This window comes from Clostridium sp. UBA3061, from assembly GCF_002367465.1.
GTDB lineage: Bacteria > Bacillota > Clostridia > Clostridiales > Clostridiaceae > Clostridium_J > Clostridium_J sulfidigenes.
Map to the genome: position 1 here is coordinate 1 of NZ_DFCF01000002.1, position 230686 is coordinate 230686.

The window sequence follows — 230686 nt, forward strand, 5'->3', positions numbered from 1 at the left end:
AAAAGTAGTTGACAATCTACAATAACCAAGTCAGTTCTGCCGAGTTCATAAGCATGGGTTATTAAATAACCAACACCTGATAAGCTACCTGGAAGCATTTCTGCAGATACTAGGCAGGACCAAGCAATTCCGAGGCCTGTCCTAAGTCCTGTTATAATAGTTGGGGCAGAGGCTGGTAGGAGAATTTTAAAGAATATATCCCTTTCTGAAGCTCCAAGAACCTTTGCAGATTCTACTAGAGTTTTGGGAACAGTTCTAACAGCAAATATAGTATTTGTAAGTACAGGGAAGAAGGTACCTAAGCCGATAATAAACATCATTGAGAACTTAAAGTTATTTAAAAAGGCTTGGAGTTCTCCGCCCTCTATTTTAAAAACTGTTGAAAAACTTGCTACACCAAACCACGCCAAAACTAAGGGTACCCATGCCAGTGGTGGTATAGGTCTAAATATATTAATAAAATTATTAAATAAATTATATACCCTTGCCTTATATCCCATTAACAGACCTAATGGAATGGCAATAAATACACCTACAATATATCCAAGAAGTACTCGAGTTAAACTAACTAAGACATTTACAGGTATTGATCCAAGGCCGATAAAATCGTTTGTGGCATGAGCAAAGTTATCTAAAACTGATACTATTCTTGGCAAAATTACAGCATTATTAATCCTAAAGGAGAGTATATGCCATAATAGTATAAATAGAATAGGCACTAATAACTTCCACAATATTTTTTTTAGATGTTTCAAACCTTTAACCTCCCTCTATAAAAAAGCTTCCTAGCATAAATTAGGAAGCTTTTCCATAATGATAATTCTATTCTAAAAATCTAAAATCAAAAACTAGTTTCTTGACTTTTTCAAAATCTAATCCCTTTAGTTGTCCATTAAATTTATCCATCTCATTAAGTTTTTCCACATATATTTCTATACCCTTATACCAATTTTCTGATGGAGCTGTGAAGTATTTTATCTCACATTTATTAATGGTTTCTTCTGATACACCAATAACTTCTGCCATAATCTTTGACACTTCTCCATGGTGTTCAGTACAATATTTTGCGTTTGCAGCTACAAGCTTTGTAAAAGCTTTAGTTACCTCAGGATAATCATTGATAGCTTTATCTGTAGCAGCAAATACACAACATGGGAAGTCATTCCATTGACCGTTTTCTGGGAAGTCCTTCAGATTTAATGCTATTTCACCTAAACCTTTTTCTTCTGCAGCTTCAGGATGGTGTGATGGCCCTACCCAAGCATCAACTTGTTTGCTAGTTAAAGATGGCAATAGATTGTTTGAACCTTTAAGATCAACTAAAAGAACATTTGCTGAAGTATCACTTGGATTTTCAGTTACCTTTAACCCTTGGGCTTTTAAAACTGATTCAATTACTATTCTAGGTCCACTTACTGGTGAATGATAGCCAAGTTTAAGTGGTTGTTTTAAATCTAATATGTGTTTTTTTATATCATCCCAATTCTTTAAATTAGTGTTTGGTGGAAATACTAAGGCAATTCCATCACTTTGGAAAGGTGCTGCAATTTTTAATTTAGCTCCATTGTCTACAGCAGTAAGGAAAGCTGTATTTGATCCAAATCCATAATCCACATGCCCTTGACTCATAAGATTAGCAGTTTCAGATCCACCTTTACTAGGAACAAAATTTAAGATAGCTATTTTCTTACCATTTTCTAATAATTCAAATTTATCCTTAGAAAGTGGATTGAAATATACTCCAGTTTCTTTAAATAGCTCAGGTTTTTTTGTAGCAACATTCATTATACCTGTATGTAATTCGTTTCCCCAGCTCATAGTAAGCTCTGGTACCTTTTCATCGGATTTAGAAGCTTCTTCAGTAGAGGCTGGTGAGCTTGTGTTCTTTGATGCTTTCTTTGAATCACATCCAAAAGCAAAAACAAGGATTGATAATGCTAATAATAAAATTAGTAATTTTTTCATAATATCCTCCTAAAAATAAATATTTACAAACAAGTAGAATTATATAAATATATAGCATTTAAGTCCAATTAAGTTTTTAGATAATAAAATCTTTATGTATTTGTTTTTATAATAGGTGAATCTGTAGTATGTATATTTAAACACTATTATTTAATTAACATTACTAATTACTTATATGAATTCAGCAACAAATATAAAATTAATCAATAGTAAGAACAATAAAAAATAAGCCAATGACATCATTAACGTCATTGGCTTACATTTTATTTATTACTTATTATTGGTTATAATATATTTTTTTATATCTTCAACATCTTTTTTTACTTCTTCTATTATCATTAACTTATCGGTTATTTTCGATATTATCTCTTGGTAGTTCTTTTCTCTTTCTTCTTGCTTTTCATCTCTTTTTTCTTGAGCTTTTAATATATAAAACAATAGAAATATGCTGAGAACTGCCCATATACCTTGCGATAGAGCCATTTTTAATATTTCAGCTTCCATTTGCTTTAGTATCCCCCCTTAACTTTAATCAAGATATTATTAAACTTTTACTCATGCTTAAAATATCCCTTATTACTATATATGCAGATGTGTTTATTAATGCAATCAGCTAAAGAAAGGCTCACCATAATCTTTTATGATGAGCCTTAAATATTATATTAAATTTCTACGTTGAATATCCAACCTTCTGGTGCTTCTATATCGCCAGCTTGAATTCCTAGTAAAGTTTCATAAAGTTTTCTAGTTACTGGGCCAACTTCTGTTTCGCTATGGAAAACGTGTTTGTTTTCTTTATGTTGGATTGCTCCGATTGGAGTGATTACAGCTGCAGTACCGCAAGCTCCAGCTTCTGCAAATTCACCTAAGTTATCTATTAATACGTCTCTTTCTTCTACCTTCATACCTAAGTTATGCTCAGCTAAGTATAATAGAGATCTCTTAGTTATACTTGGTAATATAGATGGAGATTTAGGTGTAACAAAGGTACCATCTTTAGTTATTCCAAAGAAGTTTGCAGCACCTACTTCTTCTATTTTTGTATGAGTTGCTGGATCTAAATAGATACAATCAGCAAAGCCTGCTTTAACAGCTTCTGCATGAGGTAATAAGCTTCCAGCATAGTTACCACCAACTTTAGCAGCACCAGTTCCCATAGGAGCAGCTCTGTCAAAGTCAGAAGTTATGAAGTTAACTGGAGCCATTCCACCTTTGAAGTATGGTCCAACTGGTGTAACAAAGATTCCAAATATATATTCCCTAGCTGGACGAACACCTACATTGTCACCTACGCCTATTACGTAAGGTCTAAGATATAGTGTTGCTCCACTTCCATATGGTGGGATAAGTCTTTTATTTGCTTTAACAATTCTTCTGCAAGCATCTAAGAAGAATTCTACTGGTACTTCTGGCATTAAAACTCTTCTACAGCTTTCATTTAATCTTTTAGCATTTTGATCAGGTCTGAATAAGCATACTTTTCCATCTTTATGAGTATATGCTTTTAAACCTTCAAAACATTGTTGTCCATAATGCAAGCATGTTGAACCTTGGCTAATTGTTATTTTATCATCTTCAACTAAGTTTCCTTCATCCCATTGTCCATCTTTATAATGAGAAATAAAATTAAAATCTGCCTTTAGGTAATCAAACCCTAATTCTTTCCAATTGAATTCTTTTTCCATTACCAAATCTCCCCCTAATAAAATTAACTTTTTTATTTGATTTTTTAATGTGTAGTTAACATAATCCTTAATTTTCAATGAAATCGTATACTTGCAAATTGAACTATGTAAATGAAATCGTATACTTTTATATGTTTAAAAAATTTAGAATTATGTGCCTATAATACTATACTAACACTTTTAAATATTTTATCAATAATTTTTCATGATTATATTAATACTATATGTATATTAATGAAAGGAGAAATTAGAAATGAAAAAAAGATTAACCGTTGAAGGTATGACTTGTGGAAAGTGTGTTACCAATGTTAAAACAGCATTACAAGGAGTTCATGGGATTGATAATGTGGATGTACACCTAAAATCTCAAATAGTAGTGGTTGATGGAACAGATTCTGTTAATGATAAAGAAATGAAGTGTGCCATTGAAGATGCAGGTTATATAGTAGAAAAAATAGAGCAGGCTTAGCTTAAAAAAGTAATGGAATACCTTTTACCTTTAAAAATGCTTTTGCTTAAAGTTTAGCAAAAGCATTTTTTATTTAGCATATTCTTAATAAGTTAATATAAGGTATCTTAATTTAAAAGAAAGTTTTAACAGGCTTTACGTATTACTGCAACTTAACCTATAGACACATCAATTACTTTAGCTACATAATCATCCATACCTGACTTTGCTAGTATAGTGATAGACTGTGGCGAATTGCTTGAAATTTTAGCACTATAAGCTTCAGCACCATTTACATCTAATTGTTCGGCTCTATTTATAGTTATTTTATTTTTATCCGCAACCTTATAATCCTCAAGAATATCTGCAACTCGATTTTCTAAGTCTCCAGTAGGGCATTCAAGTATTTTTATTCTGTCAATTGCTCTTTCAAGGTTTTCCATAGGTTTTTTCCTCCATTATTTTATTAAAAAGTCTATTGTATTGTAAATCGTAATTAGTATTTCCTATAATGACTTGCTTTATCAATGAATTTAATCAAGGGAACATTCTTTAGAGTGGGTAAAATCTCTGGAATAAAATGTTATGGGGTCAGACCCCAAGGAAATTATTATAAGTACTTTATGGTCTTGATTATTTTTTTAGGCCTTTGAAGAAAGATTTACTTAGAGGTTTTCCTATAGGCTTAGGAGCTGCTTTGGGTTGGTTTTTGATAGAAACTAGATTTTTTGTAGGGAAAATGGAATAGAATATTATAAGAGGTTGAGTTTTCACTCAACCTCTTATTTGTTATATATTTTTGAGTAAAGAAAATTAATTAAATTTATATTATGTTGCTTATTGATTTTAATATTATTTAGGTTATAATTAATATTATTAAACATAATATGAAAGGAAGGTTAAAATGGATATTGATAAAATACCACAATGGATACTTGCTTTAGAGCAAGAAGATGCAGGTTTTTTGAAAAATTTTGTGCTGAAATCTGGATCTTTAAAAGATATTGCAAAAATGTATGAAGTATCTTATCCTACTGTGAGATTGAGATTGGATAAACTGATTCAAAAAATTGAACTAAATGATAAGAAAGAAGAAGAGCCATTCCAAATATTTATTAAAGGATTGGCAGTGGATTCTAAGCTTGATTTGGAAACTGCAAAGTTAATTATTGACAAGTATAAGAAATGTTTGAAAGGAGAATAACCATGTCAGATATAAGTACTATTATTATTGCATTTGTAGTTGCAGGTGCACTCTTAGGAGTTGAATATTTTCTTGGTAAACAAAAGAACTGTTTATTAGGAGGGATTATACCTTTAATATCAGTGATTTTTGCAATATGTGTGTTTAGATTTACAAAACTAACACTTAGCTTTAGAAATTTATTTCCATTTCTCATATTAACTAATATGTTTTTGGCAGAATGGGAATATGGACGTAAGAGATACAAAAAAGAAAAAGAAGCTGAACTGGATAAAATGAAAGCTCAAGATATAAATTAATTATATTAAACCAGGGGTATAACCCTATGGTTATTTACATATTGTAGAAAAAAATATATAATTTAGATAGTTATAAATATAGTAAGGGAGTAAAAGTAATGTTAGATCAACGTGGTTTGAAGTCCGTAAGAAATTTTTCAGTATGTATGTTGTTAATAAGCATTGTAATTAATATAGTACTTGTACTTCGGCATTTTGGGTATGATGTTAATATGATTCAAGATTTAGGATATGAAATTAGTATAATCGAAGAAATAAATATAAAAAATTATGTTGAATTTTTCACTTTGCCTTTTGTGGCTACTGCTATTGCAAGTGCAATAAATAGAGCTAAGGATTTATCTCAAGAGGCTAAGGATGAGATGAGATCTAAAATGAAATTAATGAAATCAGGTACTATTTTCTTCATTTTATATATTCTTTTTTCTGCACTTATAATAAAGAAGTCATATTTTATTGCTGCCGCTTTTATAATGCTAGGAATTTATGTGAACCTAATATTTATTACAGAGAAAATTATAGTCTTAGGGTTGAATGACCATCAAATGAAGTGGCGAGCAGCAGTAAACGGTACGGACTATCCCGTGGAAGGTAGTAGTATATTTTGGAGATTTAAACCTTGGTTTATGCCTTTTGAAAGGGTGCCATTTAATAAAAGGAGTCTTGGATTATATAATATTGTTGTTATGGTTATATTTACATATACCCTAATAGAAAGTAAAATATCGGATATATTTGAGGTTATATTTTTTATAATTGTTCTTAGAGAAATCTTTTCTCTTATAGAGTATATCTTAGGATTATATACATCTTTAATAGGTGTATGCACTGGGGTGACAGAATCACAGGAGAGCAGAAATGGAAGCCAGTATTGGACTGTATATGTTACTGACTTTAAAAATAAAAGAGAAATTGCCTATAGAACTTATAATTATCCTTTTATCTCTCGAGGAGAAGAGGCTAAAGTTGTTCATGGCATGTTCTCTAAACGAGTAGTTCTCATTAATGGAAGAACAATTTAAAATTTATGGCTTTTGTAAGTTATAAAAGGTTGAGCATGTACTTAATAATTATAAGGACATGCTCAACCTTTGTTTAAATAAATTTATTACTTTAAATTCCTTGTGTTTTTTAGAATAGTTTTTTAAAGCAACTTTTACATATTAGAGTTTTTCCTTTATTGCAGGACATGATATTATCTTTGGAAACTTCCTTTAGACAAAGTTCACAGATTTGTTTAGAGCCTTTACTGGAAGATAGATTGTTATCTCCAGGGGAAAACTCTTTGCATAAACCTGAGGCACTATAGCTATCTAAGGTTTTATTTTTTTTGTTACTAGGAGGTTCATAATTTATTATGGGCTGTTTTTCTTCTAGCTTAACTATTTTATAATCCATGGCATAGGAACTTTCCCCAAAGAGTTCAAGTTCAAATCTTGGGTTTTCTTTATCGTAAAATTCTTCTATAATAAGTCTTCTTACTTGGGCATCATTTATTATAAGGCCACTTTTTTCAACACCATCTAAAATACTTTTTGTTATGTTATTTGTGTCTGGATGACGTTTTTCACTTTTATAATAAACCTTAAGGACAGCTATAAGTGCCTCTGTTAAGGTTACACTTGGATTTTGAACCCTACATTCGTAGGCTATTTCTTCCTCGTATAGTGCATATCTATCATGATATTTTCCAGAGTTATATGGTAAAATAGCTCTGTTACTGCTATTGAAAAGTTTAAAGTTAGATTTAGAAATTGGTGATCCCTTTACCACAACTTTAGCATAGTTAATATCTTTCATTTTAATTCCTCTTTCTATGATTGTGTGATTAATTGTTTAAATAAATAACTTTAGTAAGTATATTATAACACAGGAACTTATGTTTGAACGAAATAATAATACTTTAGGTAAAGGTCAGATTATTTTATATAATTTTAAATAGTATTCCTGCAATACCTGAGAGTATCATCGCTTCCATTGGATTTACTTTAGTTTTTCTAAGTAGAAAGAGGCAGACTACAAAAATAATTATAGATTTTATTTGAAGACTCATTTCTACCAAATTCCATGTTGAAGTTCCTAGGAAGGAAAGCATTAGTATAGTACCAGCAGAAGAAGCAATAAGTCCTATGGAAGCTGAACGAAGTCCTTTTAAAATATTTGAAATATTTTTTGATTTAGTATGATTTTGAAAAAAATTATACAAAAAAAGTGAGATGAAAAAGCCTGAAATAATACATCCAAAGGTAGCTACAAGGGCACCGAAAATCCCATTAATTTGAATTCCTACAAAGGTGGAAGTATTAATGGCTAAGGGACCAGGAGTCATTTGAGATATAGTAATAATATCCGTGAACTCTTGCATAGTAAGCCAGGCATGTTTCTCTACTACTTGAGCTTGGATTAAGGGAATAGTTGCATATCCACCGCCTATACTAAAGAAGCCTATTTGTAAAAAGCTAAGAAAAAGTTTAAAAATATAGTTATACATAAACCTTCCTCCTAAAATTTGTTTTTGAAAATGAGACAAAGGATAATGCAACTTACTAGAATAATCATAACGTTTATATTAAAAATAAAACTAGCTATGAAAACTACAGGAATCATTAAAGAGAGTAAAGCATTTTTTTCTTTTGTAACAGTCTGAATCATGGTTACTACTAAATCTACAATCAAAGCGGCAACTCCCGCTTCCATTCCCTTTAATATAGATGAAATAGTGGCATTATCACGGAAAAAGCTATAGCAGGTAGAAATTAAAGATAGTATTATAAGTGGAGGAAGTACAGCAGAAATACAGCTGATAACAGCACCTAAAAAGCCAGCTATGCGATATCCAGATAATACTGATAGATTTACAGCTATGGCTCCAGGAGAAGACTGAGCTATTGCTGCCATATCTAGTAACTCTTCCTCACCAAAGTATTGTTTTTTCTCGACAAAGTATTTACGAATCATAGGAATTACTACATAACCTCCTCCAAAGGTAAAGGCACTAATGAAGAAGTTAACTCCAAAAAGCCAAAGGCAAGTTTTATATTTTGAATTCTTATTTAAATAATTCATGGAACCCTCCTTTCTCTAAGTTATACAATTATATTACTTGTACATAGATAAATAAAATGATAATATTTTATGAAATACATTACTAAAAAGTAATGTAAAGGAGTGAGATTTATAATGAACTTGAGGCAGATGTATATTTTTAAAGAGGTATGTGAAGAGTTGAGCTTTACGAAGACAGCAAAAAAATTATATATGACTCAACCAGCGATTTCACATGTTATAAGTGATTTAGAAGCGGAGATAGGTGGAAAACTTTTTGAACGAATTGGGAGAAAAATTCATCTTACAGGAACTGGTGAAATACTACTACATAAAGTGGTGCGAATAATTGAACTTCATGAGGAGTTAGAGAATGGTTTTAAATATCAAGAGGAATTAGTAACTATTCGAATTGGATCTAGTATTACTATAGCTAATTTCTGGCTTCAGAAATGGATTAAAGAGTGGAGGCGAAAGTATGGAAGAACACCATTAAAGATTCAAGTGGATAGTGCTACTAATATTGAAGAAAAATTATTAAATAATGAAATAGATATTGCACTAATGGAGGGAGCTATTCATAATAAACAATTGATTAGTCATGAGGTTTCTTCTTATGAAATGTCAGTGATATGTTCCTCTAATCATGATTTTGCTAAAAGTGGAAGGTTAGAAATCGCGGCGGAAGAGTTTGCTGCACAACCACTACTACTTAGGGAAAAGGGATCTGCAATAAGAGATACCCTTGATAGTGCTTTATTACTTAAGCATATTTATGTGGATCCTATGATGACAAGTGTAAATTCACAAGCACTTATTCAAGCTGTAAAGTATGATTTTGGAATAAGTGTTATTCCAGATTTGCTGGTTATGCAGCAAGTTAAAGAAGGAGATATAGCAAAATTATCAATTAAGGATATTAGGCTTTTCAATTATAACTCAATTTGTTATCATCGAGACAAGTATCTATCCAAACCAATGCAGTGGTTCATTGATTGTTGTATAAGAATTAAGTAAAACATGTGTAATTACTCTTTAAAAAATGATAAAATGTATGAAGTAATCACATTTGTTGATATAATTGTATAAATGTGTGGATATATTATTTTAGCATATGGATAAGTTTAAGTTAGTACCTTAAGGGTAAACTTTTAATATAAACTTTCATAGTGTGTAAATTATTTAAAAGTAGGTGAAAAATATGAAAGAAGCAAATGAAGTAAAAGAAAATTTTAAAATACTTGCTATAGAGTCAAGTTGTGATGAAACAGCAGCTTCAGTAGTAGTGAATGGAAGAGAAGTTTTATCTAATGTTATAGCTTCTCAAATTGATATACACAAAAAATTTGGTGGAGTTGTGCCAGAGGTAGCTTCAAGAATGCATATAGAGGCTATTAGTGCTGTGGTGGAAGAAGCACTTAGAGAAGCAAATCTGACTTTTCAAGATATAGATGCCGTGGGCGTTACCTATGGGCCAGGGCTTGTGGGAGCTTTACTTGTGGGGCTTCAATATGCTAAGGCTTTGGCTTATGGATTAAATATTCCCCTTATAGGAGTAAATCATATTGAAGGTCATATAAGTGCTAATTTTATTGAGCATAAGGATCTAAAACCACCTTTTATTACTTTAGTAGTATCAGGAGGACATACCTTTATTGTTCATATGAAGGATTATGGCAGCTTTGAAGTTCTAGGAGAAACTAGAGATGATGCAGCAGGGGAAGCCTATGATAAAGTGGCTAGAGCTATTGGACTTGGATATCCTGGTGGACCTAAAATTGATAAGATTGCTAAAGAGGGAAATGAGGACGCTATTAAGTTTCCAAGGGCAAATTTCCATGATAAGACACTAGATTTCTCCTTTAGTGGAGTTAAATCAGCAGTACTTAACTACTTAAACTCTCTTCAAATGAAGGGTGAGAGCTATAATCAAGCTGATGTAGCTGCTTCCTTCCAAAAGGCTGTGGTAGATGTATTAGTAGATAATGCTATGAAGGCTTGCAAAGAGAAACAAGTAGATAAAATAGCTATATCTGGAGGAGTTGCATCTAATTCTTATCTTAGAGCAAAGCTTATGGAAAGAGGAGAAAAGGAAGGGATAAAAGTTTTATTCCCAGCTCCAATTTTATGTACAGATAATGCAGCTATGATTGGAAGTGCTGCTTATTATGAGTATAAAGCTGGTAGAATTGCAGATTTAACACTAAATGCAGTACCAAATTTGAAGTTAGGACAAAGATAGGCATAAAGATTTAAATTTAGGATTTCAAATGTTGAACCGTATCGTAAGTAAGTGAGGTTTTTACTAAATAGAAACTAATGAATAATTAGTATTTAGAGTTTAAAATTTAGTAAATATATAAATCAATAGTTAGGAGAAAAGAGATGAAAAACTTGACACAAAAACTAGTTATTGCATTAAGCTCCAAGCAAAGACTGTAATAACACAGAACATATTTTGTTAGGAGCTGTTTTAAAAGAGAGATTTAATCAAAATAGTTTTGTGCAGTTTTTGCTTTAATATTTTTAAAAATATAAATATTAAATAGGAGCAAAGACTATGAAGTATAAAAATGCACAAAAGATATTACCTAAGGAAATTATTAAGATAATTCAACAGTATGTTGATGGAAGTTATTTATATATACCTAGAAAAAATGAAAATAGAAAAAGTTGGGGAGAGAATAGTGGGTTTAAAAATGAACTAATAGAAAGAAATACACAAATTTACAATTCATTTAATAATGGAAGTTCAGTTAAGGAATTAGCAAATAAATATTATCTTACTCAAAATAGTATTAGGAAAATTATTAGGGAATATAAAATGTATTATAAATAAAGCATGAGAGCATGCATGCTTATGGTTAGTATGTGGGAATAAATAATACATAAATATTTATAGACTAACTACATGTTTTAAATACATGATACTATTTAAGTGACTAGATTATTATTAGGAGTGATTAACATGAGTAAGATAAATATATTAGAAGTGTCTTTCAAATTTGGTGACAAAAACGATACTATTTACCCTGTAATGTTAGAAGATGAAAATGAGATGGTATTAATAGATTGTGGATATCCTGATTTTCTCAGATTGATAGAGGATGTTGCAATAAATAATGGAGTTAATATAAAAAATTTATCTAAAATAATTATAACTCATCATGATTTTGACCATATGGGAGCGTTAGCAGAATTTAAGAGACAATATCCTAGTATACAGATATTGGCATCTGAAGAAGATGCACCATATATTAATGCTAGTAAAAAATCGTTAAGACTACAACAAGCTGAAAGTATATATGATTCTTTAACAGAAAAGGAAAAAGAGCAAGCTAATTATTTTCATAAAATCCTTGAAACAGTAGAAAGTTGTAATGTAGATGTAACATTAAAAGATAAAGATTATTTAGAGTTTTGTGGAGGAATTGAAATAATAGCTACACCTGGACATATGCCAGGTCACATATCTATTTATCACAAAGAAAGTAAATCATTAATAACTGGAGATGCTTTGGTTGTAGAAAATGGAAATTTAGATATTGCACTACCTCAGTATACTTTAGACATAGAAGAGGCTAAAAGGTCTATTAAAAAGTTTTTAGATTATGATATTGATAGAATAATATGTTATCATGGTGGAATATATGAAAATGAGATAACAAAAACACTTAAAAACATTTAATATTAAAAAATAAAGATTAGAAGGTTTATTTTGTTTTAGGGATATTGGATAAAATTTATATATAAACTATGAATCTTAAAAAAGTGCTAATCTTGCGAGGATAGAGCACTTTTTTTGCTTTTAACTTCTATATAAAGACCAAGGAATCTAATCTTAATTCTTATATGATGTATAAAAAGATTATGTTTTAGAATAATCTAATTACATAAATAACTGATATACACTTTATCAAAGCATCGAACATATCCAATACCACACGCTAAGTAAAGAATTGTAATCTATGATTTGGTGTGAATCACTTACTCCTATGAACGTATGTGAATAGTGAGCTTCCGCTATGTAGAATATATACACAAGAATAGAATGTAAAAACTACATTTGCTTGTGATACGGAAGCCGTACCATAAATGACGTAGACTCTTTCGAGTACCTGAAATACCTTAGTGAAAACACTTAAAATTAGATAGCAAAATACAGGAAGAGTTATACTTTTAGTAATGCTAGAATCAAAATATAAAATAAACTTTTACGAGGAGTGGAATTATAATTATGAGTAAAATTGGTATTACTAATTGCTATAACGAAAGTAAGGAATGTACTAGCTGCGGGTGTTTTAAAGCCTTTAATGAAAGAGTAGCAGCTTTTGAGAATTATGTAAATGCTTTTAGGAGATGGTAGTTATACAAGGAAACATAGTAATATCTGAAGATGAGAAATGGAATGCAGTAATAAGTTGTAATAAGTATTATGATGGGTTATTTTACTATGCTGTGAAAACAACAGGTATTTGTTGCAGACCTTCATGTAAAGCTAAGACACCATTGAAAGAGAATATACTGTTTTTTAATAGTGTAGATGATGCTATCAAAGAAGGTTTCAGACCATGTAAATTATGTAGGCCTGATATAAAGGAACATAATTTTGAACCGAATAGAGAATTAATTGAAAAAGTAAAGGAAAAGTTAATCCAGAATTATAATAAACCAATTAAATTCAGGTTTATTTCAAAGGAATTTGGTGTTAGTATTAGTCATTTAACAAGATTATTTAAAGAATATACAGGACTAACACCTAACGAATATGTATCACAAATAAGAATAAATAAAGCGATGCAGCTTCTAAGTAAAAGTAATGATACTATTTTAGAGATTGCATACGATGTAGGATTTAAAAGTCTTTCTAATTTTTATAAATGTTTTAAACAAAATGCAGGTATTGCTCCTAAGGAGTATAGAAAAAGAAATAGTATAAATGAGATAAAAGTATAACGGATGATAAAAATTTTATTAGGAGGTGTTTGTATGATTAAAAAATATTATGGTTATTATAATTCGCCTATTGGAATATTAGAAATAATTTGCTCTGAAGATTCAATACTATCAGTTATGTTTGTGGAGCAAGAAAAGTCCGTGATGAATAAAGGAAATGAAATATTAGAAAATACTATTGCTCAGTTAAATGAATACTTTAATGGAAGTAGAAAAGCATTCGATTTAAAGGTTTCATTAAATGGTACTGATTTTCAAAAGAATGTATGGAATGAATTATTGAAGATTTCTTATGGGGAAACCTTATCCTATAAGAGCTTAGCGATTAGGGTAGGAAATGAAAAAAGTGTTAGGGCAGTGGGAAGTGCAAATAGTAGAAATAAAATATGGATAATAGTACCTTGTCATAGGGTTATTGGAACTAATGGAAGTTTAACTGGATATGCTGGTGGCATAGATAGAAAGCAATGGCTTTTAAACCATGAGAAGAATATACTATCGATTTAGAAATATTAGAAAGAAAAGTAAGGTGAGCAATAAATGTATAAAATTCTAATAGTAGAAGATGATTTGATAATTGCTAAAACAGTGAAGAACCACATAAGGTCTTGGGGATTTGAGGCAGAATGTGTGACTGATTTTAAGGATGTACTTGCTGCATTTGTTTCCTATAGTCCGCAGCTTGTTCTTTTAGATATTACCTTGCCATTTTTTAATGGCTACCATTGGTGTAGTGAGATTAGAAAGGTTTCTAAGGTTCCTATTATTTTTATTTCATCAGCCTCAGATAGTATGAACATAGTTATGGCTATGAATATGGGGGGAGACGATTTTATTGCAAAGCCTTTTGACCTTAATGTGCTGACTGCAAAGGTACAGGCTTTATTACGTCGAACCTATGATTTTACAGGACAGACTAACTTGCTTGAGCATAAAGGTTCAATACTTAATATAAGTGATGCTACCTTAAATTATCACGACAGAAAAATTGAGCTTTCAAAGAATGAAAACAAGATACTGCAGATTCTTCTCGAAAATAAAGGCAAGGCTGTGTCTCGGGATACCATTATGACAAGGCTTTGGGAAACTGACAGCTATATCGATGATAATACCTTAACCGTTAATATAACAAGACTTCGTAAAAAGCTACAGGAGGCAGGCCTGTCTGATTTTATTACGACAAAAAAAGGTATAGGGTATATGGTGGAATGATATGAAGAAAACAGAGGTTTTTAATTTTATGATTTCCTATTTTAAAATGCGTGTTAAAGGAATTATTCTATTAGGTTTGTTTTGTATCACCTTTGCACTTGTATTTTCTTTATATAATCTTCCTGTAGAGCCAGTAGTTTATGCTAGTGTACTATGTGCATGCACAGGTATTATATTCCTTATAATAGATTTTATAAGGTTATATAATAGACATAAATTGCTTCAAGATTTAAAAAGCAACATTACCTTAAGCTTTGACAAACTCCCTGAGCCTAAAGATATAATTGAAAAGGACTATAAGGGTCTGCTTACTACCCTCTATAGCAATAATATTCAGATCGCTCATAGTGCAGATATGAGTCGAAGTAATTTAATAGACTACTATACTTTATGGGCACATCAAATTAAGATACCTATTTCAGCGATGGGTCTAATTCTTCAGTGGTCGGAAAGTGAGCTAAACTCAGAGCTTTCTATGGAGCTTTTTAAGATTGAGCAGTATGTAGAGTTTGTGCTGCAGTATCTAAGACTTGAGAACATGTCTTCTGACCTTGTGTTAAAAAAATACAGTCTCGATGATATAGTAAAGCAGGCAGTACGAAAATATGCAAGGATGTTTGTAAGAAAGAAAATTAAGTTAGATTTTAAAGAATTAAGCTGTGAGGTTTTAACGGATGAAAAGTGGCTGGTATTTGTCATTGAGCAGATTCTATCAAACGCATTGAAGTATACTAAAGTGGGAACTATTTCAATATACATGGATAATTACAGTGAAAAGACTCTTGTAATAGAAGATACGGGTATTGGCATAAGGGAAGAAGACATAAATCGTATATGTGAAAGAGGTTTTACAGGCTATAATGGTCGATGGGATAAAAAGTCTACAGGACTTGGATTATATTTATGTAAGCAGATTTTAAGTAAGCTATCTCACAGCATAGCTATAGACTCCAGGGTTGATGAAGGGACAAAAGTAATGATCAATCTGGCAACAATTGAAGTGCAAATAGAATAAGATTTTGATGCAGCCTTACAACTGTGTAAGGTTAAAGGAAGAAATGTAAGCCAAAGTTAAGGCATACATTTCTTCCTTTTGTTATACTGAACATGATAAGAAGTTAGGATATAACAGTACTAAATAAACTTTGATGGGTGCCCTAAATTAACAAGTTCCTAAAAGGGAACGAGTAAGGCGGGCTATTCAGTGTTTCGAGTGAAAGGAGAAAATTATGTCAATATTAGAAGTAAAAAAACTTAAAAAAATATATACCAGCCGTTTTGGTACAAACCATGTTCAGGCTTTATCTGATGTATCCTTTTCAGTTGAGAAGGGTGAGTACTTAGCTATCATGGGGGAGTCTGGGTCAGGTAAGACTACCCTTTTAAATATTATTGCAGCACTAGATAAGCCCTCAAGCGGCGAGGTGGTGCTGAGCGGTATAAGCAGTATGAATCTTAAGGAAAAGGAAATTTCTAAGTTTCGTCGTGATAATTTAGGCTTTGTATTTCAAGACTTTAATCTTCTTGATACCTTTTCTTTGCAGGATAATATATTTTTGCCCCTTGTTTTATCTGGTAAGTCCTTTAATGAAATGGATAATCGTTTAAAACCTATTGCAAAGAAACTTGGAATAGAAGATATTTTACAAAAATATCCTTATGAGGTTTCTGGAGGTCAAAAGCAGAGAGCTGCCGTTGCTAGGGCATTAATTACTAATCCCCAGCTTATTCTTGCAGACGAGCCTACTGGAGCATTGGATTCTCATTCAAGTGATGAGCTTCTTCACTTGTTTAATGATATAAATAAAGAAGGAGAAACCATAATAATGGTTACTCACAGTACTAAAGCAGCCAGCCATGCAAGCCGTGTGCTTTTTATAAAAGATGGAGAGGTGTTTCATCAGCTATATAGAGCTTCCATGTCCCAAGAAGAAATGTATCAAAAAATTTCCGATACACTTACTATAATTGCTACAGGCGGTGTAAAAAATGAGTAAGATGTTCTATCAAAAGCTAGCTGTAAATAATATTAAAAAGAATGGAAAGACATATTTTCCATATATACTAACGTGTATAAGCACTATTGCCATGTTTTATATCATGCATTTTATATCAGTAAATGATGGATTAAACAGTATGTCTGGGGGAAGGGAACTTAAAATAATACTCAATTTAGGCACTTATGTTATTGGTTTTTTCTCAGTGATTTTTCTTTTTTATACGAACAGCTTTCTTATAAAGAGGCGTAAAAAAGAGCTGGGTTTATATAATATTTTGGGTATGGAGAAAAAGCATATTGCTAAGTTGTTGTTTTGGGAAACCCTTTTCGTGGCAATTATAAGCATGATATTGGGACTGATATCTGGAATTGCAGTAAGCAAGCTTATGTTTTTAATACTTCTTAAGATTTTACAATTTAAGGTGCCAATGGGGTTTATTATATCAACTAACTCCATAGTTAAAACAGTTATTCTCTTTGGCTTTATTTTTGTTTTAACTCTTATAAATAATATGAGACAAATTCATCTTGCAAAACCTGTTGAGCTTCTTAAGGGAGGTCAAGTTGGTGAAAAGGAGCCAAAAACAAAGTGGATTCTTACTTTAATTGGAATTCTCAGCCTTGGAGCAGGCTACTATATTGCCTTAACTACAGAATCGCCTCTAGCTGCGCTTAATATGTTCTTTCTGGCAGCAATTCTTGTTATGATAGGAACTTGGTCTTTATTTACTGCAGGAAGTATTGCTCTTTTAAAAATCCTTAGAAAAAATAAGAAGTTTTATTATAAGACCAATCATTTTATAAATGTGTCTGGCATGATTTATCGTATGAAACAGAATGCAGTAGGGCTTGCTAACATTTGTATTCTTTCAACTACTGTTCTAGTGATGTTATCTACAACAGTGTCGCTGTATATTGGTATGGAGGATGTGCTTAGAACAAGATATCCAAGAGATATTTCAATAAGCGCAAAAAATATATCAAAAGAAAAGACAGAAATGATTAATAATGTTATAAAAGAGCAGGCAGATAAAGATAATATTACTTTGAAAAATATAGTTAAATACCGATCTTCATCTCTAGCTATGATACAAGATAAGAATTATTTCACAGATGATGAAAGTAATTTTGACGCAAACAATATAGGCTTCCTAGAGTTTGTACCACTAAGTGAATATAATGACTTGGAAAATAAGTCTATTACTTTAAAGGAAAATGAAGTGATGCTCTTTACTTATAGAGGAGAAGTAGCTGAAGACAGCATTAATATTTTAGGCAATGAGTTTAAAATAAAAGAACGTATAAATAGCATGACAGTGGATGGAATAGCATCCGCAGTAGCTGCTAATGGCTACTTTATTATCGTACCTGATGAAAAGACAATTGAAAAAATATATGCTTCCAGCACTCAGGATGATGGCAAAATGGAGGATTTATCTTATTACTTTGCCTTTGATACTGATGATAATGCGGAAAAGGAAATTGCTTTAACTAATGAAATTAATAACAAAATAAAACAATTATCTATTGATGCACGTTGTGAAGGCTTGGAAGAATCCAGAGAATCTTTCTTTTCTCTATACGGAGGACTTTTCTTCCTAGGGATATTCCTTGGAGCACTCTTTATTATGGCTACTGTGCTTATTATATACTACAAGCAGATTTCAGAAGGCTATGATGATAAGGAACGCTTTGAAATTATGCAAAAGGTTGGTATGAGTAAAGAAGAAATTAAAAAATCAATTGGAAACCAAGTGCTTATGGTGTTTTTCCTGCCAGTTGTAACAGCAATTATTCATATTGCCTTTGCCTTTAAGGTTATCGTGAAGCTTCTTGCAGTATTAAATCTCACTAATGTTACATTGTTTGTAATCTGCACAGCAGGAACAATTTTTGTCTTTGCTATTTTCTATGCTATTGTTTACTTCCTCACTTCACGAGTTTATTATAAAATTGTCAGCTGATTTGATTTTTAGTTAACTTGCTTATTAGATATATTATAATAGGAAGTTAAGTGGGGAAATATCAGATGCAGCTAAAAAAAGTCAAGAATTAATAACTATGAAGGATTTGGCATACAGAACCAAAGTTATAAGTATTAAAGTAGATACTCAAAAAATAAACTTCAATTAAATAATTTTAAGTTAAAAATCGCGTAATTCAAGAAAGTGAATTATGCGATTTTTCGTAATACTACTAACGGATGTACTAAAAGTATTATCATCTGCAACTGATACGGAGAACTGTATCACAAATAAGTGAGTAAAGAGTTGATATGTAAAGTTAAAATGTGTTAAGTAATCAAATTCACCATATAAAAATGATATTACAAACAGTAATAAATAGTGAAATTACTATATTCTACTTATATTCTATATACTCTACCTTTGGTGGGTTTGAATATAGTAGCTTTTGGATTATCATATTATTAAAGGGAGGTGTTATTATGGATACACAAAAAATTGGACGATTTATAACAGAAGCTAGAAAAAATAAAAAAATGACTCAAGCAGAGTTTGGAGAATATCTGAATGTAACTGATAAAGCAGTTTCAAAGTGGGAATGTGGTAAGTGTATGCCCGATAGTTCATTATTTGAAGAAATAAGTAAAGTGTTGGAGGTTTCAGTTAATGAATTGCTAAAGGGTGAATTTATTGAACAGGAAAATGAAGAGGTGGAAAATAATAAAAATACAATTTTATTACTTAGTGAAATTCAAAAGCTAAAAAGAAATGAATCATTAGTTGGGGGATTATGTGCATTATTGATATCATTTATTACAGTAATTTATTCTGGAATATATAAACCAGGTATAAAAGCTTATGAACAATTTTTTGCTGGATTTATTAAAGCTATCAGTGCAGGTTGTCTTGTTATAGGAATACTTCTTATATTTAATGTATGGGTAAAGTACTCAATAAGAAGTTCAAATAAAGATAAGAGATAATCGTATTTAAAATAATATATAAGAAGTTAAAGGTTTGAGAAAATAAAGTTTTGACAGGTAGGCTTTAAAATAAGTCTACCTTATCTTCCATGAATAAACCTTTATTTTACAATAACTCATTTATTTGGTACTATATTAGTGTATAAGTTACAAGGCATCTTCAAAAAATAAATAAGTCAGAATGTTCGTCTATTTTGTGTTATACTGTGTCAACAGAACCCTTAGATAGTGCTACTATCTGCGGAACCTGTTTCCTTGGCTAACTCAAAATATACTTTCCATCTTTGACTTATTATTTATTTTCAGATGCCTAAACAAAATATTAATTTTGCACATGTTGTGTTTTGAGGTGGAAAAGCTTATGGAGAATTTAGAGAGTATAATATCAATTAAAGATCTTAAAATGAACTTTGGAGATAAACGTGTCTTAAATGGAATAAATTTAGAGATACAGAGAGGACAAATAATAGGATATATAGGAACTAATGGTGCTGGTAAGAGTACAACTATAAAAATAATGCTTGGTATAATAGAAGGCTATACAGGACAGGTAAAAATATTAGGACAAGATATAAGTAATGGAAGTGTAGAGTACAAGAAGAAAATTGGATATGTTCCAGAGCTTGCTGATATATATGAAAATTTAACTGCATTTGAATATATAAGCTTTTTAGGTGGAGTATATGGCATAGATCAAGATACCCTTATTAAAAAAGCAAAAAAGCTTATGAAGTTATTTACAATTGAAGGAGCTATAAACTCAAGAATATCTTCATATTCAAAAGGAATGAAGCAAAAGCTACTAATAATATGTAGTTTAATTCATAATCCAGATATATTATTTTTTGATGAGCCTTTAAGTGGACTAGATGCTAATAGTGTAATGATATTTAAAGAAGTTATGAGTAGTCTTGCAAAGGAAGGAAAAACTATATTTTATTCTTCACACATAATGGATGTTGTGGAGAAGGTAAGTGATAGAATTGTACTTATTGATAATGGAACAATAGCTGCAGATGGAAGTTTTGAGGAGCTTAAAAATAGTGAAAAAGAAAGCTCTTTAGAAGAAGTATTCAATGAATTAACAGGATTTAATGAACATGGACAAATTGCTAAAGAGTTTGTGTCTTTAGTTCAAGAGGTATAGCTATGAATGAATTTACCATATTAAGACTATTAGATAAATTTAAAGCCCTGTATAAAAAAGCTGGTGTTAATTATGATATTATGCGAATGATTTTGCAAATAAAATTAACTATGGATGGACGCAGAGTAAGTACTGTTTTGACAAATAATAATAAGTCTTCCGAAAATAAAGATAAGAATAATTATAAGCAACTACTTCTTTTTAACGGATTTTTAAGCATTTTTATTGGAATGTTAATGTTAGCTGATATGCCAGCTTTAAAAAATATAAATATTATTATAGGTGTAAATCTATTTATGATGGTATCACTTATGATATCAGATTTTTCAGCTGTTTTATTAGATGTAAAGGAAAAAAACATACTATTACCAAAGCCTGTAAATAGTAGAACCTTTAATGCGGCAAAGCTTACTCATATATGTATGTATCTACTTGGTATATCTTTGTCTCTTAATTTAATGCCTTTAATTTTTGGAACAGTAAAATATGGAGTGATATTTTTACCAGTATTTTTTTTGGAAAATATACTAATAGCTTTATTAGTTGTAGTAATAACAGCATTTTTATATACTTTAGTTTTAAAGTTCTTTGATGGAGAAAAGCTAAAGGATATTATAAATTACTTTCAAATATTATTAGCATTTTTATTTACTTTTGGGTATCAGTTATTTAATAGATTTTTTACTACTATAGATATTACGGCTATCTATGTACCTAAGCTTTGGCATAGTTTAGTTCCATCTATGTGGTTTGCAGCTCCTTTTGGAATATTAATAGATGGAAATAGAAATCCTTTTTTAATATTTTTATCTGTAATGGCAATATTAGCTCCAGTAATACTAATTATCCTTTATGTTAAGAAGGTAGTACCATATTTTGAAAAGAACCTTCAAAAACTAAATGATAATGGGGGAGCTATAAGAGGTGGAGATAAAATAAGAAAAGATTTTATAGCGGGAATAATTTGCAAAGATAAAGTTGAAAAAAGCATGTTTACATTTACTAAAAATATGATATCTACAGAAAGAAACTTTAAACTTAAGGTATATCCTTCTCTTTCAATGGCTGTATTTATGCCAGTTTTATTTATTTTTACAGATAGAGATAAATCCTTTATTGAAACTATTCAAACAAGCTATGGTGGAAAAGTACATTTATTAATGTATTTAACTGTATTAATGCTATGCTTCTGCACTGCTTATATAAACAATAGTGATAATTATAAAGGTGCATTTATATATAAGGTATTACCAATAAAAGATCCAGGAGTAATATTAAAAGGAGCAATAAAAGGAACCTTATTTAAATTAGTTATACCAGTTTATTTATTTACGGCTATAGTGTTTTTAATATTAAAGGGACCATCAATAATCTTAGACTTAATTGTAATGTTTTTAGTCCTTTTAATATCATCATTAGTTTATTTTAAACTGTCAAATAAGATGATGCCTTTTAGTGTGAAATTTGCTTCAACTGATAGTGGTAAGCTTATAGGCCCAGGGGCGATTACATTTGTGCTTATTGGGATATTTGCTGCAATACACATAATAATTAGAAATAATATTACCTTTATAGGAGCATTTATAGCAACTCTTTTTGTAATTAATATAATTATTTGGAAAATTAGCTTTAAAATAAGTTGGAAAGATATAGGGATATAATATTGACTCTCACATGGTGTTAGGCATTATTCTAAAGATGTCATTCGAATGGCAGTAATTTATAGGAGTTGATTTTATGTTCAAGATTGGAGATTTTTCTAAGTTGACCAGGGTATCTGTCCGTATGCTCAGATATTATGATGAAGTTGGACTTTTTAAGCCTTCTAAAATTGATGACTTCACAGGTTATAGATATTATTCGGCAAAACAGATTTCAGATATTAACCTAATAGTATCATTGAGAGATATGGGTTTTAATGTGGCTGATATAGCAGTATGTATGAAGGAAAAGTCTGAGGAAAAGCTAGAAGATATTTTAAAAGTGAAAGGTGAAGAAATTAAGGATAATATAAGAGCTGAGGAAATAAGACTTGAAAAAATCAACTCCGCCATTAAGGATATGAAAAAGGAGAGGGTTAATATGAGTTACAATGTTACATTAAAATCAATACCTAGTTACAAGGTTATTTCTTTGAGGGATACTATACCAGCTTATAATGCAGAAGGCATGCTTTGGGAAAGGTTAGATAAATACATTGTATCAAAAAACATTCATTGCAACGACATTGCTTATGCTACTTATCACGATGAGGACTATAAAGAAGGTGAAGTTGATGTAGAGGTAGTAATGGGCGTTGACAAGCTTATTGAGAATGAAAATGAGTTTATATTCAAGGAAACTGAAGTAGTGGAGAAAGCTGTTAGTATATTAGTTCCAGGAGATTATTCTAATTTAGCACCAGCATACAACTTTTTAGGAAATTGGATTGAGGAAAATGGATATAGTATAGTTGGAAATCCACGCCAAGTTGCTATAAAAGGACCTTGGAATGAAGGGAATAAAGAGGATTATTTGAGTGAAATACAGATACCAGTAAAAAAATAAAGAAGCTTAAAAAAATGGCTGTACATGATGATTTAGTTATCATTATGTGCAGCCACTTTATTTAAATTAGAAAAAATTTAGAAGCCTTTAATAATTTGTGGATATAAATTGTTTTTGACTAAAAAGTCTACGTTATGCCAATTACAGTGAATCGTATCATAAGTAAGCCTCCAAATCTTTGATTTAGTTAGGCGAACTTACTCAGCGAACGAAGTGAGTCGAGTTTCCTTTAAGACCAAGTATAATTTCTAGCCTTAGGCATTGATATGACTTAACTAGGGCTGTTATTATACGTGAAAATACTGTAACATAAGTAATGAGATATAATAAACTTATCAGTAGATATAATAATATATATTATGGGAGGTATGAATATGGAACTTTGGGATGTATATGATATTAATCGAAATAAAACAAATGAAACTATGGTTCGAGGTGAACCTATTGAAAAAAATAATTATCATTTAGTTGTGCATGTATGTGTTTTTAATTCAGATGGTGAGATGCTAATTCAACAGAGACAACCTTTCAAAGAAGGTTGGTCAAATATGTGGGATATAACAGTAGGTGGAAGTGCTATAAAAGGTGATACAAGCCAATCAGCAGCTGAAAGGGAATTGTTTGAGGAAATTGGGTTAAGAGTAGATTTTAAAAATATTAGACCTCATATTACCATGAACTTTAACAATGGATTTGATGATATTTATTTAATTGAACAAGATGTTGATATCAATGAACTATCATTGCAGTATGAAGAAGTTCAGAAAGTGAAGTGGGCGTCTAAAGAAGAGATATTTTCAATGATAGATAGTGGTGAATTTATACCATATTATCAGAGTTTGATACAACTATTTTTTGATGCTCGAAAAAAATATGGTACTGTCAATGAAAATAAGTATACTCTGTAACTTAGCACATTCCAATATTTTTTCTTAGGGCTATTAGATGAATTAAATAATAAATACTATACAATTAGACATATATTTAAAATAATGTTATAATCCGAAAGAATATTTAGGATTTAAATAATATATAAAATCATGTGGGAGGAAGTGTAGTATGAAAAAATTATTTAAATTATTGAGCCTATCAACATGTCTTTTAATGATGTTGGTGGTTTTTGCAGGTTGTAGTAAAGATTCTTCTAAAGAAATAAGCTTTTTCAATTATGGTGAAAATATAGATGAAGAAACTGTAAAAGAATTTGAGAATGAATATGGCATAAAGGTTAATGTAGAAACCTTTGATGATATGGAAACTATGTATCAAAAAATTAGTCAGGGCGGTGTGAACTATGATGTTATATTAGTATCTGATGTTTTAATGCCTAGAATGATAAAAAGTAAGTTTGTTCAAGAATTAAATAAAGATAATATACCTAATATATCTCAAATGGATGAAGCCTATTTAAATCTAGAAATAGATCCAGGTAATAAATATTCAGTTCCTTATATGTTTGGAACAGTAGGACTTATTTATAATAAAGATGTAGTAAAAGAAGAAGTGGATAGCTTCGATATATTATGGGATGAAAAGTATAAAGATAAGATTTTTATGTTTGATACCTATAGAGACACTATAGGAGTAGCTTTAAAGAAACTTGGATATTCTTTGAATTCAACTGATCCAAAAGAAATTAAAGAAGCTAAAGAGCTACTATTAAATCAAAGGAAATTAGTTAATCCAATATATGGTGTTGATAATGGAACTGTAATGATTCCAGCAGGGGAGTCTGATATAAACATGATTTGGTCTGGAGAGGGATTAAATCTTCAAGCTGAATACCCTAATTTAGTTTATGTAGTACCTAAGGAAGGGGCAAACTTCTGGATTGATAGTTTATGCATACCTTATAATGCTAAAAATGTTGATGGTGCTGAAAAGTTCATAAACTTTGTAAGTGATAAGGAAAGTGCATTAAGAATAGCTGATGAAATAGGGTATACAACTCCTAATAAAGAAGCAAGACTTGAACAACCAGAGGAAGTTAGAAATAATCCTAATGCATATATGACTAAAGAAATAATGGATAGATGTGAAATCTATGTGGATTTTCCTAGTGATGTGAAAAAGGTATATGATGATGCATGGATACGCATAAAATCAAGTAATTAAATGTTACAGAAACAATATGTTCCGCCAAGTTGCTATAAAAGGGCCTTGGAATGAAAGAAATACAGAGGATTATTTCAGTGAAACACAGATACCAGTAAAAAGTAACGGGCTTATAAAAATGGCTGTACATGATAACCTAATTATCATATGCAGCCGTACTATTTAGGTTAGAAAAACTTAGGAGTTTTTAATAATTAATTTATTATTCTTTTAATAATTACAGAAAGTTTTTTCAATCCCTCTTCCATATCTTGATTTGATGCATAAGAGTAAGAAAGACGTATACAATTATTTTTCTTAAAACTATATATATCACCAGGATTAATTAATACATTCTCTTTAAGTGCTTGATCAAAAACCTTATCTATAGACAAAGGTTTATTTAATTTCAACCATATATAGAAACCGCCTTTAGGAATATTCCAAGTTGCAATATCAGAAAAATATAAATCAAGTAAATGAAGCATAAAAGAACATCTTTCTTTTAGTTGTTTTCTAAGTGTTTGAATATGAATATCGTATAGTCCACTATTAAACCATTCATTCATTATCCATTGGGATAATGAACTTGCACCATAGTCAGTTTGCATTTTTATGTCTCCAAGACGCTCTACAATAGATTCAGGACCTACTATCCATCCAATTCTAAAGCCTGGTGCTAGTGATTTAGATACGCTTCCCATGTAAAGAACATTTCCAGTATTGTCTATTGCTTTAATTGGAAGGGGAGGAGCCTCATCAAAATATAATTCTCTGTAAACATCATCTTCAATAATTGGAAGTCGATTTGATTTACACCATCTAAGCAATTCACTTCGTCTATTCTCACTCATAGTAATTCCAGTTGGATTATGAAATGTAGGAATTGTATATAGTATAGACTTTCCCTTTTTTAATATAGTATCATCTATCATCCATGGCATTATACCATCTTTATCCATAGGAACATTTCTCATGGTAATACCTGAGAAGTCAAAAACTCTCAATGATTTAATATATGATGGCTCTTCTACGAGGACAACAGAATTTGGTCCTAGTATACTAAGAGAAATAAGTTGCAGAGCTTGAAGTGAGCCTGATACTATTAAAACTTGTGATGGTTCTACCTGTAAATTGAATTTTTTTAGATACTTACATAATTCAACTCTAAGTTCATATAGGCCAAGCGGACCTAAATAATTATAAGAAACATTTCGATCAGATACTCTTTTAAGAACATCAGTCATCATATCATGAGGAAATTGATCTGGTGACATTTCTCCTGTTCCAAGACGAATTATTGGTTCAATAAATTCGAATTTATACATAGCTTGTATTATTGGATTATTGGGTCTATGTATCCCATGTTCTATGTAATTTTTCCAATCGGGTGTACTGCTGTCAATAAGAAGAGACCATGTATTATTTACTATGGTTGTGCCTTTACCAAAGGAGGAGTCAATAATGCCAAGTGATGTCAGTTCAGATAGAGCCTCAACTATTGTGCTTCTGTTTACTTCAAATAACTCGGCCATTTTACGTTGAGATGGTAGCTTTTGACCAACTACCCAATCCCCTTTTGCAATTCGTTCTTTAAGATATCCAATTATTTGCTTTGTTAAAGTAATATCTGAGTTCTTATCGGGTTTCCAATTTATTATTACAGTTTCATTAAATTTGGTACTCATAATTTGCTCCTTTTGCTAACTTGGATGGGTATTATATTTTCTTTGGTTGGATATTTTATAGTCATTATATTGTATTATTATAATAAATTCAAGAAAGGAATGATTATAGTATGAAATTAAGAGATTTTAAATTAGAAGTATTTTTTGGAAAGCATGAGTTTTCAGCACCATATTTACTTACGCAATCAGATTGTGCTTCTATGAGTATGAAAGAATTACTTGCTTATGAACCTGGTGCTGAAGAAGAATTTTTAAATGGAGGGCTTGGATATACTGAAGTGGCTGGAAGCCCATATCTTAGGGAGGTTATATCTAGTTTATATTCTACAATTACACCTGAAGAAATAGTAGTGCATGCAGGAGCTCAAGAACCAATATTTAATTTTGCCAACGTGTTATTGGAAAAAGGTGATCATGTAATATGTCAGTTCCCTATTTATCAGTCATCATTCGAAGTTCCAAATTCAATAGGTTGTGAAGTTTCAAAATGGTCATTGGAACAAGGTGAGAATGGTTGGACAATTGATATAGATAAATTAGAAGACATGATAAAACCAAACACTAAGCTTATCTGCTTGAATAGCCCAAATAATCCAACTGGTTATACTTTGAAAAAAGAAGAAATAGAAAAGATAGTTGAAATAGCAAGAAGATATGATTTATATGTTTTCTGCGATGAAGTTTATAAAGGTGTAGAATTAGATGGAGAAAAGCGTCCATGGTTTGCAGACTGTTATGAAAAAGGAATTTCTCTTGGTGTTATGTCTAAGGCATATGGTTTAGCGGGATTAAGACTTGGTTGGATTGCTACAAAAGACCTTGAAATTATTGAAAAAATGAAAAAAATGAAGCATTATACAAGTATTTGTACAAGTGCACCATCTGAATATCTTTCTATGGTTGCACTTAAACATAGTGATGAAATACTTAATAAAAATAGAAGTATAATTGAATCAAACCTTAAAATAGCTGATAAGTTCTTTAGTAAATATTCAGATCTTTTTGAATATAACAGACCAATGGCAGGCCCAGTGGCTTTTCATAAGATGAATATAGAAATGCCAATTCATGATTTCTGTGAAACACTTGTTGCAGAAAAAGGTGTACTTTTACTTCCATCAAGTATTTATGGATTTAAAGGACAATATTTTAGAATGGGTTATGGTAGAGATAATTTTGAAGAAAGCCTTAAGAAGTTCGAGGAATATTTGATTGAAAAAAAATACGTGTAGGTGATTAGATGGAGACATTGATTTTATCAAAACAAGATGTAGGAATGCTTATCAATATGAAAGATGCAATAGCTTCTGTTGAACAAGCATATACAGACTACTGCAGTAATATGGTTATTCAGCCACCTATTGTATCAATAGAAGATGAAGAAAACAATGGAGAACTTGATATAAAGACATGCTATTCGAAATCTAATCAATTCATAAGTATAAAAAGTGCATCTGGATATTGGGATAATCCAAAGGTTTATAATTTGCCAACGATGCTGGCAACAATTATGTTGATTGATGGGAAAACCGGTTATCCGTTATGTATAATGGATGGAAGTTTGATTACTGGATATAGGACAGGTGCTGCTGGTGGATTATCTGCTCGCCTTTTAGCAAGAAAGAATTCTAAGAAAGTGGCTATCATTGGTTCTGGAAATCAAGCTCGTATGCAACTCAAAGCTATATGCGAAGTTTTGAATATTGAATCTGTAAAAGTTTGGGACACTAATACTGAATTATTAGCAGCATATAGAGAAGAAATCTCTAAATCACTTAATTTATTAGTTGAAACATGTGAAACTGCAAAAGATGCTGTTATTGATGCTGATATCATTGTAACGACGACACCAAGCAAAAATATGATTGTCAAAGATGAATGGATAAAGGAAGGTACTCATATTATTGCCATAGGTGCTGATATGGCTGGTAAACAGGAGCTTGATCCTAAAATATTTAGTCGATCAAAAATTTATGTTGATTCAATATATCAGTGTGTGGAACGCGGTGAGACAAGAAATGCGATTATGTCCGGAGACATAAAAACCACGGATATTTACGCTGAGTTAGGAGAAGTTTTGCTTAAGAGTAAGCAAGGAAGGGATAATGACACCCAGGTCACAATTTTTGATGCCACAGGAATGGGTATTCAGGATAATACTTTGGCAGATTTGATATATAACAAAGCATTATCTATGGGTATTGGATCTAAAATAAAGTTGTTGTAACAATAGCCATCCCCCACATCAGCTTTCCAATACCCCTACATAATATTTTTGATAAAATTTGTTATTAATAATATTAATATTTAAGAAAGGTAGGTTTGAGGAGAAGATGCTCCATGACATCTTCTCCAAAGAATGAAAATGAAAATTAAAGCTTTTACTTTAAACTCATTTGCAAAATCCATGGAGGGTGGAAATCCGGCAGCAGTTGTTTTTGATGCTGATCACCTATCCGAAGCAGATATGAAAAAAATTGCTGAAAAAATAGGTTTTAGCGAGACTGCTTTTGTAATGAATTCAAATTTAGCAGATTTTAAAGTACGCTTTTTTACTCCTGCAGAAGAAGTAGACCTTTGCGGACATGCAACTATAGGCGCATTTTACATGCTATTAAGTGAAAAACGTATTACACCAGGACACTATACACAGGAAACAAAGGCAGGCATTCTTAACGTATATGTTAAGGAAGATATGTCAATTATTATGAATCAGTCACTTCCGACTTTCTTTGAGACATTAGACAGAGAAGAAATTGCAGGCTCGTTGAATATTTCTGTAGCTCAAATAGATGCAAATTTCCCATTACAAATTGTATCTACCGGTTTGAAAGATATTATTGTTCCTATTAAAGATTTAAGCATTCTAAGTAGCATTAAACCTGATTTTGAAAAGGTAGCTGCAATCAGCAAAAAATATGATGTTGTAGGGTATCATCTGTTTACACTTGAATCGTTACATAATTCAAATGCTCACACTAGAAATCTTGCACCTCTTTATGGCATACCTGAAGAGTCTGCCACTGGTACTTCAAATGGAGCACTAGCTTGCTATATGCTAAAATATGGTGCATTAAGCCAACAAACTGTAGATAATGTTATAATTGAACAAGGTTATTCTATGGACAAACCTTCAGAGATATTGGTCTCATTATCAACTCTAGGAGATAAGATTGAAGAAGTCAGAGTAGGTGGAAAAGCATTAAATATTTCTGAAATAGAAGTTGAAATTTAGTGTTTTAGCAGTTGATAATGGTAGAAAAGGACGGTTGTACCTGTTTTGCTTAAAACAATATATTTAATACATATATGACTAAAGAAATAATGGATAGATGTGAAATCTATGTGGATTTTCCTAGTTATGTGAAAAAGGTATATGATGATGCGTGGATACGCATAAAATCAAGTAATTAGAAATCATCTATAGTATTATATAACAATAAAAAAGAGAGTAGATAAATTTGTGTTTATACAAATCTATTTATTCTATAATAAAAATGCTTAGTGAGTCAACACTAAGCATTTTTTACATTTTAGCTTTTAAATATTTCGGGATAGAAGTCTTTAGCCAATTTTTCTAAGCAATCGAAGGTTCTGTAGCCATATCCCATAAGTTCAGTGTATTCAACAGAAACGATATTTTTATTCTTTATAGCTTCAACACTTTGAAGTGTAGGTTCGGCTAATAGCCTATCTACGGCATCAACATCTACTGAAGCATTTTTATTTGCTGTTACATAAACAATATGGTCAGGGTTAGAAGAAATTATATTTTCTAATGATATAGAACCCCCTTTTTCAATAACGTTATCCGAATTTAACACATTTAACATTTCCTTTTGTAATGAAGCATTAGCACCATAAGCAGTAAAGGATTCTCCATTATAATTAACTATTAGCATAACCTTTTTTCTTTCACTAGTGGTTGGAACTTTTGATTTAATGTTATCAAATGAATTCTGAAGTGAGTCAGCTAATTTATTACCTTTATCTTGAACATCGAACATAGTACCTACGTTCCTAACATCTTGAATAATTGTGTCTAAAGAAATATGGGCATTCATTTTACTTGCCAATTGAACGTAAGTATTAATACCAACTTCATTTAAACTTGGTATTGAACCATATCTATCATCTTTAAATGAAGCAGATCTTCCGATTACTAAATCTGCACCTGAGCCAACAACAACTTCTTTAGCAACATCACCTTTGTTAGCAATTGCAGGTATAGATTCGTAGTCTGCTTTTAAATTTTCTAACATAGGAGTATCTAAGTCACCTGTTCCAATTATAGAATCCTTTAACCCTAAAGTTAAAAGTAGTTCAGTTGAAGTTTGATTATTAGTTATAACTTTCTTTGGAGATTCATTAAAAGTCTGTTTGTACACATTTCCTTCAGAATCAAAAGCATCAAAGGTTATTGGATAAGTTGTTTTATTAGTTGATGCAGCTGTAGAAGTGCTAGTTTGCTCTTGCTTTGATGGTGAGTATACATTTTCAGTTTTATTACTGCAGCCTACAAAGACTACAGCAGATAGAGCTAATGATGTAAGTAAAAGTAAAGTTTTTTTATTCATGATAATTCTCCTCTCGATTTTCATATTAAAAGTTTTAATTTTTATATAATAGAATAATTAGTTATAGTTTTTGTTTAATGTAATGATGGTGGTAAGTATTCAATAGAAAGCTTTTTAGTAGCTGGATTTATGTGAACAATAGATTCAACATCATATACTTCTTTAATTGTTTTTTCTGTTATAACTTCATTTGGAATCCCGTTATACACAATAACTCCATCTTTCAAAACATAAAGTTCATCACAAAATTGAGAAGCTAATGTTAAATCATGCAAAGCAGCTAAAACACATATATTTAAATTTTTAACTATTGACATAACTTCTAGTTGATACTTTATATCTAGATGATTAGTGGGCTCATCTAAAATTAATATTTTAGGATTTTGAGTTATTGCTCTAGCCAATATAACCCTTTGCTTTTCACCTCCAGATAATAGGCTGAAGTTTTTTTGAGCAAAATCTATCATTCCAACTTGAGATAAAGCTTTAAGTGCCATATCATAATCATTTTTATTATCTTGCTCTAATAAACCTTTATAAGGAGCCCTACCCATTAGAACTATATCTATAACTTTAAAATCAAAGTTAATATTATTAAATTGACTAACCACTCCAAGAGTTTTAGCAAGAGATTTTTTGTTGTAATTTTTTATATCCTTATCAGATATAAAAACATCTCCAAAGGTTGGCTTTATTACACCATAAACAGCTTTCAATAATGTTGATTTCCCACTCCCATTTGGACCTATTAAGCCTATGAACTTATTACTTGTAACTGCTAAATCAATTCCTTTTACAATTTCTTTTTTCGATAAATTGACCTTTAATTCTTTAATTTTCAAATCCATTATAATCACCTACTTATCTCCATATCCGAAGCCTTTTCTCAATAAAATGTAAACAAAGAATGGTGCTCCAACTAAACCAGTAATAATACCAATGGATAATTCGGCATTAGGGATGATTATTCTAGCAAAAACATCAGCCCAAATTAAGAATATAGAACCTAAAAGTATTGAAGTTGGGATTAGTCTTTTATGATCAGACCCAACTATAGATCTTGAAATATGGGGGATTATTAATCCTACAAAGCCTATAATCCCGCAATTAGCTACTAAAATACCTGTTAGTAATGATGTGATTATCATATAAATTTTTCTGTATAAATTTAAATTAAGCCCTAAAGTCATTGAGGCTTCATCACCCATTAACATTAAGTTTAAAGTTCTTCCTTGAGTTAAGAAAAATAAACAACATATAGTTACAGCTAAAATTACAAAACCTATATTTTGCCACTTAGCAGTTGCCAAAGAACCCATTGTCCAGAATTTTACCGTTTGCATACCTTCAGCATTACTAGCAATAGAAATTATAAAATTAGATAAAGATGTACATAATGCACTGACTACAGTTCCCGAAAGGACTAATTTGGAAGATGACATTTTATTTCCCATTGAGGATAATACCAATACCAGGATAGAGGCACTTAAAGCACCTAAAAATGCCCAAAATGATACACTGCTTATGGAAAAGAGACTAAATGAGCCCAATCCTAACATTATAGAGAAGGTTGCACCTAGTGATGCACCAGAAGAAATTCCTAAAATATATGGCTCAGCTAGAGGGTTTTGAACAGTTGCCTGCATTATTGTTCCGCATACAGCAAGTCCAGCTCCAACAACAATTGCAAGTAAAACTCTAGGCATTCTAATTAACCAAATAACATTATAAGTAGATATATTACTTACTTTGGCAGCATCACCTAAGGATAATCCAAATAGTTCATTTAAGATTATGCTATAGGATACAGAAGGTTTTATTCTAAGTGAACCAAAGGATACTGATAAAATTACAGAAATAAATAATAATATAATTAAGCCTAAGATAAATAAATTGAAGGATTTTTTTATCTTTTGGTTTTTCTCATAAGAAGCATTTAAAATATCTTTCACATTTAACATCCTTTCTTGAACTCCTACTAAAAATGAGGTAAACTTATTCTAGAGAATTAAATGATAATAATTATCAATTTCATTAACTATTATAATATAGAAAAAATCGTAATAGAATATACTAAAATAAAAACATGGACAATTATTTAAAGTTATATGTATTGAAAGGAGCCTATTTACTTGAAAAATGTTAATAAAGGTGATTTATTAAAAGAATTTAGAAAAAATACTTTTGAAGTTTTTAGAATAGAAAGGTTTATCAAGAATTCTATGTCATCGAAAAATGGTTATACAACTAATCTCTCAGCATTCATTTTTACTATAAGAGGAAGAGCTCAAATAGAGTTTGATAATGAGGTCTATATTGCTGAAAGAGGAAAGGTGATTCATGGATGTAAAAATAAAAACATATCCTTTAAGGTTTTAGGAGATGAAGAATTTGAATATATGAATATCTATTATATGGCAGATAAATGTATTAAGCCTGATTCTTATATGAATTCAACCTTCGAATTTGACGTAATAAATTATGACGAGATATTGAAATCCTTGTATGAGCTTAAAGAAATATCTTCAAAACAACAATTAACATCAAAAGTAAATCTTCAAATACAAACCTCATTATTTTTAAGAGAACTCTTTACTGATCATAACTACAAAAAGGGATTAAGTGAAAAAGATTTTACCATAGATGTAAGTGAATTTATTTCACAAAACTATATGGAAGAGATTACATTAGGCACGCTTTCAGAAAAATATGGAGAGAAAGCTAATAGAATATCATACTTATTCAATAAGTATTTAAATATTCGTCCCATAGATTATTTAATCCAATGCAGAATGACTGCTGCATTCAAGTTATTAAATGAAGGTTTTGCAGTAAAGGAAGTTTCAAAAAAGATTGGCTATAATGATGAATTCTATTTTAGTAGGTTATTTAAAAAAAATTTTGGAGTTACTCCAAGCAAGTTAAAGAAAGGGTAGAAGATATGCGAGGAAGAATTTTAACGAGGACAGTTTTTGATAGAGAGATTTTCATGTATTTACCACGGGAGTATGATATATCTGATAAAAAATATCCTGTAGTTTATGTTCATGATGGTGATAAATTTAGAAAGTTTTTAGGTGGAATAATTGATGAAATAGAAGATAAATTTGAAAATAAATCTTTAGAGGAACATATAATAATTGGAATTACACCTTTTGACAGATTAAATGAATATACCCCTTGGGCAGCAGAATCTAACCATGAAAGATTTCATCCATTTGAGGGCATGGGGGATGAATACTTAGAATTTTTAATAAGCGATTTACAAACCTATATTGAAAAAGAGTTTAGAGTAAGCAGTAATAAGAATGATAGAAAAATTATGGGACATTCTCTTGGAGCTTTGATTTCTTTATATTCAGTTTTCAAAAATGATAATTATAGTAAGGTAGCAAGTATATGTGCATCTCAATGGTATGATGGATGGATTAAATTTATTCAGGAAGAAATTTTAGTAAATGATGATTTTAGACTTATTATTATTGCTGGAAGAAAGGAGGGACATAGCAAGACTACAATTCAGAAGGACATGCCTAAGTTTTCTAGTATGTCCTATGGAATATTTAAGAAACATATAGGAGAAGAAAATGTAGAAATGGTTTGGGATGATTATGACCACCACGAAAATATATTAAATAGAAATAAAATTGCTTTGGAATTTTTAATGAGAAAAGATTAATTAGTTTGATAATTACAAGAAGAAGGAATTTTTGTATTTCATTGCAACTTGATAATGTTAGGATAAGAACTTTATACTAAAGTTATATTGACACAACATAGCTTTAGTAGTAAAGTGAAAGATAAGTTAGTTGATGCTAACTTATCTTTTTACAGTTAAGTAAGCGATGGCTAACTCGCTTTCTTAAAGGTAGTTAAGTATTTACCTAATTTTATTTTAGTAGTAGGTAAGCCGAAGCTAACTATATAACTATTTAAGTATGTAAATAGTTAACATCATAAATATGCAAAATTAAAATACTTAGGCATTTTAAAATTTCTTATTATAACATCTTAATATTTTAAAATTCTAGAAGTACATAGCTATATATACATAAGAGCTTATATAAATAATATAAATTTTAGGAGGTAAAGAAATGAGTATAGTAATAATTGGTGGTCATGATAGGATGGTTTCTGAATATAAAAAGATATGCGATAAATATAATTGTAAGGCTAAGGTGTTTACACAAATGCCAGGTCGCTTTAAATCTCAAATAGGATGTCCAGATTTATTAGTAATGTTTACTAACACAGTATCTCATAAAATGGTTAATGCAGCTATGCAAGAGGCAGCAAGAAAGAATATCAGTATAGCAAAATCTCATAGTAGTAGCTCTAGCTCTTTAAAGAGTATATTAGAAACTCATTGTTTAAATTGTTCTGGGGATTGCGAAAACTGCACTAAACATAGTAATTAAATATAAAGTTAAATTAAGGAAACATTTTTGGGGTAGAGTTTAATCTTTTAGCACTTTACCCCGATAACAAAAATCGCCTAAAGTATTGTATTAATTTTCTGAATATGATACGTTTTTGTTATGGATATTTTTAGAAGGGTGGGGGATGAAATGAGGAACATATGTAATCTTAATGGAGTAAAAGAAGTATATTTAATAAATACTCAGGGGAAAAATTATTTAACTTTCTTTAAGACAATGGGGGAAAAACTATATTCAATATGTAGTTTAGAAGAAAAGTTAAATGATGAGTATTTTCAAAAGAAAGACTTTGATGAACTTTTAAAAGAAAATCATGAAATTTATAATGATTTACTAGGTGACAACTATAAAACAAGTTACGGCAACCCAGACTATGCAGTGAAAGAGCTAGGAAAAGAAATGGGCCAAATAGCTACATATTTATATAATAGGTTAAATGAATGTATATCTTTAGTATTTTCTCATAAGACTGAGAAGATAGAAAAGTTACTACAGCTATTTACAGATGCCTATGCTTACGTAGTTAAAAATGGTGATAATGCTAATGGTTTAATGGAGCTTATAAGGGATTTTGAAGTTAGCATTTTAGACATGGAAGCTGAGGAAAAGGTTAATAATATAGCTTTAGATACTAAGGGTTATTACAGAACTATAGTTGATGAAGCAAATGCAGAAGATTTAAGATACTTATTTAAGTACGGAAAATATATAACTGATAATGAAATAAAGACAGCTAAATTTTTGTCTACCTATGAAGATGTAAACAAGATTGCATATACCATGGTTAAAGGATATATGGATAGCTTTATAAGAGAAAAGAAGGATTACACTATTAAGTCTACAGTTAGACTAATATACTTTGTTGGTCAAGAGGCTATTGTTAAAGAGGTTATAAAGGAGTTTGATAAATACAACTTAACCCCTGTCCTTGCAATGGTAGAATCTACTGAAGCAAATAAACAGTTTACTTATGATCATAGATTTGATAATGCTTTATTCTTCAGTAAAAACTATGCAGAAGTTAAAGAAGAAAGATTTACAGCTACCTTTGAAAGATTTAAAGAAGGTTTAGGAAAGTATTCAGGAATTGCAGTTATTGAAAGCTTTGGAGAGGTTCCGTTTGCACCTGAAAGCAAGAATACAGCTTTAAAATTAAGTGAAGAACAAAGTAAGGTTTACCAAAATGCAACGGTAAGACTTAGAACTATTCAAGATAAGTACATGCCATCTAAGGAAACAACCTTTACTATTATAGCTTTCCCTAGTCCAGAAATAGGAGAAAATTTTGAGGAAATCTTTGCTGATACTATGAAGATAAATACTCTTGATTCAGACAAGTGGGAAAGAATCCAAAATGATATTATTGGGGCTTTAGATAAGGGTGAGTTTATCCATGTTAAGGGCTGCAATGGAAATAGAACAGATATAAAGGTTAAAATGCAGGAGATCAACAATCCAGAAAAGGAAACAAACTTTGAAAACTGTATTGCCACTGTAAATATACCGGTTGGAGAGGTATTTACATCTCCAATGTTAAAAGGAACAAATGGACTTCTACATCTAGAAGAAATCTTCCTAGATGGCCTTAAATATATAAACTTAGAACTTTTATTTAAGGATGGATATATTGCTGAATATAACTGTTCTAATTTTGATGAAGAATCTAAAAATAAAAAGTATGTAGAGGAAAATCTGTTGTTCCCAAATAAAACTTTACCTCTTGGTGAGTTTGCAATAGGTACAAACACCTTAGCATATGTTATAGCGCAGAAGCATAATATAGTACCTATACTTCCTATCCTTATTGGAGAAAAGATGGGACCACACTTTGCAGTGGGTGATACTTGTTATTCTTATAGTGAAGATGAAAGAGTTTATAATGCTTTTGATGGAAAAGAAATAATTGCTAAGGATAATGAAAAATCTATTCTTAGAAAAACGGATATAGAGAGTGCATATACTCAATGTCATACAGATATAACTATACCTTACGATAGCTTAGAGTTTATAAATGCTATAACAAAGGATGGGGAAGTTATTGAAGTAATTAAAAATGGTAGATTTATTCTAAAGGGCACTGAGGAATTAAATGAACCTTTCAATGGAGAGGCTTAATAAACAGAGTTCTTAGCTTCTTCGAAGCTTAGAAATTATTATCCAGGGACGTAGCTGCTCTTTATTCCTACTTTAATAAAGATAGGAATATTAGAGCAGGTAGTCATCGGATATATTTTTTATAGAAATAGGAGGAAAATTATGATTAATAACATTGATATTAAAAATAAGATGGTAATAAAGTTAGATGATGAATTACCAGAAATGCCTAAGTTTCAAGAAGGAATTAGAAGAGCTCCTGACAGAGGTTATAGCTTAACACCTGCACAAACTGAATTAGCTCTTAAAAATGCTTTAAGATATGTTCCAGAACATCTTCACGAGAAATTAGCTCCAGAGTTTATGGAAGAGCTTTTGACAAGAGGAAGAATATATGGATATAGATTTAGGCCAGAAGGAAAATTAAGTGGTAAGTCTATAGATGAATATAAAGGAAATTGCGCAGAAGGTAAGGCCTTCCAAGTAATGATAGATAACAACTTAGATTTTGATGTGGCATTATATCCTTATGAACTTGTTACTTACGGTGAAACAGGACAAGTGTGCCAAAACTGGATGCAATATAGACTTATTAAAAAATACCTAGAGAATATGACAGATGAACAAACTTTAGTAGTAGAGAGTGGTCATCCATTAGGATTATTTAGAAGTTCTAAAACTGCTCCAAGAGTAATAACTACTAATGGTTTAATGGTTGGTATGTTTGATAATCCAGAAGATTTCCATTTAGCAACTCAACTAGGAGTAGCTAACTATGGCCAGATGACAGCTGGTGGTTGGATGTATATAGGACCTCAAGGTATAGTTCATGGTACCTTCAACACTATAGTAAATGCAGGAAGATTAAAGCTTGGAGTGGCTGATGATGGAGATTTAAGAGGTAAGATATTTGTAACTTCTGGTCTTGGCGGAATGAGTGGTGCTCAACCTAAAGCTATAGAAATAGCTAATGGAGTAGGAATTGTAGCAGAGGTTGACTATTCAAGAATCAAAACAAGACTTGATCAAGGCTGGGTTTCCATGGCATCAAGTGATTTAGAAGAAGTTATAAGAGTTGCTAAAGAAAAGGCTAAAAATGAAGAGTCTATCTCTATAGCATATCATGGAAATATCGTAGATTTACTTGAATACATCTTAGAAAATGATATTCATATAGATTTATTATCAGACCAAACTTCTTGCCATGCTGCATATGATGGTGGGTATGCACCAGTAGGAATTTCTTTTGAAGAAAGAACCAGATTATTAAAAGAAGATAGAGAAAAATTCAAAGAGCTTGTAGATATGACCTTATTAAAACACTACGACATAATTAAAAAGTTAGTTACTAAGGGAGTTTACTTCTTTGATTATGGTAACTCATTTATGAAGGCAATCTATGATGCTGGTGGAAAAGACATAGCTAAAAATGGTGTAGATGAAAAGGATGGATTCATTTATCCTTCTTATGTTGAAGATATCATGGGACCAATGCTATTTGACTATGGTTATGGACCATTTAGATGGGTATGCTTAAGTCATAAACATGAAGATTTAATAAAAACAGACCATGCTGCGATGGAATGTATTGATCCAAATAGAAGAGGACAAGATAGAGATAACTACATTTGGATTAGAGATGCTGAAAAGAACCAATTAGTTGTTGGGACAGAAGCTAGAATATTATATCAAGATGCACAAGGTCGTATGGATATTGCTCTTAAGTTTAATGAACTTGTAAGAAATGGTGAAGTTGGACCAATCATGCTTGGAAGAGATCACCATGATGTAAGTGGTACAGATTCTCCATTTAGAGAAACTTCTAATATAAAAGATGGAAGTAACATGATGGCTGAAATGGCAATCCAATGCTTTGCAGGAAATGCAGCAAGAGGAATGAGCTTAATTGCTCTTCACAATGGTGGAGGAGTTGGAACAAGTAAGTCAATCAATGGAGGATTTGGATTAGTTCTTGATGGTAGCGAAAGAGTTGATAATATTATAAAATCATCTATGGCATGGGATGTTATGGGCGGAGTTGCTAGAAGAGCTTGGGCAAGAAATCCACATTCTATTGAAACAAGTATGGAATATAATGAGAAGAACCAAGGAACAGATCATATAACTCTTCCATATATACCGAAGGATGAATTAATAAAATCTGTTATTGAAAAAGCTTTAAATAAATAAATCATAATTTAAATAATTGAATAATTTAATTGGGTATATAGTATTAAAAGATTAAGACTATATACCTGATTTTTTATTTTTTTAGTTTGTATTTAGTTGTAAATAAAATAAATTTTTATATTTTTTTTACAAAGTAAATAAAATATATTAATAAAAATATAAAAAAAATAAGTTCTAAGTTGAAGGTTGCTTCGTATATTTTTATGGGGATGATTTTTTAATATATGTAGTAAATTTAAATGAAATAAAAACAATGATTAAACAATGTATATACATTAGTAGATAATATTGAATAGAGTATTTGCAAGTAGTATAATAGTTAGGGTATTTGATGTGTAGATAAGGAGGGGTAGTGTTGAATTATAGAAAAAAAGTTAGAAAAGTTAATAAAATAAAAATATTTGTCGTAGCAATAACACTAATTAGTACCCTTTTTATTTTAGTTGGATGTAAATCCGATATTGAAGAAGAAAGAGATCCAATTATAAACAATTATACAAGTGCTGTAATAGAAAAAAACAACAACATATATATTTTTGATGAGCATGAGGAATATTTAGAAGGGGTAGGAGATTTGCATAGGCTGAAAGAACTTTCTGCTTTAAGTAATGACTGGAGTAATATAGCTTTTAAATATTTAGATGAGAAAGATAAAATAAATATATATAGTATGAAAGATGAGGAATATAAAGTATTACAAATAAATGATATAGGTGAAAATCAAATATCTAATATATCATGGATGAATAATAAATTAGTAGTTCATTTATATATAGATCCTACCACAAGTAAATATCTAATTTATGATGCAGACACTTTAGAACTTTTGAATTCCTGCGAAGGAATCTTAATAGATGTTCTTAATGAAGGTAATACTATAGTTTATGGTAGAGCTAGTAATGGAGTTACTAATATATACTTTAATAATGCACAAATAATTAGTTTGGAAGATAGTGGAGAAGTTTTATTAAAGGGAAAAGTATCTCCTAAAAAGGATGAGATAGCTTTTATTACCTTTAGTTTTGATAAGGAAAAATTAACTCAATGTGAATATTTGTATAGAGGAAAAATTGAGAATGGTAAAATAAAGGATGTTTTTAAGACTGTTAAGCCCTATGAAATAAATGGAGACATAGTATATGAGGGTGATGAACTGGTTATATATAGCCAAGAAGGAAATTATTTAGTAAAAGATGAAGAGTTTATAGAAGAAGAAAATGAGGAAATGAAGAAAAAGCTCAATGAAAATTCTATGAAACTTAAAAACATGCTTAAAAATACCTTTGAAAGCGAAAGTATAAATGAAAACTTATCATGGAATGAAATTGGAGTTTTTAATATTACCTGGTTTACTAGGTAATATTTTTTTGTTGTATAGGAAAGTATAGATTTTTACGCTTTATAGGTTTTACCGTTAGGAATGCGGCGCATGCCACTTTTTTTATGTCTAAATTGTGAACATGTATATAAATATAGCTGTAATAATATATGAAATTTCATGAAAGTTATTGTAATATTTAAAATATACAGATAAATTTCCGAGGTGGATTTTTTCCAGGTTTTATTAAGGGGAAATCTGTTGACACCTTGTGTAGGGTTCAATATAATTAACGTGGAAAGTAAAAAAACAAATTAAAATGTAGAAATACTGGAGGAACTTCTAATGGATAAAAAAATGCTTTCACCTGATGAAATTACTAATTATGTAGAACAGGTTGGAGTAAAAAAGGCTAATAATAAATGTGTACAAACTTTATTTTTAGGTATTTTAGCAGGAGTATTTATAGCTTTAGGGGCATATGCATCATCAGTAGCATCACATGGAATCAGTGATCCTGGATTACAGAAATTTGTGGCAGGTATAGTATTTCCAGTTGGATTAATTTTAGTGTTAATATGTGGAGCAGAATTGTTCACAGGAAATTCATTATTAAGTGTAGCTTGGGCTGAAAAAAAGATAACCACAGGTCAAATGTTTAAAAATTGGGCACTTGTTTGGATAGGAAACTTTATTGGAGCTGCTTTTGTAGCAATACTAGTTTTTGAATCGGGTCTTTTATCAACGGGAAACGTTGGAGGTTATGCTGTAAAGGTAGCAGCGGCTAAGGCCAGTATGGGTTTTGTACCTGCAATTTCAAGTGGAATATTGTGTAATGTCATAGTATGTGTATGTGTATGGGGTTCCTATGCAGCTAAAGATGTAACAGGAAAAATATTCATGGGTTTCTTTCCGATATTTGCTTTTGTTATAGCAGGTTTTGAACACTGCGTAGCTAATATGTATTACTTTTCTATAGGATTGCTTGCAAAAACAAATTCAGCTTTTGTTGAAGCATCTCATGTAACTGTTGAAAAATTAGATAATTTAACTATAGTTGGAATTTTTAATAATCTAATTCCTGTAACCATAGGAAATATTATTGGTGGTGCAGTTTGTATTGGATTAGTTTATTGGTTCATATATAGAAAATGTAATAAAAAGAATATTGAGATAAGAGAGAAATTATCAGCATAGTATATATAAATTCATGGAAAATTGTGTTAGAATTAAGTTTTAGCATGATTTTTTTTATAAGATTTTATGGAAAATTGTAAAAATTTCTATTGATTTGTAAAAATCTATTTTATATTTATAGCACATAATATAAAATAGATAGTATGAAGATAAATACTAAATTAATTAATGGGGAGGGTTATATGAAGAAGAAAGGAAAAGTTATCAGTTCAATTGTAGCTTTAAGTATAATGGGGGCAATAGCCTTTAGCATTAATAATAGAGTAGAAGCAGATGCAGTAAAAATAAGATTAGGTGGGAGCACTAGATATGAAACTGCTGTAGAAACATCTAAACAGGGATGGCCTAGTGGAAGTAAAACCATAGTACTAGTGTGTGGAACGGATTATCCTGATGCACTAAGTGCGGCACCTTTAGCTAAAAAGTATAATGCTCCTATATTGCTAACAGAACAGAGTGCATTATCTACTGTAGTGTCCAATGAGATAAATAGATTGAAGCCTTCTATAGCTTACATAGTTGGTGGAGATGGAGTTGTATCTAAAAATGTACAATCCCAGTTAAAGGGAATGGGCATTGATGTTAAAAGATTAGGTGGTATCAATAGGTATGAAACAGCTGTAAAAGTAGCTGAGCATATTGGAACATCTAATGGAGTTGTTTTGGCTTCAGGGGTAAGTTTTGCCGATTCTCTATCAATAGCTCCGGTGGCGGCAAAACTAGGAATGCCTATATTGCTAACAGATGTGAATGAATATAACAGTTATAATAAAAAGTTCATTCAAAATAATAGCATACCTAAAACTTATGTTATAGGTGGGGATGGTGTGATATCAAACTCTAATATGGCTAATTATAAAAGTCCTGAAAGAATTAGTGGAATTGATAGATATGAAACTAATACAGCAGTTTTTAATTATTTTAAAGGAAATGTTAATTTAAACAAAATTTATTTAGCATCAGGAATAGATTTTCCAGATGGATTAGTAGGAGCACCAATAGCTGCATTAACTTCTTCTCCAGTAATTCTTATGGAGGAATCAGGAACTTATTATCCTAAAGTTTTAGCAGCAATAAAAGGAATAAAATCCGATCAAGTATTGGTTTTAGGTGGAGTTGGAGTAGTTAGCGACAACATAGTTAATAAGGTTTTAGAGGCAGTAAATTATGAGGAGAAATTTAAGGTTTTAAGTATTGAATAGCTCAAAAGTGGGTGAAATTAAAGTGAGACCTATAGAAGATATGCTTAAAGACCTACCCTTGGGGGTATCTGCTTTAACAGAACAAAAGGTTCATAATAAAAAGTTGACTTGTATAATAATTAAAGATGATTTTAAAGATTTTATATATTTGCCTAATTCTATGCAGTTTAATTTCAAAAGCGCCTATGTAAAAAGTAATAAAGTAATCTCAGGGCACTTGATTATAAGAATGAAAGATGATATAAAAGAGAAGTATTATCCTTTTCACTTTAATTATTATGATGAAAAAACATTAAGTTTAATTATAAATTTAAGTCATCAAAGAAAATTATACTTAATACTAAGTAATAAATATAATGATTATAAAATTGTTTGTTTTAGAAATAGTTTAAAAAGCTTTTTTAGAAGATATATAATTAATTGTATAAACTATGGTTATCGATGGAGTGATGAAGATTACAAAGAATCAATTTGTAATCTTGTATCTTCATTTCCGAGTATAGATGACTTATGGAAACGATTAGGTGGACAAATTACTATGAGTATACTGAAAAAAGTATAAGAAAAACGGTGAAATGTTAAGTAAAATTCAAAATCTACAAAAAACTTATATTAATTTAAAAATTTTTTAAAAAAACCATTGCATTTCTAAAATATTAGATTTATAATAGGTACATGATAAATAATAAATTGAATTGTTTAAAAATTTAATATTGAATCATAAGTAGAGGCGCTTATAAATTGGTAACTGATAAATGTTAAAGAGAATACCCTCTGATGTTACAGTGAATTGTTTATAGGCCGAAAGGGTACAAAGGTATTTTGTATTACTTGGGGATAAGACACAAGGTTTTATCACTGCCATGTTATATGGAGAGCTATTTATGGAATGAAAAATATTCATTGCATTGATAGTTCTAACTAACCAAGTTATCTAATGGTGTTGAATATTTTCAACGCCATTTTTTATTTACTATATTTTTATCCGATGACTATCATCTCTAATACTATGAACTTTTTCAAAGTGAGAGTAAAAGAGCTGCTACGTCCCTGGATAACGATTTCTAAGTTTCAAAGAAACTAAGAAATCTGTTTATACTAAAAAGTTATACATAAATAAAAAGTAAACGATTATTTTATAGGGGGAAAAGAAAATGAAATCAGTAATCAGATTAAGAATGAGCGCACATGATGCACACTACGGTGGAAATCTTGTTGATGGAGCAAGAATGCTACAATTATTTGGAGATGTAGCTACAGAATTATTAATACAAAATGATGGAGACGAAGGTCTATTCAAAGCTTATGAAAACGTAGAATTCATGGCACCTGTATTTGCTGGAGATTATATCGAAGCTGTAGGTGAAATCGTACACGTTGGAAATACATCAAGAAAAATGACTTTTGAAGCTAGAAAAGTAATAGTTCCAAGACCTGAAATCAACGATTCAGCTTGTGACGTTTTAGAAGAGCCAATAGTTGTTTGTAAAGCAACTGGAATATGCGTAGTACCAAAAGATAAGAAGAGAAAGTAATTAAGTAACTATATGCAAGAATTCTTGCAGAAACATTGTTAAAAAATTAACTATATAGGAGGATTTTAAATGGAAAAGTTAATAATTGCTGCAGCTATTTGTGGTGCAGAGGTTACTAAAGAGCAAAATCCAAATGTTCCTTACACAGTAGAAGAAATTGGTCAAGAGGCAGAAAAATGTTATAAAGCTGGAGCTAGTATAATTCACCTTCATGTTAGAAAAGATGATGGTACTCCAACTCAAGACAAAGATAGATTTGAAGCTTGTATGGCTGAAATAAGAAGAAGATGTCCAGATGTTATCATTCAACCATCTACTGGTGGTGCTGTAGGAATGAGCAATGAAGAAAGACTTCAACCAGTTGATTTAAGTCCAGAAATGGCAACATTAGACTGTGGAACTTGTAACTTTGGTGGAGACGAAATATTTGTTAATACAGAGAACACAATCAAAGAATTCGGGGAGAAGATGATCCAGTTAAACGTTAAGCCAGAAATCGAAGTATTCGATAAAGGTATGATTGACATGGCCATCAGACTTCATAAAAAAGGATTTATAAAAGCACCAATGCACTTCAACTTCGTTATGGGAGTTAATGGTGGAATAAGTGCTGGAATGAGAGACTTTGTATTTATGAAAGAAAGTATTCCAGCAGGAAGCACTTACACAGTATCAGGAATAGGCAGAAATGAATTCCCATTAGCTGCAATGTCTATGATAGAAGGTGGACATGTAAGAGTTGGATTTGAAGATAACGTATACCTATCAAAAGGTGTTATGGCAGAAAGCAATGCTGATCTAGTTGAAAAAGCTGTAAGAATAGCTAAAGAATTAGGAAGAGAAATTGCAACTCCAGCAGAAGCAAGAGAAATATTAGGACTTAAAGCTTTATAATTTGAAGCATAATATAAGAAGCTATTTTTAACGTATAAGATTAAAAATATAATAAACAATAATTAAGTAGAAAAAATTTATTGAGACTAAAGTAAAAAGGAGTGTTTTTAATGAAAAAAGGATGTAAATATGGAACTCACAGAGTAATAACACCAGCAGGAGTATTACCACAACCAGCTTTAAAAATAGACAATACAATGGAAATATATGATAATGAAATACTTATCGACGTTCAAGCTTTAAACGTTGACTCAGCAAGCTTTACACAAATAGAAGAAGAAGCTGGACATGACGTAGAAAAAATAAAAGCAAAAATCCTTGAAATCGTTGGAGAAAGAGGAAAAATGCAAAACCCTGTAACTGGTTCAGGCGGAATGCTTATCGGAAAAATAGCTAAAATAGGAGCTGCATTAGAAGGAAAAACTGATCTTAAAGTTGGAGACAAAATCTCTACATTAGTATCTCTTTCATTAACTCCACTTAAAATAGAAGAAATCATCGATATTAAACCAGACATCGATAGAGTAGAAATTAAAGGTCAAGCAATATTATTCGAAAGCGGATTATATGCTAAACTTCCAGAAGATATGGAAGAAACTTTAGCACTAGCTGCACTAGACGTAGCAGGAGCTCCAGCTCAAGTTGCTAAATTAGTTAGACCAGGACAATCAGTTCTTTTATTAGGAGCAGCAGGAAAATCAGGAATGTTATGTTGCTACGAAGCAGTTAAAAGAGTTGGACCAACAGGAAACGTTATTGGTTTAGTTAGAAACGAAGAAGAAGCTGCAAGATTAAGAAGATTAAACTTAAACATGAAAATAGTTATCGGAGATGCTACTAAAGCTATCGACGTAATGAACTTAGCTTTAGCTAACAACAACGGCGAAGAAGTTGATGTATCTATCAACATAGTTAACGTTCAAAACACAGAAATGTCAACTATATTACCAGTTAAAGATGACGGTATAGTTTACTTCTTCTCAATGGCTACAGCATTCACTAAAGCTGCTTTAGGAGCTGAGGGTGTAGGTAAAGACGTAACTATGATAGTAGGAAACGGATATACTAAAGGACATGCTGAAATAACATTACAAGAGTTAAGAGAAAACGAAACTCTAAGAGCTATATTCCAAGAATTATACGTTTAATCCGTAGATTATAATTGATTAATTAATAAAATTAATATATATAAATGTGAAATTATAGGGGGTAACAATTAATGAATACAACTCGTAGAAAAGAATTATTTCCAAACGTTACAGATGAACAATGGTTTGACTGGAAATGGCAAACAAAAAACAGAATAGAAACTTTAGATGAATTAAAGAAGTATATTCCATTAACTCCAGAAGAAGAAGAAGGAGCTAAAAAATGTCTTGAAACTTTAAGAATGGCTATAACTCCTTACTACTTATCATTAATCGATCCAAACAATGCTAATGACCCAGTAAGATTACAAGCTATCCCAACAGGATTAGAAGCTCATAAATCTGCTGCAGATTTAGAAGACCCACTACACGAAGATACAGATTCTCCAGTACCTGGATTAACTCATAGATATCCAGATAGAGTATTACTTCTTATAACTGACCAATGCTCTATGTACTGCAGACACTGCACAAGAAGAAGATTTGCAGGACAAAGCGATGACTGCATGCCAATGGAAAGAATAGATAAAGCTATAGATTATATCAGCAAAACACCAGTAATCAGAGACGTTCTATTATCAGGTGGAGATGCTTTACTAGTTGACGATTCAGTACTTGAGTACATCATCAGCAAATTAAGAGCAATACCACACGTAGAAATAATCAGAATTGGTTCAAGAACACCAGTAGTTATGCCACAAAGAATTACTGATGGCCTTGTAAATATGTTAAAGAAATACCACCCAATCTGGTTAAATACTCACTTTAACCATCCAAACGAAATCACAGAAGAGTCTAAAGCTGCATGTGAGAGAATGGCTAATGCTGGTATACCACTAGGAAACCAATCAGTACTTCTAAGAGGAGTAAATGACTGTGTTCACACAATGAAACAATTAGTTAACGATTTAGTTAAAATCAGAGTTAGACCTTACTACATCTATCAATGTGACTTATCATTAGGACTAGAGCACTTCAGAACTCCAGTTTCTAAAGGTATCGAAATCATTGAAGGATTAAGAGGACATACTTCTGGATACTGCGTACCAACATTCGTTGTTGACGCTCCAGGCGGCGGTGGAAAAACTCCAGTTATGCCAAACTATGTAATTTCTCAAAGCCATGACAAAGTAATACTTAGAAACTTTGAAGGAGTTATAACTACTTACTCTGAGCCAACAAACTACACTCCAGGATGTACTTGTGATGTTTGTACAGGTAAGAAATCAGTTCATAAAGTTGGAGTTGCTGGATTATTAAACGGTGAAAAACTTGCTTTAGAACCAACAGGATTAGAAAGAAACGAAAGACACGCTCACTAGAATATAGTTAGAAGTGATCTTAATGAATGAAATTTTAAAGTTATTGAAACCATATAAAAGTGTATCTATTATAGGTATGAATAAAAATGTGGGAAAAACTACAACTTTAAACCATATCTTGAAGGAGGCTAGGGGCTCTGTGTCCCTTGGCCTAACTTCTATAGGGAGAGATGGTGAAGAGTTAGACAGGGTTACGGCTACAGAGAAACCTAAGATATATATTGAAAAGGGGACTGTGATTGCTACAGCCAAACAATGTCTTTTAAATAGTGATTTCACAAGAGAGATTGTAAGAACTACAGGAATAAATACTCCTATGGGAGAAGTTGTTATTTGTAAAGCCTTAAGTGATGGTTATGTGGATTTAGGAGGACCTTCCGTGAATTCATATATGACCAATATAAAAGATCAATTATTAAGTCTTCAGTGTGATCTTGTAATAGTAGATGGAGCTTTAAGTAGAAAGACCTTTGCTTCACCCGCCATAACAGAAGCTACAGTGTTATCTACAGGAGCCGCTCTATCAAGAAGTATGAAGACCGTCATAAGTGAGACAAAACATACTATGGATCTATTAAGTTTACCCCATGAGCAAGATAGGTCTATTTTAAATGTCGCAACAAAAATATGTGATTCAGGAATTGTAGGCATCATTTATAAGGATGGTACCTATAAAGTACTAGAGGTTTTAACTGCCCTAGAAGCTTCAAAAGAAATTGTAGAAGCTTTGAGTGAACAAGTATCCCATGTAGTTATTAAAGGTGCAGTTTCTGACAAACTTATTAAAAATATCATGACTTCTACTAACCTATATAAAGATATAACTTTTCTTGTGGAAGATGGTACTAAGCTATTTATTAGTAGTGAAAGCCTTTATAGATTCCATAGGCAAGGTGGAGTCATAAAGGTCCTAAATAAGATAACTGTGGTTTGCATAACTTCAAATCCAAAATCACCTTATGGATATGAATTTCCAAAGGATGAATTCTTAAAAGGTCTTAGAGAAGCTGTCAATGTTCCAGTATTTGATGTATTAGGGGGGAAATAATATGAAGTTTTTAGATAATGAACAAAGGGCTCAAATAGGGTTTTCCTTTATCATGGATGAGCTTGGTATAATAACTCCTTATGGTACTGAGGAAAAGAAGCTGATAAAGCCTTTTAGAATTAATGAGTATGATAAATTGGTAGAAGAGCTTACTAACGTTGAGCTGATGATAGGTCATATGAATGAATATCATGATGAGTTTAACGATATAGTAAGACTTCTACACAAGATTAAAGATATAAGAAATACATTAAGAAGAGCAGAGAAGGTAGAAATATTAGATGAAGTTGAACTTTATGAGGTTAAATATGTATCTATGCTTTTGGAAGAGCTTAAATTAGTCTTAGATAATATTAATTTATCTGTAGGTAAAATTAAGCTTCATTCCCTAGAAGAAGTAATAGATATATTAGACCCAAGTAAAAAACGTTTATCTACATTCTATATTTATGAAGAATATAGTGAAAAACTTTCTCAGATAAGAAAACTAAAAGGTGAAAAGGAAAAAGCAATTTTTTCTTGCAATGATGAAGGTCTTATTGAAAAGTTAAAACAAGAGCGATTAGATATTGTTATTCAAGAGGAAGAAGAAGAGTTACATATTAGAAAAGAACTTACTTCTAAATTGTCCTCCTTTAGTAGATATATATCAGAAAATTTAAAAGTGGTAGGTATTTTAGATTTATTAATGGCAAAGGCAAGCATTGCTATTAAATACAATTGTGTTAAACCTAACATAGTTAAAGAGATGAATATTGATATAGAGGATGGAATAAATCCTGAAATTGAAGCGATCCTTAAGAAAAAAGGAAAAGCATTCTCTCCTGTTAATATACAGCTTCATGGAGGAACTACGGTGATAACTGGAGCTAATATGGGAGGAAAGAGTGTAGCATTAAAGACTATTGTTTTAAACCTATTTCTTGGACAATTGGGCTTCTTTGTATTTGCAAAAAAAGCAACTTATCCAGTATTAGATTTTATTCATTTTGTTTCAGACGATATGCAATCTATATCTAAGGGATTGAGTACTTTTGGAGCTGAGATAATTAAATTAAAAGAAGTGGTAGAGTGTGTAAAACGTGGAGATGGATTTGTAGCTCTTGATGAGTTCGCTAGGGGAACAAACCCTAAAGAAGGATATTACCTTGTAAAATCTCTTGCAAATTATCTACAAAAATTTAACACTGCTAGCATAATATCTACCCATTATGATGGTGTGGTAGAAGAACCTATGGTTCATTATCAAGTTGTAGGACTAAAAAATATAGACTTTGAGAAACTAAAATATAAGATTGATCTTAATAAGACTCATTCAGTTGAAATTATCCAAGAGCATATGGAATATAAACTTGAAAGAGTATCTAAGACAAATCAAGTACCTAAGGATGCGCTAAATATAGCGATGCTATTAGGATTAGAAAAAGACATAGTGAATATAGCGAAAACATATTATGAGGAGGAGTACAATGGAAAGTAAATTAAATTTAGATTTAAATCTAGTTGCTAAAGCTAGAGAATCATCAAAGAATATAGCTCAAGACACTCAAAAGTTCATAGACAGACATACTACAGTAGCTGTAGAAAGAACTGTATGTAGATTATTAGGTATAGATGGCGTAGATGAATTTGGAGTACCACTACCAAACGTAGTTGTAGAAAACATTAAAGCTGGAAACGGATTATCTGTTGGAGTTGCTGTATTAGTAGGTAATGCTATGGTTAACACTGGATTAACTCCACAAGAAATAGCAGAAAAAGTAGCTAAAAATGAATTAGATTTAACTAAACTACCTATGAAAGATATGTTTGAAATAAAAATGGCAGTTGAAAAAGTTGCTAAAAACATGGTAGCTACAATCAAAGCTAACAGAGGCGAGAGAGAAGCTTACCTTGAAAAATTCGGCGATAAAACAGGTCCATACCTTTATGTTATCGTTGCTACAGGAAATATCTATGAAGATATAATTCAAGCTAAAGCTGCTGCAAAACAAGGTGCAGACGTTATAGCTGTTATTAGAACAACAGGACAAAGCTTACTTGACTACGTTCCATACGGAGTAACAACTGAAGGATTCGGAGGAACTTTTGCAACTCAAGAAAACTTTAGACTTATGAGATCAGCTTTAGATGAAGTTGGAGAAGAATTAGGAAGATACATCAGATTATGTAACTACTGTTCAGGATTATGTATGCCAGAAATAGCTGCTATGGGAGCTATGGAAAGACTTGACGTAATGCTTAACGATGCATTATACGGAATTCTTTTCAGAGATATCAACATGCAAAGAACTATAGTTGACCAATATTTCTCAAGAGTAATCAATGGTTTTGCAGGAGTTATAATCAACACTGGTGAAGATAACTACTTAACAACTGCTGATGCTGTTGAAGAAGCTCACACAGTGCTTGCTTCTCAATTCATCAATGAGCAATTTGCTTTAGTTGCAGGACTTCCAGAAGAGCAAATGGGTCTAGGACACGCATTTGAAATAAATCCAAATGTTGAAAATGGATTCCTATATGAGCTTGCTCAAGCACAAATGGCTAGAGAAATATTCCCTAAAGCACCACTAAAATACATGCCTCCAACTAAGTTCATGACTGGAGATATATTCAAGGGTCAAGTACAAGATGCATTATTTAACATGGTTACAATAATGACTAGCCAAAAATTACACTTATTAGGAATGTTAACAGAAGCTATACACACTCCATTTATGAGTGATAGAGCACTATCTATTGATAATGCACAATATATATTCCATACAATGAAAGACCTTGGTTCTGAAATCACTTTCAAAAAAGGTGGAATAATGGAAACAAGAGTTGATGAAGTTCTAGGAAAAGCTGCTGATCTATTATCTGTAATAGAAAAAGAAGGTTTATTCAGTACTTTAGAGCAAGGTAAATTTGCAGGTATTAAGAGACCTCTAAACGGAGGAAAAGGATTAGATGGAGTTGTTGAGAAGGAAGCTAATTACTTCAACCCATTTATAGATTTAATGTTAGGAGGAAACAGATAATGAGTGGTGGATTATATTCAACAGAAGTTAGAGATTACGATACTAATTTAGATCTAACTAAACTTAAACCTTACGGAGATACTATGAACGATGGAAAGGTTCAAGTGAGTCTTACTTTACCAGTTAAAGATGATGAAAGAGGAATAGAAGCTGCTATTCAACTTGCAAAATCAATGGGACTTAAAGATCCAAACGTTGCTCATCACGGATCATTAGATAAAGAGTTTACATTCTATGTAGTATATGGTTCATTAACTCATACTGTTAACTATGAAGAAATTCATGTTCAAACTGTAGAAGTAGATACTATGTCTATGTCAGAAGTTGGAGAATACATTGAAGAGCACATCGGAAGAGATGTAGTTATCATAGGAGCTTCAACAGGAACAGACGCTCACACAGTTGGAATCGATGCTATAATGAACATGAAAGGTTTCGCTGGTCACTATGGTCTTGAAAGATACAAAGGTATCGAAGCTTACAACCTAGGAAGCCAAGTAGAAAACGAAGAGTTCGTTAAGAAAGCTATCGAGCTAAAAGCTGACGTTCTTCTAGTATCTCAAACAGTTACACAAAAGGATGTACACATCCAAAACCTTACTAACCTTGTAGAGTTATTAGAGGCAGAAGGTTTAAGAGATAAAGTTGTATTAATCTGTGGTGGTCCAAGAATAACTCACGAACTTGCTAAAGAATTAGGATACGATGCAGGATTCGGACCAGGAAAATATGCAGATGACGTTGCTAGCTTTGCAGTAACTGAAATAGTTGAAAGAAAGTTAGTTTAATTTAAAAAGTTTAATGTTTAAAAGTCTAGTTTAATGTTTATATATATATTTAGTTTATAGGGATAAAAACTAAAAGGGTTACGTGAAATAAAATTATAGGGTATATAAGTAGAATGAAGAAATTCATTCTACTTTATTTTTTACTCCAAATCTACGATTTGGCTAAGTAAAAATAAGTGAGAATCTAAATCTTTGATTTAGTAGTTCGAACTTACTCCTTAGAACGTATGTGAAAAGGAGTTCCTATTAAAAATAAATATGAGAAGGAGTTTCCTTATAAATACAATAACTATTTAACTATGAATCTATTTAAATGTTATTATACATAGATAGATATATAGCTAAATAGTTATATTGTACCCGTACAAATAATATAAAATAACTAAAATTAAGAAATTGTATTGATTTAGTATGACGTTTATGGAATAATTGTATTGTAAAGATTAAATAAATAGATACAAAATATGCATACAATTTTGTGCTATACTGTAGGGGGAATATAAATGAATACAAGATCAGAGTTAAACAAGAACCTAGCAGAAATGCTAAAGGGTGGAGTAATAATGGATGTAGTTAATGCTGAGGAAGCTATAATTGCAGAGAAAGCAGGAGCAGTTGCTGTAATGGCTTTGGAACGTGTGCCTTCTGACATTAGAAAACAAGGTGGAGTTGCTAGAATGTCAGATCCTAAGATGATAAAAGAAATTCAAGAGGCTGTATCTATTCCAGTAATGGCAAAGGTGAGAATAGGTCATTTTGTAGAAGCACAAATATTAGAAGCTATTAAGATTGATTATATAGATGAAAGTGAAGTATTAACTCCAGCGGATGATTTATTTCACATAGATAAAAAAGGATTTAATGTTCCTTTCGTATGTGGAGCTAGAAACCTAGGAGAAGCACTAAGAAGAATAGGTGAGGGAGCTTCCATGATAAGAACTAAAGGAGAAGCTGGTACTGGAGATGTTGTAGAAGCTGTAAGACATATGAGAACTATGATGAGTGAAATAAGAAAAGTACAAAACACACCAAAGGAAGAGCTTATGACTATAGCTAAAGAAATGGGTGCACCATATGACTTAATAGTTTATGTTCACAACCATGGAAGACTACCAGTAGTTAACTTTGCTGCCGGTGGAGTAGCTACCCCAGCTGATGCAGCTTTAATGATGCAACTTGGAAGTGATGGAGTTTTCGTTGGTTCTGGTATATTTAAATCAGCAGACCCGGAAAAAAGAGCTAAAGCTATAGTTCATGCTGTAGCAAACTATAATAATCCTGAAATCTTATCACAAGTTTCTGAGGATTTAGGAGAACCTATGGACAGTATAAATACTAAGGATATACCAGATGGCAAATTATATGCATCAAGAGGATGGTAGTACAATGATAACTATAGGCGTACTGGATTTACAAGGAGCTGTAATAGAACATGTAGATAAGATTAATAATATAAGTGGAGCCACAGCCTTAAGAGTGAAGAATGTGAAGGACCTAGAGGATATAGATGGCATTATAATTCCAGGAGGAGAAAGTACTACCATAGGAAAACTATTAAGGGATTTTCAGATGCTATCTCCACTAAAAAGCAAAATTGAAAGTGGGATGCCAGTATGGGGAACCTGTGCAGGTATGATAATTCTCGCTAAATCCATCCTAGGAAGTGATTACAACCATTTAGGTGTTATGGGTATAGAGGTAAGAAGAAATGCTTATGGCTCTCAATTAGACAGCTTTATAACGGATGAAATAGTGGGAGGTGTCAGTGAAGAAAAAATACTTCTAGTATTTATAAGAGCTCCTTACGTTGAAAAAGCGCATGAAGGGGTAAAGGTGCTATGTAAACTAGATGAAAAAATCATAGCATGTAGAGAAAACAACATGCTAGCAACATCATTTCATCCAGAGTTAACAGAGGATTTATCTATGCATAAGTATTTTTACAACATGTGCAAAGATATATCAAAATAAATAATGAGCTTTGGCAAAATAAATCATTAATCTTATATAAAATGCTGAGGATGTACTTTGATAATATAAGTGCATCCTCAGCATTTATTTAGTTTAATTTATTTTGAAGAAGCTCCTAAGCTAGTTCTTCCCATTGATCATATAGGTTTTGAAGTTCTTCTTCGGTTTTTTGTATCTCTTTATTTATTTCTATGCTTTTTTCAGGGTTGGAATAGACTTCTTCAAGGCATAGCTGCCCTTGGAGCTCCTCAAGAGATTCCTCAGTAGCTGCTATTTTATTTTCAATGTTTTTAAGAATATTAGCTTTTTCTTTTTCAGCTTTTTCAGCTTCACGTTTTTTCTTTTTATCTAGCTTTAACTGAGTCTTAGTAATGCCTGAACCTTCCTCTATATCCTCAAACCTTAAAGGGTTTTTCTTTTTCTCTACGTAATAGGAATAGTTGCCTAAGTATTCTTTCACTCCATCCTCATTAAGCTCAAAGATTTTATTTATAATTTTATTTAAGAAGTATCTATCGTGGGATATGAGAATTATTGTGCCATCATAGTTTAAGATTGCATCTTCTAAGGCCTCACGAGAGATAATATCTAAGTGGTTTGTAGGTTCATCTAGAAGAAGAAAATTAGCTTTAGAAAGCATTAGTTTTAGTAAATTAATTCTACATTTCTCTCCACCACTAAGAGTAGATATGGACTTAAATACGTCATCCCCTGTAAATAAGAAGGCTGCAAGAGCCGATCGTATCTCCGTAGTAGTCATATGAGGGAAATCATCCCACACCTCATCTAAAATAGTTTTATTAAAGTTTAAATTAGATTGCTCTTGATCGTAATATCCAACAAATACGTTTTTACCTAACACTTTAATCCCATTATCTGAAGGTATTTTATCCATGATTATTCTAAATAAAGTAGTTTTGCCACGGCCATTTTCGCCTATAAGAGCAATTTTTTCTTCTCGTTTAATATCCATATTTAAACCTTCAAATAGAAGTTTTTCACCAAAACTTTTACTTAAATTTTCTACATAAAGAACATCATTACCACTTTTAATTTGTGTTTCAAACTTTATTTTTGAAGCCTTTGCATCTTTGATAGGTGCTTCTATTCTTTCTATCTTATCTAAGGCCTTTTGGCGACTTTCAGCAGCTTTTATACTTTTCTCACGATTAAAGGACTTATACTTAGTTATGATTTCTTCTTGTCTTTTAATCTCTGCTTGTTGAAGGTCGTAAGCCTTCTGCATCACTTCTTTATTTTTCTCTTTAAGGTCGATAAAGGTTGTATAATTTCCGTTATAGCACTGTGCAGTTCCACCTATAAGTTCTATAGTTTTATTGGTGATAGCATCTAAGAAGAATCTATCGTGGGAAATTACTATAATTGTGCCTTTAATCTCTTTAAGGTAGTTCTCTAACCATTCTATTGCATCAAGGTCAAGATGGTTTGTAGGTTCGTCTAGAAGCAAAATTTCAGGTTTTCTAAGAAGGAGCTTACATAAAGCAACTCTAGTCTTTTGACCACCGCTTAATATAGATATGGATTTATCAAAATCAACTTCTGTAAAGCCTAGGCCTTTAAGTACACGACTAATTTCGCCTTTATAAGTGTATCCACCACGATTTTCATAAACCTCTGTTAAAGTAGTATAATCACGTATAATCTTATTGTGATAATCTTCTTTAGCAGCATCATAAGGTTCCTTCATCTTCTCTTCTAAATTGTGTAATCTTTCCTCCATATCTATCAGTGACTTAAACACGGAAAGAAGTTCAGTATATATGGTATTATCTGAATCTAGAGAAAGGTTTTGAGAAAGATATCCAAGTTCCTTTGATTTATCTATATATAGCTCACCACTATCATATTCCATTTGGTTGGTTAAAATTTTAAATAGGGTTGATTTACCTGCACCATTAGCACCTATTAATCCTATTTTTTCACCTTCATTTATGTTGAAGGTAATATCTTTTAAAATCATATCTATTCCGAAGTATTTACTTATATTTTTACAACTTAAAACTATCATTTATTTCACCGTCCTACTAGCATTTTAACATGAAAGTTAGAAATTTAAAATAATTTGTATAGTACAGTGGAGGAATGGGTATTGTGAGTAATAGGAAACATTGTTATATATAATACAAAGAAAAGTAAAATTGGCATAAAAATTAAGTTTATGAGATCTTATATATTATTTATGATAAAAAGTTAAAAAAATTTATAATTTATATATACAATAAAGTATTTTAAATGTACAATATAGCATTATAGTTTATTTATTAAAAAATATATAACAAATCAATGGTAATATAGTATAATATCTATATGAATAAAACCTACGTTGAATATGAGATCAGAATAGTTATTTTAAATAATATTTAATAGAGAATTATAGTATGAAAAAGCATGAAAATAAAAGGCAGAAAGAATAAATAAGAAATATATAAAGAATATAAATAAGGAGTTGATAAGAGGTGGAGAAGAAAAGAAGCATTTCTATGGCTGTAATAAAAAGGCTACCTAAATACTACAGATATTTGCGCGAATTAGATAAAAATGAAGTTGATAGAATATCCTCTAAAGAACTAAGTGAAAGAATTGGGTTTACAGCTTCACAAATAAGACAGGATTTAAATTGTTTTGGAGATTTTGGTCAACAAGGGTATGGATATAATGTTAAAGAATTATTATATCAAATCTCTGTTATATTAGGCCTTAATAAAGAGTATAACACTGTAATAATTGGAGCTGGAAATATAGGTCAAGCAATTGCCAATTATACAACCTTTGATAAGATGGCATTTAATCTTAAAGGTATTTTTGATGTAAATGTAAAACTTATTGGACTTAAAATAAGAGATATTGAAATTAGAGATATGGATGAGTTAGATGGTTTCTTACAGAGAGAAAAGATTAACATAGCTATAATTTGTGTTCCTAAAAATAGAGCTCAAGGGGTAGCAGATGTGGTAACAAAGAATGGCGTAAAGGGAATATGGAATTTTGCACCTATAGATCTAAAGGTTAGCGAAGATGTTATTGTAGAGAATGTACATCTTAATGAAAGTTTAATGACTTTAAGTTACTTATTAAATGAGCGTGAAAAAGAAGAAGAATTCCTATAATACTAAAAAAAGACAATACGAATTTCTTAAAATTTGTATTGTCAGGAATTTTTTGAATTTAATTATATGAATTAAGTAAAAAGATTCATTAAAAAACATAAATAAAATATAAATTAGGTTGAAAAAGAATTATAAACAGTCTATAATAGTGATTAAGGTATTAGAACCTTAATCACTATTTTTGTTAAATTAATAACGATTTATGGCGGCTAACACCTGAAAAATTGCATGGGGGATTTTGAACATGGATTATAAGAACATAGTCTTGGAAAAAGAAGGAAATGTGGCTTTAGTTAAACTAAACAGACCTAAAGCATTAAATGCTTTAAACACAGAAACTTTAAAAGAAATTGATTGTGTTATCCAAGAAATTTCTGGGGATAAAGAAATTTATGCAGTTATTCTTACAGGAGAAGGTAAAGCTTTCGTTGCTGGAGCTGATATTTCAGAAATGAAAGAAATGAATGCTATAGAAGGTAAAGAATTTGGTATTCTTGGGAATGGGGTTTTTAGAAAACTTGAAAAACTTGAAAAACCTGTTATAGCTGCAGTTAATGGTTTTGCATTAGGTGGTGGATGTGAACTTGCAATGGCTTGCGATATTAGAATTGCATCAGTTAAAGCTAAGTTTGCACAACCAGAAGCAGGGCTTGGAATAACTCCTGGGTTTGGCGGAACTCAAAGGTTATCAAGACTTGTAGGTGAAGGAATTGCAAAAGAATTAATTTACACTTGTGACATGATCAATGCTGAAGAAGCTTTAAGAATTGGATTAGTAAACAAGGTAGTAGAACCAGAGACACTTTTAGATGAAGCAAAAGCTATGGCTAATAAAATAGCTAAGAATGCTCCTATAGCTATAAGCCAATGTAAAGCTGCTATCAATAGAGGCTTGCAAATGGATATTGATAGTGCAGTATTATATGAAGCTGAAGCATTTGGAATGTGTTTTGCTACTGAAGACCAAAAAGAAGGTATGACAGCTTTTGTTGAAAAGAGAGACAAGAATTTTAAGAATAGATAATCGAAATAGATAATCGTATAAGTAGGAGGTATTATAATGAATTTTTCATTAACTAAGGAACAAGAACTTGTAAAGCAAATGGTAAGGGAGTTTGCTATTAATGAAGTAAAACCTATAGCAGCTGAAATAGATGTTACAGAAAGATTCCCAATGGAAAACGTAGAGCAAATGGCTAGATACAACATGTTAGGAATTCCATTCCCAACTGAATTCGGTGGAGCAGGTGGAAACAACGTATCTTATGCTATGACTGTAGAAGAACTTTCTAAAGTTTGCGGAACTACAGGAGTTATAGTTTCTGCACACACTTCTTTATGTGGAGCACCAATATACCAATTTGGTACTCAAGAGCAAAAAGAAAAATATTTAACACCACTTGCAAAGGGTGAAAAACTAGGTGCATTTGGTCTTACTGAGCCAAACGCAGGTACTGATGCTGCTGGACAACAAACAACAGCTGTACTTGAAGGAGATCACTACGTATTAAACGGTTCAAAAATATTCATAACTAACGGTGGAGTTGCTGATATCTTCGTAGTATTTGCAATGACTGATAAATCAAAAGGAACTAGAGGAATATCTGCTTTCATAGTTGAAAAGGATTTCCCTGGATTCTCAATAGGAAAAGTTGAAGAGAAGTTAGGAATAAGAGCATCATCTACTACTGAATTAGTATTTGAAAACTGCATAGTTCCAAAAGAAAACTTACTTGGAAAAGAAGGAAAAGGATTTGCTGTTGCAATGCAAACTCTTGATGGAGGAAGAATTGGTATAGCAGCTCAAGCTTTAGGACTAGCTCAAGGAGCTTTAGATGAAGCTGTTGCTTACATGAAAGAAAGAAAACAATTCGGAAAATCAATAGCAGCATTCCAAGGACTTCAATGGATGGTTGCTGATATGGATGTTCAAATAGAAGCTGCTAGACTTTTAGTATACAAAGCTGCATACAAAAAAGATATGGGTATGCCATACTCAGTAGAAGCTGCTAGAGCTAAATTATATGCTTCAGAAGTAGCTATGGATGTTACAACTAAGGCTGTTCAATTATTTGGTGGATATGGATACACTAAAGAATATCCAGTTGAAAGAATGATGAGAGATGCTAAGATAACTGAAATCTACGAAGGAACTTCTCAAGTTCAAAGAATGGTTATCGCAGGAAGCATATTGAAATAGGAGGTAGTGAAAGATGAAAATAGTTGTTTGTGTAAAACAAGTACCAGATACAAATGAAGTTAAAATAGATCCAAAAACAGGAACTCTTATAAGAGATGGTGTTCCTTCAATAATAAACCCAGATGACAAAAACGCTTTAGAAGGAGCTTTACAATTAAAAGATACTTATGGTGGACACGTAACTGTTATAACAATGGGACCTCCACAAGCAAAAGTAGCTTTAGAAGAAGCATTAGCAATGGGAGCAGACGAAGCTATACTAGTTACAGATAGAGCTTTCGCTGGAGCTGATACATTAGCTACATCTCACGCTTTAGCTGCAGCTATTAAAAACTTAGATTATGATATAATATTCGCTGGAAGACAAGCGATTGATGGAGATACTGCACAAGTTGGACCAGAAATTGCTGAACACTTAGGAATGCCTCAAATAACTTATGTTGAAGCAGTTAGCCAAGAAAAAGAAGGCGTATTAAACGTAAGAAGAGCTTGGGAAGATGGATATGAAAATATCAGAGTTAACACTCCAGTTCTATTAACTGCAATCGAAACTTTAAACGTGCCAAGATATATGAACATTAAAAACATATTCGCAATGGCTAAAGAAAAAGAAGTTAAAGTATGGACTGTAGCAGACATTAACGTTGATGTTAACCTACTTGGTCTTAAAGGATCACCTACAAAGGTTAAAAAATCAATGACTAAAGAAGCTAAAGGACAAGGTGAAATATTTGAAGTATCACCAAAAGAAGCAGCTTCAATTGCGCTTTCAAAACTAAAAGAAAAACACTTCATCTAAGATATAGTTAAGGAGGAAATTACCATGAATATAGCAGATTATAAAGGTGTATGGGTCTTTGCAGAGCAAAGAGACGGAGAATTACAAAAGGTTGCTTTAGAATTATTAGGAAAAGGAAGAGAAATAGCTGACAAGTTAGGAGTAGAACTTACAGCATTATTACTTGGACATAAAAATATAGAAGAAATGACTAAAGAATTAGGAGCTTTTGGAGCAGATAAAGTATTAGTATGCGACAATGAGTTACTAACTCACTATTCAACTGATGGATATACAAAAGTTATAAACGAAGTTGTAAATGCTAAAAAACCAGAAATCCTATTCATTGGAGCTAGCTTCATTGGAAGAGATTTAGGACCAAGAGTTGCAGGAAGACTTTCAACAGGTCTTACAGCTGACTGTACATCTCTAGATGTAGATGCAGAAACTAACAACTTATTAATGACAAGACCAGCTTTCGGTGGAAACCTAATGGCTACAATCGTTTGTGGAGATCATAGACCACAAATGTCTACAGTAAGACCTGGAGTTTTCGAAAAGTTAGCTAAAGATGAAAACAGAACTTTCCAAGTTGAAAAATTTGACGTTCAATTATCAGCTTCTGATATAAGAACAGAAACTATAGAAGTTGTTAAATCAGTAAAAGAAATGGTAGACATTACTGAAGCTGATATCGTAGTTTCAGGAGGAAGAGGAGTTGGCTGTAAAGAAAACTTCGCTTTACTTCAAGAACTTGCAGACGTAATGGGAGGAACTTTAGCTGGATCAAGAGCAGCTGTTGATAATGGCTGGGTAGAAAAAGCAGTTCAAGTAGGACAAACAGGAAAAACTGTAAGACCTACTATATATATAGCTTGCGGAATCTCTGGAGCAATCCAACACTTAGCTGGAATGCAAGATTCTAACTACATCATAGCTATTAACAAAGATTCAGATGCTCCAATCATGAAAGCTGCTGACGTAGCTTTAGTAGGAGACTTTGCTAAAGTTATTCCAGAAATGATAGCTCAATATAAAGAGATGAACAAATAGTAAATTTATAAGACTTTAGATTAATTGAATTTTATAGTACACTAATTAACATAAGATGAGGGGATATACGGAGATGTATATACCCCTCATTTGTTAAATATTGAATAAAAGTCTAATTTCGTTGAAAATTGTATACATATATTTATATTTATTGAGTTATTTTTGATAAATATAAATATAAATATATAAAAATGTGGTAATATAGATTTGTAATAGTCTATAATCCATAATACAAAATTATGTTAGGAGTGTTTAATATGAAAAAGATATGTGTTTTAGGCGCAGGTACAATGGGATCAGGAATAGCTCAAGCTTTTGCCGCTAAAGGATATGAGGTAATAGTTAGAGATATAAAGGATGAATTCGTACAAAAAGGTCTTGGAATGATAGAAAAAAATATTAAAAAACTTGCTACAAAAGGTAAAATAACAGAAGAACAAGCAGAAGAAATTTTATCAAGAGTTAGTGGAACTACAGAATTAAGCTTATTAGATGATGTAGATTTAATAATAGAAGCTGCAGTAGAAAACATGGAAATCAAAAAACAAATATTTAAAGAATTAGATGAAATCTGTAAACCAGAAGCAATCCTGGCTACAAATACATCTTCACTTTCTATAACTGAAATTGCTACTGCTACAAAGAGAGTTGATAAAGTTATAGGACTACACTTCTTTAACCCAGCTCCAGTTATGAAACTTGTAGAAATCATAAAAGGAATGGGAACATCACAAGAAACATATGATGCAATGCATGAATTAGTTATTAACATATCTAAGGAGCCAGTTCAAGTAGAAGAAGCTCCAGGATTTGTAGTAAACAGAATTTTAGTACCTATGATAAATGAAGCTGTTTGCATCTATGCAGAAGGTATTGCAAGTGCTGCAGATATAGATAAAGCTATGATGCTTGGAGCAAATCATCCAATGGGACCTCTTGCTTTAGGTGACTTAATTGGACTAGATGTTTGCTTAGCAATCATGGATGTATTATATAAAGAAACTGGAGATTCAAAATACAGAGCACACAGCCTACTTAGAAAATTCGTTAGAGCTGGACAATTAGGAAGAAAAACTGGAAAAGGATTCTTCGATTATAGTAAATAATAATATCATAAGAATATTATAACAAAAGAGTAAAGAATAATTTATCTTTACTCTTTTCTTTATGTGAAAATAAATTAAATATAATTAAAAAAATAAAAGATAGATAAAATTATAACAATGCATTTTATAATTTATTGTAGATTTTTAAAAATAAAAGGAGTATAGTTTAAATGGAATCACCAGAAGTTTGGAAGAATAACTGGAATTCAAGAGGATGTTTATAAAAAATGGATTTATTTGCTTGAAAATTTATAATATTTAATTTACTATATGGTTGACTATAATTAAATAAAATTATAAAATATAATTGTAACCGACACAATGTATATTCATGTAAAGGATTTAAGTCGTATTATTTAAGGATATATGGAGATTTAAGTTAGTTTATTGGACAAGTGTAATGTGGTAAAGAATCCTATCATTATTGCGCTGTTTATTTTTGCGTTTGTAACCACTATGTTAAATAAATATCTAATGTTCATATATAAATTTCAATGAAAATAGTATAATATTATATTTGGCAAAGGGTATGAATTAAAATGGTGAAATATTAAATTCATATAAAAACAAAATATGTTTAAAATACGGAGGAAAGTACTATGTATAAAATTGTTGAAAAGAAAATTTTGGCACCTTCAATATTTATGATGAAGATTTTAGCTCCAAGAGTAGCTAAATCAGCTCGTCCAGGTCAATTCATTATAATAAGAATGGATGAAAAGGGTGAGAGAGTACCTTTAACAGTATGTGATACAGATGTAGAAAATGGAACAGTATCAATAGTTGTACAAACAATTGGATGTACTACAAAAGCTATGGAACAATATGAAGAAGGGGATTCTTTCTTTGACTTTGTTGGACCTTTAGGGATGCCTTCTGAGCTTTTAGAAGAAGACAAAGATAAGCTAAAAAATGAAAAAATAATGTTTATATCAGGTGGAGTTGGAGCTGCACCAGTATATCCTCAAGTAAAATGGTTACATGAAAATGGAATTAAAGCTGACGTAATCATGGGATTTAAAAATAAAGAAATGGTTATTTTAGAAGAAGATATGAAAAATGTTGCAGACAATGTTTATGTAGCAACTGATGATGGTAGCTATGGATTTAAAGGAATGGTTACTAATAGATTAAAATCTTTGGTTGAAGAAGGCAATAAATACGATACAGTAATTGCTATAGGACCAATGATAATGATGAAATTTGTATGTAAATTAACAGAAGAATTAGGTATAAAAACAATAGTTAGTATGAACCCAATCATGGTTGATGGAACAGGTATGTGTGGTGCTTGTAGAATAACTGTTGATGGAGAAACTAAATTTGCTTGTGTTGATGGACCAGAATTTGATGGACATAAAGTAAACTTCGATGAAGCATTAAAAAGAACAACTATGTATAAGACAGAAGAAATACAAAAGGATTCTATACAAAAAGGATGCAAAGTAGGAGGAAATAACTAATGGATAGAATGAAAAGAACTCCAATACAAGAACAAGATCCAAAGGTAAGAGCAACTAACTTTCAAGAAGTTTGTCTTGGTTACACTGAAGAAGAAGCAGTTCAAGAAGCTTCTAGATGTCTAAATTGTAAAAACAAACCATGTGTATCTAAATGTCCAGTTGCAATAGATATACCAGAGTTTATTCATCATGTAAAAGAAAAAGAATTTGCACAAGCTGCAAAGGCTTTAGATAAATATACAGCACTTCCAGCAGTATGTGGAAGAGTTTGTCCTCAAGAATTACAATGTGAAAGCAAATGTGTTCTTGGAATAAAAGGTGAGGCAGTAGCTATAGGTAAATTAGAAAGATTTGTAGCAGATTGGTCAAGAAATAACAATGTGGATTTGACTAAAGAGATTGAAAAGAAAAATAAAAAAGTTGCTGTAATTGGTTCAGGACCATCAGGAATAACTTGCGCTGGGGAGCTTGCTAAAATGGGTTACGACGTAACTGTCTTTGAAGCTTTACATGAGCCAGGTGGAGTTTTACTTTATGGAATTCCTGAGTTTAGATTACCAAAGGATACCGTTGTTAAACATGAAGTAAACAACCTAAGAAAATTAGGAGTTAAAATAGAAACAAATGTAGTTGTTGGTAGAACAGTTACAATAGATGAATTAATGAATGATGAGAAATTTGAAGCTGTATTTATAGGATCAGGAGCAGGACTTCCTAAGTTTATGGGAATTCCAGGAGAAAACTTAAATGGAGTATTCTCAGCAAATGAATTCTTAACTAGAAATAACTTAATGAAAGCATTTAAAGATGAGTATGCTACTCCAATTAAATCTGGTAAATGCGTTGCAGTAGTTGGTGGCGGTAACGTTGCTATGGACGCTGCTAGAACAGCTTTAAGACTAGGTTCAGAAACACATATAGTTTATAGAAGAAGTGAAGCTGAACTTCCAGCTAGAGTAGAAGAAGTACATCACGCTAAAGAAGAAGGAGTTATCCTTGATTTATTAGTTAATCCTACAGAAATCCTTGGGGATGAAAATGGTTGGGTTAAAGGAATGAAATGTGTAAGAATGGAACTTGGAGAGCCAGATGCATCTGGAAGAAGAAGACCACAAGTAATAGAAGGTTCTGAGTTTACATTAGACTGTGACACTGTTATCATGTCACTAGGAACTTCACCAAACCCATTAATTCCAGCTACAACTAAAGGCTTAGAAACTAATAAATATAAATGCATAGTTGCAGAGGAAGAAACAGGACTTACTTCAAAAGAAAAAGTATATGCTGGTGGAGATGCTGTAACAGGTGCAGCTACAGTTATACTTGCTATGGAAGCTGGTAAAAAAGCTGCTAAAGCTATTGATGAGCAATTAAGTAAGTAATTTTAAAAGCAGAATTAATAAAATCAAGCCATATTTTAAAGTTATGTGAAATTCTTTAAAATATGGCTTTTTTATATGATAAATATAGTATAATGAAACTGAAAACTAGTAGATTTCTAATATATTTAAAGAAATTTTTGGAGTCATAGATTTATGACTAAAAATATAATAAATAGAGTTCTTAGCTTCTGTGAAGATTAGGACTAATTAATAGGAAAGTAGGGTGTATAAATATGTTATTAGATGTAGTAAAAAAATATTATGGAGAAGAATATGATTTAAACTGTGCAGAGACTATGCTATATGCTGCTAATGAAGAATATGGTTTAAACTTAAGTAAAGAAACTTTTAAAACCATGGCTGCTTTCGGTGGGGGAATGGGTGTAGAATCCACTTGTGGAGTTATCACAGGAGCAATTTCTGCTTTAGGTATTTTATTTACAAAGGAAAGAGCCCATGAAAGTGATTATGTAAAAACCCTTACTCAAGAATTCATTGAAAACTTTAATAAAGAATGTAATTCACTAAATTGTGATAAATTAAAGGAATTATATAGAAATGATGAAATAAGATGTCTTAATATAGTAGAAAAAGGTGCAGTTATATTAGACAACATAGTAACAAGAGAGAGAAATAAACAGTAATTGAGAATAATTTTAAAACTTAGTGCTGAGAATATCCTTAGCACTATTTTTAAACTAGCATCCCATAAGTGTTATTTAAAGGAGGTTGATATGGATGGACTTTAAAGAAGTTATTGAAGAAAGTGGAAAAGTTATATTAAAGGATGTAAAGAATTTTGAACTTCCCCATATTTTCGATTGTGGACAATGTTTTAGATGGAACAGACAAGATAATAATAATTATATAGGTGTAGCCTTTGGAAGAGTTATTGAAATTGAGAAAAGGGATAATGATGTAATTATATATAACACGGATTTAAAGGATTTTAATGACATATGGCTAAATTACTTTGATCTAGAAAGGGACTATTCAGCTATAAAAGAAGAATTTGAGAAGGATGAACTTTTAAAAAAAGCAGTAGAATTTGGTGTAGGAATAAGAATACTACAGCAAGACCCCTTTGAAATGCTAATATCTTTTATTATATCTGCAAATAATAGAATCCCTATGATAAAAAGAGCTATAGAGAATATAAGTAAAGCATTTGGCAAATCTATAAAATACAAGGGAAATACATATTATGCTTTTCCAACCTTAGAGGAGTTTAGAAGAGCTACAGTAGAAGATATAGAAGCTTTAGGGGTTGGATTTAGGGCTAAGTATATATATAAGGCACTAGAAGATTTGAGTAGTGGTACCTACGATTTAAATGCAATAAAACAAAGTGATGATGATGGATGTCATGAGGGTCTTAAAAATTTTAATGGAGTAGGGCCTAAGGTAGCTGATTGCATAATGCTATTTTCTATGGGGAAATACTCAGCATTTCCAGTGGATGTATGGGTAAAAAGAGCAATGCAATTCTTTTATGTGGCACCAGATGTATCATTGCCTAAAATAAGGCAGTTTGCAAGAGAGAAGTTTGGTAGTTTATCTGGATTTGCACAACAATACTTATTTTATTATGCAAGAGAAAACAATATAAAAATAGATTAAGTTAGAAATATGTTGATATATAGAACATAAACTAAGGGTATACAAGGTGGGAAAGGTATGGAGAATAAAAATAAGATAAAAAAGTATGTAATAAATGGAGTAATATGGACTATAGTTATAGTAGTATTATTAATAGCATATTGGGAATTTTCCAAGAAATTCACTGTATTCAGAGATCCTGAAGAATTAAAAAAATTAATACTATCCTTTGGTAGTTATAGTATAATTGCCTTTATAGTGCTACAAATGATACAAGTAATAATATTCTTTATACCAGGAGAAGTAGTTCAAGTAGCAGGGGGATATATATTCGGACCTTTAGTAGGAGGAATTGCCTCTGCAGTAGGTATAATTCTTGGAAGTATAGTTGCTTATTTTATAGCTAAATTATTTGGGAAAAAGTATATAAATAAGCTTATTGAAAAAAATAATTTAACTAAGATAAAGAGGATATTAGATGCTGGAAGTAATAATATAGTTATCTTTGTAATATACTTTATACCTGGAATACCTAAAGATATATTAGTTTATGTAGCTGGTATATCCAATGTAACTCTAAGGGATTTTATATTATATTCTTCTGCTGGTAGATTACCATGGATAATCACATCTGCCATGTTTGGCCACGGTATACATAGAGGGGACTATGTGTCTATGATAATTATAGGAGTAATATCAGGAGTCTTATTTTTAGTCGGAATACTTAAAGGACATAGCATTATAGACTTTTTCCATAGAGCGTTAAAGCATAAAGGTAAAAATAAGAGAAAATAAGAGAAAATATTACCATGAGTGAGATATTTTAATATATTCGCTTATTTTACCAGGTTCTATTAAAATAAAAGATTTGCTTATAAAATAATAATTATATATTATTATATTGTAGTTAGCACTCAATAGTCGTGAGTGCTAATAAATAAAGATAAATAAAAAAATTATATAAATAATTAACAATAGGAGGGTTTTTTATGAATATCAGACCATTAGGCGACAGAGTTGTAATCAAAAGATTAGAATCTGAGGAAATAACTAAAGGAGGAATAGTTCTAGCAGGTACTGCAAAAGAAAAACCACAAGAGGCAGAAGTCGTTGCAGTAGGTCCAGGAACTTATTCTCATGGAAGAGAAATTAAGATGGAAGTGAAAATAGGAGATAAGATATTATTTTCTAAATTTGCAGGCACAGAAGTTAAATTACAAGGACAAGAATATATTATATTAAAGCAAGAAGATATATTAGCAATATTAGAATAAGTAATATATCTTAATAAGTGTAAAGAAAAATAATTTTAATGATAAGCTAAGAAATTCACATATCATAGGAGGTAAATGAATATGGCTAAAAGTATTTTATTCGGAGAAGAATCAAGAAGAGCTATGCAAAGAGGTGTAGACGTACTTGCAGATACAGTTAAGGTAACTTTAGGACCAAAGGGAAGAAATGTTATATTAGATAAAAAATTTGGTTCACCACTTATAACAAATGATGGTGTTACAATAGCTAGAGAAATAGAACTTGAAGATGCATATGAGAATATGGGAGCACAACTTGTAAAAGAAGTTGCAAACAAAACAAACGATGTAGCTGGAGATGGAACTACAACTGCTACAGTACTTGCTCAAGCTATCATAAGAGAAGGACTTAAGAATGTAACAGCTGGTTCAAACCCAATGTTACTTAGAAATGGTATAAGAATGGCTGTAGATACAGCAGTTGAAGAAATAAAAAAATACTCTAGACAAGTAGATGGAAAAGAAGACATAGCAAGAGTTGCAGCTATATCAGCAGCAGACGAGGAAGTTGGAGCTCTAATAGCTACAGCAATGGATAAAGTAGGTAACGAAGGTGTTATAGCTGTAGAAGAGTCTAAAACAATGGGAACTGAACTTGATGTTGTTGAAGGTATGCAATTTGATAGAGGATATTTAAGTGCATATATGGTAACTGACACAGATAAGATGGAATCTGTACTTGATAATCCATACATTTTAATAACTGATAAGAAAATATCTAACATCCAAGAATTACTTCCAATTCTTGAGCAAATAGTACAACAAGGTAAAAAACTTTTAATAATTGCTGAAGATGTTGAAGGTGAAGCAATAGCTACTTTAGTAGTTAATAAATTAAGAGGAACATTTACATGTGTTGCTGTTAAAGCTCCAGGCTTTGGTGATAGAAGAAAAGAAATGCTTGAAGATATAGCAATACTTACAGGTGGTACAGTAATTTCAGAAGAATTAGGACACGACATTAAAGATGCAACTATTGAAATGTTAGGAAGAGCTGATAGTGTTAAAGTTACTAAAGAAAACACTGTTATCGTAAATGGAAAAGGTGCAAAAGAAAATATAGCATCTAGAGTAAATCAAATTAAGAAACAAATGGAAGATACAACTTCTGAATTTGATAAAGAAAAATTAAATGAAAGACTTGCAAAACTTGCTGGTGGAGTTGCAGTAATCAAAGTTGGTGCTGCTACTGAAACAGAATTAAAAGAAAAGAAATTAAGAATTGAAGATGCTCTTGCTGCTACAAAAGCTGCAGTTGAAGAAGGTATCGTTGCAGGTGGTGGAACTGTTTATATTAATGCAATAGAAGCAGTTGCTAAACTAACTTCAGAGGTTTCAGAAATCCAAGTAGGTATTAACATTGTAAGAAGAGCTCTTGAAGAGCCATTAAGACAAATAGCTACAAATGCTGGTGCAGAAGCTTCAGTAGTAGTTGAAAGAGTTAGAAATTCAGCTACAGAAATAGGCTATGATGCATTAAATGCTGAATATGTAGATATGATTAAAGCTGGAATAGTTGACCCAACTAAGGTTACAAGAAGCGCACTTCAAAATGCTGCATCTGTAGCATCAACATTCTTAACAACAGAAGCTGCTGTTGTTGATATTCCAGAAAAGAACCCAGTTCCAATGCCAGGTGCACCAGGAATGGGAATGGACGGAATGTACTAAAATTAAATATTAAATAGAATTAAGACTTTCATGAAGTTTTCATGGAAGTCTTTTTTTACATCCATAATTAATGTTCACATAAATTCTCTCCAAATTTTATCAATTTAATTATCTACAAAGTCTATAAAAACCTTTAAAACAGTGGATTTTAAGGAGAGATGTAATAAAATAACACATAACAAGTAAAGTATATAGAAATATAATACATAATATAGTATAATATGTTTAACATTTATAAATTTATACAACAATAAAACAAATTTATATAAATGTAAAATAAATTTGTATAAAAAGAAAGTAAGTTTAGATACAATGATGCAACTTTTTTATTTGGGTACCTTGAAAGTTGTTGAGTTAATGGTACAACCGGCTAAATTATAAATTTAGTCGGTTTTTTTGCGTGTATTTTATATACACATATGTAAAAATATAGTATAATGATTTTTAAATAGAAATAAATGTAAAAGGATAATAAATTATGGGTTTTATAGTATTTTTATATGGAGTAGTAATAGGAAGTTTTTTAAATGTATGTATTTATAGAATACCTAACAATCAGTCATTAATTAGTCCACCTTCCCATTGTGGAAATTGTGATACTAGATTAAAATGGAAGGATTTAATACCAATAGTAAGTTATCTATGGCTTAAGGGTAAATGTAGATATTGTGAGTCTAAGATTTCTATGAGGTACCCATTAGTAGAAGGACTTACAGGGATTTTATTAGTAGGAATATATCTAAGATATGGCATAGGGGTAAGCTTTTTTAAGTACTCCCTTTTAACTCTATTTTTAATAGTCATAGCCCTTATTGATTATGATACTACAGATGTGTATTCTAGTGTAGTTTATAGTGGGATGGCAGTGGGTATAACCTTTATCCTTATAGAAACTGTAGCATATTCCCATAGTATAACTAACTATATTATTGGGGGATTAATAGGCCTAGGGGTTATTGGTTTAATATATGTTTTAACTGGTGGCATGGGTGTTGGAGATATTGAAATAGCAGTATTATGTGGATTATTTCTAGGATGGAAATTAGAGATATACTTTTTACTCATATCCTTCATTATAGGAGGAACAATTGCAGTTATGTTAATTGCATCAAAAAAGAAATCAAAGGATGAGTATATTCCTTTAGGACCTAGCTTGGCTATGGGAGCATATATAGTTTTAATCATTGGAGAACAATACATTTTAAACTTCATTTAATATAAGGAGTTTTAAGAAATAAAAAGAAGTATAAAACTTTTAGATAAGGACAAATAAATTAATTGTAAAGGTGAGGTGGAGAGAAATGGCAAGGAATACTGTCAGACTAGGTGACTTGCTAGTAAAGGCAAATAAAATTACCAGGTCACAATTATCAGAAGCCTTAGAGATTCAAAAGGTAAAGAGAAAGAAACTGGGAGAATTATTAATTGATGAAGGTATAGTAACAGAGGATATTATTATAGAGGTACTTCAAGAACAGTTAGGTATTGAAAGAGTAACCTTAAGTAATATAGATGTAGATTCTAAGGCTGTTAAATTAGTTAACGAAGGTTTATGTAGAAAATATGAATTATTCCCTTTTTATACTGCTGATGGAGTAATAAAGATAGCTGTATCAGATCCTTTAAATATATTTGCTATGGATGATGTAGCTATAACTACGGGACTAAGGGTGGAGCCTTATATATCCACAAAGGATGACATCCATAAGGCTACGGAAAAGTATTATTCAGATAGAAATGTGGAAAGTGCTGTAGAAGAGATAACCAGGTCTAGGATAGTGTTTCATAATAAGACGGAAGACATAGAAAAGATTGATGAAGTTAAAAATGCTCCCACGGTAAAGCTAGTAGATTCTCTACTTAAAAATGCAGTGGAACAAAGAGCTTCAGATATTCATATAGAGCCCTATGAAAAATATATAAGAGTCAGATATAGAATAGATGGTCAGCTTGAAGAAATATCATCTTTAAATATTGATGTACTTCCGGGTATAGTTACTAGGATAAAAATTCTAGCAAATCTTAACATAGCTGAAAAAAGAATTCCTCAGGATGGAAGAATAGTTACTGTAATCAATAATAAAAATATAGACATGCGTGTGTCTATAATACCTCTTATTACAGGAGAAAAGGTTGTAATAAGAATACTAGATAGAAGTAACTATAAAATTGGAAAAGATAATCTGGGCATGAGTAGTGAAAATATAAAAAATCTTGAAAACATCATATCTGCACCCCATGGAATAATTTTAGTAACAGGACCTACAGGAAGCGGAAAATCCACCACTCTATATACTATTTTAGGGGAACTTAATGATATTAATAAGAACATAGTTACTGTAGAAGACCCTGTGGAATACTCCATGGATGGAATAAATCAAGTAAATGTAAATAGTAAGGTGGGACTTACCTTTGCTGCAGGCTTAAGGTCTATATTAAGACAAGACCCTGATGTAGTAATGGTAGGGGAGATGAGAGATAGCGAGACTGCTGAAATTGGTATAAGAGCTGCCATAACAGGTCACCTGGTTCTTAGTACACTACACACAAATGATGCACCATCCTCAGTAATAAGACTTATAGATATGGGAGTTGAACCTTTCTTAGTTGCCACTGCCATAAAAGGAGTAATAGCTCAAAGACTGGTGAGAAGAATATGTCCAAGCTGTAAGGAAGCCTATGAGGGTGATGAAGCTGAAAGGAAACTTCTTAACTTAAATAGTGATGATAAAGTAACTCTTCATAGAGGCAAGGGTTGTGCTAGCTGTAATTATACTGGTTATAGTGGCAGACTTGGAGTTTATGAAATAATGAACGTAGATAGAGATATAAAAGATTTGATTATAAAATCTAATAACCCAGAAGAATTAAAGGATGAAGCTGTTAAAAAAGGTATGAAGACTTTATCAGATAGTTGTAGAGAGTTAGTTCTTAAAGGTGAAACCACCATGGAAGAAATGATGAAGATAATATTTATGGATAACTTGTAGAGGAAGGAGAACTAAATTATGTCTAAATATAAATATAAGGCTATTAGCTCTAAGGGTGAAGTTATTCAAGGAGTACATGAATGTAGGAGCAGGGAAGAGGTACTTAACCTTATGGTATCCAGTGGATATTCACCACTGTCCATTGAGGAAGCTATAGGCAGTAAGGAGATTATTCTAGGAAAGAAAAATAAGGTTAATAACAAGGATATTTCTATATTTTGTAGACAACTAGCTACAATGATAGAAGCTGGTGTTTCCATAACTAATGCCATAAGTCTTTTAGCAGAACAAATACCTAATAAGAAGCTGAGGGAAGTCCTTGTAAAAGTAGATGAAGATATAAGAAAAGGTGAAGAGTTATCGGTAGCCATGGGTAAATACTCTAATGAATTTCCAACCTTACTTATAAGCATGATTCAAGTTGGTGAACAAAGTGGTACCCTAGATTCCATCATGAATAGGATGGCCACTTACTATGAAAAGCAAACAAAGATGAATGGTAAATTAAAAAATGCATTAATCTATCCAGGCATATTAGCCACAGTAACAGTGTTTGTGGTGGTATTTATTTTAACTTATATAATGCCAATGTTTATGGATATGTTTGAATCAGCAGGTTCAGACCTTCCGGCCATGACAAAGATAGTACTATCCCTAGGAGATGGTATAAGGCATTACGGTATATTAATAGGACTTATTATTGTAGGTATAGTGGTAGGCTTTAAATATTATACAAAGAGAGTTGACTCTGGAATTTATATGTACAGTAAATACAAATTGAAAAAATCTCTCTTTAAAGACTTGAATCAAAAGATTGTAGTATCAAGATTTGCAAGGGGACTATCTACAGTTTTAGGAGCTGGACTATCCATAGCCAGCTCCATAGATGTAGTATCTGCAGTACTAGAAAATAAATATGCAGATGTAAAATTAAAAACAGTAAAAGAAAGAATGTTAGCTGGAGATACACTATCCGATGCCATAAAGGAATCACAGTTATTTCCACCAATGCTAGGGTCCATGATAAAAATTGGAGAAGAAGCTGGAGAACTAGACAACATCCTAAGCAAAACAGCTGACTTCTACGACGAAGAGCTAGAAAGAGCAATAGAAGCCTTCACCACAATCCTAGACCCAATAATGCTAGTGATAATGGGAGTAGTAGTAGGATTTTTAATAATCTCCATCCTAACTCCAATGTTTGAAATGTACAACGTAATGTAAAAAGGACAAGCCTATCTTTTAACTAATATGAATAACGACTTCATATTATCTGCGCTCAATCGTTTCGGAACCTTGATTTACTAAAGGCCCTGATAATGAGAAAATCTAAAATACAACAACTCGCATGCGCTCAAACAAGTTGTATTTCTTAACGATTTTATCATTCTCATAGCCTAAGTAAATTCAAGAACCCTGCAAATGGTATTCGCTCATATAATATTGAAGTCAAATATTCAAAATTATTTAAAGCATAGTCAAAACAAAATAACAGGTCTAACCAGGGGAAACCCTTTAGAAATAAATAGAAATAATTAGGAGGTCATTTTAAATGATAAAAAGAGCAAACAACAAAAAGAAAAAAGGTTTTACACTAATAGAACTAATCATAGTTCTAGCAGTAATGGCAATCATAGCATTAATAGCTATACCAAACTTCGCAGCAGTAAGAAATAACTCTAAGGTTAAAGCAGATAAACAAAGCTGTGCAACAATTGAAAGAACAGTATTAATGTTAGTTTCAGATGAAACAATTAGTTTAAAAGATTCTACTAAGCCAGGAACAATAGAAATGACATTCCCAGGTGCAAGTCTAACCCTAACTGATGTTGCTGAAAAGGAAGCTGATACTGTAAAGAAGGCATTAGCAGAAGTTAAAGAGCCACAAGAAAAAGATAAGACTAAATATATTATAACAATTGATACTGAAGGTTCTGTTAAAGCTGTAACAGGTCCAGTTAAAGAAGTAGAAGAAGGAAAATAAGGATAATAAAAAATAATGTCATAGTTTATGAAAATAACTAAAACAACCCACAAACATAAGTGTAAAGTCACCCTTTACACTTATGTTTCTAAAAATAAATAAAACATTTCTCTACATACTTAAACACCACTTACATCAATGATTAAACCATGGAAGAACATAAAAAGCTAAAAATATAAAAATTCTAGAACCTATACATAACCACTAAAATAGTAAAAACACTGCAAACCATTGATATTACAACAAATAGTTAACTAGTTATATATAGAAAAATTTAAATAGCTATATATTTAAATAGGTTTATAGTTTTATAGAATCATAGCCAAATAGTTAAATAGACCTATAGTTTCATATTTCAATAGGTATATAGATAAATATTCAATTTAGGAATAATGAAGAAAGATTTCAATTGTGACAATGTAATTTAATGATGAAAAAGTAATATTATTCATAGTATTTCTCGGGGAATAAAGAAGATATATGAAAATTAATAGAAGTAATGAAAGAAAAATAATGAATTTGAAAGTTATCTAGGGTGCTAAGTTATTAGAGCCTTAGTGTATATAAAATAGATATAAATATTGTTAATTAAACATAAAGGATTTGAAGAAGAAGGGAGTGCTAATTTTGAGTTTGTTTAGTAAATCTAAGGTCAGTGAAGAATTAAAGAATAAGGAAATTCAAGTAAATATAGATGATGGTACCTTGCTAAATAAGGAAGGTTATAATAAAGGCATTGATGCTGAAAATTCAAAGAAGGAATCCATATGGAACAGAGATATAAAGTTACAGGATCTAAAATTTAAAAGAATAAAAAAAGTTGATGATAGTAAACCGGCTAAGCCTAAGAGTATAAGGCTTGTGAGTCTTGACATAGGCTCTAGTGATATAAAAATAGTAGAGGGACAAGTTAAGGGTGGAAAATTAAAAATTTATAATATGAGGAAAATAAAATCTCCAGAGGATATTATTCAAGATGGGGAGCTTTTTAACGAAGAATCTATCTTACTTAAGTTAAAGGAAGAAATGAAAACCTCAAGGGTGAGAACTAAAAATATAGCGTTAGTTTCCTCATCATCTACAATCATAAGTAGAGAGATTATAGTTCCTTATGTGGAGAATAATGAAGAATTAAAAACCTTAGTTAATTATGAAATAGAGCAATTTCTAGCTATAAATTTAAATAACTATGTAATTCAATTTATGAGATTAGAGGAAGTTATAGTGGATGAGGTAAGAAAGGAAAAGATATTTACTATTATATATCCTAAAAATCTCATTGAATCCTATAGAAACTTAGCTGAAAAACTACTTTTAAATCCCTATGCTTTGGATATAAGTAACAACTCCATAAGAAAACTAAGCAGCATTGCAGATATATATAATGTAGATTTAATAAATAAAGAGGAATCCATTTTGTATTTAGACTTAGGTTATAAAAGTGTAGATTTATCTATAGTTAATAATAACAATTTAGAATTTATAAGGGTTATGCCCATTGGTGGAATAGAAATAGATAAGTTTATAGCGGATTTAAATGGAATTTCTATGGAGGAAGCAGAGGAAATAAAGAAGACTCAGGTTGAAGTAGGAAAGCATAGGAAAGAAAATCAGCTTAATGATGGAGTAGTAGAAGTCATAGAGGGTTGGCTAGAGGATTTAAATAGAATTATTCAGTTCTATACTAATAAAAGTAATGGGAAAAAGATAAGTCATATATATTTATACGGTGGTACTTCTAAGTTAAGAGGAATAGATGAGTATATAGCTTTAAAGACTGGCATAGATACTACAAAAATAATTACAGCTAACAATATAGAATTTAGTAAAAATGTAAATACAACAACCATTGAAGAGTATGTTAATGCATTAGGTGCATTAGTAAGATTGTAGGTGAGATTATGAATGATTTGAATTTTTTCTATGTGGATACAAATAAAGAAAGCGATGCAGGAGTAAAAAAAGCAATTTTTAGTGCAGCAGCTATAGTTGGGGCAGGTATTATAGTAACCTTGTCATTTAATACTTTTGGAATTTATAGAGCTGAAAAATCAATAAGTGATCTTAATAATAAAATTAATGAAGAAGCTTTTGTAGAAAGTTATAAGGAAAGTTTAGAGGTAGCTACAGAGAGAAAAACCTTTTCTACTTATAATAGTAAGTTAAATGAAATTTTCCATGGCATAATCGATAGAAATAAATTAAGTCCAGACTTTATTGAAGAGATAAATTATACCCTTCCAAAAGAGGTGTATTTTAAATCTATGAATTTTGCAGCAGGTTCTATAGAAATAAATGCTTCAGCTACAAATAGAGAGGCTGTTGCTGAGTTTCAACATAATATGAATAATATTGAATTCATAGAAGAATCTCATATAGGTGGAATAGTGTCAGACTTAGGTGATGGTGAAAAAGAAGTATTTACCTTTACTATGACCTGTAAACTAAAGGAGGCCTACTATAATGAAAGTAAGTAAAAGAGAAAAATTTTTATTAGGAGTGTTAGTCCTCATAATTATATGTACAGCATATTATAAGTTGGTTTATGAAAGACAATATGCTAAATTGCAAGAAATTAAACAGGAAGAATCAGAGCTGAATAAGAAATATAATGAGATGCTTTCCAATATAAATACTATTACAAAGAATAAAGGTGATATAAAAATATTAAAGGGTAGTATAGGTTCAAAGTCTATGCTGTTATATCCTAAGATCTATCAAGATAGAATAATAATAGAGCTAAATAAACTATTAAATGATGCTGGAATTAAGGGAAGTTTAACTTTTTCAGAGGTTACTGTTTCTCCAATAGAAGCTTATTTTTCAGAAGTAGCAGACCCTAAGGAACAAGCATCCCTAGAGCAAGTAGTGGAGGAGTCTAGTAAAGAAAAGACCAAGGAAGATGTGGAAGAAAAACTAGAGGAAACTAAAGAACTTGGAGAAGATCAAGCTACTAAAAGAGATGAAGGAGAGTCAACTGGAAATAAGGTAGAGCAAATGAAGGTATCTGTATCCTTTAATGGTACCTATAAAAATGTGGCTAAGTTTGTAAAGCTAATATCAGAATATGAAAGAATTTTAGCTATGCCAAATATAAATATAACAGCCTCTGGGAATGATGAAGTCTCTGGAACTTTAGATTTAGAATTTTACTCCATACCCAAAATTAATCCTTATGAAGATTCAAAGTACTTAAAATGGACTTTTGACGAGGAGTATGGAAAGGAAAATCCTTTTTTAGAAGGAAATCAAAGCTCCATGGCATCAAGAACTAGTGAAGGAAATAATTATGTTCTAATCATGGCTTTAAAGGGTGTGAATTCAGATTTACCAAGTTTAACTTTAGGTAAGGAAAATGATTTAACAAGAGAAAGTTATATATATAATGATGAAAATAAAAAGGTAGATGTGGAAATTGAAGTAAATAAGGAAGGTGGTAAGTACTATATTAAGTACAAAACAGAGAAATCTAGCTATCCATCAGATTATAGTAAAAATGGTATAGAGCTTAGGAATGTGGATGAAGAAAATATAAATATTGCAATATACTCATCTAAACGTATAGGTATTGATGATAAGGTAGGAGCAAATATAAAGGTAATAAATAATGCTAATGATAAGAAAGTTTCACTTACTATAATTGATGATGATAAAACTAGTCCAAGGGTGCAAATAACACCAGAAGGAAAGGTGGAGTATGTTAATAAATAAAGTTACTAAATCTAGAAAAAGTAAGAAAGGTTTTACTCTTCTAGAGGTAATAATTAGCTTTGCTCTAATTTCAATTATTCTTATTCCTATAGCTAATTTAGTACTAACCTCTGTAAAAATAAATAAATCTACAGAAAATAAACAACAGGCTAAGGCGGTACTTCAGGAAACTATAGAAAATATTAAAGCTATAGATAATTTTTCAAGTGCTTTATCAAAGCCTTTAAATAATGGCATTACTTTAAGTGAAGCTACATGGGAAGAAAATAAATTAATATATTCCCTAAGTGGGGAGATAAATGGATTTTCCATAGAGGGGTCTATAAAAGAACAGACCCAGGTCATTAATAATAAGGTTAGTGAAATGGAAGTCGATAGAACTATATATTTTCACCACAGGTCCATATCCATATCAAATGGTAAGGAGGTTATAGGAGAAGCTATAAAAAAACTATCAGATAATTTAGCTACACCATCAGAGGAAGTCTTTATTGAAATGAAAGAAGCAGGGGAGATAAATGTTACTTATGGGGGAAGTATCATTGCTATTCCTAAACCAGAAGCTAAGTCATTACTTATATGCTTAAATGAAGACAGTGAAAAGAAGTTAAATTTAAGTGTAGAAAATAAGAGCCATACAGAAAACTTAAAAATATATCTATTTAATGGGGAAAAAGTATCTGAAAGGCAAGATGTAATAATATCTAAATTTAATGGACAAATAGAATTAATCGAAGGGGTTCAACATAGTGATGATGTTATCAATGAAAAGTTGTACTTTGTAGAATTAAGTGCTAATAAAGATGGGGAAGTAGTAGAAAATATGAATTTAGAACTACTTAAGTAGAATAACTAATTAAAAAGGGGTTTTAATAGAATTATTAAATTAAGAGGAGGGAGAAGATGAGAAAAAGAAAGACTAAAGGTTCATCTATGTTACTTGTAATAGCTGTGTTTGGTATATTAGCTACCTTAGCACTGGCTATGCTAGGAGCCACCTATGCAAACTATAAGCTAAGAGTAGAAGAGAACAATAGGGTTAAAAATCTCTATTCTGCTGAATCGGGAATTGATAAGGCCTACGCTAGAATCACTAAAGTAGTAGAGATAGCTATAGAGGAAGGCATAGCGGCAGGTAATAAGGAGACTACAATAAAGAAGCAAAATGAAATTTTCAAAGGGGTTTATAAGGATTATATAGATGATAATCTTATAGATTACGTATCTGGAGAATATGTAGTAAATAGTAATAAGGCAGAAGTTAAGTGTGAGTTAAAAGCTCCAACAGTAAAAAAAGAGGATTTAGATTATAAAATTGTTACGTTAACTTCTACCTATAAAGATGATAAAGGCAAAGAGAGGGTGGTGAGTGTAGCTTATAATTTAGTTACACCGGAAGCGTATAGAATCCTTGATAAAGCCGATGGAAACACATCTAAATTAATAAACTATACTCTAGCTGCTGATGGAAACTTAACTATTGCTACTGATTCATCCAATGTTAAGGAAGGTAAGGTAGAAGTGGACGGAAACCTTTGGATTCAAGGTTTACGAAGTGAGGATATGGCTAAAGCTCCAACGGTAGATAAGTATAAGGGCGGAATTGAGATAAACAATACTGATATAGAATTTAAAGGACAAGTTAACACCGCTGCTAATATTACTATAGACAAAAGTAAGGTAAATTTTAAAGCAATAACTTTAGAGGATAAAGAAGTTGATAATAAGGTTTACGCTGAGAATATATTTTTAGGTAGTTTAGCAGAAGGTGATGTGGATAGTGGTATAGATGTAGATTCCAGTAAGGCAGAGCTATATCTAGCTAACGATTTAGTTATAGGAGCTAGTGATTCAAAAATTAATATAAAAAACCTTTATGGTTTTAATGATTTAAATATTGCTTTGCCTACAGACAATGGACAGGTTGTTAGGGGTTCTAGCTCTATAATAATTAATTCCATGAAGTGGCCTAATAATAAGGGTAATTTAACAGTTAGTGATAGTGCCTACCTAATGGGTTCTGCTTATATAAAGACTCATAGAGAGCCCTATCAGACAGGAGAGTCTGTAGCCTTAAAGGGGAATTATAAGGCCTATGCCAAGGATTCTAATGGGAATTATAAGAATAGCCAATATGAGTATTTAGATCCCTTAGTCCTTATAACGAAAGATGCAGAAGGACAACCTTTAAATGTGGTAGATAAAGCAGAGCACTTTGTGGATTATAGTAATTCAAGTGATGAAAGTATAAGAGCAAAGGGAATATCCCTTCCACAGAAAACCTATACTGCTGGAGCCTATATTTCAGGAGGAAAAGCCCATGGAAATTCAGTGAACCTTAATGAAAAAGAACTTGATGCAGTAAAACACATGAGGGAAAGGTTTGTACAAGCTGTTTATTATATGGGAAACGAAGACTTTGATGTGAATAAATTTCAACAGGGTAAGGCTATTTATACTGTAGAAAATCAAATAAACTGGGATGGTGTATCTTCATTAATTGCTAATAGGGGTAACATTATTCAGTTAGAAAATATGGTAATTCTATTAAATGATGATGAAAATAGGGACATTGAAATTAATGATGATAAGCTTATCTTAAGACATGAAAATAAAGAAGCAACCTATAATAAAGAATTCAATAGGGACGAATCTAAAGATATAACTTATATAGTGGTGACAAAGGGTGATGTAAATTACAATGGAACTAAGGATTATAAAGGTACCATTATATCCTTAAAAGATATAAATATAAAGAATTCTAAGGGTTTAATAGGAACTGCTAAATTATCAGAAGATGAGATAAAGGATAAGAAGAATAAGGGTGTATTAGATTTTATCTTTACTCAAGGTAAAAACTTAGTAACAGAGAGAACTATACTAGCTACAAATTTGATTACAAAGGAAAAATGGACACTAGAAAAATAAGTTATAAGGTAGTGGGATTATGATTTTAAATAGAAAGAAAAAAGGAGTAACCTTAATAGAATTAGTGATAGCATTAGGACTTTTAGCTATAGTTACTTCATTCATATTCTCCTTTTTCTTTTCTAATGAAAGAAAGCTAGAGGAGATAAACACTAGATCAGACCTTCAATATGAAGCTAAGGTTATTTTAGATAGTATATCTAAACATGCCATGGCAGCTACTAAATGTAAAGTGGACAAAGAGCTTGATGGTACTGTAAAAACTATAACCTTTTCAAAGGTTGAAGATGATGGCACAGTAACTGATGAGGGAGCTGAATTTATCATTGAAGGATATAATGTTTATCTATCTACAAAAGAGGATGGTAAAAGGCTTATTGGTTCACATTTACATCATATAGAGACTTCAGATGACGTTTTAAAGAGTATAGAAATTAGATTGTCATTAAAAGCAGAGGATATAGATTATTCAGTGAAAGAGAGTTTTTTATTTAGAAATAGTCATAAGAAGTAATGAATTAAGCTTCATTGGGAATAAAGTTCCCTATAAGGCAAGGAAGTCTCTTAACAACCTACTAATGGTGATGGAGGTGGATAAAATGAAAAAAAGAATCGGTTACAAAGCAATATTATGCATAGGGCTTATTCTCTGCATGACAGCTACCTTAGTAATGACTTCTGCATCAAATGCCAGTGCCGAAGTAGCAACAAAGCCAGCCTTTGAGGTAAAGATAAATTCAGTATCCCCTGAATTCCCTAAGGTAGGAGAAGATATTACTGTCAGTGGAAAAATAATTCCTAAAGACTTTGAAGCTGAAGTTCCAGCTAAAGAAATAGTATTGGTACTAGATGTATCTGGGAGTATGGCGGACAATGTATATGTAAATGGTAAATCCTCTACAAAGATAGCAGAATTAAAAAAAGCAGCAAAGAACTTTGTAGATAAAATGAAGGATGTGCCTAATTTAAAGATTGGGATAGTAGCCTATTCAAGTAATGCCAGTATTAAAAAAGTAGATAAAGAAATATTAATAGATGCCAATAAGGTAAATGAGCTGAAAACAGTTATAGATAATTTAAAGGCTGATGGAGGTACTAATACTGGGGAAGGCTTAAGAAAAGCTGCCTACCTACTTAGTACATCTAAAGAGAAAAATGCAAATAAGACAGTGGTTTTAATGTCTGATGGAGTACCAACATTTTATTCTTACTATTATTCATATTATTATAAGTATTTTTATAAAAATATAGATGATAGCAATCCGAAGTTTGATGGAAAAGGTAATGAATTTGATGATGATGCAGTAGAATATGCAAATATTATAGGGGAGCGTATAAAGGAATCTACAAACAATGTATTTTCTATAGGTTATGGTTTAGGAAATAAGAATAGTGAAGCCAATAAAACACTAAAACAAATCCATGAATCTATGGGAGGTAAAGAAGGTAATTTCTTTGCATCTGATAATGGTGCTATAGACAACGTATTCCAGAATATAGCTACAGAAATCTTAGCTTCCTATGCCATTAGTAATGTAAAAATGGATATGAATCTTAAATCAGGATTTTCTCTAAAGGTTGGAGGAAATAAAGTAGATATTGATAATGTATTATATAAAACTGATGGTAAAGTTAAAGATGGCAAGGTTACCTATACAGCAGATCCTGTGCCCTTTGAATTTGTAATTAAAAGTGGAGTAACGGGACAGCATGAACTCTTTGCAGGGTCTACAGTGAGTTTCCCTTGGAAGGATAATGAGATTATAACTGCTCCAGTACCTAGTATAAGCGTTAATATAGATAAAAATGAATTACCTAATATTAAGGCTAAGTTAACAAGCCCAAGTGAAGTAGAGGCATATCCAGGAGAGGAAATAAAGGTAACCTATGATATTAAACCTGAAAACTTTGTATTTCAAGATAGTGAAAATGAGTCAACTTCTAATGAAAAGGAAATTGTTTTTTTGCTAGATACTTCAAAAAATGGGGGAGATAATTATCTTGATGATTCAAAACATTTATGGAGTGGATTATTAAATGATTATAATAAGAAGGACTCTATGGCCAAATTCGGATTAGTAACTTATAGTAATACAGCTGAAATAGAATCAGAACTTACAGATGCTAAGGATATAAAGAATGAATTGAAAAATGTAACATCTTCATCATCTACAGAAAGAAACATTGGTAATGCTCTTGAAATGGCAGATAGTATTTTAACAAATGGAAATAAATGGGCAACGAAATATATTATAATTTTAGCTGCAGGAGATGTTAGCTATGATATAAATAAAATTAATGCTGTGAAAAATAAAGGATATAGCATTATATCCTTGAAATTAGGAACATCAGGAAGTGATGAGATTAACAATACCAAAAGCTTAAAGTGGATTCATAATGAGTTGTGGGGAATTGAGGATGATTACTTTAATGCTGTTAGAGAAAATGGTGGTGCTCTCAATAATAAAGTTAAAGAAATTGCATTACGATTATCAACAAAACGATATAAGTCATATGTATTTGGGGATGTTAAGTTGAATTTTAATATAGGTGATGAATTTGACGTAGTTTCAGGACTTAAATCAGTAGAAAGTAGTAGTTCCTATAATTATGCATTAGAGATACCAGAAATTAGATATACCTATGATGTTGTTAATAAAATATATAAAGCTAGTGGGTCGCAGGTATCCTTTATAATTAAGACAATGGAACATGGGGAACTTAAGTTTAAGGATAGTAACACTATTACTTATACAAACCTTATAGGGGAAATGGCGAAATTCAATATAGAAACTCCTACTATTATTGTTAGAGGACAAACAGATATACTTCATGGAATCTATAATGGGTATGACAGTAAAACTGAAAAATATAATATAGACACAGAGGAAAGAACTTTAGCAAAAGAAGCAACAGTAACCTTTGGGGCTACCTTTGAAACCTATAGTAGTAAGGCAAATATCGGACTTAAGGTACCAAGTAACGCAAAGATTCAAGACACTCCTAAGGTATACAAAGTAGATGAAGAAGGCAATCTTAAGTTATTAGGAGACATGATTATGAATTCTACAGATTCATTATATTCCTATACCTTAGGTGGAAATGTAGGTAAGGATGATAGTATTATTGTGCTTTATACAATTACCTTACCTAAGGATGAAGGCGCCTATGAAAATATAATTTCTGTTGATGGAGTTGAAGCTCCAGCTAAATTTAATGTTGGGAAGGAAGCTTTACCAGATTTATTTTAAAATTTTAGTATAAATATACATTATCTCACTATAATTTTTTAATTAATTATAGTGAGATAATGGAAAAATTCTCATTAGTAATGTATAATTATTATATAAGTCGATAAATTTCTACAAAATTTAGAAAATAGGTTAAAAGTTTTCCTTGACAAACATACTTATTTTAAATAAAATAGGTGTAATCAATTAATAAATTATGAATAAATAACTCATATATCCCTTGAATATGGCAAGGAGTTTCTACCGGAAACCGATAAATTTCTGACTATGAGTAAAAGTAATCATGTTATAGATTTCATTGAATTTATGGACATGCTTAATTTTACTTGTATGTACATAGTATGAACTCTAATGGAGTTATATTATGGGTTGAAAGTGAATTAAGCATGTTTTTGTTTATGTTTTAATTAAATTTAAAATATAAACAAAAACTATGTTAGAGAATTTAATACAATAATTTTAATTGATTTCAGATTATAAGTATAACTAAAGTTAATTATAAAGAAAATAATATAGAAGGAGAGGATTTAAATTATGGCAAAGATATTAAAACAAGGATACACTTTTGATGACGTATTATTAGTTCCAAATAAATCTGAAGTTTTACCAAAGGATGTTAGCTTTAAAACAAACTTAACTAAAACTATAGCTCTTAATTTACCACTAATAAGTGCTGGAATGGATACAGTAACTGAAAGTAAGATGGCAATAGCTATGGCCCGTGAAGGTGGAATTGGAATTATCCATAAGAATATGTCTATAGAAGCTCAAGCAAGCGAAGTAGATACAGTTAAAAGACAAGAAAATGGAGTAATTGTAAATCCATTCTCCATAGGAAAAGATAATGTTATACAAGATGCATTAAACATAATGTCAAGATATAGAATATCTGGAGTGCCGGTAACTGAAAATGGAAAATTAGTTGGTATAATTACTAATAGAGATATAGTGTTTGAAACTGATTATAGTAAAAAAGTAAGTGAAGTGATGACTAGTGAGAATCTAGTTACTGCAAAAGAGGGAACAAGTATTGAAGAAGCTAAGACAATACTTGCAAAACATAAAATTGAGAAATTACCTTTAGTAGATAAAGATTTTAATCTTAAAGGATTAATTACTATAAAGGATATAGAAAAGGCTGTGAAATTCCCTAATGCTGCAAAGGATGCTTCAGGAAGATTACTTTGTGGAGCTGCAGTAGGAGTTACAAAGGATATGATGATAAGAGTTGATGCTTTAGTTAAAGCTCACGTAGATGTCATTACTATAGATACAGCACATGGACACTCTAAAGGTGTTATAGATGCAGTTAGAGAAGTTAAAGAAAAATATCCAGAGCTTCAAGTTATAGCAGGTAATATTGCAACAGCAGAAGGTACACGAGCTTTAATAGAAGCTGGAGCAGATTGTGTTAAAGTTGGTATAGGACCTGGATCTATCTGTACTACAAGAGTAGTTGCAGGAGTTGGAGTTCCTCAACTAACAGCAGTTATGGACTGTGTTGAAGAAGCAGAAAAATCAGGAGTTCCAGTTATAGCTGATGGAGGAATAAAATATTCAGGAGATATCGTTAAGGCATTAGCTGCTGGAGCAAAAGTTTGTATGATGGGTTCAATGTTTGCTGGTTGCGCCGAAGCACCAGGTGAAATAGAAATATATCAAGGTAGAAGTTACAAGGTATATAGAGGAATGGGTTCTTTAGGAGCTATGGCAAACGGAAGTAAGGATAGATATTTCCAAGAAGATAACAAGAAATTAGTACCAGAAGGTGTTGAAGGAAGACTTCCATTTAAGGGTAGCGTAGTAGATACTATATACCAATTAATTGGTGGTATTCGCTCAGGAATGGGATATTTAGGATCAGCTACACTAAAAGATTTATATGAAACTGCAAACTTCGTAGTTCAAACTTCAGCTGGATTTAGAGAAAGTCATCCACATGATATAGTAATTACTAAGGAAGCTCCAAATTATAGTGTAAATCAATAATCTAAGAAGGAGAGCTTAATTTATGGATAGAGAATTAGTATTAGTTGTTGACTTTGGTGGTCAATATAATCAATTAATAGCAAGAAGAGTAAGAGAGCATGGAGTATATTGTGAGATAATTCCATATAGTACTTCTGTTGAAAAAATAAAAGAATTAGATCCTGTTGGAATAATATTTACTGGTGGCCCTAACAGTGTTTACGGGGAGGGTGCTCCAAGAGTAGATAAGGAATTATTTGATTTAAACATTCCTATCCTAGGAATCTGCTATGGTGCTCAGCTTATGTCCCATGTTTTAGGTGGAGTTGTTAAGACTGCTACTGTTAGAGAATATGGAAAAACTGATGTTAACTTAAACACAGATAATAAATTATTTAATGGAATAAAAGAAAAACAATGCTGGATGAGTCACACTGACTTTATAGAAAGCGCACCACAAGGCTTTGAAATCATAGGTCATACAGATGAGTGTCCTATAGCTGCAATGGCGAATGTAGAAAGAAAACTTTATGGGGTTCAATTCCACCCAGAAGTTCAACACACTTTATTTGGAACAGAAATGCTTAAAAACTTCTTATACAATGTATGTGAAGTTAAGGGAGATTGGTCTATGTCTGCCTTTGCAGAAGAAAAGATTGCACAAATTAAAGAATTAGTAGGAGATAGAAAAGTGCTTTGCGCTCTATCAGGTGGAGTTGATTCATCTGTTGCAGCAGTACTTGTTCATAAAGCAATAGGTAAAAACCTAACTTGCGTATTTGTAGATCATGGTCTACTTAGAAAAGATGAGGGAGATCAAGTTGAGAAAATCTTTAGAGAAGGCTTTGATATGAACCTTATCAGAGTAAATGCTCAAGAGAGATTCCTTGGAAAACTTAAAGGTGTTTCTGATCCAGAGAGAAAAAGAAAAATCATTGGAGAAGAATTCATCAGAGTTTTTGAAGAAGAGTCAAATAAACTTGGTAAAATGGATTTCTTAGTTCAAGGAACTATTTATGCTGACGTTGTAGAAAGTGGAACTAATTCATCAGCTACAATTAAGAGTCACCACAACGTAGGAGGACTTCCAGAGGACATAGAATTTGAACTAATAGAGCCATTAAGAGAGTTATTTAAAGATGAAGTAAGAGCTGTAGGAGAGGAAATTGGAATTCCACATCACTTAGTATGGAGACAGCCGTTCCCAGGACCAGGACTTGCAATAAGAGTACTTGGTGAAATTACAGAAGAGAAGCTACACATAGTAAGAGAAGCAGATGCTATATTTAGAGAAGAGGTTGCAATTGCTGGCCTTGAAAGTGAAATCTGGCAGTACTTCGCTTGCTTACCTAATATAAGATCAGTAGGAGTTATGGGAGACGAAAGAACCTATAGCCATACAGTAGCCTTAAGAGGAGTTACATCTTCTGATGGAATGACATCAGACTGGGCAAGAATCCCTTATGATGTACTAGATAAGGTATCTAGAAGAATTGTCAATGAAGTTAATGGAGTAAATAGAATTGTATATGATATAACTTCAAAACCACCTTCAACTATAGAGTGGGAGTAATATAAATATTCTAATAGATTAGATATTACTCTATCAACTCCTTGACAGAGTAATATCTTTTCTTAAACCCTAATGTATTTATACATGTTATCATGTTTAAATAAATCACACCCAAAGAAAGTAGTTATAAGTTTCTATATAATATAGAAATTTCATAGCTGCTTTTTTTATTTATAAATAATATACAATGTAAGTATTAATTTATAACTTATAGTGTTAAAAAATAAAATAGTAGAATTATTTATTGAATTTACAGCAATATTTATAAGTTATAATGGCACAAATTTTCTTACACAATAATACCATAATATTGTAAAGGAGATGATTAAAAATGGCTTTAGAAATCCACGATCATAACAGAGATGACCAGTCTTTATATGATGAATGTAAAGAACATGTTTATTATCACGTTATTTTAACAATGAGAGACGGAAGCATAGTAGATGGAATAATTGAGAATGTAGATGGAGATCGCGTTACCATGTTAGTGGGTGAAGATGTAATGGAGCTAGATGATGAAAATCAATATGATCAGCAACGACAATATAACCCTTATGGACGTCCTAGAAGAAGACAAAGACGTTATAGACGCAGAAACTTCCCACTTTTAGATTTAGCTAAATTATTAATAGTACCATATCCACCTTATATTTCTCCATATCCATATTACACCCAATATCCAGGTCAGTATATTAATCCATATTATCCTTTTTAATAAGGAATACTTAAACATCAGTAGTTTTGATTTTTTATAATTAAATAAAGACAATATTCAAGAGTATTGATGGAATAAAATTATCCCCAAAGTAGTTATGAAGTTTCTATATGAATTAGAAATTTCATAGCTACTTTTTTATAAAAAATCATAATTGGCATTTGACAATAACTTAAAATGGCAGTAATATATAATTAGCAAATGCCAATAATGAGAATCACATAAAAGAATAATTAATAAAGAAATGAGGAATGGAAAATGAAAATAGCAGTTTCAGCAGAAGGAAAAACTATTGTAAATTTACTTGATATGAGATTTGGAAGATGTGAGTATTTTCAAATTCATGATACTGAAGGTGGAGAAATTAAAGTTTTAGAAAACCAAGGCAAAAATGCTAGTGGTGGAGCAGGTATTTATGCATCTAATCAATTAATTGATGAAAACATAGATGTTATTATCACAGGAAATCTTGGACCTAATGCTTTTGAAATCATTGAAAAATCAGGAGTTAAGGCATATAAGTGTGATGGTATAGTTATAGCTGAGGCTATAGAAAAATATAAAAAAGGTGAACTTGAAGAAATAAAAATGTCTGGTCCTGCACATCACGGAGCTCACTAGATTGGAGATGAATAGGTAGTGAATATAGCAGTACTTAGTGGAAAAGGCGGTACAGGAAAAACCACAGTATCTACTAATCTTGCTCTTGCTCTAAAGGCAAATTATATAGATTGTGATGTGGAAGAGCCTAATGGTTTCTTATTCCTAAAGCCTACAGTAGATACAAAAGAAAAAGTAATGGTAGAATATCCAATCATAGATGATAACAAATGCACTAACTGTGGAGCTTGTGTAAAAGCTTGTCAATTTAATGCTCTAGCAAAGGTTAAAGATGATATTATGTTGTTCCAAAAGTTATGTCATGGTTGTGGAGCATGTGAAATTGCATGTAAATATGGTGCTATAGCCTATGGTGAAAGAGAAACGGGTAAGGTTGAAAAAGGATCAGTAAGAGATATAAACTGTAGCAGAGGTGTTTTAAATATAAGCGAGCCAATGGCAGTGCCTGTTATTAGAGAATTACTTAATGGATTATCTAAGGGAACTAATTTAATAGATTGCCCACCTGGAACTTCTTGTAATGTGGTAAATTCTTTGAAATATGCTGATGGGGCAATACTTGTTACAGAGCCTTCTGAATTTGGTCTTCATGACTTAAAGATGGCAGTGGAACTTGTGAAAATGTATGATATTCCCTTTGGCATAGTTATAAATAAGGATGATGGAAAAGATAACATAGTAAAAAAGTATTGCAAAGAAGAAAATATAGAATTAATAGGAACAATTACCTATGATAAGGCTACAGCAGTACTTTATTCTAAGGGTGAAATACTTTACGATTATTTAGTTCATAAGAAGATATTTGATAAGCTTTCAGAGGGAGTAAAGGAGGTGCTATCTTGGAATTAGTAGTTTTAAGTGGAAAAGGTGGCACTGGAAAAACCACCATTGCAACAGCTTTAGCTGAACTTGAAAAAGATGTATTAAGAATAGACTGTGATGTAGATGCTCCCAATCTTTATCTCTTTTACAAGGGAAAAGATATTGAAAAAGATGAATTTGTAGGTGGAAAAAAAGCATCAATAGATGAAAGCATTTGTATTAAGTGTGGTAAATGTGAAGGTGTTTGTAAATTTAATGCCATAGAAAACTTTACTATAAATCCATTTCTTTGTGAAGGCTGTGGAGCATGTACATTAGTGTGTCCTGTAAATGCAATAAAACTAGAGGATGAAAAGACAGCAGATACCTTCATTACAGAGCTAGATAAAGGCATAATTTCAAGGGCAGAAATGGGTATAGGCAGTGATGGTTCAGGAAAATTAATAACTGAATTAAGAAAAAATGGTAAGAGATTTAATAAGGATGAAAAGTTAACTATAATTGATGGCTCACCAGGTATTGGATGTGCTGTTATAGCTTCAATAACAGGTTCAAATGCAGTTTTAGTTGTAACAGAGCCTACAAAATCAGGCCTTGAAGATTTAAAGAGAGTAGTACAGCTGTGTAAACACTTTGGAGTTTTTACTATGGTTTGCGTAAATAAATTTGATATAAATGAAGAGGTTACAAAGGAAATAGAAAACTTTATTTATGAAAATCAAATAGTTTTAGTAGGTAAAATTCCTTATGATGACATGGTTATGAAGTCTATAAATGAATTAAAACCTATAACTTTCTACAAGGATAGCATAGCTGAAAAAGCTATTGAAGCTATGTGGAGTAATATGACTAAGTATATATTAAATTAATATATTAAATTAAAATTATTTAGGTAAAATAAAAGGAGGAATTTTTAATGAAAATAGCAGTTGCAAGTGATGAGAAATATGTAAGTGGACATTTTGGACATTGTGAAGGATTCACAATATATGAAGTAGAAGAGGGTAAGTCTTTAGAAAAAAGCTTTACTCCAAATCCAGGACATAGACCAGGATTTCTTCCAGTATTTTTAAGAGATTTAAAGGTAAATGTTATTATTGCAGGTGGTATGGGAGAAACAGCACAAGATTTATTTAACGAAAATGGAATTGAAGTTGTAGTTGGTGCACAAGGACTTAGTGATGATGTAGTTCAAAAATTTGTAAATGGTGAATTAAAATCAACAGGTAGCGTTTGTACAGAACATCAACATGAAGGTCACTGTAACGAATAATTATTATAAAATGAAAATATTTAGTGGCAAACCCCTGCATATTCATTTTAAATGTTATAAATGTAATAGTATAATTGATATAGATAGTCAAAATTTAAATTTTGACTATCTTAAATTAAACAAAAGAATAGAAGAAGAAAGTAACGTAGAAATATATGATTCTGATATAATGTTTATAGGATTATGTAGTAAATGCAGGGAGGATTTAAAGTGCCAAGACCAACAAAATTTAGAAGAGTAGAGTTTTTCCCAGAAGATACTTATTTTGTTCCATGGGGAAAGCCTAAATGTGAAATTAAAGAAACAGTTTTAAAGGTAGAAGAACTTGAAGCTATGAGACTTAAAGATATTGAAGAATTAAATCAAGAACAATGTGCTGAAAGAATGCAAGTATCAAGACAAACCTTCCAAAATATTATTGATAGTGCAAGGAAAAAGATAGCTATTGCTTTAACAGAAGGAAATGCTATAAGAATAAGTGGTGGTAACTACAGAGCTACTTTTTGTAAATTTAAGTGCCTTCATTGTGGAGATGTGTATGATATAAATTATGAGCAAGACAAGGATAATTGTCCTACTTGTGGTTCAGAGGAAGTTGTTTGCAGCAAGAAAGCAGAGCTTTGTAAAAGATGGTGTAGAGGAAATAGTGTAGAGGATAAATAAGAGGTGGATTTCCACCTCTTATTTATTTATCTATTAAATTTATGTTATTTTACAGATAAAAAAATATAAGTTTAAGAATTTAAAATCCATTCTCTAGGAATAATAAATTTAAAGTCATAGGAATGGAGAGTGCTGATATGAAGAATTTTAAGGTGATTGTTTTAGTAATATTTATCACTTCTTTTATAGTTAACTCACCTATAGAGGTTTTAGCATTACAAAGTAATAAGAGAAAAGATAATGATAAGAGGATAATTGAAATATGTGATGAAGTGAGAACTACTCCTGTGGATGAGGAAGAATTATTAAAGCTAACAAGGGAAGGATTAGACAAAGAAGATGCTGAGTTTTATATAAGACTTGATGAAATAGTAGAAAGGTTAGAACAGTGTGATTTAGAAGTGATATTAGATAATTCCATAGAAGATATAACTGATAAAGACTTTAGAAACAATAAGGAATACTATAGAAATCAAATACTAAAAGGAGATAAGGTTGCTTTAAAGAAAGCCTTTAAATCTCTAAAAAATATCTTTAGTGAAGAAGAATATACAGAAAAGGTAATTAATACTTTTGCTAATAAATCTGCTTATGAAATAATTTATCCTGATGGTTCAAAGATTACCTATAACACAAAAAACTCTCAAAGAGAAAATTTAAATAGAGAAAAGAATATTAAAAAATCAGTTATGTCTAATAAGGGTTATGAAGAAATCCTCATGGAAGAGGGAGTTTCATATGCCTATGGAAAGGTGGAATCTAAAGAAGCAGAGTGGTGTTTTGAATCAGAATTATCCTATTCTAAGATACATCTATATACTGAGTTTTTACTAGGTACTGATAAAATATCAAAAATTAACTACGCTAGAGGTGGGCAATCTTCCTATGGAGTAGTTAATATTGCAAATAGTACTGGAGCCACTATCTCTAGAACCTATAGTGAAGGTAAAGAAATACCTGCGGAAGCAAGAAATGAAGTCATATTTACTGTGACAGGTTCCTTTGGAGCTTCCTTTTTAATCTTATCCATAGGAGCAAATCCAGGATATAACTGGACTCAATATATAATATTTAGACTTTATGAAGTAGAAAAAATAGATGATAAATATGGAGCTCACTACAAATGGTACGCAGCTGAATTTAAGTAATCCTCCAAATCTATGATTTGGTTAAGGATTACTTACTCATTCGAATGAATATGAGAAGGAGTGTCCCCTCGAGCAAAGCGAGAAAAAGAAATTTTATATTTGGTTAGTCGAAGTTAAGTGACCATTTAAATCTATGATTTAATTATGAGAACTTACTCATTTGAGCATAGCGAAAAGGAGTTTCATTTCAAAGATGAATATGAGAAGGAGTGTCCTCTCGAGCAAAGGGAGAAAAAATTAAAGAGGAATGTTATATGAGTAAACTTAAGAAGAGATATAAAAACAAGAAGAAGTACAAAATCAAAAATGAAAAAACAATTAAGAAAAATAGAAGAATTTTTATGATTTCAGTTATAGGGTTATTCTTATTAATTACAGCTATTCTAATTAAGAATGATTTATTTAAAGAAACCATGGAGATAAAAAGTGGTAACTTCCCTATAAAAGATGAAGAACCCTTTGAAGTAAAGTTAACAGATAAGATAACATATCTTCTATCTAAGAACCTTAACATAGGTGAAGATAGAATATCTATTCTAAATGTATCAGATATCCAAAAGGGTAAATTAGTCATGTTTTTATATGAGGACAATGGTAAAAACTATGAGGGGTTATGCCAATTAAGTAAAGTAGAAAGTTCTTATAACATCTTAGCAACTTCTATAAAAGAGGTAGATAAACATGCCCCTTTTACAGTGAATGTAATGGGAATAAAGGTAAGTGCTACTGAGAATTACAAAGTTCTTGGAGGATTAATAAATGATGAAAATATAAAAAGTATAAATATTAACTTTACTAATAATACAATGACAAATATATTAATTGGAGAAGATAGATCATTCTTTTATGTAATAGAAGAAAATGAGATAGATATTTTAACTATAGAAGCATTAGACAATTCTCTTAAAATATTTTATAAGTGGTACAGCAAAGAAAAAGGAATATAAGATAAAGATAAACTCGGTGAATATGTTAAAATTCATTGAGTTTATTTGTTTTAGCCATTATTATAAGTATATAGGGTAGTTTGAAATAATTTACATAATATTGTATACTGACAAAAGAGGGTGGAGGATATAATGGAGATGTTTTTACCTATAGTAATGTTTATTATAGGAATTATAGTAATAATAAAGGGCGGAGATATATTTGTAGACTCAGCTATGTGGATTGCTGAGATAACAGGAATACCAAAAATAATTATAGGAGCAACCATTGTAAGTTTAGCAACTACTCTTCCAGAGTTTTTTATAGCTTCAGTGGCAACTATTATGGGATCACCAGAGATTGCAGTAGGTAATGCTATAGGAGCAATAATTTGTAATACAGGACTTGTTCTTGCTATTTCAATGATTGCAATGCCTGTGGAGGTAGAAAAGAAGAGGTTTATGCCAAGAGCTTTTATGATGGTAGTATCTATGGTTTTACTATTACTTTTTTCTACAGATGGAAATATAAATAGAATAGAAGGGGTAGTCCTTTTAGGGTTATTTGTGTACTATATAAGAAAAAATATAAAGGGTGCTAAAAAGTCCCTTCAAATTCCTGATGAGACTGCTATGACTATAGATGAAATTAGTGTTAGAAGAAGAGTAAAAAAGAGAGAATTTGCAAAACATATAGTTGTATTTATAATAGGAGCAATACTTATAGGATGTGGAGCTAGGTTATTAGTTGTAAATGCGCAGATTATTGCCAGGCATTATGGAGTCACAGAAGGAGTGATTAGTTTAACTATTATGGCCTTAGGAACATCTTTACCAGAATTAGCTACTGTTTTAACTTCTATATATAAGAAGGAAAGTGGAGTGGGGGTTGGTAATGTTATTGGTGCAAACATACTAAATATAACCATGACTATAGCTGCTAGTAGTATTTTAGCTAGGGGTGGATTAGTACTAAGCTCTAGAAATATTCACATATTTAATACATCCTTTATAAGCTTTAATCAGACTATACTTTTAGATATTCCAGTGGCTCTCGTATTGATGCTACTCATAATCTTACCTATATCAACTAATGGAAGATATTCTAAGAGAAATGGAATAATGCTTCTTAGCGTTTATATAATATACATAAGTTTTTTGATTTTAATAATATAAGGTATCTTCCCATCTTTGACTTGTTATTTATTTTCAGATACCTAATAAATCGTTTTATAGGAGGCAATTAGAAATGACTAGTTCTTTAAGTTTAAATATAAAAAACCTTCAAGAGGCAGTTAATGAATCACATATAAATAATTTAAAACCTATGATAACAGCAGCCCACAACACTCTGCATAACAGAAGTGGTGCTGGCAATGAATTTTTAGGGTGGCTTGACCTACCAAATAATTATGATAAAGCTGAGTTTGAAAGAGTAAAGGTAGCAGCTAAAAGAATACAGGAAAATTCTAAAGTTCTTATAGTAATAGGCATTGGGGGTTCATACCTTGGAGCTAGAGCTGTCATAGAGGCAATGACAGGCCCATTCTTTAATAGTATGGATGAGGATAAAAGAAAGGTTCCAGCAGTATACTTTGCAGGAAACAATATAAGTTCTACTTATTTGTCTCAACTTATACAGCTCATAGATGGGAAGGATTTTGCCATAAATGTTATTTCAAAATCAGGAACTACAACAGAGCCTGCCATAGCTTTTAGAATATTTAAAGAAATCCTTGAGAAAAAGTATGGCAAAGAAGAAGCTGAAAATAGAATTTATATAACAACGGATAAGGCAAAGGGAGCTCTTAAGAAATTAGCAGATACAGAAGGGTATGAAACCTTTATAATTCCTGATGATATCGGTGGAAGATTTTCCGTTTTAACACCAGTAGGATTACTTCCCATTGCAGTGGCAGGAATAAATATAGATGAGCTATTACAAGGTGCTAGAAATGGAAGAGAAAACTTTAGTAATGAAGATGTACATATAAATATTTGTTATAAATATGCAGCGGCTAGACATCTTTTATATGAAAGAGGAAAAACTACAGAAATTCTTGTAAACTATGAACCTTGTCTACAATACTTTGGAGAGTGGTTTAAGCAACTTTATGGAGAGAGTCAAGGTAAGGATGGAAAGGGGATATTCCCTGCATCCGTTAACTTTTCAACAGACCTTCACTCCATGGGTCAATATATTCAAGATGGAATGAGAAATATATTTGAAACTATAATAAATGTAGAAGAGCCACAAATAAATTTATCCATAAAGGAAGATGAAGAAAATGTGGATGGACTTAATTTCTTAGCAGGAAAGACTATAGATTTTGTAAATAAAAGAGCTATGGAGGGAACAGTCCTTGCCCATGTAGAAGGTGGAGTTCCTAATATAGTTATAAATATGAAAGCTGTAAATCCAGAAGCTCTAGGAGAACTAATATACTTCTTTGAAAAATCCTGTGCCATTGGAGGATATTTATTAGGAATAAATCCTTTTGATCAAGAAGGGGTAGAAGCCTATAAGAAAAACATGTTTGCTCTACTTGGTAAACCAGGTTATGAAGAGCTTCAAAGGTCTCTAACAGAGAGGCTAGGTGATTAATTATGACTATTATAGTTGATGGTGATGGATGTGCAGGAAGAGGTATTATAGAAGAAGTAGCTAAGACTTATAAGGTTCCACTAAAAATTTATTGTGATATACATCATGTGATAAATTTAGAATATGGTGAAGTTATAATTATGGATAGCGGCTTTCAAGCAGTGGATATGAAGGTTGCCAACGAAGCTAAAAAAGGAGATATAGTAGTAACTCAAGATTATGGAGTAGCAGCTATGGTTCTTGGTAAAAAGTCCTATGCCATAAGTCCAAGAGGATATATATTTTCTGAAAATAATATAGACAAATTACTCTTTGAAAGACATATAAGTGCCAAGGTAAGACGTGGCGGTGGAAAGACAGGAAAACATAAAAAAAGAAATGAAGACGATAATATAAGCCTTAGAGATAATTTAATAAAGCTTGTAGAAAGAAGTCTAAGAGAAGAATAGAAAAACATAAATTAAGAAAACACTTGTAGAAATATAATTTACAAGTGTTTTTTTACAAGGATTTTGTCTAATGAATTATCGCAAATAAAGACCTCCATAGGTTGTTACATAATATGTAAGTGTAGTATAATATAGCTATGCTTATGTAAGAATATTATAACAATTTAATCAATTAGGGATGTATATGTACATTCTAGGGGGAATATGTATGAATGAAATGATTATTGGTACAAGCCTATCAAGTCCACAGGAGAATGGGACTGAAATTAAGATATATATAGAAAATAAAATGTCAGATGATTTATTATATAAATTTATAATAAACTGTGATGGAGGTTGGGAAACCATTAGAGATTTCCATGAGGAGGATTTTACCTATTGGACCCCTAAGGAAGATGGCAAATACATGATAATGGTACAATCCAAAAAAAGAAATGGAAAAAAACCCATTGAATTTACATCTAGAATGGACTTTATCATAGGCTCTGTAGAAGAAAAACTAATAAAAGATATTATCATTAGTAATAATGAAATAAAGTTAGGGGAAAAGATAGAAATTGATGTTGTACCTAACAAATTACCTATCCTTTGTAAGTATTGGATAAAAGAAGATTGTAAATGGAATTTAATAAGAGACTATTCCATGGATACTAGTTTAAGTTTTACCCCAAATCGAGAAGGGGATATTGAGATTCTTATAGAGAGTAAAGAAGAAGGTTCAGACCATCAATTTGATGACTTTAAAAATGCGACCTTTAAGGTATTACCCATGGATGAAATAAGAATTAACAATATACAGTGCTTAACAGAAGAGCTGATAGTAGGTAATGAATTAACCTTTGAAATTGATGCACGCTTTGATGAAAATAGGGTTGTGTTATACAAATTTATGAAGATTGATGAATATGGAAACATGCATGTAATGCAAGACTTTTCAAGTAAGAGACTAGTTAGCTTCACAGAAATACTACCAGGTAAGTATAAGCTTTTATGTTTAGTGAAGGACATGTATTCCCATGAGAATTTTGATGATAGGGGGATAATACACTATACTGTAGATAAATATAAACCTATAAAAATTCTTAACTTCACTTCTGATTTAAGCTCACCACAGCTTGAAAAAACACCTATAGAGTTTAAGGCAATATGCTCTGGTGGAGATAAATTGCTCTATAAATTTGTAGTAGATGGGAATTATCATAGTAGTTCAAATTTTACTACTAACAACAGTTATAAATGGATTCCAGAAAAAAGTGGCTTATATAGAGTTGAAGTTCTTGTAAAGGATAGTACCTATAAGGACGATTATGAAGAGAAGGCAATTATGGACTTTGTTATAGATGAAGACTGCACACAAAATGTATATATAAAAGAAATTAAGCTAAATAAGGACAAGCAAGTTCTTATAAATGAACCAGTTAAGGTGAATGTTGAAGCCACTGGCTCAAGAAATTTATTATATGAATTTATTGTGAAAAAAGAAGGTAAGGAAGTCCAATTCATAGAATATAACGAAGAAGATAATTTTAAGTTCACTCCTACTAGTGTAGGAAAATATGAAATAGAAGTTAAGGTAAAACATCTAAAATCTAAGAGAGACTACGATGTACATTCAGTGATATATATAGATTGTAAAGAATATATACCAGCTAAGATAGATTATATTCTTACAGAGAAGAAGTATATGTACCTTATAGGTGATGAAATAGTCTTAGAGGTAATAACAGAAAACACTAGCAATACTTTAACTAAATATAAGGTTGAAATCAATGGCAGAGAAGTTGAAACTACGGAATTTAGTAATGATAAGAAGTTTAAACTAATTCCAAAATGTGCAGGAGTATATACGGTAAAAATATATTGTAAAAATATATTTAGTACTAAAGAGTATGATTGTAAAAAGGAATTGATTTTAGATGTATTACAAGGAGTTCCAGTAACTAACTGCAAAATAACCTTAGATAAAGAAGTAATAAAGTGCAATGAAGATGTTAACTTCTATGTGGAATGTGACGGTGGAAAAGATAATTTATATGAATTTTATTTAATGGAAAAGGGAGAATGGAAGCTAATACAAAAGTATAGTAAGAAAAATTATTATACCTTTATGCCTTTCTATAAAGGGTTTTATAAGATATTGGCATTATGTAAAAGCTGTTACTCTAAGAGTGCCTATGATGACTATTCCATTTATGAAATTCAGTGTAAGGAATAAGGCATCTTAAAAAAATAAATAAGTGAAAGATGCCTAATAAGGTATAAAGAAACAAGGGAGATGAAGTAATGAGTTACGATGTGGGTAGTGTTTATGGAGGAATAAATAACTATATAAACAGCATAGCTACAAATGGAAATACTAACAGTGGTATAGGTTCAGTGAACAGTGGAATTACTCAAAATCAATATGTTAACGGATTAGGTATTCTCAACGATACCTTAAGTTCTGGTACTGGCAGTGATGACCTTACTGGACTAATGAGCTTAGGTTTAATGTCAGGAAGCTTTGGTGGAGGTTCAGACAGCAACACTTCTTCAAGCACTAGTGGATTTAGTTTAATCATGGCATCTTTACTAAAGGCCATGGGTGAAAAAGAGAGACAAACTCAGCAGGGCATAGATCAAAATAATAGAGCTTATAATAGTACTTCTAATGGTATTAATGATATAAGCAATGTCATTGTAAGAGCTATAGGAGGAGTAACACCTTCCACAGTGGTAAGTGCTACAGGTACTGACTCTGAAAGAATTGAAAAAGCCATAGCAGATGCTTCAACTAAATATGGAGTAAATGCGAATTTAATAAGAGCTATAATTAAAACAGAATCAAACTTTAATCCTAATGCAGTATCTCCTGCAGGAGCTAAAGGATTAATGCAATTAATGCCTTGTAACATAGAGCACTATGGAGTTAATGATCCTTTTAACATAGAACAAAATATTGATGCAGGTACAAGACACATAAAGGATTATCTTAAAACCTATAATTATGACCTAAACATGGCACTAGCAGCATATAACTTTGGACCAGGAAATATGGCATCTAGAGGAATAAGTAACTCCAGTGATTTTTACAAACTACCATCAGAAACAAAAAATTATTTAGTGAAGATAAATAATTTAATATAATTAACTAAATCTTAAGCTAATGTTGAGCCTGTACTTATATTATTGATGCTCAGCCGTTTCGAAGCATTGATTTACTAGAGGATTTATTCAAGGTAAAATCTACAACACAACAACTCGTATGCACTCAAACAAGTTGTGTTGCTTAACGATTTTACCATTCATAAATCCTAAGTAAAGAAATGTTTTAGGAGGTTCTTCTAATAAATTAGAAGAACTAAGTTCGAATATCTAAATCAAAGATTTAGATTCTTACTTATACAAATGGCATTCGCTAACAATAATATTAAAGTACAGGCTCAACATTTTATAAAGATAAGTGAATAATTATTAAACAGCCTTGTTATATAGTATAATTAGTTTAAAATATTAGATTTATTTTTAAAGTAATGTTAAAATGGACTTTGGCTAATACTAATATTAGTTGATATAAATAAAGGATGGTATGATATGGAACGTTTAGATAAAATTTTAGGAAATTTAGGCTATGGAAGTCGTAAGGAAGTTAAGGTTAGTTGTAAAAATGGAGAGGTTGTTGTTGATGGAGAGGTTGTAAAGGACAGTTCAACTAAGGTTGATCCAGAGACTGCAGTTATTGAAGTAAATGGAGAAAGGGTAATGTATAGAAAGTATGTTTACCTACTTTTAAATAAGCCAGCAGGAGTTGTAAGTGCAACCTTTGATAATTATGATGAGACTGTTATAGATTTATTAGATCCAGAATATCAAGTTTTTGAGCCATTTCCAGTGGGAAGATTAGATAAGGACACTGTAGGATTCTTATTGCTTACTAATGATGGAGCTTTAAATCATAAGTTAATCGCTCCTAAAAACCATGTAGATAAGGTTTATTATGCAGAAATAGATAAGCCAGTAAATGAAAAGGATATTGAAAGTTTTAGAAAAGGTATTGTAATAGATGATGGATATAAGTGTATGCCAGGAAAGTTAGAAATTATTTCTTCTACAGAAGATGGTTCTGAAGTTTTAGTTACAATACAGGAAGGTAAGTTCCATCAAGTTAAAAGAATGTTTGAAGCTTTAGATAAGTCTGTTGTATATCTAAAAAGAGTTAAATTTGGTCCTATGGAACTGGATGAAACCTTAGAAGAAGGCGAATATAGGGAGCTTACTAAAGAAGAAATTGAAGTATTAAACAACTTATAGGGATTTATTAACTGTATATACATTAAATTGAATATAAAAGGTAATTTGGTGTAATGTGTAGAAAATATACAAAAAATATAGATAAGGTATAAATATTAACAATTAGTTTATATTTTTTATTATAAATTTACTTGAAAATTTATAAAATTATATATATAATATATATATAAATAGAATAAATAACCCCTTTTTATTTATACGTATAACCTAACCCCAAGGGTTATACAAGTTATTTTATGTCGAATATAATTGTATATTATTGCAAGGAAAAAACCCATTGGTTACCCCCGATGGGTTTTTTCTTGTAATAGAATTTATTTTTGGAAAACACATGTTTAAGAAGGTAAATATAGAAATTATATAGCATATACTGTAAACTATATAATATGTAAATATCTAATGTAAAAAACACATAACATTGATTTAATAGAGCAATAATAGTAAATAGGTATACTAATTATAAACAGAGTTCTTAGCTTCTTTGAAGCTTTAGAAATCGTTATCCAGGGACGTAGCAGCTCTTAACTCCAACTTTAAAAAAATGGGAGTATTAGAGATGGTAGTCATCGGATAAACGGAGTTCTTAGCTTCTGCGAGAGTTTTAGAGATGGTAGGCATTATATAAAAAATAGTATGTATTAAGAGGATATATTACGTAAAGATGAGAAAAGTTTGAAAGGAAGTGCATTATGAATATAAGAGAAGTACTTATAAGCTTTATGAAAGAAAAAGCTTATAAACCAATGAGTTTAAAAGAGTTGTCTAAAATATTTGGTATAGGTAAAAAAGAATCTAAAGATTTTTCAAACCTATTAAATGAAATGGAGAAAGATGGAGAAATAATAAAAAATAGAGCAGAGCTATATGGTATTCCAGAGAGAATGGGTATACTTAAAGGGATTTTTGCTGCTCACCAAAAGGGTTTTGGCTTTGTAATTGTAGAAGAAGATAGGCCAGATATATTTATCCCTGCCAGTAATGTAAATAGTGCCATGAACAATGACGTGGTGTTAGTTAAAGTATTAAAAGATGAAAACAACGGTAAGAAATCTGAAGGAGAAATTATCAGAATTGTTGAAAGAAAGAATAAAAAACTAGTTGGAACCTATGAAGATAGCAAAAACTTTGGATTCGTTGTACCAGATGATAAAAAGATAGGTCAAGACGTATTCATTTCAAAAAATGATAGAAATGGGGCAAAATCAGGTCAAATAGTAGTGGTAGAAATCACTAGCTGGCCAGAGAAAAGAAGAAATCCAGAAGGAAAGATTATTGAAATCCTAGGAGAAAAGGGAGATAAGGGAATAGATATCCTAACTATAATTAGAAAGCACAATCTTCCTGAAGAATTCCCATTACAGGTAGAGGAATATGCAGAAAGAATAGAAGATATGGTTCCTCAAAGTGAAATAGACAGAAGAAGAGATATTAGAGATGTGACTATGGTTACCATAGATGGAGAAGATGCAAAGGACCTAGATGATGCTGTTTCAGTAGAAGTTCTGAAAAATGGAAACTTCAAGCTAGGAGTTCATATTGCAGATGTATCACACTATGTAAGAGAAAATAATGTCCTTGATAAGGAAGCCTTTAAAAGAGGTACCTCTGTATACCTAATTGATAGAGTTATTCCAATGCTACCTAGAAAACTATCAAATGGAGTATGTAGCTTAAATCCAAAGGTGGATAGACTTGCTCTTAGTTGCTTTATGGAAATTGATCCTACAGGAAAAGTAGTAGACCATGATATCTTTGAAAGTGTAATAAAAACTAATGAAAGAATGACCTACACTGATGTAACTAAGATTCTTAGAGATGAGGATGCTGAAACTATAGAAAAATTTAAACACCTTCATGAAGACTTTAAGAACATGGGTAGATTATTTGAGCTTTTAAATAAGAAGAGATTATCAAGAGGTGCTATAGACTTTGATTTTGAAGAATGTAGAATAATCCTAGATGACACTGGTAAACCAATAGATATCCTACCTCGTGAAAGAGCCATTGCCAATAGAATAATAGAAGAATTTATGCTAATCTGTAATGAAACTGTAGCAGAGCACTTCTTTTGGCTTAATGCACCATTTGTTTATAGAGTTCACGAAGACCCAGATATGGAGAAGTTATTACACTTCAGCGAATTCGTATATAACCTAGGATATCATGTAAGATTTAAAGAAGATGAAATTCATCCAAGGGAGCTTCAAAAGATTCTAGAAAAGGTTAAAGGCAAGAAGGAAGAAACAGTAGTTAGTACCTTACTTTTAAGATCTATGATGAAGGCAAAATATTCCCATTTATGTGTAGGACACTTTGGTCTTGCTGCTAAATACTATTGTCACTTCACATCTCCAATAAGAAGATATCCTGACCTAGTAATTCATAGAATTATAAAGGAAATGATAAACGAAGGATTAAATTCTAAGAGAGAGAAGAGATTAAGAACCTTTGTAATAGATGCTTCAAAACAATCCTCTGACACAGAAAGAATGGCTGTGGATGCAGAACGTGAAGTAGATGACTTAAAGAAAGCTGAATATATGATGGATAAGATTGGAGAAGAATTCGAAGGAATCATATCCTCTGTAACTAGCTTTGGAATGTTCGTTGAACTTCCTAACACCATAGAAGGTTTAGTTCATATTAGTGAGCTTCATGACGACTACTATATCTATGATGAAAAGCATCTAGCTTTAGTTGGTGAGAGAACTAAGAATATCTACAGACTAGGAGATGAAGTTAAGGTAGTTTGCTCTAAGGTTGATATAGATGCCCACGACATTTACTTTGAAATAGTTAAACCACAAGTAGAAGAAGAGGAAGAAGAAATGTCCCTAGACATCAATGATTTAATTTTCGGAGAGTAAAATATAGTTAAGAAGAAAACTATAAGGATAAAAATTTAACATTATATAAGAAGAGATAAGATTTTATTTATTAAATTAAATATGATTTTATCTCTTCTTTTTTATGTAATTTGCTATAAATTAAGGGAAACAAATAAAAATATAGAATAAATTTACATAGAAGAGCATAAAAATCAAAAAAAGATTGTTAAAAAGTTAAACAAATCAGATAAATTTTTAACAAAGTACTAGTATTTTTAGAAAAAGGTGGTATACTAAAATTATAAATGTTAAATAAATAACAAAATTTAAAGTTTGTATTAGGGAGGTTCATATTATGGCACGTTTTACATTACCAAGAGATATATATCATGGAGAAGGAGCGTTAGAAACTCTGAAAACTTTAAAAGGGAAGAGAGCTTTCGTAGTTGTTGGTGGCGGATCTATGAAGAGATTCGGATTCTTGCAAAAGGTTGAAGACTACCTAAAAGAAGCAGGTATGGAAGTTGAATTATTTGAAGGGGTAGAACCAGACCCATCAGTAGAAACAGTTATGAAAGGTGCAGAAGCTATGAGAAGCTTTGAGCCAGATTGGATAGTTTCTATAGGTGGAGGATCTCCAATAGATGCAGCAAAAGCAATGTGGATATTCTATGAATACCCAGAATTTACTTTTGAACAAGCAGTTGTTCCATTTGGACTACCAGAATTAAGACAAAAAGCAAAATTCGTTGCAATACCATCAACTAGTGGTACAGCTACAGAAGTCACAGCATTCTCTGTAATTACTGATTACAAAGCTAAGATTAAATATCCATTAGCTGATTTCAATATAACACCAGATATAGCAATAATAGATCCATCACTTGCACAAACAATGCCTAAGACTCTAGTTGCTCATACTGGAATGGATGCTCTAACTCATGCTATAGAAGCATACACAGCATCACTAAGATCAAACTTTTCAGATCCATTAGCATTAAAAGCAATTGAAATGGTAAAAGAACACTTAATAGATTCTTATAATGGATGTGAAAAATCAAGAAACTTAATGCACGAGGCTCAATGCCTTGCAGGAATGGCATTCTCAAATGCACTACTAGGGATAGTTCACTCCATGGCTCATAAAACAGGAGCAGTATTCCACATTCCTCATGGATGTGCAAATGCAATCTTCCTTCCATATGTAATTCAGTACAACAGAACTAAATGTGAAGATAGATATGCAGACATAGCTAGAATGTTAAAATTAAATGGAAATACAGATTCAGAATTAACTGATTCATTAATAGAAATGATCAATGACTTAAATACAAAACTAAGTATTCCTCACTCAATGAAGGAATACGGTGTTACCGAAGAAGACTTCAAAGCAAATCTTGAGTTCATAGCTCACAATGCAGTACTTGATGCATGCACAGGCTCAAACCCAAGAGAAATAGACGACAAAACAATGGAAAGACTATTCGAATGCACTTACTATGGTAACAAAGTAGAGTTATAAGTGACACTCCAAATCTTTGATTTGGCCAGTGGAACTTACTCATTTGAACGAAGTGAGAAGGAGTTTCCTCTCGAGCAAAGCGAGAAAATAAATCTTTAATTTGTCATTGCAACATGGTAAAAAGGGGTTTAATTGCAATAGAGGGAGACAATAATTAATTTTAGTTAGTGGAAGAAACTCCACTGAAAAGTGGGGTTTCTTATATTATGTTATTAATTCTGTTGAACTAAGGTACAGCAGATTTAAAAAATATCCTTATATAATTCATCAAATCAAATCAAATCAACTTGGAAGAGTTGTCCAAAGTAGAGTTTAAAAAAATTCTACCGTGAGACAGCTCTTCTAAGTTCTACTCCAAATCTATGAGGAAATCCCTGAGACCCCCACAGCGCCAACAACTAGTTAAATAGTTACCTAGTTATATAGTTATATAGTAATATAGGTAACTATTTTCCTATATAAAAATAGAACTATTTAAAAAGTTTCCTATATATATTTTTTAAATTTTAAATAGTTAAAATGTAACTGTTCTCTAGGAAGCTTAGATGCAGTTATATCAAGGTATTAGCTAGGGAAGAACATAAACAGATTTCTAACCTTCAGAGGGAGTTTTTACTCCCTCTGAAGGTTAGAAATCGTTATCCAGGGACGTACCAGCTCTTTACTCCCATTTTAAAGAAGATGGGAGTATTAGAGCTGGTAGTCATCGGATAAAAACATAAAAAGCTAAAAACATGGGAATTGGAAAAATTGAATTAGTATGAAATTATTTTTATATGTCTATAACATTTTAAAAAATTAAAATTCATATATTTCAAGGTTAATAATTACAATATTTTTATTTTAGGTTATAATAAAAATAGGTTATACTATACAATACATTTTTAATTTAGTAAAATCACATGTATAATGAGAAAATTATATATTAATCATAAAAGTAGGTGAAAACATGGCAAAGAAATTAGGAACTAAAACTTTAGTAGAAAATAGAAAAGCAAGACACGATTACTTTATAGAAGAAGCTATGGAAGCGGGAATAGTACTTGTAGGAACAGAAGTTAAATCTATAAGAGCTGGAAAAGCAAACCTTAGAGATAGCTATGCAGATGTATACAATGGAGAAGTCTTCGTAAAAAATATGCACATAAGCCCTTATGAGCAAGGAAACATATTTAATAAAGATCCTCTAAGAGTAAGAAAACTACTTCTTCACAAAGGAGAAATAGATAAACTTTTAGGATTCACGGCTCAAAAGGGGTACACTCTAATACCACTTAGCTTATATCTTAAAGACGGTAAAGTAAAAGTGAACCTTGGAGTATGTAGAGGTAAAAAAGATTACGATAAGAGAGATGTAATGCTAGAAAAAGCAGCTAAGAGAGACATAGACAGACAAATGAAAGAAAAATATAGGTAAGAATCTAAATCTTTGATTTAGTTATTCGAACCTACTCATGGGAACGAACGTGAGCAGGAGTTTCCTTTGCACAATAGAATTTTGTTATGAAGTATGGGAAGTTTAAATAGGGGGAGCGGTAAAGGATGAAAAGAATAATTACCATTCAACATACTCAATCAGTGCATCACACCAATGGAATGATTGGCTCATGGACAGATTGGGATTTAACTAACCTAGGAAAAGAACAAGCAAATAACATTGGGATAAAACTTAAGGAAGAACTTTCAAAAGATAATGGCTATGTTATGTATTCTTCAGACTTAAAAAGAGCAAAACAGACTGCTGAAATTGTAGCAAAGCATTTAAGCTTAGAACCCATCATCAATGAAACTCTAAGGGAACGTAACCTTGGTTCTGCTGTAGGCAAAAGTGTACAGTGGCTTAGAGAAAATCAAACAGCATGGGAAAAGACAATTGATGATAGATGTATACCAGATGCTGAATCTAGAAGGGAAACTTGGAATCGTCTAGAACATTTCTACAATGATATAATGAGCAGTGAAGATAAGAATATAATTATTGTTTCCCATGGGGATACATTAAGTATTTTCAACGCTATGTGGTTAGGACTTAAACCAGATGATCTTAATAACTGTGATTTATTTGGATTTGCAGGTGGAGTTTCTCATTTTATAGAAGATGACAACGGAAAACATATCATAAAGAGACTAAGCGATATGTCTTATATAAAATAGTTTGAGCTACCTATATTCGATAAAATAAACTTATATTTGGTGCGAAAGTATCATTAAAAGTGGTACTTTTTTTACATATATAGATTTGCAAAATACCATATGTAGAATCTAAAGGAAATATGTCCATAAACACTATAAAATTTTTTACAAAACTTTACTTGCTATAAGGATTGATATTGTTTATAATGAATATACGTGGTAATCACTAATAATTACCACTACCTAACATGGGGGCGTACTGGTTTCGACGGGGGTACGTGACATATAGGAAGCGAGTAGAGGGAACTCATGGGCCCGCTTTAAAAAACTATGGGATTAAAGATAAACGCAGAAGACAATTTTGCATTAGCAGCTTAATATAGCCGCTCGTCCTACCTTTGAGTCCCACGGCTTAGGATAGGGCGCCGATTAGTGGGGAACCGAGCCATGGAAAGCTTTGACCATGGAACGGAATTTATGAAGCTACTGAAGTAGAAACCCGGTCTCTAGGGATTCTATGGAGGGAATGTTAAAATAGAGACTGCACTCGGAGATGCTTATGTGGAATGGCTTTCGGACAGGGGTTCGATTCAAAAGAGTCGCCTTAGAGAGTAATTTCTAAGTGAAAACTTGGCTTTATCGGTGAAACCGTAACAGATAGTGCTGACGGCAATACCGAGTGGTATGTGAAGAAATTCAACAGCCGTGTATCGACTTATAGGTTCCTAAGGAGTAATCTATGGAATACTAGGATAGAAGATATCAAACTAAACTATGCTTCTATAATACGCCAAGAGTCCTATACAGTATTCAAATTTAAAAGAGAATATTGGAAGAGGAGGAAAATATAGTCAGTACCTGCAGAGATGTAGGAAGTATATGTCCCCTCGCCTCCACCATAAAATCCACGACAGAAATGTCGTGGATTTTTTCCATTTATTTAGGTTTAGGATTATTTATAATGAAGCGTATCTGTGGAGAACCAAATAAATAGGAAAAAATAGAGGTGCGATAATTAGAAAAGATAGTTAACTTTTATATTAAGTTTTGCTGTCTTTTTTATTAGACTTCCATTGATAAGTTTTAGTTGACAAAATAAAGTGTATAAGATGGTAGATTTGCATGCTGTGGTTAATTTTTGCTATACTATTTATTGTTAATTGAGTATTGAAAAACCAGTAGTTCTAATGATGTGAATGATGCCTATGAAATAGATTGCAATAATAGAAGTATTTTGACAGATTTAATTCAAGTATTTTATTTTCAGGAATTTATTTTAATAGTGTATAAGATTTGACTAAGAATGATTGGCATTCTTAATAAACTAAGAAAAGGAATACAGGAGGTGATTTTTTGAATTTTAAAGTAGTATCTGCTAAAAACAAGTGTACTGAAAAAGATATTGTTTATTTGGAGGAGAGTATGTGGGATGATTGGTTTACATACTCAACGCTTTATACAATGCACTATATAGATAAAAAAGGAATACATTATAATATTGGCGGGGTGAAAATTGGCCAACGAGGGCAGACGGGAAGAAGACCAGAATTACCAGCTTCATTTACAGAATTAGATGACAGATTCTTTTCATTGGGCTTAAGCGATAATTATTATGAAAATCTAAATAAACTTAGTGAAAAGAGCGATAAAAGAGAAAAAATTCTAACAAGCTTGAATGATATAGCAATAGATTTAGATTTATTTGAAGCGGTGAAGTCATTAGATGTTACACAGACATCATTATTAAGAGATAAAACAGTAAGCACTATAAAAGGGCAATATAATAGAATGGCAGGTGGAGGAGCTAGGTTAACAGATTATGAATTTAGTTATTTTCCTGTTAATTGTAGTAGCGATAAAGAAAGTGAAAAAATTAAGTTAGAATTTGACGTGGTTCCTGAAAAAATGCCGCCAACCAATATTCATGTTTTAATAGGAAAGAATGGAGTTGGAAAGACAACTTTATTGAAAAATATGTTACGTTCTTTGGAATCGGATGAAGAAAACGCAAATTATGGTGAAGTTGATATGGGGTGGTCTCATAGTTTTGCCAATATAGTGTTCATATCCTTTAGCGCATTTGACGAATATATAAAAATTGAGGATGAAGTAATACCTTATCTACATATTGGGTTGTCAAAAGAAGACGGTGTGAAAAATTATGATGAACTATCTAAAGAATTTTCTGAAAGTTTGTATATGATTACAAAAGGAGTTAGGAGAAAGGTATGGCTAGAGGCAATATCAATTCTAGAATCAGACAATACATTTATTAAACTAAATATAAAAAGATGGTCGGAAGTAAATTATGAAGAGCAGGAAGTTAAGGCTCTAATGATGAGAAATCCGTTAATGGAAAATGAAAAGCGTAGAGAGCATAGAGAAAGAATAGAAAAAATCATCTTTACGAATGAAGTTTCTCCCAAATTCAAAGAATTAAGTTCTGGACACAAAGTTATTTTACTTACAGTAGCAAAGCTTGTAGAAACTGTTGAGGAAAAGACTTTGGTTTTGATTGATGAACCGGAAGAACATCTGCATCCACCACTTGTTTCTGCATTCACAAGAGCATTATCAAACTTGCTGATTTATAGAAATGGAGTAGGAATAGTAGCGACCCATTCTCCTGTAATAGTGCAAGAAGTACCCAAAAAATGTGTTTGGATACTTAGAAGGTCAGGAAATGAGTTAGTAGCAGACAGACCACAGATTGAAACATTTGGAGAAAACTTAGGTATACTTACCAGTGAAATCTTTGGATTTGAAGTTACTAATTCAGGATTCCACAAAATGCTTAACGATACGGTAGCTAAAAAATCAGATTAAAAAAGTGCATTAAAAGTATTTAAAGGCGAATTGGGAGAGGAAGGAAAAGTAATGCTTAGATCTCTTATGTATGAGAAGGAAGAGGGCGAGGTTGATTTGGATGATTAAAGTGAGTAAACCAGATTATGAACAAGATAAAATAGTAAATGTCTGTACTTCTAATATGAGATATGGAACTAGATTAAATAATATTTTGTATAGTAAAAACACAATTGAGAAGGAAAGCTTAAACTTTGATAAGCTTGCTACTAATGGGGATTTATCATCGATTAGTACACATGAATTTGTATCTGGCGGAGCTACAAAAGAAGATATGGTATGGCTATATGATAATAAATTTGTTAAAGATGGTGGCAGAAAGTATTATGACAAGATCATGGTTCTACCTAAAAATGGAATATGTCCATTGTGTGGAAAACGAACTGTATCCACATTGGATCATTATTTGCCTAAGACACAATATCCTACATACGCAGTGACACCATTTAATTTGGTAGCAGCATGCTCTGATTGTAATAAAGCAAAAAGTGATAAAGTAATAACATCAAGAGAAGATGAAACAATACATCCGTATTACGATGATTTTGATGATGAAGTTTGGATAAAAACAAATCTTATTGAAGAATTTCCAATCGGTTTTAATTTTGTGGTGTACAAGCCTGACTCATGGACTGAGGAAAAATTCAAAAGAGCCAAAAATCATTTTAATACTTTTAAATTAAATAGATTATATTCATCACATGCGTCAGAAATATTTGCACCATATAAAATCCAGTTAAAAAGACTCTACGGTCGGAGAGGTGATATTGCAATAAAAGAAGATTTAGAAGATCGTATCGAATCAAATAAAGAAATAAGACTTAATTCATGGGAAGCTTCAATGTATACAGCGCTGTTAAATAGCAAATGGTTTTTTGAAACTTACATTCCGGCTGAAATAATATAATTAGATTTGAATGCTTTTAATATTAGAATCATACTGATTAAAAGCGGCAGTCAGGTTAAAGGCTAGAGCTAAAACTGCTATATAAAGTTAAAGTGATGGTAACAAGGAAACTCCAATAGGATAAGTGAAAAAACATTATTTGCATCCAAATATATGTTATATATGCCAACAGAAGAAGAATTAATTAGAGAGATATCTAAAGAACGTGAAAGATTTGAATTAGAAGATAAACTTAGGGAGGAATAAGCGATGATTGAGGATATAATAAGAGAAAATGAAAAGATTAAAATAAATGATAAAGAGATTACAGTCTTAAAAGAGTATTTTCCAGGGTGTTTTAAATTAGATGGTAGCTTTGATGTTGAAAAGTTTACTAATATCATAAAAGAAAAAGTAGATATATCAAAGGAAGGATATGAGTTAAATTTCTTAGGTAAAAGTTATGCAAAGTTATTGGCATCTATTGATACTACTACAATTATTAAGCCGGATTTAGAACATAACGAAATAAATATAAATAAACAAAGTGAAAACATATATATTAGTGGAGATAATCTAGATGCTTTAAAACATTTATTAAAGTCTTATGCAAAAGGTATAAAGTGTATCTATATTGATCCACCATATAATACTGGGAGCGATGGGTTCGTATACAATGATAGATTTAATTTTACAAAAGAAGAAATAATTAATCATTTAAGCATTGATGAAGCACAAGCGGAAAAAATAGTTGATATGACAAACAAAGGGCATGCATCGCATTCTGCATGGCTTACATTTATGTATCCAAGGCTATTATTAGCAAGAGATTTATTAACAGATGATGGTGTGATTTTTATATCTATAGATGATAATGAACAAGCTAATTTAAAGTTAATATGTGATGATATATATGGGGAAGAAAACTTTGTTGCAAACGTAGCTTGGAAGCATACACAACAAAGTAAAAATGATGAAGTATACTTTTCAAGACAGTACAATGCATTACTAATATATCGCAAATCAGACAAAACAAAAGGATTTAAGTTTAATAGAACAGAAAAGGATAATAAGAATTATTCTAATCCAGATAATGATATTAACGGAGCATGGAGAAGTGGAGATGTAAGAAGCCCTAATTATAGGAAAACGCTATGCTATGATATTATTACACCTTCAGGTAAAACAATTTCACCACCACAAAATGGGTGGAGATGGTCTGAAGATACATTAAAAGAAAAAATAATTAATGGAGAAATTATTTTCAATAAAGATGAAACTAATATTGTAAGGAAGATTTATCTAAAAAATCAAGAGGGTAGAACACCAGAGAATTTTTGGGATGGGGATGAGTATGGGACTACTAGAATGGCAAATGCTGAACTAAAGGAACTATTTAATGGAGAATCACCTTTTGAAACTCCAAAACCAACACAACTTATAATGAAGGTGATGGAATTATTAGGGGATAATTCGGATTATACTGTATTAGATTTCTTTTCAGGTTCGGGTACTACTGCTCATGCAGTTATCAAGATGAATAAACAAGATGGTGGAAAAAGAAAGTTTATACTTGTACAAGTATCTGAGGAAATAGCAGAAAATAAGGTAGCATACAAGCAGGGATATCGTAGAATTGATGAAGTCGGAATTAATAGGATAAAATTATCAGCTAATACATTTAAGGAGTATGCTGAAGATATAGATTTAGGGTTTAAGCATTTTGAGTTGGTGGATGTAAATAATAATACATTAGATAAATTAGAAAGATTTGATAAAAATGCTGCATTAGATGATAAAGATATAGTAGATAGTTTTGGAGTGGCAGCTATATTAACAACATGGTTAATAAGAGATGGATATGGATTTGGTGCTATTGTTAAAGAGATTGATTTAGGTGGATATATTGCTTACTTAAGTGGAAAACATTTATATATGATTAACACAGGGATATCAAATGATAATATTAATAATCTATTAGAAAGATATGAAGGGGATGGAGGTTTTAACCCTGAGAATATAATTTTATTTGGATATAGCTTTTTAGGTTGGACTCAAATAGAGATGATAAAGAATAATGTAAGATTACTTAATGATAGTGAAAAGAATCTTAAAGTAAATGTAGTTACACGTTATTAGGGGGGATGCACAATGGATATTATATTAAAAAGTAACCTACCCCATCAGGATGGTGCAGTAAATGCAATAGATAATGTTTTAAATGATGTTAACATAAATAAACCTATGTTTTCACATATGAATCCAAGTATAGAGCTTACTAGTGAGCGATTGAAAGATAATATTAGAGAGGTTCAAAAGCAAGTACATCCTGAATTAAGAGGAAGTAGTGAGATAAGTAAGTATTTAAATTTAGATATAAAGATGGAAACAGGTACAGGGAAAACTTATGTATATACTGAAACAATATTTAAGCTTCATGAAAATTATGGATTTAATAAGTTTATCGTAGTAGTCCCTTCATTGCCAATAAAAGCAGGGGCTGAGAATTTCCTTTTGTCACCGTATGTAAAGAGACATTTTAAAGATACTTGTAAGTATAATTGTGAAATAGAACTTAATACAGTGGAGTCGCTAAAGAAAAAGAAAGGGAAGAACTTTTTCCCTTCAGCAGTTCGTGAATTTGTTAGTGGATCCAATCAAGTTTCAAACAAAATCTATGTATTATTAGTAAATATGCAACATTTAAAAGAAAGTAAGAATGGCATGCTTACAAGAGATGATTATGACTATGCAGTTGAAGGATTTTATAAGCCTACAGAGGCAATACAATCAACAAGACCAATAGTAATAATTGATGAACCACATAGATTTACTAGAGGGCAAAAGACTTTTGAGTTTATAGAGGAGAATCTTAAGCCACAAGTAATATTACGTTTTGGTGCGACCTTCCCAGATAATGAAATAAAGATTGGGAAAAGCAAGAAATTGGTAAAGGATTATCATAACTTAATTTACAATTTAACAGCAGCTGAAGCTTTCAATCAAAACTTAATAAAGGGAATTAGTAAAGAGCATTTAGAACCTATAAGTAATAGGAATGATAAAGTGAAGATTACATCTATTGATAATAAGAAATCAGTAAACCTACAATATATTAAGGAAAAGAGTAAGGTTAAAGTACACACACTTGAGAAGAATGACCCGTTATCTATTGTAAGTCCAGAATTAGAGGGGATTTCAATAGTAGGAATAGGTAAGGATTTTATAGAACTATCAAATGGGCAAGTTAAATATAAAGGTGAAGAGTTTAGTACAGATAATTATTCAACATCTTATCAGGAACAAATGTTAAAGTTAGCAATAGAACGTCATTTTGAGGTTGAAAAAGAAAACTTTAATAGAAAGTTTAAGATAAAAACATTAGCATTATTCTTTATAGATGATATATATTCATATAGAAAAGATGATAATAGTGAAAAAGAAAATTATTTAAAGAACATATTTGAAAGGTTATTACTTCAAAAAATTGATGATGAGTTAAAGGATATGGGTGAAAATGGAAATCAGGAGTATAAAGAATATTTACAGGCATCTAAAAGCAATATCGGTGCAACTCATGCAGGTTATTTTTCAAAGGATAATGATGATTCAGATGAAGCTATAGCTCAAGAAGTTAATGAAATATTATTTGAAAAGGAAAAGTTATTAACTATACGTAATGAAGATGGAAGTTTTAATACCAGAAGATTTCTATTTTCAAAATGGACATTAAAAGAAGGATGGGATAATCCTAATATCTTTACTATAGCAAAGTTACGTTCGAGTGGAAGTGAAAACAGTAAATTGCAAGAAGTAGGTAGAGGATTAAGGCTTCCAGTAGATGAGAATGGTAATAGAATATCAAATGAAGAGTTCTTTTTGAACTATATAGTTGACTTTACAGAGAAAGATTTTGCAGAAGAACTTGTAAGACAAATAAATAGTGACTTACCACAGATAACTAAGCTTACTAATGAAGATATTGAAAAGGTTGCAAAGAAATTAAATAAAGAGGTTAATGAATTATTTATAGAGTTAATATCCAAGAAGTATATAGATATGGATAAGAATGTTATTGCTGAAAATAAAGAAGAATTTTATAAAGAGTATCCTGACTTCATCGGTGGCGTCAACAAAGGAAAAGTGAATAATAATAACAAAGAAAAAGCTGTTGAAGTTAAAATAAGAAAAAGTAGATATAGTGAATTAAAAGAGTTATGGGAACTGCTAAATCAAAAATATATAATTCAATATGATCACATTGATAATAATGTAATAATTGATGCCTTGGTCAATGTAATGCAAGAAGGTGTATTTGGAGAGTTGGGAATCAAAAGTGATAGGCAAAAAGTTAGGGGAAGTTCAGAAGGTATGGTTATAGAGGAAAGTGCTGGAGTTTATTACACAATAGAGAAGGAATTACCATACAATGAGTTTTTAATAAGAATAAGCAATCAAACCAATATACCAATCACATTAATAAATAAGGCTATGATTAGATTCTCAGAAAATAATGTAATAGAGGATAGATTTATAAATGAAAGTTCAGTAGCTAATATTATAAAAGGATTTAAAGAGTGGAAATCTAATAATTTACAAGGAAGATTTAATTATAGAAGGACTTCACTTCCTGTACATCCAACATCATTAACAAACAAGGATGGAAGTGTAAAAGATGTAATAAAGCAAGGTAGAGTGGGTACTAAAATAGTTCCAGGTGAAGCTACTAGCAAATACTTATATGATTTAGTAGCATATGATTCACCATTAGAACATGAAAATATACAGACTGAGATAGATGAAGTAGTAGTATTTGGAAAGATACCTAGAAATAGTATTAGAATACCGACTATTAATGGTGGAACATATAGTCCAGATTTTATGTATGTAGTAAAGAAAAAAGATGGAACTAAGGAGCTTAATATTGTTGTTGAAACAAAAGATGTAGAAAATAAAAAGGATTTAAGAGGTGTAGAAGCTGATAAAATTACTAGTGCAGAAGTATTCTTTAATCAACTTAAGATAGATGGTTATGATGTTAAGTTCAGAACACAGTTAAACAATAAAAAGGTTAAACAAATAGTTGATGAAGTACTGAAATAGTTTCAAAATATAAGAGGGTGGAGAATATGATAGGATTAGATTATGGAGTGAAGCCAACTATAATGCTTATTGGAGATATTGAGTTTCCACAATTAATTACTGATGCTGTAATAGCAGGGGTAGGATATATTAGTATACCATTAAAATCAAGTGACTCTACACCATTAAAGATAGCATTAATGTTCCAAGATAGAATAAAGGGAACTAAAGTAATGAATAGATTTTTAGATTGGATAAAGTCATCTAATGGAAACATGAATGCTTTTGGATTAGATATTATAGAGAAAAATGATGGTGCGTATTTATTATGTATATATCAAGAACATGAGGTGCTTCTAGATAGACTTATGCCAAAAGAGGTAAGAGAATGGATAAATCCTTTATTACAAGTTGTGGTGCATCATAAAATTATTGATAAAAGAAGTGAGCATTATTATATGTTTAAAGAGGCTTGTAGGTTTAGTGAGTGCCATATATATGGGGCGGACAAAAGTGGAAGGTTAATATCTGTTAATGATTATATTATAAAAGATAATATAAAGTTTTATAAAGAAGATGAGGTTTCAGAGGATTCTTTTTTATATTCATTTAAAGGAATCAATTCAAATGTTGGTGTAAAAGAGGATATGTTCAAGAGAAATAATAATTTTGAGTTAATTGAATCTAGAAGAATAAATAGTATTAAATATTTTTTTCCAATAACATACAATGAAATTATTAATGGTAGATACTTTGAAAAGGTGTTAGAGGAGTTAGAAGGGCAATTTGAAAAATCCATAATAATACAAGCGATTTGCAATATTGTGTTAGAGTATAGGGTTATAGAAGATAATATAGATTTAGACAGAAATTCATCTATAGATTGGATACAATACTTAGTTAATAATTATGAAACACCTAAAAGTAAGTTTCCAGAAGATGAGATATACACATGTGATGATATTTTACAGCAAATTATAAAAGATGATGAATATTTAAAAGGTATAAGAGGAGAAGTGAAAGATGGGAGAGTTAACAATAATACAACAATTTAGTGCATGGGTTTCAGAAAATTGGGCAGTATCAGCAATAGCAGGAGGGGTATTTTGGGATGTAATAAAGGGACAATTATTAATACCATTTAAAGCTAAGTTTGGTAAGTATTTTAATAATGATAAAGAAGTAGAAGAATATCTTCAAAAAATAAGTGAAACTGAAAGTATAAATAAAAAGAAACCTATTAGAGATATAGAAGATGTATATGAAGATGTTACTCAAAAGGATTTACCAGATAAATTTATTGATGAGTTAAAAGAGTTTCTAATTAGCAATAATGATAAAGTTGAGATGATGAATAAACAAAGTGGGGATTTTACAGGATTAAATCAACAAGCAGGAAGAGATATAAATAATGTAAAAGGATCACAAACTATTATAAATTATGGTAGGGAATAAGTTATGAATAATAAATATATGTATGCTGGGAGAGATATCAATAATGTTATAGGTCCACAATACATTATTAATAATCCTACATTTAAATCTTCAAGTGAAGATTTAAATGTAGAGTTTGTTCTAGAGCACATTGCAAGTATAAACTACCTTGATGAATTAAAGCAGAGGCTTAGTAATAAGATATTAATTAATAGAACTGAGATAGTAGAAGAAGTAAAACAGCTATTAGTTAATTTTGATAGTTTATTAATATATGGAGAGCCAGGTATTGGGAAGACTACTTTAGTAGCAGGGATTGATGTAAGTAAGGAAATATTATATATATCATTGAGAGATAGAAGTATAAATGAAGTTTTAGAGTATTTAATCAGTTATTATGGACTACAATTTAACAAGAATGAAGATATTTTCTTGATGCTGGAAAGTCTTATGAGTAGTAGTGAAACCTTATTCATATTTGATGACTGTGAGAGCAATAGTGACGTTGTTAAAAGGTTAGTAAGGCTTACTAAATATAATAATAAGTTTTTGTATTTATCAAGAAAAACAAGTGTATTTAATGGTATTGATATTTGCAAATATGAGTTAAGGGCAATGGAAAAAAAAGAAGTTAAGGAATTTGTTAATACTTCTTTGAAACAAGATTTAGATAACTCATTGGTTGATGAATTGTATGTAAAATCTAAGGGAAATCCATTGTATTTATACTACTATGTAAACTTTAGTATAGATCCATTGCCAATTGGATTAGAAAGCTATCAGCAAGCATTATGGGATAATCTAAATTCAGAACAACAGGAGACATTATCATGTATAGCAATTACAAATTTCCCTATATGTAAGGAGGTATTAATGGAGTCAGTATATAGGCTAACAGAAATAAAGAGTTCATTAATGCAGTTCCAAAAAAAGATAATAGGTATTCAGTATCTGTTAAATACTAAAAATGGAGTATACGATATCTTTCATCCATTATTTAAAGAGTATATATTACAATATATTAGTGATTGTGGAATGATAAATGAATATGAAACTATTGTTGGAGAAAGTGCAATTGAAAAAAAAGATATTGTAGAGGGAACATTACTTTTATTAAATAAAGATAATGAGATTATTGATAAATATCTATTACCAGTTGGATTGAAATTATACAATTATAATAAAATAAGTAAGGCTATTAGAGTAATGGAGACTGCGCTAGTAAGATATGAAAAAGATGAAGACTATTTAGAGTATTATGCACATACTAATTATCATATTAGTATAATATATAATGATATCAATCATAAAGATAAAGGGTATGAATGTATAAATAAAGCAATAAATATATATAATGATTTTCAGGATAAAAAAGGATATCTATTATGTATAGTTATTAAAGCTGTTATTCTTGCTGATGAAGGAAGAAAGGAAGAAGCAGAAGAATTAATATCAGAAATAGATGCATATAGCTTTGAAGATGATGAGTTAAAAGCATACTTGTATATTAATATGTCAAAAATACAGCTTACATTTAATCAATATGAAAGCGCGGCAATAAATGCCCAAAAAGCTTATAATCATTTTATAGCATGTGGAAATAAAGAGGGAGCAGTAAAAAGTTTGCTTAATTATTCAGGAGCATTGGCTAATATAGACCAAGAGAAATTAGCTACTGAGTATCTAGAAATGATATTAGAAGATAACGAAATAACCAAGAATAAGATTATTAAAGCATCTTTAATGAATAATCTTACATCATGTTATAGGAAGAACCATGAATTTGAAAAGGCAATATCAACTTGTAAAGAATCAATAGATATAATGAATAATTTAAAGCAATACTCTAAACTAGCTATGAACTTTTTGAATTTGGGTAATATTTATAGAGATTTAGAAGACTGGGATGAGTGTGAAGCTACGTATACAAAAGGAATCGAGGTAGCAAAGGAACATAAAGTTAATAGGGAAATTGGAAGGGGCTATGAATTGATGGCCTCAGTTAGATACATGCAGGGGAAGTATGAAGATTGTATAGAATATGCACAAAAATCAATTGAAGCAAGTAATTTAGTGAATGATGACTTTAGGGTTGCAGAAGCATATATTGAAATGTCTAGAGGATATTTTAAGTTAGGACAAACAATACCATATATTAATTGCATTGAACAAGCCAGCAATCATTATGTTAAGGAAAATTTCTATGACGAGGCTCTTGAATACTTAATAAAAGTTATAGAGTATTATGATGCTAATTATAATGATATAAAAGTTAAAGCGTGTTTAGAGAAATTTACGTTCATAGTTAATAGAAAAGATGAAATAGATTATAGCTTAATAAATTGTAATTTAATAGATACTTTTAAAGTTAATGAATCTAGAAATGTTATAGTTGATATATATTACTCTACTGTAATAAGAGTTTTGAATAAGGATAAATATCTGAATACAATGCAATTGTTTAATGGCTTTATAGCTGCGTGTAAAAAGAATAATAATAAAAGAAGTAAAGAGGTATTTATAGATATCATAAATAGGCTAGTTGAGAAGTCAAAAGAAAATAATTCGTGGAGCAATATACTTGCATTTCTAATTGAAGATTCAGAAGAGTTAATGTTGATAAAGGATATTGAAACTGTTATAAATAATTTGAAAAAACATATGGCTGATATATATATTAGAAAATGTGGGCAGACAACATATGTTTTTACTTTGTATTGGAAGAGTGGTATATATATTCAATATTGTAGTGAAGCTACTGAGTTAATTAATATTAAGGTTTCATTAGCATTATATTTAATAACTAAGGTTAATGAAGATTATATTATGTCAGGTATTGAGGGGAGAAAGAATAAATATGTAGACTTTAATGTGATGGATTTTAAATCATTAAGTGAATCTATTGAAGATAAGGAATATATTAATGATAAATCATTTAAAGAAATGCCAGTTGTAGTAACTTCAGGTGTAACAAGTGAGGTATCTACGTATATCATATTAGGACAAGAGTATGGAGATAAAGATCTTGATGAAAATAGTATTAAGTTTAATGCTTTTACTTATATATTAATGAACATATACGTCCAACTTAAAAAAAGGGTAGGGGGTGAGGATTTAATGAAATTAACTGAAAAGGAAGCTGTTGATTCAAGAAAGTTTGTTGAGCATTTAACTTATAGAAAAGTAGAAGAATATAGCGACAAGTGGAATATACAACCATTAAATATAATTAGGCAAGATACAAAATAATGCTCTTAAAGAGCTAATATTAAGTTTGACTATTAGTGATATAATCTGACTGGATTTAACAATTAGATTATATATGCCTTTATTTGGTAAGTCTATAATTATCAATATATATTGTACATTTGAAACGGTAAGGCTCGCCTCCACCATGGAAAATAGCTACATCAGCTCTAATCTGATGTAGCTATTTTGCATTAATAAATTCCTCATAAAATCTCTCCTTTTTAGCAAGTTGTTCATCTGTATACCTGCCATTCCTAGGGGTAAGAGATTTATACTGAGTTATTATCATCTTTGCACGTTTTCTTTTAGATTCTATAATTAAGTAAGGATAAATATCTTCTAGTAATTTAATAGCATTATTATGTTTAATTACAAATGAATAAGATAATTTATGTTTTTCAGGATTATAATTTTTTTATTTATTATTACTCCATATCCAATGGTGTCTTTTAGCCAAGTTAATAATTCTATAGTAGTGGAAGCGATTGATACGCAGTGAGCAGGATATTGATTTGTGTGAAATCGCTGTAACATAATACTTCCTTCTCCATCAATTATTCCAGCTATATATGCTTTTTCTATTTCTGTCATTTAACCACCTCTATAGTTAGTATTTACTGGTTTCTCAATATTATCAGAAATAAATGAAATAAAGTATTAATTTTTTATGATAATAGATCATTAAGAGTATAAGTAAAGTCAGCTACTAATGTAGCAAATAAATAGATTCTATTAAAATGAATAAAGATACCGTATAGAATGGGTTAACACTATTAATTATAACTATCTCAAACCACAATTAAAAATGATATAATTAATACATGAAAAAATTTAAATTATTTAATATATAAAAATAAAAAAGTATATTAATGAGGGGTTAAAATGAGTGATATAGTTGTTTCATTAACAGATATACAAAAGCTTAAGGAAGAGCTGAGTACATTGAATGAAGAGTACATAAAATTATATGAGAAGATGGAAGATTTAAAAAAGGAAAAAGAATATTTTGAGAGCCTTTATATGTGTAAACTAGGGGCTTTGATATTCTTAAGATTTGAAAATGAAATTAAGTATAGAAGGTTAAAGAAGAAATTAGCATTGATAGTTAAAAGTAAAAATAAAGGTGAAGAAATTAATATTGAAGAAATAGAAGGCATTTTAGAAGAAGAGCTAGCAGAGTTTTATGAAAATTTAGAGGAGCTGCGTAATAATTTAAAGAATTCTAGAGAGTTTTTCGAACTTCCAACATTAACGAATGAGGAAGTAAAAAAGGTTAAAGAGATATTTAGGAGTTTAGCTAAAATACTGCATTCCGATGTAAATAGAGGTTTAAATGAAGAGATGATGGAGTTGTGGCTTAAGGTTAAAGAAGCGTATGAGAATAATGATTTAATCACATTAATAATTCTTGAGGGAATAGTAAAGCATAATGAGATTAAAGAAGATATTAAGATAACTTCTATAGAAGAAAATATAGTGGTATTAAAGAAAAAGATTAATGAATTAAAGAAGTTTATAGATGAAGAAGAAAATAGCTTTCCTCTAAATATAAAAGAGATTATAGATGATGATGAGTATATTAAAGAGAAAAAGCAGGATATAACTAATGATATACATGAGTATGAAATAATGATTACAGATGTTGAAAAGAGTATTTGTCAGGTATTAAAGGAGTAGAGTTATGGATAAATCAATAACAAGCTATAGTGGTGGAGGGAAAATAGCCAACATAATTGAAACAGGTGGACTAGCATTGCCCTTTGAAAATACTATATATCTTCAATCTGTAAGGGTAGCTGGAATGAAATACTATGTAAAGGATGGGTTTATTTTATTAGAGGGAGAAAAAATAAAGTTAAAAAGGGAACCTGATAATGTATATGATAAATATGCTATAGAATTATTTACAGTAAAGGGTGAAAAGATAGGTTATATACCAACAAAAACAAATAAAATATTTGCAAGACTTATGGATGGAGGAAAAATGTTAACAGCTGAAGTGAGAACTGTGGATTATTACTTTGAAAAATTACAAGAGGTGTGGATAAGAATATTTTTAAATGATTTATAGTTTTAGAAGTTAAATTAATCATTGTGAAATATAGTGGGAGTTGCTAGAGTAGTGTCTATTAGTTTATGATAAAATTTGTGAAAGATAAATCATTGAAAATCATTTCAAAATAATATTATGCTAAGTTTGTTTTAAATACATAAAAAAATATAGTGTTTATGGAGGAAAGCTAAATGCCAAGATATGATTGCTTAATAGTAGATGATGAGGAGGCACTGTCTCAAAGTACCTGTGAGTTTTTCAACATGTTCGGCGTAAAAACCTTTTGGGTATCAGATAAAACAGCATGTTTTGATTTTTTATTGAAAAATAAGGTTGATTTAATATTGCTGGATATCAATCTAGGACAATCCTCAGGTTTTGAAATTTGCAAAGAATTGAGAACAACAATGGATACACCAATTTTATTTATTAGTGCTAGAACAAGTGATGATGATGTCCTTTTGGCATTAAACATTGGTGGAGATGATTATATTCAAAAGCCATATTCCCTAAATATACTGATGGCAAAGGTTAAAACTGTTTTAAAAAGGTATAAGTCTAACTATGCGAGTACTGTAAGTTTTGGTAGATTTTCTATTGATTTAGATATGGAAAAGCTTATGGTAGATGGTAGGGAAGTAAAATTAAAATCAATGGAATATAGATTGTTATCATATTTGGTTAAAAACAAAAACCGAACCATTTCAAAAGATGAGCTTTTTCAAAAGGTATGGGGCGATGCAATTACAGGGGAAGGAACCTTGAATGTACATATAAGAAGACTTCGTGAGAAGATTGAGAAAAATCCTAATGAACCACAGTATATCAAAACTGTTTGGGGCACTGGATATGTCTTTGAGATGGGAGCTTCATATGAACATTAAAAGAATAGTAGTTATAAGTATCATTGTTCTTTTAACTTGTACAAGCATCACATTTTTTGCGTTTAAATATAAAGGAAAAACTGAAATTGAAGTGCCTAAGGTAAATGATATTGCTCAGTCTATTGCAAAGGAATGGGACAGTCTGGAATATGCAGAGTTGCCATGTATGAGCTATAAATTAGATTACGTAGTACTGGACAATGAAAATCGTTTTATCAAAGCTACAAGAGATGGATTAAACAATGATTTAAGTTCAGCAATACGTAATAGGGACACTATAGTTGATGTGAAATCTCAGGATAAGGTACTCGGAAAAGTAATAATATATAATAATACAAATAATGAATGGATAAAATTTAGAAATTTACTTCTTATTTTTACCCTTTGTGTAATAATAGTTGCTGCAGTATTTTGCAGCGTATATTTAGTTTTTATTGACAGGTATATTCTATATCCCTTTAGAAAACTCCAAGGCTTTGCACGACATGTTGCAGAGGGAAATTTGGATATGCCTCTAGATATGGACAAAAATAATTTCTTCGGTGCATTTACAGAAAGCTTTGACCTCATGAGGGAGGAGCTTAATAAGGCAAGGGAAAATGAAAGGCTTGCTAATCAAAGTAAAAAAGAACTTGTCGCTTCACTGAGTCATGATATCAAAACCCCAGTGGCGTCAATAAAGGCTGTTACTGAAGTTATGCATGTTAAGACTTCCGATGAAAACCAGAGGAGGCAGCTGGATATAATTAATTCAAAGGCTGATCAGATAAATACATTAATAACAAATATGTTCAGCGCCACACTAGAGGAATTGCAGGAGCTAAAGGTTATAGTCACTGAGCAATCTAGTCAGGTTCTATATGATTTGATTAGGGCTGCAGATTATAATTGTAAAGCAAATATTGGAGGCATTGCTGAGTGTATAATTTTAGCAGATGGGTTAAGGTTATCTCAGGTTGTTGACAATATAATCAGTAATTCCTATAAATACGCAGGAACATCTATTTATGTTTCTTCAGTTATTAGGGGTAAATACCTTGAGATAGGATTTAAGGATTATGGTAGAGGAGTTTCTGAGGAGGAGCTACCTTTAATATTTAATAAGTTCTATAGGGCTAAAAACTCTAAGGAAAAGGGAGGCACTGGATTAGGACTTTATATTTCTAAGTATATGATGGAAAAAATGGAGGGAGACATTTACTGCGAAAACTCAGTTGATGGATTCACTGTGTTGTTAAAACTTTTAATTGCCTAAAAATTTAAGAACTTAAAAGATTTAAGGATTAGTTAAGGATTGGGTAAAGACCTGTTAAGGAATTTTCAACTATAATAGGACTGTAAGTAAAACAGTCTTATTTTTTTATTGAAAGGGATGTTATCATGGGGAATGTTATTATATCAACAAATAAGCTCTGCAAGACATTTTCAAACGGTGGAATGCAACAGCATGTACTTAAGAACCTTGATATTGAAATATATCAGGGAGATTTTACAGTAATCATGGGCTCCTCTGGTGCAGGAAAGTCAACACTACTTTATGCCCTATCAGGAATGGATAAACCAACTCTCGGTTCTATAAAATTTGGAGAGAATGAAATTTCAAAGTTATCAAATGATAAGCTTGCAATTTTTAGAAGATTAAACTGCGGTTTTGTTTTTCAACAAATGTTTCTTATGGATAATATGAGCATACTGGATAATATCCTTGTAAGCGGTCTCCTTATAAGTAGTGATAGAAAGACAATTGCAGAAAGGGCAAAGGAGCTCCTCACACAAGTGGCACTAACTGAAATCATATGGAGTAAGTTTCCATCACAATTATCTGGAGGCGAGGCTCAGCGTGCCGCTATTGTAAGGGCATTAATTAATAATCCCAAGGTGGTCTTCGCAGATGAACCTACGGGAGCTCTTAACTCTTCGGCAGGACAGGCAGCCCTAGATGTTTTAACTGAAGTGAATAGAAGTGGTCAAAGCATAATTATGGTTACTCACGATTTGAAATCAGCAAGGCGAGGAAATCGTATTTTATATATGCGTGATGGTGCTATTAAGGGAGTATGTGACCTAGGAAGCTATGTCAGTGGTGACAAGGAGCGTCATAACAAACTCCAAGGATTTCTCAATGAAATGGGGTGGTAATGTTGAGAAAGATATTAATGCTGAGTTTTGCAAATATAAAGAAAACCAAGGGGCATACAGTATCCATTCTTTTCATGTTTATCATTGCAGCTATGCTACTTAATCTAGGACTTCTGGTGTTTGTAAATTTCGGAAGCTACTTTGAAAAGGTAACTGACGAGCTAAATTCTTCTGATGAATATTATTTAATGCCGGAAAGCTTATATAGTCAAAGGGTCAGTGAATACATCAAAAGCAATGATAATATTAAAAGGAGCCAAAAGGAAAGTTCCTTATTGGCAAAAGGAACCATTCCTTACAACAATGATAACCGTGAATTTAATTTTCTCATCAATGATGTAGACCAGAAGAGAGATTTTTCAAAATGGGAATTCGTTGGAGAGCATGAATCTCCTGACTCAATGTCCATATACCTACCCTATGTAATGAATATTGATGGGGGATATAAAGTGAATGATAAACTTAAGGTGAGTTTTGAGGATGTAGACATCACCTTTACCATTAAAGGATTTACAGAAGATATATTTTTTAGTTCACTAGATACAGTGGTTATGGGGGTTTACTTACCTAGTGATACCTATGATAGGGTTGTTGAAAAGCTAGGAGTAAAATATAAAGCGTCACTTATTTTTGCTGATTTAAGAAAGAATAATATGGATGTTGAAAATGGAATAAAGGAGATAATAAAGGAGGAAAACCCTAATATACTAACTGATGACGTAAGCATATTTTTCAGTTTAGATAAGGGGGTTGTGAGATTATCTCGTTCAATTATGGCAAACATTGTTTCCGTAATGATGATGGTCTTTGCTGCAATAATCGTTGTTGTATGTCTTATTGTTGTAAGGTTTAGAATTGAGAATAGCATAGAGGAGGATATGACTAAGATAGGTTCATTAAAGGCAGTTGGTTATACCAGTAGGCAAATAATATCATCAATCACTATACAGTTTTCATTAATTGCCCTGGTTGGAAGCATGATGGGGATAACACTGTCTTACCTAGCAACTCCTGCAATATCAAAGGTTTTTGCACATCAGTCGGGTCTTATGTGGGTACAGGGGTTTGACGGTATGATTAGCAGTATTTCCTTGTTTGTTATATTGTTGGTGGTGATATTGGTTTCCTTCATATCTTCAAGTCGTATTAACAGGCTGAATCCAATTGTAGCATTAAGGGGCGGAATAATAACTCATAGTTTCCGAAAGAACTATATGCCCCTTCACAAATCAAGGGGAAGTCTTCCCTTTGTTTTATCTATAAAGTTAATGTTACAGAACATGAAACAGAGCCTAATGATAGGTATGATATTCCTAGTTGTTTCCTTTGCAGGTACCTTTGCACTAAGTATGTTTTATAACTCAGTAATAGATACAAAAATTTTTAAAGAAATTCCAGGTGTGGAATTGTCTAGTGTTATTGCAGTTTGTAATCCTATTGTAGATAATACATCTGTGGTTGAGAATATAAAAAATATGAAGGGAGTACGAAAGGCTCAGTTTCTTGATATAGTAATGATGAACTCAGATAGCTACGAAGTAGCTACATATGTAATGGATGACTATTCTATGAAAGAAACCAATACTATTTATGAGGGTAGATACCCACTTCACAGCAATGAAGTTGCAATTTCAGGATATTTGGCTGAAAGGGTGAAAAAGAACATAGGTGATAGTATTATTTTGAAGGTCAATGATAAACAGAGTGAGTATATTATAACAGGTTATTGCCAGGGGTCCTATATGGGTAAATTTAATATTGCTTATATTAGGAGCGATGGTATTTTAAGTCTTAATCAAGAGTTTAAGCAGCGGGATTTTCAAATATATATTGATAAGGATATTAAATCTTCAGAATTTAAAATGGAAATTGATAAACTTTATGGTAATGATTTTCTTAAAGTAGTTGATTTGGACAAAGAAGTTCAACAGGGGATAGGTCTTTACACAGGCATAATATCCAAGGTTGGTATTAGCATATTAGTAGTTACAATATTTGTGGTTATGCTTGTTTTATATTTTGTTATTAATTCTTCAGTGATTAGGAAGAAGCATGACCTTGGTATACAAAAAGCACTTGGGTTCACAACTCTGCAGCTTATGCACCAGCTTTCCATGGGATTCTTGCCTCCGATTATTACAGGAGTGTGCCTAGGAAGTTTGTTAGGAATGACTCAAACCAATGCAATAATGGCAGTTCCCATGAAGGCTATGGGCTTAATGAAGGTAAATTTTATTGTAACCCCTCTATGGAGTATGTTGTTCGATGTTGGTATAGTAATAGTATCCTATGCAATTTCTATGCTTGTAACCTATCGCATACGTAAGATTACTGCATATGGACTAGTAAGTGAATAATATCATAGTGATTTGTGATGTTTTCAGGTTTTTTAAGAATTTTAATAGTTTTAATTTAATTAATACATTTTTAGTACTTTGAGAAATATTAAAGTACCAACTTAATTTAAATAGTTAAAAGGGAGAGCAAGTAAATTTGTGTTTTCACAAGTCTATCTACTCTCCTTTTTAAAAGTGTTTTATTAAATTTCCCAATTATAAAATAAAATTAATTATTTTATTCTTTAAAATATTATTGAAATTTTTAAAAAAAGTTAAATTTATCATTTCGAAATATAGGTATTTATGTTAAAATTAATCATGTAAACTATTTTATTAATTATATTATAATAAACTAATCGTATTTGAAAATAAACGGTTAGCTTAAAGGTTGAGGAGAGATAAAATGGGGGAAAGGGTAAAATCTTTTATTAAGGAAATACCTATATTAACATTAGGTATGTTTATTGGAGCATTAGCTGTACATTTCTTTTTGATTCCAAGTAAATTAATTGTTGGATCTATTACTGGCTTATCAATAGTAATTAATTTACTTACATCCATTCCATTGTCGGTATTAATTTTTATTATAAATTCATTTTTATTAATTTTATCTTACTTTCTTATTGGGAAAGAATTTGGCATTAAAACTGTATATTCAGCTTTGATTTTGTCACCGCTCCTTGCCATACTAGAAAAGTTATGGCCAATGAGCCAATCATTGATGCAGGATCAGTGGTTAGATCTTATATGTTTTGTATTGATTTTGAGTTTTTCACAAGCAATTTTATTTAGACGTAATGCATCAACAGGTGGTCTAGACATTATAGCCAAAATTGTAAACAAATATTTTCACGTTGATTTAGGTACATCAGTTACTATTGCAGGAGCAATTATTTGTTGTACCGCAATTTTTGTGTATAATGTAAGAACAGTAATCATAGGATTGATTGGAACTTATCTCAATGGATTAATATTAGAGCACTTTATGATAGGATTTAATTCTAGAAAAAGGGTTTGTGTTATCTCTAATGATTATCAGTTAATTCGTAAATTTATAATAGAAGATATGAAACGTGGAGCAACACTATATCCAATTAAAGGTGGATTAGAAGCTGAGGGCAAGTATGAAATTGAAAGTTTAATGACACGAAATGAATTTTCTTATCTTATGGAATTTATTAAAAAAGAACAAATTGATGCATTTATTACCGCAGGAACAGTTAGCGAAATCTACGGTAATCTTGGAATAAAGGGAATCAAAAGCAAACCAAAAGTATTATTGGAAAACAAATAAAATCATTAATAATTATAGCTATGTAAGTTTAAACTTATGTAGCTATTTTTAAATTAATGAGTTCTTATAAAATTTTTTCTTGGAAAGTAATTCTTCTGTATATCTACTACTTATAGGAGTAATGAAGTTATAATTTCATTATAAATATATACATGAATGTTAATGCTAGTTGATAGACATTGAAGGGTAAGAAAAATATAATAAATATGAAAGGTATGATAAATATGATAAATATGATAAATATGATTAATATAAATTTGAAAAGATTAAGGAAAATCAATCAATATACCCAGGAGGATGTGGCTGAGAAGATTAATGTTTCTAGGCAAGCTGTTGCTAAATGGGAAAATGGAGAGTCAACTCCAGATATAAATAGTTGTATTGCTCTTGCAAAGTTGTATAACGTTACTATGGATGATTTAGTTAATCATTCAGAAGAAGATTCAGGTGTTGTTGTACCACCTAAGGGAAAACATTTCTTTGGATCCGTTGTGGTTGGAGAACGTGGTCAGATTGTTATTCCTAAAAAAGCTAGGGAGCTATTTAATATTAAGTCTGGTGATAATTTATTAATATTAGGAGATGAAGATAGGGGAATTGCCATTGTACATCAACGTGACCTTATAAATTTTGTAGGACAAATTGGTGTGGTAACTAAGGAGTAATAGTTTTAAGCAGAGGGGTTAAAAGGGGAGGATTATAATATGAGTAAGATAGTATTTTTTTGCATTCCTGCACATGGACATACGAATCCTACTATTGAGGTAGTGCGTGAATTATCATATAGAGGCCATGAAGTATGGTACTATTCCTTTGATGAATTTAAAGAAAAGATTGAAGGAACAGGTGCAAAATTTATTAGTTGTAATGAGTATCTTCCAGAATTAAAGCCTGGAGAGGAGAAAAAAATTGGGAAGGATTTTGCTGCTTTAATTGAGATGATAGCAGATACTACTATAGCTTTAGATGAAAAAGTATGTAATGAACTTAAAGGATTTAATCCAGATTGTATTGTATCAGATTCTTTATGTTTTTGGGGTAAGCTATTTGCAGAAAAATTAAATGTTACCTATGTATGTTCTACAACAACTTTTGCATTTAATAAGTATACTGCAAAGATGATGAAGAAAGGTTTTAAGGAAGCTATACTTATGATTTTAGGCATGAGTCGTATTAATAAGAAAATAGAGCTTTTGAGAAACCATGGATATAATGTTAAGAATTTTGTTTCTATAATTCAAAATGATAATGATACAAATACTATTGTATATACTTCAAAGAAGTTTCAACCAATGGTAGAGACTTTTTCAGATAAATATTCCTTTATAGGTCCTTCGATATCTAATGTTAAGGCTGAATATGAGGAAAGAAAACGTAAAAAAATATATATTTCCTTGGGAACGGTTAATAACAAAAATATAAAGTTTTATAAAAATTGTGTAAAAGCCTTTGAAACTTGTGATTTTGATGTAGTTATGTCAGTTGGAAAAGATACTGTAATTGAAGACTTAGGTTATATACCAGAAAATTTTCAGGTTAGAAATAGTGTGGAGCAAATTATAGTGCTTCAAAATACAGATGTTTTTATTACTCATTGTGGTATGAATAGTGTTAATGAAAGCTTGTATTATGGTGTTCCTATGGTGTTATATCCCCAGCATGAAGAGCAAGGAATGGTAGCAAAACGAGTTGCTGATTTGAAAGCTGGGATCTTTTTAAAAGGTAATAATCCTAAATCCTTAAAAGATGCAGTATTGCAGGTTATGGATAATGATGATTATAAGAAAAATGCAAATAAATTAGCAAAAGGTTTCAAAAATGCTGGAGGTTCAAAGAAAGCAGCTGATTCTATATTAAAGGTTATAGATGCTATAAATTGACGGTTATAATCACACACTGTATAATAAAATATATAAGATAAATAGTGTAAAAAACTTTACACTAAGGATAAAGGGTAGGGGGAGAAAATATGATAGATAAATATTGGGAAGGTAAGCATTATGCTTTTCATCAAAATAAGGAATGTGAATATTTCCCTTGTCACAAAACTAATAAACCTGAGGAGTTTAATTGCCTATTTTGTTATTGCCCACTTTACGCATTAGCTGATAAATGTGGTGGTAATTTCAAAATTACTGAAGACGGAATAAAGGACTGTAGTGGATGTATGGTTCCACATGTTAAAGATAACTATGGGCTTATAAATAGTAAGTATAGTGAAATTATGAAACTAGTAAAAGAGCAATTAGATAAAGATAAATAGTCAGATAATAAATAAGCTAAAAAGCTAGATACTAAGTTGTATCTAGCTTTTTAGCTTATTTATTTAGTTATAATATTAAGGTCGAAAAGAGATAATACTATTTATAATGTTAACTATTTCTTTAGGAGATTCCTTTAAATCATTGTCTAGCCATGTTTGAACAACTGAAACAACCCCTCCTACAGAGTATTTTATGAAGTAATCTAAAAATTTATCATCTACTTTTGAATCCCTAACTAGCTTATCAATTTTAGATTTACTTGCTACGTAAATAATACGGTCCATAATGTTGTTTTCCATTTGTTTACTGAATAAAATCTGGCATAATTCTTTGTTTTCTTCAATTAATTCAAGAGCTTTAAGTAATAAAACATCTTTGTATTCTTCAACTGGGGTTTCTTCGATATATTCTAAGATTTGATTAAATAGTTCATCCTCTAATGATTTAAGTAAGTCATAGGTATCTTTATAATGGGTATAAAAAGTTCCCCTATTAATATCTGATTTTTTGCAGATATCAGTAACGGTAACTTCATGAATTTTCTTATGCTTAAGTAAGTCAATTAAGCTTTCTTTTATTATTTTTTTAGTATATAAAATTCTTCTATTTCCTTTAACTCCTGCCATTTAACTCATCCTTTTTTAGTATTTATTAAAGCAATTATTAATTATATGTTATTAAATAAACAAAATTAGTTAAAATGTATATTTAATAACACTATAAAAATATGTGATTATTGTAACTAATCCATATATTATTTATACTTGAATTATAGCATTAACTAAACAAGGTGTCTATTTAATGACATTGAGTATTTAAAGGTAGTATTGATTAGGGAGGGCAACATGTCATACATAGAGATAAAAGATGAATATAAAAGATATAAAGTTGGAGAAACTACCATTTCAGCAAATAATGGTATTAATTTTTCTATAGAAAAGGGAGAGTTTACTATTATTCTAGGACCAAGTGGTGCAGGTAAAACAACTGTGCTCAATATACTTGGAGGAATGGATACTTGTGATGAAGGTGAAATAATTATTGATAACGTTGATATATCTAAGTTTAATAAGAGACAGCTTACTAAGTACAGAAGACATGATGTGGGGTTTGTTTTCCAGTTTTATAATTTAGTTCAAAATTTAACTGCAAAGGAAAATGTGGAATTGGCTACACAAATTTCAAAGGATGCTTTAGATGTTGATAAAACTCTTGAGTTAGTGGGACTTGATCATAGAAAAAACAATTTTCCATCTCAATTATCAGGAGGAGAACAGCAAAGGGTTTCTATAGCAAGGGCTATAGCTAAAAATCCTAAGTTGCTTTTATGTGATGAGCCAACTGGAGCCCTTGATTATAAAACAGGAAAACAGATTTTAAAGACATTACAGGATACATGTAAAAATACAGGGACAACAGTAATTGTTATAACCCATAATTCAGCCCTTGGGCCTATTGCAGATAGAGTTATAAAAATTAGGGATGCAAAGGTTACAAGTGTTGAAGTGAATAAAAATCCTGTTTCAGTTGAAGACATAGAGTGGTAGAGGGTAGAAGATGAAAAATGGAGCATATAAAAAATCAATAATAAGGGAAATATTATCTTCTAAAGCAAGGTTTATATCAATATTTGCTATAATTTTTTTAGGAGTTGCTTTTTACTCTGGAATTAAATCTAGTGGACCAGATTTAAAAGAGTCCATAAATGAATTTTTTAGAGAGCAAAATCTAATGGATAGCAAGATAGTGTCTAGTATAGGTCTTAATGAAAATGATTTAAAGCTACTTGAGAATAAGGATGAAATTTTAGATTACTTTGGAACATTTAGTATAGATGTAAATTTAACTAATATAAATAATGTGGTTAAGTTTATGGAATATAATAAGAAGGACTTTAGTAATATAAATAAATTTATTGTTACAAAAGGGAGATTGCCTGAAAATAGTGGTGAGATAGCTTTAGATGAAAATGCTTTAAAGGAAGATAAAAATTTAAAGATAGGTGATACCTATACCATAGAATCTGATGAAGAGCTAGATAAATATTTTAAGAAGAAAACTTTTAAAATTGTTGGATTTGTACAAAGTCCCATGTATATAGAAAATATATCTAGGGGAACAACTACCGTTGGAAAAGGAAGTGTAGACTATTTTGCAATATTAAATAGCTTAGATATATCCATGGATGTGTATACGGAAGTATATGTACGATTTAAAAATGTAGCTAATCTTGGTGCATATAGTGATGAGTATAAGGATAAGATGGAGGAAAATAATAAGTATCTTAAAAACCTATACTCAAAAAGAGTGGTAGAAAGAATTGAAGAAGTAAAATTAGAGGCAGAAAAGGAGCTTAGTAAGGCTTATAAAAAAATAGAAGATGGTGAAAAAAAACTTGAAGATGCTGAAAAAGAATTAGATGAAGGTAGAGCAAAGCTTATTAATGGTAAAAATCAATATGAAGAGTTTGCAGAAAAGTATCAGCAAGAAATCAAAGCTGGTGAACTGAAATTAATTGAAGGTGAAAGAGAGTTAGATAAGGGTCAGAAGGAACTAGATAAACAAAAAGAGCAATTTTTACAGGGTGAGAAACAACTTGAGGCAGGAAAAATTCAACTTGATAATGCTGAGGAAGGATTTTTAAACCAAGGAATTGATCCAACTAAAAGCACGATAGAGTATGAAAATCAAATAGATAATTTAGAAGTTTTAATAGGGACATACAATACACTTTCTAGTGATATGAGAGAAACAGCAAAGAACACTAAAGAAGGTGAAAAAGTTTCAAATGAAAAAATTCAGTATTGGAAAGGTGCTTTATCTAATCCTGATTTAGGATTAGGTGAATTAAGTAACTTAGTAAATAGTTTAGAAAAAGACCCAACTAATATTTCTTTAGTGATTAGTATGGCACAAGGAGTAGAAGGTGCTAGTAAAAGTGCAAGTGAGAATAAGTCTAAGGTAGAAACTTTAGTGGCTGGAATAACTCAGTATCAACAAGGTATAATTGCCTATGAGGAAAAAGTTAAAAGCTTTAATGAGGGCAAGATACAACTTGAAGCAGCTGAAAAGCAATTAGTTATAGGGAAAGAGGAACTTATCAAAGGTAAAAAAGACCTTGAGGAAGGTAAAAAACAAGGACAGTTAGAACTTGATAAGGCTAAGAAGGAACTTGAGGCTTCGGAGAAAAAACTTCTTGATGGAGAGAAGGATATCAAGGAGAATAAAGCAAAACTTGCAGATGGGCGAAAAGAGATAGATGAAGAAAAGGAAAAATTAAATGATTTGGATAATAGTAAGTATTATTTCTTTGATAGAAATGATAATCCGGGTTATACAACTTACAAAGGATCAATTGATAGCTTAGATAAGATAGCTTCAGTATTTCCTGTGTTTTTCTTTCTAGTTGCAGCACTTATATGCTTAACTACAATGACTAGGATGGTGGAAGAAAATAGAGTGGAAATAGGAACACTAAAGGCTTTAGGATATAAGGATTTAGAAATAGCTAGGAAATTCATAGTTTATGCAGCATTAGCTAGTATTGTTGGTAGTGTTCTTGGAATTGTAGTTGGAAGCAGTATCCTTCCATATATAATTAGTAAAGCTTATTCATCTGCATTTGCATTACCAAAGGTAAAAATAAACTATTATCCATCTTATATAATTCAGTCTTTAGTAGCTTCAATACTTTGTACAGTAGGAGCATCATTAATTGTATTAAAAGAGGAATTAAGAGAAAATCCTTCTGATTTAATGAGAATAAAAGCTCCAAAGGTTGGTAAAAAGATATTATTAGAAAGAATTACACCTTTATGGAAAAGACTGAACTTTAATCAAAAGGTTACCTTTAGAAATCTTTTTAGATATAAGCAAAGGATGTTAATGACAATACTTGGTATATCAGGATGTATGGCTATGCTTGTTGCAGGGATATCTCTTGAAAAATCCAATTCTTCAGTTATGGACATTCAATTTGGGAAATTATTAAAGTATGATGCTATGGTAGTATTTGATGATAATAATAGTAAAAAAGAAGATGAGGAATATGAAAGTAGTTTAAATAACTTAAAAGGATATGAGAGTAGCTTAAATATTCATCAAGATTCAGTAACCTTCATTAAAGAAGGTGTAAGTAAGCAAAGTGCTATTATGTATGTACCAGAAAATATAGATGAGCTAAATAAATATATTTTGTTAAACCATAGAGAAAGTGGAACTAAGTACAAACTATCAGATAGTGGAGTAATTATAAATGAAAAGCTGGCAAACGTTTTAGGGGTATCTGCTTTAGATTATGTAACTTTAACAGATTCAGATAATAATTCTCATCAGGTTAAAGTAGACAACATAGTAGAAAATTATGCTGGACATTATATCTATCTATCACCATCCTATTATAAAGAGATATTTAAAAGTGCTCCAAAATATAATGCACAATTATTAAAGTTGAATTCTAATAGAGAAGATGATAATAAAATATCTACTACCCTTATGGACAATGATAAAGTAGTAAATGTTACCCTTGCTTCAAAGCTAAGAAGCTTAAGTGAATCTGCTGATTTAGGCTTAGTTATGATAGTAATAATAGTTGCTTCAGGAAGCTTGGCATTTGTTGTATTATATAATTTAATTAATATAAATGTATCTGAACGTATAAGGGAGATATCTACCATAAAGGTACTAGGATTTTATGATAATGAAGTTGCCATGTATATATTTAGAGAAAACATAATACTAACAATATTAGGAATACTTGCAGGGTCAGTTATGGGTAAAATATTATATGTATTTTTAGTGAGTACAGCAGAGATGGATAATATGATGATGATACCAACTGTAGACATGAGTAGTTATGTAATCTCTGGAGTAATTACAATGTTTTTTGCCATATTAGTTATGATAATGATGCATATAAAATTAAAAAATATAAATATGATTGATGCACTAAAATCCATAGAGTAAAGTTCAAATTAAAGGGAGTCGCAAATTGCGGCTCTTTTTTTCAGCAAAATGTTAGGTTAAAAGTAGTATTTTTTTATCCCATATCTACCATACCTAATACTCTCATCTTTTTCAAAGTGTGAGTAAAGAACTCTGTTTATGATCTTATCATGGAACTAAATAGATATCCTTAATTGTAAATGGAGATGCAACCCTTATTTTTAAGATAAAGAGATATTGCTTTAAAGAATAAAAATATATTGAAAAACAATAAAAGCAATGGTATCATATATAAATAAAGAGTGAAATATTGGTAAATTACTACTGGTTTGTTACTCTGTAAAAAGAAAGTAGTAATAGATATTTGTTACTATGATAGCTTTTGAAAAGGAGACAATTTATTGTGAAAATAAAGTTTATTTTACCAGCATTAGAAGAGGCAAAAAGTCCATATTGGAGGCCTATAAAATATTCACTGTTTCCTCCTTTAGGCTTGGCTACTTTAGCATCATTGTGTGATGACTCAGATGAAATAGAAGTAGTTGATGAACATATAGAAGAAATAAATTTAAATGATGAACCTGATTTAGTTTGTATTGAAAGTTATATAACTAATGCTAATAGAGCTTATGAAATTGCAGATTTTTATAGGAAAAGAGGAATAAAGGTTGCCATTGGTGGAATTCATGCAACATCATTACCTATAGAGGCTAAGAATCATGCAGATACTGTATTACTTGGTCTTGGAGAAAGAAGTTTTCCAGAGTTTTTAAAGGATTTTAAAGAGGCAAATATTAAGGAGTTTTATGAGCAGGGGGAAGTTTCATTAGATAATCTACCTCTGCCAAGAAGGGATTTATTTAAACAAGAGAAGTATTTAGTTCCAAATTCCATGGTCTTTTCAAGAGGGTGTCCTAATAAATGTTCCTTTTGTTATGTTAGTTCATTTTATAAGGGTGGAAAATCTTTTTTTGCATATAAAGTGGACAGGATATTAAAAGAAATTGAAAGCATGAAAGGGAGACATTTATATTTCCTTGATGATAATATATTTGCGGATAAAAAGTTATCAAGGCAAGTTTTCAAGGAAATGAGGGGAATGAATAGAGTTTTCCAAGGTGCAATAACTGTGGATTCTATTCTTCAAGATGATACAATTGATCTTGCGTATGAGGCTGGATTCAGGAGTGCTTTTATTGGGTTTGAGAGTATTAATAAAGAGAACTTAATTCAAGCTAATAAAGGGTCTAACATAGGAAAAGATTATAGTAAAGCAATAAAAAAATTAGATGAATTAGGAATAATGATAAATGGAAGTTTTATTTTTGGACTGGATAGTGATACTTTAGATGTTTTTGATAGAACTACAGAATGGGCTATTAATAGTGGGATAACTACAGCAACTAATCATATTCTTACTCCGTATCCTGGTACGGGTATTTTTAGTAAAATGGATGAAGATAAGAGAATTATTACTAAGGATTGGAGACTATACGATACTAGGCATTTAGTATTTAATCACCCTCATATTACAAAAGAAGAAATGGAAAGTGGATATAATAGAGCTTATAAAGATTTTTATAGGTGGAGAAATATATATAAGGCATCAAAGGAACATGAAGAACTTAGAATGAAATTAAAACATTTCACCTATGCAGGGGCATGGAAAAAGTTTGAGCCAGTATGGAATTTTCTAATTAAGAATGAACTTCTTTCAAAGAGTAGAAGTACACTAGTAAGAACATTAAAGTAATTACTATTTAATTTAGGTGGTTTTATTTTTCAAAAAGTTGGGACTATTAATATTTAATGTATTATAATTAAATGGTATATATTTGTTAATTATTAATATAGATTGGAAATATATTTTCGTGGGTAAGATATAAAAATTTAAAGGGGTGTATAAGAATGAAAGCAGCGTTTCTAATAATTGATATGCAAAAGGGATGTTATGACTTTTGTAAATGTCCAAGAGAATTTGATGATGCAGTAGAGTATATAAATGAAGCAGCACGTATGTTTAGGGAAAAAGGATTGCCTGTTGTTAAAGTATTAGATATCGAAGTTGGAGATGGTCCTGGATCTGAGAAGTTTGAATTTGTTGATTCTATTAATGAGAGTACAAATGATATTGTTATACATAAAGAGTATAATAATGCATTTTTCAAGACAGAACTTCATGCAAAGCTTCAAGAACTTGGAGTTGAATTTGTTGTTATAAGTGGATTTGCAGCAGAGTATTGCGTATTATTTTCTTATAATGGAGCAAAAGAGATGGGATATGGAACATCATTACTTCAAAATGGTATTTCAGGAGTTGAATATGAAGAAGTGAAAAAAATGCAACTCTTAAGACCAGTAATTAGTCTTGAGGCATTGGAATATTTTTTAAAGTAAGAAAAGCTTAGTTCCTAGGCACTAAGCAATCCTCAGAACAAAAGTAGATAATCCAAAGCGTTGATTTGGTGTAAGTCACTTTGGCAGCGTGCTTATTTTGTTTTAGAACTATTGGATTAGATATATGCTGTAAACTATGATTCTTAGAGAAAGTGCTAATCTTTGTGGTATGGAGCACTTTTTCTATTGTATAGAACTTATACATTGAGATATAGTCAGATGGATGTATAAGACCCTTGGCCTACATCATGAAACCCTCGACAATACAGAAATGTGTTGTAGAGGGTTATTTATCTTTTAGAATAAATAATAATGAACAGTATCATAAATAAATGATATTTATAGCAGTAACCATTGATATTACATAGTTAAGGTTGTGTTTATAAGTTAAAAGATTTTCTAAAATCACTAGGAGTAATTCCATGGATATCTTTAAATGCAGCGGCAAATTTAGCTGGATTTTTGTAGCCACATAGTTCAGATATGCCACGAATACTTAGATGGTCAGCAGATAAGAGCTGCATGGCTCTTTTCATGGTTTCTATTCGAATATATTTATAAAGAGGAATTCCATAATGATTTTTAAAAGATTCGCGAAGTTTACTTTCGCTCATTTCAGCTATTCTGCATAGTTCAATTGTATCTGGAGTATTTAAAATATCTTCATCAATCTTAGTCTTAACTTGATAAATCTTCTGCTCATTTTCCCAAGTAATGTAGTGGCGGCGGCTGCTTCTTCTTTTCGGGATATCAGGAAAGTTTCTAGTGATTGCAGACAAAAGATGCAAAGTCATCCCCTCAAAAGCAAGTAAAGGCATGTCTGTATTTCTTACAGCCCATCTAATTTGCTCTAAAATAAGCATTATATCAGGAGTGTTGTAATGTTGGGTTTTCCAGAGCTTCGCATCACCAACACTAATTTTAGGTGCATTAGTACGTTCTTTAAGAAAGGGTTTTATAAAATCATCAAAAATTAAAACACTGGTAAAACAATAGTGTACGTCTTTAGAGAAAGTAAAAGTAAATGGTTTTTGAGGATTAATAATTAAATTAGTGATTGGAGGAAGAGTTTGCCTCTTTTTCCCTTGATGTGAATAGACTATTTCTCCACAGTCAACACAAAAGATAATCATAAAAGGCTTACTTGAATTTATTGTATGTACTATCTGTTCACTTGGAGTAAACCAAGCACTTGAAACAAATAATCCCTTAGCAGCATTTATTTCTGCAATCCATCCATTTGACCAATGAGGAGGAAAATCATAAATATGTCCATTACCATAAGGCCTTTTAACAAAATTATATTTATCTGCTAAAGCACTCCAAGAAGAATCATTATATTCATCCATAAAATTTTTACCCCTCTCTTTTTTGATTTAAAGTAACAATATTATAGCATCATTTGAGAAGTGTTTTCAATAAGAACATAATCCGTTTTATTTAAATTACAATCCATAATAACGAGAAATATTTTCATTTAGCCCTTATAAAACAATAAGTTACTCTTATTTTAATAGAAAATCACTTCTGAAAAGGGGGTTTTTAAGCGATTGACAGTGGAATTTATAAATGCTACGCTTTTAAAAGTTAGACTAGTCTTACATTTGTATATAACGCAGGTGCTAGCGGTATTAGATTAATATAAGATATTTATAAGGGAGAGATATAAAATGAAGAAATTTTTATCACTATTCTGTACAGCATTTATGGCTACTTTAATTTTAGCTGGTTGTTCTTCATCTAAGGATACTACTAAAGAAGAAGCTGTTCGTACTGTAAGTACTGTAAGAGGAGATATTGAGGTTCCTGCTAATCCAGAAAGAGTTATTGCTACTTATGGAATGGGTGACATTTTGGCATTAGGAGTTAAACCAGTAGCTACTTATGATGCAAATGGGAGTGCTTATGAAAAGGAAGTAGAAGACTTACCAGTATGGGAAAACTTTGAACCAGAGGAAATAATGCAATATGATCCAGATCTTATTCTTGTTGTAAACGAAGAAAAGATTGAGGAGTTTTCTAAAATTGCCCCTACAATTTATATTCCTTTCAGTACTCTTAGTATGGAGGAGAGAATAACATTTTTAGGGGAGGTTCTTAATAAAAAGGAAGAGGCATCAAAGGTGCTATTTGATTTTAAAGAAAAAATAAATGATGCAAAGGAACAATTAGTTTCTAAAGAAATTATGGATAAGAAATTCAGTATTTTTGAGAGTAGCCCAAATGGAGGTATTTGGGTGTATGGTGATAAATGGGGACGTGGAGGCGACCTAATTTACAGTCATTTCGGATTTAGAGCACCAGATGTCATACAGAGTGAAATTATAGGAAAAGATCAATATAGAGAGGTTTCTCTTGAATCAATTAAGGATTACGCTGGAGATTATATAATATTTAGTGGAGAGATAGGGAAATTAGAGGATAATCCAGTTTGGAAATCAATTCCCGCTGTTAAGGCAGGACATGTTATACCTATTGATTTTACACTGTTTTATGATATTGATATTTACTCAACAGGGGTACAGTTAAATTATATTATGGATAAATTACTAGAAAATTAATAAAAATAAATTAAGCTATAATATTCATGTAAAGAGATAGGAATTCTCTAATAAATTTTATAGCTTAATAATACAAGGGGCTGTATCAAAATAAATTTTGATCCTAGCCGATAAAAAAGGTGGATTCAGTAATTTGAATCCACCTTTTTGTACATAATAATTACATGAAAAAGATTATTAGTCTAAAACAGATGTAGACACAACTTTCATGAATATGAAAGAAGATCATATGAAAGATCTGACCAACTTACTTTAATTCCTTTTTTAGACGAACTAGAATCCAATATAGGAAAGAGATGTAAATCGATAACAGCTGACGCCGGATAAGAAAGTGAAGAAAATTATAAATATTTAGAAAGTGAAAAAAGAAGCCGTATCAAGATTGATTTATGAAATCAATCTGATACAGCTCTTTAATTTTTTATAAGTTAAAATATTTTCTAAATAACAAGGAGTAATTCTATGGATATCTTTAAAGGCAGCAACAAATTTTGCTGGATTTTTATATTAGCATAGTTCAGATATACTACGAATACTTAGATTGTTGGCAGATAAGAGTTGAAAAACATAATCCATTTTATTTAAATTACAATCCATAATGATGAGAAGTATTTTCATTTAACTCTTATAAAACAATAAGTTACTCTTATTTTAATAGAAAATGACTTCTGAAAAGGGGTTTTTTAAGCGATTGACAGTGGAATTTATAAATGCTACGATTTAAAAAGTTAGACTAGTCTTACATTTATATATAACGCAGGTGTTAGCGTTATTAGATTAATATAAAATATTTATAAGGGAGAGGTATAAAATGAAAAAACTATTGTCATTATTTTGTGCAATATGTATGACTACTGTGATTTTTGCTGGTTGTTCTTCATCTAAGGATACTGCTAAAGAAGAAGCTGTTCGTACTATATCTACTGTAAAAGGGGATATTGAAGTTCCTGCTAATCCTAAGCGTGTTATTGCTAATTGGTATGTTGGAGATGTTATTACTTTGGGATTAAATTTAGTTGGATATAATGCTTGGGAACAAGAAAGTACGCCTTTTTATGATACTCTTAAAGCTTCTACAAAAATTGAAAAGTGGGAGCCTGAAGAAGTTATGAATTTAGAACCAGATCTTATTATTACATATGATGAGGCAGACTTTGATAAATTCAGTAAAATAGCTCCAGTTCTTGTTATTCCAGAAGGAGATATGGATTCTCTTGAACGTATAAAAACCATAGGAGAAGCTACAGGACGTAAGGCTGAAGCAGAGAAGGCGGTTTCTAACTTTGAAGAAAAACTTGCGGATGTGAAGAAAACTTTTAAAGGTGATACATTTGAAGGTAAAACTTTCAGTATTTTGGAAGATTGGGGAGCTACTGGTGAGTGGAGCGGTATATATTATGAGACAGGCTCTAGAGGTGGTACTTTAGTATATGAATATCTTGGACTTAAATATCCAGACAAGCTTAAAGAACTTATAGAAAAATCAGGAGAAGGACGTGGACATATAAGTTATGAAGTAGCCAATGAGTATTTTGGAGATTATATACTATGGTGTAGACAGGAAGGTAAGGAATCTGATTATGCAAAAACAGATATTTGGAAGAGTATCCCTGCAGTTAAAGAGGGAAGGGTTATAGAAATTCCAGCAAAGTATCAAGGACTTTTCTTTTATTCTGATGTTACAAGTCTTACTGAACAACTTGACTATATGGTTAATGCAATAAATTCATTAGCTAAATAATTCTAATTGAGAAAGGAAAATAAATATGCAAAATACCTATAATAAAAAGCGACAATTAGGGGCTTTGAATTTTACAATCTATATGATTACAGGGGTGGTTTTGCTGGTGATTATGTCAGCAGCATCAATTTCTTTTGGTGCTGCTGATATGAATTTGTCTACGGCTTGGGGAGCCATTTTTAATTTTGACTCTTCTTTAACTGAACACCAGATTATTCAAACTCTCCGGCTTCCTCGTATAGCAGCTAATATAATTGTCGGGTCAAGCCTTTCCATATGTGGTGCTATAATGCAGGGAACCACAAGAAATCCTCTTGCTGATTCTGGACTTATGGGTATAAGTAGTGGTGCTTCTTTTGCTATAGCTTTTTGTATGACATTTTTACCTGGTGGAAGTTATGGACAGATGATGATTTTTGCATGTACTGGTGCAGCTGTTACTACAGGTATGACTTATTTTATTGCGTCTATTGGCAGAGGAGGCATGAAACCACAGAGACTTGTTTTAGCAGGTATTTCTATATCAATGCTATTTGGTGCTTTTAGCCAATATCTTTCTATTAAATATAGACTTGGGCATGCTTTAGCTTATTGGACTGCTGGAGGAACAGCAGGTGCTAAATGGAGTGAACTTGCTATAGTTTTCCCATTCTTTATTGTGGGCATAATTACAGCTCTTATTATATCACCTTCAATTACTCTTTTAAATCTTGGAGATGATGCAGCTATAGGTCTTGGACTTAATACTAAGAAGGTTAAAGCTATTTCTACTGTAGTTGTTTTAATACTTACAGGGCTTTCTGTAATTGTTGTTGGACCTGTTGGTTTTATAGGATTAATAGTACCTCATATTGTCCGCTACCTTATAGGCGTAGATTATAGATACATAATTCCAGCTTCAGGATTATATGGAGCTTTGATTACTGTGGCAGCAGATTTAGTTGGAAGGCTTATTAATAAGCCTTATGAGACTCCCATTGGAATTATTTTTGCTGTAATAGGGGTTCCGTATTTTCTTTATCTTACAAGGAAGCAAAGGAGGGAATTCCAATGAAGAAAAAGGGTTACTCAGTTTCACGTGGCTTAACTATTATTTTAGTACTTACTATTGTGCTGTTATTTGTGGCGGTAATAAGTGTGAACTCAGGTAAAATGAATCTATCTCCTTCAGAAGTCTTTAATGTTCTTCTTGGAAAAGGTACAGCTAAACAAAATCTTATAGTATATGATTTTCGTCTTCCTCGTATTGTATTAACTATTCTTGTAGGTATTGGTATGGGAACAGCTGGATGTGTAATGCAGAGTTTACTTCGCAATGATATGGCTAGTCCTGGAACTTTGGGAATAAGTTCGGGTTCAGGATTATTTGTATTATTGTTTATAGTTATTTTTAAGGTAGATAGTGTATCTTCAGCTATTGCTCTCCCACTTTTAGCTTTTATAGGTGGAATGACAGCAGCAGTGCTTATATTTTTACTTTCATATAAAAGAGGAAAAAGCATATCACCTACAGGATTAATTTTGACAGGTGTAGCTGTTGGAAGTGGATATAGTGCTATTACTATGATGCTTACTTTAAAGTTAGATGAGAAACAGATGGATTTTATTCAAAGATGGAGTGCAGGAAGTCTTTGGGGAGACAATTGGACGTATATTTCTATTCTTGCACCTTGGATATTGATTCTATTTTTATATGTACTTTATAAATCTCGTACTTTGAATACTTTAAACCTTGGTAATCAAACTGCAACAGGATTAGGAGTAGCAGTAAAGAGAGAATTCATAGGTCTAGCTGTAGCAGCTGTTGCTCTATCGTCAGGCAGCGTGGCCTTAGGTGGAAACTTCTTTTTTGTTGGAATGATTTCTCCACATATGGCGAGAAAGTTTGTAGGCTCAAATCATAAATTATTGATTCCTACCGCATCTCTAGTAGGCTCAATAATTATTCTATTATCAGACACTATTACTAGAACTATAAGTCTTGGAACCGATGTTCCTACAGGAATTATTATTACTGTATTAACTACACCGTACTTCTTATATTTATTAGTAAAGTCAAATTAAGGAGGTTTGTATGAAAAGTATTGAAACTAAAAATTTAGATATAGCTTATGATGATACTCTCATTGTAAGGGAATTAAATATGCAGATACCAGAGGGAAAGATAACTTCTATTATAGGAGCAAATGGATGCGGTAAATCAACTATTTTAAAAGCAGTTGGACGTATATTAAAGCCTAAAAAGGGTGTAGTACATCTAAGTGGACAAGATATAAGTAAATTGCCTACAAAAGAAATAGCCAAAAAGATGGCAATACTTCCTCAAACTCCTACTGCACCAAGTGGACTTACTGTAGGTGAGTTAGTTGCATATGGACGTTTCCCTCATCAAAAAGGTTTTGGAAATCTCACAGAAGAAGATAAAAGAATTGTTAAATGGGCTTTAACAGCAACTAAGTTAAGTGAGTTTGAGAGAAGAGAAGTTGATGCTTTATCAGGAGGGCAAAGACAGAGAGTTTGGATTGCTATGGCGCTAGCACAGCAAACTGATTTAATTTTATTAGATGAACCTACTACTTATCTTGATCTTGCTCACCAATTAGAGGTTTTAAAGCTTTTATATGAGCTTAACCGTAATCAAAAGTGTACTATTGTTATGGTACTTCATGATTTAAATCTTGCTGCAAGATTTTCTGATTATATTATTGCTATTCAAAAAGGCGCTATCATAAAACATGGAACTCCTGAGGAAGTTATGACTCCAGAGGTCCTTAGAAAAACCTTCAATATCAATGCTGATGTTGTTATTGAACCTAAGAGTAATCGTCCAGTATGTATTACCTATGATATTGTAGATGAAAATGAGGATGTAGAGTTGAAGGAAAAGGAGGCAGTGGGCATATGAGAACTACCTTACGTATTTTTATGGGAGCCAGAAAATATTGGATTTATTTGATATTAGCATTAATAGCCGTTATTATTTCCACCATAGCAGGATTTTATAATCCATGGGCCCTAAGAGAGCTTACAAGTATAGCAACAGAAGGAAGCGCTGATTTTGGAGCCCAATCTTTACGAATAGGATTGATGCTTTTAGTTGCAACTGTACTTCAATCAGCTGGAAGTTCTATTTCAGGATATTTAAACCATCATGCAGCTTTACATTATGTTGCAGATATGAGAACAGAACTTTACTCTAAGCTTCAACATATGGGGCTTAAGTATTTTAATAAAAGTCGTACAGGAGATTTAACTAGCAGAGTTATTAATGATGTTATGGAGGTAGAGATTCTTTTAGCTCACGTAATTCCTGATTTTGTTGTTAATATATTGACTTTCGTAGGTGTTGGGGTATTATTATTTTCTATTAATGTAAAGTTGGCTTTTTTAAGTCTTGTTACTATTCCTTTTCTTATTATGATTACTCTTTGGCAGAGTAATCATCTTTCTCCTATATGGAAGCAGAATTCTATGGTTAGGGGAGAACTTTCTGGTACTGTTCAAGATAATTTTTCTGGAATTAAAGAAATACAGATATTCAATCAACAGGAAAGAGAAGAAAAAAGGATTAAGAACCTTTCTATAAAACATAGTAAAGCATACTTAAAGGCAAGCTTCTTTTTTGAAACCACTTTTCCACTTCTTGCATTTTTCACTGCTCTAGGTTCTGTTATAGTTATAATATTTGGTGGATTTATGGTTTCAAGAGGAGAAATTAACATTGGAGATATTGTAGGATTTTCTATGTATCTTGGTATGTTTTATGGACCTATAAAGAGTTTTTCAAGACTTATGGAAATGTCAGGTACCGCACTTGCAGGGTGTAGACGCGTTTTTGAGGTTATGGATGAAGTTACAGATGTTAAAGAGAAAGTTAATGCAAAGAAAATGTATAAGGTTAAAGGAGAAATTGACTTTAAGGAAGTTTCTTTCTCTTACAATGATGAAGTAAACATTTTGCAAAATATAAATTTAAAAGTAAATCCAGGAGAAACTGTAGCTTTTGTTGGGGCAACTGGAGTGGGCAAAACCACAATAGCCAGTCTTTTAAACCGCTTTTATGATCCTCAGAATGGAGGTATTTTAATTGATGGAATAGATATTAAAGATGTAACTTTAAAGAGTCTTAGAGATAATATAAGCATGGTTTTACAGGACACCTTTTTATTTAACGGAACAATTTATGAAAACATTGTTTATGGCTGGAAAGAAGCTACTAGGGAGCAGGTTCTTAAGGCTTCAAAGGCGGCTAATGCTCATGATTTTGTTGAAAACTTAGAAGATGGTTATGATACCATAATAGGAGAGCGTGGAGTACGTCTTTCTGGAGGACAGAAACAGAGGATTTCCATAGCTAGAGCAATCCTTAGAAATTCACCTATTCTTATTTTGGATGAAGCTACATCAGCTCTTGATACAAAAACAGAGAAAGAAATCCAAGCTGCATTAGATGAAATTTCAAAAGATAGAACAACTATAGTAATTGCCCATAGATTATCAACTATCCGTAATGCAGATAAAATTGTAGTTCTAGAAGGAACAGGCATTAAAGAAACGGGAACCCATGATGAGCTGATTCGTTATGGAGGAACTTATGCTATGCTATATAGAAGTCAGGTATCTTAAATGTAAAAAAATAACGATTTAAAATTGCAAAAGCAATTTTAAATCGTTGATTTTTTTATTTATTATTATGTTTTGAAAGAAATTTTTGCATAGCATAAACAGAATCTGAACTAATAACGTGTTCTATAGCACAAGCGTCTTCATCTGCAATAGAACTATCGATGTTTAGAATTTTTATAAAGAAATCTTTAATAATATGATGCTTTTTAGATGTAGATCTAGCTATTTCTAAGCCTAAAGGAGTTAAAAATATTTCCTTGTATCTTTCATTAGTTATAAGTCCTTTTTCAGCTAAAGTTACCATAGCGCTATTAGTGCTGGCTTTAGTTACTCCAAGCTTTTCTGCTATACGAGTCATTTTAACTCCTTTACCTTCTTCTGATAACTCATAGATAGCTTCTAAATAATTTTCCATTACAAAAGTAAGTTTTTCCATACAAATCTCCTGTGATTTTTAAAGTTGATTTTATTCACTCTACATTAATAAAATGCCTTTTAATAATAATAACATATTTTATATGGAGTTCCCAGAATAGAGATATAATATATTGATCCAGAAATGTATTAAATGATGTTTTTCTCTTAATTCTTCACCATCTTTTATGAAATAAAAAATATGAAGTCTTTTTACTATATATTCAGGGAGGTCATAATAGATATATCTTGCTTTGAAGTTATATCTATATGGTTTGTATTTAATCCTAAGCATTTCTAGAAGTAGATCTAAGGAAAAATTTTGATAAAATGATATTGCTTCAATATAGTTATGTCCGTTAAGTTCCTTCTCAATAAGGAACTGGTACAGATTAAATAAACTATCTACTTTTTCTATTATTGACCTAAGAGTTTTTGAAAGCTCAATCTTATTAATTGGAGCTACTTGGGCTACATTGCATTTGTCGAAAAGCACAAGTATATATCCATGGATTTCTTTATTTTGTTTTTCTGAACTTCAATGGAGTTTTTCCGTAAGTCTTTTTAAACATTTTAGAAAAGTTTGCAGAATAATTATAACCCACTTTTTGAGATATTTCTTCAATACTTAAATCTGTGGTAGATAAAAGGTTTGCAGCAATATTCATTTTAATATGATTGGTGTATTCCCCAATGGACATGTGATAATGTTTAGAAAATCCTGCTTTTAATTTTTGTTCATTTAAAAATACCATCTTGCTTAAAGTACTGATATTAGGAGGGTTATTATAATTTTTTTCTAAAATATCATGGGCTTTTTGAATAGCATGGATATCAGACGAGGTTAGTTTTATTATTCTGTTAGCACCAATATTAATATTTCCATAATTAATTTGATTAGTAAAAGCATTCTCAGGTTTAGTGGACTCATTTATTAATATAGCTATGCACTCTAAAATTTTACTTTCTAGATAAATACTATTTAAGGAATTTTCATAAGTTAAACTTTGTAACTGATTAATAATATCTATAATTTCTAAGGGTAGATAAGTATAGGTATAATTTTTGATAAAAGAATCAAAATCCATTATCTTTGGAAAGTTAGATTTTATTATTTCTTTAAAATAATTTTCGTATATAGTGATTTCAGTTCCATGAAAATGTTGTCCTTTTTTCCAATGCTGTTCACCTTTTAGATTTTTTTCAATGACAAAGAAGGATGAAGGGGTAAAGGATGAAACAGGATTATTTTCAATTTTAAATTCTGTAATTCCTTTATAAACTAAACCAAAACGCATTAAATATTCAGGATTATCAAAGTATATGGAAAAATCCTCAGGTATTGTATAGTCTGCAATACCTAAATTATAATAACCATCTCTTGAATAAGTAATTAAGTGGCCAAGTTCAGGCTTATTTTTATTTGTATATAAAGTATAGTTTTTACTTTCAATTTTACTAAAGCATAATTTATTTAAAACCACAGATTTAAATTCTTCACTAGATTTTACTATCATAAAAATCCTCCTTCTTATAAATAATATTATATATAATTTGTAATTAATCAAGGGAAAATACTTTATTTAGATGTAAAAATAATTAAATTAGGTGCAAATATTGTTATGATAATGATAATCATATACAATTAGCTTTGTTAATATAAGAATTTAATTATTGAAAGGAAGATATAGATGAAAAGAAAATCAGTATTAAAAGCAATTCTAGCTACCTGTATGGCATCAATGATTTTAGTTGGTTGTTCAAATACTTCAACTGTAGAAGAAAAAAATAAAACCGTTACAGTAACAGACGTTAGAGGAGAAGTTGAAATTCCAGAGAATCCTGAAAGAATAGTTGACTTAAGTGGTAATAGTGATATTTTATCAATTTTAGGATATAGGGTAATCGGAACTGCTAATAGTGATGCTTACGATTATACAAAATTCCCTACATATTTAGAAGAGACATTAAAAGGTGCAACTATATTAGGTTATAGCATGCAAGATACTATGGATGTTGAAGCAATAATGAACTTAGATCCAGACTTAATTGTCATATCAACAGTTCAAGAAAAAATGTATGATCAATTAAGTGAAATCGCTCCAACTGTAATGATTAAATTAGAAGCTTTAGACTGGAAGGAAGATGTTAAGTCTTTAGCAAAGGTATTTAATAAAGAAGAGGCTGCAAATACTTGGTTAGAAAATTACGATAAAAAGTCAAAAGAAGTTGGAGATAAGATTAAAGAAACTTATGGTAAAGATACAACTTATTTATCTTTCTTAGCTAGTGGTGGTCAATTCTATGTATTTGATGGAGCAGGTTTTGGTAATGTTTTATATGAAGATTTAGGATTAGCTAAACCTGAAGGTATGCCAGAACAAAATGATATAAGTTTACCAGTGGTAACATATGAAGGATTAGCGTCAATAAAATCAGATTATATATTTGTGATTGCAACATATGAAGATTTAAAAGTACTTGAAGAGAATGGGGTATGGAATAATTTACCTCAAGTAAAAGAAGGTAAAGTTGTTAAACTAGATTCTTCACCTTACTTTGTACAAGGCTATAGTTCAATAGGTAGACAAGTGCTTTTAGACGAAATAATGGAGATGTTAAATGAAACAAAATAATAAAAATACAATAACTTTTATAGTTTGTAGTATTTTTATTCTAATAATCGGTGTATTCCTAGCTATTAGTCTAGGAGTCACCAATATTGGAATATCAGAAGTTTGGAATAGTATTTTTAATTATAGTGAAACTATAGAACCTATGCTAATCAGAGATATGCGTATTCCTAGGGCCCTTACAGTGTTACTCACAGGGGGGATTTTGGGAGTGACAGGAGCTATGATTCAAGGAGTTACAAGAAATCCAATAGCAGAGCCGTCCCTTCTTGGAGTAAGTCAAGGGGCAACTATGGTTATAGCTATATTTTATGCTGTTGGGATTACTATAAATACTACAAATGTTATGATAGCTTCATTAATTGGGGCAATCTTTAGTGGAATTATAGTGATGGGATTTACATCAAGAAAATCAAATAATAGATCTATAGCAAAAATACTTTTGGCAGGTACTGCTATGAGTACTTTCTTTATTTCTTTAACAACTATAATAGGACTTTTATCAAATAAATCTCAGTTTATTGCTTTTTGGGTTTCAGGAGGTTTCAGAAATGCAACCTGGGCAGATTTTAATTTAGTTGCAATAGTTGGAATCCTAGGTTTAATAATAGCTATTTTCCTATCAGAGAAAATAAATATTCTAAGCTTAGGGGATGATGTGGCAATTAGCCTTGGGCAAAATCCAGAAAAAATAAGATTAATAACTTTCCTTGTTATGATACCAATGTGTGCAGCGGCTGTGGCTGTTGGTAAAAATATAGCCTTTGTTGGACTTATAGTTCCACAAATAGTAAGAAAAATATTTGGAGAAGATTATAGAAAAAATATACCTTTTTCTTTCTTGTTAGGTGCAATACTATTAACTTATTCCGATATAGCTGCAAGAATGGTGTATAGTCCTTATGAAACCCCTATTGGAATTTTTACAGCTTTAATAGGTGTTCCATTCTTTATAGCTGTAGCAAGAAGGGAGCGAGGTTGATATGAAAAGAAAAAGATTTAAAATAATAATCTCAATGTTATTTATTTTATTACTTGCATCTTTAATTATGTATTTATGTTGGGGAACTTATAAAATATCACCTTTAGATAGTATAAAAACTTTATTAGGTCAAGGAACAAAACTTCAAAATGCAGCAATTTTAAATCTTAGACTCCCTAGAATGTTAGTTGGAATTTCTGTGGGTATTGCTTTATCTACAGCAGGAGCACTGTTGCAGACTATAACAAAAAATGATCTAGCAGATTCAGGGATAATTGGTATTAATGCTGGAGCAGCAGTGGCAGCAGTTATATTTGTTTCATTAAAAACTTTAAATTACTATAGTACACTTGGCCCTCTATCTGTTTATGTATTACCATTTATGGCAATTATAGGTGCAGGAATTTCAGCCACTATAATTTACTTATTATCAAGTAGAAATGGAGTTAAACCAAAGAGATTACTACTTATAGGACTTGGCCTAAATGCGGGATTAAATGCTTTTATTACCTTCTTTACTTTTAGAGGTGGAGTTGGTGATTACAATAGAGTATTAATTTGGACATCTGGAAGCCTTTGGGGAGCAGGATGGAACTATGCAAAAGTAATTATTCCCTTAGTTACTTTAATGTTTATGGTTGTATTATTGGATTATAAAAAGTTAGATGCTCTTAATTTATCTGATGAACATGCAATTTCTCTTGGCTTAAACTTAAATAGGGAAAGAAAAAAGTTTTTATCCTATGCAGTTATTCTTGCTGGTGGAGCTACAGCTTTTGCAGGAAATGTAGGATTTATTGGATTAATATCTCCTCATATAGCAAGAAAGTTAGTTGGTCCCTATCATAAAAATTTCTTATGGGTATCTGGAATTATAAGTATAGTAATAGTTTTATTTGCTGATGCAGTTTCAAGAAACTTATTTTCTCCAATTGAAATACCTGTAGGAATCACAATTTCAATATTTGGAGTGCCATATTTTATTTATTTAATGATGAAGGAGAAATAGATGGAAGCTATTAGTGTAAAAAATTTATCAGTAGCCTATGAAGATAATCTCATAATAGATGATATGAATCTTTCCATTCCTAAGGGTAAGATAAGTATTATTATAGGGGCAAACGGATGCGGAAAATCAACTCTGCTAAAAACAATAGCAAGGGTAATAAAGCCTAAAAATGGAGATATCTTTATAAATGGAAAAGATATAAAAATACAAAAAGAGAAGTATATAGCAACACAAGTGGCCTTTCTACCTCAAGGCCCTGTGTGTCCAAGTGGAATTACTGTAAAAGAATTAGTTGCTTTTGGAAGATTTCCACATCAAAAACTCATAGGTGGACTTAAGGCTCATGATAAAGAAATTATTGATTGGGCAATAGAGGAGACAGGACTTACGGATTTTGCAGATAGAGAAATAGAAAATTTATCTGGAGGACAAAGACAAAGGGCTTGGATTGCAATGACCTTAGCACAAGAAACAGATATAATTATGCTAGATGAGCCAACCACTTATTTGGATATGTCTTATCAGCTTGAAGTATTACAAGTGTTAGAGAAATTAAATAAAGAAAAAAACATTACTATTATCATGGTGTTACATGAGTTAAATAATGCTTGTAGGTTTGCAAGTAATATTATCGGACTTAAAAAAGGTAAGGTTATTTGCCAAGGTACCCCTATGGAAGCTATAACTAAAGAAAACTTAAAAGAGATTTATGGAATTCATGGTAAGTTGCAATTAAGTGAAAATAAAAATTACCCTATATGCATAGATTATGAACTTATAGGGGGATAAAATGAAAAACAAAAACTTTACTATAGTGGTTATTGGACAGATAATATCTTTATTTGGAAATGCAATTCAAAGATTTTGTATGTCCTTATACATTTTAGATTTAACAGGAAGTGCCGCTATTTTTTCAAGGATATTGGCAATTTCAACTATTCCATACATATTATTTGCACCTATTGCAGGACTATTAGCTGATACAGTAAATAGAAAAAAGATAATGGTTTACCTTGATTTTTTCAGTGCTAGGTTAATGGCTATATATTCAATAATATTGATAAGTGGAAGAGATAATATCATAATAGTAGGAAGCATTATGTTCATGCTATCTACTATTTATACCTTATATAGTCCTTCTGTTACAGCTTGTATTCCACAAATAGTTGAAAAGGATAAACTAGCTACAGCTAATGGAATAATTCAACAAGTTGGTGCTATAGTAAATTTAGTTGGGCCTATAGTCGCAGGTTTATTATATAGTTTTATTGAGATAAAAACAATCGTAATAATAAATGCTATCAGCTTTTTCATTTCAGCTATTATAGAGCTATTTTTAGAAATTCCAGATTTGCAGTTAAAGGAAAAAATAAAAAAACCTATTTTACAATCTTTTAAGGAAATGAAAAAGAGTTTTATTTATCTAAAAGAAAAAAAGAAAATTGTCTTAGGAATTATAGTTTCTTATGGTTTAACTAATATTTTTGTAGTACCAATTCTAAGTGTTGTATCTCCTTATTTTATTAAAATAAAATTGAATATGCCTTCAGTTATATATGGTTTTGTAGAAGCAATATTTGTTATAGGAATGATACTAGGAGGATTATTAATAACATTTAGACCTAAAATGTTTAAGATGAAACACATACACAAAACTATGTATCCTATGGTAGTAGCTATTGTAATTATAGGGATTTCCACTCATTTAACTAGAACAAATAAATTTGTTGTTTTAGGATTTTATTCTATAGGAGGTCTTGGAATAATGTTATCACTAGCTTTATCTAACATTATATCTTTAACCTATATTCAACAAGAAATAAAAGAAGATATGCTAGGAAAGGTAAGTGCTTTTTCTACTGCTATTGCAACAGCAAGTGTTGCACCTGGTCAGTTAATATATGGACAACTTATAGATATTAATTTAAGCATTTACAATATCCTATTATTAACTTTAATTCTAAGTATAGGAGTAGTTTGGTTTATAAAATGGAATGTTAGGGAAATTTAAGATAAGGAATCTTCCTAGGGTGTTTATATATAATGTTAACAAAACATAATCATGTAAAAGATACACTAGTAATTTTATGTGATTTAGGCTTAAATAAATATATAGAGAAATATATATTAGGAGAGCGTTATGGTAAAGAGTAAAGAATTATTGTTAATGAGATACATATCATTTTGTATATTAACCTTTCAATTATTTATAGAAGTTGAAAATAAGAGCATAGTAAGTCTAGTTTTTCTTCTATTATTTATTATAAATAATCATTTGAGAATGTTTTATTTAGAGAAAGAGAGAAGTGCTATCCTTTCAATAGTAATAGAGCTAGTATTTATACCATTAGCACAAATGAACTTTGGAGGAACTATTATTTTTTACTTAATAGGGGTATCCATAGATTTATTCCCGTTGAAAAGTAAGGTAGTTAAGTATGGATTAGGGCTTATAATTTTATTTATTGGAATTTATCCGAAGTTTAGCAGGCCTATTGAAGATGGCATTATTAATTTTGTTTTACTTGGAATCTTCTTTATTCTTTTAAGTTATATATCTAGACTTTTTAGTACAAAGGTGGAAGCACAGCAGCTTTATGATAAGCTTAGAGTTTCAGATGAAAAACTTATAGAAGCTAATAAGGAGCTTGAAGGGTATGTAGAGTCTATTGAGGAATTAACTTTATTAAAGGAAAGAAATAGAATATCAAGGGAAATTCATGATAGTGTTGGACATACTTTATCTACTGCTATGATTCAGTTATCTGCCATGGAAGCTATTGCGGAGAAAGAAAATAGTTCTATGAAGGATATGGTAGGAAATTTAAGAGCTTTTATTAATGAAAGTTTTCAAGATGTGAAGAGAGCTGTAAGGGAGTTAAAGCCCGATGAATATGATAACTATCAAGGAATTTTAAGACTTCAAGAGGTATGTAAAAACTTTGAGAGAATGTCTGGAGTAGAAGTTAAGGTCATTATATCAAAGGGTGATTGGAATTTATCAACTAAGCAGATTAATCATTTATATAGAATGATTCAAGAGATTTTATCAAATTCTTTAAAGCATGGTAAAGCAACTATAGTTAAGGTTATTATGAATTTTACAGAAGATGAATTTGTAATATCCTTTAGTGACAATGGCGTGGGAACAGATAAAATTGTGGAAAGTGGACTCGGACTTAAAAGTATAAGGGAAAGAGTAGCGGAGATAGAGGGTATAGTTCATATGAAGTCTAGCAAAGACAATGGTTTTTTTGTTAAGGTTATAGTTCCAAGGGAAGTGGAGGTGTAGGAATGGAAAAGATTAAACTTTTAATTGTAGATGATGAGAAATTAATAAGAGAAGGCTTGAAAGTAATGCTTTCAGTTTATGAGGATATTGAAGTTGTTGGGATAGCTGAAAATGGTTATAAGGCTTTGGAAGTTTGCAAAACCACTGATGTTGATGTTGTTCTTATGGATATAAGAATGAAAACTTGTGATGGGGTTATGGGGACAAGACTTATTAAGGAACAGTTTACAAAGATAAAGGTCATAATTCTTACTACCTTTAAGGATAAGGAGTATATAAGAGAAGCCATGAGGTATGGGGCTTTTGGTTATATGCTTAAGGATAGCTCCCATGATGTAATTTATGAAGGTATAAAAATGGCTTATAAAGGTAATATGGTAGTTCATCCTGATGTGGCCATAGAAATGATGGGAAGTAATGGAGTAATTAAAAGTGATATAGATAAGTATGGACTTTTGGAGAAAGAGCTTAAGATAATAGAAGCAATAGCTAAAGGATTAACTAATAAAGAGATTTCAGAAGAGTTGTTTTTATCAGAAGGAACAATAAAAAATAATATAACCAATATACTATCAAAGTTGAAGCTTAGAGATAGGACGCAGATTGCAATTTTTGCTTTTAAAAATGGAATAGTGACTTAAGTCATTTATGTAGTGACTTTAAGTTATGGCCATCCCCCTGGAAATATCTTATTATAATAGTAAGATAAGTCTAGGGGGTAATTTTATGAGTATTATAGAAGTAAAAAACATCAGTAAAAGATTTAATGATAAGTTAGTTTTAGATAATATTAGCTATGAAGTAAAAGAAGGGGAGATATTTGGCTTTATTGGACCTAATGGAGCGGGTAAGTCAACTTTAATAAATATTATGACAAGCTTATTAACACCAGATAGTGGGACTATTGAAATATGTGGATATGATATTTTAAGGGAGCCGATTAAGGCAAAGGAATGTATGGGATATGTTCCACAGGAGTTAGCTCTAATGGAGGACCTTAATGCCTATGATAATTTAGAGTTCTTTGGAGCTTTATATGGACTAAAGGGGAAACTTTTGAAGGAAAGAATAGCAGAGGCTCTTAAAGTAACTGGATTAGAGGAAACTAAAAAGCAAAAGGTTAAGAAGTTTTCAGGTGGAATGAAAAGAAGACTAAATATTGCAGTATCAATTCTCCACCATCCAAAAGTTTTAATATTGGATGAGCCTACCGTTGGCGTAGATCCGCAATCAAGAAATCATATATTTTCTTTCATAAAAAATATATGTAAGGATTGGGGTACTACAGTAATTTATACTTCACATTATATGGAGGAAATCGAGGAGCTTTGCAAGAGAGTATTTATAATTGATTTAGGCAAGGAAGTATCCTATGGAGATAGAGAAGAGATTAAGGCTTCAGTTTTCTCTAACAATAAGGTGATTATTGAAACTCAAGAGATAAGTGGAGAAACAATAATGAAGTTAAAGGATTTAGAGGGAATCGATAAGGTATCAGATAAGGATAATGTACTTAATTTAACTATTGATTCAAAGTTTAAGCTGGCTAGTGTGCTTTCATTATTAGAAAAAGAAACAGTTAATATAAAGAAGATTAGTTATGAAGAGGCAAAGCTTGAAGATGTATTTTTATCATTAACAGGAAAAACTTTAAGAGATTAGGGGGAAGAGCTATGAAGGCATTATATTATATAAAAACTACCCTTAAAGGTATGTTTGCAAATGGCGTAGTTACCATAGCAACTTTTATCTTATTTCCTATTTTACTTGCATGTTTTATGGCATTTTTTCATAATTTGGATGATGAAAATCCATTAAAGCTTAAGGCATTAAATGTTCAAATTGTTGATGAAGACAACACTGAAAATTCAAAAAGGCTTGCAGAACTTTTAGGCAGTGATGATTTGAAAGAGGTTGTAAATATAGTAGATAAAAAGCCAGATGTGGAACTAACAATAAAAGAAGGATATGAGAAAAATGTTTTATCTTTAAATAAGGGAGATATAATTATTAATAAAAAAGTAGAAGGCATGGGAATGTCCACTGACACCTTAAAGGTAATATTAGATAGATATCATCAAAGTTTATATGTATCTATAGCTGGTGGAGATATGGGGAATTTAAATAGAATTATGGAATCATCTATAGTTGAAGATATTACAATAGATACTATAAAAACCAATAATCCCTATGAAAAGATATCAGCATCCATGATTGGCTTTGTAATTACCATTCTTATATATACAATGATTCATGGTGGTTATGCAGATATTAGTGTAAATTTAGATAAAAGAATTAATGCAACTCCTATTACAAAATTACAATATCTTTTTTACGAGACTATGGCTTTGATAGTATATGTGTTTATAATAATCAGTGGATATGTAATTTTCTTTAGAGTAGCTGGATTAAGTTTTAAAGGAAATATTTTAGATTTAATATTATTAATATTAATGGGAACTATGCTAGTAGTATCTATGTCTAAAAGTATATCTACTATATTTGGGGCTAAGTATGGAAAAATAATTGGGACTATAATATTTACCTTACCCCTAATAAGTGGAGAGATATTTTCAGGTGAAGGTAATAAAATTGCGTTGCTAACACCAACACATTATTTAAATAATGCATTTAATTTATATAATTTAAATGGAAATTTAGAAGGCTGTGGGAAATGGATATTAATTATATTTGCAATGTCAATTATTATATACTCTGCAGCAATAATTAAAGCAGTAATTCAGGGGAGGAAAAAGGTATGCGCTTAATAAGATTAGTATTAATTAATATGAAAAGACAATTAAAAAGTCCATTTATGTTACTAATGACCTTGATATTTCCTGTTGTTATGATTTTAGTTATAAATGGTGGAGGTTTAAGTCACGGATCAGGAAGCATAGGAATTATAGATAAAAGTAATTCAAATCACTCTACTGAGGTTATTGAGAAATTGAGTGAAGAATATTCAATAAATACACTAGATGGAAAGGTAGAAGACAATTTCGATTTGCTTAGAGAAAATAAATTAGGTGCAATTTATGTTATAGAAGATAACTTTCAAGATTTATTAGATAATGGAGAGCTTCCTAAAATTCAGTGTTATAGTACAGAAGCAGCTAGTGGCTCAATAATGGCAGAAGATATTATAACAAACTATGTATCTGGAGTTGTTGAGGAAGAAGTAAGTGCGGGATTAAGCACAAATTCTACTACTGCAGTTATTGTAGATGAAGAAGTAGACAGTAAAGAGGATTATAAGATGACTATATTATTGATATGTTATTTTATGATGATAGGTGGTTCCGTTATTGCAGGAGAAATAATTAAGCTTAGAGAGCAAAAGGTATTAAAAAGAACCATAGCAACTAGTAATTCAGATATAACTATTTTAGGTAGTTTATTTATTTCATCCTTTATAATTCAAGGAGTTTTAAGTTGCTCAGCTTTTATAATCTTAACACTTGTATTAAAGCTTCCTAACAACAATATTTTTCAAGGAATACTAATCATATTTCTAAGTAGTTTAGTTACAACATCTATTATTGTAGCAGTAACAAGATGGATTAGAAATGTAACCTTAGCAAGTCTATCTACAGTTGTTTTTGGAATAGCTGCCTTTGGTATGGGTATTTTTGGATCAGAGTTAGATAGCTTTGATAATGTTCCTGAAATAATAAGTAGAATCAGTGTGATATCACCATTTACATGGCTACTCAGAATAATAAATACAGGAAAAATTATTATTCCTATCTTAATCATATTTTTAATGTCTATTATGTTATTTACAGCAGGTAGCTTTAGGCTCAGGGAGTTTGTTAAAGAATAATGTGGATTTAATATTAGTAGCTTTCAATTTAGGTTGGGGCTACTATTTTTTTATGTGAATTTATTTCAGAGAAATATTAATTAAGTACGTATATATTTATTTAGAATAATCTAGATTTTTAATGGGCAAACTTAAATGGAATAAAAGTTACAAATTTTAAAAGAGGGTGTAAAAACTTTACACTAACCCAAATAGTAAAGGAGAATGATTATGAAAAGAAAAATTAAAATTATTGTAGCGTTAGCAATGATGGTATTTATTATCCAAATGCCTTTAGTGGCAAGTGCACAGAGTATTTTACATATTCAAAATAATACCATGAAAGAAATGGCAGAACCAAAGGACATAGTGGATATAGCTACAAGTGATGGCAGATTTAAAACTTTAACAGCAGCTTTAGAGGCGGCAGGATTAGTTGATACCCTAAAGAGTGAAGGTCCATTTACAGTGTTTGCACCTACAGATGATGCATTTTCAAAACTTCCAGCAGGAAAAATTGATGAGCTATTAAGACCAGAAAATAAAAATGTGCTTACAGATATTCTAACTTATCATGTTTTCAAAGGTAAAGTTACTGCTGCAGATGTTGCCAAATTAAATGGCAAGGAAATAGCCATGGCAAATGGAAAAAATGCTAAAATAGAGGTTAAGGGTGATTCAGTATTTATTGATGGTGCCAAAGTTATAATTACTGATATTATGGCTAAAAATGGAGTTATACACGTAATTGATACTGTAATGATGCCTTAGTAGATGGAATATACAAACAGTTTAAATTAAGGTAAAAGATGCTAATCATCTTAGGATGAAGCATCTTTTTTGATTTTTATTTTATATTAAGATTGATAGATTTAATTTGATATTTCAATAGTAAACAAAGACATAAGTATTTAATGAATAACATATTAGAATAAATAATTATTAAAAGTATAAACTAAAAAGAGGTTAGTTATTATAGAAGTTTATATCTATAATTTATATAAAATGAAGAAGAAAAGGAGATAGGATGAAAGAAGGAAAAGCATTAATAGAAACAGGATTCAATTTGGAAAACAGTTATTCTGGACTTCCGGGAAAATTTTTTGCAATGCAAAGACCAAGTCATGTACCATCACCTAAACTAGTTATGCTAAATTATGCGCTAATAAAATCTTTAGGATTGAATGCTGAAGGATTACAAAGTATTGATGGAGTAGATATACTTGCAGGAAATAAGATTCCAGAAGGAGCTATGCCTATTGCTCAGGCATATGCAGGACATCAATTCGGCCATTTCACTATGTTAGGTGATGGGAGAGCTGTTCTCATAGGTGAGCATATTACTCCCTTAGGTGAGAGAGTTGATATTCAGCTTAAGGGTTCAGGTAGAACTCCATATTCACGAGGAGGTGATGGAAAAGCATCACTAGGTCCAATGCTGAGGGAATATATCATAAGTGAAGCAATGAATGCACTAGGTATTCCTACTACTCGTAGTTTAGCTGTGGTTATAACTGGTGAGTCAATAATGAGAGAAACACAGTTACCTGGTGCAATTCTCACTCGTGTAGCAGCTAGTCATATTCGTGTTGGTACATTTCAATACGCATCAAAATGGGGTACCGTTGAAGAACTTAGAGCTTTAGCTGATTATACTTTGCAAAGACATTTTCAAGAGGTAAAGGATAAAGAAAATCCATATCTTTTATTACTTCAGCAAGTAATTAGGAAGCAGGCTGAGCTTATTGCAAAATGGCAGTTAGTTGGGTTTATCCATGGTGTAATGAATACTGATAATGTAACAATTAGTGGAGAAACAATTGATTATGGGCCATGTGCTTTTATGGATGCCTATGATCCTTCTACTGTATTTAGTTCTATTGATATTCAGGGTAGATATGCTTATGGTAATCAACCTAATATTGGTGCATGGGATCTTGCCAGATTTGCGGAGACTCTGTTACCATTGTTACACACTGATGAGAATGAGGCATTAAGGCTAGCACAAAAAGAAGTTTCACATTTTGCTGATTTGTATAAGAATAATTGGATTAGAGGAATGAGAGCAAAACTTGGAATTTTTAATGAAGAAGTTGCTGATGAAGCTTTAATTGAGGAACTTTTAAGTATTATGAAAAAGTATGGTGCAGATTATACCAACACCTTCCGTGTATTAACTAGTGGAAAGATAGAGGATAATGTACTCTTTGGCAAAGAGGAATTTGATAAATGGTATAAGCGATGGCAGGAGAGATTAACGAGACAAGAAGAATCGGAAATTTCCTCAAGGGAACTTATGCAAAGAAGTAATCCAGCAGTAATTCCACGTAACCATAGGGTAGAAGAAGCACTAGAAGCTGCAGTAAATCAAGGAGATTATAGGGTCATGGAAAGGCTATTAGATGCTCTCTCAAAACCATATGATCACTCTAGAGAACTAGATTATTACACTACATTGCCAGAGACATCAACGTGTCCATACCGAACTTATTGTGGAACTTAATATAAAAATAGCTAGTAAAATTAATTTGGTTTTACTAGCTATTTTTATTGACTTTAACCCTAGACGAAAGTTTAGAATAGTATTATTAAGAGTATTATTAAGGGGATGAACACATGGGAAGTAAATATACTATAAGTGAAGTAAGTAAAATGTTTAATATAACTACTAATAAAATTAGATTTTATGAGAAAAAGGGTTTATTAAAGCCTATAAGAGAAGAAGAAAATGAGTATAGAAAATTTAATGAACAAGATATAATTAAATTACAATCTATATTGCTCTATAGGTCAATAGGATTAACTATTAATGACATTAGAAATATATTAGATAATAATGAAAAAGAAAATTGTTTAGCACATTTTAATAATCAATGGAAATTCGTTAATGATGAAATACATAGGCTTAATAGTATAAGAAAATCTTTAGAAGATGTGATAGACAAGCTTTATGGAGAAACAACAGGATATGAAATAGATAGTGAAGTACTAGATATAATAAATAGTAGTAATAAATTAAGTAGTATTAGAAATAACTGGAAAGATAAATGGGGCTTTAATCATTGGGCAAAAACATATGATAATGACGTTATTGAAGATAAAGGACAATTTAAAATATATAAGAACTACAATTTAATATTGCAAAGTGTATATGATTTAGTAAATAATGTGAAGTTAAAAAATCCAATAATACTTGAAATAGGAGTAGGTACAGGTAATTTAGCAAGTAAGTTTTTAAATAACAATTGTGAGATAATTGGAATAGATCAGTCTAGGGAAATGCTATTAGTAGCAAAACAAAAATATCCAAATTTAAAAGTTAGATTAGGTGAATTTTTGAAGATACCATACGATAATAAGTACTTTGATATTATTATTTCAACATATGCATTTCATCATTTAAATGAAAGTGAAAAAGTCATAGCAATAGAAGAAATGATAAGAGTACTAAAAGATGATGGAATAATAGTTATTGGAGATTTAATGTTTAAAAGTAAGGATGATGAAAAAGGTATTTTTAATGAATTATCTAAGGAACAAGTAGAAGAAATAGAAGATGAGTATTATTCACATATTGATTTTTTAGAAAATGAATTTAAAAAATATAATAAAAATCTAGAGTATAGAAAAATAGATGAACTTAATTATATAATAAAAGTAGATTAGTATTTAAAAAAAGCATAGTAAAAGAGGGGGAACATATGAAGAGAATAGAAGTAGTAGCAGCAGTAATAAAACATAATGATAGAATATTTATTACACGTAGAGGATACGGTGACTTTGTTGATATGTGGGAATTTCCTGGAGGTAAAATAGAAATTGGTGAATCAAAGGAAGAAGCACTTATTCGTGAGATAAAGGAAGAATTAGAATTAGATATAAAAATATCAGATTTTTTAACCACAGTAGAATATGATTATCCTAGTTTCCATCTTATTATGCATTGTTTTATTTGCCAAATTTCTGGTGGGAAATTAAATCTAAATGCCCATAATGATGCTAAGTGGATTACATTTGATGAATTAGATGGTGAAAAGTGGATTCCAGCGGATATTTTAGTTATTGATGCTCTAAATAATATGTAAGAAAAGGGACTTAGCAAATTAAATTACTTTGCTAAGTCCTTTTACATTATGAAGTAATGTATTCATAAATATCTTCTCTTACAGGTGTAATTAATTGATATTTAATTTCCACAGCTGTTTTATTAGTATTTTTCATAATGAATTGGACAGGTGTTCCTACAGCTTTAATTTTTCCAAGGAAGTAAAATTCTTTTGAAATTTTATCATCTTTATTTTTCCTCAGAAATAAGCTCATTTCAACACCAGTTTCTTCAGCTTTATAAGCTTGTACAATATCATCAGAAGTTATTGTTCTGCCTGACTTTGATATAGCAATTAACTGGGATGGAGATAGAAATCTATCTTCATAGTTAATAGTATCAGTAATATCTTCAGATTTCTCATAGTTGATAAATACGGGATATGTTTTAGTGGTTTTATCGAATTTATATCCACCAATATTAAGTGCAACTTCACCTTTCTCCCACTGAAGTAATCTACAAACATCCTCATAGGTATATTTTTGATATAACTGAAAACTAGTATTCATATAACTTTTACTGTAGAATTTCGTATATCTTTCCATTCCAAAATGGATTAACTCCTCAACCATATATTTAAAATCCCTATTTTCAAGATGATTCTTAAAGGATTTAGAAATTTTATAATCAGAATCTGATACTTCTAAAAAAACACATTTTTCATAAGTTTTTTTACCAGTGCCAGTGGGAAATTCATTTGTAAGAACATTAACCACATTAGTTTCAGTGGTAGCTTTAAAATCTATATTATAATCATCTTTTAGCTCTTTTTTCAGTCTATGGATTAGATTGGTTTCATGGTTAATAGCAAGCTTAAGCATAAGCAGTTCATGAATTCTTTTACCGGAAGCTAGCTTTTTAGAGATGAATTCAATAAATAATTCTTCAGACTTATTAAGTTCTATAGCATAGTCCTTCTCATATTTTTTTAAGAATTTATAGTATGAACCCAGGCTTTTATTATCAAATATTCTTAATGGGTCAATAGATTCATAAGTATCAAAATCTGTTAAACTTGGTATTCTACCAATCTTTTGCTTAAGATTATTATAACTTTCTTTAATTAGCTTAATATCATTAAAATTAGCTTTATCAATGGACTCAAATATTTTATTTTTAGATATTTCATCAAAATTAATAGTGGAACAACCAGGTATTATTCTTGTTCCTTCCATAACATATTTTCTAATGGAATCTTTATTAAAGGTTCTATCTCCAGATAAAGCAATGGGAATTAAAAAATTGCTGTTATAGTTTCCTATAAAGTCTATAATAACAACATATTCTTTAAAATTATGTTTTCTAAGACCTCTACCTAATTGTTGAACGAAAATTATAGCTGACTTAGTTGGCCTTAACATAACAACTTGATTAACAGCAGGTATATCTACACCTTCATTAAATATATCAACTGTGAAAATATAATCTAGAGAGTTATTTAATTCTTCTTGCTCTAAACGTTGAATTGCTGATTCTCTTTCATCCTGAGTATTTTCTCCAGTTAAGGCTACTGTTTTATAGCCGCGAGTATTAAATATATTTGATAGTTGAATGGCTTCTTTTTTATCACTACAGAATATTAACCCCTTTACTCTTTCACCACAATATCCATAAAAATCAATTTTATCGATGATATGATTAACTCTTTCTTCAGCTACTAAAGCTCTAAAGTCTGATTTTTCCTCTAACTCCACACCATTAACACTAATATCAGATACACCAAAATAATGGAATGGACAAAGTAAATCTTCTTCTAAGGCCTGTTGAAGACGTATTTCATAGGCAATGTTGTAGTTAAATATTTTAAAAATATCAAAGTTATCACTTCTTTCAGGGGTGGCTGTCATGCCAAGTAAGAATTTAGGATTAAAATATTCAACTATCTTTTGATAACTATTAGCTCCTGCCTTATGAACTTCATCGATGATAATATAATCAAATTCATCTTTGCTAAAACTTTGAAGCACCTCATCCTTTGATAGTGTTTGGACTGTACAAAAGATAAAGTCTTTATTAATTTCCTTTCGGCTTCCAGAGAGAATTCCCATGCTTCGAGTATCACCAAATACATTTTGAAAGCTATTTAGGCCTTGATTGGCTATTTGTTCTCTATGTACTATAAATAGAGCTTTTTTAGGATTATAATTTCTTAACTCAAAAGCAGATAGATAAGTTTTTCCAGTACCAGTAGCAGAAATTAAGAGAGCCTTATCTGCACCGTTTTCCCTGAGCTTATTTAATCCTTGAATAGCAGCTACCTGCATTTTATTTGGCTTAAGCTTATATTGTGCTAGCCTTGGAATGTTACTTTTTCTTGCGTATTCAATTTGCTTTTTATAAATATCTTCATAGGTTTCTATCCAATTTAAAGTTAAGTCATCAGCATCCTTCCAAAGCTCCTGAAATTCATCAATTACATTTTCAGTTAAGGAACCTGCCTCTAAAGAGGAAATTTTTAAATTCCATTCCTTATTTTTTGTTAATGCTGATTGAGTTAAATTCGAACTTCCTACAATTAATTTATAATGATCTTCATATTTAAATATATATCCTTTAGTATGAAAGTTTTCTTTGCTATATATCTTAATTTCAATATTTGAAAATTCAAGTAGCTTCCTTAATGCTTTAGGCTCACTGAAATTCAGATAATCTGTAGTTAAAATTTTACCTTTCACACCTTTTTTATTTAAGTATTTCAAGGTTTCTAGTAAGGGGGTTATGCCACTACTTGTAATAAAAGCAACGGATATAAAAAACTCTTTACATCTTGTTAATTCAGAGATTATTTCATTTAAAACTTTGCTACCTTTTAAATAGTCATTTACTATTAACTTTGGTGTTAAAGCTAAATTTGAATGGATTAAGCTATTTACTAAACCAGTTTCACTAGCTTTAATAATCTCATCTTTAATTATATTTTTATCATTTGTATCCATATCAATAGTCTTAAAGTTAATACTTACTGGTGTATTAAATATATCTGTTTTAGTTATAGTACTCATATTTACCTCACATTTAAATTATCATAGTTAAAGTGTAAATAATTTCATCAATTCTTATATTATAACATAATTATATGATATGGATTTTACTATATAATGATATAATGTATTTAAATAGAATTTATCATACTAAAGGTAAGGTGAACTGTGAATATTAAAGAATACTTGATATTGAAATAAAGTAAATTAAATAAATAATTTATAGGGAGATGGCATTGAAATGGGTACAGAGTTTAGTTTAGTTAACTATTTAAATGAAGGGGTAGAAAGCATTGTAAAGGGTGCAATGAAGGCTTCTTTTCAAAATCCCAAAGAGGCAAAGTTCATTATGAAATATATTTTAGAAAGCAAAAAAGCTGCTAAAAGAAGAAAAACCTTTGAAGAGAAAGGACAACATATTCCACCTTTCCTAATCTCAAGCATCACTAGTAGCTGTAATCTCTTTTGTAAAGGGTGTTATGCAAGAGCCAATAATACCTGTGGTGAAAAGTCAAATAAAGATCAAATGACAAGTTATCAATGGGAAGATATATTTAAACAGGGGAAAGAACTTGGAATTTCTTTTATATTACTAGCTGGTGGAGAACCTTTAATGAGAAAGGATGTTATAGAAAAAGCGTCTCAAATTAAAGAAATTATTTTTCCTATATTCACAAATGGGACTATCATTGATGAAGAATATATTAAGCTATTCGATGCTAATAGAAATCTTGTGCCTGTTATTAGTATTGAAGGTGATGAGAACAAAACTGATGCTAGACGTGGTAAAGGAACCTATGAACTTCTCATAAATAAAATAGATTCACTTAAATCTAAAGGAATATTATATGGAGCTTCTATAACTGTTACCACAGAAAATATCTATAATGTGGCTAGTAAAGAGTTTATAGCAGAATTATATAATAGAGGTTGCAAATTAGTAATTTTTGTAGAATATGTACCAGTAGTTGCTTCAACTAAAGATTTAGCACCAACTGATAAAGAAAGGAACTATCTTGAAAGTGAACAAGCTCGTCTTAGAGAAATTTATGAAGATATGATTTTTATTTCTTTTCCAGGAGATGAAAAACATTCAGGAGGATGTCTTGCTGCTGGAAGAGGTTTCTTTCATATTAACACAAGTGGAGGAGTAGAGCCATGTCCATTTTCACCTTTTTCAGATACAAATTTAAAAAATTCTAGCTTGTTAGATGCATTACAATCACCTTTATTTAGAAAATTAAGTGCAGCAGAAATGCTTCTTGGTGAACATAAGGGTGGATGTGTATTGTTTGAAAAAGAAGAAGAAGTAAAAAAGCTTTTGATATAAAACAAAAAAATATAAATTGTACTTAAGAGGTGTAATATATGGAGAATGTAGAACTAACAAATATGGTTATGATAATGGATAAATTAAATAATAAAGTTCTTGTTCAGAACCGCATTAAAGGAAATTGGACTGGAATAGCTTTTCCAGGGGGGCATGTAGAAAAGGGTGAGTCTATTGTAGATTCAGCCATCAGAGAAGTTAATGAGGAAACTGGCCTAGTAGTAAATAATTTAGAAATTTGCGGTGTTAAAGATTGGTATAGGGCAGAAGATAATAAAAGGTATATGGTTTTTCTTTTTAAAACTGATTCATACCAGGGAGATTTAATAGAGTATGGTGAAGAAGGTCATGTATTTTGGCATGATATAGATAAACTTAATTTATTAAATCTTGCCCATGGATTTGATAGGATGGTTAAAATAATATTAGAGGATAAACTTAATGAGTATTTTATTACAGAGAATCAACAAAAATCTCATTGGGAGCATATGCTAAAATAAAGATAAGTCAATTATAAGATTTAAGATTTTATGTTTAGCTTATTTTGAATGTTTCTGGATTATTGTGTGTAAAATATAAGCAATATAAGTATCTAAGTTCTTAGTAGGATTTCTGGGAATATGGGAATAAATTATTAATAGAACCTTATCTTAGAAATTTAACAAAGCTTTTTTGGTAAATTATACAAATGAAAAATGTTATGAATTTTATGGAGGTAAACTTGTGAAAAAAATAATTATTTTAGCAGAGAGCGGAGCAGATATTCCATTGGATTTAGCCACATTACATAATATTCAGGTTATCCCCATGCACGTGATAATGGGAGACTCATCTTATTTAGATGGTTCAATACCTGTAACAGAAGTCTATGATTATTATAAAAAAACTAAAAAAATACCATCAACTTCAGCAACAAATCCAGAAGAATTTCATCTTTTATTTAAAAAAATAAAAGATGAAAATCCGGGTTGTATTATTCTTCATATTGGATATACATCTAAAGCCTCTTGTGCTTACCAAAATGCACTTATTGCTTCAGAAGGAACGGAAGATATTTATCATGTTGATTCTTTAAATGTCACTGGTGGTCAAGGAGCAATTGTTTTAAGAGCAGCTGAAATCATAGAAAAACATCCAAATATAATGATAACTAATTTAATTGAAGAAATTCAGGATTACGTGGCAAGAGCCAGAGTATCTTTTATCCCTGGTGATCTTGCATATCTGAGAGCAGGAGGGCGTGTATCCAATGCTGCATACTTGGGAGGAACTTTACTACTAATAAAACCCCTCATTGAAATTGTAGATGGAAAGTTAATTTCAACACAAAAGTTTCGTGGGAAAATGGTTAGTGTTGCTGATAAGTATATGAAAGAATATATTAAGAGATACAATTTTGATAAAGAACAATTATATCTTATTTATTCTTTGGGTCTTGATGAATCTATAAAACATAACATGGAGGGAATTGCTAAAGAAGAGGGATTTAGAAAGATTATATGGATTCAAGCAGGATGTGTAATTACATCTCATAGTGGTCCAGGAGCTATTGGAATAGCAGGATTTGAAAAGGTTAGTTCTAAATAAAAGTAAGGCTCTATAAAATTNNAATTTTATAGAGCCTTACTTTATTAGAGAAAGGTATCCACTACAATTATATTTGCTTGTTCATTATTATCCATAGGAATAATAGTACACTAGAAGCATTATGTTACTTAAGTTCTTTTTTATATAAGATTTAAGATTTTATTTTTAGTTATTATTTTGAGAATCTTTCTGGATTATTACCAATTTCATTACATAAAGATGTAATTACGTTGCATGTATTAGATAAGTTTTCTTTATTGATCTTATCAGCGGTATCTTTATCCGTATGGTAGTCAACAAATGGGCCATATTCAAAATATGCCACTGGTATACCAGCTGCTTCAAAAGCTACATGATCACTTCTGTTACTTTCATCTCTTCTATTATCGTATTGGAAGTTATTCATACAACTTACTGCTAAATCTGCAGTTAAAGAATCCTTAGAGCTATCCATTGTGTAAACACATAAGTTATCACCGATACCAACCATATCGGCATTTATCATTGCAATAGTATTTTGTAAATCATCACTATTTAAAGATTGAACATAATAATTTGAACCCACTAAACCTATTTCTTCAGCACCAAATGCAATAAATTTAATATTACAATCAAGGTTTTTCTTGGATAAAATCCTTGCCGACTCCATTACAGTAGAAATACCTGAAGCATTGTCATTTGCAGCTGGGGTATCTACTCCATCATAGTGAGCTCCAACTATTAAGGTTTTAGCATCTTTCTTTTTAGATTTTAAGGTTGCAATAATATTTTTAGATTTACTATCTAGACACTGACTATCAACCTTTAGTGTGGCTTTAAGGCCTTTTTTTGAGGTTATTATGGTTGAATTAAGATATTCTGCATCAGCTTTAGATATTGTAACAGCTGGTATTTTTGTAGGTTCAACTAGGGTAGCAGATAGAGGTTCTTCGCTATTAGGATCAAAAAATATAACACCTACAGCACCCATTGCAGTAGCTCTTTCAGTTTTATTTTTAAATGTATCACCACCACGTTGAATAATAACAAGTTTATCTTTTACTTTAGCTTTTTCCAAATCAGCTTGTGTTCCCATATATCCATTAACGACTTCTGAAGTTAAGCCTTCCTTTGGAGTCTCTTTACTAAAGGTTAAAGCCTTAGATTCAACAACTTTACTTTCAGGTATATCTATTTTTACTTCTACATCATTACATTTAAATGCGGTTACAGGAAACTCTTGTTCATCAACACTAAGTCCCATGTCTTTAAACTCTTTAGAAATATATGATGCTGCATCCTTTTCTCCATCAAACCCGGTTATTCTAGCATCATCCTTTGCTGAAAGTTTCTCTATAGTGCTATATATCCTATCTTCAGAAATATCCTTTGAAAAATCTTTGAATTTTATGCTAGTTATATCACTTAAGCTAGAGGATTTGTCTTTAACACTATTACAACCCACAAGTGATGTTATAACAATTAAAGAGCAACATATACATATTATTTTTTTGGTGCCTTTCAAAATTAATCCCTCCCCAAAATTATTAGTAAGTATAACCTTTGTTTTAATCTTAAAATAGATAAAATTTTATACTCCTTTCATTTATAACTAAATAGTATTTGTAATGTAGTTAGTACAATTCAATATATGCTATTTGTAAATTATATGAATATATTAACACTTAATTACATTTAATTCTAGTAATAAATTAAGCACACTAACACTTTTTATGAACTTTATCTATTAAAGATTTTAATAGATAAAGTTTATCCTAAATATTAGAAATAATGTTATAATATTAGTACGATTATTAACAAAAATAAAAATAAATTATTATGAAGTGGTGGAACAAATGAAAGAGTTATTAGACTTATTTAAACCCATAACTAATAATATAATAAATAAATCAGATACTTATAGAGAAGTTGAGCCATGTGATACTTTAAAGCCATATATAAGATGCTTTTGGGGAAGTCCAGTGCCTTATAGAAATAAGGAAATAACTAAAGATGGGGATAGAAACAATATTGTGATTCCAGATTGTTGTATGGATATAATTTTTGATATAGATTATAGTAATAATAAAGTGAATAACCTATTTTGTAGTATAAATGATTATCCTTTTTATACAGAAGAGGTTAAAACCTCGGCGTTGATTTCTACCTTTGGTATCCGATTTAATTTTTGGGCTGTGCATTTATTTACAGATAATCAATTGCCTAAAAAGTGTAATGAGTTTGCAATTGTAGACCAATATTTTATGGGTTTAAGAAAAGAAATTGAAGATATAGTTATATATTATCCTAAGATTGAAGAAAGAATATATTACATAGAAAAGTTATTGCTAAGAAGATTATTCAATAAGAATTTTAGAAATAAAAATTTATTAAATGGAGTATATTATATTTTGAAATCTAAAGGGGTAACTACAATATCAGAGATTAGTAATTATATTTCTGTTAGTTCTAGACAGTTGGAGCGTATCTTTGGAGAATATATTGGAATAACTCCTAAGAAGTGCTGCAGTTTAGTTAGATATCAAAATATATGGAAAGACATAGCTTTTAAGAGAGATTTTAATCTTAGTAATATTACTTATAGTTATGGTTATTGTGATCAAGCTCATATGATAAATGACTTTAAAAAATACCATGGAAACACTCCTATGAAAGCTATAAACGAGTTAATTAAATAGAATGTCGCATTTTTACAATACTAAAGGTGTTTAATGTATTAACATTAAGTTATGAAATAAAGTTTGTGAGGTGTACTATGGAAAAGTTAAAGATGAGCCAATTTAAAAATATAGAGGAGCATATATTTAGTAATGGTAGAGATATTGAAAAAGTAAAATGGAATTATACTTTTAATAAGGGTAGTAAAGAGGATATAGTATCAGAACTAATAAAATATCAAAATGAGGATGGTGGTTTTGGAAAGGGATTAGAAGCTGATATGTTATTACCATCATCAACAAGTATAGCATCTACTGAGGCCATTTTTATTGCATATGATTATGACCTTAATTGTGAGGAGCCTTGGTTTGGAAATTTATTAAATTATTTTGAAAAAACCATTGAAGATACGCCATCATTCTGGGAGAAGGTTCCAAAGGAAGTTGAAAACTTTCCCCATGCACCATGGTGGATATATGCTCCAGATACAAAATTTACTCCTAACCCTTGTGCTGCTGTTGCCTCAGCTTTTATCAAGTATGGTAATGCTGTTCAAAAGGAGATAGGTAATAAAATTGCAGCTAGATGTATAGAGTTTTTAAATAGTAATGAAGAGTGTTCTGACCATGATTGCTATTGCCTACAAAGACTATTTATAGTTTTAAAAGAACTAAATTCAAATTTGATTAGTGATGTAACTATAAGGTCTATGGAAAGAAGAATATTAGACTGTCTTTGTATAGATGAGGCTAAATGGATGGAATATGTATCACAACCTTTAGATTTAGTAACTTCACCTGAGTCACAATGGTATAAATTAGTTGAAGCCTTTATAGAAAAGAACTTTTCTTTTTGGATTAATACATTGAAGGAAGAAGGTTTTTGGCAACCTAATTTTTCTTGGGGAGTAGATAGTGAAGTAGCTAGAAATGTTACTAAAATTTGGACTTGCTACATAGCTGTGAAAAGAGCCAGGATTTTCAAAGCTTTTGGGCTAATAAATTTATATTGATTTTAAATTAATATGTAAATAAGTTTTAAATTAATGGTGGTGTCTCGCCTCCACCATAAAACCCACGACAATACGGCAATGTATTGTGGTGGGTTATTTCATGTACAGGATATATGCTTAGGTTTGCTATGCATTGGAAGTTATTTCTAATAAATTGTAGAGTGAAGTAGTATTAATAAACTTATATTTTTATGATAATATTATTACAAGCTTATTAAAGATAAAATTAATGAAGGAAACTTAAGAGGAGATAAAAATGATATATCGCGAAAATATTAAAAATTCAAGAAGAATAATTATAAAAATTGGTACTTCAACCTTAACCTATGACAATGGAAATATAAACTTAAGAAGAATTGAAAAAATAGCCATGTCAATATCTGATTTAATAAATAGTGGGAAAGAAATAATCCTTGTAACATCTGGATCTATAGGTGTTGGAGTAAGTAAAATGAACTTAAAGGAAAGGCCAAAAACTATTAGAGAAAAGCAGGCAGCTGCATCTGTGGGACAAGTAGCACTTATGAATATTTATAGCAAACTATTTGGAGAATATGGCTATTCAGTAGGTCAAATACTTTTAACAAGAGACATTATAGAATGTGAAAGAAGTAGAAATAATGTTGCAAATACTTTTGAAACCTTGCTAGAAAGCGGAATAATTCCAATAGTAAATGAAAATGATAGTGTATCTATAGATGAAATTGAAAATATATCTAGATTTGGAGATAATGACAATCTAGCAGCAATAGTTTCTACTATTGTGGATGCAAATCTTTTAATAATACTATCAGATATTGATGGTTTCTATGACTCTAATCCAAGAACAAATAAGGATGCAAAGCTTATAAAAGAAGTGAAATATATAACGGAAGAAGTACTAAATTTTGCAGAAGGTGCAGGAAGTAATTTAGGCACAGGTGGCATGGAAACTAAAATACATGCAGCAAAGATTGTAACTGATAATGGTACAAATATGATATTAGCAAATGGAAAAGACCCAAGTAAACTTATTGATATATTAAATGGAGACGATGTAGGAACTTTATTTCTGGGAAAAGAAAGATAAACAAAATATGAAGGGAGTAATTTTAGATGCAAGAGTTAATTTTAAAAGGTAAAAAAGTAAAAGAAGCTGCGTATATATTATCAAATATTTCATCAAATGAAAAAAACAAAGCTTTAAATGAAATGGCAAAAGCATTATTAGAGAATGCTAGTGAAATAATAGCAGCAAATAAAATTGATATAGAAAATGCAAAAAATAAGGAAACATCAGAAGCAATAGTAGATAGATTGCTTTTAAATGAAGACAGAATCAAAGGGATGAGTGGAGGTTTAACACAAGTAGCAGGACTAGAAGACCCTGTAGGTGAAGTAAGTTCAATAGTAACTAGACCAAATGGACTACAAATAGGGAAAAAAAGGGTACCTCTAGGAGTAATAGGAATAATATACGAGGCAAGACCAAATGTTACTTGTGATGCAGTAGGGCTATGTTTAAAATCAGGTAATACAACAATACTAAGAGGTGGAAGTGAAGCTATAAACTCCAACAAAAAAATAGTACAGATATTAAAAAAAGCCTTAGAAGAAACTAAGTTACCAGTAGATTGTATTCAATTAATAGAAGATACAAGTAGAGAAACTGTTAAAAATATGATGAAGTTAAATGAATATATAGATGTGCTAATACCAAGAGGAGGCGCTGGACTAATAAAATCAGTAGTAGAAAATGCTACAGTACCAGTAATAGAAACTGGAACAGGGAACTGTCATGTTTATGTTGATAAAAATAGTGACTTAGAAATGGCAAAACAAATAGTTATAAATGCAAAAACTACTAGACCAGCAGTTTGTAACTCTGAGGAAAAATTACTTGTTCATGAAGAAATAGCAAAAGAATTTATTCCAGTAATAGTTGATGAATTAAGACAAAGAAAAGTAGAAGTTAGAGGAGACAAAAAATCTATAGAAATAGTAAATGACATAATACTAGCAAATGAAGAAGACTATTATAAAGAATATTTAGATTATATAATTTGTATAAAGGTAGTAAAAGATATAGATGAAGCTATAACTCATATAAATAAATATGGCTCAGGACACTCTGAAGCTATAGTAACAAATGATTATCAAAATGCTCAAAAATTTCATCAACAAGTAGATGCAGCAGCAGTTTATGTGAATGCTTCTACTAGATTTACTGATGGAGAGGAATTCGGATTTGGAGCAGAAATAGGTATAAGCACTCAAAAGCTACATGCAAGAGGTCCCATGGGACTTAAAGAGCTTACCACTAATAAGTATATAATATTTGGAAATGGTCAAATAAGATAATAACTAAGGAGTTACTCAAAATGATTAAAGGTATTTTGAGTAACTTCTTTTGTCATCTTTATTTTGTTTAGTAAGGACTCAGAAGATAATCTGAATATATTTTTATATAGATTCAAATAATATAAAATATGTTATTTAGAATAGAAAAGGTGTAGAAGGTAGCAATTCCATATATTGCTTACTTTATACTATTAAAAAATTTATTTACGATATACAAATAGCAATTTACTTACTTTGAGTAAGAGGAGTGATAACATGAACAATGATTTAAGGATAAATATCTTTTTAGATGAAACCAATACTCCATTTGCACCATATTTTAGCTCGGATGATTTACACCTAAGCTCTGATTTGGAAGAGTTTATTTTATCAAAGCTACTGAATTGCAGAAGAAGAGAAGTTGATATATTTATTAAAGGTGAAAATAATTATGATGATAAGTCGTTGAAGACAGCTATAGTAAATACCTTTTCAAACCGAGTGGAAGAAAATGAATATATCTATGGTAGAAATAATATGAAGGCTATTGTTTTGTACGCCTTCGGCATCATTATTGGGTTGATAGGCTTGAGTCTTTCAAGCAGATATGCTTATTTCGCAGGTATATTAAGTATAGTGTGTTGGGTATTTATCTGGTCAGGCACAGAAGTTTATTTTTTTGAAAACCGACAAATAAAATCAGATATAAGGAAGTACCAGAATATTATTAATGCAAATGTGCATAAAAAATACACATAATGAATGGCCAATTCTACATAGAGTAAATATATTAATAAGGGCATTGAATAACATAAAAGATTATATGGTGGATTATAAATACTACATTTCATCTCCACCATTAAAATGGGGCTGTCTCACAAATTTTTTAGAGCGACAGCTCCATTTTTTATCCACGATATATTAAATAAATATTTAGCTAATATCAGGAAGAAGGTTTATCTAGTTAACTTTTTTATTATATCTTCTAGATTTGGATACATATTTAAAAGGTCTCTTCTCTCAAATAATTCAAAATCATCAAAAGTAAAGGCAGGGGCTACCATACATCCAACTAAAGCAAATCCATCATTATTCATAGAAGAACCAAATATATATCCCTTAGGAACTAAAACTTGTGGAACCTCTCCTTTTTCTATATCTAATCCTAATTGCTTAGTTATAAGCTCACCCTCTGGTGTGATCATATATATAGTCAGAGGTTGCCCGTCGTGGTAATACCACATTTCATCAGAAGTTAATCTGTGAAAATGAGACACCTCTCCTGTTTCAAGCAAGAAATATATGCTACTAAATAACTTTTTATCTTCTCTAAAGAAATCTTCTGATAATACTGATTGTTTGAAGTATCCCCCTTCCACATGTGGTGTCATGCCTAATTTTTCTATATAATATTGTGCTGATTTCATGCTGTACCTCCTAAGTATAATAAATCTATTATATCAAAAACTTAATGATTTGTTGTAGTAATATAAATTAATGACGGCATTACTGATAGAATTCCTTAGTGTATAATCAATTTAGAAAAATGTAAGAATTCATTAAGAATTTGAAATAAATATATTAAAAATTAATTAGTAATATAAAAGTATGGAGGGATGATGATGTGGAAAAAGAAAATTAAACAAAAAAAATTACAATTAATTTTAATAGCAATTATTTTAATGGTATCTTCATCTATATTTGCACTATCTATGAGCTTTACAAGTACAGTTTCAAAATATACTAATGATTATTATGAAGGAGAAAATATAAAGGATATTGTAGTTCAGACATATAATGAGGATGTTATTTCAAAAGTTGAAAGTTTTATTATGGAAGAAGAAACTAATGAAAAGGATATTAGAAAAACAAAGGGGTTAACGGTAGATAGACAAGTATTTTTAGGGGATGAAAACCTTGATTTGGGAATGGCAAATTTAATAATTTATGAGAGTATGAAAGCTCATCCATGGGATGTAGTTATAACAGAAGGAGAAAAAGTAACGACTCCAAGTAAAGGTACTATTTGGGTCTCAAATCTTTTAGCTGATTCTAAGAATTTAAAAATAGGAGATAAGTTAAAGATAAAAGATGGTGATGAATATAAATATTTAACTATATCAGCTTTAGTAAACGATTCAGTAATTCCGAGTTCTGTTGTGGGCTATAATAATTTATATATAGGTAGTAATGATTATGATGACTTTAATGAACCTATTAAATCTGAATATATTGGTTATGATTCATCTAAAGAAGGAAACGATGCAACATCTGAATTAATTTCTTATATAGGTGATTCAATTGATGGAGTTATATATGATAAGTGGATTACAATATTTGCAGCAAATGCTGGAAGTCAAATTACAAGTGCAGTGGGGTTAAGTACAGCTATATTAATATTCATTGTATCTATTGTAATAATAAGATTTGTACTATGGAACAACATTTTAAAGGAGTATAAATCTATAGGTGTATATAAATCATTAGGATTTACCTCAAAGCAGATACGTAATATATATTTAAAAAGCTTTGGAATAGTAGGAGTCATTGCAATAACCGCTGGAAGTTTCTTTAGTATTTGGTTTATAAATTATTTAGTAAAGATATCTATTAAATATATTGGAATATATGAAGGTGGTATAAATAATTTTAGCTTTATAGTTTTAACAATAATATTAATGAGTTTTGTTTTAATATCTAATATTTATCTTTTACTTAGAAGAATAAATAAAATAAAGCCTGTTGAGGCATTTAGAATAGGAGTTACTTCATCTAAAGAGAAATTTAGGAAGTCAATTATTAGAGATGCTTCATCACCAATGTCCATGGCTATAAATGATATTTTTAAATATAAAAAGCAAAATATAATTATAGTAACAGTTTTATCCCTTGTAATATATCTTTCAGTATTTTTAGTTAGTGTAAATTACTCAATGATTAATATGAAAGATAATGCATGGAATATGTTTGGATTACTTCAGGGAGATGTTACCTTAGATTTTCCAAGTGGAGAGGCGTCATATGATAAGGCTTTAGAAGAAATTAAGAGTGACCCGAGAGTCTTAGGCGTAAGAGCGTGCTCATTTGATGTAGGAAAGGTCGCTTATTTAGATGTATCAAGATACAATATAAAAAATGCTCAAGTTATTACTTATTTATATGATAACTATGACAATAACAATGGGTTTAATGTATCTATTAAAGAGGGAAGAAATCCTAAAAATAAAAATGAAATTGCATTGTCAGAACAAATTCTAAAAGATGCAAGTTTAGATATTGGAGATTATATTGATATAAAAATATTAGGTGAAGAGAGATCATTGCTCATCACTGGTAAATATATCGGCATGATGTCAAATAACTACAATATGAGAATGACTTTAGATGTAGTGCCTAAGGAAATTAGAAATAACCTTAATAACTTAAACATCAATATTACTTTAAAAGATAAAAATGATTATGAAGAGTTTAAAGAAGAATATAAACAAAAATATGAAGTATGTTCTATAGATACATGTCCAAGTTTGATTGCAACAGCAAGTAAGTCAGTTATTGAGATAGTTATACCAGTTACTACAATTATTCTTTTAGGAATATTACTATTCAGTATATTAAATATAGTAAATCTTATAATTATGAACAATACCGATAATAGAAGAAATAATGCTATTATAAAATCGCTAGGATTTTCAAATATTTATATTTTAAAGAGAACTTTATATAGAATTATGCTACTTATAGGTATTTCATCTTTGGTTGGATTTATTTTAAATGCTACTATATCTAAAAATTTATTTAAGCTTGCAATGATGGGAATAGATGGGTTGATGATTCCAAATGGTGAAGTTATAAGCACAATAGTATTTATTGGAATATTAACCATTGGCTCATCAATAATATCAATGTTTAGTATAAGAAAAATATCTACAGTGGAACTTATTGAAGAGTAGGGGGAGAAGAGATGGGAAGTATTATTAAAGCAAGTGGATTATGTAAATCATTTATTTTAGGAAAAACATCAAACAATGTATTAAAAAATATTAATTTAGATATATATGAAAGTGATTTTACTGTAATAATGGGTAGTTCAGGTTCTGGAAAATCTACATTGTTATACTCTATTAGTACTATGGATAGCCCAAGTGCAGGTAGCGTTGAGCTTTTAGGAAAAGATATAACAAATATAGGTGAAAAAGAAGCTACAAGTATTAGAAATAAATATATATCCTTTGTTTTTCAAAGTATAAATTTACTTTATGATTTAACTATAAGAGAAAATATAACTTATTGTGGTTATCTAAACAATAAAGATAAGAAGAGCGTAAATAAAAAAACAGATGAATTATTGAATAGATTAGAGCTGAAAGATATTGAGAATAAATATCCTTCAGAAATATCAGGAGGACAACAGCAAAGAGTTGCAATTGCTAGAGCATTAATTAACAATCCTAAGATAATTTTTGGAGATGAGCCAACAGGAGCACTTAATTCTTCAACGGGAGCCAGGGTATTGGATATTCTTACAGAATTAAATGAAGAGGGACAATCCATAGTAATGGTAACCCATGATTTAAAAGCAGCCTCAAGAGCAAGTAGATTGATTTATTTAAAGGATGGAAGAATTGATGGTGATTTGTCTCTTGGAAGATATAATGAAAAAGATTCAGATAGTAGAGAAAAAAAGATATTTGAATTTATAAAAAGTAGGGGCTGGTAAAATAATGATATAATGGAAGTGGGGGTGAGTAGAATGCATGATAAAATCTTGGTAATTGAAGATGATAATGATTTAGGAAACTTAATAAAAGATTACTTAGAGATAGATGGGTTTCAGGTATTGATAGCTAATGATGGGTTAAAAGGTGTGGAACTGGCTAATGATCCTATGATAAAGCTCATTATTTTAGATATTATGCTCCCACTTTTAGATGGTGTTGAAGTTTGTAAAAGAATAAGGACGATATCGAAAATGCCAATACTTATGTTATCAGCTAAAAGTGGAGAGATGGATAAGATACTAACATTAGGAGTAGGGGCAGATGACTATATGACAAAACCTTTTTCTCCAATGGAATTAGTGGCAAGGGTGAAAGCTCATATAAGAAGGTATACTTCATTTTCTAGTGATACACTATCAGATGTAAAACAATTTGGTGATTTAATAGTAGACTCTAAGGCATATAAAGCTTTACTAAATAATAAGGAAATACCACTAACTTCTAAGGAATTTCAAATATTGGATTTTTTCACATCTAATCCTTCCCAAGTGTTTTCAAAGTCTCAGGTATATGAAAGTGTATGGGGTTACAGTGAATATATGGATGAAAATACTATAGCTGTGTACATTAAAAGGTTAAGAGAGAAGCTTGGAGAATACGGTGAAAAGTCGATAAAGACAATATGGGGAGTAGGATATAAGTGGGAAGTAATAGAGTGAAGGATAATTACCTTGGTAAAAAAATTAGTATATTTACAGGGTTAACATATCTATTTGTTATATTATCAGTGGTATATTCTCTCCTAATTTTAAAGGAAGATATTAAAAAAGAAGATAAGTCTAATTTATTAAGAATAGAAACATCAAATCAAAGAGAATTGATTAAAGAAATGTTTAAAGAAAATAGCTATTACATGGAAAATGATTTTTATGATTATACAGTTATAAATTTAAAAGGGGAGGCTATCTTTTCTTCCATAGATGATTTTAATAAAGGAGAAAAGATAAATCTTGAAAATGAAATAGGTTATGATAATGCCTTTGACAATAGAAAGAATGGATTCATTAGATACAGTATACCTTTAGTTAATAATGATGTTCAAGAAGGGATTATAATTATAGATTTACCACAGAGTATATTAAAAAAGGAAAGCAAAAATGAGAAATTTATACCCCTGTGGATACTTTTATTTTTAATAGGAATATTAGCTTTTATGATAAATAGGTTTGTAAAAATAGATATAATAAAACCAATTAAAGAGCTCCATAGTAGTGCAAAAACCATACTAAATGGAAGCTATAAGTGTAAAGTAAACTACGATTATCATGGGGAGGTTGGAGAGTTTTGTCATGATTTTGAAGCTATGAGAGGTGAAATAATAGACTCAAAAGAAAAGGAAGAAAAGCTTAAAAGAAATGAAAAAGAATTATTAGCTTGTATTTCACATGATTTAAAAACTCCTCTTTCATCAATTTCAGGATATGTTGAAGGCATAAGAGATGGAATTGCAAAGGATGAAGATGGTATAAAAAGATATTCAAACATTATATTGAAGAAATCTAAGGAACTTTCAAAATTAATAGATGATATATTAGAGCAATCGAAAACAGAGTTGAATGAAATGTCAATTGAAAGAAAAGAAATATACTCTGATGATTATCTAAAGGAAGTTTTAGGTGACTTATCTATTGATGTAGCTACTCATAATATGAAATTAGATGTTAAGGGACAATTGCCAAGGGCTTTGATTTCTATAGATATAATAAGAATAAATCAAGTTATAAATAATATTATTTCAAATTCAATAAAATACTCTAAATCAGGAGAAAAAATTGAGATATGGGTAGATGATGAGATAGATAAAATTACTGTAAATATTAAGGATTTTGGTAGTGGAATTAGCATTGATGATATACCATTTGTTTTTAATAAGTTTTATAGAGGTGAAAAGTATAGAAACACTAATATATCAGGTTCAGGGCTTGGTCTTTCTATATCTAAGTATATAGTAGAGAGTCATGGAGGAAATATAAAGTGTTCATCTTCTTTAGAATCTGGAACTACTATTAGTTTTACTATACTTAAAATATAATTAATAAAGGTGCTGTCACACCTCAGAATTTATTTTCTATTGTGTAGCAGCACCTTTTTTATCTTTTAATTTAATTATTAGTAGGATTTACTTTATCTTTTCTTCCCACCATCCAAATGCGACTCTACCTTGAGCAAGTTCATTTGGAGTTTCTGGGTTGGATAAGAAAATAATAAATGATCCTCCAGGAGGAAAAATAAATTTGCCTACTTCTTCGTCGGCAATTGTAACCTCTGGAAGGGCTCTTCTAACAAATGCCTTAACTCCACCTTTAGGTTCTCCTATAACATTGCTTGCTTTAAGTAACCTAATTCGTGGCTTTGGTAATGGGCAAAGAGCTGTATTAGCTGGAGTAACTAATTCTGATATCTCTGGACATCCAGGTGGATTTGAATTAAACCATATTTGCGCTCTTATTGGTGATTCTCCAATATTTGTGACAGTCCAGACATATACGTGTAGATTAACTCCTGAATAATAAGGATTTACTAATCCTGCCCATGCACTTTTACCTCTTCCAAAATTTAATTCATCTGCATAGCCTACAAAATATTTTCCTTGAAGTGAAAGATATAGAGGATATGGCATACTAGCTACTTGAGTTATTGGATTAGGTAAGATTATAGAGTCATTACAATTTTTTGTGTTTTCCATTTTCATAATATCTCCTATTAAAAGTATAGATTTTTCATATTCTCCATACATAAGGTATAAGAATAAATCTGTATACTGTTAATATATGTTGTACGGATATAAGGGGTGTACAAGGAGTTGAAATTTAGTAAATCTGAGAATTTAAGATAGTGTTTAATATAAAATTTAATTATTAATTTCTAGATAACTATAGGAAATAAAAATGTCACATACTCTTTAAAATAAGGAGTATGTAACATTAAATTTATATATTATTCTGTACGTAATGATTCTACAGGATTTTTTCTTGCAGCCATTTTTGCTGGAATAGCACCACCCAGCAATGTTAAAGAAACACTTATAATTATAAGTATTATAGCATGAACTGGATTAAGTTTTGCTACACCTTCAAGGTCTGTTAAATTCTTAAGAACACTATTTATTGGAAATGTTAATAAGTATGATATTAATATTCCAAGTAATCCTGAACAAGAACCTATTATGAATGTTTCAGCATTGAATACACGGGTTATATCTTTCTTTCTTGCACCTAATGCTCTCAATACACCAATTTCCTTTGTTCTTTCTAATACAGAAATGTATGTTATTATCCCAATCATAATAAGGGATACAACAAGTGATATTGCGGCAAAGGCAATTAAAACAAGGGTTATTGAATCCATAATACCACCAGATAATTTTGTGAATGTAGCTGCTAAATCTGTATATATTATAGAGTCTTCAACAGCATTTCCATCATTCCATGAATTTAAGTAATTAAGTACCCTATCCTTGGTAGTAAAATCTTTAGGGTAAAGGGTAATAGCAAATGGTGTAGAAGTAGCACCTAATTGAGAAAGTACGTCATCTTTAGTAACATTAGGAGTAGTACTACTACTAGCTCCTCCCATTGGTGACATTGCAGCCATTGGATTAGTAGGCATACTAGTTCCAGCTGTGGCACCTCCAAAAGGCTTTCCAGTTAATACATTATAGTTAGAATCTTGCTGTACTTTAACAATTTCAGAGTTTTTAGCATTATCAATAAAATATTGTGATAATTCATCTGAATATGAAAGTCCTGGTGAAAGAATTTCTAGCTTTGAATTTTTGCTAGAACGAACTATACCAGCAATTTTAAGAGTAATAGCATTATCATTATTATAAATATCTATAAGATTGTCTGGAGTACCGTTTATTGTAAATATATTGCCCATCTGTTTGTAGTAATCATCATTTAAAGCTAATTTAAATTCCTTGTTTATAATATCATTAAAACTTACAGTATCTGATTCAGAATCTATACCTAAAGCTTCTAGCATAGAGTTGTCAAGTCTGTTATAGCTATCGACAATAAGAACAAGATCCGTTTTTTCTTTAGGATATGACCCAGCTAATAAATCATAATTGCTTTCAAGGTATCCTTTAGTATCTAAATTTAGACTATTGGGATATGATGAAAAGTTAATTAGGGATGTATTTACTGGAGTTGCAGTTTTGCCATCAGATTTCAAAAGATTCATATTAACAAGTCTTGTATAGGACATTCCAGAAAGCAGAGATGAATCAATATTTTCAATATACTCTATGTATTCATCAGTAAATACATTTGTGTGTTCAATACTATTTTTACTAGGGTCATAAGGATAAATGTAATCTACATCTGGAAATTGATTTTCATTTACGGAATTACTCACTGCTTCTTTGTGTTGCTCTCTCATTGCATCCATATCAACTTCGGCGGTTTTTTGATTAATCATTATTGGAAAACCAGATAATGTACTATTTTCAAATTCTCCAATTTGTTTATCGAATCCATTTGATAATGAAAGTATTAAGGCAATACCAATTATACCTATACTTGAGGCAAAAGCAGTAAGTGCTGTTCTCCATTTCTTTGTAGATATGTTTTTGCCAGATAGTTTTAAAGCAGTAAAGAAACTCATACTTGTTTTCTTAAGTTTATAATCAGCAGTATCTAAGTCATCATAAAATGGATTGCTATCAGATTTTATCTCACCATCTCTAAATTCAACAATTCTATCAGCATATTCATTAGCTAACTCTGGATTATGAGTTACCATAACAACAAGTTTATCCTTTGAAATTTCTTTAATAAGCTCCATAATCTGAATACTTGTATGAGTGTCCAAAGCCCCAGTAGGTTCATCTGCTAAAATTATATCAGGGTCATTAGCTAGAGCTCGAGCTATAGCAACTCTTTGCATTTGTCCTCCTGATAGTTGGTTTGGTTTTTTGTGAACATGGTCCTTTAGGCCAACCTTTTCTAACACCTCAAGAGCTTTCTTGTGCTTCTCTGTATTTGAAACTCCACTAAGGGTCATTCCCATTTCTACATTATCTACTATACTTAAGTGAGAAATTAGGTTGTAACTTTGAAAAATAAATCCAACACTATTATTTCTATAGGCATCCCAATCTGAGTCTTTAAAATTTTTTGTAGATTTACCATTGATAATTAAATCACCTTCATCATATTGGTCAAGACCACCTATAACATTTAAACATGTTGTTTTTCCAGAGCCACTCGGTCCAAGAATTGCAACAAATTCAGATTTTCTAAATTTTAGGCTTATTCCATCTAATGCAACTTGAGTAAATTCGCCTGTAGTATAACTTTTAAATATGTTTTTTAATTGTAACATTATGCTCCTCCTTTACGATTAACTTTTCTAATTGTAGAATCGTAATATGAACCTAATATGAATTATGGTCTAAAAGTATATTTTTATTTCTTTTTTATTTGTAAAGTTCATATTTAATTAACATAAAATAATTATTATATAAAGTAACATAATAAATTGAGGTGATAATATTGTTTAATATACTTGTTGTAGAGGATGATAAGAATTTAAGAAAACTTATATCTGCAACCTTAAAACAAAATGGATATAACTCATTAATGGCAGAGAATGGAGAAATAGCTCTTGATATTATGGATAAAGAGCATATTGATTTAGTAATATCTGATATAATGATGCCTAAGTTAGATGGTTACAATTTAGTGAAAGCTTTGAGAGACTCAGGATATAATATGCCAATACTTATGGTTACAGCTAAGGAAATGTTCGAAGATAAGAGAAAAGGATTTAATGTTGGCGTAGACGATTATATGGTAAAACCTATTGATATAAATGAAATGATATTAAGAGTTGGAGCACTTCTTAGAAGAGCTAAGATATCTAATGAACATAGACTATCTATAGGTGATATTATTTTAGATTATGATTCAATATCTGTAAGTCGACATGGAGACAGTGCTACCCTTCCTAAAAAAGAATTTTATTTATTATTTAAATTATTATCTTATCCTAACGTCATATTTACACGAAGACAGTTATTAGATGAAATATGGGGTATGGATAATGAAGTGGATGAGCGTACTGTAGATGTTCATATAAAAAGATTGAGAGAAAGATATGATAGTTGTACAGAATTTGAGATTGTTACAGTACGTGGTCTTGGATATAAGGCGGTTAAGAAGATATGAGAAAAAATCTAAGAGTTAAGTTTGTTGTAATTCTTCTATTGATGATGATTGTATCAGGAATTTGTTCCCTTATAATATCTGCATTAATGTTTAGTGGAAATATAGAGAAAGAATCAAAAAATGCCCAAAGGAAAGTAGTAGATACTATAATAGAACTATATGATAATACAGATTTTACTTTAAATAAAATTATAGAGTTAAGTAATAATGATAGATATGAAGTAATACTTATCAATGATTTGCATGAGTATGCTGGAACTGCTGATACGCTTCATGAGAGAGAATTTCTACAGATTAAAACCAAAAGACTTCCTATTATTAATACTATATTAAAGGTAGATGATAGGTATATAAAAATATCTAATTCATTTAATGAAAAAAGTGTGCATATACGTGCATTTTTTCTAACTATCACATCCTTAATTATATCTACTGTAATAGCTACCATAATATCAGGTATAGCATCAAAGCGAATCTTAAGGCCAATAAGAACTTTAAGTAAAGCTACTGAAGAGGTAGCAAAGGGAAACTTTAGTGTTAAAATAGGTATTCCTAAGGATTATGAATTTTCATTATTAGCAAAAAATTTTAACAAGATGGTTCATGAGCTTAGTAGTATAGAGACCTTAAGAAATGATTTTGTTAGTAACGTTTCCCACGAGATAAAAACACCCATTGCATCTATACAAGGCTTTGCAAAGTTAATTCAAGATAAAAACTTAGATGATGATGAGAGAAGTGAATTTACAGATATTATTATTAGTGAGTCATCAAGGCTTTCTAAGCTAACTTCAAATATATTAAAGCTTTCAAAGCTTGAAAATCAAGAGGTTATTACTGGAAAAGCAGAGTTTGCATTAGATGAACAGATTAGGTGTGCAATTCTTATAATGGAACCAGAGTGGAGTGAAAAGGGAATTGACTTAGATATAGACCTAGATAAAGTCAGTATTATAGGAAATGAGGATTTATTGCAGCAGGTATGGCTAAATATAATAGGAAATGCTATTAAGTTTACGGAGAAGGGTGGAACTATTGGTATCAAATTAATGGATTTGAAGGATAAAATAGTTATTAAGGTTTCAGATAATGGTGTTGGAATGAATGAAGAAACTCAAAGACATATTTTTGATAAGTTCTATCAAGGTGATAAATCCCATTTAAGCAAGGGAAATGGATTAGGATTATCACTTGTAAAACGAATAATTGAATTATGTGATGGTGAAATAAAGGTTAGGAGTAAGCTTTATTATGGTACGACTTTCACAATAGGACTACCTAAAAAATAATATTCTTAATAAATAGGATATTCCCATTTAGAGATTTAAAATTTTGCGAAGAGTAGATATGAAAAGTGAGGAAAGAAAAGAGTTGTAGTTGCAATAAAAATTTTATACCTTTATTGAACTATATAAAGATATAAGGAGCTGTCGCACTAATTTTTTAGTGTGACAGCTCCTTTACTTTAGACTTTACTGCACCTGTGAAATAAAGTTGGTAATGACACTTTACTTCATATTTATGGTCTTCCATTCATCTACAAGCATCCCATATTCATAGGTGTCTTTCCAGAGAGGATTACCATTTTCATCCTCAAAGAAATAGATATTTTGGAGACGGTGTCCTTCTCTTCTCATATTTACAGCTTCAAGCAGTTTCCAAGAAGATATGTTTCGGGGATCACAATTAGCAATTATACGTCTTGTACCTAGATTCTCAAAGGCATATTTCATAATAGCTTTTACACTTTCAGTAGCGTACCCTTTTCTATGATATTTGGAGTTAAATATATATCCAAGTTCCCAAGTCATAAAATCCTCTTTACTAAAATATAAATTGCCAATTACTTTTCCTGTACTCTTCAAGGAGACAGCCAAAAATGTATCACCCTTTGACCTGGATAGTGCTTCTTCTTTACAATCTTCCTCGGAGAAAGGCTTGTAGGGTTCAAATTTTAATACTTGCTCATCAGAAAAATACTCATGTAAATCTCTCCAGTCCTCAGGAGTAAAGTTACGAATTATTAATCTCTCAGTTTCAACTTTACAAATCATTTTTTTATACTCCATTTCATTCATTATTTATAATTAATTACTCAAACCTCGCACATGTAAATATAGCTTAACCCATTGATTTATCAAAGGTTTTGTGCTCAAATTTGCAGAGAATTCCTCTGGAAAATGATATGATGTAAATACCCAAAATACAATATATTAAATTTTTGGATGAATTATCTTATGAACAGTTTACCACAAAATAACCCAAAAAAAATGATTTAATAAAATTCATTTTAAACTATATGAAGCAATTTAAAGTTATGTAGTCTCATTAAAAATCAAATTGCTATAAGCAGTTAAAAAAGTAGCTTAATTTTGCAATAATTATGCTTATTAAATTACTTCGATATTGATAGTGCAATGGTTGAAATACTTTTTGTGCTGTGAAGTTTGAGTTATTATGAAAACAAATAATTCGAATTATTTGACAAAATATATAAGTATATGTATTATATAGATATAAAATTACATATTGTGTTTTATGGTTGCATACGCAATAACAGGGAATGAGGTTAGAATCCTCAACAGCCCCCGCTACTGTAATAGCTACGAAACTCTTTAAAAGTCACTATGAAAATAATTCATGGGAAGGCAAGGAGAATTAGGTTTGAAGCTATAAGTCAGGAGACCTACCATAAAATAAAGTTTGCAATTTCGGTGGGAAATTAAAGCGGCAAAGATTATTAATAGATATCAAATGTATATTTTAGTATACATTTTTTATTCTGTGTATATGTGTGCTTAAAGTCCTAGAAATAGGACTTTTTTTATTTTCACTATTTATATTTTTATATTTTTTACCAATTTTGTATTGATAATGAATTTCAAATATGATACTATGTTTTTATGAAATTGATATTCATTATCATTAACAGGTTAATAAATCATAATAGAAGTAAAGAGGGAGGTGGCTAAACATTCTTATATGAAAACCAAATTGTATTATAGAAAGTAAGAGGAGTGATTTTTTATGAAAAAACTAGTTAGTATAATGGTATCTTTAATAATGATAGTAGGGCTAACAGGATGCTCACAGGAAAAGGAAAAAAACTCAGAAGAAAGTACTGTTATAGAAGTAGAAGACATAAATGGTGATGTAGTTACTTTAAATAGGCCAGCAGAAAAAATATTTTTAGGATTTTATATAGAAAATTATCTTGCAGTGTCTGGGGATTTTAAACTAGATAGAATTGTTGCTATGTCAAAAGGAGAAACAAAGGATTTAATGAATGCAATGTGGAGTAAGTATGCAGAAATAATTCCTAATTTAGAAGGGTGTATTGATACAGGATCTATTTACTTAGATAGTTTCAGTATGGAGAAACTAATTGAGGCAAAACCAGATTTAGTAATTCTTGCACCTTATCAGGCAAAAAAAATAGGGGATGGGATTAATACTATAAAAAGTCTAGGGATTCCTGTAGCAGTAGTTGACTACAATTCTTTTACTTTAGATAAGCATGTAAAAAGTACAGAAATACTTGGAAAATTATTAGGAAAAGAAGAAAGAGCAAAGGAACTTGTTGAAAATTATAAAAGTCATATAAAAAATGTTGAAGATAGAGTAAAAGATATACCAGAAGATAAGCTTAAATCTGTTTATTTTGAACTTGCAAGTCAAGGTCCAGATACCTATGGAAATTCTTATGGAAACTCTTTATGGGGAAATATACTTAAAACTGCAAAATGTAAAAATATTGCTGAAGAGAAAGTTGAAGAATATGGTCCACTAAATCCTGAATACGTTATCTCCAGCAATCCTGATATTATAATGTTCTCAGGACAAACTAATTCTCAAGATAAGGGAAAACAAAGATTTGAGATGGGATTCAATGTAAATGAGGATAGAGCTGTAGAAACAATGAATATGTATTTAAAAAGACCAGGTTGGAACAATCTAAATGCGGTAAAAAATAAAGAAGTATATGGTTTTGATCATAGCGGACTTAGAACTCTTTATGATTATGTATATCTTCAATATGCTGCAAAGGCAATTCATCCGGAAAAGTTTAAAGATGTAGATCCAATGAAAAATCTAAATGAATTTTATGAAAAATATTTACCAGTAAAACCAGCAGGTACTTTTATGATAAAGGGGGAATAGTCAAATGACTAATAAAATAAAAGTATTGGAGGATTTAAATGAGGGAGAGGATGTATATAAGAACATAAATAAAAAAAGATTTATTTTATTTGCTATTACAATTATAGCATTACTTGTATTTTCTATTTTAGATTTAATTGTTGGACCCTCTGGGATGTCTTTATCAGAGGTAATACGGACTTTAATACAAGGACCTACTAAAGAAAATATAAATTCAGCTGTTATGTGGTCTATAAGACTTCCAATGACATTAACATGTATATTTGTGGGAGCTTCATTGGGATTAGCAGGATCTCATATGCAAACTATACTTAGTAATCCATTAGCTAGTCCATATACTTTAGGTATTTCATCAGCAGCTGGCTTTGGGGCTTCTCTTGCTATTGTCACAGGAATTACTATTGGAAACATAGGATGGATTTCTATACCTTTAATGGCATTTGCTTTTTCATTTATATCTAGTTTATGTATATATTTTATAGGTAAAAGTAAGGGTATGAAGTCTATAACAATGGTGTTAACAGGTATTGTTATTCATTTTCTATTTCAGGCACTACAATCTTTAGTTCAGTATATGGCAGCACCAGAAGTATCACAACAAATTGTATTCTGGATGTTTGGAAGTTTATTAAAATCTACCTGGATTGGGGTATTTATTACTGCAAGTATTTTTCTTTTATGTTTCTTACTAACTACAACTATAGTATGGAAAATAACAGCCCTATCTGCCGGAGAAGAAAGAGCAAGAAGTCTTGGAATAAATGTAGACAAATTAAAGTTAAGGGTATTTTTAATATCAACTTTGTTAACTACAGGAGCTGTTTCATTTATAGGTCCTATTGGATTTATAGGATTAATTTCTCCGCATTTTGCAAGGTTATCCGTTGGAGAAGATCAAAGATATTTATCTCCCGTTTCAGCTATATTTGGAGCATTAATCATGGTTGTAGCTTCTATAATATCTAAAGTAATAAAACCAGGTGCATTAATACCTATAGGCATTGTTACATCTATTGTTGGAGTACCTTTTTTACTTTTTTTATTACTATCTAAGGGGGCAGAGTAATGAGTTTTATTACAGTAGATAAGGTTTCAGTTAAATATAAAAATAAAGAGGTATTAAGAGATATTACTTCTACTTTTAACCAAGGTGAAATAACTTCAATTATTGGTCCTAATGGTACAGGAAAGACAACCTTTATAAAAGCTATATCTAATATGGTTAACTATGGAGGTCATATATATATGAATGAAAATAATAAGGAGAAAATATCCATGGAAAAAGTGGGCTATGTGCCGCAAATGAGTAATAGTAGTTCTGGTTTAACTGTATTTGAAATGGTATTGCTTGGACATATGAAGGATTTAAAGTGGAAAATTTCTAAGGATAAACTAGAAGAAACAAATAAAATATTGAAAAAAATAAATTTAAGTCATCTAAGTTATAATAAATTTTCTAGTTTAAGTGGAGGAGAAAAACAATTAGTGATTATGGCACAAACCTTAGTTTCAAAGCCCAAAATACTACTATTAGATGAACCAACCAGCGCATTAGATATAAGACATCAGCTACAAGTTTTAGATCTAGCAAGAGAGTATACTACAGAAAATAATGCTATTACTATAGTTGTAATTCATGACTTAGCTTTGTCAACTAGATATAGTGACAAAATAGTATTATTTAACAAAGGATATGTGATGAAGGAAGGAAAACCAGAGGAAGTATTACAACCATCATTATTGAAAGAGGTTTATAAGGTAGATGTAGAAGTTTGCTGCACGAAGAAAGGTTATTTTACAGTTACCCCTATTACATGTAGTTAAATAATAGTAAAAATAAAGTTTTGAGGTGAGAGGGTATGAATAAACATAAATTTTTATTAAATTTAAAGTTGTTAAACATAGATATTAAAGAAATTATGAACTTATGCAAAGAGCATAATGAATGTTTTTCAGTCTTAAAAGATAAACTTGATTACGTATGTGATTTTATACTAGATAATTCAAATAATTTAAAATGGAAGAAATATTTATCAGAAGAAACGTATGATTCTCTAGTTAGAGAACTTAGAAACTCTACTTCAAATGCCTTAGGATGGGTTGAAAAGTTTCAAGCTCATAGCATATTAAGCGGTAGTGTGGATTCATTCAAGTATTCTGATGAATTAAATCTTGCTGTGCAAAATGAAATACTGGAGTTTGAAATAAATACCAAATCAAGGATTCTATTTATTGGCTCTGGAGCTATGCCTATAACAGCTTTTACTATAAAAAATGAAGTTGATTGTGAAGTGACATGTTTAGATATTGATAAAGAAGCACTTGATTTGTCTCAAAGATTATCAGATAAGTATGGGATCAAAAATATATTCTTTTCATCCCAAGATGTAAGTAAATTTGATTTAAACAACTTTACTCATATTATTATAGCTTCTTTAGTTGAAGAAAAATTAGATATTGCAAAATTTTTATTAGAAAATATCAATGGAGATACAAAGGTTATTTTAAGGTATGGAAATGAGTTAAAAAGTATATTTAATTACCCTTTGGATACAAAGATATTGAAACATTGTCAAAAAACAATAATAAAAGACAGTAAATATATTTATGAAAGTATAGTTTTGGAGAAATCTGTATGATGATTAAAGATATATATAATAATTTGGGAAACATATTAATAGTAGGTTCAGGACCTGTAGCAATGAATATGACAATTAATTTATCTAAAGGGTTTTTGGGTGAAATAGGTATGGTTGCTAGAGAAAGTGATAAAACTATATCTTTTTTACAACAATTAAAAAATAATGATTTTACAATAATGGGGAACGCATCAAAAAGAGAATTATTTAAAGTAGAAGGAAGCTATAAATTAAAAAAATTATATATAGGACATGCTAATATAGATGATATCTGGGATACTATGGTATTGTGTGTTCCATGTGATTGCTATATGGACATATTAAAAAAAGTAGATTTACTAAGGCTTACTAGAGTAAAAACGATTATTTTAGTATCACCAGAGTTTGGGTCTAGTATAATAGTTTCTAATTACTTAAATAGAGAGATAAGGGAATTAGAGATAATTTCTTTGTCTAATTATTTCGGTGCAACTAAGTATTCATCATCAAAATCATTAATAGAAGTAACAACAAAAGCTTTGAAAAAAAAGATATATATAGGTTCATCATTAGAATATAGCTATAAAGTACAAGTTCTAAAAAGTTTTCTAAAAGATATTGGAGTTATTTCAGAAATATTAAATGATCCATTAGAAGTTGAAAGCAGAAACATAACTATGTTTGTACATCCAGCTTTTTTAATTAATGATATTAGTTTAAATCAAGTATTTGATTATGATAAAACAAATAAATATGTATACAAGCTATATCCAGAAGGACCTATAACAATGAATACTATATCTATTATGCGTTCTTTATGGAAAGAAATATGTCAAGTGTATATGAAACTCAGGATTAAACCTATTAATATACTTAAGTTTTTAAACGATGATAATTATCCAGTTTTAGAAGAATCTATATCAAGAGAAAATATAGATAAATATATGGAATATGATACCATAAAACAAGAATATTTACTTTATGTTAGATATTCCTCAATATTAATTGATCCGTTTTCCATACCAGATAAAAATGGAAGATACTTTGAGTTTTCAAGGATTCCTTATCCAAAAATTTATAAAGATAATAGGGGAAAATGGAATATACCAAGAATGCCATTTGAAGATTATAAAAAGATCAAGCTTTTATATGCTATAGGAAAAAAATTAAATATAGACATGGAAAATGCAAAATATTTATTAGACTTATTTGATATTTACTTAAATAAATTTATTGAAGATAAGGGTGAGAATAATATAAATAATAGTGTATTTGAAGATCATAGCATAAACAATGCAAAAATTATAATTAAGGAGCGATTAAATGAGAGTAGATAAAGGTGTAATATTGGCAATACTATCTTCATTTACGTTTAGTATAATGAATGTTTTAGTAAAGTTAGTTAGTAATAGAATACCCTCTAATGAAATAGCTTTTTTTAGAGGCATAATTGGTGTGATTTTAATATTGATATTAATGAAGGGAACTAATGTAAAGTTTTCTAAAGAAGGAAAACCACTTTTATTAATGAGAGGGCTTCTAGGAGGACTTTACATGGTAACATACTTCTTTGCAATTTCTACAATGAAGTTAGGAGATGCTTCTATATTAGCACATTTATCAGGTGTTTTTGTAATGATATTTTCTGCAATGTTTTTGAAGGAAAGACTACCAAAGAATGCTTGGATATTTATTATAATTATTTTATTTGGGGCAAGCCTTATAATAAATCCATTTAGATATTCCACATATTCTTTTTATGCTATATTTGGATTGTTAAGTGCAATCCTATCAGCAAGTGCTTCTATAACTATTAGAAAATTAGCAAAATCTAAGAAACATCATTCTTATGAAATTGTATTTTATTTTTTAGCTGCATCTACAATAGTAGCGGCTATATTAATGAGAAATAATTTTGTAGTACCAACAGTTAGAGAATTTGTTTTATTGTTTATTTTAGGAGTTGTTTCCTTATTAGCACAAATATTTTTAACAGGTGCGTTTGGAAATACTAATGCTGTAATTGTAGAAGTAGTAAGGTATATAGGAATATTATTTAATGCAACTTGGGGATTGATATTATTTGGAGAATCTTTATCCGTATACTCTATATTAGGAGGAATTCTTATAATTGGAGCATCTATTGTTTTATCCAGACAAAAATCTTTAGAGTAGGTGAAATTAAATGTAATAAAAAGACTTTTAATAACTTTAACTGGGATTAAAAAGCTAAAAATGGAAAATATAAACTAATTGGAAAAGTTGTAGAAAACAAAGGAAAGTACAATAAAAACAAGTTAAACTTAGTTAATCAGCAATTAAGATTTTTACTTATATTGAGATTAATAGTATTATAAATCATAGTTACTAGTAAATTAACATATGTTTGCAAGCATTAAATAGGTTTAAGGAGTTGTACTTTGTGGAAATAAACAGTATAGTCCTAAGCCCAGAAGTATATAGATCTGATGCAGAAAAGATAGCTGATTGGCTTAGTGATGAGGAAATTGTAAAGTATTTAAATGAAGATAATAAGGCTAGAGAGAACTTAATTAATGTTATAGATAGAGTAAATATGCCAATTTTAACTCATTTATTTAATAACAACTGTAGATTTTTTACTATAAAAAATCCATATGGAACTATAGGCTTTTTAAGACTTATCCCAAAAGGTGAAACAATTGAAATTGTTATAGCTGTGGGAGAAAAGGAACTGTGGGGAAAAGGTATAGGACATAATGCGGTTATGGAAGCATTAAAAACTGCATTTTTTGAAATGAGGACAGAAAAAGTTGTTGCAAAAATTAAGAAAGATAATAAACGGTCTCAAAACCTTGTAAAGGGAATTGGATTTAGAGAAATAAAAAAACTTGAAAAAGAAGTAGAATATCATATTACAAAGGAAATATTCTGGAAGAAAGCAGCATAATAATCTTTTATATGAGAGTAAATAAAATAATAAAGAAAAAATTTTAGACAACCATCTTAGGTAATAAACTGGGAGGGTTGTTTTTTTGTTGAGAATTAAATTATTGTTATAGTAGATAAAATTTTTACTAATGAATTTTTATCATTTAACAACAACATTAAATTTAAAACAAAAATTGACAATAATTCAGAATTGTTATACACTAATATTGATTCGAGTATCGAAGTAATTTTCAAAAGACCAGTGGATTTAAAAGATTTATCCTAAAGGATAACGACTTCTAAGTATCAAAAATACCGATATTAAGAATTTTGTTGGTAAGATTCAAATAAGCTAAGAACTCTGTTTATTATATAAATTTTAAAAATGAAAATAAATTATAAAAGAATGAAATTTAGAGCTAACCATTTATGGTTAGCTCTAAATTAAGGAAAAATTGAAGTTTAATTTATTAAATTTAATCAGGAGGTAGATGTATGGTAAAATTTTCAGAACTTTTTTCTCCCAGAGACATGACTGAGGGGACACCGTGGAAACGAATTGTAGAATTTTCATTACCAATGCTTATTGGTAATATAGCTCAGCAGTTTTATAACACCGCGGATTCTATTATTGTAGGTAAGTATGTAGGTGATAATGCACTGGCTGCTGTAGGTAGTGCATCTCCAATATTAAATCTTTTACTTGTACTTTTTGTTGGAATTGCAACAGGAGCAGGAATCATGGTTGCTCAATATTTTGGAGCAAAGGATAGGGAAAAGCTTTCTCATACCATTGGGGTATGCATATCTCTTACTGCTATAGCATCTCTAATCATAATGGTTATAGGGCCTCTAGTTACTCGTCCATTGTTATCTTTTCTTAACACTCCAGCATCTATAATAGATTGGTGTGCAGATTATCTTGTTATTTATTATGTAGGTATAGCAGGCTTTGCTTATTACAATATTTTAGCAGGAGTGCTTAGAGGACTTGGAGACTCTATATCTGCTCTTGGATTCTTACTTATTGCTACAATTTTAAATGTGTTCCTTGATCTTTGGTTTGTTGCAGGACTTGGTATGGGTGTACCAGGAGTTGCTTTGGCAACTATTATTGCTCAAGGTATATCAGCAGTTCTTTGTATTATTAAGTTAGCAAGAATGAATAGTACCTTTGATTTTAATCTTAAGATGCTTGTACCAGCTAAGGAATATTCGATGAAGCTTATAAAACTTGGATTGCCATCTGGATTTACTCAAGCCATATTTTCTATTGCAATGATTGTTGTACAATCTCTAACTAATAGTTTTGGAGAAATGGTTATAGCATGTAATGTAATTGTTATGCGTGTAGATGGATTTGCTATGATGCCTAACTTCACCTTTGGTAATGCAATGACAACCTATGCTGGTCAAAATATTGGTGCTAAAAAGATGGATAGAGTTGATAAGGGGACTAAAGATGGTACTATGATCGCTGTTGGAGTTTCTACTGTTATAACAATTTTAATTTTAATTTTTGGTAAATACCTTATGGGTGTTTTCACTGATACAGCAGAATTAGTTGACTTAAGTATGCATATGATGCGTATTCTTGCAGTGGGTTATATTGCTATGGCAGTAACTCAAAGTTTATCAGGTGTAATGAGAGGTGCAGGGGATACTATGACACCTATGTGGATTTCTCTAATTACTACGGTGATTTTACGTGTACCTGTTGCTTATGGTATTGCATATTTAACTCGTAGTGCAGCTTATCCTACTGGAAGACCAGAATCTACATTTATATCACTACTTGTTTCTTGGACACTTGGAGCAATTGTAACTACAGTTTTCTTTAAGAGAGGTAAGTGGAGAAATAAAGGCTTTGCTGGACATAATTAAAAGTACATGAATTAAATAGATTTTAAGAAGATGATTATATCAATAGTGCAATTGATATAATCATCTTTTTTTATTCAGTTTTAGATATTGACAATATTGCAGTTGTTATACTGAAGATAACTAAATAATATTAAGAAATATTGTGATAGTAATCACAGATTTATAAATAAAATAATGATACATTGTAAATGAAAGACATTATCAATTAAAAACAATATGATGTTAAATAGAAACTTTAAATTTAAATAATAGATTTAAATTTTATATAAAATATGAGGAGGATGAAAATATATGAAAAAGCAAATTAACTACATTACCATTGATGGACGTGGAGACCATGAGACTTTTAAAGATTGTATTACTAAAGCAATTAAGGAGTTAAAATCAAATGAAGGTATACATGTAATTAAAGATTTCGAACCTTTTCCTATGTATAAAATGATGGATGGTAAAGGCTTTGATAAACATGTAGAGAAGTTAAGTAATGAAGAATTTCATGTTTACTTCACTCCTAAAGAGAAAATAGAAAAAATTCAAATGGAGGATAATTTAGAAATGGACCATGATAAAATTAAAAAGATCATGGAAATAAAACTTAAGTATTTAAGAGGAGAAATATCTCTAGAACTAGCAAAAGAAGAAATGATAACATCAGTTAAAAGTGTAACAGCTCAAGAATTTGCTATATGTGAGCAATATCTTCAGCAATATGGTATAACTGATGATGAATTAGCAGAGAGAATGGATGAAATTCTGCAAATTTTTGATGGAATACTTACAAGTAATAAAATAGACGTTAAATTAGGTCATCCAATTAGAACCTATTTAGAGGAAGTAAAGGCTATAAGAAATGTTTTAATTGAAGCTAAGAATATGTTAAATAAAAAGTTTATTAAAAATCAATGGGCTGAGATATATGATAAATTAGAAGAAATTAATATACATTTTTCAAGAAAGCAAAATCAACTATATCCTGCTCTCGAGGATAAGGGCTTCGATAAACCTTCTAAAGTAATGTGGACCTTAGAGAATAATATAAAAGATATTATTAAAAAAGCTAAAGAGTATTTAGATCGGGATGAACATGAAAAGTTTTTAGATATTCAAAATGAAGTAATTGAAATGATTGAGGATATGATGATAAAAGAAGAAGAAATACTTTATCCAACTTCAATGGATCTTCTTGACCATGAAGATTTTATTAAGATGAGAAAAGGTGATGATGAAATTGGATATTGTCTAATTGAGAAACCACCTTATTACAAAGAAGATGAAATTAAAAAAGATGAAAATGCGTCTAATAATGAACTTCTGAAGGATTTGGCAAAGGTTTTACAAAAACATGGAATATTCAATAAAGAAGATAATGAAGTGTTAGATGTAAGCCAAGGAAAGTTAACACTTAAGCAGATAAACTTAATTTTTAAACATCTTCAAGTAGATTTATCCTATGTAGATGAAAATGAGATTGTAAAGTTTTATAGTGATACAAAACATCGAGTATTTCCAAGAAGTGCAGGAGTTATAGGAAGAAAGGTGCAAAATTGCCATCCAAGAGAAAGTGTTCATATGGTAGAAGAAATTATTAGAGCGTTTAGAGCGGGTGAACAAGATCAGGCAGAGTTTTGGTTAGAAATCGGTGGTAAGTTTATTTATATAATCTATAATGCAGTAAGAGATGAAGAAGGGAATTTTAGAGGAGTACTTGAGATGATGCAGGATGTAACAAAGATTAGAGGATTACAGGGAAGTCAGAGATTATTATCTTGGACTAATGAAAAACAAGAAAGTAAAAAGGATGAGGTAAGTGGTGAGGTTATAAAAAATCAATATGGATTAACAAAGGAAACTGTTATAGGTGACTTAGTAAAAAAATATCCATTTCTAAAAGAATTCTTACTAAACCTTTCACCTAAGTTTAGTAAACTAAAAAATCCAGTATTATTTAAGACTATGGCATCTATAGCTACATTAGATATGATTAGTGAAAGAGGCGGATTTGAGGTTGAAGAGATTATAAGTAAAATCACAGAAGAAATTAATAGTAGAAATTAAAAACTAAGAATATCAAAGAAGTTTCAGTATAATAGAATTTATATTATGCTGGAACTTCTTTTAAAAGATGTTGTCATAGATGAAAAAAATAGTAGTAATAAAGATGTTGACATTGAAGTATTTATATATGTAACATTAGATGGAATAGGGTCTGTTGGACATGTTCATTTATGTTATAATGGACAAGTTATATCCTATGGTAATTATGATGATAGATCTTTTAGGCTATTAGGTATAGCAAGTAGAGTTTTTTATTATTTTAAGGAGGAAAAGTATGTTAAAGGAATTTAAAAAATTTGCGATTAAAGGTAATATGATTGACTTAGCAATTGGTATGATTATAGGTGCAGCTTTTACTAAGCTTGTAACATCTTTGGTTGAGACAGTAATAATGCCTATTATTAGTATTTTTGTAGGTAGAATTGATTTTTCAAATTTGTTTATTGCTTTAGATGGAAAAGAATATGTAACTCTAGCTGCTGCAAAGGAAGCTGGAGCCTCAGTAGTTGCTTATGGAACTTTTTTAACTGGACTTATAGACTTTTTAATTATGACATTTGTAGTATTTATTGTGGTAAAGCAACTTGATAGGTTTAAAGGCAAAGAAGAAGCAAAACCTGTAACAACTAAAAAATGTCCTTACTGTATTTCAGAAATCTCAATTGAAGCATCAAAATGCCCTCATTGTACTTCTGACTTATAAGATGTATAAGTTTTAATAAAGTTTTTATAGTATATAAAATTGAAGAGCTTGTTTATGTATGTAGCATAACTTATATTAATTGTATTTACAAGTATGTTAAAAAATGTTATGATTGAATAGTTAGAATATTGAAAGGAGGTCGTTTTTAAGTGAAAAGTATAAAAAATTTGAATAAAAGTGAATTTTATAATACCTATAACGGCCTTAAGAATAGATTTTAACATATTTATTTTGATATTTTAAGTCATGGGGTTGTTTGGACTCTATGACTTTTTATTTTTTTAGTAAAATGAGAAGTTGTAGATATCTTGGTTTAACTAAGGTATATCTATGACTTTTTTATTTAATATAAAGTTATGAATAGTAATGGTTTAAAATGATTTTAAACCACTATTAGGAGTGATTGTGGGGGGAATTTATATGCAATTTAAAACTAACGAAATCTACTATGGATTTAAATTATTAAAAGAGGAGAAGGTAGAAGAGGCACAATCCATGGCTAGAATATTTGAACATGTGAAAAGTGGAGCAAGACTTTTACATTTAGAAAATGAAGATGATAATAAGTTATTTTCTATAAGTTTTAGGACAACTCCTACAGATAGTACTGGAGTTGCTCATATATTAGAGCATTCTGTACTTTGTGGTTCAAGAAAATTTAAGGCCAAGGATCCTTTTGGAGATATGGCCAAGAGTTCATTACACACTTTTTTAAATGCTATGACATTTACAGACAAAACTATGTATCCTGTAGGAAGTAGAAATAGTAAAGATTTTATGAATTTAATCGATGTATATTTAGATGCAGTTTTACATCCTAGAATATATGAAAATCATGAAATATTACGTCAAGAAGGTTGGAGATATGAATTAGATGAAAATACTAATAAACTAGCGTATAAGGGTGTAGTTTATAGTGAAATGCAAGGAGCCATGTCATCACCAGAGGAAGTTATTTGTAGTGATATATATAGATCAATATTTCCAAATACTACTTATGCCTTTGTTTCAGGTGGAGATCCAGAGGATATACCTAATCTAACTCAAGAGGATTTTGAAAAGTTTCATAGCAAATTTTATCACCCATCTAATAGTTATATCTATCTATACGGGGATCAGGATTTGGATGCATGTCTTAAGTTTATAAATGATGAATATCTTTATGAATTTGACAGAATAGAGATATCTTCTCATATAGATGATGTGAAAAATTTTGAAGGTATGGTAGAAAGAACTGCTAATTATTCTATTAGGGAGGATGAAGATGAAGAAAATAAGGCATTTTTAGCACTAAATTTCGCCTTTGAGGAAACACGTAATGGAGAGGCATATTTAGCTACAAAAATACTTTATAACATGTTAATTGAATCCTCAGCATCTCCAATAAAAGCTGCCTTACTTAAAGCTGGTATAGGTGAGTGTATTATAACAAGGGATGATATGAATATGGATGCAACTAAGGAAATATTATTCCCAATAGTAGCTAAGAATGTAGATATTACAAAGAAGAGTGAATTTATAAATGTTATTATGAATACTCTTAAAGAACTTGTAGACAAGGGATTAGATAAGGATCAATTGAAGGCAGCTATAAACACCATTGAATTTGATTTGCGTGAAGCTGATCCATGGAGAACTGCTAATAAGGGAATCGAATATAATGATTGGGTTTTAAATAGTTGGATATATGATGGAGATCCTCTTGTTCACTTAAAGTATGAAGATATCCTTAATAAGATAAAAGTTGCTTTAGACAATGGATATTTTGAGAAGTTTATTGAAAAGAATATGGTTAAAAATCCCCATTGTTCCTTAGTAGTTTTGACACCTAAAAAGGGATTAGAAGATGCTAGAAATAAAGCATTAGAAAAAAAGCTAGAAAATTATAGAAGTTCTTTATCCGAAAAAGAAATAAAAGAGCTTATGGAGCGAAATAGGAAGTTAAAAGAAGCTCAAGTTAGGGTTGATACCCAAGAAGAAAAAGATACTCTTCCAAAGCTACCTATAGAAGAGGTAGATAAAAAAGTAGAAAAAATTCCTCAAGAGGTTGTAAAAGAACAAGGAATAACTATTTTAAAACATCATATTCCTACAAATAAAATAGTGTATATTAATCTGCTATTTGATGCAAAAGCAATTGAAGAAAAGTATATTCCTTATTTAGGACTTTTAAAGGATGTTTTAGGGGAGCTTGATACTGAGAAAAGAGGTTATTCTCAATTAATCACAGAAATCTATAAAACTACAGGTGGAATAACTTTTGAAAATCAAGTATACACTGAGAAAAATAATAGTCAGGCATATCATCCTAAATTTATAGTTAAATCAAAGGTAATTGCAGAAAACATTTCATCTCTACTAGAGTTAGTAAATGAAATAATTACTACTACTAAATTTGATGATTTAAGTAGGCTTAAACAAATTATTCAAGAAACAAAATCAAAGCTTCAAATGAGAGTTATAAATGCAGGACATGATGTTGGGATGAACAGAATATTTGCACAGACTTCTTGTGGTAGAGGATACTGGGAAAAAATTAGTGGTGCAACTTATTATGAATTCATCTGTAATTTAGAAAAAAGTATTGAGAAATCTGGTAAGGAAGTTAGAAGCAATCTTATTAAGGTTTATGAAACAATATTTAATAAAAATAATTTAATTATCTCAGTGGTGGGAGAAGAAAAAGAAGTTGAAACAGTAGTAACTAATATTAATAAGGTTATTTGTAACATTAAAACTGAACCTACTAAATTATATAATCTTGAGCATAAGAGCAAAAAAAATATCGAAGCTATAATAACTGCTAGTAATGTGCAATATGTAGTTAAGGGATTTAATTTTGCAGATCTTGGTTATGAATATTCAGGGAAAATGAGAGTGCTTTTAAATATATTAGATAATGAATATTTATATCCTAGAGTTCGTCTTCAAGGTGGTGCTTATGGATGTTATAGTGACATGAATAAGGATGGAAATTTAGCCATTTATTCCTATCGTGATCCAAACCTTACAAGAACTATAGATGTATATAATGAAGCTTATAAATTTTTAGAAGAAGTAGATTTTACTAAGGAAGATATGGGAAAATTTATAATAGGATCTGTTGGACAGTTATATAAACCATTAACTCCTGATAGAAAAGGTGAAAAAGCAGTTGCAGATTATATTTGCAATGTAACCCAAGAAGATATTCAAAGATGGAGAGATGAACTTTTGAGTACTAGTAATGAAGATATAAGAAATTATGCTTCAATGATTAAGGTAGGAATGAATGAAAATTATTGTTGCATAGTAGGTAATGAAGGAAAAATTAAGGAAAATAAAACTATTTTTAATAAAACAAGTAAATTATTATAAAATAACTTGCTTTATATAATAAAGTGTAGTATGCTTAATAAGAACTTAAATTAATAGTAAATAATATAAACCAATATGTTTCAATTAGTACTTAATAAATAGAGTATGTTAATATCGAAATTTTGTTAGTGAATTATTACAATGAATTTAAGAAAAATAAAATTTCGGAGGTATACATTTATGAATGGTACAGTAAAATGGTTTAATGGAGAAAAAGGTTTTGGATTTATTACAGGAGAAGATGGAACAGATGTTTTCGCACACTTTTCTCAAATAAATTCTGATGGTTATAAATCACTTGAAGAAGGTCAAAAAGTTTCTTTTGATGTAGCTAAAGGACCAAAAGGACCACAAGCAGAAAATATTACTATTATCTAGTTTTTAATTAGTAAATATTTACCCCTTAAATAGTTATACTATTTAAGGGGTTTTTTATATTTAAAAATTATAAATTATTTAAAAGTGTGATTACACAATAATATGCGAATCTTAAATTAATCTTCATTTTAAATACATCTGTATGAATGGCATTTTATAGAGTTAAAAAAGGTGATAAAACATTGGAAGACTTTAAGTTATAATAATGCAAGGTGTTATAAATAAATTTTAGAATAATTTCTAATGCCCTTTTTTTACTATAGCCATCAACATGGTTTGTAACTTTCATCAATAAACCTTCAAAAAATATAATAATATTTTCACTTAATTCTTTAACATCTTCTTGATTTATATACCCATCTTTAATACATACTTCAAGTAAAGCAAGATCACGTTCATTAATATAATCTTTATCTAGCATAGTAGATAAAGATGTTGGGAGACTTTTTAATTCATTAGGAAAAATTTCATAATATTCCTTCATAGTATCTTTAACACTAAGATGACCTTGATCTAGAAATATTGATTTAAAGATTTTAGGATTGTTAAAAGCGTGTATAGAGAAACACTTCCAAATACCTAAATAATTCTCTAAAGATGAATTATCTTCACTAATATAATTAGGAAGATCTTGAATATATAAATTATAATATTTCATACAAGCAAAAAACAAAATATGATTTAAATTTTTAAAGTACTTATATGCAGTAGCAACGTTATATCCTGTAGCATGAGCAATTTTTCTTGCTGTAACATTTTCTATACCTTCTTCATCTATAAGTTTATTAGCTGAATTTATGAAAGAAACTATCATTTCCTTTCTTTCTATGGCTGACTTAGTCATAAGATTACCCCTTTAATTTACTCATTATTAATATGTATCTTTATTATAACATTAAAATTTAAATTTATAATGATATAAGATTAACTATTTGATTTTTAAATACATAGAATTTGTTAATTAAATAACAAAAAAACGTAAACACGTTTACAAAATACAATTAGAGGAATAAAATAATATTATAAATATTAAGAAAATTTAAAAAATAATAAGGGAGTGGGAGTATGAAACTAGAAATTGGAAATTTTTATGTGGAAGATATAGTTTTTGGTGAAAAAACAAAATTTGCTAAAGGAATACTAACTATTAATAAAAAGGAAGCATTAGATTTTGTTTTAGAGGACAAGCATATAATTGAAGCAGATTTATTTATTGTTAAACCAGGCGATAATGTACGACTTATGCCAGTAAAAGAAGCTATAGAGCCAAGAGTAAAATTGAATGGAGATTCATTATTTCCAGGTTATACAGGAGATTTAGTTAAAGCAGGCAATGGTAGAACTCATGCACTGAAGGATTGTAGTTTGCTGGTAGTTGGAAAACATTGGGGTGGATTTCAAGATGGACTTATTGATATGAGTGGAGAAGGTGCAAAATATACCTACTATTCTCAACTTAAAAATATAGTACTAGTTGCTGATACAGATGAAGAATTTGAAAAAAGAGAACAACAGAAAAAAAATAAAGCTTTAAGAGAAGCAGGTCATAAACTTGCAGAATTTATAGGCAGTGTTGTTAAAGATTTAGAACCAGAAGAAATTGAAGAATATGAACTAAAACCAGTAATAAAACGTGAAAAAAGGGTAAATGAACTTCCAAGTATGGTATTTGTTATGCAACCTCAATCTCAAATGGAAGAGTTAGGGTATAACACATTTTTATATGGATGGGACATGAATCGTATGCTACCAACCTTTATGCATCCAAATGAAGTTTTAGATGGAGCGTTGGTATCAGGTAGTTTCATGCCTTGCTCATCTAAATGGTCAACTTATGAGTTTCAAAATAATCCTACAATAAAAAGACTTTATAAAGAACATGGAAAGACAATAAATTTCTTAGGAATAATAATGTCAAATCTGAATGTAGCTTTAGAACAAAAAAACCGTGCCGCACTATTTGTAGCACAGATTGCAAAGTCTATTGGAGCTGATGGTGCAATAGTTGCAGAGGAAGGGTATGGTAACCCTGATGCAGATTTTACAGCTTGTATAGTTGCTCTTGAAGATGCGGGAGTAAAAGTTGTAGGACTTACTAATGAGTGTACTGGAAGAGATGGACAATCACAGCCACTAGTTTCTATGGACGAAAAGGCTGATGCTATAGTGTCTTGTGGTAATGTGTCAGAATTAATAACTCTTCCACCAATGGAAACTGTTATAGGAGAATTAGAATCTCTAGGTAGAGACGGTGTATCTGGTGGTTGGGAAAATGATGAGATACTTGGACCTTCTGTAAGATCAGATGGATCAATAATAATGGAGAATAATGCTATGTTCTGTGGAGATCAGGTTTGTGGTTGGTCGCCAAAAACAATGATAGAGTTTTAGTAACTAGGAGGGGATAAAATGAAAAAGGCAGTAATATATATAAACCAATTCTTTGGTCAAATAGGTGGAGAAGATAAGGCGGATTTTGAGCCTATAATTAAGGAAGGCACAATAGGACCGGCTATAGAGCTAAATAAAAACTTAGATGCAGAAGTTACTCATACAATAATTTGTGGAGATAACTTTATGGGATCTAATACAGAAGAAGCTATAAAAAGAATTATATCTGAACTTAAAAATATAGAATTTGATATTTTCTTTGCAGGCCCAGCTTTTCAAGCAGGAAGATATGGTGTTGCGTGTGGTGAAATCTGTAATGCTGTTAAAGAAGAATTTAATGTTCCAGTAATTACTTCTATGCACATAGAAAATCCTGGGGTAGAAATGTTTAAAAGAGATATGTATGTTTTTGTAGGAGGACATAGTGCAGCTAAAATGAGAAGTGATATAAAAGCTATGGCAACCTTTGGAAATAAGCTTTTAAAAGGTGAAAAAACCCTTGGTGCTGAAGTAGAAGGATATTATCCTAGAGGGATAAGACATCAAATTTGGAGAAAAGATGGTAAGTTTGGTGCTGATAGAGCAGTAGAAATGCTTATAGATAAATTATATGGAAGACCGTTTATCACTGAACTTCCAATTCCTAAAACAGATATAGTACCTATAGCAGAGCCAATTAAAGATCTTAAAAATGCAACTATAGCACTTTTAAATACAGGAGGCATCGTCCCTGTAGATAATCCAGATAGAATTCAATCAGCGTCTGCAACAAGATGGGGAAGATACAATATTGATGGCGTAGATGCTCTAAAAGGTGGAGTTTATAAAACAATCCATGCTGGTTTTGATCCTGCAGCAGCAGATGCAGACCCAAATGTAATAGCTCCAATAGATGCATTAAGAGTATATGAGAAAGAAGGAAAATTCAAAAAATTACATGAGTATTTCTATTCAACAGTTGGTACTGGAACTACTCAAGCTGAGGCAAAGAGAATGGCACAGGAGATTTTAGTTCATCTTAAAGATGAAGGTATAGATGGAGTTATAATGGTTTCTACGTGAGGAACTTGTACGCGTTGCGGTGCAACCATGGTTAAGGAAATTGAAAAATCAGGTATGCCAATTGTACAAATGGCAAACTTAATTCCAGTTTCAAAAACAGCAGGAGCAAACAAGATTATTCCTACTATATCTATTCCATATCCGCTAGGAAATCCAGGAACTTCAAAAGAAGAACAATGGAAACTTCGTTACCACAGAGTTGGAGTTGCATTAGATGCCTTAGCTACAGATGTAAAAGAACAAACTGTTTTTAAAGTTAAGTTTTAATATTTAAGGGGCTGTGAAAGTAAATTTACAGCCCCTAAAGAAAACCTACGGCATAATTATCTACTCTAACTTTAAGGAGGATATTGTTATGGGGAATAATAACACTAATATAAATACAACACTAAATGTAAAGACTAAAAGAAAGCAAGGTACAAATTCAGTTTTTATTATTTCATTGATTATAACTTTTGCTATTGTATTTTGGGGAATTTTAGATAAAAGTGGTTTTGAAAAAATATCCAATAGTGCTCTTAATTTTTTAACTGAAAAATTTGGCTGGGCATACCTGCTTTCTATGATGATATTTGTAGTATTCGCAGTAGTATTAGCATTTAGTAAATTTGGGAAAATAAAACTTGGACCGGATGATTCAAAACCAGAATATAGCACCGTTGCTTGGTTTGCAATGCTATTTGGAGCAGGTATGGGAATAGGACTAGTATTTTGGGGAATTGCAGAGCCTATATCTCACTTTGTAGCACCAATAGAAGGTATGGATCCAGGTTCCGTTGAAGCTGCAAATTTTGCTTTTAAATCTTCTTTTATGCATTGGGGATTCCACCCTTGGGCAAATTATAGTATTATAGGTCTTGCTCTAGCATATTTTCAATTTAGAAAAAATAAACCTGGACTAATTAGCAGCATATTTATTCCATTATTAGGAGAAGAAAGAGTAAATGGACCAATTGGTAAAACTATTGATATACTTGCAGTATTTGCCACAGTAGCTGGAGTTGCAACTTCTTTAGGACTTGGAACACTACAAATTAATAGTGGATTAAGTTATATGTTTGGAGTTCCAGAAACGCCTATAGTTCAGTTAATTATAATATTTGTCATAACAGTAATAGTTATTTGGACTGCAGTTAGTGGGATTGAAAAAGGAATTAGTGCAATATCAAATATAAACTTGGTCATTGCTTTTGGGATTTTAATTTTATCTCTATTTATAGGACCAACCATAAAGATAATAAATACTTTTTTAAATGGTACAGGTGGTTATCTAGCAGAGTTTATAGAGAGTAGCCTGCATATTGAACCTTTTGCAAGTAATAAATGGGTAAATAGTTGGAGAATATTTTACTGGGCGTGGTGGATTGCTTGGGCACCTTTTGTAGGAGTATTTATTGCTAGAATATCCAAAGGAAGAACTATTAGAGAGTTTATAATTGGAGTTATTGTAGCACCAAGTATTGTATCTATAATTTGGTTCTCAGTCTTTGGAACTCTTGGAGTAAATCTTGGTATTACTGGCGAGCTCACAATGGATGTATTAAAAAACTTAGCTGCATCACCAGAAACTGCATTCTTCCAAGTTATAACTAAATATCCACTAGGAAGTATAATTTCAGTATTTACTATAATATTATTAGGTACTTTCTTCATTACTTCAGCTAACTCAGCAACTTTTGTGTTAGGTATGTTATCTTCAAATGGAGATTTAAATCCATCTAATAAAAAGAAAATAATATGGGGTATACTTCAGGCACTGCTAGCTACAGCTTTATTGTTATCAGGTGGATTAGCATCATTACAAACAGCATCTGTAGTTGCTGCATTTCCGTTTATTATAGTAATGCTTTTATGTTGCGTTTCACTGTGGAAGGCACTGAAAACTGAAAAGATATAATTAGCGATTTAGATAGATTGTAAGGTATATATATTAAGTTAATTTATAAAGTTTAAGGGAGTCATAGACTCCCTTTTTAATATTCATTTTTATAACCAATAGTTAAAGCTATATATTATCATTTCATAGAAAATTAAAGATTTATCTATACCCTATGTAGATAATATAATATTTTGGATGTACTTTTTCTTTTAGAACACAATAATTTAATATATGATACAATAGATACAAATATAAATAGTAAGGTGTGTAAAGATGGAAGAATTAAGAAAAGCAATTGATGAAATTATAAAAGAACATATTATAAAATTAGTTATTAGTAATAAGATGAATAAAGATATAGAATATAACAAAATAATATTTATATTAAAGGAAAACAACTCGAAGGAGTATTATCAAATAGAAAAGTATACTGATAAGCAGGTATTTCATGAAAATATTCCTTTAGATTTATTAAAGGAAAAAGTCTTAGAGTATACAATGGATAATTATAAACAAGTTTCTGCTTGGGCAAGTAATATTACCTTTGATTTAAGAATATCTAAAAAGGGTAAAGTTCATTTAGGAAAGAAAACAAGCAATAATGAAAGTCTTATTAATAAAGAACATAATAAAGAAAAGAATTATATCATTAAAGAAGGAATGATAATTGAACCCCTTATAGATTTAGGAATCTTCACTAAAGAAGGCAAAGTGGTAAATTCTAAGTATGATAAGTACAAACAAATAAATAGATTTGTTGAAATCATTGATGATGAAATTAAAAAGAATGATTATAAAGAGCTTACAATTTTAGATTTTGGATGTGGCAAATCTTATTTAACCTTTGTACTATATTACTATTTTGTAGAGATTAAGAAAATTAATGTTAAGATGATAGGTCTAGACCTTAAAAAGGATGTAATCGAAAAGTGTAATGATATAGCTAAAAGATATAATTATGAAAACTTACACTTTGAACTTGGAGATATAAATGGATTTAAATATAATGATAAGGTTGATATGGTAATTACCTTACATGCTTGTGATACTGCTACAGATTATGCATTATATAATGCTATTAAATGGAATAGCAAAATGATTTTTTCTGTACCTTGTTGTCAGCATGAGTTTAATAAGCAAATGAACACAGAATCCTTATCTATACTTACTAGATACGGCATAGTTCAAGAAAGAGTAGCAGCTCTCATGACTGATGCAGTAAGAGGAAATCTTTTAGAATCTGTAGGATATAAAACTCAGCTTTTAGAATTTATAGATATAGCTCATTCTCCTAAAAACATATTAATTAGGGCATCAAAGGCTAGTATAGCTAAGGAAAAAAAGGAAAAGGCACTTTCAGAGGTTAATGCTTTAATGAATGAATTTAATTTGAATCCTACATTGTTTAATTTATTAAAGCAGGATGAATTAATTTAGTGGTATATAATATTTGTTACAAGGTAACCTCCTTTAAGTTTGTATATAGTGCTTCACAAGGAGATGATTTAAATTATGATAATTAATAAAATCAATTTTAACTTAGCTCAAGAAATAGTAAATGCAGTTAAAGAGGTTGTAGATAAAGATATAAATTTTATAGATATTAATGGGATAATTATAGGTAGTACAGATAAATCTAGACTTAACACCTTTCATCAAGCAGGATATAATGCTATAAAAACTTTGAGTAATGTAACTGTTGAAGATAATGAGGAATATAAAGGAAGTAGAAAAGGTATAAACTATCCCATAAAAATAAACAATATTGCAGTAGGTGCTATAGGTATAACTGGAGAGCCTAGTGAAGTTAGTAAATTTGGATTTTTAGTCACTAAAATCACAGAAATATTTATAAAAGAACAGCAGCTAAATTATAAATACGAAGCAGATAAACAGAGAATAAATTATGTTGTAAAGTCATTGATATATAATAATGTTGAAGATAAAAATGAAATTGAAAATATTCTTCAGGAATTTGGAATAGAGTTAGATCAGCAGTTTGCAATAGTTATTTTAAAGATAAATAAGTATCATAATCTTAGAGAGCTAGAGACTATAGAGAACCATATAAAAGGTGTATTAGATGATATTGGTAATATATTTAAACTATATATTTATCCTAATGAATTCATAGCATTAGTAAACCAAGAAAGATATAATAAATTAAGAAACACTCATTTGGAAACATTAAGTAAGTATCATGGAATTTTAACTGGGGGAGTAGGGAGGTTAAAGGGTTTATATGAAGCGTATAAATCCTATGAAGAAGCTAGAATTGCCCTTAAATACTCCGCTGAAAACCATGATATTTTAACTTATCTTGATAGCTTGAATTTAGAGCTTATTTTAGAGAGTGTAGATACTGAAACAAAAAATCAGTATAAGGATAAGGTATTAAAATCTCTTGATGAAGAGGATATAAATCTATTGGAGGTTTATTATAAAAATGATATGTCTCTAAAACAAACTGCAGAAGAGCTATATGTACATAAAAATACCCTTCAGTACAGATTAGAAAGAATATATGAAAAATCAGGATTTAATCCAAGGAAATTTAATGAATCCGTAATACTTTATTTAGCTATAAAACTATCATAAAAGGCAAAATGTAAAGAAATTTTTAATAATGAATTATCTCAAAATTGATTAAATCTAAAATTTTTATTGAAATTGTATCTATATGGAATAATAGGTATCAATCAAATAAAAATGAGGATTAATTATAACCAATTTTGAGATATTTTTGTTTATAAGTAAAAATATTTTTATGAAGGATTTTAAATTTGAAAATTCAATATTAGATATGACAAAAATTAAGGTGTGAAAACGTATTATTTTGTTGTGTGTAACATAGAAGTGACAAAAATCCTTTGATATAATTTGATAAAAGGAGGAGGTAGCAATGAAAATTGTAATTTCTATAGATTCTTTAAAGGGAAGTTTAACCTCAATTGAAGCAGCTAATGCAATAAAAACAGCAATATTGAATGTAGATAATAATTCAGATATAAAAATAATGCCCTTAGCAGATGGGGGAGAGGGAACTGTAGATGCCTTAGTAGAAGGCATGAATGGTGAAGGTAAAATTATATCTGTTACAGGTCCAGTGGAAGAAAAGGTGGAGGCTAAGTATGGGATATTAAAAAATAACAATACAGCAATAATAGAAATGGCTCAAGGGGCAGGTTATGCACTTGTTCCACAAGAACTAAGAAATCCTTTAAAAACTACTACCTATGGAGTTGGAGAAATAATAAAAGCTGCCATAAAAGAAGGATGTAGAAACTTTATAGTTGGAATAGGTGGAAGTGCTACTAATGATGCAGGAGTAGGAATGCTACAGGCCTTAGGATATGAGTTTTATGATGAAAATAATGAACCTGTTGGTTTTGGTGGCCAGGTATTAAATAAGATAAAAACTATAAAAACACATAATAAATTGAAGGAGTTAGATGAGTGTACCTTCAAAATAGCTTGTGATGTGACCAATCCTTTGTATGGAGAAAATGGAGCAGCCTATGTTTATGGACCACAAAAAGGTGCAACTCTTGATATGGTGAAAGAATTAGATAGAGGACTTAGAAATTTTGCACAGGTGGTTAAAAAAGACTTAGGAAAAGATATAGCTGAGACAGAAGGTGTGGGAGCAGCAGGTGGACTTGGATTTGCATTTTTAGGGTTCTTAAATTCAAAACTAGAATCTGGAATTAAGATAATATTAGAAGAAATTAAGTTAGAAGAAGCCTTAAAGGATGCAGATTTAGTTATTACTGGTGAGGGTAGACTAGATAATCAAACTGCCATGGGAAAAGCGCCTATAGGAGTTGCTAAGCTTGCTAAAAAACATAAGGTTAAGGTAATAGCAGTGGCAGGATGCACTACAGAAGATGCTGTTAAGTGTAATGAAGAAGGAATAGATGCCTATTTTTCTATAATAAATTCAGCTATGACTATAGAAGAAGCAGTTAATAAAGAAACAGCTATAAAGAATATGACATCAACAATGACGCAAATTTTCAGACTTATAAAGACAATGAAAGAATAAAAATCTTAAATAGGGGTGACGATAATGGAAGTACAGATTACAACATTAGGAGCTTTACTTGGGCTTGTAGTAGCCATAGTATTAATCATTAAAAAAGTACAACCTGTATATAGTTTAATATTAGGTGCAGTAGTTGGAGGGTTAGTAGGTGGAGCTGGAATTGAAGGAACCGTAAGTGTAATGATAAGCGGAGCAAAAGATATCATGCCAGCAATCCTTCGTATAGTGACCTCTGGAGTTTTAGCAGGAGTACTTATTAAGACAGGAGCAGCAGCTAAAATTGCAGATCAAATTGTAAAAAGCTTAGGTGAGAAAAGAGCACTATTTGCCATAGCGTTATCAACCATGATACTAACAGCTGTTGGAGTATTTATAGATGTAGCAGTAATAACAGTAGCACCTATAGCCCTTGCAATAGCGAAGAAATTAGGATATTCACCTATGGTTATACTTTTAGCTATGATTGGTGGAGGTAAGGCAGGAAATATAGTATCGCCAAACCCTAATACCATAGCAGCAGCAGAAAATTTTGGAGTAGAATTGTCATCTTTAATGGTAGCTAATATAATTCCTGCCATAGTTGGGCTTGTAGTTACAGTAATATTGACTTCTTTACTTAATAAAAAGTATAGAGGTGCAAAAGAAACAAAAATAGAAGATGTTGAAGAGGTGGAATTGCCATCTTTCTTTGCAGCAATAATTGGTCCAATTGTAACTATAATTTTACTATCACTTAGACCATTAATAGGAATATCAATAGATCCACTTATAGCATTGCCAGTTGGAGGTATTATAGGAGTTTTAGTTATGGGTAAAGGTAAAAATATTAACGAATATCTAACCTTTGGATTATCTAAAATGATGCCTGTAGCAATACTTTTAATAGGGACAGGTACTGTAGCAGGAATAATAAAGGCATCAGGATTACAGGCTACAACTATAGGAGTGCTTAATGCTTTAAATATGCCAGCATTTGTATTGGCACCTATTTCTGGAATATTAATGTGTGCTGCTACAGCTTCAACAACCTCAGGGTCAACTATAGCATCAGCTACATTCTCACAAGCCATAGTGGGAGTAGGTATATCACCTATAGGAGGAGCGGCGATGGTTCATGCTGGAGCTACAGTTCTTGATCATCTACCACATGGTTCTTTCTTCCATGCAACAGCAGGAGCAACAGGGATGAGCATAGGACAGCGTTTGAAATTAATACCATATGAATCTTTAGTAGGATTATCAATGACTTTAGTTTCTACAATAATGTGGGGAATTATATTCTAGTTTAGTAAGTATAGATATAATAGTTAAAAATAAATACAATATTTAAATTTTAAAAGTAATAGAGCAATATCAAGTTTTAAAATCCATAGACTCTTAATTAAATAGGAAAATACTATCATTAAGGAATACTTATGAATTCTTTGATGATAGTATTTTTATTTTAAAGCCTTCTTTAAATCACTAGTCATTGACTATAATATTAATTAATTTTAGTAATTAATAATTAATATGTTAACCTATAAAATTGTAAATTACAAAAATGTAAGATAAGTGTAAGTTACTTCGATAACATATGTGAACTAAGAGATGTATAATAAACTTATAAGGAGGGGTTGCAATGAAGAAGTTATTAGTTAAACTTACTTTAGGGATTATTGTTTTAATGACAGCACTTGGAGTTTTTGTTTTACAAGATGGATATTCTTTATATAGAGCTGCTACCTCTGATATAGGGGTACAAGAAAAAATTAATGATATAATAAATGGTAAGGATTATGTAACTATAGATGGAATCTCTAAAGACTTCCTAGATGCTATTGTATCCGTAGAAGATCATAGATTTTATAATCATAATGGAATAGATTTAATAGCCATAGGAAGGTCAGCTATTAGTAATATTGATGCAGGGAAAATAATTATGGGGGGAAGTACAATAACACAGCAATTAGCAAAAAACTTATTTTTTACCCATGAGCAAAGATTGGAAAGAAAAATTGCGGAAATTTTTGTGGTTAGAGAACTAGAAAATAATTACTCAAAGGAAGAAATATTAGAGCTATATGTAAATGTAATATATTATGGTGATGGCTATTCTGGAATTAAACAAGCCTCTAAAGGATACTTTAATACATCACCCAATGAAATAACTTTATCTCAATCATTGTTGTTAGCTGGATTACCACAATCACCAGAAAACTATGCATTATCTAAAAATTATGAAAGAGCAAAGGAAAGAAGTGAAGTTGTATTAATGTCTATGATAAGAAATAATGTTATTTCAAGAGAGGAAGCAGAGTTACTATGTAACGGTAAAATGGATAAAACTTCCAATAAGGCTACGCTTGCTTCAGAAACTATAAATTAAGGGTTGAAAAAGCTATAAATTAAAACTTATAGGTTGTACTTTAATAATAATAGGTACAACCTATATTTTTGTACTTTTAAAGTGGTATGATTAGTATATATAGTATGAGAATATATTTATTAATATTATTTAATTGTAAGTAATCGGGGTAAATTTATTTGCAATTGCTAGTTATATAGGGGGTTATTATGGAGATTAAAGATCAAGAAGTAGAAAAAAGTGTGAATATAAAGAAGAGGATAATTATAGGTATTATAATTTCCATTAGTATTTTGCTAATTATATATTTAAGTACATCTTTATATTTTATGAAGAGATTTTATTTTGGAACTAAGATTAATGGAGTTAGTGTTACTGGAAAAACCACGGAAGATATAGAAGCTGATATATTAGCAGAAAGTGAAGCTTATATATTAAAGTTAAAGCAAAGAGGTAATATTGAAGAAAATATAAATGGAAGCGACATTGAATATAAGTATAATTTAGAAAACAAAATTGGAGACTTGAAGGATAATCAAAGTGCTTTTGGATGGATTTATGGAGTTTTCAATACTAGCGATTATAAGTTAGAAAAAAAAGTATCTTATAATGATGAATTGTTAAAAAAGAAGTTTCGTAGTTTAAATTGTTTTAAGAATGATAATGTAATTAAACCTGAGAGTGCTAAAATTGAATATGAAAATAAGGAATACGTAATTAAAGATGAAGTACAAGGAAATAAGGTAAATAAAGATATATTATATAAAAAAGTTAAGGAAGCACTTAATAATAAAGTAGATGAAATAAATTTAGAAGAAATTGAATGCTATGAAAAACCAAAGTATACTGTTGCTTCAAAGGAAGTGGTAAATGCTAAAAATACTCTTGATAAGTATATAGGCTCAGTAATTACTCATAAATTTGGAGATAATAAAGAAGTATTAAATGGAGATTCTATTCATAATTGGCTTGATATTGATAAAAACTTTAAGGTATCTATTAATGAAGAAAAGGCAAGAGAATATGTAAATTCACTGTCTATTAAGTACGATACTTATGGGGCTACAAGAAATTTTAAAACCTCCATTGGAACTACCGTAAATGTAAGCGGAGGTAACTATGGATGGTTAATTAATTATAGTGAAGAAACTGAAACTTTAATTAATGCTATTAAAGATGGAAAAAAGGAAGAAAGACAACCTATATATGCTCAAACAGCTGTAGCTTATGGTGCAAATGATTTCGGAAATACATATGTAGAAATTAATTTAACAACCCAGCATATATGGTTTTACAATGATGGAGTTTTAATTACGGAAGGGCCTATGGTTAGTGGTAATGCTGATAGTAAGCATGCTACTCCACCAGGTATTTACAGTTTAACTTACAAAGAAAAAAATGCAACTTTAAGAGGAGAAAATTATGCGGCACCCGTTAGTTATTGGATGCCTTTCAATGGGGATATTGGTATCCATGATGCTACTTGGCGCTCAAAATTTGGAGGGCAAATTTATATAACAGATGGTTCTCATGGATGTATAAATACTCCATATGATGTTGCTAGTAAGATATTTGAATATATAACTCAGGGTACACCAGTAATATGTTATTTTTAGTTTGATTATATAATTAAACCATAGAACTCTTTTTAGTAAAGTAGAATATTATAATTACTATAGAACTAAAAGGAGTTGAAACTATTTGGCTAGGGAAATTAAAGTTGTGCAGCCAAGTAATCCTACAGACGAGGAAAGGCATAGTATGCTAAGGCTTGCTTTAGAGGAAGTAGGTCGAATAGAAGACTATGATAATTTAATTGAACTACTTAGCCCGCCAAAGGACATTACAACCATATTACCACCGGGTGGATGCAAAGGCATTAATATAGGTATAATAGGAGGAGGAATTGCAGGTTTATCTGCTGCTTTTGAGCTTAGGAAATTGGGTCTTGACATAACTATATTTGAACAGCAAAAGGAACGTATAGGAGGAAGAATTTATACTTACTATTTTGATGAAAATAAAAGATTTTATGGTGAGCTTGGTGCTATGAGAATACCAGTAAGTCATGAAGCTACATGGAAGTATATAAATCAATTTAAATTAAGAACAACACCTTTTATTCAAAATAATGATAATGCCTTTATTTATGTGAGAAATAAAAGAGCTATCAATGATCCAGATGGAATAAGTGTTATGGAGAAAATATATCCTGAATTTAATTTAGCACCATGGGAAAGACAAGAGCCATGGCAAAAGCTTGTAAGTTATGGCTTAGGAGCTAGCTTACTTCAAATTAGCCCAGATATAAGAAGAGAGTTATTACAAAATAAAAAAAGGTACTCTCCAGAAATTGAATACTTTGACAGCTTAAGCATAAGAAGAGAACTTGAAGAACGGGGATTAAGTGAAGGTGCTATAGAAATGTTATCATCTATTGTTACATTTTCTGGATGGCTCTATGATAATAGTTATATAGAAAGTCTCCAAGAACAGTATGCTGTAGATGATGCTTTTAGGTACCAAATTGATGGAGGAACAGTATGGTTACCTATTGCAATGTATCATTCATTAATGTCACTTGACCCTAAAGAGTATAATGACATTTTACAGGATCAACTAGGACATATAACTTGGAAAAGTGGGAATAGAGTAGAAGGTATATACAAAAATAACGAAGATAATAAAGTTATTTTAGAATATAAAAGTGAACAAGAAATAAGTAGTCACCACCAGAGCTTTGATTTTGTAATATGCACTATACCATTTTCTAGCCTTCGTAATGTAAATATATATCCTATGTTTAGCACAGAAAAAATGCAAGCAATCAAAGAGGTTAATTATATAGCAGGACAAAAAACTCTCTTTATGTGTAAGGAGAAATTTTGGGAAGAAGGGGGACCTAGTAAAGCAATAATAGGTGGAGCCTCTTATACAGACTTACCAATAGGAAGTATATGGTACCCATCTTATAATATTGAGTACAATATTGCCGATTTGGAAAGTCAGGTAATACCTTCTGTGAGAAGAGAGTATAAAAGTTATGGAGGGGCTGGGGTTCTTTTAGCATCCTACAATCTATCTAGAGATGCAATGCGTCTTGGTAATTTAGAACCAATAACTAGATTAGAATGGATAAAAATACAAGTAGAGCATGTCCAAGGACTTAAACAAGGATATCTTGATGATATAGTATTAGATAGTAAAACCATACAATGGGATAATGAACAAGGATTTTTTGGAGCTGTTTGCTATTATATGCCTGGCCAAAAAAGGCTATTTGCCTATGCTTCTAGCCAGCCTGAATATGATAATAGAGTATATTTTGCTGGTGAACATATTTCACAGGAACATGGATGGATACAAGGAGCAATAAAAAGTGCAATGATTGCTGCAAATGAAGTAGCAGAACATTGTAAAAATTATATGAAAATAGGTATAAATTAAAAATGAGGTTATATCAAAATATATTAAATCTTATATTAATTTAAGATTAATAGATTATTTTGATATGACCTTTTCTAATATTAATTAAAATAGAGGATATATGCTAAAGGTTGTAACAAATGGTACATAACTTCTGTTACATTTTGTTTATAATAAAGGTAGTAAATCAGTAGGGGGGTATTACCATGAATTTAAATAATTTAATGAGACAACACGGAGACATATCAGATGAAATAAGGCTAATAAAAGAAATGATAAATAAAAATGTTATGGCATTAAATGCAATGGAAGCAGCAAGCCATATAAATAAACTCGCAGGGAAATTACAAATTCACTTAACATCAGAGGATAAATTTTTATATCCAACTTTGATTAATGGTAAAGATTTATCACTTAAGAAAATGGCTAATTTATATATGAATGAAATGGGTGAAATTTCACAAGTATTCACTAGTTATAAAAATAAATTTAATACTAAGAATAAAATTGAAGCTAATTTAATGGAATTTGTTGAAGAAACTAAGTGTATATTAAAAGCTATAGAGACAAGGATTACCAAGGAAGAAAATGAATTATATAAAATGATAAATGTTAATTAGCATCATAAATTTTTATATATTTTATTACTAAAAATGGAATTAATTAATATATTATAGGTGGTTTATACAATAAATTAGTTAATATTAAATAAAAATACAATAAATTGATTTAACACAAATAAAATATTTAAAGAATATAAATTCATAAAATATTATCTTGCATAATTAAAAATGTATGATAATATACAATGGATTATAAGCAAAATAGCTAAATACAAGGGTTTGAAGATGATTTAAAATAGTTAGAATAGAATTATTTTAAATCATTTTTTCATTCAAGTCATTATATTTGCAAGTATAAAAATATTAAATTTCAGTTGTACATAATAATTTTATAAAAATGCTATACTTTATAAAAAGTGTGTGATATAATTAAAAACATGTTATTGGAGTCCAATTATTTTTGTTAAAAAAATATATTTTGCATAAACTAAAGATTATATATTGCATAAATTTATAAAGTTTTTAGTTGAAAATAATAAAAGATGGTGGTGTTTTTTATATGACTAAGAAAAAATTCAAAAGAGTATTAGTAGCAAATAGAGGAGAAATTGCAATAAGAATATTTAGAGCTTGTCACGAGCTTGGAATAAGAACTGTTGCTATATATTCTGAGGAGGATAAGCTTTCTCTTTTCAGAACAAAGGCTCATGAAGCCTATCAGATTGGAAAGAATAAAAGCCCTGTTGACGCTTATTTAAATATTGATGAAATAATTAATCTTGCATTAAAAAAGCGTGTAGATGCCATCCATCCAGGTTATGGATTCCTATCTGAAAATCCTGAGTTTGCTAGAAAGTGTAAAGAGGCAGGAATAGAATTTATAGGACCTAAAGCAGAAATGATGGATAGATTAGGGGATAAAATAAAATCAAAAATTGTAGCAAAAGAAGTTGGTGTACCTGTAATACCAGGAGTAGAAAAACCAATTACTTCAGAGACGGAAGCAATTAAATTTGCAAAAGAATGTGGATATCCAATCATGCTAAAGGCTGCTGCCGGTGGTGGTGGAAGAGGTATGAGGATAGTAAGAAAAGAAGAAGAACTTCTTGAGTCTTTTAAAAGTGCTAAAAATGAGGCAAAAAAGGCTTTTGGAATAGATGATATATTTATAGAAAAATATCTAGAAGGACCTAAACATATTGAGATTCAAGTTCTTGGAGATAAGCATGGTAATATAGTTCACCTTTATGAAAGAGATTGTTCAATACAAAGAAGACATCAAAAGGTTATTGAATTTAGCCCAGCAGTATCTCTAAGTGAAGAAAAAAGACAAGTTATCTGTGAAGATGCTTTAAAGATTGCAAAATCTGTAGGATACATAAGTGCCGGAACTTTAGAGTTCTTAGTAGATATACATGGCAATCACTATTTTATTGAGATGAATCCAAGAATACAAGTAGAACATACTGTTAGCGAAATGACTACAGGAATAGATATCGTTCAAAGTCAAATTTTGATAGCACAGGGATATAGTTTAGATTCTAAGGAAATAGGAATCTGTTCACAAGAAGATGTAAAACCAAGAGGTTTTGCAATCCAATGTAGGGTAACTACAGAAGATCCTTCTAATAGTTTTGCCCCAGATACAGGGAAAATAGATGTTTATAGAACAGGTTCAGGATTTGGGATAAGACTAGATGGAGGAAATGGATTTAGTGGTGCTGTAATTAGTCCATATTACGATAGTTTACTTGTAAAAACAACAGCTTATTCTAGAACCTTTGAAGATACAATTAGAAAATCCATACGTTCCATTAAAGAGTTGAATATTACTGGAGTTAAGACCAATATAGATTTTCTAATAAACGTATTAAATAATGAAACCTTTAGAAGAGGACAATGTGATACTAATTTCATAGCAGATAATCCTCAATTATTTGATATAAAACCTAGAACTGATGAAGAATATAAGGTTTTAAAAATCATTGGAGAAAAAATAGTAAATGAAACTAAGGGAAATAAGAGAGAATTTGACGTACCAGTTATTCCAGTTATAGACTCTTTAGAAGGAATACAAGGTACTAAGAAAATATTAGATGAACAAGGTCCACAGGGTGTTGTAAATTGGATCAAGAATCAGAAAAAACTATTAATTACTGATACTACTATGAGGGATGCACAACAATCCTTAATGGCTACAAGAGTGAGAAGTAGAGATATGTTCAACATTGCAAAGGCGACCTCAGCCTATGGAAGAGATTTGTTTTCTCTTGAGATGTGGGGGGGAGCTACCTTTGATACGGCTTACAGATTCTTAAAAGAATCTCCATGGGAAAGACTTGAGGAATTAAGAAAAAGAATTCCTAATGTTATGTTCCAGATGCTGATAAGAGGAGCTAATGGAGTAGGATATAAAAATTATCCAGATAACGTAATAAGAGAATTTATAAGAGAATCTTCAAAGAGTGGTATAGACATATTTAGAATTTTTGACTCACTTAACTGGTTAAAGGGTATAGAGACATCGCTTGATGAAGTTTTAAACTGTGGGAAATTAGCAGAAGTTGCTCTATGCTATACTGGAGATATTTTAGATGTAACTAGAGATAAATATAGTCTTGAATACTATGTAAATAAGGCTAAAGAAATAGAAAAAATGGGAGCTCATATACTTGCTATAAAGGATATGTCTGCATTGCTTAAACCTTATGCAGCTAAAAAACTTATTAAGGCATTAAAAAATGAGATTTCAATACCTATTCATTTACATACTCATGACACTACTGGAAATGGTGTAGCAACTGTGCTTATGGCAGCCGATGCAGGAGTAGATATTGTAGATACAACCTTTAATAGTATGTCTGGTTTAACTAGCCAACCAGCTCTAAACTCTGTAGTAGCAGCTCTTGAAAATACAGACAGAGATACTGGCATAAATGTAAGTGAAATTCAAAAGTTATCAAATTATTGGGATGCTGTAAGACCAGTATATGAACAGTTTGAATCAGGACTTAAGTCAGGTAGAGCAGAAATTTATAAATATGAGATTCCAGGGGGACAATATTCAAACTTAAAACCTCAGGTAGAAAGTTTTGGACTTGGTCATAGATTTGAAGAAGTTAAATCTATGTACAAAGAGGTAAATAATATGGTAGGGGATATAATAAAAGTTACACCTTCTTCAAAAATGGTAGGGGACATGGCTATTTTCATGGTTCAAAATGGATTAACTTCTGAAAATATCTGTGAAAAGGGAAGAAATATGGCTTTTCCAGATTCGGCAGTATCTTATTTCAAAGGGATGATGGGTCAACCAGAAGGTGGATTCCCAGAGGAACTACAAAAGATAGTTTTAAAGGGTGAAAAGGCTATAACAGATAGACCAGGAGAATTATTACCACCTGAAGACTTTAATAAAATTGAAGAATATTTAAAGGATAAATATAAATATACTCCATCTAAAAAAGATGTTATAAGTTATGCTTTATATCCTGAAGTATTTGAAGATTTCTTAAAATTTGTTTCAGAATATGGTGATGTAAGTCGTATGGGTAGTGATGTATTCTTCCATGGACTTGCAGAGGGTGAAACATGTGAAGTTGAAGTTGCAGAAGGCAAGACCCTTATAGTTCAATTTATAGAAATAGGTAAATTAGATTCAGAAGGATATAGAACTCTAGCCTTTGAAATTAATGGAAATAGAAGAGAAATTAAAATTAAAGATAAAACAGCAAGTGCTTTAAAGAGTAATGGTAAAGATAGCTCTATAAAGATGGCTAATGCTGAGGATAAGCTAGAGATTGGAGCGAGTATTCCTGGAACTATAATTAAAGTCTTAGTAGAAAAAGGACAACAAGTTAAAGAGGGAGAAAGCTTACTGACAATAGAAGCAATGAAAATGGAAACTAATATAGTAGCTTCTATGGATGGTACTATTGACTCCATCCTTGTATCAGAAGGACAACAAGTAAAGACAGGACAATTACTAGTAAAATTAAAGTAATAACATCTACTTAATTTGTAGCAAAATAAATTGCCTATAAAAAATTTATATATATTATAAAAGACTTACTTAATGTTTTATCACTAAGTAAGTCTTTTGCATTGTCATTATACTCACTAAATATTATAATGAGTAATTGATTTTCACATTAAGCAGTAGTTGGTGGAGTGAAAACTCTTGTAGCAAGTTCTTCATCTAACATATATAAAGCTGCTGGATTATCTTCAGCTCTTTTAATCTTTTTAAGAAGAGTGTTGAAGGTGTTTTCTTCTTCAACCTGCTCATCTATGAACCATCTAAGTAAGCTTATAGTTGCATGTTCTTTTTCTTCGGAAGCAATATCTGCTAACTTATAAATTCTACTTGTAACTAGTTGTTCATGTTTATAACCAGTTTCAAATACATCTATTATACTTTCATATTTGCCCTCTGGTTTATCAATTTTATCTAATTCAACAACACCATTTTTTTGAAAAATATAGTCATAAAGTTTCATTGCATGGAATAATTCCTCTTGAGCTTGAACTCTAAAGAAATTAGCTATTCCACCTAAATCAACAGATTCAGCATAGGCTGCCATAGCTAAATAAGTGTAAGATGAGTAAAATTCAAAGTTTACTTGGTCATTAAGATTTTTTAATAAATTATCACTTAACATTAGTATACCTCCTTATAATCCTTAGTTTATTGTAGGATTTTAAATATTTAGTACTATTCTACATGATTTACCATAGTTATTCAAATTATAACAACTATAACAATTTAATAATAGGAATAAATATAAAAAGTCCTAAAATATTGTAGAAGGTAAATTTCTTTAAAAACTTACCACTATAGGATTTAAATTCCTTCACATATAACTTAAATGATATAACACTTGCCATAGATGCAATTATTGTGCCCATTCCTCCAACATTAACACCTAGTAAAAGCTCTTTATAATAATTTGTGAAGTTTGCAATGAGCATTGTAGCAGGTACATTACTTATACCTTGACTCAGCAGAATAGATGCAAAGTAAGTATTATTAGCTCTATTTAGTATTTGTGATAAAAAGCTTTTTACAACACCTAGAGAGGAAATATTGCCTATAAATATGAAGAAACCTATAAAAGTAATAAGTAAGGAGTAATCCACTTCCTTTAATAGATTTTTATTGATTATCAAGGTTAATATCAAGGTTACCCCCATGGAAGTTCTATAATCTATAAATCTAAATACAGATAAAATAGCTATAATAAATAAAATAGTAAAAAAAATAATACCTTTTGTGTTGAATCCGGAAATATTATCTAGACTAGGAACCTTAATATTTTCTTTATTATTTATAATTAATATAGTTAAAAATATAATAGCAGTTATAACTAAAGGTAGAGTTATCCTAAAAAAGTCCACAGGAGTTAGATTATAAAAGGAATAAATAAAAAGATTCTGTGGATTTCCCATAGGGGTTAGACTACTACCTAAGTTGGCAGCTAAAGTTTGAAAAATTACTAGTTTTAATGGATTAACCTTAATCTTTTTACTAATTATTATAGTTAACGGTACAAAGGTAAGTAGAGCTACATCATTAGTTACTAACATTGAGGAGAAAAAGGTTATAAATATTAGGGAAAAACATAATGATGTGTAGCTTGTACATTTATTTAATATAGACACTGCAATGAAGTCTAATATCTTTAAATCTTTAAAGGCTGCCACAATAATCATTAAATTTAGCAATAAAAATAAAACCTTAAAATCTATATACTCTATCTTGGGTATAGCTATAAAGGAAGAGAGAATAGCTAAAGTTATAGCTATTACTAATATAGTCTCGGTTTTAAAGAATTTTATAATTTGATTTTTATAAATTTGTACTATTTTCATTTGTATATCTCCATTTTAAAAATTAAGCTATGTATTACTTTGATTATAAATTAATTATTAAGTAAAACATAGCCTAAATATAATTATATATTTAATTAATTGAAGGTTTCCAAGTACCCTTATAATAAAAGTATACAGATAACGCAGTTCCTATTATCCAACCAAGAGGGAAGGCCCACCAGATACCGGAGTATCCTATTATTGAAGCTAAAATGAAGGAAAGGGCTACTCTTAGTATTAAATCAGAAAAGGTGGCAAACATAAAGTCTTTCATAGCTCCAGCTCCACGTAGAACACCATCACATACCATCTTAAGACCTACTACTAAATAAAACGGTGCTAGGGTTCTTAGAAACTCAGTACCCACATTAATTACATCTATGCTCTCACTAGAATCTACAAACAATCCAATTAATTTTGGAGCAAGGATTAAAAATAGAATAAGAATTCCACCACATATACTTAAGGTTATAGCTACTGCAGCTTTATATCCTTCTCTCACCCGGGAAATTTTCTTTGCACCAATGTTTTGTGCAGTGAAGCTAGAAAGTGCACTAGACATAGTACTCATAGAAGTAAGAGCAATGGTATGAACTCTAAAGGCAGCAGAATATCCTGCTACGACTATGGCTCCATAACTATTAACTAGACCTTGTACACAAATTTGACCTACAGATATAAAGGATTGTTGCATTATACTTGGTATGGCAATTCTACTTATACGCTTTAAAATGTAACTACTAAAGTAAGGATACTTTTCAGTGACTTCAATTTTACGTAATCTCATAATAAGGCACACTATAGCTAGTATAGAAGAAAGACCTTGAGCAATAAAAGTAGCCCAAGCAACTCCAGATACACCCATTTTAAAAGTTATAACAAACACTAGGTCTAAAATAATATTAAATATAGAAGAGAAAATTAAAAGATATAAAGGTGTTTTGGAATCTCCTAAACCGTTAAATATGGCGGTGGCAGTATTATATAAAAATAAAAATATAATTCCGCTTATGTATATTTGTAAATAAAGGGCAGAATCAGAAAATATATTTTCTGGAGTATGAAGAAGTCTCATAAGAGGCTTACAAAAAATACTACCCAAGATAGTTAAAATAATGC

General features: G+C 30.6%; 196 protein-coding genes, 1 other RNA gene and 4 riboswitches (1 of these 201 cut by a window edge). Of the genes, 169 read left to right on the plus strand and 28 right to left on the minus strand.

The window, feature by feature from the left end:
- The 4 genes from B2P65_RS00225 to B2P65_RS00240 form a co-directional block, all read right to left on the minus strand.
- The coding region (locus tag B2P65_RS00225; protein ID WP_346879397.1) for an ABC transporter permease at positions 1 to 755 on the minus strand (755 nt) is incomplete at its 3' end.
- A gap of 67 nt (positions 756 to 822) precedes the next feature.
- Positions 823 to 1965, minus strand: a complete 1143-nt coding sequence (locus tag B2P65_RS00230) for an ABC transporter substrate-binding protein (RefSeq protein WP_346877666.1) — start codon at positions 1963 to 1965, stop codon at positions 823 to 825.
- A gap of 270 nt (positions 1966 to 2235) precedes the next feature.
- Positions 2236 to 2469 (minus strand): BhlA/UviB family holin-like peptide, encoded by a 234-nt coding sequence (locus B2P65_RS00235; RefSeq protein WP_346877667.1) that lies wholly within the window; start codon positions 2467 to 2469, stop codon positions 2236 to 2238.
- 158 nt (positions 2470 to 2627) lie between these two features.
- Entirely contained in the window at positions 2628 to 3650 is a 1023-nt protein-coding gene (locus B2P65_RS00240) for a branched-chain amino acid aminotransferase (protein WP_346878407.1), read from the minus strand.
- Positions 3651 to 3903: 253 nt separating this feature from the next.
- Here B2P65_RS00240 and B2P65_RS00245 point away from each other — a divergent pair, with 253 nt between their 5' ends.
- Entirely contained in the window at positions 3904 to 4119 is a 216-nt protein-coding gene (locus B2P65_RS00245) for a cation transporter (protein ID WP_150844596.1), read from the plus strand.
- Between the two features lie 152 nt (positions 4120 to 4271).
- Here B2P65_RS00245 and B2P65_RS00250 read toward each other — a convergent pair whose 3' ends face one another.
- The gene (locus tag B2P65_RS00250; RefSeq protein ID WP_035130968.1) at positions 4272 to 4541 is read right to left on the minus strand and encodes a hypothetical protein; all 270 of its coding nucleotides are present in this window, start codon (positions 4539 to 4541) and stop codon (positions 4272 to 4274) included.
- 461 nt (positions 4542 to 5002) lie between these two features.
- Between B2P65_RS00250 and B2P65_RS00255 the strand changes: the two genes are divergently transcribed.
- The 3 genes from B2P65_RS00255 (at position 5003) to B2P65_RS00265 (ending at position 6623) form a co-directional block, all read left to right on the plus strand.
- Entirely contained in the window at positions 5003 to 5302 is a 300-nt protein-coding gene (locus B2P65_RS00255; protein WP_346847137.1) for a DUF2089 family protein, read from the plus strand.
- A gap of 2 nt (positions 5303 to 5304) precedes the next feature.
- A complete protein-coding gene (locus tag B2P65_RS00260) occupies positions 5305 to 5601 on the plus strand; it encodes a hypothetical protein (RefSeq protein WP_346847138.1) in 297 nt (98 codons plus the stop codon).
- Between the two features lie 98 nt (positions 5602 to 5699).
- Entirely contained in the window at positions 5700 to 6623 is a 924-nt protein-coding gene (locus B2P65_RS00265; protein WP_346879398.1) for a hypothetical protein, read from the plus strand.
- Positions 6624 to 6732: 109 nt separating this feature from the next.
- On the opposite strand, the gene B2P65_RS00270 is transcribed toward B2P65_RS00265, so the two are convergent.
- The 3 genes from B2P65_RS00270 to B2P65_RS00280 form a co-directional block, all read right to left on the minus strand.
- Positions 6733 to 7401 (minus strand): RusA family crossover junction endodeoxyribonuclease, encoded by a 669-nt coding sequence (locus B2P65_RS00270; protein WP_035130962.1) that lies wholly within the window; start codon positions 7399 to 7401, stop codon positions 6733 to 6735.
- Positions 7402 to 7525: 124 nt separating this feature from the next.
- On the minus strand, positions 7526 to 8092 hold the full coding sequence (locus tag B2P65_RS00275) for a chromate transporter (protein WP_346879399.1): 567 nt from the start codon (positions 8090 to 8092) through the stop codon (positions 7526 to 7528).
- Between the two features lie 11 nt (positions 8093 to 8103).
- Complete coding sequence (locus B2P65_RS00280) at positions 8104 to 8667, minus strand: chromate transporter (RefSeq protein WP_346847141.1); 564 nt, start codon at positions 8665 to 8667, stop codon at positions 8104 to 8106.
- Positions 8668 to 8781: 114 nt separating this feature from the next.
- On the opposite strand from B2P65_RS00280, the gene B2P65_RS00285 reads away from it, so the two are divergent.
- From B2P65_RS00285 to B2P65_RS00370, 18 genes are all read left to right on the plus strand, one after another.
- The gene (locus tag B2P65_RS00285; RefSeq protein ID WP_346878409.1) at positions 8782 to 9663 is read left to right on the plus strand and encodes a LysR family transcriptional regulator; all 882 of its coding nucleotides are present in this window, start codon (positions 8782 to 8784) and stop codon (positions 9661 to 9663) included.
- 184 nt (positions 9664 to 9847) lie between these two features.
- On the plus strand, positions 9848 to 10888 hold the full coding sequence (tsaD, locus tag B2P65_RS00290) for a tRNA (adenosine(37)-N6)-threonylcarbamoyltransferase complex transferase subunit TsaD (RefSeq protein ID WP_346870760.1): 1041 nt from the start codon (positions 9848 to 9850) through the stop codon (positions 10886 to 10888).
- Positions 10889 to 11206: 318 nt separating this feature from the next.
- Positions 11207 to 11485 carry a CD3324 family protein gene (locus tag B2P65_RS00295; RefSeq protein ID WP_346847144.1) on the plus strand — a complete coding sequence of 93 codons (279 nt, stop codon included), beginning with the start codon at positions 11207 to 11209 and terminating at the stop codon, positions 11483 to 11485.
- A gap of 129 nt (positions 11486 to 11614) precedes the next feature.
- On the plus strand, positions 11615 to 12334 hold the full coding sequence (locus B2P65_RS00300; protein ID WP_346877673.1) for an MBL fold metallo-hydrolase: 720 nt from the start codon (positions 11615 to 11617) through the stop codon (positions 12332 to 12334).
- 549 nt (positions 12335 to 12883) lie between these two features.
- The gene (locus tag B2P65_RS00305) at positions 12884 to 13012 is read left to right on the plus strand and encodes a CGGC domain-containing protein (RefSeq protein WP_346847146.1); all 129 of its coding nucleotides are present in this window, start codon (positions 12884 to 12886) and stop codon (positions 13010 to 13012) included.
- A complete protein-coding gene (locus B2P65_RS00310) occupies positions 13006 to 13602 on the plus strand; it encodes a bifunctional transcriptional activator/DNA repair enzyme AdaA (protein ID WP_346877674.1) in 597 nt (198 codons plus the stop codon). The genes B2P65_RS00305 and B2P65_RS00310 overlap by 7 nt, the downstream gene beginning before the upstream one ends.
- Positions 13603 to 13635: 33 nt before the next feature.
- A complete protein-coding gene (locus B2P65_RS00315) occupies positions 13636 to 14109 on the plus strand; it encodes a methylated-DNA--[protein]-cysteine S-methyltransferase (protein ID WP_346877675.1) in 474 nt (157 codons plus the stop codon).
- Between the two features lie 33 nt (positions 14110 to 14142).
- On the plus strand, positions 14143 to 14814 hold the full coding sequence (locus B2P65_RS00320) for a response regulator transcription factor (protein WP_346847149.1): 672 nt from the start codon (positions 14143 to 14145) through the stop codon (positions 14812 to 14814).
- Position 14815: 1 nt separating this feature from the next.
- Complete coding sequence (locus tag B2P65_RS00325) at positions 14816 to 15829, plus strand: sensor histidine kinase (RefSeq protein ID WP_346879400.1); 1014 nt, start codon at positions 14816 to 14818, stop codon at positions 15827 to 15829.
- A 214-nt stretch (positions 15830 to 16043) separates the two neighbouring features.
- The gene (locus B2P65_RS00330; RefSeq protein ID WP_346847151.1) at positions 16044 to 16811 is read left to right on the plus strand and encodes an ABC transporter ATP-binding protein; all 768 of its coding nucleotides are present in this window, start codon (positions 16044 to 16046) and stop codon (positions 16809 to 16811) included.
- Positions 16804 to 18777: an ABC transporter permease gene (locus B2P65_RS00335; protein WP_346879401.1), complete on the plus strand. Its 1974-nt coding sequence runs from the start codon at positions 16804 to 16806 to the stop codon at positions 18775 to 18777. The genes B2P65_RS00330 and B2P65_RS00335 overlap by 8 nt, the downstream gene beginning before the upstream one ends.
- 482 nt (positions 18778 to 19259) lie before the next feature.
- Entirely contained in the window at positions 19260 to 19760 is a 501-nt protein-coding gene (locus tag B2P65_RS00340) for a helix-turn-helix transcriptional regulator (RefSeq protein WP_346879402.1), read from the plus strand.
- A 361-nt stretch (positions 19761 to 20121) separates the two neighbouring features.
- Positions 20122 to 20907, plus strand: coding sequence for an ABC transporter ATP-binding protein (locus tag B2P65_RS00345; protein WP_346877680.1), 786 nt, complete (start codon positions 20122 to 20124; stop codon positions 20905 to 20907).
- A 2-nt stretch (positions 20908 to 20909) separates the two neighbouring features.
- Complete coding sequence (locus B2P65_RS00350) at positions 20910 to 22568, plus strand: hypothetical protein (RefSeq protein WP_346877681.1); 1659 nt, start codon at positions 20910 to 20912, stop codon at positions 22566 to 22568.
- A gap of 76 nt (positions 22569 to 22644) precedes the next feature.
- Positions 22645 to 23454, plus strand: a complete 810-nt coding sequence (locus B2P65_RS00355; protein ID WP_346879403.1) for a MerR family transcriptional regulator — start codon at positions 22645 to 22647, stop codon at positions 23452 to 23454.
- Positions 23455 to 23828: 374 nt separating this feature from the next.
- Positions 23829 to 24362: an NUDIX hydrolase gene (locus B2P65_RS00360; RefSeq protein ID WP_346879404.1), complete on the plus strand. Its 534-nt coding sequence runs from the start codon at positions 23829 to 23831 to the stop codon at positions 24360 to 24362.
- A 151-nt stretch (positions 24363 to 24513) separates the two neighbouring features.
- Positions 24514 to 25569 carry a spermidine/putrescine ABC transporter substrate-binding protein gene (locus tag B2P65_RS00365; RefSeq protein WP_346879405.1) on the plus strand — a complete coding sequence of 352 codons (1056 nt, stop codon included), beginning with the start codon at positions 24514 to 24516 and terminating at the stop codon, positions 25567 to 25569.
- A gap of 16 nt (positions 25570 to 25585) precedes the next feature.
- On the plus strand, positions 25586 to 25735 hold the full coding sequence (locus B2P65_RS00370; protein ID WP_346879406.1) for a hypothetical protein: 150 nt from the start codon (positions 25586 to 25588) through the stop codon (positions 25733 to 25735).
- Between the two features lie 28 nt (positions 25736 to 25763).
- On the opposite strand, the gene B2P65_RS00375 is transcribed toward B2P65_RS00370, so the two are convergent.
- Positions 25764 to 27236, minus strand: coding sequence for a PLP-dependent aminotransferase family protein (locus tag B2P65_RS00375; protein ID WP_312654296.1), 1473 nt, complete (start codon positions 27234 to 27236; stop codon positions 25764 to 25766).
- 110 nt (positions 27237 to 27346) lie between these two features.
- On the opposite strand from B2P65_RS00375, the gene B2P65_RS00380 reads away from it, so the two are divergent.
- From B2P65_RS00380 to B2P65_RS00390, 3 genes are all read left to right on the plus strand, one after another.
- On the plus strand, positions 27347 to 28468 hold the full coding sequence (locus B2P65_RS00380; protein ID WP_312654294.1) for an aminotransferase class I/II-fold pyridoxal phosphate-dependent enzyme: 1122 nt from the start codon (positions 27347 to 27349) through the stop codon (positions 28466 to 28468).
- 8 nt (positions 28469 to 28476) lie between these two features.
- Complete coding sequence (locus B2P65_RS00385; protein WP_346847165.1) at positions 28477 to 29463, plus strand: ornithine cyclodeaminase family protein; 987 nt, start codon at positions 28477 to 28479, stop codon at positions 29461 to 29463.
- A gap of 138 nt (positions 29464 to 29601) precedes the next feature.
- Positions 29602 to 30471 carry a PhzF family phenazine biosynthesis protein gene (locus B2P65_RS00390; protein WP_312654290.1) on the plus strand — a complete coding sequence of 290 codons (870 nt, stop codon included), beginning with the start codon at positions 29602 to 29604 and terminating at the stop codon, positions 30469 to 30471.
- Between the two features lie 298 nt (positions 30472 to 30769).
- On the opposite strand, the gene B2P65_RS00395 is transcribed toward B2P65_RS00390, so the two are convergent.
- From B2P65_RS00395 to B2P65_RS00405, 3 genes are all read right to left on the minus strand, one after another.
- Entirely contained in the window at positions 30770 to 31813 is a 1044-nt protein-coding gene (locus B2P65_RS00395) for an ABC transporter substrate-binding protein (protein ID WP_346879407.1), read from the minus strand.
- Between the two features lie 74 nt (positions 31814 to 31887).
- Entirely contained in the window at positions 31888 to 32661 is a 774-nt protein-coding gene (locus tag B2P65_RS00400; protein WP_346847429.1) for an ABC transporter ATP-binding protein, read from the minus strand.
- 9 nt (positions 32662 to 32670) lie between these two features.
- Positions 32671 to 33765: a FecCD family ABC transporter permease gene (locus B2P65_RS00405; protein ID WP_414632294.1), complete on the minus strand. Its 1095-nt coding sequence runs from the start codon at positions 33763 to 33765 to the stop codon at positions 32671 to 32673.
- 180 nt (positions 33766 to 33945) lie between these two features.
- Here B2P65_RS00405 and B2P65_RS00410 point away from each other — a divergent pair, with 180 nt between their 5' ends.
- From B2P65_RS00410 to pdxT, 19 genes are all read left to right on the plus strand, one after another.
- Positions 33946 to 34749, plus strand: coding sequence for an AraC family transcriptional regulator (locus B2P65_RS00410; RefSeq protein WP_346878416.1), 804 nt, complete (start codon positions 33946 to 33948; stop codon positions 34747 to 34749).
- A gap of 5 nt (positions 34750 to 34754) precedes the next feature.
- Positions 34755 to 35492: an alpha/beta hydrolase gene (locus B2P65_RS00415; protein WP_346847170.1), complete on the plus strand. Its 738-nt coding sequence runs from the start codon at positions 34755 to 34757 to the stop codon at positions 35490 to 35492.
- A 415-nt stretch (positions 35493 to 35907) separates the two neighbouring features.
- On the plus strand, positions 35908 to 36231 hold the full coding sequence (locus B2P65_RS00420; protein WP_346847171.1) for a DUF2325 domain-containing protein: 324 nt from the start codon (positions 35908 to 35910) through the stop codon (positions 36229 to 36231).
- Positions 36232 to 36381: 150 nt separating this feature from the next.
- Positions 36382 to 38367 carry an aminopeptidase gene (locus tag B2P65_RS00425; protein ID WP_346879408.1) on the plus strand — a complete coding sequence of 662 codons (1986 nt, stop codon included), beginning with the start codon at positions 36382 to 36384 and terminating at the stop codon, positions 38365 to 38367.
- A 141-nt stretch (positions 38368 to 38508) separates the two neighbouring features.
- On the plus strand, positions 38509 to 40536 hold the full coding sequence (locus B2P65_RS00430; RefSeq protein ID WP_346879409.1) for a urocanate hydratase: 2028 nt from the start codon (positions 38509 to 38511) through the stop codon (positions 40534 to 40536).
- A 355-nt stretch (positions 40537 to 40891) separates the two neighbouring features.
- Complete coding sequence (locus B2P65_RS00435) at positions 40892 to 41896, plus strand: hypothetical protein (RefSeq protein WP_346878420.1); 1005 nt, start codon at positions 40892 to 40894, stop codon at positions 41894 to 41896.
- Positions 41897 to 42199: 303 nt separating this feature from the next.
- On the plus strand, positions 42200 to 43051 hold the full coding sequence (locus B2P65_RS00440; RefSeq protein WP_346879410.1) for a formate/nitrite transporter family protein: 852 nt from the start codon (positions 42200 to 42202) through the stop codon (positions 43049 to 43051).
- Positions 43052 to 43233: 182 nt separating this feature from the next.
- Positions 43234 to 44253: a cell wall-binding repeat-containing protein gene (locus B2P65_RS00445; protein WP_346847176.1), complete on the plus strand. Its 1020-nt coding sequence runs from the start codon at positions 43234 to 43236 to the stop codon at positions 44251 to 44253.
- 22 nt (positions 44254 to 44275) lie between these two features.
- A complete protein-coding gene (locus B2P65_RS00450; RefSeq protein ID WP_346879411.1) occupies positions 44276 to 44815 on the plus strand; it encodes a hypothetical protein in 540 nt (179 codons plus the stop codon).
- 155 nt (positions 44816 to 44970) lie between these two features.
- A riboswitch (Lysine riboswitch) is annotated at positions 44971 to 45142 on the plus strand.
- A gap of 265 nt (positions 45143 to 45407) precedes the next feature.
- On the plus strand, positions 45408 to 45788 hold the full coding sequence (locus B2P65_RS00455; RefSeq protein ID WP_035130526.1) for a hotdog domain-containing protein: 381 nt from the start codon (positions 45408 to 45410) through the stop codon (positions 45786 to 45788).
- Between the two features lie 69 nt (positions 45789 to 45857).
- Positions 45858 to 46682: a 3-keto-5-aminohexanoate cleavage protein gene (locus tag B2P65_RS00460; protein WP_150845313.1), complete on the plus strand. Its 825-nt coding sequence runs from the start codon at positions 45858 to 45860 to the stop codon at positions 46680 to 46682.
- A gap of 110 nt (positions 46683 to 46792) precedes the next feature.
- Complete coding sequence (locus B2P65_RS00465; protein ID WP_035130522.1) at positions 46793 to 47830, plus strand: L-erythro-3,5-diaminohexanoate dehydrogenase; 1038 nt, start codon at positions 46793 to 46795, stop codon at positions 47828 to 47830.
- A 71-nt stretch (positions 47831 to 47901) separates the two neighbouring features.
- Positions 47902 to 49152, plus strand: a complete 1251-nt coding sequence (gene ablA / locus B2P65_RS00470; protein WP_035130520.1) for a lysine 2,3-aminomutase — start codon at positions 47902 to 47904, stop codon at positions 49150 to 49152.
- Positions 49153 to 49174: 22 nt separating this feature from the next.
- Complete coding sequence (locus B2P65_RS00475) at positions 49175 to 50200, plus strand: hypothetical protein (RefSeq protein WP_035130517.1); 1026 nt, start codon at positions 49175 to 49177, stop codon at positions 50198 to 50200.
- A gap of 1 nt (position 50201) precedes the next feature.
- Positions 50202 to 51680, plus strand: a complete 1479-nt coding sequence (locus tag B2P65_RS00480) for a MutS-related protein (protein WP_035130514.1) — start codon at positions 50202 to 50204, stop codon at positions 51678 to 51680.
- Positions 51670 to 53226 (plus strand): lysine 5,6-aminomutase subunit alpha, encoded by a 1557-nt coding sequence (locus B2P65_RS00485; RefSeq protein ID WP_346847178.1) that lies wholly within the window; start codon positions 51670 to 51672, stop codon positions 53224 to 53226. Before B2P65_RS00480 ends, B2P65_RS00485 begins: the two co-directional genes overlap by 11 nt.
- Complete coding sequence (locus B2P65_RS00490; protein ID WP_346847179.1) at positions 53226 to 54014, plus strand: OAM dimerization domain-containing protein; 789 nt, start codon at positions 53226 to 53228, stop codon at positions 54012 to 54014. Before B2P65_RS00485 ends, B2P65_RS00490 begins: the two co-directional genes overlap by 1 nt.
- 503 nt (positions 54015 to 54517) lie before the next feature.
- Positions 54518 to 55396, plus strand: a complete 879-nt coding sequence (gene pdxS, locus B2P65_RS00495; protein ID WP_035130505.1) for a pyridoxal 5'-phosphate synthase lyase subunit PdxS — start codon at positions 54518 to 54520, stop codon at positions 55394 to 55396.
- Complete coding sequence (pdxT, locus tag B2P65_RS00500; protein WP_346879412.1) at positions 55365 to 55985, plus strand: pyridoxal 5'-phosphate synthase glutaminase subunit PdxT; 621 nt, start codon at positions 55365 to 55367, stop codon at positions 55983 to 55985. The genes pdxS and pdxT overlap by 32 nt, the downstream gene beginning before the upstream one ends.
- A 115-nt stretch (positions 55986 to 56100) precedes the next feature.
- Here pdxT and abc-f read toward each other — a convergent pair whose 3' ends face one another.
- Entirely contained in the window at positions 56101 to 58014 is a 1914-nt protein-coding gene (gene abc-f / locus B2P65_RS00505; RefSeq protein ID WP_346879413.1) for a ribosomal protection-like ABC-F family protein, read from the minus strand.
- Between the two features lie 448 nt (positions 58015 to 58462).
- Here abc-f and B2P65_RS00510 point away from each other — a divergent pair, with 448 nt between their 5' ends.
- From B2P65_RS00510 to B2P65_RS00765, 52 genes are all read left to right on the plus strand, one after another.
- Positions 58463 to 59113 (plus strand): redox-sensing transcriptional repressor Rex, encoded by a 651-nt coding sequence (locus B2P65_RS00510; protein ID WP_035130502.1) that lies wholly within the window; start codon positions 58463 to 58465, stop codon positions 59111 to 59113.
- A 244-nt stretch (positions 59114 to 59357) separates the two neighbouring features.
- Complete coding sequence (locus tag B2P65_RS00515; RefSeq protein WP_346879414.1) at positions 59358 to 60137, plus strand: short-chain-enoyl-CoA hydratase; 780 nt, start codon at positions 59358 to 59360, stop codon at positions 60135 to 60137.
- 36 nt (positions 60138 to 60173) lie between these two features.
- Positions 60174 to 61313 (plus strand): acyl-CoA dehydrogenase, encoded by a 1140-nt coding sequence (locus tag B2P65_RS00520; protein ID WP_346847183.1) that lies wholly within the window; start codon positions 60174 to 60176, stop codon positions 61311 to 61313.
- A 13-nt stretch (positions 61314 to 61326) separates the two neighbouring features.
- The gene (locus tag B2P65_RS00525) at positions 61327 to 62112 is read left to right on the plus strand and encodes an electron transfer flavoprotein subunit beta/FixA family protein (RefSeq protein WP_035130493.1); all 786 of its coding nucleotides are present in this window, start codon (positions 61327 to 61329) and stop codon (positions 62110 to 62112) included.
- A 24-nt stretch (positions 62113 to 62136) separates the two neighbouring features.
- Positions 62137 to 63144 (plus strand): FAD-binding protein, encoded by a 1008-nt coding sequence (locus tag B2P65_RS00530; protein ID WP_150845320.1) that lies wholly within the window; start codon positions 62137 to 62139, stop codon positions 63142 to 63144.
- Positions 63145 to 63401: 257 nt separating this feature from the next.
- On the plus strand, positions 63402 to 64250 hold the full coding sequence (locus B2P65_RS00535) for a 3-hydroxybutyryl-CoA dehydrogenase (RefSeq protein ID WP_150845321.1): 849 nt from the start codon (positions 63402 to 63404) through the stop codon (positions 64248 to 64250).
- Positions 64251 to 64849: 599 nt separating this feature from the next.
- The gene (locus tag B2P65_RS00540; protein ID WP_035130488.1) at positions 64850 to 65713 is read left to right on the plus strand and encodes a sulfide/dihydroorotate dehydrogenase-like FAD/NAD-binding protein; all 864 of its coding nucleotides are present in this window, start codon (positions 64850 to 64852) and stop codon (positions 65711 to 65713) included.
- On the plus strand, positions 65713 to 67095 hold the full coding sequence (gene gltA / locus B2P65_RS00545; RefSeq protein WP_346847185.1) for an NADPH-dependent glutamate synthase: 1383 nt from the start codon (positions 65713 to 65715) through the stop codon (positions 67093 to 67095). The genes B2P65_RS00540 and gltA overlap by 1 nt, the downstream gene beginning before the upstream one ends.
- 233 nt (positions 67096 to 67328) lie before the next feature.
- Positions 67329 to 67739 carry a C-GCAxxG-C-C family (seleno)protein gene (locus tag B2P65_RS00550; RefSeq protein WP_346847186.1) on the plus strand — a complete coding sequence of 137 codons (411 nt, stop codon included), beginning with the start codon at positions 67329 to 67331 and terminating at the stop codon, positions 67737 to 67739.
- A gap of 94 nt (positions 67740 to 67833) precedes the next feature.
- Positions 67834 to 68715 carry a DNA-3-methyladenine glycosylase gene (locus B2P65_RS00555; RefSeq protein WP_346847187.1) on the plus strand — a complete coding sequence of 294 codons (882 nt, stop codon included), beginning with the start codon at positions 67834 to 67836 and terminating at the stop codon, positions 68713 to 68715.
- A gap of 57 nt (positions 68716 to 68772) precedes the next feature.
- Entirely contained in the window at positions 68773 to 69489 is a 717-nt protein-coding gene (locus B2P65_RS00560) for a TVP38/TMEM64 family protein (protein WP_346847188.1), read from the plus strand.
- A gap of 194 nt (positions 69490 to 69683) precedes the next feature.
- A complete protein-coding gene (gene groES / locus B2P65_RS00565) occupies positions 69684 to 69968 on the plus strand; it encodes a co-chaperone GroES (protein ID WP_035130475.1) in 285 nt (94 codons plus the stop codon).
- An 81-nt stretch (positions 69969 to 70049) separates the two neighbouring features.
- Positions 70050 to 71678, plus strand: coding sequence for a chaperonin GroEL (gene groL / locus B2P65_RS00570; protein ID WP_346847189.1), 1629 nt, complete (start codon positions 70050 to 70052; stop codon positions 71676 to 71678).
- Between the two features lie 296 nt (positions 71679 to 71974).
- Positions 71975 to 72059: riboswitch (cyclic di-GMP riboswitch) on the plus strand.
- 97 nt (positions 72060 to 72156) lie between these two features.
- Positions 72157 to 72894: a prepilin peptidase gene (locus B2P65_RS00575; protein ID WP_346877694.1), complete on the plus strand. Its 738-nt coding sequence runs from the start codon at positions 72157 to 72159 to the stop codon at positions 72892 to 72894.
- An 85-nt stretch (positions 72895 to 72979) separates the two neighbouring features.
- Positions 72980 to 74668, plus strand: a complete 1689-nt coding sequence (locus B2P65_RS00580; protein ID WP_346877695.1) for a GspE/PulE family protein — start codon at positions 72980 to 72982, stop codon at positions 74666 to 74668.
- Positions 74669 to 74686: 18 nt separating this feature from the next.
- On the plus strand, positions 74687 to 75892 hold the full coding sequence (locus B2P65_RS00585) for a type II secretion system F family protein (protein WP_346878426.1): 1206 nt from the start codon (positions 74687 to 74689) through the stop codon (positions 75890 to 75892).
- A 328-nt stretch (positions 75893 to 76220) separates the two neighbouring features.
- Entirely contained in the window at positions 76221 to 76652 is a 432-nt protein-coding gene (locus tag B2P65_RS00590) for a type II secretion system protein (protein ID WP_346847193.1), read from the plus strand.
- A gap of 627 nt (positions 76653 to 77279) precedes the next feature.
- On the plus strand, positions 77280 to 78545 hold the full coding sequence (gene pilM / locus B2P65_RS00595) for a pilus assembly protein PilM (RefSeq protein WP_346879415.1): 1266 nt from the start codon (positions 77280 to 77282) through the stop codon (positions 78543 to 78545).
- An 8-nt stretch (positions 78546 to 78553) separates the two neighbouring features.
- Positions 78554 to 79129, plus strand: a complete 576-nt coding sequence (locus tag B2P65_RS00600) for a PilN domain-containing protein (protein ID WP_346879416.1) — start codon at positions 78554 to 78556, stop codon at positions 79127 to 79129.
- Positions 79116 to 80363 carry a type 4a pilus biogenesis protein PilO gene (locus B2P65_RS00605; protein ID WP_346879417.1) on the plus strand — a complete coding sequence of 416 codons (1248 nt, stop codon included), beginning with the start codon at positions 79116 to 79118 and terminating at the stop codon, positions 80361 to 80363. Before B2P65_RS00600 ends, B2P65_RS00605 begins: the two co-directional genes overlap by 14 nt.
- Positions 80350 to 81210 (plus strand): type II secretion system protein, encoded by an 861-nt coding sequence (locus tag B2P65_RS00610; RefSeq protein ID WP_346879418.1) that lies wholly within the window; start codon positions 80350 to 80352, stop codon positions 81208 to 81210. Before B2P65_RS00605 ends, B2P65_RS00610 begins: the two co-directional genes overlap by 14 nt.
- Before the next feature lie 56 nt (positions 81211 to 81266).
- On the plus strand, positions 81267 to 83291 hold the full coding sequence (locus B2P65_RS00615) for a hypothetical protein (RefSeq protein WP_346879419.1): 2025 nt from the start codon (positions 81267 to 81269) through the stop codon (positions 83289 to 83291).
- Positions 83292 to 83310: 19 nt separating this feature from the next.
- A complete protein-coding gene (locus B2P65_RS00620) occupies positions 83311 to 83805 on the plus strand; it encodes a prepilin-type N-terminal cleavage/methylation domain-containing protein (protein WP_346877703.1) in 495 nt (164 codons plus the stop codon).
- An 85-nt stretch (positions 83806 to 83890) separates the two neighbouring features.
- On the plus strand, positions 83891 to 86542 hold the full coding sequence (locus B2P65_RS00625) for a VWA domain-containing protein (protein WP_346879420.1): 2652 nt from the start codon (positions 83891 to 83893) through the stop codon (positions 86540 to 86542).
- A gap of 189 nt (positions 86543 to 86731) precedes the next feature.
- Positions 86732 to 86830, plus strand: a riboswitch (purine riboswitch).
- A gap of 246 nt (positions 86831 to 87076) precedes the next feature.
- Entirely contained in the window at positions 87077 to 88531 is a 1455-nt protein-coding gene (gene guaB, locus B2P65_RS00630; RefSeq protein WP_346847201.1) for an IMP dehydrogenase, read from the plus strand.
- A 22-nt stretch (positions 88532 to 88553) separates the two neighbouring features.
- Positions 88554 to 90083 carry a glutamine-hydrolyzing GMP synthase gene (gene guaA, locus B2P65_RS00635; RefSeq protein WP_346877705.1) on the plus strand — a complete coding sequence of 510 codons (1530 nt, stop codon included), beginning with the start codon at positions 88554 to 88556 and terminating at the stop codon, positions 90081 to 90083.
- 331 nt (positions 90084 to 90414) lie between these two features.
- Positions 90415 to 90798: a hypothetical protein gene (locus B2P65_RS00640; RefSeq protein ID WP_346847203.1), complete on the plus strand. Its 384-nt coding sequence runs from the start codon at positions 90415 to 90417 to the stop codon at positions 90796 to 90798.
- 258 nt (positions 90799 to 91056) lie between these two features.
- Positions 91057 to 91419 (plus strand): NifB/NifX family molybdenum-iron cluster-binding protein, encoded by a 363-nt coding sequence (locus B2P65_RS00645; protein ID WP_346879421.1) that lies wholly within the window; start codon positions 91057 to 91059, stop codon positions 91417 to 91419.
- Positions 91420 to 91437: 18 nt separating this feature from the next.
- On the plus strand, positions 91438 to 92268 hold the full coding sequence (locus tag B2P65_RS00650) for an ATP-binding protein (protein WP_346878436.1): 831 nt from the start codon (positions 91438 to 91440) through the stop codon (positions 92266 to 92268).
- Positions 92259 to 93110, plus strand: coding sequence for an ATP-binding protein (locus B2P65_RS00655; protein ID WP_346866819.1), 852 nt, complete (start codon positions 92259 to 92261; stop codon positions 93108 to 93110). The genes B2P65_RS00650 and B2P65_RS00655 overlap by 10 nt, the downstream gene beginning before the upstream one ends.
- Before the next feature lie 47 nt (positions 93111 to 93157).
- Entirely contained in the window at positions 93158 to 93514 is a 357-nt protein-coding gene (locus B2P65_RS00660; RefSeq protein ID WP_150845361.1) for a NifB/NifX family molybdenum-iron cluster-binding protein, read from the plus strand.
- A 210-nt stretch (positions 93515 to 93724) separates the two neighbouring features.
- Positions 93725 to 94177, plus strand: coding sequence for a DUF134 domain-containing protein (locus B2P65_RS00665; RefSeq protein WP_150845363.1), 453 nt, complete (start codon positions 93725 to 93727; stop codon positions 94175 to 94177).
- A 137-nt stretch (positions 94178 to 94314) separates the two neighbouring features.
- A complete protein-coding gene (locus tag B2P65_RS00670; protein WP_346879422.1) occupies positions 94315 to 95325 on the plus strand; it encodes a hypothetical protein in 1011 nt (336 codons plus the stop codon).
- Positions 95326 to 95579: 254 nt separating this feature from the next.
- A complete protein-coding gene (locus tag B2P65_RS00675) occupies positions 95580 to 96272 on the plus strand; it encodes a hypothetical protein (RefSeq protein WP_346879423.1) in 693 nt (230 codons plus the stop codon).
- Between the two features lie 132 nt (positions 96273 to 96404).
- A complete protein-coding gene (locus tag B2P65_RS00680; protein ID WP_346879424.1) occupies positions 96405 to 97427 on the plus strand; it encodes a calcium/sodium antiporter in 1023 nt (340 codons plus the stop codon).
- 73 nt (positions 97428 to 97500) lie between these two features.
- Positions 97501 to 98856 (plus strand): glucose-6-phosphate isomerase, encoded by a 1356-nt coding sequence (locus tag B2P65_RS00685; RefSeq protein WP_346879425.1) that lies wholly within the window; start codon positions 97501 to 97503, stop codon positions 98854 to 98856.
- A gap of 2 nt (positions 98857 to 98858) precedes the next feature.
- Complete coding sequence (locus tag B2P65_RS00690; protein WP_150845372.1) at positions 98859 to 99305, plus strand: YaiI/YqxD family protein; 447 nt, start codon at positions 98859 to 98861, stop codon at positions 99303 to 99305.
- A gap of 208 nt (positions 99306 to 99513) precedes the next feature.
- Positions 99514 to 101520 (plus strand): triple tyrosine motif-containing protein, encoded by a 2007-nt coding sequence (locus B2P65_RS00695; RefSeq protein ID WP_346879426.1) that lies wholly within the window; start codon positions 99514 to 99516, stop codon positions 101518 to 101520.
- 68 nt (positions 101521 to 101588) lie between these two features.
- The gene (locus tag B2P65_RS00700) at positions 101589 to 102431 is read left to right on the plus strand and encodes a lytic transglycosylase domain-containing protein (protein WP_346879427.1); all 843 of its coding nucleotides are present in this window, start codon (positions 101589 to 101591) and stop codon (positions 102429 to 102431) included.
- A 447-nt stretch (positions 102432 to 102878) separates the two neighbouring features.
- Entirely contained in the window at positions 102879 to 103595 is a 717-nt protein-coding gene (locus tag B2P65_RS00705; protein WP_346879428.1) for a 16S rRNA pseudouridine(516) synthase, read from the plus strand.
- A gap of 689 nt (positions 103596 to 104284) precedes the next feature.
- Complete coding sequence (gene rnr, locus B2P65_RS00710; protein ID WP_346879429.1) at positions 104285 to 106462, plus strand: ribonuclease R; 2178 nt, start codon at positions 104285 to 104287, stop codon at positions 106460 to 106462.
- 316 nt (positions 106463 to 106778) lie between these two features.
- On the plus strand, positions 106779 to 107945 hold the full coding sequence (locus B2P65_RS00715) for an iron-containing alcohol dehydrogenase (protein WP_346879430.1): 1167 nt from the start codon (positions 106779 to 106781) through the stop codon (positions 107943 to 107945).
- Positions 107946 to 108894: 949 nt separating this feature from the next.
- Positions 108895 to 109362, plus strand: a complete 468-nt coding sequence (gene smpB, locus B2P65_RS00720) for an SsrA-binding protein SmpB (protein ID WP_035131317.1) — start codon at positions 108895 to 108897, stop codon at positions 109360 to 109362.
- Positions 109363 to 109487: 125 nt separating this feature from the next.
- Complete coding sequence (locus tag B2P65_RS00725) at positions 109488 to 110099, plus strand: histidine phosphatase family protein (RefSeq protein ID WP_346879431.1); 612 nt, start codon at positions 109488 to 109490, stop codon at positions 110097 to 110099.
- A 237-nt stretch (positions 110100 to 110336) separates the two neighbouring features.
- Positions 110337 to 110671, plus strand: a transfer-messenger RNA (tmRNA) gene (gene ssrA / locus B2P65_RS00730).
- Positions 110672 to 111431: 760 nt separating this feature from the next.
- Positions 111432 to 112904, plus strand: a complete 1473-nt coding sequence (locus tag B2P65_RS00735) for an AAA family ATPase (RefSeq protein ID WP_346879432.1) — start codon at positions 111432 to 111434, stop codon at positions 112902 to 112904.
- 109 nt (positions 112905 to 113013) lie between these two features.
- Positions 113014 to 113850 (plus strand): HNH endonuclease, encoded by an 837-nt coding sequence (locus B2P65_RS00740; protein WP_346879433.1) that lies wholly within the window; start codon positions 113014 to 113016, stop codon positions 113848 to 113850.
- 249 nt (positions 113851 to 114099) lie between these two features.
- Positions 114100 to 115968: a site-specific DNA-methyltransferase gene (locus B2P65_RS00745; protein ID WP_346879434.1), complete on the plus strand. Its 1869-nt coding sequence runs from the start codon at positions 114100 to 114102 to the stop codon at positions 115966 to 115968.
- A 12-nt stretch (positions 115969 to 115980) separates the two neighbouring features.
- Positions 115981 to 118932 (plus strand): type III restriction-modification system endonuclease, encoded by a 2952-nt coding sequence (locus B2P65_RS00750; RefSeq protein WP_346879435.1) that lies wholly within the window; start codon positions 115981 to 115983, stop codon positions 118930 to 118932.
- Between the two features lie 26 nt (positions 118933 to 118958).
- Positions 118959 to 119966 carry a hypothetical protein gene (locus B2P65_RS00755; protein ID WP_346879436.1) on the plus strand — a complete coding sequence of 336 codons (1008 nt, stop codon included), beginning with the start codon at positions 118959 to 118961 and terminating at the stop codon, positions 119964 to 119966.
- Positions 119935 to 120366, plus strand: coding sequence for a hypothetical protein (locus tag B2P65_RS00760; RefSeq protein ID WP_346879437.1), 432 nt, complete (start codon positions 119935 to 119937; stop codon positions 120364 to 120366). Before B2P65_RS00755 ends, B2P65_RS00760 begins: the two co-directional genes overlap by 32 nt.
- A gap of 3 nt (positions 120367 to 120369) precedes the next feature.
- Positions 120370 to 123594, plus strand: coding sequence for a tetratricopeptide repeat protein (locus tag B2P65_RS00765; protein ID WP_346879438.1), 3225 nt, complete (start codon positions 120370 to 120372; stop codon positions 123592 to 123594).
- 369 nt (positions 123595 to 123963) lie between these two features.
- Here B2P65_RS00765 and B2P65_RS00770 read toward each other — a convergent pair whose 3' ends face one another.
- Entirely contained in the window at positions 123964 to 124185 is a 222-nt protein-coding gene (locus tag B2P65_RS00770; RefSeq protein ID WP_346879439.1) for a hypothetical protein, read from the minus strand.
- A 291-nt stretch (positions 124186 to 124476) separates the two neighbouring features.
- On the opposite strand from B2P65_RS00770, the gene B2P65_RS00775 reads away from it, so the two are divergent.
- The 10 genes from B2P65_RS00775 to B2P65_RS00820 all read left to right on the plus strand — a co-directional run bounded on the left by B2P65_RS00775 (position 124477) and on the right by B2P65_RS00820 (position 134566).
- The gene (locus B2P65_RS00775; protein WP_346879440.1) at positions 124477 to 125271 is read left to right on the plus strand and encodes a hypothetical protein; all 795 of its coding nucleotides are present in this window, start codon (positions 124477 to 124479) and stop codon (positions 125269 to 125271) included.
- Positions 125272 to 125275: 4 nt separating this feature from the next.
- Positions 125276 to 125665: an HIRAN domain-containing protein gene (locus tag B2P65_RS00780; protein WP_346879441.1), complete on the plus strand. Its 390-nt coding sequence runs from the start codon at positions 125276 to 125278 to the stop codon at positions 125663 to 125665.
- A gap of 173 nt (positions 125666 to 125838) precedes the next feature.
- Positions 125839 to 126531: a response regulator transcription factor gene (locus B2P65_RS00785; protein WP_346847224.1), complete on the plus strand. Its 693-nt coding sequence runs from the start codon at positions 125839 to 125841 to the stop codon at positions 126529 to 126531.
- Positions 126497 to 127786, plus strand: coding sequence for a HAMP domain-containing sensor histidine kinase (locus B2P65_RS00790; protein WP_346879442.1), 1290 nt, complete (start codon positions 126497 to 126499; stop codon positions 127784 to 127786). Before B2P65_RS00785 ends, B2P65_RS00790 begins: the two co-directional genes overlap by 35 nt.
- A 182-nt stretch (positions 127787 to 127968) precedes the next feature.
- On the plus strand, positions 127969 to 128670 hold the full coding sequence (locus B2P65_RS00795; protein ID WP_414632426.1) for an ABC transporter ATP-binding protein: 702 nt from the start codon (positions 127969 to 127971) through the stop codon (positions 128668 to 128670).
- Between the two features lie 2 nt (positions 128671 to 128672).
- Complete coding sequence (locus B2P65_RS00800) at positions 128673 to 131027, plus strand: ABC transporter permease (RefSeq protein ID WP_346879444.1); 2355 nt, start codon at positions 128673 to 128675, stop codon at positions 131025 to 131027.
- A gap of 385 nt (positions 131028 to 131412) precedes the next feature.
- Positions 131413 to 132303 (plus strand): YitT family protein, encoded by an 891-nt coding sequence (locus B2P65_RS00805; RefSeq protein WP_346879445.1) that lies wholly within the window; start codon positions 131413 to 131415, stop codon positions 132301 to 132303.
- A 242-nt stretch (positions 132304 to 132545) separates the two neighbouring features.
- Entirely contained in the window at positions 132546 to 132968 is a 423-nt protein-coding gene (locus tag B2P65_RS00810) for a helix-turn-helix transcriptional regulator (protein ID WP_346879560.1), read from the plus strand.
- A gap of 39 nt (positions 132969 to 133007) precedes the next feature.
- Positions 133008 to 134183, plus strand: a complete 1176-nt coding sequence (locus tag B2P65_RS00815) for a macrolide family glycosyltransferase (RefSeq protein ID WP_346878456.1) — start codon at positions 133008 to 133010, stop codon at positions 134181 to 134183.
- An 89-nt stretch (positions 134184 to 134272) separates the two neighbouring features.
- Complete coding sequence (locus tag B2P65_RS00820; RefSeq protein WP_035131288.1) at positions 134273 to 134566, plus strand: cysteine-rich small domain-containing protein; 294 nt, start codon at positions 134273 to 134275, stop codon at positions 134564 to 134566.
- A gap of 75 nt (positions 134567 to 134641) precedes the next feature.
- Here B2P65_RS00820 and B2P65_RS00825 read toward each other — a convergent pair whose 3' ends face one another.
- Positions 134642 to 135193 (minus strand): TetR/AcrR family transcriptional regulator, encoded by a 552-nt coding sequence (locus B2P65_RS00825; RefSeq protein WP_346878457.1) that lies wholly within the window; start codon positions 135191 to 135193, stop codon positions 134642 to 134644.
- A 219-nt stretch (positions 135194 to 135412) separates the two neighbouring features.
- Between B2P65_RS00825 and B2P65_RS00830 the strand changes: the two genes are divergently transcribed.
- The 4 genes from B2P65_RS00830 (at position 135413) to B2P65_RS00845 (ending at position 141908) form a co-directional block, all read left to right on the plus strand.
- A complete protein-coding gene (locus B2P65_RS00830) occupies positions 135413 to 136114 on the plus strand; it encodes an ABC transporter ATP-binding protein (RefSeq protein ID WP_346847231.1) in 702 nt (233 codons plus the stop codon).
- Between the two features lie 10 nt (positions 136115 to 136124).
- The gene (locus tag B2P65_RS00835) at positions 136125 to 139532 is read left to right on the plus strand and encodes an FtsX-like permease family protein (RefSeq protein WP_346879446.1); all 3408 of its coding nucleotides are present in this window, start codon (positions 136125 to 136127) and stop codon (positions 139530 to 139532) included.
- A gap of 382 nt (positions 139533 to 139914) precedes the next feature.
- Entirely contained in the window at positions 139915 to 141264 is a 1350-nt protein-coding gene (locus B2P65_RS00840) for a B12-binding domain-containing radical SAM protein (protein WP_346879447.1), read from the plus strand.
- A 155-nt stretch (positions 141265 to 141419) separates the two neighbouring features.
- Complete coding sequence (locus B2P65_RS00845; protein WP_346877201.1) at positions 141420 to 141908, plus strand: cysteine hydrolase family protein; 489 nt, start codon at positions 141420 to 141422, stop codon at positions 141906 to 141908.
- A 380-nt stretch (positions 141909 to 142288) separates the two neighbouring features.
- On the opposite strand, the gene B2P65_RS00850 is transcribed toward B2P65_RS00845, so the two are convergent.
- A complete protein-coding gene (locus B2P65_RS00850) occupies positions 142289 to 143257 on the minus strand; it encodes an AraC family transcriptional regulator (protein ID WP_346847235.1) in 969 nt (322 codons plus the stop codon).
- 321 nt (positions 143258 to 143578) lie between these two features.
- Between B2P65_RS00850 and B2P65_RS00855 the strand changes: the two genes are divergently transcribed.
- The 6 genes from B2P65_RS00855 to B2P65_RS00880 all read left to right on the plus strand — a co-directional run bounded on the left by B2P65_RS00855 (position 143579) and on the right by B2P65_RS00880 (position 150836).
- A complete protein-coding gene (locus B2P65_RS00855) occupies positions 143579 to 144469 on the plus strand; it encodes an ABC transporter substrate-binding protein (protein WP_346879448.1) in 891 nt (296 codons plus the stop codon).
- Positions 144470 to 145280: 811 nt separating this feature from the next.
- A complete protein-coding gene (locus tag B2P65_RS00860; protein WP_346879449.1) occupies positions 145281 to 146210 on the plus strand; it encodes an ABC transporter substrate-binding protein in 930 nt (309 codons plus the stop codon).
- 25 nt (positions 146211 to 146235) lie between these two features.
- Positions 146236 to 147264 (plus strand): iron ABC transporter permease, encoded by a 1029-nt coding sequence (locus tag B2P65_RS00865; RefSeq protein WP_346879450.1) that lies wholly within the window; start codon positions 146236 to 146238, stop codon positions 147262 to 147264.
- Positions 147261 to 148274, plus strand: a complete 1014-nt coding sequence (locus tag B2P65_RS00870) for an iron ABC transporter permease (RefSeq protein WP_346847239.1) — start codon at positions 147261 to 147263, stop codon at positions 148272 to 148274. The genes B2P65_RS00865 and B2P65_RS00870 overlap by 4 nt, the downstream gene beginning before the upstream one ends.
- A gap of 10 nt (positions 148275 to 148284) precedes the next feature.
- Positions 148285 to 149115: an ABC transporter ATP-binding protein gene (locus tag B2P65_RS00875; protein WP_346847240.1), complete on the plus strand. Its 831-nt coding sequence runs from the start codon at positions 148285 to 148287 to the stop codon at positions 149113 to 149115.
- Positions 149112 to 150836, plus strand: coding sequence for an ABC transporter ATP-binding protein (locus B2P65_RS00880; RefSeq protein WP_346847241.1), 1725 nt, complete (start codon positions 149112 to 149114; stop codon positions 150834 to 150836). The genes B2P65_RS00875 and B2P65_RS00880 overlap by 4 nt, the downstream gene beginning before the upstream one ends.
- Before the next feature lie 55 nt (positions 150837 to 150891).
- Here the strand turns inward: B2P65_RS00880 and B2P65_RS00885 are convergent, their stop codons facing one another.
- Positions 150892 to 151272: a metal-dependent transcriptional regulator gene (locus B2P65_RS00885; protein ID WP_346847242.1), complete on the minus strand. Its 381-nt coding sequence runs from the start codon at positions 151270 to 151272 to the stop codon at positions 150892 to 150894.
- A 496-nt stretch (positions 151273 to 151768) separates the two neighbouring features.
- Positions 151769 to 152767 carry an AraC family transcriptional regulator gene (locus B2P65_RS00890; protein ID WP_346847243.1) on the minus strand — a complete coding sequence of 333 codons (999 nt, stop codon included), beginning with the start codon at positions 152765 to 152767 and terminating at the stop codon, positions 151769 to 151771.
- A 174-nt stretch (positions 152768 to 152941) separates the two neighbouring features.
- Here B2P65_RS00890 and B2P65_RS00895 point away from each other — a divergent pair, with 174 nt between their 5' ends.
- From B2P65_RS00895 to B2P65_RS00960, 14 genes are all read left to right on the plus strand, one after another.
- A complete protein-coding gene (locus B2P65_RS00895) occupies positions 152942 to 153886 on the plus strand; it encodes an ABC transporter substrate-binding protein (protein ID WP_346847244.1) in 945 nt (314 codons plus the stop codon).
- On the plus strand, positions 153873 to 154865 hold the full coding sequence (locus B2P65_RS00900) for an iron ABC transporter permease (protein ID WP_346879451.1): 993 nt from the start codon (positions 153873 to 153875) through the stop codon (positions 154863 to 154865). Before B2P65_RS00895 ends, B2P65_RS00900 begins: the two co-directional genes overlap by 14 nt.
- A 1-nt stretch (position 154866) precedes the next feature.
- Positions 154867 to 155874, plus strand: a complete 1008-nt coding sequence (locus B2P65_RS00905) for an iron ABC transporter permease (RefSeq protein ID WP_346847246.1) — start codon at positions 154867 to 154869, stop codon at positions 155872 to 155874.
- Positions 155875 to 156663, plus strand: coding sequence for an ABC transporter ATP-binding protein (locus tag B2P65_RS00910; RefSeq protein WP_346878464.1), 789 nt, complete (start codon positions 155875 to 155877; stop codon positions 156661 to 156663).
- 1 nt (position 156664) lies between these two features.
- The gene (locus B2P65_RS00915) at positions 156665 to 157885 is read left to right on the plus strand and encodes an MFS transporter (RefSeq protein WP_346879452.1); all 1221 of its coding nucleotides are present in this window, start codon (positions 156665 to 156667) and stop codon (positions 157883 to 157885) included.
- A 129-nt stretch (positions 157886 to 158014) separates the two neighbouring features.
- The gene (locus tag B2P65_RS00920) at positions 158015 to 159166 is read left to right on the plus strand and encodes a sensor histidine kinase (RefSeq protein ID WP_346879453.1); all 1152 of its coding nucleotides are present in this window, start codon (positions 158015 to 158017) and stop codon (positions 159164 to 159166) included.
- Between the two features lie 2 nt (positions 159167 to 159168).
- The gene (locus B2P65_RS00925) at positions 159169 to 159807 is read left to right on the plus strand and encodes a response regulator transcription factor (RefSeq protein WP_346847250.1); all 639 of its coding nucleotides are present in this window, start codon (positions 159169 to 159171) and stop codon (positions 159805 to 159807) included.
- A gap of 85 nt (positions 159808 to 159892) precedes the next feature.
- On the plus strand, positions 159893 to 160828 hold the full coding sequence (locus B2P65_RS00930; RefSeq protein WP_346877208.1) for an ABC transporter ATP-binding protein: 936 nt from the start codon (positions 159893 to 159895) through the stop codon (positions 160826 to 160828).
- Between the two features lie 11 nt (positions 160829 to 160839).
- The gene (locus B2P65_RS00935; protein ID WP_346879454.1) at positions 160840 to 161934 is read left to right on the plus strand and encodes an ABC transporter permease; all 1095 of its coding nucleotides are present in this window, start codon (positions 160840 to 160842) and stop codon (positions 161932 to 161934) included.
- Positions 161925 to 162992 (plus strand): ABC transporter permease, encoded by a 1068-nt coding sequence (locus tag B2P65_RS00940; RefSeq protein WP_346879455.1) that lies wholly within the window; start codon positions 161925 to 161927, stop codon positions 162990 to 162992. The genes B2P65_RS00935 and B2P65_RS00940 overlap by 10 nt, the downstream gene beginning before the upstream one ends.
- Positions 162993 to 163319: 327 nt before the next feature.
- Entirely contained in the window at positions 163320 to 163742 is a 423-nt protein-coding gene (locus tag B2P65_RS00945; protein ID WP_414632300.1) for a fasciclin domain-containing protein, read from the plus strand.
- Positions 163743 to 163998: 256 nt separating this feature from the next.
- Positions 163999 to 165474: a protein adenylyltransferase SelO gene (locus B2P65_RS00950; protein WP_346879457.1), complete on the plus strand. Its 1476-nt coding sequence runs from the start codon at positions 163999 to 164001 to the stop codon at positions 165472 to 165474.
- Between the two features lie 113 nt (positions 165475 to 165587).
- Complete coding sequence (locus B2P65_RS00955; protein WP_346847256.1) at positions 165588 to 166637, plus strand: MerR family transcriptional regulator; 1050 nt, start codon at positions 165588 to 165590, stop codon at positions 166635 to 166637.
- A gap of 35 nt (positions 166638 to 166672) precedes the next feature.
- Positions 166673 to 167056, plus strand: a complete 384-nt coding sequence (locus tag B2P65_RS00960; protein ID WP_346879458.1) for a (deoxy)nucleoside triphosphate pyrophosphohydrolase — start codon at positions 166673 to 166675, stop codon at positions 167054 to 167056.
- A gap of 46 nt (positions 167057 to 167102) precedes the next feature.
- Here B2P65_RS00960 and B2P65_RS00965 read toward each other — a convergent pair whose 3' ends face one another.
- Positions 167103 to 170012, minus strand: coding sequence for a DUF3427 domain-containing protein (locus B2P65_RS00965; protein ID WP_414632429.1), 2910 nt, complete (start codon positions 170010 to 170012; stop codon positions 167103 to 167105).
- Between the two features lie 286 nt (positions 170013 to 170298).
- Between B2P65_RS00965 and B2P65_RS00970 the strand changes: the two genes are divergently transcribed.
- From B2P65_RS00970 to B2P65_RS00980, 3 genes are all read left to right on the plus strand, one after another.
- A complete protein-coding gene (locus tag B2P65_RS00970) occupies positions 170299 to 171387 on the plus strand; it encodes a radical SAM protein (protein WP_346847259.1) in 1089 nt (362 codons plus the stop codon).
- A 38-nt stretch (positions 171388 to 171425) separates the two neighbouring features.
- Positions 171426 to 171887: an 8-oxo-dGTP diphosphatase gene (locus B2P65_RS00975; RefSeq protein WP_346847260.1), complete on the plus strand. Its 462-nt coding sequence runs from the start codon at positions 171426 to 171428 to the stop codon at positions 171885 to 171887.
- A 223-nt stretch (positions 171888 to 172110) separates the two neighbouring features.
- Complete coding sequence (locus tag B2P65_RS00980; RefSeq protein ID WP_346879460.1) at positions 172111 to 172974, plus strand: DegV family protein; 864 nt, start codon at positions 172111 to 172113, stop codon at positions 172972 to 172974.
- Positions 172975 to 173146: 172 nt separating this feature from the next.
- Here the strand turns inward: B2P65_RS00980 and B2P65_RS00985 are convergent, their stop codons facing one another.
- Positions 173147 to 174478 (minus strand): DUF4910 domain-containing protein, encoded by a 1332-nt coding sequence (locus tag B2P65_RS00985; RefSeq protein WP_346879461.1) that lies wholly within the window; start codon positions 174476 to 174478, stop codon positions 173147 to 173149.
- A 331-nt stretch (positions 174479 to 174809) separates the two neighbouring features.
- Here B2P65_RS00985 and B2P65_RS00990 point away from each other — a divergent pair, with 331 nt between their 5' ends.
- The 5 genes from B2P65_RS00990 (at position 174810) to B2P65_RS01010 (ending at position 179722) form a co-directional block, all read left to right on the plus strand.
- Positions 174810 to 175652 (plus strand): helix-turn-helix domain-containing protein, encoded by an 843-nt coding sequence (locus tag B2P65_RS00990; protein ID WP_346879462.1) that lies wholly within the window; start codon positions 174810 to 174812, stop codon positions 175650 to 175652.
- A gap of 77 nt (positions 175653 to 175729) precedes the next feature.
- Entirely contained in the window at positions 175730 to 176644 is a 915-nt protein-coding gene (locus B2P65_RS00995; RefSeq protein ID WP_346847264.1) for a hypothetical protein, read from the plus strand.
- Positions 176645 to 176900: 256 nt separating this feature from the next.
- Positions 176901 to 177713, plus strand: coding sequence for a glutamate 5-kinase (gene proB, locus B2P65_RS01000; RefSeq protein WP_346847265.1), 813 nt, complete (start codon positions 176901 to 176903; stop codon positions 177711 to 177713).
- A gap of 26 nt (positions 177714 to 177739) precedes the next feature.
- On the plus strand, positions 177740 to 178984 hold the full coding sequence (locus B2P65_RS01005) for a glutamate-5-semialdehyde dehydrogenase (RefSeq protein ID WP_346847266.1): 1245 nt from the start codon (positions 177740 to 177742) through the stop codon (positions 178982 to 178984).
- A 255-nt stretch (positions 178985 to 179239) separates the two neighbouring features.
- The gene (locus B2P65_RS01010) at positions 179240 to 179722 is read left to right on the plus strand and encodes a hypothetical protein (protein WP_346879463.1); all 483 of its coding nucleotides are present in this window, start codon (positions 179240 to 179242) and stop codon (positions 179720 to 179722) included.
- 197 nt (positions 179723 to 179919) lie between these two features.
- Here the strand turns inward: B2P65_RS01010 and B2P65_RS01015 are convergent, their stop codons facing one another.
- Positions 179920 to 180390: a cupin domain-containing protein gene (locus tag B2P65_RS01015; RefSeq protein WP_346847268.1), complete on the minus strand. Its 471-nt coding sequence runs from the start codon at positions 180388 to 180390 to the stop codon at positions 179920 to 179922.
- Between the two features lie 195 nt (positions 180391 to 180585).
- On the opposite strand from B2P65_RS01015, the gene B2P65_RS01020 reads away from it, so the two are divergent.
- The 4 genes from B2P65_RS01020 to B2P65_RS01035 are packed head-to-tail and all read left to right on the plus strand — an operon-like array spanning position 180586 to position 185773.
- Positions 180586 to 182913, plus strand: a complete 2328-nt coding sequence (locus B2P65_RS01020; RefSeq protein ID WP_346879464.1) for an ABC transporter permease — start codon at positions 180586 to 180588, stop codon at positions 182911 to 182913.
- 11 nt (positions 182914 to 182924) lie between these two features.
- Positions 182925 to 183680, plus strand: coding sequence for an ABC transporter ATP-binding protein (locus B2P65_RS01025; protein WP_346847270.1), 756 nt, complete (start codon positions 182925 to 182927; stop codon positions 183678 to 183680).
- A gap of 33 nt (positions 183681 to 183713) precedes the next feature.
- A complete protein-coding gene (locus tag B2P65_RS01030; protein WP_346879465.1) occupies positions 183714 to 184400 on the plus strand; it encodes a response regulator transcription factor in 687 nt (228 codons plus the stop codon).
- Positions 184382 to 185773: a HAMP domain-containing sensor histidine kinase gene (locus B2P65_RS01035; RefSeq protein ID WP_346847272.1), complete on the plus strand. Its 1392-nt coding sequence runs from the start codon at positions 184382 to 184384 to the stop codon at positions 185771 to 185773. Before B2P65_RS01030 ends, B2P65_RS01035 begins: the two co-directional genes overlap by 19 nt.
- 87 nt (positions 185774 to 185860) lie before the next feature.
- Here B2P65_RS01035 and B2P65_RS01040 read toward each other — a convergent pair whose 3' ends face one another.
- On the minus strand, positions 185861 to 186427 hold the full coding sequence (locus B2P65_RS01040) for a DUF6143 family protein (protein ID WP_346847273.1): 567 nt from the start codon (positions 186425 to 186427) through the stop codon (positions 185861 to 185863).
- Between the two features lie 251 nt (positions 186428 to 186678).
- Positions 186679 to 189072, minus strand: coding sequence for an ABC transporter ATP-binding protein/permease (locus B2P65_RS01045; RefSeq protein ID WP_346879466.1), 2394 nt, complete (start codon positions 189070 to 189072; stop codon positions 186679 to 186681).
- 170 nt (positions 189073 to 189242) lie between these two features.
- On the opposite strand from B2P65_RS01045, the gene B2P65_RS01050 reads away from it, so the two are divergent.
- Together B2P65_RS01050 and B2P65_RS01055 are read left to right on the plus strand one after the other, a co-directional pair.
- The gene (locus tag B2P65_RS01050) at positions 189243 to 189917 is read left to right on the plus strand and encodes a response regulator transcription factor (RefSeq protein ID WP_346847275.1); all 675 of its coding nucleotides are present in this window, start codon (positions 189243 to 189245) and stop codon (positions 189915 to 189917) included.
- Positions 189914 to 191206, plus strand: a complete 1293-nt coding sequence (locus tag B2P65_RS01055) for a HAMP domain-containing sensor histidine kinase (protein WP_346878481.1) — start codon at positions 189914 to 189916, stop codon at positions 191204 to 191206. Before B2P65_RS01050 ends, B2P65_RS01055 begins: the two co-directional genes overlap by 4 nt.
- 219 nt (positions 191207 to 191425) lie before the next feature.
- On the opposite strand, the gene B2P65_RS01060 is transcribed toward B2P65_RS01055, so the two are convergent.
- Positions 191426 to 191971 carry a GNAT family N-acetyltransferase gene (locus tag B2P65_RS01060; RefSeq protein WP_346877220.1) on the minus strand — a complete coding sequence of 182 codons (546 nt, stop codon included), beginning with the start codon at positions 191969 to 191971 and terminating at the stop codon, positions 191426 to 191428.
- A gap of 468 nt (positions 191972 to 192439) precedes the next feature.
- A riboswitch (cobalamin riboswitch) is annotated at positions 192440 to 192625 on the plus strand.
- Between the two features lie 319 nt (positions 192626 to 192944).
- Here B2P65_RS01060 and B2P65_RS01065 point away from each other — a divergent pair.
- The 13 genes from B2P65_RS01065 to B2P65_RS01125 all read left to right on the plus strand — a co-directional run bounded on the left by B2P65_RS01065 (position 192945) and on the right by B2P65_RS01125 (position 207983).
- Complete coding sequence (locus B2P65_RS01065) at positions 192945 to 194078, plus strand: ABC transporter substrate-binding protein (RefSeq protein WP_346847278.1); 1134 nt, start codon at positions 192945 to 192947, stop codon at positions 194076 to 194078.
- Between the two features lie 4 nt (positions 194079 to 194082).
- Positions 194083 to 195144 carry an iron ABC transporter permease gene (locus B2P65_RS01070; RefSeq protein ID WP_346847279.1) on the plus strand — a complete coding sequence of 354 codons (1062 nt, stop codon included), beginning with the start codon at positions 194083 to 194085 and terminating at the stop codon, positions 195142 to 195144.
- A complete protein-coding gene (locus B2P65_RS01075) occupies positions 195144 to 195902 on the plus strand; it encodes an ABC transporter ATP-binding protein (protein WP_346847280.1) in 759 nt (252 codons plus the stop codon). The genes B2P65_RS01070 and B2P65_RS01075 overlap by 1 nt, the downstream gene beginning before the upstream one ends.
- Before the next feature lie 35 nt (positions 195903 to 195937).
- Positions 195938 to 196717, plus strand: a complete 780-nt coding sequence (locus B2P65_RS01080) for a nicotianamine synthase family protein (protein ID WP_346847281.1) — start codon at positions 195938 to 195940, stop codon at positions 196715 to 196717.
- Positions 196714 to 198033 carry an opine metallophore biosynthesis dehydrogenase gene (locus tag B2P65_RS01085; protein WP_346847282.1) on the plus strand — a complete coding sequence of 440 codons (1320 nt, stop codon included), beginning with the start codon at positions 196714 to 196716 and terminating at the stop codon, positions 198031 to 198033. The genes B2P65_RS01080 and B2P65_RS01085 overlap by 4 nt, the downstream gene beginning before the upstream one ends.
- Positions 198020 to 198871, plus strand: coding sequence for a DMT family transporter (locus tag B2P65_RS01090; RefSeq protein WP_346847283.1), 852 nt, complete (start codon positions 198020 to 198022; stop codon positions 198869 to 198871). The genes B2P65_RS01085 and B2P65_RS01090 overlap by 14 nt, the downstream gene beginning before the upstream one ends.
- A 247-nt stretch (positions 198872 to 199118) precedes the next feature.
- A complete protein-coding gene (locus B2P65_RS01095) occupies positions 199119 to 199625 on the plus strand; it encodes a GNAT family N-acetyltransferase (RefSeq protein ID WP_346847284.1) in 507 nt (168 codons plus the stop codon).
- A 476-nt stretch (positions 199626 to 200101) separates the two neighbouring features.
- On the plus strand, positions 200102 to 201490 hold the full coding sequence (locus B2P65_RS01100) for an MATE family efflux transporter (RefSeq protein ID WP_346847285.1): 1389 nt from the start codon (positions 200102 to 200104) through the stop codon (positions 201488 to 201490).
- Positions 201491 to 201781: 291 nt separating this feature from the next.
- The gene (locus B2P65_RS01105; protein WP_346847286.1) at positions 201782 to 203545 is read left to right on the plus strand and encodes a PAS domain-containing protein; all 1764 of its coding nucleotides are present in this window, start codon (positions 201782 to 201784) and stop codon (positions 203543 to 203545) included.
- A 45-nt stretch (positions 203546 to 203590) separates the two neighbouring features.
- Positions 203591 to 203836 carry a hypothetical protein gene (locus tag B2P65_RS01110; RefSeq protein WP_346847287.1) on the plus strand — a complete coding sequence of 82 codons (246 nt, stop codon included), beginning with the start codon at positions 203591 to 203593 and terminating at the stop codon, positions 203834 to 203836.
- Positions 203820 to 204248, plus strand: a complete 429-nt coding sequence (gene mscL, locus B2P65_RS01115; RefSeq protein ID WP_346847288.1) for a large conductance mechanosensitive channel protein MscL — start codon at positions 203820 to 203822, stop codon at positions 204246 to 204248. Before B2P65_RS01110 ends, mscL begins: the two co-directional genes overlap by 17 nt.
- A 420-nt stretch (positions 204249 to 204668) precedes the next feature.
- Positions 204669 to 207605 carry an insulinase family protein gene (locus tag B2P65_RS01120; protein WP_346879467.1) on the plus strand — a complete coding sequence of 979 codons (2937 nt, stop codon included), beginning with the start codon at positions 204669 to 204671 and terminating at the stop codon, positions 207603 to 207605.
- Between the two features lie 180 nt (positions 207606 to 207785).
- Positions 207786 to 207983, plus strand: coding sequence for a cold-shock protein (locus B2P65_RS01125; protein WP_035131204.1), 198 nt, complete (start codon positions 207786 to 207788; stop codon positions 207981 to 207983).
- Between the two features lie 154 nt (positions 207984 to 208137).
- Here B2P65_RS01125 and B2P65_RS01130 read toward each other — a convergent pair whose 3' ends face one another.
- Positions 208138 to 208827, minus strand: coding sequence for a TetR/AcrR family transcriptional regulator (locus tag B2P65_RS01130; RefSeq protein WP_346847290.1), 690 nt, complete (start codon positions 208825 to 208827; stop codon positions 208138 to 208140).
- A gap of 221 nt (positions 208828 to 209048) precedes the next feature.
- Between B2P65_RS01130 and B2P65_RS01135 the strand changes: the two genes are divergently transcribed.
- The 12 genes from B2P65_RS01135 (at position 209049) to B2P65_RS01190 (ending at position 227699) form a co-directional block, all read left to right on the plus strand.
- Positions 209049 to 210374: a glycine/sarcosine/betaine reductase component B subunit gene (locus tag B2P65_RS01135; RefSeq protein ID WP_346879468.1), complete on the plus strand. Its 1326-nt coding sequence runs from the start codon at positions 209049 to 209051 to the stop codon at positions 210372 to 210374.
- 18 nt (positions 210375 to 210392) lie between these two features.
- Positions 210393 to 211703 carry a betaine reductase selenoprotein B gene (gene grdH / locus B2P65_RS01140; RefSeq protein WP_346879469.1) on the plus strand — a complete coding sequence of 437 codons (1311 nt, stop codon included), beginning with the start codon at positions 210393 to 210395 and terminating at the stop codon, positions 211701 to 211703.
- A gap of 88 nt (positions 211704 to 211791) precedes the next feature.
- Positions 211792 to 213333: a glycine betaine uptake BCCT transporter gene (locus B2P65_RS01145; protein WP_084178084.1), complete on the plus strand. Its 1542-nt coding sequence runs from the start codon at positions 211792 to 211794 to the stop codon at positions 213331 to 213333.
- Positions 213334 to 213588: 255 nt separating this feature from the next.
- Positions 213589 to 214752: an SAM-dependent methyltransferase gene (locus B2P65_RS01150; RefSeq protein WP_346847293.1), complete on the plus strand. Its 1164-nt coding sequence runs from the start codon at positions 213589 to 213591 to the stop codon at positions 214750 to 214752.
- A 75-nt stretch (positions 214753 to 214827) separates the two neighbouring features.
- Positions 214828 to 215913, plus strand: coding sequence for a CdaR family transcriptional regulator (locus B2P65_RS01155; protein WP_346847294.1), 1086 nt, complete (start codon positions 214828 to 214830; stop codon positions 215911 to 215913).
- A gap of 304 nt (positions 215914 to 216217) precedes the next feature.
- Complete coding sequence (locus tag B2P65_RS01160; protein WP_346847295.1) at positions 216218 to 217360, plus strand: glycerate kinase; 1143 nt, start codon at positions 216218 to 216220, stop codon at positions 217358 to 217360.
- Between the two features lie 24 nt (positions 217361 to 217384).
- The gene (locus B2P65_RS01165; protein ID WP_346847296.1) at positions 217385 to 218644 is read left to right on the plus strand and encodes a GntP family permease; all 1260 of its coding nucleotides are present in this window, start codon (positions 217385 to 217387) and stop codon (positions 218642 to 218644) included.
- 337 nt (positions 218645 to 218981) lie between these two features.
- Positions 218982 to 219728, plus strand: a complete 747-nt coding sequence (locus B2P65_RS01170) for a biosynthetic peptidoglycan transglycosylase (protein WP_346879470.1) — start codon at positions 218982 to 218984, stop codon at positions 219726 to 219728.
- A 188-nt stretch (positions 219729 to 219916) separates the two neighbouring features.
- Complete coding sequence (locus B2P65_RS01175; RefSeq protein ID WP_346847298.1) at positions 219917 to 221323, plus strand: L,D-transpeptidase family protein; 1407 nt, start codon at positions 219917 to 219919, stop codon at positions 221321 to 221323.
- Positions 221324 to 221408: 85 nt separating this feature from the next.
- Entirely contained in the window at positions 221409 to 223154 is a 1746-nt protein-coding gene (locus tag B2P65_RS01180) for a flavin monoamine oxidase family protein (protein WP_414632427.1), read from the plus strand.
- 185 nt (positions 223155 to 223339) lie between these two features.
- Positions 223340 to 223753, plus strand: a complete 414-nt coding sequence (locus B2P65_RS01185; protein WP_346847299.1) for a hemerythrin domain-containing protein — start codon at positions 223340 to 223342, stop codon at positions 223751 to 223753.
- Between the two features lie 502 nt (positions 223754 to 224255).
- Entirely contained in the window at positions 224256 to 227699 is a 3444-nt protein-coding gene (locus tag B2P65_RS01190; RefSeq protein WP_346878489.1) for a pyruvate carboxylase, read from the plus strand.
- Positions 227700 to 227847: 148 nt separating this feature from the next.
- Here the strand turns inward: B2P65_RS01190 and B2P65_RS01195 are convergent, their stop codons facing one another.
- The 3 genes from B2P65_RS01195 to B2P65_RS01205 form a co-directional block, all read right to left on the minus strand.
- Positions 227848 to 228357: a ferritin gene (locus tag B2P65_RS01195; RefSeq protein WP_346847301.1), complete on the minus strand. Its 510-nt coding sequence runs from the start codon at positions 228355 to 228357 to the stop codon at positions 227848 to 227850.
- Positions 228358 to 228451: 94 nt separating this feature from the next.
- A complete protein-coding gene (locus B2P65_RS01200; protein WP_346879471.1) occupies positions 228452 to 229567 on the minus strand; it encodes an SLC13 family permease in 1116 nt (371 codons plus the stop codon).
- A gap of 91 nt (positions 229568 to 229658) precedes the next feature.
- Positions 229659 to 230686 carry the 3' portion of an MATE family efflux transporter gene (locus tag B2P65_RS01205; protein WP_346877231.1) on the minus strand. The gene runs 355 nt beyond the window's last position, so only the last 1028 of its 1383 coding nucleotides appear in the window; its start codon lies beyond the right edge, outside the window; its stop codon occupies positions 229659 to 229661.

Bases quoted from the DNA above. Each gene is read 5' to 3' on its own strand.
- B2P65_RS00230 (WP_346877666.1), bottom strand. From the start codon at position 1,965: ATGAAAAAATTACTAATTTTATTATTAGCATTATCAATCCTTGTTTTT.
- B2P65_RS00235 (WP_346877667.1), bottom strand. From the start codon at position 2,469: ATGGAAGCTGAAATATTAAAAATGGCTCTATCGCAAGGTATATGGGCA.
- B2P65_RS00240 (WP_346878407.1), bottom strand. From the start codon at position 3,650: ATGGAAAAAGAATTCAATTGGAAAGAATTAGGGTTTGATTACCTAAAG.
- B2P65_RS00245 (WP_150844596.1), top strand. From the start codon at position 3,904: ATGAAAAAAAGATTAACCGTTGAAGGTATGACTTGTGGAAAGTGTGTT.
- B2P65_RS00250 (WP_035130968.1), bottom strand. From the start codon at position 4,541: ATGGAAAACCTTGAAAGAGCAATTGACAGAATAAAAATACTTGAATGC.
- B2P65_RS00255 (WP_346847137.1), top strand. From the start codon at position 5,003: ATGGATATTGATAAAATACCACAATGGATACTTGCTTTAGAGCAAGAA.
- B2P65_RS00260 (WP_346847138.1), top strand. From the start codon at position 5,305: ATGTCAGATATAAGTACTATTATTATTGCATTTGTAGTTGCAGGTGCA.
- B2P65_RS00265 (WP_346879398.1), top strand. From the start codon at position 5,700: ATGTTAGATCAACGTGGTTTGAAGTCCGTAAGAAATTTTTCAGTATGT.
- B2P65_RS00270 (WP_035130962.1), bottom strand. From the start codon at position 7,401: ATGAAAGATATTAACTATGCTAAAGTTGTGGTAAAGGGATCACCAATT.
- B2P65_RS00275 (WP_346879399.1), bottom strand. From the start codon at position 8,092: ATGTATAACTATATTTTTAAACTTTTTCTTAGCTTTTTACAAATAGGC.
- B2P65_RS00280 (WP_346847141.1), bottom strand. From the start codon at position 8,667: ATGAATTATTTAAATAAGAATTCAAAATATAAAACTTGCCTTTGGCTT.
- B2P65_RS00285 (WP_346878409.1), top strand. From the start codon at position 8,782: ATGAACTTGAGGCAGATGTATATTTTTAAAGAGGTATGTGAAGAGTTG.
- tsaD (WP_346870760.1), top strand. From the start codon at position 9,848: ATGAAAGAAGCAAATGAAGTAAAAGAAAATTTTAAAATACTTGCTATA.
- B2P65_RS00295 (WP_346847144.1), top strand. From the start codon at position 11,207: ATGAAGTATAAAAATGCACAAAAGATATTACCTAAGGAAATTATTAAG.
- B2P65_RS00300 (WP_346877673.1), top strand. From the start codon at position 11,615: ATGAGTAAGATAAATATATTAGAAGTGTCTTTCAAATTTGGTGACAAA.
- B2P65_RS00305 (WP_346847146.1), top strand. From the start codon at position 12,884: ATGAGTAAAATTGGTATTACTAATTGCTATAACGAAAGTAAGGAATGT.
- B2P65_RS00310 (WP_346877674.1), top strand. From the start codon at position 13,006: ATGGTAGTTATACAAGGAAACATAGTAATATCTGAAGATGAGAAATGG.
- B2P65_RS00315 (WP_346877675.1), top strand. From the start codon at position 13,636: ATGATTAAAAAATATTATGGTTATTATAATTCGCCTATTGGAATATTA.
- B2P65_RS00320 (WP_346847149.1), top strand. From the start codon at position 14,143: ATGTATAAAATTCTAATAGTAGAAGATGATTTGATAATTGCTAAAACA.
- B2P65_RS00325 (WP_346879400.1), top strand. From the start codon at position 14,816: ATGAAGAAAACAGAGGTTTTTAATTTTATGATTTCCTATTTTAAAATG.
- B2P65_RS00330 (WP_346847151.1), top strand. From the start codon at position 16,044: ATGTCAATATTAGAAGTAAAAAAACTTAAAAAAATATATACCAGCCGT.
- B2P65_RS00335 (WP_346879401.1), top strand. From the start codon at position 16,804: ATGAGTAAGATGTTCTATCAAAAGCTAGCTGTAAATAATATTAAAAAG.
- B2P65_RS00340 (WP_346879402.1), top strand. From the start codon at position 19,260: ATGGATACACAAAAAATTGGACGATTTATAACAGAAGCTAGAAAAAAT.
- B2P65_RS00345 (WP_346877680.1), top strand. From the start codon at position 20,122: ATGGAGAATTTAGAGAGTATAATATCAATTAAAGATCTTAAAATGAAC.
- B2P65_RS00350 (WP_346877681.1), top strand. From the start codon at position 20,910: ATGAATGAATTTACCATATTAAGACTATTAGATAAATTTAAAGCCCTG.
- B2P65_RS00355 (WP_346879403.1), top strand. From the start codon at position 22,645: ATGTTCAAGATTGGAGATTTTTCTAAGTTGACCAGGGTATCTGTCCGT.
- B2P65_RS00360 (WP_346879404.1), top strand. From the start codon at position 23,829: ATGGAACTTTGGGATGTATATGATATTAATCGAAATAAAACAAATGAA.
- B2P65_RS00365 (WP_346879405.1), top strand. From the start codon at position 24,514: ATGAAAAAATTATTTAAATTATTGAGCCTATCAACATGTCTTTTAATG.
- B2P65_RS00370 (WP_346879406.1), top strand. From the start codon at position 25,586: ATGTTCCGCCAAGTTGCTATAAAAGGGCCTTGGAATGAAAGAAATACA.
- B2P65_RS00375 (WP_312654296.1), bottom strand. From the start codon at position 27,236: ATGAGTACCAAATTTAATGAAACTGTAATAATAAATTGGAAACCCGAT.
- B2P65_RS00380 (WP_312654294.1), top strand. From the start codon at position 27,347: ATGAAATTAAGAGATTTTAAATTAGAAGTATTTTTTGGAAAGCATGAG.
- B2P65_RS00385 (WP_346847165.1), top strand. From the start codon at position 28,477: ATGGAGACATTGATTTTATCAAAACAAGATGTAGGAATGCTTATCAAT.
- B2P65_RS00390 (WP_312654290.1), top strand. From the start codon at position 29,602: ATGAAAATTAAAGCTTTTACTTTAAACTCATTTGCAAAATCCATGGAG.
- B2P65_RS00395 (WP_346879407.1), bottom strand. From the start codon at position 31,813: ATGAATAAAAAAACTTTACTTTTACTTACATCATTAGCTCTATCTGCT.
- B2P65_RS00400 (WP_346847429.1), bottom strand. From the start codon at position 32,661: ATGGATTTGAAAATTAAAGAATTAAAGGTCAATTTATCGAAAAAAGAA.
- B2P65_RS00415 (WP_346847170.1), top strand. From the start codon at position 34,755: ATGCGAGGAAGAATTTTAACGAGGACAGTTTTTGATAGAGAGATTTTC.
- B2P65_RS00420 (WP_346847171.1), top strand. From the start codon at position 35,908: ATGAGTATAGTAATAATTGGTGGTCATGATAGGATGGTTTCTGAATAT.
- B2P65_RS00425 (WP_346879408.1), top strand. From the start codon at position 36,382: ATGAGGAACATATGTAATCTTAATGGAGTAAAAGAAGTATATTTAATA.
- B2P65_RS00430 (WP_346879409.1), top strand. From the start codon at position 38,509: ATGATTAATAACATTGATATTAAAAATAAGATGGTAATAAAGTTAGAT.
- B2P65_RS00440 (WP_346879410.1), top strand. From the start codon at position 42,200: ATGGATAAAAAAATGCTTTCACCTGATGAAATTACTAATTATGTAGAA.
- B2P65_RS00445 (WP_346847176.1), top strand. From the start codon at position 43,234: ATGAAGAAGAAAGGAAAAGTTATCAGTTCAATTGTAGCTTTAAGTATA.
- B2P65_RS00455 (WP_035130526.1), top strand. From the start codon at position 45,408: ATGAAATCAGTAATCAGATTAAGAATGAGCGCACATGATGCACACTAC.
- B2P65_RS00460 (WP_150845313.1), top strand. From the start codon at position 45,858: ATGGAAAAGTTAATAATTGCTGCAGCTATTTGTGGTGCAGAGGTTACT.
- B2P65_RS00465 (WP_035130522.1), top strand. From the start codon at position 46,793: ATGAAAAAAGGATGTAAATATGGAACTCACAGAGTAATAACACCAGCA.
- ablA (WP_035130520.1), top strand. From the start codon at position 47,902: ATGAATACAACTCGTAGAAAAGAATTATTTCCAAACGTTACAGATGAA.
- B2P65_RS00475 (WP_035130517.1), top strand. From the start codon at position 49,175: ATGAATGAAATTTTAAAGTTATTGAAACCATATAAAAGTGTATCTATT.
- B2P65_RS00480 (WP_035130514.1), top strand. From the start codon at position 50,202: ATGAAGTTTTTAGATAATGAACAAAGGGCTCAAATAGGGTTTTCCTTT.
- B2P65_RS00485 (WP_346847178.1), top strand. From the start codon at position 51,670: ATGGAAAGTAAATTAAATTTAGATTTAAATCTAGTTGCTAAAGCTAGA.
- B2P65_RS00490 (WP_346847179.1), top strand. From the start codon at position 53,226: ATGAGTGGTGGATTATATTCAACAGAAGTTAGAGATTACGATACTAAT.
- pdxS (WP_035130505.1), top strand. From the start codon at position 54,518: ATGAATACAAGATCAGAGTTAAACAAGAACCTAGCAGAAATGCTAAAG.
- pdxT (WP_346879412.1), top strand. From the start codon at position 55,365: ATGGCAAATTATATGCATCAAGAGGATGGTAGTACAATGATAACTATA.
- abc-f (WP_346879413.1), bottom strand. From the start codon at position 58,014: ATGATAGTTTTAAGTTGTAAAAATATAAGTAAATACTTCGGAATAGAT.
- B2P65_RS00515 (WP_346879414.1), top strand. From the start codon at position 59,358: ATGGATTATAAGAACATAGTCTTGGAAAAAGAAGGAAATGTGGCTTTA.
- B2P65_RS00520 (WP_346847183.1), top strand. From the start codon at position 60,174: ATGAATTTTTCATTAACTAAGGAACAAGAACTTGTAAAGCAAATGGTA.
- B2P65_RS00525 (WP_035130493.1), top strand. From the start codon at position 61,327: ATGAAAATAGTTGTTTGTGTAAAACAAGTACCAGATACAAATGAAGTT.
- B2P65_RS00530 (WP_150845320.1), top strand. From the start codon at position 62,137: ATGAATATAGCAGATTATAAAGGTGTATGGGTCTTTGCAGAGCAAAGA.
- B2P65_RS00535 (WP_150845321.1), top strand. From the start codon at position 63,402: ATGAAAAAGATATGTGTTTTAGGCGCAGGTACAATGGGATCAGGAATA.
- B2P65_RS00540 (WP_035130488.1), top strand. From the start codon at position 64,850: ATGTATAAAATTGTTGAAAAGAAAATTTTGGCACCTTCAATATTTATG.
- gltA (WP_346847185.1), top strand. From the start codon at position 65,713: ATGGATAGAATGAAAAGAACTCCAATACAAGAACAAGATCCAAAGGTA.
- B2P65_RS00550 (WP_346847186.1), top strand. From the start codon at position 67,329: ATGTTATTAGATGTAGTAAAAAAATATTATGGAGAAGAATATGATTTA.
- B2P65_RS00555 (WP_346847187.1), top strand. From the start codon at position 67,834: ATGGACTTTAAAGAAGTTATTGAAGAAAGTGGAAAAGTTATATTAAAG.
- B2P65_RS00560 (WP_346847188.1), top strand. From the start codon at position 68,773: ATGGAGAATAAAAATAAGATAAAAAAGTATGTAATAAATGGAGTAATA.
- groES (WP_035130475.1), top strand. From the start codon at position 69,684: ATGAATATCAGACCATTAGGCGACAGAGTTGTAATCAAAAGATTAGAA.
- groL (WP_346847189.1), top strand. From the start codon at position 70,050: ATGGCTAAAAGTATTTTATTCGGAGAAGAATCAAGAAGAGCTATGCAA.
- B2P65_RS00575 (WP_346877694.1), top strand. From the start codon at position 72,157: ATGGGTTTTATAGTATTTTTATATGGAGTAGTAATAGGAAGTTTTTTA.
- B2P65_RS00580 (WP_346877695.1), top strand. From the start codon at position 72,980: ATGGCAAGGAATACTGTCAGACTAGGTGACTTGCTAGTAAAGGCAAAT.
- B2P65_RS00585 (WP_346878426.1), top strand. From the start codon at position 74,687: ATGTCTAAATATAAATATAAGGCTATTAGCTCTAAGGGTGAAGTTATT.
- B2P65_RS00590 (WP_346847193.1), top strand. From the start codon at position 76,221: ATGATAAAAAGAGCAAACAACAAAAAGAAAAAAGGTTTTACACTAATA.
- B2P65_RS00600 (WP_346879416.1), top strand. From the start codon at position 78,554: ATGAATGATTTGAATTTTTTCTATGTGGATACAAATAAAGAAAGCGAT.
- B2P65_RS00605 (WP_346879417.1), top strand. From the start codon at position 79,116: ATGAAAGTAAGTAAAAGAGAAAAATTTTTATTAGGAGTGTTAGTCCTC.
- B2P65_RS00610 (WP_346879418.1), top strand. From the start codon at position 80,350: ATGTTAATAAATAAAGTTACTAAATCTAGAAAAAGTAAGAAAGGTTTT.
- B2P65_RS00615 (WP_346879419.1), top strand. From the start codon at position 81,267: ATGAGAAAAAGAAAGACTAAAGGTTCATCTATGTTACTTGTAATAGCT.
- B2P65_RS00620 (WP_346877703.1), top strand. From the start codon at position 83,311: ATGATTTTAAATAGAAAGAAAAAAGGAGTAACCTTAATAGAATTAGTG.
- B2P65_RS00625 (WP_346879420.1), top strand. From the start codon at position 83,891: ATGAAAAAAAGAATCGGTTACAAAGCAATATTATGCATAGGGCTTATT.
- guaB (WP_346847201.1), top strand. From the start codon at position 87,077: ATGGCAAAGATATTAAAACAAGGATACACTTTTGATGACGTATTATTA.
- guaA (WP_346877705.1), top strand. From the start codon at position 88,554: ATGGATAGAGAATTAGTATTAGTTGTTGACTTTGGTGGTCAATATAAT.
- B2P65_RS00640 (WP_346847203.1), top strand. From the start codon at position 90,415: ATGGCTTTAGAAATCCACGATCATAACAGAGATGACCAGTCTTTATAT.
- B2P65_RS00645 (WP_346879421.1), top strand. From the start codon at position 91,057: ATGAAAATAGCAGTTTCAGCAGAAGGAAAAACTATTGTAAATTTACTT.
- B2P65_RS00660 (WP_150845361.1), top strand. From the start codon at position 93,158: ATGAAAATAGCAGTTGCAAGTGATGAGAAATATGTAAGTGGACATTTT.
- B2P65_RS00670 (WP_346879422.1), top strand. From the start codon at position 94,315: ATGAAGAATTTTAAGGTGATTGTTTTAGTAATATTTATCACTTCTTTT.
- B2P65_RS00675 (WP_346879423.1), top strand. From the start codon at position 95,580: ATGAGTAAACTTAAGAAGAGATATAAAAACAAGAAGAAGTACAAAATC.
- B2P65_RS00680 (WP_346879424.1), top strand. From the start codon at position 96,405: ATGGAGATGTTTTTACCTATAGTAATGTTTATTATAGGAATTATAGTA.
- B2P65_RS00685 (WP_346879425.1), top strand. From the start codon at position 97,501: ATGACTAGTTCTTTAAGTTTAAATATAAAAAACCTTCAAGAGGCAGTT.
- B2P65_RS00690 (WP_150845372.1), top strand. From the start codon at position 98,859: ATGACTATTATAGTTGATGGTGATGGATGTGCAGGAAGAGGTATTATA.
- B2P65_RS00695 (WP_346879426.1), top strand. From the start codon at position 99,514: ATGAATGAAATGATTATTGGTACAAGCCTATCAAGTCCACAGGAGAAT.
- B2P65_RS00700 (WP_346879427.1), top strand. From the start codon at position 101,589: ATGAGTTACGATGTGGGTAGTGTTTATGGAGGAATAAATAACTATATA.
- B2P65_RS00705 (WP_346879428.1), top strand. From the start codon at position 102,879: ATGGAACGTTTAGATAAAATTTTAGGAAATTTAGGCTATGGAAGTCGT.
- rnr (WP_346879429.1), top strand. From the start codon at position 104,285: ATGAATATAAGAGAAGTACTTATAAGCTTTATGAAAGAAAAAGCTTAT.
- B2P65_RS00715 (WP_346879430.1), top strand. From the start codon at position 106,779: ATGGCACGTTTTACATTACCAAGAGATATATATCATGGAGAAGGAGCG.
- smpB (WP_035131317.1), top strand. From the start codon at position 108,895: ATGGCAAAGAAATTAGGAACTAAAACTTTAGTAGAAAATAGAAAAGCA.
- B2P65_RS00725 (WP_346879431.1), top strand. From the start codon at position 109,488: ATGAAAAGAATAATTACCATTCAACATACTCAATCAGTGCATCACACC.
- B2P65_RS00745 (WP_346879434.1), top strand. From the start codon at position 114,100: ATGATTGAGGATATAATAAGAGAAAATGAAAAGATTAAAATAAATGAT.
- B2P65_RS00750 (WP_346879435.1), top strand. From the start codon at position 115,981: ATGGATATTATATTAAAAAGTAACCTACCCCATCAGGATGGTGCAGTA.
- B2P65_RS00755 (WP_346879436.1), top strand. From the start codon at position 118,959: ATGATAGGATTAGATTATGGAGTGAAGCCAACTATAATGCTTATTGGA.
- B2P65_RS00760 (WP_346879437.1), top strand. From the start codon at position 119,935: ATGGGAGAGTTAACAATAATACAACAATTTAGTGCATGGGTTTCAGAA.
- B2P65_RS00765 (WP_346879438.1), top strand. From the start codon at position 120,370: ATGAATAATAAATATATGTATGCTGGGAGAGATATCAATAATGTTATA.
- B2P65_RS00770 (WP_346879439.1), bottom strand. From the start codon at position 124,185: ATGACAGAAATAGAAAAAGCATATATAGCTGGAATAATTGATGGAGAA.
- B2P65_RS00775 (WP_346879440.1), top strand. From the start codon at position 124,477: ATGAGTGATATAGTTGTTTCATTAACAGATATACAAAAGCTTAAGGAA.
- B2P65_RS00780 (WP_346879441.1), top strand. From the start codon at position 125,276: ATGGATAAATCAATAACAAGCTATAGTGGTGGAGGGAAAATAGCCAAC.
- B2P65_RS00785 (WP_346847224.1), top strand. From the start codon at position 125,839: ATGCCAAGATATGATTGCTTAATAGTAGATGATGAGGAGGCACTGTCT.
- B2P65_RS00790 (WP_346879442.1), top strand. From the start codon at position 126,497: ATGTCTTTGAGATGGGAGCTTCATATGAACATTAAAAGAATAGTAGTT.
- B2P65_RS00795 (WP_414632426.1), top strand. From the start codon at position 127,969: ATGCAACAGCATGTACTTAAGAACCTTGATATTGAAATATATCAGGGA.
- B2P65_RS00805 (WP_346879445.1), top strand. From the start codon at position 131,413: ATGGGGGAAAGGGTAAAATCTTTTATTAAGGAAATACCTATATTAACA.
- B2P65_RS00810 (WP_346879560.1), top strand. From the start codon at position 132,546: ATGATTAATATAAATTTGAAAAGATTAAGGAAAATCAATCAATATACC.
- B2P65_RS00815 (WP_346878456.1), top strand. From the start codon at position 133,008: ATGAGTAAGATAGTATTTTTTTGCATTCCTGCACATGGACATACGAAT.
- B2P65_RS00820 (WP_035131288.1), top strand. From the start codon at position 134,273: ATGATAGATAAATATTGGGAAGGTAAGCATTATGCTTTTCATCAAAAT.
- B2P65_RS00825 (WP_346878457.1), bottom strand. From the start codon at position 135,193: ATGGCAGGAGTTAAAGGAAATAGAAGAATTTTATATACTAAAAAAATA.
- B2P65_RS00830 (WP_346847231.1), top strand. From the start codon at position 135,413: ATGTCATACATAGAGATAAAAGATGAATATAAAAGATATAAAGTTGGA.
- B2P65_RS00835 (WP_346879446.1), top strand. From the start codon at position 136,125: ATGAAAAATGGAGCATATAAAAAATCAATAATAAGGGAAATATTATCT.
- B2P65_RS00845 (WP_346877201.1), top strand. From the start codon at position 141,420: ATGAAAGCAGCGTTTCTAATAATTGATATGCAAAAGGGATGTTATGAC.
- B2P65_RS00850 (WP_346847235.1), bottom strand. From the start codon at position 143,257: ATGGATGAATATAATGATTCTTCTTGGAGTGCTTTAGCAGATAAATAT.
- B2P65_RS00855 (WP_346879448.1), top strand. From the start codon at position 143,579: ATGAAGAAATTTTTATCACTATTCTGTACAGCATTTATGGCTACTTTA.
- B2P65_RS00860 (WP_346879449.1), top strand. From the start codon at position 145,281: ATGAAAAAACTATTGTCATTATTTTGTGCAATATGTATGACTACTGTG.
- B2P65_RS00865 (WP_346879450.1), top strand. From the start codon at position 146,236: ATGCAAAATACCTATAATAAAAAGCGACAATTAGGGGCTTTGAATTTT.
- B2P65_RS00870 (WP_346847239.1), top strand. From the start codon at position 147,261: ATGAAGAAAAAGGGTTACTCAGTTTCACGTGGCTTAACTATTATTTTA.
- B2P65_RS00875 (WP_346847240.1), top strand. From the start codon at position 148,285: ATGAAAAGTATTGAAACTAAAAATTTAGATATAGCTTATGATGATACT.
- B2P65_RS00880 (WP_346847241.1), top strand. From the start codon at position 149,112: ATGAGAACTACCTTACGTATTTTTATGGGAGCCAGAAAATATTGGATT.
- B2P65_RS00885 (WP_346847242.1), bottom strand. From the start codon at position 151,272: ATGGAAAAACTTACTTTTGTAATGGAAAATTATTTAGAAGCTATCTAT.
- B2P65_RS00890 (WP_346847243.1), bottom strand. From the start codon at position 152,767: ATGATAGTAAAATCTAGTGAAGAATTTAAATCTGTGGTTTTAAATAAA.
- B2P65_RS00895 (WP_346847244.1), top strand. From the start codon at position 152,942: ATGAAAAGAAAATCAGTATTAAAAGCAATTCTAGCTACCTGTATGGCA.
- B2P65_RS00900 (WP_346879451.1), top strand. From the start codon at position 153,873: ATGAAACAAAATAATAAAAATACAATAACTTTTATAGTTTGTAGTATT.
- B2P65_RS00905 (WP_346847246.1), top strand. From the start codon at position 154,867: ATGAAAAGAAAAAGATTTAAAATAATAATCTCAATGTTATTTATTTTA.
- B2P65_RS00910 (WP_346878464.1), top strand. From the start codon at position 155,875: ATGGAAGCTATTAGTGTAAAAAATTTATCAGTAGCCTATGAAGATAAT.
- B2P65_RS00915 (WP_346879452.1), top strand. From the start codon at position 156,665: ATGAAAAACAAAAACTTTACTATAGTGGTTATTGGACAGATAATATCT.
- B2P65_RS00920 (WP_346879453.1), top strand. From the start codon at position 158,015: ATGGTAAAGAGTAAAGAATTATTGTTAATGAGATACATATCATTTTGT.
- B2P65_RS00925 (WP_346847250.1), top strand. From the start codon at position 159,169: ATGGAAAAGATTAAACTTTTAATTGTAGATGATGAGAAATTAATAAGA.
- B2P65_RS00930 (WP_346877208.1), top strand. From the start codon at position 159,893: ATGAGTATTATAGAAGTAAAAAACATCAGTAAAAGATTTAATGATAAG.
- B2P65_RS00935 (WP_346879454.1), top strand. From the start codon at position 160,840: ATGAAGGCATTATATTATATAAAAACTACCCTTAAAGGTATGTTTGCA.
- B2P65_RS00940 (WP_346879455.1), top strand. From the start codon at position 161,925: ATGCGCTTAATAAGATTAGTATTAATTAATATGAAAAGACAATTAAAA.
- B2P65_RS00945 (WP_414632300.1), top strand. From the start codon at position 163,320: ATGGCAGAACCAAAGGACATAGTGGATATAGCTACAAGTGATGGCAGA.
- B2P65_RS00950 (WP_346879457.1), top strand. From the start codon at position 163,999: ATGAAAGAAGGAAAAGCATTAATAGAAACAGGATTCAATTTGGAAAAC.
- B2P65_RS00955 (WP_346847256.1), top strand. From the start codon at position 165,588: ATGGGAAGTAAATATACTATAAGTGAAGTAAGTAAAATGTTTAATATA.
- B2P65_RS00960 (WP_346879458.1), top strand. From the start codon at position 166,673: ATGAAGAGAATAGAAGTAGTAGCAGCAGTAATAAAACATAATGATAGA.
- B2P65_RS00965 (WP_414632429.1), bottom strand. From the start codon at position 170,012: ATGGATACAAATGATAAAAATATAATTAAAGATGAGATTATTAAAGCT.
- B2P65_RS00970 (WP_346847259.1), top strand. From the start codon at position 170,299: ATGGGTACAGAGTTTAGTTTAGTTAACTATTTAAATGAAGGGGTAGAA.
- B2P65_RS00975 (WP_346847260.1), top strand. From the start codon at position 171,426: ATGGAGAATGTAGAACTAACAAATATGGTTATGATAATGGATAAATTA.
- B2P65_RS00990 (WP_346879462.1), top strand. From the start codon at position 174,810: ATGAAAGAGTTATTAGACTTATTTAAACCCATAACTAATAATATAATA.
- B2P65_RS00995 (WP_346847264.1), top strand. From the start codon at position 175,730: ATGGAAAAGTTAAAGATGAGCCAATTTAAAAATATAGAGGAGCATATA.
- proB (WP_346847265.1), top strand. From the start codon at position 176,901: ATGATATATCGCGAAAATATTAAAAATTCAAGAAGAATAATTATAAAA.
- B2P65_RS01005 (WP_346847266.1), top strand. From the start codon at position 177,740: ATGCAAGAGTTAATTTTAAAAGGTAAAAAAGTAAAAGAAGCTGCGTAT.
- B2P65_RS01010 (WP_346879463.1), top strand. From the start codon at position 179,240: ATGAACAATGATTTAAGGATAAATATCTTTTTAGATGAAACCAATACT.
- B2P65_RS01015 (WP_346847268.1), bottom strand. From the start codon at position 180,390: ATGAAATCAGCACAATATTATATAGAAAAATTAGGCATGACACCACAT.
- B2P65_RS01020 (WP_346879464.1), top strand. From the start codon at position 180,586: ATGTGGAAAAAGAAAATTAAACAAAAAAAATTACAATTAATTTTAATA.
- B2P65_RS01025 (WP_346847270.1), top strand. From the start codon at position 182,925: ATGGGAAGTATTATTAAAGCAAGTGGATTATGTAAATCATTTATTTTA.
- B2P65_RS01030 (WP_346879465.1), top strand. From the start codon at position 183,714: ATGCATGATAAAATCTTGGTAATTGAAGATGATAATGATTTAGGAAAC.
- B2P65_RS01040 (WP_346847273.1), bottom strand. From the start codon at position 186,427: ATGGAAAACACAAAAAATTGTAATGACTCTATAATCTTACCTAATCCA.
- B2P65_RS01045 (WP_346879466.1), bottom strand. From the start codon at position 189,072: ATGTTACAATTAAAAAACATATTTAAAAGTTATACTACAGGCGAATTT.
- B2P65_RS01055 (WP_346878481.1), top strand. From the start codon at position 189,914: ATGAGAAAAAATCTAAGAGTTAAGTTTGTTGTAATTCTTCTATTGATG.
- B2P65_RS01060 (WP_346877220.1), bottom strand. From the start codon at position 191,971: ATGATTTGTAAAGTTGAAACTGAGAGATTAATAATTCGTAACTTTACT.
- B2P65_RS01065 (WP_346847278.1), top strand. From the start codon at position 192,945: ATGAAAAAACTAGTTAGTATAATGGTATCTTTAATAATGATAGTAGGG.
- B2P65_RS01070 (WP_346847279.1), top strand. From the start codon at position 194,083: ATGACTAATAAAATAAAAGTATTGGAGGATTTAAATGAGGGAGAGGAT.
- B2P65_RS01075 (WP_346847280.1), top strand. From the start codon at position 195,144: ATGAGTTTTATTACAGTAGATAAGGTTTCAGTTAAATATAAAAATAAA.
- B2P65_RS01080 (WP_346847281.1), top strand. From the start codon at position 195,938: ATGAATAAACATAAATTTTTATTAAATTTAAAGTTGTTAAACATAGAT.
- B2P65_RS01085 (WP_346847282.1), top strand. From the start codon at position 196,714: ATGATGATTAAAGATATATATAATAATTTGGGAAACATATTAATAGTA.
- B2P65_RS01090 (WP_346847283.1), top strand. From the start codon at position 198,020: ATGAGAGTAGATAAAGGTGTAATATTGGCAATACTATCTTCATTTACG.
- B2P65_RS01100 (WP_346847285.1), top strand. From the start codon at position 200,102: ATGGTAAAATTTTCAGAACTTTTTTCTCCCAGAGACATGACTGAGGGG.
- B2P65_RS01105 (WP_346847286.1), top strand. From the start codon at position 201,782: ATGAAAAAGCAAATTAACTACATTACCATTGATGGACGTGGAGACCAT.
- B2P65_RS01110 (WP_346847287.1), top strand. From the start codon at position 203,591: ATGCTGGAACTTCTTTTAAAAGATGTTGTCATAGATGAAAAAAATAGT.
- mscL (WP_346847288.1), top strand. From the start codon at position 203,820: ATGTTAAAGGAATTTAAAAAATTTGCGATTAAAGGTAATATGATTGAC.
- B2P65_RS01120 (WP_346879467.1), top strand. From the start codon at position 204,669: ATGCAATTTAAAACTAACGAAATCTACTATGGATTTAAATTATTAAAA.
- B2P65_RS01125 (WP_035131204.1), top strand. From the start codon at position 207,786: ATGAATGGTACAGTAAAATGGTTTAATGGAGAAAAAGGTTTTGGATTT.
- B2P65_RS01130 (WP_346847290.1), bottom strand. From the start codon at position 208,827: ATGACTAAGTCAGCCATAGAAAGAAAGGAAATGATAGTTTCTTTCATA.
- B2P65_RS01135 (WP_346879468.1), top strand. From the start codon at position 209,049: ATGAAACTAGAAATTGGAAATTTTTATGTGGAAGATATAGTTTTTGGT.
- B2P65_RS01145 (WP_084178084.1), top strand. From the start codon at position 211,792: ATGGGGAATAATAACACTAATATAAATACAACACTAAATGTAAAGACT.
- B2P65_RS01150 (WP_346847293.1), top strand. From the start codon at position 213,589: ATGGAAGAATTAAGAAAAGCAATTGATGAAATTATAAAAGAACATATT.
- B2P65_RS01155 (WP_346847294.1), top strand. From the start codon at position 214,828: ATGATAATTAATAAAATCAATTTTAACTTAGCTCAAGAAATAGTAAAT.
- B2P65_RS01160 (WP_346847295.1), top strand. From the start codon at position 216,218: ATGAAAATTGTAATTTCTATAGATTCTTTAAAGGGAAGTTTAACCTCA.
- B2P65_RS01165 (WP_346847296.1), top strand. From the start codon at position 217,385: ATGGAAGTACAGATTACAACATTAGGAGCTTTACTTGGGCTTGTAGTA.
- B2P65_RS01170 (WP_346879470.1), top strand. From the start codon at position 218,982: ATGAAGAAGTTATTAGTTAAACTTACTTTAGGGATTATTGTTTTAATG.
- B2P65_RS01175 (WP_346847298.1), top strand. From the start codon at position 219,917: ATGGAGATTAAAGATCAAGAAGTAGAAAAAAGTGTGAATATAAAGAAG.
- B2P65_RS01185 (WP_346847299.1), top strand. From the start codon at position 223,340: ATGAATTTAAATAATTTAATGAGACAACACGGAGACATATCAGATGAA.
- B2P65_RS01190 (WP_346878489.1), top strand. From the start codon at position 224,256: ATGACTAAGAAAAAATTCAAAAGAGTATTAGTAGCAAATAGAGGAGAA.
- B2P65_RS01195 (WP_346847301.1), bottom strand. From the start codon at position 228,357: ATGTTAAGTGATAATTTATTAAAAAATCTTAATGACCAAGTAAACTTT.
- B2P65_RS01200 (WP_346879471.1), bottom strand. From the start codon at position 229,567: ATGAAAATAGTACAAATTTATAAAAATCAAATTATAAAATTCTTTAAA.